This is a genomic window from Loktanella salsilacus, assembly GCF_024206795.1.
Classification (GTDB): Bacteria; Pseudomonadota; Alphaproteobacteria; order Rhodobacterales; family Rhodobacteraceae; genus Loktanella; species Loktanella salsilacus.
In genome coordinates this window covers 2523817-2754502 of the sequence record NZ_CP072994.1, presented here as the reverse complement: position 1 = coordinate 2754502, position 230686 = coordinate 2523817, and the positions used below count along the sequence as shown (strand labels likewise).

Genomic DNA, 230686 nt, shown 5'->3' with positions numbered 1-230686 from the left:
GTAAAGGTGACTTGCAGCGGCTGCGCCCGCGCGGGATAGTCCGTTCATGAAACACATCGCCCTTCTTCTTTCGCTGCTTTTTGCGACCTCTGCGCAAGCCCGCGATCTGACCATTTTCGCCGCCGCAAGTTTGAAAGAGCCGCTGGACCAGTTGCTGCAAACCCAGCCCGGCGTCACCGCGACCTATGGTGGCAGTGGCACGCTAGCGCGGCAGGTCATGGCTGGTGCCCCTGCGGATCTGGTGTTTCTGGCGCATCCCGACTGGATGCAGGCGATGGATAAGGCTGGCGTACTGACCCCGGGCACCGTGACCGACCTGCTGGGCAATCAGATTGTGATTGTGGCCCCTGCTGGCACCCCTGATCTGGCGTTGACGCCCGATGCGTTCGCCGCTGCGCTTGGCCCGGATGGCCGCCTTGCCATTGGTCTGACGGCATCCGTGCCCGCCGGGATTTACGGCGCTGAATCCCTGACCGCACTGGGCCTGTGGGACACGGTGAAGGACCACTTGGCAGAGGTCGACAGTGTCCGCGCCGCCCTTGCCTTAACCGCGCGGGGCGAGGCACCGCTTGCGCTGGTCTATCGCACGGACGCGCGTGTCGAACCCGCCGTCACCATCGTCGCAACCTTGCCAGAGGATAGTCACACCCCGATCCTGTACCAAGCCGCCACCGTCGGCCCCGCCAATCCCGAAACCACCGCCTTGCTGGATTTGCTCAAATCCCCCGCCGGGCAAGCAGCCTTTGAACAGGCGGGCTTTATCCCGCTGGCTGCACCCTGATGTCGCTTGACGCAGCCGCCTGGGCCGCCGTTGCGCTGTCGCTGCGCGTGGCGTTGGTCGCGACCCTGCTGGGGTTGCCCATCGCGATTGCCGTGGCCTGGCTACTGGCGCGCAAGCAATTCTGGGGCAGGGGCCTACTGAACGGGTTGGTGCACCTGCCGCTGGTGCTGCCCCCCGTCGTGACGGGGTATCTGTTGCTGCTGGCTTTTGGCACCCAAGGGCCGATTGGCGGCTTTCTGCGCGACACCTTTGGGATCACGCTGGCGTTTCGCTGGACCGGGGCCGTGTTGGCCGCCGCGATCATGGCGTTTCCCTTGACCGTCCGCGCGATCCGGCTGGGATTCGAGGCTGTGCCACCCGGCCTAGAGGACGCAGCCGCCACCCTTGGCGCATCGCGCGCCCGTGTGTTCCTGACCGTAACCTTGCCGCTGATCGCCCCCGCCGTGCTGGCCGGGGCGGTACTGGGTTTTGCCAAAAGCCTTGGTGAATTCGGCGCAACGATCACCTTTGTCGCCGCAATCCCGGGGCAGACGCAGACGATCCCGTCGGCGATTTATGCGCTGTTACAGGTGCCCGGGCAGGACGGGGCGGTGGTATCTCTGGTCGTGATCTCGATCGTTTTGGCCATGGGCACGCTGGCGCTGGCCGAATGGTTGTCGCGGCGCATGACCGCCCGGATTGCCGGATGATTGATGTCGCGGTCACGAAGCGGTTGGGTGATTTCACCCTTGATGCCGCCTTTACTGCGCCTGCCGGCGTGACGGCGATTTTTGGTCGCTCCGGCTCTGGCAAATCTTCGTTGATTAACGGGATCGCGGGGCTGTTGCCGCTGGATGCAGGGTATGTGCGCGTCGGCGGCGCCGACCTGACGCGGCTGCCGGTGCATAAACGGCGGATCGGCTATGTCTTTCAGGACGCACGGCTTTTTCCCCATATGTCCGTCCTGCAAAACCTGACCTACGGCGGCAGCCATGACCGCGGCGCTGTGATCGATATGCTGGGTCTAGACGATCTGCTTGATCGCCGCCCGGCGTCCCTGTCTGGCGGGGAAAAGTCCCGCGTGGCTATTGGCCGCGCCCTGATGATGCGCCCGCAATTGTTGCTGATGGATGAACCCCTTGCCGCCCTTGATGCGCCCCGCAAGGCAGAGGTGCTGCACTATCTTGAACGGCTGTGCAGCACCGCGCGGATCCCGATCATCTACGTCAGCCATGCCATGTCAGAGGTCGCGCGCCTTGCGACGACCCTTGTTTTGCTGGACGCGGGCCGCGTGACCCGCGCTGGCCCGCTGGACGATATCCTGTCCGATCCCGCTGCCGTCCCGCTGATTGGTGTCAGGGAAGCAGGTGCCGTCCTGACCGGCACCGTGCGCGGATTGAACACCGCAGACGGCCTGACAGAGGTCGCCTTGTCCGCTGGCCGCCTGATCCTGCCGGGCCGCCTTGGCTCCCCTGGCGCACGCATTCGCCTGCGAATTCCGGCGCAGGATGTGATCCTGTCCACGGCAAAACCTGCCGGGCTGTCGGCCCTGAACGTGTTGCGGTGCCAAATTGCTGCGATTGAAATCGGTCAAGGTCCGGGTGTTGCTGTTTCGCTTGTCTCTGGCACGGACCGTTTGCTTGCGCGGATCACACGGCGTTCTGCCGCGCTGATGGGACTGGCGGTCGGGCAAGAAGTTCACGCCATCCTGAAAGCCACGGCCATGGCACCGCAAGATATCGGAGGCAGCGCATGAGTGACGCCGCACCATTGATCATTGTCATGGGGGTGTCGGGTTGCGGCAAATCCCATATCGGGGCCGCGCTGGCGCAGCGCCTTGGGCTTGGTTTTCTGGACGGGGACAGCCTGCATCCGCCTACCAATATTGCAAAGATGGCGCAGGGCATTGCGCTGAACGACGATGACCGCGCGCCTTGGCTTGATGCGGTCGGCGGCGCGCTGGGCGCAGGGTCAGAGGTGATTGCCTGTTCTGCGTTAAAACGCAGCTATCGTGACCGCATCCGCGCCGCTGCGACGGGGGTTGTTTTTGTGCATTTGGACGGCGCGCGCGCCGTGCTGGCGCAGCGGGTCAGTCAGCGCCCCGGCCACTTCATGCCGCCCGCACTGTTGGACAGCCAGCTTGCCACGCTACAGCCGCTGCAAGCGGACGAGGCGGCGGTTGTTGTTGATCTGGACCAAACACCGGAGCAGATCATCGCAGCTATTATTTCAACGGGTCTGTTCGGAACAGCGTGACCTTCAACCCGCCATGCGGCACCTGAAGCCGGTCCTGCGTGAAAGGCAGACCCGTCGCCTTGGCCAGCCCCGGCTCGCTTGTGACAAGGCCGACACGCCAGCCGCGAAAGCGGTCTTTCAGCGTCGCACCCAGCGCGCCGTACAGCGGAAACAGCAGATTGCGGTTGCCAATGCGCGCGCCGTAGGGCGGGTTGACCATGATCAGACCTGGCGGCCCGGCAGGACGCGGCAGATCGCTGATCGCGTGGTGGGCAAAGGTCGTGATATCGCCAACGCCCGCCCGCTGCGCGTTCGCCGTCGCATTGCGCACTGCGCCGGTATCGCGGTCCGAGCCGTAGAATTGCAGATTGGTGTCGCGCAAAGCGTAAGCGCTGCGCAGCGCATCAAAGGCGGCCCGGTCAAAGCTGGCCAGCTGCATAAAGGCGAAATCACGCGAACGTCCGGGCATCAGCCCGCGCGCGATCTCTGCCGCCTCGATCACAAAGGTGCCTGACCCGCACATCGGGTCCACGACGGGTTCGGTCCCGGTGTAGCCGCAATGCGCGAGGAACAGCGATGCCAGCGTTTCGCGCATCGGGGCCTTGCCGACAGCCTCTTTATGACCGCGTTTATGCAGGCTTTCGCCGCTGGTATCGACGGACATCGTCACCGTATTGTCGTCGATCCGCACCTTCAGCGTGATCGGGGCATCAGAGGCGATGGTGATCCCGGCCTCTTCTTTCAGGGCGGTTTCAATGCGCTGCTGGGCTGCACCCGCATGATAGATTTTCGATTTATGACAGGTGACTTCGACCCGGACAGGTACGTCGGCGCGCAGGGTGTCGGTCCATGGAAACTTGCGTGACCGCTTGTCTAACTGCGCCAAATGGAACGCCAAAAAGCTGCCAAACCGCGCAAGGACGCGCCCCGCGCCGCGCAGTTCCACATTGGCGCGCCACACATCAGGCCAGCCACCTGGAAAGCTGACGCCGCCCGGTACGGCTTGCGCCCCGGCAAAACCAGCGGCCTGCACCTGCGCCAGCAACAAAGGCTCTAGCCCCGGCGGCGCGGTCACGAAAATGTCGAATGAGGTATCAGTCATGCGCCCATCTAGCGCGAAACGCAGGCCCGCGCATCTGGAAAAGCGATTGCACCAGACGCACGGGATTTAGGCTTAGGGATTAGCTGGGGCGAAAGTTAAGCGCTGTCCCGTTAATACAATGCAGCGGCCTGTTGCCGACAATCAGGTGGTGACCCAGATGGCTGCCACAGCGGCGGCAATGGATTTCGGTCAGCGCAATTTCTGCATTCGGGCGCATGCCATAGGCAGGATTGGGGCCGTCGATATCGGTCATCACGGCGTTGGGTTCAGAATGGAAAAAGAACGAAAATCCTTTGTCCACGATGGTTTTCCAGCGCGAATCGTAAACTTTCAGATCGCAGCCTTTGCAGTGGTATTCGCCGTCTTTGGTTTCTTGCCACAAAAAGCTGGACTTGGGGACTTCAGTCTCACCCTCGCGCATGATGCTGTATTCAGTGTCGCTTAACATCGCGCGCCATTCGGCGTCGGTGCGGCGCACTTCGTAAGGATAGGACCGGTCGGGCTGGTAGCGACGGTTGACGCCGCCCAGATCGGCCGCGGCCCCCGGTGTGATATTCGCGCCTGCGCAGCCGGCGGCACCGACGGTCAAGGCTGCGACACTGCTTGCCGCAAAAAAGCGGCGCCGTGTTAGGTTGTCTGTCGTGGCGTCCATGTCGTTCCCTCGCGCGTTATATCGTGCCGCTCTCGTAGCTATCGCCGAGGTCTTAGGTTTTGGTGAATGTTCACCGGGGTGACGATCGCAATTGACAGCCATTAACCTGTATTAGGTCTTTGCGCATTATGACAGTTTTTTGCTGTGCTGATGACATGAATGTCACCGCGCTCGCTTTTCGTTTGCCGTCAAAGGTACCCCTTGATTGGGCTGATATGGACGTGGTCTGCTGCCTTGGTAAGGGCACCAAAGGTCTGAATCCGTCTAGGATACGGGCGGCGGGATGCGTGCGGCATAGGCCTGCGCGATCTGCCCTGCCGTCGTGATCCAGATGTCATCCCGGCGCTGGGCAATATGGTTTAGCGCGCGTCGCAGCTGGCGCAGGCGAAAGGGTTGGCCGACGATATAAGGGTGCAGCGCGATGCCAAAGACCAGCGGTTGCGCGACGCTTTGATCCAGCAGTTCGTCAAAGTTGTCGATGATCATATCGGCAAACTCTGCCGCGCCCGTTTTGCGCCCGACAATCGCAGGGATGTCATTGATTTCTTGGCCGTAAGGCAGGGACAGCAGCGGGCCGGACCTAGTGCGCATCCAGACTGGCTGGTCGTCCATGCACCAGTTCATGGTGTAGCTATATCCCGCCTCTACCAGCAGATCCGGCGTCACCTCGGTCTCTGCAATCCACGGGCTAAGCCACCCCTTGGGTTGTTGCCCGGCGTGCGCCGTGATCACATCAGAGCAATGGGCAATCATCGCCGCCTCTTCGGCCTCGCTCATGCCGCTTTGGCTTTCGGAATTGGTGCGGCCATGGCCTGCGACCTCGTCCCCGCGGGCGGCGTGGGCCGCCATCAGGGCGGGGGCGTAATCGTACATTTCGCTATTGGGCAGCACGGTGGCGGGCAGGTTCAGATCGTCCAGCAGATCAATCAGCCGCCACGCACCGACCCGGTTGCCGTAGTCGCGCCAAGCATAGTTCAAAACATCAGGCTCGGGTTCGGCATTACCGATCTGCGCGCCGTTTCCTGCCCCAAAGGCAAAGTGTTCATGGTTCACACCTAGATAGACCGCCAGCCGCCTGCCGCCGGGCCAGTCAAAATCGGGGCGCTGGGTGATCGGGGTGTAATCATAGCGTCCATGCGTTGGCAGGGTCATAGCGGCGCCTCTGCCAGGCCGGCACGGTCCAGCAGGATTTCCGCGCTGTCGTTCCAGATTTGCGTTTCAACGATTTTGCCGCCGCGCACCGTAAAGATGTCGATATAGCGGTTGCCGTCAAATGCGGTGCCGTCCGGCCAAGCGCCGTACAGATGCCCTGTATTATAGACGTGAACGTCGCCGGTTTCGTGATCCTGAACCGCATCGGTGCGGATGAACCGCTTTTTCACCCATGCATAGCGTTTGGCGTTGAACGCAGCCGTCTGCGCTGGCGCGGTAAAGGCGCGCCCGCCAGTAAAGGTGATCTTAATATCTGCCGAAACATACTTGGCGGCACCCTCTGGGTCAGGAACCATGGATCGTTCTAAATACGCCTCTACGACTTGTTTGGCCTGCGTCGCGGGGTCTGTCATTGCATCGTCCTTTCAAGCGCGGCGCGCAGGCCGTCGATCAACGGCACAGGGAAATCAGGCGCGTTGGCCGCCACGTCCACCATGCCTGCGCAGCCCAGAACAATAGCGCTGATGCCGTCTTCGGCCACCGCCTGCCGCGCCTCTGCCAATACGCGGGGAATGGCGGTGGCGGGATCGATATCAAGGTCCAGTACCGGTACACCGCTGGCGCGCACGCGCGCGCAAAGCGGGGTCAGGCCAAGGGCTGCGATGTTCCCTTCCAGCACCGGGATCGAGACGGCGAGCGTCGTTACCACGCTGAAACGGCCCAGCTGCGCGGCTTTGTCATAAGCGGCCTGCCCGATCCCGATTACAGGGCAGGGGACGAGCGCACGCGCCTCGGTCAAGCCTGTGTCGTCAAAGCAGCCGATGATGATGACCGTTGCGCCTGTGTCATAGGCCTTTTTCACCAGTACCAGCAGGGGCGGAATGCAGGCAGCACCGTCCTGCGGCCCTTGGATCGCGGGCGGGCCGTCGTGGGATGTCCAACCTTCGATCTGGGCATTGGGGCACATCTGGCGGGCGGTGGTCAGCAGCGTTTCGGTCATCGCTGCCGTGCTGTTCGGGTTGATGATGACGATCACAACACACCTTTACCCGCGTCCGATCCCGCCCGCGCCCGGCGGCGGTTGCCAATCAGCGCGATGGTCAAGAATACGCCGATAATGGCCAATGAAAACAAGGTCGTCAGCGTTCCCAGCGCATAAAGGACCGGAGAGGTGACATTCGTCGTCATCCCGTAAATCTCGAGCGGGAGCGTGTTGTAGCTGCCCGCGGTCAGCAGCGTGCGGGCGAATTCGTCGTAGGACAGGGTGAAGCCGAATAGCGCGACGCCAATCAGCGCGGGCGCAATAATCGGCAGCACAACATGGCGCAGGGTCTGCCACGGGCTGGCCCCCAGATCACGCGCCGCTTCCTCATAGCTTTTGTCGAAACGGTTGAAGACGGCGAACATGATCAGCAGGCCGAACGGCAGCGTCCACGTCAGCTGTGCCCCAAAACCGGATGTCGCCCAATGAACGGTCAGTCCCGTCTGGCTGAACAGCAAGCCGACGCCCAAAGAGATCAGGATCGACGGGATCACCAGCGCGGTGATGATCAGGTAAAATAGGATGCCAGAGCCCTTGAACCGGGTGCGGAACGCCAGCCCGCCCATGACCGACACGGTGACCGTCGTGACCATGACCATCAGGCCCAGCACGATGCTGCGGCTAAAGCTGCCCCAGATGTCGCCGACCGCCTGCTGCTGGAACAGGTCGCGGAACCAATAGGTCGACACGCCGCGCATCGGAAAGGTCAGGCCGCCGCCCTCGCCCTGAAACGACAGGATGCCGATGGTGATAGTCGGGCCGTAAAGGAACAGCATGAACAGCGCAAAGAACGCAGTCAGAACGTAAAATGACTTGGGGCGGGGTTCCATTACAGCTCTTTTCTTATGTCAACAAAGCGCAGCAGGATGGCGATGGTGATCAGCACGGTGGCCAGCAGGACAATCGCCGTGGCCGAGGCGCTGGGATATTGCAGCAAGGCGATATCGTTAGAGATCAGGCGTCCGACGTTGGCGGACTGTGATCCGCTCATAAAGCGAACCGTGATGAAGTCGCCCATGACAAGCGTCACGACAAAGATCGTGCCGATCATGATGCCGGACTTGGTCAGCGGCAGGATCACATTCCACAGGATCTGGCGGCCGTTCGCGCCTGCGTCCCGCGCCGCCTCTATCAGGGATTTATCGATGCGCATCATGGTGTTGAAGATCGGTACCACCATGAACAACGTATAAAGATGCACGAAGGCAAGGATCACGGCAAAGTCGCTGAACAGCAGCCAGTCAAGCGGCTCGTCCACCACGCCCCAACTGATGAGTGCGGAATTGGCGATGCCGTTGCGGCCCAGAAACGGGATCCAGCTGATCATGCGGATGATGTTGCTGGTCCAGAATGGGATCGTGCACAGCAGGAATAGGGCGATCTGCCATGTCTGCGTGCGGATATGAAAGGCAAGATAATAGGCAATCGTGAACCCGATGCTAAAGGTCAGCGCCCACGTGATAATCGCGTATTTAAAGGTGTTCAGGAACACGCTGTATGTGACGGGTGATCCAAACAGAAAATCGTAATTCTCCCATGAAAAGGCGGGGATGATGCTGAACTCTGTCGCCGTCCAAAAGCTAACGACACCGATCAGGATGATCGGCAGCACAAGGAACACGGCCAGCACGATCGCCAGCGGCGACACCATCAGCCAGCCGGTCAGGTTAGGTCTTGCTTGCATCACAGCGCCTTTTGATTGGGGGTGCGGCGCGCCGATACAGGCGCGCCGCAGGTTTCTTCACGCGGCGATGAATTCGTTCCACTTGCGGACCATGTACTGGTTTTCGTCCATGACGGAGTTCCAGCAAGCCACGGACCCCATTCGGTCATCAAAAGAGCCGCCGTCGCGCACATCGCCTGCCTGCGCTAGTGCGTCACCGGTGGGGGACGTGATAACATCGGTGGCAGCCTTGCCTTCGAACCAATAGCCCCACTCGTTTTCGGACATGAAGTTCTTGGATGTTTCAGGCACAGCGGAATAATAGCCCTGCCGCATCAAATAACCGCCGACCCAGCCGTCCAGATACCAGTCGATGTATTCATAGGCCGCGTCACGCTCTAGCCCGGTCAGGGATTTGGACAGGCCGATACCGCCGCCCCAAGACCGGTAACCTTCTTCCAGCGGCTGATAGACACATTCGATCCCGCGCGATTTGACGGCGGTGATGGCAGGCGACCACATGGATTGAATGACGACTTCGCCAGATGCCATCAGGTTCACGGATTCGTCGAAGGACTTCCAGAACGACCGGAACTGGCCGTTTTTCTTGGCTTCGGTAAAGATGCCAAGAGTCATGTCGATCTCTTCGCGGGTCATGTTGCCTTTGTCGGGGTATTTGTATTCGCCCATCGATTCCACGACCATGGCCATGTCCATGATCCCAATAGAGGAAATATCGAGGATCGAAGCTTTGCCTTTGAATTCGGGGTTCAGCAATTCGGACCAATTGGTGATGGGACGCCCGATCAGATCGGGGCGGATGCCCAGCGTGTCGGCGTTATAGATCGTCGGGATTAGGGTCATCCAACCGGACTCTTCTTGCACGAAATCGGTGCCGTCCGGGCCAGAGGTGAAGCCGACCGTATGTGGCGCGGTGCCCTGCGCAATCGTGCTGCCCGGGGTCAGCAGACCATTGCGGAAAATGCCCACGATCTTGTCGTAGTTCTTGATCTTGGATGTATCCATCGCCTGCAGGTTTCCGGCAGCCCAGACCTTTTTACAGATGAAATACTCGATATCTGCGATATCAAAACTGTTCGGCTGTGTGGCTGCCCGCTGGGTCACGCTGTCCGTATCAAGCGCTGTCATCTCTAGCGTAAAGCCAAGGTCCTCTTTCACCTTGTCGGCGACGTCGTTCAGGTTTGACACGCCAGTGCCGAACTGGCGCAGGGTGATGTCCTTGATGTTCTGCGCCCAGATCATTGGTGCGCCCAGCGTGGTGCCAGCGGCAAAGGCGGCGGTGGCGGCCCCGCCTTTCAGAACGGAGCGGCGGGAAAGTTTGGTGGCTTTGGTCATGGCATCTCTCTCTGTTTTGTGGGGACGCGGCGGTTCACGCCGTCAATTGGTGAAGGTTTTTGGCATCCCAGGTCAGACCGATGCGGTCGCCGGGGTGGTGCGGGGCGTCGAAATAGGCAGCATCAGGGACAAGGGCCGTGACCTCTTGATCGCCTGCGATGCGGGACATGACACTGACGTAGGTGCCTTGATATTCGATGGCGGTGACGTGGCCTTCCATCTGGCCGCTGCCTGCGGGGGTGACGCCGACGGCGTCGGACCGAATGGCGAAATGGCCTTGGGGCAGGGCGATGACGTTATGTCCGCCCATGAATTGCGCGACGAACCGGGTCTTAGGCGCGTTAAAGACTTCGCGCGCCGGGCCAGCCTGTTCGATGACCGCATCGTTCATCACGACAATCTCGTCCGCCAGCGCAAGCGCCTCGTCCTGCCCGTGGGTGACGTGGATGAAACTGATCCCCAGCTCTTTTTGCAGGTTGCGCAATTCGGTCCGCATCCTGACCCGCAAGAACGGATCAAGCGCTGACAGCGGCTCGTCCAGCAACAAGACCTGAGGGCGGGTGATCAGCGCCCGCGCCAGTGCGACGCGCTGCTGTTGCCCGCCGGACAGTTGCGCAGGCAGGCGGTCTGCAAGGGCGGTCAGATCGACCAGTTCCAACATCTCGGCCGCTTTTGCGCGGCGTTCCTTGGCATCAACGCCCTTCATCTTAAGGCTAAAGGCGACGTTATCCAGCACGCTAAGATGCGGAAATAGCGCGTAACTTTGGAACATCATCGCTGTGCCGCGCTTGGCAGGCGGTAAATTTGAAATGTCGCGGTGCGCCAGCAGGATCGACCCTTCGGTCACGCTTTCATGCCCGGCAATCATCCGCAGCGTCGATGACTTCCCGCAGCCTGATGGCCCAAGCAAACAGGTATAGCTGGCAGGGCGAAACCGATGGCTGACCGCATTCACCGCAAGCGCTGTGCCATAGCGTTTGGTCACGCTCACCAGCTCTAAATCTTGGATAATACCGCTCATATGGCCCCCGTGACTGCTGGGCTCAGCTAAGGGGCGGATTTGCACGCCAGCAAACAATTGCACGGATTCTAGCAGGGCGAGGCGTAGCTTTGCCGCTTTTTGTCGCAGAATTGGAGGTGGGTGCTCAGAAATTAGGATGAATATTGTATACAATTAACTCAAAGATTGGTGACGATATGGTGGTTGATACTCATCACGGGCTTGCTCCGGTCTGCGGGATTCGGCAAAATAGGGCGATGATACAACCAGTTTCCGCTTCACCCAGCGACCGCGTCATGACGGCGACGAGCCTTGCTCAGGATCTGTCTGCGGCGATTCATGCCCACCGAATCGCGCCAGGTACCAAGCTGCGAGAGGACGAGCTAAGCGACATTTACAGCGTGTCCCGCACCATCGTACGCAGTGCTTTGCAGGCGCTTGCGCATCAGAAGCTGGTTGATATTCAGCGTAACCGCGGTGCCAGTGTTGCTAGCCCTACGCCGCGCGATGCGCATGACGTGTTCGAGGCGCGGATCATGATAGAACCGCAGATGGCGCAGGCCGCGGCGCAAAAGGCGATGCCGGACGACATCGCGATTCTGCGTCAGCATATCGCCGATGAACATGCCGCCGTGCTGGCGGGTGATCGGGGGCAAGCGCTTGCGCTGTCTGGGCAATTTCACGTCGAAATCGCGCGTATGGCTGATCAATCGATCATCGCAGAATTCGTGCGGTCCTTGGTTGAACGCTCTAGCCTGATTATTGCCCTGTATTGGCGCAAGCCAAGCACGTTGTGCGAAAGCGACGCGCATCACGCACTGCTTGCGGCGCTGGCTTCGCATGATGGCCCGGCTACGCATAAATTGATGACGCAGCACTTAACTGATCTGCATAGCAGTCTTGATTTGCACATGCAGGGTTCAGAAATCGTTAACTTAAAAGACGCTTTGCGCCGATAACACCTAACCCAGTGATACCCCGGCGCAGGCGGCGGTATTGCGGATATGCGCGGCCATCGCGCCGGCGGCCTGCGCAGGGTCGTGCTGGCGCAGCGCTTCTAGAATGGCGCGATGCTCGCTGATGGATCCGCTCATCCGCGCGACAGCCGTGTTCGGAATCGGCACGCGTTGGCTTTCGGTCATCTTGTCGCGCACCGACTGATACAGCTGCCGCAGCATGGCATTCGGGCAGGCTTCCATGATCAGACCGTGAAAGGTCAGGTCTGCCTCGACGTGGGTGACCAGATCGCCAGCGGTCCACGCGTCTTCGAACTGCTGCGTTGCACGGTGCAGACGGTCGGCGATCACGTCAGTTATGTGCGGCGCGGCAAGGCGGCACAGCTCTGTTTCGATCAGCAGGCGCGACTGAAACACGTCGCTGATTGTAAATTGACCGTCAAATCGCCACGATTGTTGGCCCGCGTCAGTCGATACCTCTGTCCCCGTCACAAAGGTGCCGCGCGCGGGCAGGGTGCGCACAAGGCCCAGCGTCTCTAGGGTAAGCAGCGCTTCACGAAGCGAGGCGCGCGATACCTGCAACTGTTCAGACAAGATGCGCTGAGAGGGAATTTTCTCGTCCTTCGACAACTCGCCGGACTTGATCATCTCTTGCAGCCTGCGGGCGACAGTCTGGGTGACGCTACTCTTGCCGCTCATGTGGTTCATCCTGCAACTCTCGATTTGGCGCATTTTTATGCGTATAGCGCCTGATTTCCGATTTCCCCAGTGCCAAGCCTTGCCAGATGGCGATCTGTGTGCTTGCTATTGGTCAGACCGGTCTGACCGGTCAGACCAATAGTGAAGCAATATTCACATCAGCAACAGGGAAAACAGCAACATGATTTCATCGTTTAGCAAAATTGCCGCCATTGCACTGGCCGCTACCATGGGCACCGCCGCCACAGCGCAAGACCTGCAAGTCGGCGCAAACATCGGCAACGTGCCGTGGGAATTTCAGGACGACACCGGGGCCAACGTCGGGTTCGAAGTTGATCTGGTCAATGCCGTCGCCGAAAAACTGGGTCGCGGCGTGGAAATTGTGAACATCCCGTTTCAGGGCCTGTTCTCTGCCGTGCAATCGGGCCGGGTCGATATCGCCATGTCCTCGATCACGATCACGCAGGAACGCCTTGAGTCCGTGACCTTCGCCCAGCCCTATTATGACAGCGACCAGTCGCTGACCGTAACCGCAGACGGCCCCGCGTCCTTGGATGAGATGTCGGGCAAGGTCGTCGGTGTCGATACCGGTTCCACAGGCGATATGTGGGCGACTGAAAATGCGGCTGAATACGGCTTTGCCACGATCAACCGTTACGAGGGTCTTGCGCCTGCCATGCTCGACCTCGCGGCTGGCCGGATCGCTGGCTACATCTCTGACATTCCGGCGCTGCAGTATTACGTCAAGGACAAGCCAGAGCTGAAGGTCGTTCAGCGCATCGCCACCGGCGAAGCCTATTCCATGATGTTCGCCAAGGACGCGCCGCTGGCCACCGAAGTGAACGACGTGCTGAGCGCGTTGAAAGAGGACGGCACCGTCGCCGCCCTGCATGAAAAGTGGTTCGGCGCGACCCCAGAAGACACGACATCGACCGTGACCGTCATGGATATGCCCACCTTGAACTAAGCGCCAAAAGCACGGCCCTAACCGGGGCCGTGCGACCTTGACTGAAAGACGCTCATGGACTTTTTCGACACCTTTTTGAACATGGCGGTGCTGCGCCGTAGCCTGCCGATGCTGCTGGACGGACTGTGGCTGACGCTGCAACTGGGCGCTGCCAGTATCATTGCCGGGCTGGCGCTGGGATTAGTTGTGGCCTTGCTGGGCCTTTACGCCGTCAAGCCTGTGCGCCTACTGATGCGGCTTTATATCGACATCTTTCGGTCGATCCCGCTGCTGGTGCTGCTGATTGTCATCTACTACGCGCTGCCCTTCCTCGGCCTGCGCTTGTCCTCTTTTGCCTCTGCCATGACGGCCCTGACGCTGGTGTCGGGCGCCTACACCGCCGAGATTTTCCGCGCCGGGATCGAGGCGATCCCCCATGGCCAGTTTGAAGCGGCCGAAGCGCTGGGCCTGAACCAGCGGCAAACGATGTTCGATGTGATCCTGCCGCAGGCCGTCCGCATCGTGATCCCGCCGCTAACGAATAATTCGATTAACGTCATCAAGGACACCGCGCTCGCCTCTGTCGTTGCCATGCCGGACCTGTTGAAACAGGCGACCCAAGCGCAGGCTTTGACGGCGAACCCCTCGCCGCTGATCGGGGCTGCGCTGATCTATATCGCGTTCCTGTGGCCGCTGGTCCTGTTCGTATCCTACCTTGAACGCCGCTATCACGGGGGGCGCCGGGCATGAGCTACGTCAGCATTCGCGATCTGCACAAATACTACGGCACCTATCACGCCCTACGCGGCATCAACCTTGATATTGGCAAGGGCGAAGTCGTCTGCGTCATCGGCCCGTCCGGGTCTGGCAAATCAACCCTGATCCGCTGCATCAATCGGCTGGAAGACTTCGACAGCAAAAGCGAAATCCGCGTCGATGGCACCCCCGTCGTGCCGGGCCGCGCACTGGCCAAGGTCAGGGCAGAGGTCGGCATGGTCTTTCAAGGCTTCAACCTGTTCCCGCACTTGTCCGTACGCGACAACGTCATGCTTGCCCCGCGCCGGGTGCGCGGCACGTCCCGCGCGGATGCCGCTAAGTTGGCGGATCAACTGCTTGCCCGCGTCGGAATTGCCGAACAGGCGGACAAATACCCGCAGCACCTGTCTGGCGGTCAGCAACAGCGCGTCGCCATCGCCCGCGCATTAGCGATGGAGCCGCAGGTGCTGCTGTTCGACGAGCCGACCTCTGCCCTTGATCCAGAGATGGTGGGCGAGGTGCTGGACGTGATGAAATCCCTTGCCGGAACGGGCGTCACGATGATCGTCGTCACGCATGAAATGGGCTTTGCCGCCCAAGTTGCCGACCGCGTCATATTCATGGACGGCGGCGAAGTGATCGAAACCGGCACACCGCAGCAGGTGCTTGAACATCCAACAGAATCCCGCACGCGCAATTTCCTTGGCGCCGTGCTGAACCACTAAAGACAGGCCACATTATGACAGATACACAAGACGCGCTCGACATGGGTTTCGTGCAATCCCAATTTCCTGGCCTCGCATCGAACTGGGTGTTCTTTGACAACGCGGGCGGCAGCCAGATTGTCGGCGGCGTGGTGGATAAGATCAGCGAATTCCTGATCCACCGCAACGTGCAGATCGGCGGCAGCTATGCCGTATCCCAAGCCGCGGCCGAAGGGCTGATGCTTGGCCGCGTTGCCGCGCAAACGCTGGTGAATGCGGCCCGCCCCGAGGAAATCGTCTTCGGCCCCTCCACCACGCAACTGATGCGCACGCTGGCCGCATCCATGCGCAGCCAGTTCCAACCGGGGGACGAGATTATCGTCAGCCATGCTGACCACGAATCCAACATCGGTCCGTGGAAAGAGCTGGAAGAGTTCGGCATCGTCATCAAGAACTGGCCGCTGGACCAAGCCAGCATGACAATGCGGCTAGAGGATCTGGAACCGCTGATGACGGACCGCACAAAGCTGGTGTGCGTCCATCACGCGTCCAACATCCTTGGCTGGATCAATCCCATTCGTGACTTTGCCGATTTCGTCCATGCGCGCGGTGCGCGGCTGTGCGTCGATGCCGTCGCCTATGCCCCGCACCGGGCGATTGATGTGCAGGCGATGGACGCCGATTACTACGTCTTTAGCCTGTATAAATGCTACGGCCCGCATATGGCGATCATGTACGGCAAATACGATCTGCTGGGCGAGCTGGATGGCCAATACCACTGGTTCTATGGCAAGGACAAAATCCCCGGCAAACTAGAGCCCGGCAACCCGAATTACGAACTGGCCTACAGCACGACGGCGGTGGTTGAATACCTTGTCGCACTAGGCACCCGCCTTGGGGCCACGGGCAGCAACCGCGAAAAGCTGGAAGCCGCCTTTGACGGCATCACCGCGCAGGAAAACCTGCTGGCGGACCGTCTGCTGTCATGGCTGTCGGCCCGCAACGATTGCCATATCGTCGGGCGCGGGTTCGAGGGCGCGCAGCGCGTGCCGACCATCGCCTTCCGCTTTGACGGCATGGACTCTGGCGCGATTGCCGGCGCGATGGATGCCTACGGCATTGCCATCCGCTTCGGCGACTTCCATTCGCGCCGCTTGGTCGAGGATCTGAATGAAAGCCACGACAGCGGCGTGCTGCGGGTGTCCATGGTGCACTACAACACGCTGGCGCAGGTCGATAAACTGACCGCCGCGCTGGCCGAAGTCGTATCTACCCAAGCGCTTGCATCATGAGCGCGCCGCACGATCTGGCCATCAGGGGCGGCACCATCGTCACCGCATCTGACCGTTTCCGCGCCGACATCGGCGTGCGGGACGGGCGCATCACCGACATCGCCGCCAGCATCGAAGGCGCGAAAGAGGAGATCGATGCCACTGGCCTCTTCGTGCTGCCCGGCGGCATCGATGCCCATGTCCATCTGGCGCAGACGACCTCTGACGGGACGGTCATGGCCGATGACTTTGAAAGCGGCACGCGGTCGGCCGCAGCGGGGGGCAACACCACGGTCTTGCCCTTTGCCATGCAGGTGAAAGGCACGTCACTGCGCGACTGCGTCACCGCATATCACGAAAAGGCGGACGGCCAGTGCTATACCGACGTGTCCTTCCATCTGGTGATTTCCGACCCCACGCCGCAGGTGCTGGGGCAGGAACTGCCCGCCTTGGTGCGTGACGGATACACGTCGTTCAAGGTCTTCATGACCTATGACGATCTGGTGCTGAACGACGCCGAACTGCTGGACGTGTTCGACGTCGCCCGGCGTGAAAAGGCATTAGTCATGGTCCACGCCGAAGGCCACGACGCGATCAAATACATGACGTCCCGGCTGGAATCCGAAGGCAAAACCGCGCCCTATTATCACGCCGAAGCGCACCACCAAGTGGCAGAGCGCGAGGCGACCCACCGCGCCATCAGCCACGCCCAGATAACCGATGTGCCGGTGATGATCGTTCATGTGTCTGGCCGCGACCCGATGGAGCAGATCCAGTGGGCGCAAAAGCGCGGCATGAAGGTCCACGCCGAAACCTGTCCGCAATACATCGCCCTGACCCGCGACGACCTAAAGGGGCTGAATATGGATTTCGAGGGGGCAAAATACGTCTGCTCTCCTCCGCCGCGTGACGCGGACAGCCAAGCTGCGATCTGGGAAGGTCTGCGCGACGGCACGTTCGAAGTGTTTTCGTCCGACCACTGCCCGTTCTTCTACGAAGGCTCGAACGGCACGGGTAAGGACAATCCAAAGGCGCGGACGTCGTTTAAATGGGTGCCCAATGGCATCCCCGGCGTTGAAACCCGCCTGCCGATCCTGTTTTCCGAAGGGGTCAGCAAGGGCCGCATTTCACTAGAGCGCTTTGTCGCGCTGACCTCGACCAATCCGGCGAAACTATACGGCCTTTACCCGCAAAAGGGTGCGTTGGTCATCGGGGCCGACGCCGATATTACGCTGTGGGATCCGGCAAAGCAGGCTGCGATTACGCAAGACAACCTGCACCACGGATCTGATTATACCCCATACGAGGGGATGCAGATTACGGGCTGGCCGGTCCGCACAATCCTGCGCGGCCACACGATCATGCAGGACGGCGTAATCACCGGGACCAAAGGTGGCGGCCGCTATCAGACGCGCGGCACCAGTCAGGCGATGATCTAGGGGGCTGGGGCCCGGACAGCGCGGGTGCGGTTGGCCAACATGACGCCCGCGCAGATCAGCATCACCGCCAATGCGGTGCCGATGCTCAGCGCCTCGCCCAGCAAGGGCACCGCCATCACGGCGGCAAGGGCGGGGGCAAGCGATCCGATCGTTGCCGCCTTCGCGGCACCCAAACGGGCAATCGCGATGGCATAGGTCAGGGTCGCAACCAGCCCGGCCCCGACGCCTTGGGCAAGGATGAATGGCAGCGCATCGTGCAGACTTACATGGGCCAGATTGCTAGGCAGCACGCCGGTGGCCAGCAGCGGCGGCAGGACAAGCGCCGATGGCAGCGCCAACACCAGCGCGCAGCCCACCGGATCAAGCCCGCTGCCCCGCACGCCCAATGTATAGGTCGCCCAAAACAGGCTCGCCCCCAGCAGCATCGCCATGCCTGCCACGCTGCCCGCGGCCAAGCTGCCAGAGGCCGCGATCAAAGCCGCGACGCCCAGCAAGATCAGCGCCAAGGCGACAACGACCGACGGCTTTGGCCGCTCTCGGTACATCAGCCACGACAGAACGGCGACGGATACGGGCACTGTCCCGGCGATCAAGGCGCTGACATGCGTGGCCGATGTCTGCACCCCGCCGGACGCGGCCAGCCAAAAGAACGGCGCGCCTGCGCCGATCCCGATCATGGCCCAATTGCGCAGCGGTAAGCGGCGAAGCATGCCGATGCGTTTGGGCAAAAACGGCAGGAATACCAACGCCGGGATGCCGGACCGGATGATCGCGACATCGCCAATCGTCAACTGGGACGCCGCCGCCGCACGCGTCGACAATGCGAACCCAGCCCAGACCAGAACGGTCACAGCAATCGCCGCGTATCCGATGATAAGTTGCAGGTGCGTGTCCCAGAAATTGACGCGCGGAAGGCCGAGGGGGTGGGGGGCGCTGTGCATGATCGTCCTGCGTGCAAAAGATGTCATTTTATACGATGAATGGATCGGCAGGTGATTGCTAATAATTGCCCTAAACGATTATTCTTTGGCAGATTATGCTAAGGAATCCCCTAAATGGATCGCAAAGACCGCCAGATCATCGCAGCGCTGCAACGCAACGGCCGCCTGACCAATCAAGATTTGGCGGAGCAGGTGAACCTGTCCCCCTCGCCCTGTCTGCGCCGGACCCGCGCGCTAGAGGAACGCGGCGTGATCAAAGGATATACGGCGATTGTGGATGAAAAGGCCTATGGCCTGCCGGTCACGGCGCTGGTGCGGATCAGCCTAGAACGGCATACCGGCGCAGTTGTCGATCTGTTTGAAAAGAAGGTGCGCGAGACGGCCCAAATCCTTGATTGCTACGTCATCACAGGCAGTGAGGATTATCTGCTGCGTGTGCTTGTCGAGGATTTGGCGGGCTACGAGGCCTTTGTGCGCACGAAGCTGCACAATATTCCGGGGATCGCGTCGATTGATTCAAGCTTTGCTTATGGCATCTTAAAGCAGTCGACTGTCTTTCCCGTATTGGACTGACGGAACTGATGCGCGACGCGGTCCATGACCACGCCGCGCATCATGCAAGCGTCACGCTTGCGCGGCCTTGGCCGCTGCGCGTTTGAAGAACAGAAAATACAGCACCGGGGCCGCGATCAGCGTCAGCACCGACGCAAAGGCCAGGCCGCCCATGATTGTCACGGCCATCGACTGAAAGAACGCGTCGCTGATTAGGGGTAACATGCCCAAAATCGTGGTCGCCGCCGCCAAGAACACCGGCCGCAAACGCGAGGTAGAGGCTGAAACGATGGCATCGTCGAGCGGCATATCGGGATAGGCTTCGCGGGTCAGGTCAATCTCTTCCACCAGCACGATCCCGTTTTTGATCAGCATGCCGGACAGCGATAGCAAGCCAAGCAGGGCCGTAAAGGTAAACGGCATGCCCGTACCCAGCAGGGCAAGGCTAACACCGTTGACCGACATCGGAACCAGCAACCAGATGATCACCGGTTGTTTGACGGCGTTGAAAAGTAACACAGAAATCAGTACCATAATGATAAGGCTGATGGGCAATTGCCCGCCCAAAGACGCCTGCGCGTCTGAAGAGCTTTCTAGCTCTCCGCCCCATTCCATCGTGTAGCCGTCTGGAATGGGCATTTCCTCGATGGTGGTTTGCACCTCTGCCATGACCTCTGTCGCGGTCATGTTGCGGGGAATATCTGCCCCCACAGTGATGACATCTGCGCGGTCGCGGCGGTGAAATAAGGTGTCCTGCGGTTCGAACACGAAACCGTCGATAACCTGCACCATCGGGACATTCACGTTGCCGCTTTCGGAATAGATCACGTGATTCGTTAAGGCCATATCGTTGCCGGGCGGCGCGCGCAGGACGATTGGAACCTGGCGGTCGCCTTCGCGGAAGGTGCCAGCTGTCAGCCCCTCGACGGCGAACTGCAGAACCTTGGTGATATCGGATCGAGAGATCCCCGCATCCTGCGCGCGGTCATCGGCATAAATCGGGCGCAGGACCAGCTCTCGCTCGCGCCAATCTTGACGAAGCGCGCTGACGTTGTCTGACGCCGCATCCATCCGGGCCATCGCCTGATCCGCCAAGTCGCGCAGCGTGTCGGGGTTTGGACCGGAAAAGCGCACCTCGATCGGGGCACCGCCGCCGGGACCAAACGCCAAGCGCTTCACGCGGAATTCACCCTGTGGGATCGCGCTGTTCGCGTATGCCTCTAGCGCGTCCATCTCATCCTCGATCACATCAAGCGAGGTGACACGCACGATCATATGGCCGTAGCCGGGATTGGGATCCTCGGAATTATAGGTCAGCATAAAGCGCGACGCACCTTGGCCGACGAATGCGGAATAATCCGTCACCTCGGCACGTTCGGTCAGCCATTTTTCTAGTACGGCAATATCGTCAGATGTCTGGTGGATCGACGCCCCTTGCGGCAGCTTGTAGTGCACAAAATAGAGCGGCGTGTTGCTGTCGGGAAAGAACTGCTGCTTGATTTGACCGAATAGGCCGTAGCAAACAACCGTGGTCGCAACCAACCCCGCAACCACCAGCCAGCGGAACCGCAGACACACCCGCAAGACGGCTGCATAGGCGCGAAAAAGCCCGCCATCGTAGCCGCCGGTTTCATCGCCGCTGCCACGTTTGAAAAAGTAATGCCCCAACAAAGGCGTCACGGTGATCGCTAAAACCCATGATAGCAGCAGCGAAATCGCGATAACAGCAAAGAGGGAGAACAAGAACTCGCCCGTCGCATCGGGGCTAAGCCCGATCCCCGCAAAAGCCATGATGCCAATGACCGTGGCCCCAAGTAGCGGGATCTGCGTTTTGGACGCCGCGTCAGAGGCGGCGTCGCGGGATGACTGCCCGCCGCGCATGGAAATCTGCATCCCCTCGGCCACAACAATCGCGTTATCCACCAGCATCCCCATGGCGATAATCAGCGCGCCAAGGGAAATGCGCTCCATCTCGATCGAGCCGATGGCCATGAACAGCAGCGTGCCGACGACGGTCAGCAGCAAGGTCGTGCCGACGACGATTGCGGCCTGCCAGCCCATAAAGACGGCCAGCACGACAACCACGATCACGACTGACATCGCAAGGTTGATCAGAAACGCGTTCGAGGCTTCTTCGACCACTTTGTGCTGCTGGTAAATCGGTTCTATCGACACACCAAGCGGGATATCAACGCGCAATTCAGCCAAGCGCGCCTCGACCCGTTTGCCGACTTCGACGATGTTTTCAGTCGCAATTCCGGCAACGCCAAGGGTAAAGGCATCGACGCCATTGTGCCGGATAATCAGGTTTGGGTTGGTTTCCCGCGCCCGGTAGACTTCTGAAAAGTCGGCCAAATTGATGACTTCGCCGCTGACCCCAACGGACAAGGCGGCGATTTCTGCGACGCTGTCGGACCCTTCGGGGCGTTGGATGATCGTGCGGCCGTCCGGCGTTTGAATTGTGCCGCCGTCAACAACCTCATTGGCACCGGCCAGCGCGCCTTGAATTGCGGCAGGCGGAATCCCCATGGTTGTGCTTAGCGCCAGATCGGGTTCGACAAAGATCACCTCGTTAGGAACGCCTGACAGCGCCACGTTCGACACACCTTCGACGCCCAGCAGTTGCCTGCGTAAAAAAGCCGACAGATTGTTGATCTCTGCGTCGGAAAAGCCGGGGGCGGTGACGGCAAAATACAGGCCATACACATCGCCAAAACTATCGTTGATAAACGGCGTCGATGTGCCGCTGGGCAGGGCCGCTTCGCCGACACGGTTGCGCAGTTTGGTCCAGATCGCGGGCAGTTCGGTGCCGTCATATTGGTCGCGCATATTGACCGTAATCCACGACAAACCAGGCTGGTTCATCGTCTGGATGTCTTTGACTTCGCCCATCTTTTGGATTTCGGACTCAATTGGCTCTGACACCTCTAGCGCGACCTCTTCCGCTGATGCGCCGGGGTATTGCGTGACGACGATGGCGGTTTTGATGGTAAAGGCCGGGTCTTCAAGGCGGCCTAAAGTGCTAAAGCCCCAGATGCCGCCCAATAGGCAGATCAGCATCATAATCCATGTGTAAACCGGGCGGTCGATAGAGGCGCGTGCGATATCCATGATGATTTAGTTCCCGAAGCCAACAAAGCGGCGGACGGTGTCGCCGTCGGTCAGCGCGCTGGCCCCGATCACCACGATTTCCTGCCCCGGTGTCAGCCCTGCCAAGACCTTTACCTTGCCGTTGTCGGTCGGCGTGATGTCCACCGGCGTTGCCGCGACTGTGCCCTCGCTTGCGCCGGTCGGCGAGAAGACCATGACGCTGGTGCTATTGTCATTTTCCACGATCACGGCAGAACTTGGCACGATAATGCCTGCTTTGCCGGTCGGTAAAAGGGCGGTCACTTTGGCCGACGCGCCGGGCAAAACGTTCAGGTCATCCGGCGGTGTCATGCCCAGTGTGATGCTATAGGTTTGGCCAATTTGCGCTGTCTCGGCGTTATACTCGCGCAATTCCAACGGGTAGGTTTTGTCGTTGGATGAGAATTCTGCATAAACTTGTATCGCGGAATCGCGGCTTGCGCTTTGAAACAGGGTTTCGGGCACGTCGATTTCGATCCGCAAATCGGACATGTCATGCAGGCGCACCACAGAGCTGCCCGCCGCCACGGTCGAGTAATTGGGCACAGAGCGGGCGGCGACGATGCCGTCAAATGGCGCATGCAAAGTGGCGTTGGCCAGATCGCGCTGCGCGTTGCGCACGGCGATATCGGCCAGTTCAGCCTGCGTATCCGCATCCTGCAGCGTCGTTTCGGTGACAGAGCTGCCGACCAATTCGCGGTAGCGATCGGCGGTGCGATCCGCCTGTGTTTTCTGCGCGGTCGCCTGCGCAAGCGCGAGTTCGAACGGCACTTGATCCATACGGGCGACCAGATCGCCAGCTTTGACGGTGGCGCCTTCTTCGACAGGGAATTCTTCGATTTGGCCGCCGACTTGGAACGCCAGATCGACGGTTTCACGCGCTACGACCCGTCCAAAAAACACGCGCTGCTCTTCTGCGGCGCGCGAGGTGACTGTTTCCAGTTTGACGAAAGGGGCCTGCGATTGTGCCACGGCAGGCATCGCCAAAGTGCAGGCCAGAAACGCGATCAAAAAGGGCTGTTTCACCTAATATTCCTTTGTCGGGCGTCAGGTCATATTATCAACCTACCGCGTGTCACCTTACCAAAACGCTACGCTTGCACTGTAGTGGCTGCGTTTGGGCACGGCAAATGATGGTCCAAGCCCAGCTTGATTCAAGTTCGCGGCTGGAATGACATTTGTGTCAAAATGATGCAAGTGTCATTTTAGTCCGCGTGTGAATGTGTTATGCGCTGCATCGAAGGGGACGAACGCCATGTCTGACACAGCGCCATCTGACCACCGCACCCGCGTTGCCGCCGACCGGCGCGAAAAGACGCGCGCGCGGCTGGTCCAAAGCGCGATCCCCGTTTTCGCCGAAAAGGGCGTTGATGCCTCGGTGATCGACGACGTGATTGCAGCAGCGGGCGTGTCGCGCGGTACTTTTTATAACTATTTTCAAAGCAATCGCGACTTGCTGATTGCTGTAAATCATCAACTTGGTGACGAGCTGATCCTTGTGGTCAAGGAAACAGTGGCAGGTTTCCCTGACCCCGCTGAACGGGTTGCGGCGGGTATTGGTTTGCTGATCCAAGTGACTCGGGACAAGCCGCTGCTCGCGCGTTTTGTCGCGAAATGCGGCCTTGATACCGCGGGGCCAAGCAGTTTGGTCTATCAGTATCTCGCCGATCAAATCCAAAAAGGCATTGATGAAGGCCGGTTTTTGCCATGTCCGCTGCCCATCGCTTTGGATATGCTGGCGGGGGCGACCCTATGCGCGGTCCTGCGGATCAGTCAGGGCGGGGTTAGCGACCAGCACGGGCCAGAGGTTGTGAACATGATCCTGCGCGGCCTTGGCTTGAATGCGCAAGACGCGCAAACGCTTGCTGCCAAGCCGTTGCCGCACTTGGATATTCAGGCAGCATGTTCGTTGATGTCCAGCACATCGCAGGCACAGGGCTAAGGGCCGAACTGCTCCCTTATACCTTAGTTTGCACCGGCGTCGTCGGCCCATGATCCAGTCGAAAGATATGGTCAGCCGCCCCTTTGGGGAAATATTGTCGCACCAACGGGTCATGCCCGGGCACAATCAGCCCCGGCGCAGAGGCAAGGCGTTGCAGCGTGTGAAAGCCATCGAGCATGTTTTGCAGATCGACGACGATGGGAAACGGTTTGCGCGCCCACAGGTTTTCATAAAAATGCGCCGCGTCAGAGGCGAGCACCAGCCACCCCGCTTGCGTGCGCACGCGGACCGCTTGCAAACCGCGTGAATGGCCGCCGATGCAATGCACCGTCACGCCGTCCGCGACCTGTGCGTCACCATCGTGAAAGATGACTTTGCCAGCATACAGCCGCTTGATCGCGGTGCAGACGTGATCAGCGGTGAAAGGCGCGCGCAGGGTGTCGTGGCACATGCACGGTCCGGTGGCATAGGCCATTTCAGCGGTCTGCAAATGCAGGGCGGCATTGGGGAACAGGTGCAGCCCGCCCGCGTGGTCATAATGCAGATGGGTGACGATAATCTGCGTAATATCGTCTGGCGTCAGGCCCAAGGGGGCAAGGGCGGCGGCGGGGTTCATGCGAATGGGGCGCTGGCGCAACGCGGCCTCGGCGTCGTCATAGCCGGTATCGACAAGGATCACCTCTGACCCGCGCCGCAGTAACCACATGAAATAATCCATCGGATGCGGCGCGTCGTGGTTGTCATCAAAGATAAAGCTATCGCCGCGCACACGCGCATTGCGGTCAGCGTATTTGATTGCGTGAACTTCCCACAGGCTCATCGCCAGACCTCGGTAAAGGTCTGGACGGTTTTATCCGCCACCATGTCGCGCACCACCGCGTCAAAAGACACGAAATGCGCGCTTTTCAGATGAACCTGAAAGGCATCCGCGTCGGTGTAAACCTCGTATAAAAACACCTTATCGGGGCGGGCCGGGTCGGTGCAGACGTCGAACTGATGGCACTCTGGCTCTGCACCCAGCGACTGGGCGGCATTGGCCAGCATGTGCTTCAAGAACGCTGTCTGCGTTCCGGGGTGCAGGCGAAAGGTGACAGTCACGACAAACATAAAAGCCTCTTTTCAGAACAGACGCACCAGCGTCAGAGAGATTGCGGGGATGTAGGTGATCAAGCCTAGCGCGATGATTGCGACAATATAAAGCGGTGCCATGGCCCGCGCGATGCTAAGGACGCCGACCCCTGAAATCCGCGATGCCACATAAAGCGTCGCACCGACGGGGGGCGTGAACAAGCCGATGGCAACATTGCAGACCATGATGACGCCCAGATGCACCGGGTCGACGCCAAAGCTGACCGCCGTGGGCAGGAATAGCGGCGCGGTCAGCAAAATGGCAGGCACCGGGTCCAGCACAAGGCCAAGGATCAGCATCACGATATTGACCAGCAGCAGGAAGACCCAAGGCGAGCTGGAAAAGGACTGCACCGCACCCACAAGGATCGTCGGCATCTGCTCTAGCGTGATCAACCAGCCCAGCACGCTGGTCGCGCCAATCACGACCATCACGATGGCAGAGGTCACGAAGGCGTCGATCATCAGGTTCGGCAGGTCGCGCAGTGCAAAGTCGCGGTAGACCAGCATTGTGACGGCAAGACCGTAAATGACGGCAACGGCGGCGGCCTCTGTCGGGGTGACGAAGCCGGAAAAGATACCGCCAAGGATCAGGACAGGCATCATCAGCGCGGGCAGGGTGCTGACAAAGGACTGCCACAGCGCCTTGCGGCTGGTGCGGTGTCCGCCCGCGTCGCAGCCTGTCGATTTGCCGACGCGGTAGCAGACGATCATGAACAAGCCACCAAACAGCAGGCCCGGCACGGTTCCGGCCAGAAACAGATCAGCGACGGATACGCCGCCGACGAAGCCATAAATCAGCATCGGGATCGAAGGTGGAATGATGATGCCGATGGTGCCTGCTGCAGCGACAAGCCCAGCAGCAAAGGCGGGTTTGTAGCCCTGCTTGGCCATATTCTTGATCATCACGGACCCGATGGCTGCGCTATCGGCAATGGCAGAGCCAGAGATGCCGCCAAAGATCATCGACGCCCCGACAACAACCATGCCAAGCCCGCCGGGCATGAAACCCAGAAGTTCCTTAGAGAACGTAATGATCCGTTGGCCGACTCCGCCCCGGCTCATGAGTTCGCCAGCGACGATGAACAGGGGGATGGCGATGAAATGGTTCGGCTCTACCCCGCCGATAAAGTTGAGGTAAAGCGCCTGCAGCGGGTAGCCCAGATCGAAAACAATGATCGGCAGGACCGAGGAGATCAGGATCGCCCAGACCAGCGGAATGCCAAGAAAGACGGTCGTCAGAAAGACCGCGACAACGAAAAGAAGGATCATGCGCCGCCCCCGTCCGTCATCGGCACGCCGCGCAGGACAAGCCACGAATTAAACAAGTGGAACACCAGGCTAAGCGCCATGCCCGCGGGCATGGACGCGTAAAGCAGGCCGACCGGCCAATACAGCACTGTCGTGCTTTGCCGCCACGTGTGCCCGGAAATGCTGATGCCTTTGATAATCAGGCTCAGCAGTAGCGCGGCGATCAGCAGGTTGATTGCATGTTCCAGCAGCGCCTTGGCACGGGGGGAAAACAGTATGTCCACAATTTCCGTCACGCGCATCTGCGCGCCCCGCGCTGTGACGGCGGCGCACCCCAGAAATGTTGTCCACAGCAGCAAGAACGCTGTGACCTCTAGCGACCACGCCAGATCGAACCCGGCCACGCTGCGCAGCGTCGCATTCGCGAAAACCAGTGTCAGGATCGCAAAGCCGCCAAGCGCAAGCAAAGCATCAATCACGCGGCTCAGGCCAAGCAAAAATGGCGGGTAGTACAAACGGAAATCCATGGCGGGGGCCTTTTGAAACCGGAGTGGGGGAGGTGCCGGTTCAGGCACCTCCGCAGGTCGGGCGATAATGCTTGGCTATTGGGCAGGCATTGCGGTGCGGATCGTCTCGACCTCGGCCAGCACCTTGTCGACTTCGGTGCCGTAAACGCCGCGCGCCTGATCATAGACCGACGCGACCGCATCGCGGAACGGGCCCACGTCTGGCGTGATGATCGTGGCGCCCTCTGCGGCCATCTGTTCAAGCTGGGCCGCCTCAGAGCTTTTGACCAGCTCGCGGCTAAACGCTGACGAATCCGCCGCGGCGCGGGTGATCGCGTCTTTGTCAGCGTCAGAAAAGCTTTGCCACGTCTTCTCGGCCACGGTCAGGGGCAGGGGCGAATAGACGTGCCGCGTCAGGGTCAGATTGGGCGCAACTTCGGTGAATTTCAGCGACAAAATGGTGTCGACCGGGTTTTCCTGGCCGTCCACAGTGCCCTGCTGGATCGCGAGGTAAACGTCCGTCACCGGCATGACGACAGTCTGAAAGCCGATTGCTTCCATCGTCCAGCGGATCATGTCGTTCGGAAAGACGCGCATTTTCTTGCCCGCGGCATCGGCCGGGGCATTCAGCGGAAATGTCGTGGTAAAGCTGCGAACGCCGGCTTCCCATGTCGATAGGACGCGAAAGCCGACCTCTGGCAGTTTGGCAAATTCGCCCTGCATCCATGCGGAGTTGTCGTAGAACTCCCAGCCCTGTTCGTAGCTGTCGACCAGAAACGGCATCGCCGTCAGGTTCAGCGATGGCAAATGCGATGCATAGGAACCCGTCGCGGACACGGTGAAATCGACGCCGCCAAGCTGCATTTGTTCGATCGCTTTGGGGTCATTGCCCAGCTGACCGGCCGGGAAAATCCGCACCTCGTAGCGGCCTTCGGTGTATTCTTTGACCTTTTCGGCAAAGACCGCCGCGGCCTGATCGCGCGACCCGCCGGGGTTGTCGGTGTGGCTGAATTTTAAAATCGTCTGTGCCTGCGCGGCCCCGGCAATCAGCAACGCTGCGGCGGCTGCGGCAAAGCGCAATGATGTGGTGATCTTCATGTTCATGGTTTCCTCCCAAAAGCTAGAACAGTCGGTATTGTATTTATTTGCGTATGCGTTAATAAATGTGTTGTCAACTTTTGGATTTGATCCAATGCAACGAAAGCCCGAGGATGCAGGCCATGAAGCAGAATTTTGAAATTGCGGTATTTGAAGGCGACGGCATTGGTCCTGAAATCATCAGTCCCACGGTCGCGATCCTGAAAAAACTGGCGGCTCTGTCGCCTGATTATACCCTTAGCTTTGCCGATGCGCCTGCGGGCGCAGCGCACTATGCCCGCACAGGGGAATCGTTGCCCAAGGCGTCGATGGATCTGGCGCGCAGCGCTGATGCGATCCTGCTGTCGGCGATGGGGCTTCCATCCGTGCGTTACGCGGACGGCACCGAAATCTCGCCTCAGATTGATCTGCGCAAGGCGCTGACGCTGTTTGCCGGGGTGCGGCCTGTGACGGTACGCGCGGGGCAACCGACGCCGCTGAATATGCCGGACGGGAAAGAGATCGATTTTGTCCTGATCCGCGAAAGCACCGAAGGCCTGTTCTATACCCAAGGACGCGGTGAGGTGACGAAAGACGAGGCGCGAGAGACGCTGCTGATCACCCGCGATATTTCGGAAAAGCTGTTCCGCTTTGCGTTCAACCTGGCGCAAACGCGCAAAGACACGGGCCGCGGCCCCGGTAAAGTCACCTGCGTCGACAAGGCCAACGTTTTCCGCGCCTTCGCCTTCTTCCGAGAGATCTTTGACGCAGAGGCGGCGCGCCACCCGGATCTGATCGCCGATCACGCCTATGTCGATGCAACGGCGCTTTGGATGGTGCTGAAGCCGTGGGATTTCGACGTGCTAGTGACGGAAAACATGTTCGGCGACATTTTGTCCGATCTGGGGGCCGGGCTGATGGGCGGGCTGGGCCTAGCGCCTTCGGCGGATATCGGGCTGGATCACGCGGTGTTTCAGCCTTGCCATGGCTCTGCGCCCGATATCGCGGGGCAGGGGCTGGCCAATCCGCTGGCGATGATCTTGTCCGCGGCCATGATGCTAGACTGGCTTGGCATCAAACACGATAACCCCGCGATGACCGCAGATGGCAAACGTCTTCGCGAAGCGGTGGAGGCCGTGGTGGCGGAAGGCAAAGTTCTGACGCGCGATCTGGGCGGCACCTCTGGCACGGCGGATGCGGCGGACGCAGTTGCCGCGGCATTGGGTTTGGTATGACGGTGCCTGCGCGCCTGCGCGTGGCCTGTGTCGGGGCCGGCTATTTCAGCCGGTTCCACTATGACAGCTGGGCGCGCATTGACCGGGTCGATCTGGTGGGATCGTGCAACCGCGATATCGAAAAGGCGCGGGCGACCGGATTGCCTGCCTTCGATGACCTGCAAGCCATGTTGGACCAGACACAGCCTGACCTGCTGGATATCGTCCTGCCGCCCGTGGCCCATGCGGACACCATCCGCACGGCGCTGCGGTGCGGGGTAAAGCTGATGATTTGTCAAAAGCCGTTCTGCCAGTCCTTGATTGAAGCCCGCGCTATCGTCGCAGAGGCAGAGGCCGTTGGCGCCCGCATCGTCGTGCACGAAAACTTTCGGTTTCAGCCGTGGTACCGTGTGATCAAGGCAGCGCTTGATCGCGGCGCGATCGGGACGGTTCTGCAGGCCACGTTTCGGCTGCGCACTGGCGACGGGCAGGGCCCGGATGCCTACCTTGATCGGCAGCCATATTTTCAACAGATGGACCGGTTTCTGATCCACGAAACAGGCGTGCACTGGGTCGACACATTTCGGTATTTGTTCGGCAATCCGCTGTCCGTCTACGCCGACCTGCGCCAAGTAAATCCCGTGCTTGCGGGCGAGGATGCAGGCTACGTCCTGTTTGATCATCCCGGCGGGGTGCGGGCGATGTTCGACGGGAACCGCAACCTTGACCACGCTGCCGACAACCTGCGCCGTACCATGGGCGAGGCTTTGATTGAAGGCACCGACGGAACCCTAACGTTGACCGGCGACGGTGTGGTCGCCCTGCGCCGCTTTCACGCGATGAAGACGCAGACTCTTATCGGACCAGATCACTGGGACGGCTTTGGCGGTGACTGTGTGCATGCGTTGCAAAGTCACGTCGTCGCCGGGGTTCTGGATGGCACGCCGCTTGAAAACCTTGCACCGGACTACCTGTCTGTGATTCAGATAGAGGACGAAATCTACGCGTCCTCGCGCGAGGGCCGCAAAATCAAGCTGGAGCTGTCTTGAAAAACCTCGATGACCGAGTCCTTTCCTCGACACAGCGCGCGGTTCAATCCCTGCGCGAGCTTATTTTCTGCGGCGAACTTCCCGCCGGTTCTGACCATCTAGAGGCAGAACTGGCAGAGCGGTTCGGTATGTCCCGCACCCCGGTCAGAGAGGCCGCTTTGGTGCTGGAAAGCCAAGGTTTGGTGGAAATGCGCCCGCGCAAAGGCATTCGCATTTTGCCTGTGTCTGCTGACGACATGCGCGAAATCTATGATGTGCTGACCGAACTGGAAAGCCTTGCCGCGCAGCAGGCCGCGCTGCAAGCCTATCAGGCCAGTGATCTGAAAAACCTAGAGGCCGCGATCAATGACATGGACGACGCGATCAAAGCGGGTGACCTAGAGGCTTGGGCGCAGGCGGACGACCGGTTTCATACCGAACTCGTGCGGCTTGGCAAAAACGCGCGGATCGAAGCGATCGTCGCAATGATGAGCGATCAGGTCAAACGCGCCCGCGCGCTGACCCTGTTCATGCGCCCGCTGCCCGTCAAATCGAACGAAGATCACCGTATGGTGTTTGAGGCGATTAAACGCGGTGATGCGGATGCGGCGCACCGCATTCACAAAAGTCATCGGCAAAACGCCAAGGACATGCTGATCGCACTGCTGCGCACCAATCGGTTGTCGCGGATATAAGCCCGCTTTCCTGCTGCATGCTTGCGGTACCGCGAAAGCGTCCCGGCCCAGCCTGCGGGCGCTAGACCAGTGCGGCGTTTGGCATTTGGAACGTGAAGACCGTCTCGTTATCGGTTGATGTCACGGTCAAGGTGCCACCGTGACCCTTTGCAATTTCCGACGCGATAAACAGGCCCAATCCCAAACCTTCGCGGCTGGGCCGGTCGCCGCCGCGGTGAAACGGCTCGAACAAGGTTGGCAGCATGTCATCGGGGATCTTGGCACCGCCATTTGTCACGGCCAGCGTAAAGGTGCCGCCTTGGACCTTGGCGCTGACCTGAATGGGTGTCCCTTCAGGGCCGTGGGTGACCGCATTGGCCAGAAGGTTCGAAAACAGCTGCGAAATGCGCGGCGCGTCGCAGTTTACGGTGCCGGGCAGGTCGATGTCTGCGAGGATCTGTTGGTCCGGCGCAACCGCCTGCAATTCGGCAATGATCTGCGCCAGCGATGCGCCAAGGTCAGTGTTAGCGCGCCGTTCAATCACGATGCCGCCGCCACTGCGTTTGCGCGCCTGATCCAGCAAGTTTTCAATCAAAAGCGCCATCCGGTTGACCGAGGCGCGCATCAGGCCAACCAGCTCAGTCGCCTGCGGGTCATTAATGCGCCGTTCGATCATCCGCAAACCAGCTGTCAGTGCGTTGACCGGATTGCGCAGATCATGGGCCAAAATCGCAATAAACTGCTCTTGTTGTTCGGCCAATGCGCGTTCTTGCGTCAGCGCCGCGCGGCTTTGCGATAGCGCTTCGTCGTTGTCCAAAATCTCGCCGATCATGCGGGCGAACAGGCGAAACATGGCTAGAATCCGGTCCTGTTTCAGCACACGCGGGGTAGGGTCGATGGCGCAAAGCGTGCCAAAGAATGACCCGTCAGCCCGCAGGATTGGGACGGAAATATAACTGCGAAAGTCGTACTGCGCGGGGCAATGGTGGTCCACATAATGCGGATCGCTGTGCACATCGTCGATGACGATCTCTTCACCATAGTTGCGCACCTCGTGGCACAGCGTGCTTTCAACGTCGAGCTCGTCACCGGGTTTTAGGCCGAAATTGATGTGATCAACGGCCTGACAGGTCACCCATGGTGTATCCGTCACGCGGGCCACGGCGGTAAATCCCATGCCTGTGGCCAGCACAATGGTTTCCAATAGTGTCGGTATGGTCGGGCTGCGGCCAATCGCGGCAATATCTTCGTGAAAATCGTGCGCAGGTGTCACAGGCGGGGTACTCTCATCGAAGGTACGCAGGCTTATTTATCTGCGTCATATGTCACCGTTTAAAAGATGACACCTCCTTGTGCCATAAACTATGACATATGTTAACGCTCAGCGGGCTTCGCGGCGGCACTCGGCCTATATCAGCCGCCATTGCTGATGTTGCCCAGGTTGGGCCACGCAAGCGTGGCCCGCCGCCGCTACCATTTCAGCGCAAACCGCCCGGCGATAGCACCGACCCCGGCCACGCCAAGGATCGCCAGCGTGTACCATGTGCCGTAAAATAGCGGAGAGTTTTCAATGCAATACAGCGAATAGATTGCCGCGGCAAAGCCTGCTGCCGTCAGCCCGGCCACCATGCCGCAGCGCATGGGATGTTCCGGTGCGCCGCGCCGCAAGGCAACCAGCAGGGCGGCAAGGATCGGGGCGGACAGCACAGGAATCGACACCAAGCAGGTCATGATGGACTTGCCCTGCAACGCCATGGACCAAGACGGACCGGGGGTGGTTAACAAAGACGCCGCGACAAGCATCGCCAACACGGCGGGCAGGGCCCAGACCGCATGGCGGGTGCGGCTTTGCCCAGCAGGGCGGGCCTGCGCCAGCATCCACGGCAGTGCAATCGCGCCCAGCGCCAATGGCAGTAGGGTCTTGGCCAGCAGCGGCATATTACCATAAATCGCGGCGGGATCGGACCGAACGCCCCACAGCAAAGCAAACAGCACCGCCGTCAAAGCTGTCCCGCCTGCAAGGCCCAGCATCACGCCATTGGTCAGTAGACCGGGACGCACCGGGGTCATATCTGCCCCAAGGCTGGCAATCAGATCATTCGTATTCATGTCGGGGCCTTCTGGTTGGCCGTTTCAGGGTCGTCTTCGGCAACCGCAGCGCTAAGCCGCGTCATTGCCCTGTGCAGGGCCACGCGCACCGCGCCGGGTGTCATATTCAACTGGGCCCCCACCTCTTCGGCGGTCAGTCCTTGCAGTTTAATTTGCCGCACAATCGCGGCAGAGGTATCGTCAAGCCGCGTCAGCAACACGTCCAAATCACGCGCAGCAGTCGGGTCGATGACGTTGTCATCAGCCACCTGCGCCTCTTCGCCGTCAAAGGCGGTGGTGCGGCTCCGTCCTGATTTGCGCAGGGCGTCGATCGTTTTGTACCGCGCAATCGCATAAAGCCATGCGCTGACCGGTTCATTTTCACGCCAAGTATGGCGTTTTTCATGGATCGCAATCAGGACGTTCTGCAAGATGTCCTCGCAATCTTCGTGACGCCCACCACTGCGGGCTTGGATGACACCCCGCAGCACCGGTGCGACCTGTTTCAGGAACGCGATATAGGCGTCGCGGTGTCCATTATTCGCTTGCCGCAGTAGGTCGGCCCATTTGGCGTCTCTCATTGGTCCGACATCTTTCAGTTCGTTGCAGCGACGTGCTTCGTTACAGGCTGCGGCATAAATAGTTCACACCGCCTTTCAAATGCAAATCTTTGGCAACACGGGATGTTACATTGCTTCACCTAAACGCGAGGGCTGTAACAGATCGGGTTTGGCCAGCGAATTGCCTAGCATCGGACGCCAACAGGGTGCCGAGTGTTAGACCGGAGAAGAAACATGAACACCAAGACAACAACCCTCGCTCTCGCAATCCTCGGCGCATGTGCCACCGTGACCGGCGCCAGCGCGCAGGACATGGAAAAGTGCTTCGGCGTGGCATTGGCCGGCGAAAACGGCTGTGCAGCTGGCCCCGGCACGACCTGCGCCGGCACCTCCACCATCGACTATCAGGGCAACGCCTGGTCCTTGGTTCCAGCTGGCACCTGTGCAGACATGGCTGTGCCTGCTGCTGCTGACGGCACCGACCGCATGGGTTCGCTGGAAGAGCTGACACGCGACATCCCGGCCTAATCGCCGATCTGCACCGCGCGGGCCCCAATCCGCGCGGTGCACCTTTAGCCTAAGACATAAGGACCTCTGCCATGACCCAGCTTCCTGATACCGTCGGCATCGGCTTTAAACGCTCTCACTTCGATGCGTTGCAGGCCACGCCAAATCGGCTGGGTTTCCTTGAGGTTCATGCAGAAAACTACATGGGCGACGGCGGCCCGCCCCACGCCCAACTGATGAAATTGCGGGCCGATTACGCCCTGTCGATCCACGGTGTCGGCCTATCCATTGGCGGCGCTGGCCCGTTGGACCGCGATCATCTGACCCGCCTCAAAAACCTGTGCGAGCGTTACCAGCCAGAGAGCTTTTCCGAGCATCTGGCATGGTCCAGCCACAGCGATGCGTTTTTGAACGACCTGCTGCCGCTACCCTATGATGACGAAACGCTTGCGACGGTGTGCGAACATATCGATCAACTGCAAAGCGCGATTGGCCGCCCCATGCTGCTGGAAAACCCGTCCACCTATGTGACGTTCGAAAGCTCTACCTTGGCCGAAACGGACTTTCTGCGCGCTATTGTTGATCGCACCGGATGCGGGTTGCTGCTGGACGTGAACAACGTTTTTGTCAGCTGCACCAATCACCGCGCCGATCCGCGTGCCTATCTGGCGGCCTTTCCAACGCAAGCCGTCGGTGAAATCCACCTAGGCGGCCACGATGAAGAAGAGTTGCCGTCTGGCCCGCTACTGATCGATTCTCACGGTGCTCCTGTCGCTGACCCGGTCTGGACGCTTTATGCGGAAACGATGCACCGCCTTGGCCCGCGCCCGACATTGATCGAATGGGATACAGACGTGCCCGCGCTGTCTGTGCTGCTGGATGAAGCGAACCGCGCGGCCGATATTCTGGACGGGGCGCGCCATGCAATCGCATCTTGAAACCCAAGCCGCGTTCCGCGCGGCCCTGAACAACGCAGAGCTACCGCCCGGCATTACGGCTGTGGGCGATCTGGACCGGCGTTTTTCGGTCTATCGCAACACCGTCGCCCATTCCCTGTCAGAGGCGCTGGGCCAGCGTTTTCCGTCCGTCGCCCGCATTGTGGGGGATGCGTTTTTCAAAGCCGTAGCGCAGATTTTTGTGACCGCGCATCCACCGCGTTCACCTGTCTTGCATACCTATGGCGACGCATTCCCCGCATTTCTGGCCAGCTTTCCGCCCGCCGCCACGCTGCCCTATCTGCCAGACGTTGCCCGGATCGAGCTGCTGCGCGGCGAAGCTTATCACGCTGCCGATGCGGACCCGATGCCTGCTGATACCTGCGCCGCGCAGATCAGTGCTGACCCGGATCATGCGGTGCTGTCGCTGCACCCATCGCTGCGGGTCTTTGTGTCAGACAGCCATCCTGCTGTGTCGATCTGGGCGATGAACCAGCCCGGCGCGACCGCCGCGCCGCCACCGCCGGACGCAGAGGCGGCGTTGATCTTTCGCCGGGGCGACAATGCCGCCGTGCTGAAAATTGACCCTGACGCGGCCCGGATCGTCGCCGCGCTTATCGGCGGTGCGCCCCTTGGCGCGGCCTGCCAAGATGTCGCGCCCGATATCGCGGCTTCGGCGTTTTCGACCCTTCTACAACACGGGCTGATCATCGGCCTGTCCCAAGCCAAAGAAAGTGGGACCCATGACTGATTATACCGGTACGAACATGAGCCAATCCAAAGGCGACACCATCCGCCGCACGTTCCGCAGTGTGAACGCCTTAGCTGGACGTTTGCCGTGGTCCGTCCCCGCATTGCTGGCCCGCCTGATCCCGGCAGCAGTGTTCTGGGCATCAGCCCGGACCAAGGTTGACGGCTTCGCCATCGCGGACGGCACATGGTGGCTGTTTGAAAACGAATACGCCTTGCCGATCATCCCATCCGCGCTTGCCGCTGTGATGGCGACGCTGGCAGAGCATATCTTTGCCGTCACGCTGGCGCTTGGCTTTGCAACGCGCCTGTCGGCAGCGGCGCTGCTGGGGATGACGCTGGTTATTCAGGTGTTCGTCTATCCAGACGCTTGGATCACACACGGGCTGTGGGCGGCGTGTTTTCTGGTGCTGATCGCTAAGGGTCCGGGCGCTATCTCGCTCGACCGTGTGCTGCGCCTTGATGACTGACGCGGGCGCGCAGACACAAAAAAGCCGGGGCGCATCGCTGCGCCCCGGCCCCTGTCACACCTAGATTAGTTCCAGGACGCGACGAGTTCGTCGTAACCGATGGTCATCGGCTCTTCGTCTTCATTGGCCAGCTTGGGCTTGGGCGCGCCCGGCTGGTCCAGCCAGTACTGCGCGTCCTGCACGTCGTTCATCACCGGACCCAGGTCGCCCTGGATGCCGGAACGCTCGATGCGCTCCATGACGCTTTCCATATCAGCACACAACTGATCCAGCGCTTCTTGCGATGTTTTCGCACCGGACATTGCGTCGCCGATGTTCTGCCACCACAGCTGCGCCAGCTTAGGATAGTCAGGCACGTTGGTGCCGGTTGGCGACCACTGTGTCCGCGCTGGCGAACGGTAGAATTCGACCAGACCGCCAAGCTTGTCAGCCCGCTCTGTGAAGTGCTCAGAGTTGACGGTGGACTCGCGGATAAAGGTCAGACCCACATCGGATTTCTTCACGTCGACAGTCATCGATGTGACGAACTGCGCATAAAGCCATGCGGCCTGTGCGCGGTCCACCGGGGTGGATTCCATCAGCGTCCAGGACCCAACGTCCTGATAGCCAACCTTCATGCCCTCTTCCCAATACGCGCCGTGCGGGCTGGGGGCCATGCGCCACTTGGGCGTGCCGTCTTCGTTCATCACGGGCAGATCAGGCGTTACAGTTGCCGCGGTGAACGCGGTGTACCAGAACATCTGCTGCGCGATGTTGCCCTGACCAGGGATCGGGCCTGCCTCGGAAAAGGTCATACCCATGGCAGATGGCGGCGAGTACTTTTGCAGCCAGTTGATCGCCTTATCCACGGCATAGACCGCAGCAGGAGAGTTGGTCGCACCGCCGCGGGTGGTGCAAGCGCCAGTCGGCTGAGAGTTCTCGTTGACGCGGATACCCCATTCGTCGACCGGAAGGCCGTTGGGCTCACCCTTGTCTCCCATTCCAGCCATGGACATCCACGCGTCAGTGTAACGCCAGCCCAGGCTTGGGTCTTTCTTACCGTAGTCCATGTTGCCAAAGACTTCGCCCTCGACACCCATACGCGACAGATCGCGGCCGGTGAAGAATTCAGCGATGTCCTCGTAGGCGGACCAGTTCACCGGAACGCCCAGATCGTAGCCGTAGGTTTCTTTGAAGTCGGCCTTGTTCTGTTCGTCGTTGAACCAATCGTACCGGAACCAGTACAAGTTCGCGAACTGCTGGGTCGGCAGCTGGTACAGCTTGCCATCCGGTGCGGTCGTGAACTCTGTTCCGATAAAGTCTTCAAGGTTCAGGGTAGGGGACGTGACGTCCTTGCCCTCGTTTGCCATCCAGTCGGTCAGGTTGCGGACCTGCTGATAGCGCCAGTGCGTGCCGATCAGATCGGAGTCGTTGACGTAGGCGTCATAGATGTTCTCGCCCGACTGCATTTGCGTTTGCAGCTTTTCGACAACGTCGCCTTCGCCGATCAGGTCGTGGGTGACCTTGATGCCGGTGATCGCGGTGAACGCGGGGGCCAGCACTTGGGCTTCGTATTCATGCGTCGTGATCGTTTCGGACACGACGTTGATTTCCATACCCTGATAGGGCTGGGCCGCGTCGACGAACCACTGCATTTCTGCTTCTTGATCCGCGCGGGACAGCGTGGACACATCGCCGATTTCCGCATCCAAGAACGATGTGGCAGCTGCCATATCGGCCCAGGCCGGTTGGGTCATGGCAAGTGCCAGCCCCAGCGCGGTGGAAGATTTCAGAAGAACGTTCATTATAGGTTTCCTCCCTTTAGGTTGAACGTAAACGATCCGGTGCGGTGGTCTGCGCCGGGTTTTGACATGGCCTAGACCCAGCGGAAGACCGCAGCGGCATAGACCAGACAGACGATCAGCGCGTAGGGCTGCGGGCCAAAACCCGCACCCAGCCACGCCAGATTGATAAAAGCGGAGCCCAGCAGCGTGATGAACAAACGATCACCGCGTGTGGTTTCGATCCGCAGGACGCCCTTGCGGGGCACCTCTGGAAACTTGATCGCCAGCGTGGTGAAGGTCACCAAAAGCGCGGCGATGATCAAGAAGAATGACGCAGTCGGCCACGTCCATGCCATCCAGTCAAGCATTGTAAGCTCCTTTCAGGGTCCGCATCACACCCGCCCCAGGGCAAAGCCCTTAGCGATGTAGTTGCGCACGAAATAGATCACCAAAGCGCCCGGCACGATGGTCAGCACACCGGCCGCAGCCAGCACGCCCCAGTCGACACCTGCCGCGCCCACGGTACGGGTCATGGTGGCGGCGATGGGCTTGGCGTTTACCGATGTCAGGGTCCGCGACAGCAGCAATTCGACCCATGAGAACATGAAGCAAAAGAACGCCGCGACACCGATGCCGCTGGCGATCAGCGGGGTGAAGATTTTGACGAAGAACGCCGGGAAGGAATAGCCGTCGATATATGCCGTCTCGTCGATTTCCTTAGGCACGCCGCGCATGAAACCTTCCAAGATCCAGACGGCGAGGGGCACGTTGAACAAGCAGTGGGCCAATGCCACGGCGATATGCGTGTCAAACAACCCGATGCTGGAATACAGCTGAAAGAACGGCAGGGCGAAGACAGCGGGCGGTGCCATGCGGTTGGTCAGCAACCAAAAGAACAGGTGCTTATCGCCCATAAAGGTATAGCGGCTGAACGCATAAGCCGCCGGCAGCGCCACGGCGAGGCTGATCGCCGTGTTCATCAGCACATAGGTCAGCGAATTGACGTAGCCCATGTACCAGCTGGGGTCGGTCAGGATCGTCGCGTAGTTTTCCAGCGTAAAGTTACGTGGCCACAAGCTGAAGGCGCCAAGGATTTCAGAGTTGGTCTTCAGGCTCATGTTCAGCAGCCAATAGATCGGCAGCATCAGGAACAGCAGGTACAGACCCATCACGATGGCCCCGCCCGACGGGCGCAGGTTGCGCTTAATCTTGCGCGATGGCTGGATCGTCATGGCAGGGGCGTCGCTTGCGACATTTGGCATTGCGGTATCGGTCATTTACTTACCATCCCGTTTATCAAGGGTCGTCATGACCGTGTAGAACACCCAAGAAATCGCCATGATCACAAGGAAATACATCAGGCTGAACGCCGCTGCGGGACCAAGGTCGAACTGTCCCAGCGCCATCTTTACAAGGTCGATCGACAAGAATGTCGTCGCATTGCCCGGACCGCCGCCTGTGACGACAAAGGGCTCTGTGTAGATCATAAAGCTGTCCATAAAGCGCAGCAGGATCGCGATCATCAGCACGCCTGCCATCTTTGGCAGCTCGATATAGCGGAACACGGCCCAGCGGCTGGCTTGGTCGATCTTGGCCGCTTGGTAGTAGGCGTCAGGGATCGAACGCAGGCCGGCATAGGCCAGCAAGGCCACCAGCGACGTCCAGTGCCAGACGTCCATGACGATGACCGTGATCCAAGCGTCTAGAATGTTCTGGGTGTAGTTATAATCGATGCCCAGCGCGTCCAGCGTATAGCCCAGCAGGCCGATATCGACGCGGCCAAAGATCTGCCAGATCGTGCCGACCACGTTCCATGGGATCAGCAAGGGCAGGGACATCACGACAAGGCAAAACGACGACCAAAAACCCTTTTTCGGCATGTTCAGGGCGACGAAAATGCCCAGCGGCACCTCGATCGCCAGAATGATCGCCGAAAACATCAGCTGACGGCCCAGCGCGTTCCACATCCGATCCGAATGCAGCATGTCATCGAACCAATCCAGGCCCGCCCAGAAGAACTGGTTGTTCCCAAAGGTGTCCTGCACGGAATAGTTCACGACGGTCATCAGCGGGATGACGGCGGAAAATGCGACAAGGATTAGGACCGGCAGGACCAGAAACCACGCCTTTTGATTGACGGTTTTGTTCATGCGGCGGCCCCCTGCGGTGTAATACGCCAGTCGTCGGCGTAGACGTTGATCCCGCCGGGCGCAAAGGTGATACGGTTGGTGTCAGCGGCGATATTTTCGCCCTCAGCGGCGACAGCGCTGATTTCCTTGCCGCCAACGTCAAGGCGCACGATTTTATGGCGACCCACGTCTTCAATCCGGCGGATGGTGGCGGGGATGCCGTCGCTGCCCGATGACAGGCGGATGAATTCAGGCCGCACGCCAAGCTGCGTTTTGCCCGTCGCGGCGTAGGATCCGTCCAGCTGCACGGTGGCATCGCCGACGCGGGCGACGTTGCCGTCGATCTGCGCGTCGAAAAGGTTCATGCCGGGCGAGCCGATGAAATAGCCGACGAAGGTATGCGCTGGACGCTCGAACAATTCCTGCGGCGTACCGATCTGCACAACGCGGCCATCATACATGACGACAACTTTGTCGGCAAAGGTCAGCGCCTCTGTCTGGTCGTGGGTCACATAGATCATCGTGTGACCGAAATCGTGATGCAGCTTTTTCAGCTGGGTGCGCAGTTCCCACTTCATATGGGGGTCGATGACCGTCAGCGGCTCGTCAAACAGCAGCGCGTTCACGTCCTCGCGCACCATGCCGCGGCCAAGGGAAATCTTTTGCTTGGCGTCAGCAGTCAGACCGCGCGCCTTGTGATCCAGCTGCGCTTCCATGTCGATCATGGCAGCGACCTTCTGGACGCGGCGCTTAATCTCTGCCGTGTCCATTTTGCGGTTCTTCAACGGGAAGGCCAGATTTTCGCGCACGGACATCGTGTCGTAGACCACGGGAAACTGGAACACCTGCGCGATATTACGATCGGCGGTGGGGGCGGTGGTGACGTCTTTGCCGTCGAACAGAACGCGGCCCTGTGACGGAATCAGCAGGCCGGAAATGATGTTCAGCAGCGTGGACTTGCCGCAACCGGACGATCCCAGCAGGGCGTAGGCTTCGCCGTCGACCCAGTCGTGGTTCAATTCCTTCAGCGCGAAATCGGATTCCTGCTGCGGGTTAGGCAGATAGGAATGCGCCAGATTGTCGAGAGTGATCTTGGCCATGCTACGCGGCCTCCGCATAGGGGGCAGTCGCGGCAAGGGTGCCGTCCTGCGCAAACAGATAAATCCGCGAGGGGTCCAGATAGACCTGCAACGCCTGACCCGGTTTCAGGTCGCGCACGCCGTGGATCAGGCCAACCCAGCGGGCATCGCCGTGGGTCAGGTGAACAAAGGTCTCTGATCCCGTAATCTCGACCACGCTCAGCGTCGTATCAAAGGCCATCGCGCCAGCACTGGGTTCTAGCGTCAGGTGGTTCGGACGGAAGCCGACGGTATAGTGCCCATCGACCACGTCTGCGGTGGTGGGCATTGTTTCGCCCGCGCCAAAGTGCATCAGATTGCCGCGCTTTTCGACCTTCAGAAAGTTCATCGGCGGGTCAGAGAACACGCGCGCCGTCGTCGCATCGCCGGGCTTGCGGTACACCTCTGCCGTCGGGCCGAATTGCGTGACGCGGCCTTCCCACAAGGTGGCGCAGTTGCCGCCTAGCAGCAGGGCCTCTTCCGGCTCTGTTGTGGCGTAGACAAAGATTGAGCCAGATTCCGCAAAGATACGCGGAATTTCGGCGCGCAGTTCTTCGCGCAGTTTGTAGTCAAGGTTTGCCAGCGGCTCGTCCAGCAAAACAAGGCCAGCGTTCTTGACCAGCGCCCGCGCCAGCGCGCAACGCTGCTGCTGGCCGCCGGACAATTCCAGCGGTTTGCGCTGCAACATTGGCGTCAGCTGCATCAGTTCAGCCGTTTCGCGCACGCGGCGATCGATTTCGGCCTTATCCAGACCCATCAGCTTCATCGGCGACGCGATGTTGTCGTAGACCGTCATGGCCGGGTAGTTGATGAACTGTTGGTAAACCATCGCGATCTTGCGGTCCTGCACGCGCTGTCCGGTGACATCGTCGCCATTCCAGAAAATACGGCCCTTCGTCGGCGCATCAAGACCCGCCATCAGGCGCATCAACGTTGTTTTGCCGGACGATGTTGGCCCCAAAAGCACGTTCATCGTGCCCTTTTGCAAGGTCAGCGTTGTGGGGTGGATAAACGTCTGCGCCCCCACGACATAGCTGACGTCTTTAAACTCTAGGGTCATGCGATGTCCTTTTTCTTTGCGCGCGCCGCGGCCATGTAGACGTCCAATGCGGCGGCGTCGGTCTGGCGCAGGCCCAGCTTGCTGCGGCGCCACAGGACGTCCTCGGCTGTGCAGGCGAATTCATGTTCCATCAGCCAGTCGACCTCTGTCGCGGTCAGGGTGCCGCCGAAGTCTTGGCCCAGATGTGCGAGGGTCGTGGCACCGTTCAGCATCTGCTTTGCATCTGTACCATAAGCGCGGATCAAACGTTTCGCCCAGCGTTCATCCAAGAATGGATACTTCGCCATCAGATCGGTGATCAGCTTAGCCACATTGCCAACAGGGAAATCACCGCCGGGCATCGCCACGCCAGCGGTCCAAGGGCCGCGCTTGACCTCTAGCCGCTGGCCGATTTTGTCCAGCGCGCTTTCGGCCAGCCGGCGATAGGTCGTGATTTTGCCGCCAAAGATGTTCAGGGCAGGGGCACCGGCGCTGTCATCCAGCTTTAGCGTATAATCCCGCGTGGCCGCCGTGGCAGAGCTTGCGCCGTCGTCATACAGCGGGCGCACGCCGGAATAGGTCCAGACGACGTCGTCCGTGCTGATCGGCTCTTTCAGATAACCATTCACAAAGTCGATCATGTACTGCTGCTCTTCCGGTGTGCAGACCGGTTTGACCGACGCGTCGGGGTGTTCCTGATCGGTGGTGCCAATCAGGGTAAAGTCGGTTTCATACGGGATCGCAAACATGATGCGCCCGTCAGTGCCTTGAAAGAAATAGCATTTGTCGTGGTCAAACAGGCGGCGCGTCACGATGTGGCTGCCGCGCACAAGACGCACGCCATCTTGGCTGTTGGACCGGATCTGCTGGCGCAGAATGTCACCAACCCAAGGGCCGCCAGCGTTCACGACCATACGGGCGCGAATGGTGCGGGTCGCTTGGGTGTCCATATCCTGCAGCGTCACGGTCCAAATGCCGTCCGTTGCATCGGCAGACACGACCTTTGTGCGGGTCAGAACCGTGGCCCCGCGCAGCGCGGCGTCGCGGGCGTTCAAGGCGACAAGGCGCGAATCCTCGATCCAGCAATCGCTGTATTCATAGGCCTTGCGGAACTTGTCATTCAGCGGCGCGCCCTCTGGTCCGCTGGTCAGGTCAACTGTGCTGGTCGACGGCAAAATCTGGCGGCCACCCAAGGTGTCGTACATGAAAAGGCCAAGACGGATCAGCCAAGCGGGGCGACGCCCCTTCATCCACGGCATCACAAAGGACAGCAGCTTGGACGTCGGTGTGTCGCCTTCAAACCGCATATCGGCGTGGTAGGGCAGCACAAAGCGCATCGGCCAACTGATATGCGGCATAGCCCGCAGCAGCGTTTCACGCTCGATCAGCGCCTCACGGACAAGGCGGAATTCGAAATATTCCAGATAGCGTAAACCGCCATGGAACAGCTTGGTCGAGGCAGAAGATGTGGCCGACGCCAAATCATTCATCTCGGCGAGAGTCACGGTCAGGCCCCGCCCAACAGCATCGCGCGCAATGCCGCAGCCGTTAATGCCGCCGCCAATGACCAAAAGGTCACAGACTTTGTTGTCAGCGATCATGTTGGATCCTCCCAAACCCTAAGGTTAATGTTACAAATCTTTCCTTAAAAGAAAAGAACTAGTTTCGTAAATGTTCGTTTTAGTATTTTTGCGCCGGATTTCCCGGTGAAAACGCAAAAATGCTTGTGATGTGATGACCTTGGCGTGATACCTGACAGTCAAACAAATTGTACTGGGACAATGTAGGCCCAGCACGCAGGCCGAATCCGCAGCCGCGGTGCCGGCAAAAGGGTGGGTTTGACACGATGTCACAGACAATACGCTTTCCAGAGATTCTTGATATCGCGCGCCGCGATGGCAAAGTGACCGTTGAACATCTGGCAGAGCATCTGGGCGTCACCTTGCAAACCATCCGCCGCGATTTGTCTGAACTGGCGGACGCGGGCAAACTAGAGCGTGTGCACGGCGGCGCTGTGCTGCCATCCGGCACCGTCAATATCGCCTATGAAGAACGCCGCCGCCTGAACGCGGACAATAAAACCGCCATGGCCAAGGCCTGTGCTGCGATGATCCCGCAAGACTGCGCGATTTTCCTGAACATCGGCACCAGCACAGAGGCGGTCGCGACAGAGCTGCTGCACCATCGCAATCTGATGGTCGTGACCAACAACATGAACGTCGCCAACATCCTGACCCGCAATCCCGATTGCGAGGTGATCGTCACGGGCGGATCGCTGCGCCAGTCCGATGGCGGGCTGACAGGCGATATTACCACCTCGACCATACGGCAGTTTAAGTTCGACATTGGTGTGATCGGGTGTTCGGCCATTGATACCGACGGCGACATTCTGGACTTTGACCTGCAAGAGGTCGGCGTCAGCCAGAACATCCTGCGTCAGTCCCGCCGCACCATGCTGATTTCGGATCATACGAAGTTCAAGCGCAAGGCCCCGGCGCGGATCGAATCCCTGTCTGCCATTGATGTTTTCTTTACAGACGCGCCGGTCGCCCCATCTTTGGCGAAACGCTGTGCGCAGTGGGACACGCAGATCAGTGTCAGCCGCGCCTGACCTGCTAGAAAGCATGCCATGCCTTACGCCCTCGACCTGATCCTGCCGTCCGCGTCTGCGTTCGGCAGCTGGACCTACTGGCTGCTGGTGCTGATCGCGCTGCTAGAGGGGTTTGTGCTGACCGGTGTCCTTGTGCCCGGCACGGTCATTATCGTCGCGGCAGGCATGTTGGCGCAGCGCGGGGTGATTGATTTTGCGACCTTGGTCTGGTGCGTCGCGCTCGGGTCTTTTGTCGGGCATCAGATCAGCTATGTCCTTGGCCGCTTTGCAGCCACTGCGCTGCGGGAACGGCATGGATTTTCGGCGTCGCGCTACGGGGGCAGGGCGAGCGGTGTGCTGCGCCGCCACGGTCCGGCCGCCATGCTGCGTGCGCGGTTTATGGGGCCAGTGGCGGGGTTTGTGCCTTTCGCGGGCGGCGCGGCGGGCCTGCGCGCGCGGCGGTTCACGGGGTGGAACGCGCTTGGCGCGCTGCCCTATGCGCTGATCGTCCCAGCGCTGGGGTACGGGTTTGGCGCGTTGATCGGCACCCTGACAGCCACCGCGCCGCGCATCGCCGTTTTCGCGGTAATCGTGACTGCGACCTTGATCGTGTTGGGGGTCATTCTGCGCCGGTTGCGCCTTGCCCTTCCTGCCTTGCGATCTGTCGCCGTGTCATTGGTGCGCGCTGTGCAAAACCTGCCGCGTGTCCGCGCGTTTCTGGCCCGCCACCCGCAGACCTTTGCCCAAATCCAAGCGCTGATCGCGGCGCGGTTTGGCACTGATCAGTTCCTTGGACTGACTGCGACGGTGCTGGGGGTGCTGCTGGTTTATGTCGGCTTTGCTTATGCAGATTCAGTTTTTGATTTTCTGGGCGACCAAAGCACCGTGTCGGCGGATACGCGCATCGCTAATCTGCTGTATGCGATGCGCGATGACCGGCTGATTGTTGTGCTGGGCTGGATCACCGATCTGGGCGGGCGGCATGGGCTGCTCCCCTTGTTGGCGGGGGGCGACCTTGGCGCTGTTGGCGCTGCGCCGCTATGACCTGCTGGGCGGGCTTTGGATCGCTGCGGTGGGCAATCAGTTGACCGTGACCTTGCTCAAAAGCTTTTTTGATCGGCCCCGGTCCGATCTTGGCTATTTCGTCGAAACCTCTGGCAGTTTTCCTAGCGGTCATGCGGCGGGGGGCGGTCGCGGTCTGGGCGATGCTATTCTATCTGGCGTGGCGGCTGCGTCTGCTGCCGCTGAATATCGCGGCTTTGGCCGCCGTACTGACCGCCTTTGCGATCGGGGTTAGCCGGGTTTACCTGGTCGAGCATTACCTGTCGGATGTGTTGAACGGCTATCTGGTTGGCGCGCTGTGGCTGATCCTTGGGATCGCGTTTTGCGAATGGCGCAGGCCGATGCCCCGCGCCAGCGCTGGCCCCTTGCGTAAGGGCGCTGCGGCGGTTTGCTTTGCAGTCTCGGCGCTGGTCGCGGTTTATGCCGCAACAGCCATGTCGAACCCGCTGAACCAGATCGCAGACCGCACAACGCAGGTGATGGATGATCCGGCCGGATTGGCCTCCACCGATCTGCCACAGATGACAGAGCTTTTGTCCGGCGCACCGCGCCAAGCGTTGAACCTGATCATTGTCGCCCCTGACATCGCGGCGATCACGCAGGCGCTGGGCCCCGATTGGCAGGCCGCCCCGCGCCCAAGTGTGCCCGTTCTGGCCGCTGCCGTTTTCGACGATTGGACCGGGCGGGCGCTGCCTGATCCGCTGGTCATTCCAACGTTTTGGGACAATCGCCCCTCTACGATGGGTTATACCCAGCCCGCCCCGGTGGATGATCTGCGCCTGCATCTGCGCATCTGGGATAGTCTATATCGCACGCCGGATAGCGAGGTGATTTACGCCGCGACGATCACCCAGGAACACCCGCTGGATTGGGCCGATGCAGAGGACGCGATCGCCCCGCCGGGGCCCGATGTCCCCGCAAGCCTGGACGCCGTGATCGCCGCACTGAATGCGGCCGGGCTCCGCGGCTTGCGCCCTTAAAGGCGCGCGGCAACCCAACCCAGGCCTTCGCACGCACGGGTTGTATTGATCTGTCGCAATCTGCGGCCATGTGGCGGGCAGTTACCCGCTGATGCCGTCAGGTCAGGACTTGCATCTTGCGGTTTTGCTGGTTTGACTAAAGGATCAATTGTCGACCCCAAAATAATAAGATCGACCCTAAGGGAGTATACCTATGAACATGAAAACCTTGCTTGCCACATCGGCCATCGCACTCAGCTTGTCGTTCCAAGCTCAGGCTGCATCTGTGCCGGATGGCGTCACGCTTGCGGCCGAGCAGAGCTATACCTTCTGGTTGCTGGACGCGATCAAATCGATGGACCCGCAGATCAACACCGACGTCGAAGGTTCTGACGTGCTGCGCAACCTGTTTGAAGGTTTGTACAACGAAGACAGCGACGGCGCATTGGTGCCGGGCGTCGCCATCGACCACACTGTGTCTGACGATGGCCTGACCTATACCTTCAACCTGCGTGACACCGCGAAGTGGTCGAACGGAGAGGCCGTCACCGCCAACGATTTCGTCTATGCATGGCGCCGCTTGGCTGATCCGGCGACCGCGTCGGAATACGCATGGTACATGGAACTGATGCAGGTCGAAAACGCCTCAGCCGTTGTGGCGGGCGACATGCCGACAGACGCGCTGGGCGTCACAGCGATCAACGACCACACGCTAGAGGTTAAGATCACCACGCCGCTGCCATACTTCCCGCAGATGATGGTTCACGCCTCGACCTTCCCGGTGCCGCAGGCCGTGATCGAAGCCAATGGCGACAACTGGACCCAGCCCGGCACGCTGGTCGGCAACGGTGCCTACACGCTGACAGAACACACGCTGGGCGAGCGCGTCGTCATGGAAGCCAACGACACCTATTGGGATGCCAGCAACACCGTCATGAAGACGCTGACCGCGCTGACCATCAACGACCAGAACCAAGCGCTGACCCGCTACTTGGCAGGCGAGCTTGACCGCGTCGATATCCCCGCTGGTCAGTACCCGCGTCTGGCGGAAGAGTATCCAGATCAAGCGACATCGACCCCTTATAACTGTTCCTACATCTACATGCTGAACGTCGGCGAAAAGGGTCCAGAGGCGCTGAAGGACGTGCGCGTGCGTCAGGCCATGGCCTTTGCCATCGACCGTGACATCATCGTCGATCGCATCCTGCAGGGCGGCCAAAAGGGCGCTTACAACTGGACCCATTGGGCCGTCGCCGATTTCGAGCGTCCGCACTCTGAATGGGCCGACGACATGGACCAAGCGCAGCGCATCGAAAAGGCCAAGGAACTGATGGCCGAAGCTGGTTACAGCACCGACAACCCGCTGGAACTGCGCCTGCAGTACAACACGTCCGACGATCACAAAAAGATCGCGATTGCAGCGTCCCAGATGCTCAAGGCGATTGGCGTGAACATAGTGCTGGATAACTACGAGTGGAAAATCCACACAGACCGTATGCAGAGCCAAGACTTTGACATGGCGCGTTATGCATGGTGCGGCGACTATAACGAAGCGTCCACCCTTGACCTGATGACGTCCTATTCGGGGCACAACAACGGTCAGTGGTTCAACGACCAGTACGATCAGATCATGGCAGATTCCAAAACCGCTGCTGATCCGCAGCCGCTGTATCAGCAGGCCGAAACCCTGCTGACCGACGAAATGCCGATCATCCCGATCTATCACTATGCAAACGTCGACATGATCGCAGCAGACATCAAAGGTCTGCCGCAGAACAACGTCAACAACACATGGTACGGCAAGGACATCTACCGCGTCGCAGAGTAATCGCGGCCGCGTGCGTCATTGACGCCGTGACACTTGGACTGGGCCGCTATAAGGCGGCCCAGTCTTTTTAATTCCAGACGATTTCATTCCCTAAACCCGGACGCCCCCCAGCTGTGTTCTCATATATCCTCAAGCGCCTTGCGATCGCGGTGCCAACTTTGCTGTTGCTGATCGTGATCTCTTTTCTGCTGATGCACTCCGCCCCCGGCGGCCCCTTCACGGCAGAACGTGAATTGCCGCCGCAGGTGCTGGCGAACCTGAATGCGAAATACGGTCTGGATCAGCCTTTGTGGCGCCAGATCACCAGCTATGTCTGGGGCATCGTCGCGCATTTCGATTTCGGTCCCAGTTTTGTCTACAAGGACCGCACGGTGAACCAGATCATCGCGCAGGGCTTTCCGATTACGCTGACCTATGGCCTGCTGTCCTTTGCGCTGGCCGTGATCGTCGGTGTGTCGCTTGGGGTTGCTGCCGCGATCCGCCACAACACGTTGCTGGATTACATTGCCGTGGGTCTGTCCATCGGTGCGCAGGTGCTGCCGAACTTCGTCATGGCGCCCATCTTGGTCCTGATCTTTACCCTGTGGCTGGGCTGGTTGCCCGGCGGTGGCTGGCAAGGGCCGGAATACTGGATCCTTCCCGTGATCGCTTTGTCGACGTCCTTTATGGCGTCCATTGCGCGGATCACGCGCTCGTCCATGCTCGAAGTGCTCACGTCCAACCACATTCGCACCGCCCGCGCCAAAGGCCTGCCAGAACGCCGGGTGATCCTGCGCCATGCGCTCAAGCCCGCGATGCTGCCGGTGATTTCCTACCTTGGGCCAGCTTTCGTTGCGATGATCACCGGCTCTGTTGTCGTGGACATCTACTTTTCCACCGGCGGCATCGGCAAAGCCTTTGTCGATAGCGCGCTGAACCGCGACTATGCGGTGATGATGGGCGTGACGATCCTGATGGGCGCGCTGACGATCCTGTTCAACCTTGTCGTGGACATCCTGTACGGATGGATCGACCCGAAAATCCGGTATTGATGATGGTCGCTACAACCGAAAACAACCCCGCCACCGAAGGCATGGCCGCCCGTGGCCGGTCCCCTTGGGCCGACGCCCGCCGCCGGTTCCTGCGCAACAAAGCGGCGATGTTCGGCCTGATCATCCTGCTGTTCGTCGCCGCTTTCGCGATCTTTGGCGGGCTCTTCTCGCAATGGTCGAACGAAGAGCTGGACTATAACGTCATGGGGCAGGTCGAACAGCTGGGCGGCCCGTCCTTTGCCAATGGCCACTACTTTGGCACCGACGATCTGGGCCGCGACCTGTTTGCCCGCACCGTGCAGGGCACGCAAATCTCGCTCGCCGTGGGCGTTGTCGGCGCGATCATCGCGATGGTCGTTGGCACGCTTTATGGTGCGACCGCTGGCTATGTCGGCGGGCGCGTGGACGGCATCATGATGCGCACCGTCGATATCCTGATGGCCGTGCCGTATATGTTCGTGCTGATCCTGATGCTGGTCATGTATGGCCGGTCCATCACGATCCTTTTCGTCGGCGTCGGCCTGATTTCTTGGATGGATATGTCCCGCATCGTGCGCGGCCAGACCCTATCGCTGAAGGGCCGCGAATACGTCGAGGCCGCCCGCGCCACTGGCGTATCTGCCCCGATTATCATCCTGCGCCATATCGTGCCGAACCTGCTGGGTGTGATCGCGGTCTATGCCACGCTGCTGGTGCCGCTGATGATCCTGACGGAAAGCTTCATCTCTTTCCTTGGTCTTGGCGTGCAGGAACCGATGACGTCCCTTGGCGCGCTGATCTCCGAAGGTGCCGGCACCATCGCCTATGGCACCACATGGCAGCTGGGCTTTCCACTGCTGTTCTTCTGCCTGACTTTGTTCGGCTTTTTCTTCGTAGGCGATGGCCTGCGTGATGCCCTCGACCCCAAGGATCGCTGATATGGCGCTTTTGCAGATCAAAGACCTGTCGGTCACATTCGACAGCCAAGACGGCCCGGTCCACGCGGTCAACAACCTGTCCCTGTCCATCGACAAGGGGCAGACGCTTGGCATCGTGGGGGAATCCGGGTCCGGCAAATCCCAGACTGCCTTTTCCATCATGGGTCTGCTGGCCGGGAACGGGCGCACATCGGGGTCGATTAAATTCGACGGTCAGGAAATCCTTGGCGCATCGCCAAAGGTGCTGAACACCCTGCGCGCCAAACGGATCGCGATGATCTTTCAGGACCCAATGACGTCTCTGAACCCCTACATGAAAATCGCCGACCAGATGGCAGAGGTGCTGACCCTGCATCAAGGCATGTCCAAGCGTGACGCCGTGGCGGAATGTGTCCGCATGCTGGACGCCGTGAAAATCCCGGCGGCAAAAGAACGCATTCGCCTGTATCCGCACGAGTTTTCCGGCGGCATGCGCCAGCGCGTGATGATCGCGATGTCGCTTTTGTGCCGTCCCGACCTGCTGATCGCGGACGAGCCGACGACCGCGCTGGACGTGACGGTGCAGGCGCAGATCATGGATCTGCTGAATGATCTGCAGCGCGAATTCGGCATGGCCACGGTCCTGATCACCCACGATTTAGGCGTGGTCGCAGGCTTTTGCGAAAAGGTGCTGGTGATGTACGGCGGCCGCGTGATGGAATCCGCACCAACCGATCCGCTATTTGCGCAGCCAACCCATCCCTATACCCGCGGCCTGCTGGGTGCCGTGCCGCGCGTCGACGACGAAGATGCCAGCATGACCGCCATTCCCGGGAACCCGCCAAACATGGCATCCCCGCCCTCGGGTTGCCCCTTCCGTCCGCGCTGCAACTACGCTGGCGAGGATTGCTATGTCATGCCGCCCCTTGCCGATTTCGCACCCGGCCGCGCCCGCGCCTGCCACCGCCCCGTTGAAAAGGTGATCGCATGACCGCCCTTGTCTCTGTCCGCGACCTGAACGTCACGTTCCCCATCACCCGCCCCGGTGACATGCCCTGGACCGCGCCGCGCCTGCTGCGCGCCGTGAACGGCGTCAGCTTCGATCTAGAGCCGGGCCAGACCCTTGGCGTCGTGGGCGAGTCCGGCTGCGGTAAATCCACCATGGCGCGTGGCCTGATCCAGATGGTGCCTGCCACGGGCCAAGTGATCTGGGAGGGGAAGACCGACCTTTTGTCGTTGTCGCCGCGTCAGATGAAACCGCACCGCGCCGACATTCAGATGGTGTTCCAGGACCCGCTGGCATCCTTGAACCCGCGCATGACCGTCGGCCAGATCATCGCCGAACCCCTGCGCACGCACCGCCCGTCCATGTCCGCCAAAGACCGCCGCGCCAGTGTCGCCCAGATGATGGAACGGGTCGGTCTGCTGCCGCAGATGATCAACCGCTACCCGCACGAGTTTTCGGGCGGTCAGTGCCAGCGCATCGGCATCGCCCGCGCGCTGATCGTTGGGCCAAAGCTGTTGATCTGCGACGAACCTGTGTCCGCCCTTGATGTGTCGATCCAAGCGCAGGTTGTCGATCTGCTCAAAGAACTGCAGCGCGATCTGGGGCTTGCGATGATCTTCATCGCCCACGACCTCAGCGTGGTGAAAAACATCTCTCATGACGTCATGGTGTTGTATCTGGGCCGCGTCATGGAAAAGGCCCCGCGCCGCGAACTTTACGCAACCCCCCTGCACCCCTACACGCAGGCGCTGCTGTCCGCCGTGCCCGTGCCCGACCCGGTGATCGAGCGGGCCAAGAAGATCATCGCGCTGGATGGCGACATGCCGTCCCCGATGTCGCCGCCATCGGGCTGTGTGTTCCGCACCCGCTGCGCCCGCGCGATGCCGGATTGCGCGACCATCGTGCCCCAGCCAGAGGGGGGCGATCACCGCGTGGCCTGTCTGCACCCCGGCCCGGTGCGGGACGCCGAACTGGTCTAAGGCGGGTTTAGCCAAGTCAAAGGGGCGGATCGTGCAAGCGATCCGCCCCTTTGCCATGCGCGCCGCATCTGTTGTGGAAGTTTTACAAAAGCGCAGTCAAGCCGTCATGAAGTGATCCTTAATATGCGATGCCTCAATTAAGGATATCGGACATATGTCACTCAAATTGGTCAGCCTGACCTCTGCGCTCGCGATTGCCGCCTCTGCCGCTGCGGCGGAACAGAACTTTAACCGCATCGCCAGCTTTGCAACCGCGACCAACAACGCGGACGCCAGCGCGGAATCCTCGGCCGAGATCATCAGCGCATCCGGTGACGGCATGACGCTGGCCTATTCCGACAGCCCGCTGGGCGTCGTCGGCTTTATCGACATCACCGATCCCGCAGCCCCCGCCGCGCTGGGCAATATCGACGTCGGCGGCGAGCCGACCGCCGTGTCCCTTTCGGGCACCACCGCGCTGGTCGCCGTGAACACATCGCCGTCCTTTACATCGCCGTCCGGCATGCTGAAGGCGTATAATATCGCCGATAAATCCGAACTGGTGTCCTGCGATCTGGGCGGTCAGCCTGACAGCACTGCCGTGGCCCCCGATGGCAGCTTTATCGCGGTCGCGATTGAAAACGAGCGGGACGAAGACCTTGGCGATGGCCGCGTCGGTCAAATGCCCGCTGGCTTTGTCGTGACCCTGCCGCTGGTGGACGGGTTGCCCGACTGCGCTGGCATGACGACCATAGACGTGACCGGCTTGGCTGACATCGCGCCCGAGGATCCAGAGCCAGAGTTCGTCGATATCAACGCCGCAGGCGAGATCGTCGTCACGATGCAGGAAAACAACCACATCGTCATCATCAAGGATGGCGCGGTCACGGCTGACTTCTCGGCCGGGTCTGTCGACCTGGACGGCATCGACGCCACGGACGAAAAGGCCGCGCTGACCTTTACCAAAAGCCAACCGGCCCGCCTGCGCGAACCTGACGGCGTGCAGTGGATCGACGACACCCACTTTGCCATCGCGAACGAGGGCGACATGGACGGCGGCGCGCGCGGCTGGACGATTATGTCCAAGGACGGCACGCAGGTTTACGAGTCCGGCGCAGACTTTGAACATGCCGTCGTGCAGACCGGCCATTACCCCGACCGCCGCTCTGACGCCAAAGGCGTAGAGCCTGAGGGGATGGAATTTGCCACCTTCGACGGCACGCCTTACGTCTTTCTACTGGCGGAACGTGCCTCTGTCGTTGGCGTTTATGACGTGACTGACCCCGCAGCGCCCAAGCTGCAGCAGATCCTGCCCTCTGGCATCGCGCCAGAAGGGGCCATTGCGATCCCGTCCCGCAGCCTGTTCATCACCGCGAACGAGGCGGACTTGATCGAAGACGGCGGCGCGCGCAGCCATGTCATGATCTATGAATATCAGGACGCCCCCGCCGCCTATCCGCAGCTGACCTCTGCCGGTGCGGATAGCCTGATTGGCTGGGGCGCGATTTCCGGCATGGTCGCTGGGAAAGGCTCCACCATCTACGCCGTGAACGACAGCTTTTACAGCTATCAGCCCACGATCTTTACTATCGATGCGGGGCAGACTCCGGCGCAGATCACTGCAGCGTTGCCCGTGACCCGCGGCGGCATGCCCGCGCAAAAGCTGGATATGGAAGGCATCACGCTGGACGGGCAGGGCGGTTTCTGGGTCGCGTCCGAAGGGCGCACCGACCGTATGACGCCGCACGGCATCTATCACGTGGAGGCGGACGGCAACATCGACCGCGAAATCAGCCTGCCTGCTGAACTGCTGGCTGTCGAAGACCGCTTTGGCTTTGAGGGGATCACCCTGATCGGCGACACCCTGTGGATGGCCGTGCAGCGCGAATGGGGTGATGACGCCAAGGGCCACGTCAAGCTGGTCGCCTATAACCTTGATACCGAAGACTGGGGCGCTGTGTCCTATCCGCTGGACGCCGCAGGCGCGGGTTGGGTCGGCCTGTCAGAAATCACTGCGCATGGTGATTACGTCTACGTCGTGGAGCGCGACAACCAGATCGGCAGCGCCGCGACCCTAAAAAAGGTCTACCGCATTCCCGCCGCCGATATGGTCGCCGCCCCCCTTGGCAGCGATCTGCCAGTCGTGACCAAAGAAGAGGTCCGCGACCTGATCCCCGACCTGAAAGCCAATGGCGGCTATGTCGTGGACAAGGTCGAAGGGTTGGCGATCATGGCGGATGGCACGGCTTGGGCCAGCACCGATAACGACGGTGTCGATGACAGCTCTGGCGAGACGTTCTTCTGGTCGCTGGGGCAGTTCTGATCGCCTGACCCGACACCGGTAGCAACGAAAATGGCCGGCCCCGGATTTCCGGGGCCGGCCATTGTTTTGTGTAATACCTGCAGCTTAGCGCAGATAATGCACCGCTGGTTTGCGGAACAGCAGCAGCGCAGGCAGCACCGCCAGCACTGCCCCCAGCAAGGCGACCAGTACGACAAGGCGCAGCTCCTCCCATCCCAGCCGGGTGGTCAGGGTCAGGCCGGTTTCGCTGGCAAACAGCGCGGTGATGGCGCGGGCCGTCAGTGTGCCGCCGGCAAGACCCAGCGCCGCGCCGCCCGCGATCAGCCCCATGACGTAGACCCACATGACGGCGAAAACATAGCCCCGCGTCGCCCCCAGCGCCCGCAATAGCGCAAGCCGCGCGCTGTAAAGCTGCATCAGGGCGACGACGCCCGATAGGATCGCGGCGATCACCAGCGCCTGCGTCGCCGTTGTCAGCGCTGACATGATGCGGCGCACATCGCCCATGTAGGCGTAGATCTCGCTCAGTGCTTCTGCCGGGAAAAAGGCGGTTGTGGCGTCCGTTTGCCAGCGCGTGCGCAAGCCGTAGGCATCGACCAGTTTTTCAGTGTCCAGCACGACCGCGGGCACGGGTCCCAGCGCATCGCCGGGTTCCAGAACGCCCGGCACGCCCGGATCACCCGCCAGCAGGGCGTGGGTGGACCAGCTATATTCAATCGGGACCAGCACAGCAGAATCCCACGCGGTGCCGGTCCTTGGCATCCGGCCCACAACGCGCAGGCCGCCGTGACTGTCTGCGTCGTCATCATCGTGCGCGTCGTCATGGCCCGCGAAATCGCCGTCGCCGTGGGCGGAATGGATCGTCTGCCCAATCTCGAACGGCAGGCTGGCCCCGATGATCGCTTCTTCCTCGCGCGCCCATATCACGCCGTCGATGACACCGTCGCCGGCCAGATGGCGCAGCATGTCGGTGGTGGTGCCGACGATGGGAAACCCTTCGGCGTTGTCGCCAAAGGCGATGGGGGCAGCAAAGGCGGGAACGGGGTCGGCAAGGATGTCTGCTAGCGTTTCCGCCGGGATCAGTTCCACGGCAGAGGGGCGCAGGTAGACGACGTTGAACAAGATCTCTGTCCGGCTGCCGGGGGCCGCGACGATCAAATCAAAGGGATCAGAGGCGCGGGCCGATCCGGTCCGTAGCCCGCGTTCCTGTGCGATGATTGCTACGCCAAGCGCGATCGAAATCGCGATCAACAGCAGGAACAGCGCCGAGGTCACGCGCGTGCGCCGCCACAGGGCCAACACGATAGGAAAGGGGTTCATTTGGTCACCTTTTCGGTCAATTGGCCGCGATCAAGGTGCACAACGCGGTCAGCGGCGGCGATCATCGCTGGGTCGTGGCTGACGGCCATCACGAACCGACCCGCGTCATGGGCAAGGCCCCGCAATCGGTCGATCACGACAGCGCCAGATGCGGCATCAAGCGAGGCTGTCGGCTCGTCCGCCAGAATGATCAGCGGATCAAACAACAGCGCGCGGGCAAAGGCTGTGCGCTGGCGTTCGCCGCGGGACAGATCGGATAGGCGGCGGCGGGCGGGCACGCCAAATTCGTGCAGCAAAGCGGTGGCGCGGTCTATCAGCGATCCGGCGCGGAACCGGCCAAACCACGCGGGCACCAGCACGTTATCCAGCGGCGACAGCTCTTCAATCAGTTGAAAGTCCTGAAACACCAGCCCGACATGATCGCGCCGCCAGCGGTCGCGTGCTGTCTCGCTCAGCTCGCTCAGGTCAGTATCGCCCCAATGGACATGGCCCCGGTCCGCCGCCTGCAAGCCGCAAATCGCCTGCATCAAGGTGGTTTTGCCAGAGCCGGAAGAGCCGGTCAGCACGATAAACGCACCGGGTTCTGCCGCGAAATGCGCGATATCCAGCACATCAAAACGGCTGCGGGCGGCGTCCTGAAAGGATACGCCAAGGTCGGTGATGGTCAGCATCAGGCGCGCGCAAACCGGGCGTTCGTCAGGCGGACCCGGCTGACAAAACCCAGATCGGGGTCGGTGTAGGTGCCAAGCGCCAATGTGCCCGTGGCGATGATCGGCACGTTGAACGGGATCGGCGTAATCGTGCGGCGGGCGTAGATGGCCACGATGTCGTCGGGCCACTCGGCCTCTGTCTCGCAAAAGGGGCAGGTGGCAAGGGGGCGTTTGGTCAGGACAAAGAACTGCGTTTCAGCCTTGAGCGGCGGGGCCATGAAACCGCTGACATCGATGCTTTGCCCGTCCAGCCCTAGCGCCAGATCGGAAAAGCTTTGATCCTTGTTATACAAATCGCGCAGGCGGATTTCATCGCCCGCCCGTGCGGCGCGTGGGGCGAACAGGGTGCAGGCAGCAGCGGACAGGAACAGGCGGCGGTCCATGGGGTGATCCTTTGGCTAGAAACGAAAACAGCGGGGCCGCGCAATGATGCGCAGCCCCGCCAAGGGTCAATTCGCGCGCGGTTACTCGGCGGTGACTGCCTTGTGCATCACGTGAAAGATCACGTTCTGCTCTAGCGTGCCGTCGAACAGGTGGGCGTAGGGGCCTTTTGCATAGACCGCGACGTCCTCGCCCGAGTGCGTTTCGGACGACATCGGGATCAGCGCCTGCTGCAGATAGTCAGGGTCGATCGCCTCTTCTTGCGTCAGGTCAGGGCGCGCGCCAGAGAAGTCGTTGCCGTTCTCGACCAGCACAGAACCTGCGCCGTTCAGGTAGCCGATGACGGTATAAGGCTTGCCGTCGGCGGCCAGCAGCGGCTCTCCGTTGTTCATCTCGCCGGTGTCGGCGACGCCCATGCACAGGCCCAGAATGTCGGACCCGCGACCGCAATAGCCGTTGAACGCGATGGCGTGTTCGTGGTCGGCGGTGACGATGATCAGGGTATCTTCGTCATTGGTCAGCGCGTCGGCCATGGCGACCGCTTCGGCAAAGGCGACGCCGTCGGTCAGGGTGCGATAGGCGTTGCCGTCGTGGTTGGCGTGGTCAACGCGGCCCGCTTCGATTTCCAGATAGTAGCCGTTTTCGTTCGTCGACAGATAGTTAATCGCGGCCTTGGTCATCTCGGCCAGCGACGGCTCGCCGGAACGGTCAGCTTCGTACTGCATGTGGCTGTCCTCAAACAGGCCCAGCACGGGTGCGGTGCCGGACAGATCCAGCGCGGCAAAGCTTTCGTCATCGGATGCGAACTGCACGCCGCCCGCGGTCGCCGTTTCGATCAGGTTCAAACCATCAGCGCGGCTGCCCTTCAGGCCGCCCATTTCCACGTCGGCGGGAAGGAAGAACCGGCCGCCGCCGCCCATGGCAAAGTCGATGGTGCCCGCCTGCATGGCGTTCATCAGCTGCTGGGCGATATCGACCTGAGAATCGCAATCCTCTGGCACGCTGTCTTCCCAGTCGCGGCTGGCGGTCTTGGCGTATACGGCGGCGGGGGTGGCGTGGGTGATGCGGGCGGTGGACACGACGCCGACCGACTTGTCCATGCCGCTTACGATCTCGGAAAACGTCGTCAGCTCGTTACCAGCAACGGTCGAGCAATCGTCGATCAGCGCATCGCCGCCAAGGTTGATCATGTTAAAGCGCTGCTTCACGCCGGTATTCATCGCGCCAGCGGTTGGGGCAGAATCGGGCGTCTGGGCGTTGATGTTATAGGTCTTGATCAGCGCGTTGTAGAATTCAGGTGTCTCATAGGGCAGGACGTTTTCTTCGCCCAGCATGCCCTTTTGCTGGCCGTCGAACAGGCGCAGCGCATAGTTTGTGCCGACACCGTTGCCGTCGGCGACCAGAACGATGACGTTCTTGGCGCGGTTCAAGTTGGGCTGACGCGCCATCAGCGCCTCGACCGCGGCTTGGCCGTCGGTGAACCACGGGCTGGACGCCTGCGGCAGGTCCATCGCGTGGGATTCGGCAAAAGCAGCGGTCGACAGGGCGATAAGCGAAGCCCCGGTCAGCGCGATTTTAGTGCGGTGCAGCATGTGTTTTCCTTCAGAAATGCAGCCGCTGGTATCGCGGCCATGGCGTGAACTGATGGAAGCCTCTTAGGCGTGCTGCATGAAGCAAAGTTAACAGCAGTGTAACGGATCAAAGACAGGAACAGGTTTTTTGCCGCGCGCTTAATGCGCCCGGCCATTGATGTGGTTTTTCAGGATATGGCGATACAGACCGATCCCCAGCCGTGACATTTGCCCGGACTGGTCTGTGCCATCCAGCTTGCCAAAGCCGCGAATATCCCGGTCCTTGCGCGCAATGCGAAAGCCTGCGCCGATCTCTGACATCTCGCAAAAGGCGGTCAGGCGGGTGGCGGCTTCACTGCCGCTATCGCGTTCAACGCCCGTCAACAGCAGCATATGCGCCGGCAGTTTGCTGCGCCCGATGCGGCCGCGTAGCTGGTGCAGTTGCGACAGGCCAAAGCGGTCGGCGTGCCAGACCACCATCGTATTGGCGCGGCCATTATCCAGCCCGCTTTCGATGATGGAGGTCGACAGCAAGACATCCACCTCGCCCTCCATAAAGGTCAGCATCGCCTGCGCCATATCATCATCGGCCATCTGCCCGTGGGCAGTGGCAAAGGTGAAGGACACGCCGCGTTTGCGCAGCAGCGCCTCTAGCTCTTCGACATCAGAGACACGCGGGCAGACGATATAGCATTGCCCGTCGCGCGCGACCTCGGTGTCGATCGCGTGCAGCATGTCGTCGTGATCCAGCCCGCCCAGCCGGGTCTGCACCGGTTTGCGGCTTTTGGGGGCGGTGGCGACGACGCTGACATCGACCAGCCCCACCTCTGCCGCAGCAAGGGACCGGGGGATGGGCGTCGCCGTCATCGACAGCACATGCAGGCCGGGCACCAGATGGCGCAACTGATCCTTTTGCTCTTCGCCGAACTTCTGTTCCTCGTCGATGATCACAAGCGCTAGGTTTTTGAACGCAATATGATCGTCCAACAGGGACTGCGTGCCGACGACCACCTTGATCGATCCATCCTGCAACCCCTGCAGTGTCGCATCGTAGTCATCAGTCGGTGTCAGCCGCGACAGCTCTGCCACGGCAATGCCAAGCTGTGCGAAGCGGGCGTGGAAGCTGTTGAAATGCTGCCGCGCCAGCACCGTGGTGGGGGCGGCGATGATGACCTGATGACCGCTCAGCGCCGCAGCGGCGGCAGCGCGCAAGGCGACCTCTGTCTTGCCAAAGCCCACATCGCCGACCAACAGGCGGTCCATTGGCGTATCCAGCGCAAGATCGTCCAGAACTGTGGTAATCGCCCGGTCCTGATCATCGGTCGGTTCATGCGCGAAAGCCTTTGCAAAGGCGGCATAGGCCGATGCGTCAGGCACCAGCAGCGTCGCCGCATGGGCGCGGCGGGCGCGGCCCATTTCGATCATGTGATCGGCGCTTTCGCGCAATTCCGCGATCATTTCATCCCGGCGTTTCAGCCAGTCACCGGATTTCAGCCGGTCCAGCGTCAGATCATCTGCAGGGGCACCAAAGCGCCAAAAGTCCTGCCCCTCGATCGCGGGTAGCATCAGCTTGCCACCATCGCGATATTCAAAGGTCGTCAGGATCTGGTCCGTATCCCCCAGATCGCAAGACATATGTCCGTCGTAACGCGCCAGCCCGTGTTCCAGATGCACAACGGCGTCGCCGGGCTCTAGCGCGTCCTCTCCGAACAACAGGTCGTGGTCTCTCTCGTTCAGGTGCTGCTGTGTCATGGGGGTGTCCTAAGTGATGTCTTGCACTGAACGCCCTGCTGCGGGTTTTGATCCCGACTTTGCGATTTGTTAATCGCTGGCAGCTTTATTCCGCCGCGACGGCCAAATGCAGCGCCGATGCCGCGTCCCTGATTGCGGTGACCAGCCGCTTGCGGCTGTCATCCACGGGCTGATCGGCCGGGAACATCAGGCTGATGCCCCGGTTCGCATCGGCCATGGCCAGCGGCCTGACGGCGACCTCTTCGCGGTGGATCGCCTGGCGGCGCGCAAACAGGTCCGGCAGCACGGCAACGCCAGCCCCCGTCGCGGCCATCAGCAGGATGGAATCAAGGCTCGTGCCTTCGTAATCATTACTGACGATGCCGCCGCTGAGCCCCGCAAGCCCGTAGACGATGCGCGCCAAACGGTGCCCCGTATCCAGCGTCAACAGGCGTTGGCCCGTCAGGTCCGCCGCCGTGACCTGCTTAAGCGCGGCAATGGGGTGGTCCGTCGCGACCGCGACCCACAACGCTTCGGTAAACAAAGGACGCTGCCACGTATTCGGGTGATCCTCTGGCGTAGAAATAATCGCGTCAAAACGCCCATTCCGGATGCCTTCATCAAGGCTGAGCGTGTTCTCCTCGCGCACGATGACCCGCAAATCCGGCTGATCGCGGTGCAGCGCCCGCATGACCTGCGGCAACAAATACGGCCCGATAGAGGGCAGGGTGCCCAGCCGCAGCCGCCCACCAAACGGCAGGTCTGACGTCATCACGCTGCGCAAATTCTCGACCTCTGCCAAGATGCGGCGGGCGCGGTGGATGAATTCCAGACCCTTGGCCGTCGCCTGCGCGCCGCTGCGCCCGCGCGTGAACAGGCGCACGCCAAGGTCAGCCTCGACTGCGGCGATCTGATTGGACAGGCTCGGCTGGCTGACATGCAACAAATCAGCGGCCAGACCAAAGCCGCCCAGCTGGTGGACCGCAACGATATACTCAAGCTGGCGCAGGGTAGGTCTCATGTATAGCCCCTAGCTATGATTGGCGTGAATATAAAGTATTTAAACTATCTAAAACTTTGCGGCAAGCAGCGGCAACTGAAATGGAGACCGCCCATGCCCGCCTTTTTCGACACCCTTGTCGGCAACCTGATGGTGCCGACAATTTTGTTCTTCGTCCTTGGCCTGATCGCCGCCTTCGTGCGCAGTGATCTGTCGATCCCCGAAGGGGCAGCCAAGTTCATGTCGCTTTACCTGCTGCTGGCCATCGGCTTCAAAGGCGGCAATAGCCTGGCGCAGCACGGGCTGCAGGGCGACCTTGCCCTGACCATTCTAGCGGGTTTGCTGCTGTCCTTCCTGATCCCGTTTCTGGCCTTTGCGTTGCTGCGTATCCTGACCCGGCTGGATCCGGTAAACGCGGCCGCCGTCGCGGGCCATTACGGGTCCATCTCTATCGTGACCTTCGTTGCCGCCTCTAGCCTGCTGGAACTGTCGGGGATCACCTTTAATGGCTATATGGTCGCCGTCGCCGCCAGCATGGAAGTGCCGGCGATCCTGTCCGCGCTGTGGATCGCGCACCGGTATTCCGGCAGCCAAGACACGGGCCGCGTCCCGATGCGCGAGCTTTTCGCAAACGGCTCTGTGCTGCTGTTGACCGGTGCCTTTGTCATCGGCGCGTTGACCCAAGACAAGGGCATGCAGATGATCGCCCCCTTCGTCGTCACGCCCTTCACCGGCATCCTGTGCCTGTTCTTGCTGGATATGGGCCTGAATGCAGGACGGAGCATTCTGAACAATCGCCATATGCTGACGCCGGGGCTGTTTTGCTTTGGCTTGTTGATGCCGATGATCGGCGCATCCCTTGGCTGGGCGGCGGGCGCGATGATCGGTTTGCAAACCGGCAGCGTGTTCCTGCTGATGGTGCTGTCAGCCTCTGCCTCTTATATCGCCGTGCCCGCCGCGATGCGGATCGCGCTGCCAAAGGCCGAGTCCGGCATATACTTGACGCTGTCGCTGGGCGTGACCTTTCCCTTTAACATCACCTTGGGCTTGCCGCTGTATCTGTGGCTGGCTGGACTTGGTAGCTAAACGACCTGCGGCCCCATCCGCATCCCGGCTTTATCATAGGGCCGGACAGAGCGATGGGGCCTGCTTGTTCAGGTGACGCAGGGCTGCAGTCAAAGTTCCTGTCACCAGATCCAGATCGCGCATATAAATCGTCGCAAAGTCCGGTGGCGGATCGTGCAAAGTTGAAACATGAGGGGTGAGGTTGTGTTGCCAAATCAACGCCTTGCGGGGTGATTGGCTCCGACGGTAGGGATCGGAGGCATTTTGCACAGCGTTGATTTATAGCGATAAATCAGATGATAGACCTTGCACAGCACCGATTTGTGCAAAGCTTTGTGCAACGGAACAGGACATGATGCAAGGCGGTTTCGGCGGGCTGAACATTCCGACATTCACTGGCCGCTACCTGTCAAATTGGTTTTGCATCTCTGCGGTGTTCCTAAAATTTTGGAAATTGCCTTGCACCCTAGCAACCAAGTTTTCGAGCTTGCAGGTGAGGGGCCAACCTGTCCGCAGCGGCATCTTTGATAATATGGCTGAAGTAGGACCGGGGTGATTGGTAGCTTAGTGGCGATCAACATAAATATTTGACACAGATCGACGAAACTACGGCTTGTGACATTCTATGGCGCGAAAATAATCCAGAATTGTTCAATCTGAATGGATGTCTAAATTTAGGACTTAGGTTCCACTTCGGATCGGATGCGCATTGCCGGGCCATTGTATCGGACACCACGTATGGAGCCGCCATTTATCCTCGCCATCTCAGCGCGCGTAGTTTCACCGGACGCAAGTTTTTCCTCATCTCTTTCGCGTGCGGCAGCTTTTTCAGCGGCGCGCGCGCTGAACGAAAATGTGGGCTCTTTGGGACTCATGACCGCCTCCTGAATATGATGATACGCTACGAGATGGTGTCAGCTGTAAGAAGCGCTGCTACAACCCGTAGGCTTTTCCCTCCACAAAGGTAGGCTTCGGACCTGGTGGTGGCAACTCGCTGAGCTGCTGCCGCTTTGTATACGCCACTAAATTAGTCAAAGCATCTCGATGAGAGCTAAGAATGCACGCGCGACAAGACTAAAAGGCCCCGGCTGCAGGTGCATGCCGGGGCGTTGGCGTTTTAATAGGAGCCTGGGCGTGGGTCCTCAACAAAACCATCTTGGTTAGGCATCTCAATCAGCTCGAAACTCTCGGCATCAAGCGTTGTTTCTTCCGAAATGATGTTTGCCTTGCCGAGGATATAAGCAGTAACGGCGTAGACCTCGTTATCCGATAGTGAGCCAGGTGCATTCATCGGCATAGCCCTGCGAATGTAATCGAAGGCTGTGCTGGCGTGGGGCCAATAGCTTTCAATCGTTTTCACGGGGGCGTCCGTAGCAAGGGTGCCGCGGCCGCCGATCAGTGCAGGTGCTCCAAGGTCTTTCACGCCCATCATGTTCTCACCATGACACGCTGAGCAGGCCCATTCATAGACCTCTTGCCCTTCAGCATAGCTTCCGGATCCTTCTGGAAGGCCGGTCCCGTCGGGCATGATATCGATGTCGATCGCCGCAATTTCTTCTGCGGTTGCCAGTGTGCCGAATTCAACTTCCTGATCCTGCGCAAAGGCTTGCGTTGCAGTGGCCGATAGCAGAGCTGCCAGAGCGATGTGTGTTGGCTTAAGCGTGAACATTGGTAACCTCCCCTGCTGTCGAGATGTGCCAGCTTTGGATCGAGTTCAGATGATAGACCGACTTGGTGCCGCGCATTTTGACAAGATCCGCCAGCATGGGCTGCACGTAACCTGTTTCATCCGTGCACCGGCTTTGTAGAACGGCTTCAGTGCCATCCCACGTCCACGGAAGCCGGAACCTTGTGTGACATTTGTCGAGGATCGGCCCATCAAGGACGGCATCTTTCCATGTCTGGCCGCCGTCGGCCGACACTTCGACTTTGGTGACTTTGCCGCGACCGGTCCAAGCAATGCCTGTAATCTCATAGAAGCCAGCGCGTGGCAGCTTCATGTCACCGGATGGGAATGTGATGACCGACTTCGCGTCCATTGTCAGCGTAAAGAGCCGCGCCTTGCCGTCTGGCATCAGGTCGGAATACTTCGATGTCTCTTCACGGGTCATGAATGGCTTGTCGCTCACATCAAGGCGCCGCAGCCATTTGATATGGGTGTTACCCTCGTAGCCTGGGAGCACAAGGCGAAGTGGATAGCCTTGCTCGGGACGTAGCGCCTCGCCGTTCTGGGCATATGCAATGATTGCATCATCCATAGCTTTGTCCAGCGGGACTGATCGCGTCATGACGGCAGCGTCTGAGCCCTCGGCAAGGATCCATTCTGCGCCGGACTGAATGCCAACTTCCTTGAGTAGCGTCGATAGTAGAACACCCGTCCATTCCGAAGTCGACGTTAGGCCATGTGTGCCTTGAACAGTTTTCAGCGTTGGCTGCTCCCATTCGGTCAGGCCGTTACCAGAGCACTCAATGAAGTGCATGCGGCTGACGGCAGGCATACGCTTGAGGTCGTCCATAGTGAAGCGCAGAGGCTTATCTACGAGGCCGTGGATGGTGAGTGTGTGGGTTGATGGGTCGATCGTTGGAATGCCCGCATGATGGCGCTCAAAGTGCAGCCCAGAGGGCGTGATGATGCCATGGCCTTCGCTCAATGGGGTCATCGACCAGCTCGAGTCCAAGCTCGCTGTCGGGTAGCGCCAGCGGACTTCGTTTTCAAACTGCGATCTCGAGCCGTAGCCACCGTCGTCTAGAATGGTGCGTCCCTGCTCTTTGGTTGGATCTTCCTGCACGCGATATTCAAACGCGCCAGCGGGTGCTTCAGCCTTTGCTCGTGTCGCAAATGCCCCGCCAGCAAGGGCGACACTGGCGGAAAGAAGTCCGCGACGGCTAAGGCCATTGAACATGCCCTCTTTGCAGTCGCAGTCCTCAACAGGACTAGCATTGCCGCGCGCCCTATCTTCAATTTCGACCAACGCATTGGCCATCTGGCGTTCTGCGGGGCCATAGCCGGGCCCCTTGAAACGTTCGCTCATGATCGGTTCCTCCCTATGTCAGCGTGTGCAATCACAGCGGTAACTTGCGATGCATGCTAACAACTAGAAGAGCATGTGATACATTTTTCAACTGAATGTTTGTTTTGATACAATGCAATAGCGATCGCCTGCATGCTGTGTTGGCCAGATACGCGGGCCGTTCTACCTTTTCAAAGTCGGCAACTCTATCGCCTGTTTTGAAATTTACCGGACAGGCTGTTCCTATGAATGCTGCGGCACGGTGCTCTTTCAAACTGCAGGTCGAACCAAGTGCAGTCCTCCACTCATAATCATGGCGGCAGCGGCCGCGTCGACGGCCGGAGAGCTCTAGTTGGTTGGGGGGCTTAATTCATTTGGTTTCGCCACTGGTTCGCGAAGATATGCGCCGCTGGTCTTTATCTAACTAAAAGCTCGAAAAGCTTAGGTTCCTATAGGGTTGCAAGGTTCATGTCAAATTGAAATTTACTTCTATTTGGCCATAAAGTCGTCGCAATTGAAATTTACTTAAAAATTGATTGTAGCGGTTCTTTGAGTCGCCAGAGGCACCACAAAGCAGTGTCAGACGTAAAAAATCGAAAGAGAACTGATGTCGATTTTATATTACCAATTATTTATATTTGCGTCTCTCGTCTTGATGCGATTGCTTGCAAGTAAGTATCTTATACATATTGCGATTGTTTGGACTCTATTTACAGCTGCAAACGTTTTCTTTCCGCCGCTAATATTCGTGCAGTTATGTGTAATCTGGGTGACTTACTTCGTAGTTGGAGGGGGGAGTAAGTCTTCAAAGCCTGTAGTGAATGCGCGGTCTGCCTTCGCAAGCGCAGACCCGATTGAGCAAAATATACTAAGCGAAAAATCCGAGTCAAATTCCACGAAGAAAGATGCTACTGGGAGTCATTCCGGCAAAGCAACTCAGAGTGGTTTTGTCACCGTGCTCGAGGGAATATCCACCGCCACTAAAATCGCATCTTCGAATCTCGAGAAGATGAATGATGGGCTCGAGCGATTTAACCGTCAGCTCGAGGAAAATGCAAGTGTTCGCAAGCTTAACGCGGAGTCTCGGGCGCTTTTTGCCGGGGAGCGCAGTAGCGTCAACTTTTGTTTGGAGCATGCCAGAGAGCTAACAGCGCAAGAAATGCGCTTTAAAGATGATCCAAAATTAAAGAAAATTTTTGATGATATAGCTACTAATTGGGGTGATGAGGGCGAAAGAAAGAAAGCTGATCAAAAGTCTCAAGCATTGTTGCAGGCTTCAACGCCTTTAATTCATGAGAATTTCGATGTATTGCAAAAAGCTCAAGTTGAATATTCGACTCTCGTAAGCAACCATAAAGAATTTCTCGCTGAAACTTTCTCCGTTTTGTCACGGGAAGAGGAGATTACTGACAACTTCGCTAAGCTCCTCGGTGATTTTGGCCGTAATTCGTTGGCAAGTTATTTCCGACAGCTGCTTCTAGTCTCAAATGAAAAATGTGACAAGAATGATGATTTGGGCAGTTGTAATCTTTATCCCGGTATCACAATCAACCTAGATGGTGTTGGAGAGCCAATCGGCACTGGATTGATCGCCGAAAATAATGGCACTCTTTCAGGTGTTATCGGTATTGAAAAGTCGGATATCTCAGATGTGTTGGAGGGGCCTTTTGATGAGCTTGTTCAGGCTGAGCCAAGTGTTGAGGAGCTTGTATGCCTTCGTGATATTCCCTATCTTGTGCATTTTACACGTGTTGAGAACTTAGATTCCATTCTTTCTTTCGGACTAATTTCGATTAAAGAAGCGCGTGCGGAAGGATTGTCTCCAATTATATCTGATCCAAACCGCTGGGATGACCGTCTTGATCGAACATCGCTTTCGATATCATTTCCGAATTATAAAATGTTCTGGAAGAGGAGAATGGAGGCTCCAGACCAAGACTGGGTTATTTTGAAGCTAAAGCCATCGATTTTGTGGGAGTATGACTGCCTATACTGCGCTCATAATGGGGCAGATCGTCGTATAAGGCGTTGTTCAGATGAAAAACTAAGAGCAGTGGATGCGTTCGAAGGGATGTTTTCTGAAGGCCTTAATAACGTAAATCGTAGCGCTGCAGGGCTTAGATCTTTCTATCCGACGGACCCGCAAGCAGAGGTTCTCGTTCGCGGTCGGATAGCACCAGAAAGTATTATGGAAGTAGTGTTTTCATCAGCTGAGGTGCGAGAGGAATATTCAGCCTTTCTGCGTCACTACAAGAGTGCTATAAATAGTAAAGGGCATGGCTTGTTCGCAGTCCGTAATACCCACTATGCAAAGCTCGAAAGTTCTTAATGGCAATTCGTCCCGTTTTTAAAGCAACATCCAGTGGATCGACTTTAGTCGAGACTATTGAGGTTGAGTTCGAGTGGCATGCTGGGCTGTCCGTGTCGCAAAAAAGAAAATCAATTGCTTCGCTGCACGAGAGTGCATGTATGACAGCGGGCTGTTCCAATGTTCTTGAGGTCTCAAGTCGCTCTATACTTCCGCTTGGTGTTGGGCTGAGTGCGTTCAATCTTTCGTTTGAAGGGCCTGACCATCGTCAGATGTCAGTCGAGTGCGCATTTCAAGGTAGTAAGGTATTTGAAGGTGGTGGGCCATTTGCCGACTTATACCGCGAAACGTCTCTTAATGCGCGTCGCGATACGAGGTTGAAGAAGTCAGGCCAATTGATAGGTTTCTCATACTTTGGGCAGGATTGGCCGTTGGAGCCAAAGACAGTGTTTTACGACTGGCTTTACGTCAATGCACTTCATCGTGCGATTCCATTGGCAAAAGAATTGAAGCACTTTGATGGTTTTACCGATATCGAGTTCAACCCAACGAAGTCTTACAATTGTCAGGCTCACTCGGTCGCTCTCCATCAAAGCCTCCTTAACAGGGGGCTCTTGCAAGAAGCTTGTAGGTCGCAAAGTGGCTTTATCAAAATTATGACCTCTCAATCGAAGGAGGGAACTTGCGATATTATTCCGACGCAGTCTGCGTTCAACTTCTAAAATGCAAATCTCATAACGCACAGGCGGAATTAGCAACTGTTGGTGCTCGCGGCATTCCAATACGCCTAGTCAGATTTTGTTCAATTTAACATGATTTATTCCAGCAGGAGCTCCTTTCATGCTCGTAAAGACCTTGGCCGAACGGCTGCCCCACATGCCGACAAACAAGCGACATCAGCTCGCACAGCGAGCCACGACTTGGGTCGAGGATAAGTGTGGGAAAGCATACGAGGGTGCCCAAGCTCTTGGCGACATTGCTACGTTCGAGCGCCGGCTTTATGCGGATAGGCGCATCTATGTCGGCGCGCTTCATTGGGAGCCGCATGATGGACAGTGGCTTATGCGCGGATTTGATGGAGCTGACGAGGTTGCTGGCATCGAATATACTGCGACCCATACGGCAAACCGGAAAAACGTGTTTCAGCTGACTGTGCTTGGCCAAAGAACCCCTGTCATGTTTCATCACGTTGAGGAGGCGCGCAATATGGCCGCGGATATCTATTCCGATCTAAAGAAAGACACATAAAACTCTATGAGTCGCCTCCCATCTGCATCTGGGCGAGCCTCTTAGCAGCTTTCTGCACGAAGTCAGCGAATGTTTGATGCAGTCATGGAGAGCAATATGTTGCTATTTCGGTGAATGTGATAAGCCACGGGGCAATGGCGTAGTGAAAGAGATGAATTTATAATCATGGAATGGCTCGTTTTTCGGCCGCAGTCGGCTCAGGCCTTCGGAAGATTGACTGCAACGGGCTTCGTCGTCCGTGCGGGATCGACAGCCATGAAGGACGGATCGCCAAGGGTGAAGCGCGATCGCCCGTTGCGAGATAAATTGGTTGGCGAAGGCGTCCTGGTTTTGCACAGCAACCGCGATTTGTATGTTTTTACGCGAGACTATGAGTTCACGAGTGCAAGTCCCGCTGCCGGTATAGTTAAAGACGGCAATGCCAGCGGTCCGCAGCTCTGGAAGAAACCTTAGGGAGAAATGTTGCAATGGATGACGCAACAAGATTGTTAAAGGATTGGTATCTGGCCGTTCAGAATGAAGATGCCGCGTGCAAAAAATGGGCGCGTTTGGTCATGAGTGACCAAGAGAACGGCATCGTATCCTCACGCCTTGCAAATTGTGCAGCAAAGAGCGTTGAAATGTTCGTGGAACTCGCGCGCTTAGATGGGCAACTCGAAACAGAGGAGATGGTCCGTTCGGCGATGGAAGGCGTTTTGGCCGCAAAACCAAGATGACGGAGGTTAGAAACCACCTCGAAAGTCTGGCGGGACAAGGATTAGATAATCAAATTTTAAACAGGTCCGAGACGGTTGAATAACATGTCGCTTTCATACCGCAACGACAGTTGCTGGCCAACTTACTTCATAGGTTGAGATCAATGCATTGATTGCAGCAGTCTTCACCGCCATAGGAATACGCTCGGCAACGAGGACGCCATCGATGCGTCCATAAGCAAAATCGTCCCTTTGACCCAAAGCCAGAAGATAGCTTTCTAGCTGATTCACAGCCGCGATCTTTGCTTCAGCGCGCTTCAACTCAATAACCAACCAATCTCCTGTGACCCGGCCACGCGCGAGAATGTCGATACGCCGCGATGTCAGCCCGCCGTCGACAGGAAACTCATCCTGCACGATGTCATACCTATCTGCGAAAGGGGTTTGGTCCCAGTTCTCCATGATCTGTCTCTGGATAACATATTCCGTGGTGAAGCCCTCTCCTGATGCAGGAGAACGCTTCATCGCCAAAACGGAATGGTCGCAACATTCCAAAACATCGAGCGCGGCAAAGACGTCATTGCGTTGAACAACCAAATGACCCGCCGTCCTGTTGCGTCCCTCGAACACGAAGGGAATGCCGGCGCTCAGAAACTGCTCGCGGTATTTTCCGTTGAAGACGGCAAAACCATAATCGCCCCGTGCCTGTCGGAAGGTATCGATGGCGAGCGACCACTGCAAATCAGGGGTAGGGGAGAATGCTAGGTAGACTGTCCCTCGCATGTTGGGCCATCGCGCATTCCGTCGCGGATGGTCTTCCCGGATCATACACCCTAGCCCGCAGGCTATCGCCTTTTCGATGAGCGCCGCGACGGAAGCTGTCATCTGCCAGCTTCGTGCGATGTAGGCGTGATCGCCCTGTCGCACGAGAAGTCCCTCGCTTATCTCCTCAATGCTGATGTCGCAGTCGAAGCCGACAACTGTCCCGGTCATTGCAGGGCACTCCGCATGGCGGCGGGATTGGCGTCCCACCAGGCCTTCAGGGCACTGGTCCTAGTAAGGGCGGTATGCACCGCGTCAATCTGCGTCGCAAACGGTTGTTCGGTATCGAGCCGCGGTGTGTCGACAACTAGGCCCAGCGATCGACCTGCCGGTCGCACATACCCGTCAATTTTCGCGAGTCCTGCAATAGTCGGATGGCTGCCGGCTTTTGCGGCTAGGCCGCCCAGCATGATCTTGACCGAAGGTGATGATGCGCCACTGTCCCAAGCCTGCAAGGACATCTTCGGTTTAGGCAGGTTTGAGTGGTTTCTACGCGTGCGCGACACTTCGAAGTAGAATGTCCGCGACCCCGTCGGCCTTACCCCGCTGCCGTTGGGTTCGCGCTTCAAGACAAGATGGGGGAAGTGCTCCGTAACATGGGACCGGAAGGCAGAGAAGAAGTCGCCGGACGCCGCATTCGGTTCCGGCTCGTAGGGCCGTCCAGCCTGTGCGATGGCTGCAGCAAGGCATGCACGGTCATTGACATCCAAGTGCGGGAGGCAGGCTTCATAGGACACCTGTCGGTCGAACATCGCGCCGTCACGACTTGACGAGAGATAGATCTGTGGTGCCAGCAGAAGCGACCCTGCCTTGATTTCACGACGGCGCAGGATGCCGACGCTTTCGCGGTAGCGGATCGGCTGGGATTCACCCGCAACGCTCCATGCAGCATCGATCTTATTCTCTACTAGGATCTGCGTGCCGTCGGTGAGCGTCAGATGCAAGTCAACGCTGCCCCTTCCCATCGGATGACGATACTGGGTTTGAACCTGCGCGATCTGTCCGCGAACTTTGGAAAGCGATAGAAATGCGGCTGCGAACGCGGGATCACCAAGATTTCGCGCAAATAGGTTGTCGATCCGGGCTTCGGTGATGCGGGGATGAAGGTGAGCCATTTGTTTTGTTCCTCCGATCAGGATTTTAAGTGTTTGGTTAAAGACGCTGCTGGCGCGGTGTCGGACCACCTGGCGATCAGGTTCTTCTCGGCTTCGTTTGCTGCGTGCCGATAACTTTCGAGCACTTCGGCAACCTGACTCGCGATTTCGTTGCTCTTCGTGCGCAGCGCCGTTTCTAAGCGACCGTCATGTAGGGCAGTTTCGATCTGACGCGCGATTGTGAAAGGCGGGCATCGTAACGCAATTGGCGGTGCAAGAGTCCCGTCGGGTGTGCCCCACTGACAAACTGCACACTCACCACCATCGTCATGAGATTGCAGGAACCAGTGATACACGTGATCTGGCGTAAGACGTGTCGCTGTAACGTAGCCACGCCCGATGTGAGGGATTTCACCTGGCCGTTCGATTGGATCCCATTCCCAATCCTGTCCATAGTCATACCCCTTGTGAGCCCAATCAAGGTCTTGCTTGCGGCGGACAACAACACGGTGCCATCCGTCTTCCAGTTGAATCTCATGATTAAACCAAGACTGTTGATCGGCCGTGAAACATTCATCTTCAAAGGTGGTTTTCGCTACGTCGCTCCAATTTCCCTCACCTACCAGGGGGCGGTCTGGATTATAGCCTTCCGTGTTCAATTCGCGCCAGACGAGGGCATCTTGGCTCGTCAGAACGCTGCCAGCGAACCGATCATTGAGCGGTGCCAGAGTAAGATGGATGGCGCGATACTGGATCATGCGGCCGCTACGTCGTCTGAACTCGCCAGCTCTGCGGAATCCGCCAAAGCTCGTTGCGCCGCACTCTTTCCCCTCCTCAACAAAGAGGTCGCAGTCGATCCATCCCATCGGGATCCGCAATAGTTCCACAGCCGGAAATGGCCGCATCTCGGTAATATGAGTATCGCATGCACAGACCGGGTGGACCGGGCTGACAGGTCCAACCATCCAAAGGCCCTCTGTCGCTACAACTGCCTCTGAAAAAGGATCCCAGCGCATTTTCTGACACGTCGTTCTTTTAATTGTCTTCATCACTTCCGTTTCCGATGAAATGAAGCGCCCCATTGCTTCCAGAAGACGGCAGAGCGCATCCGCTGCATCGCGATGCTCTTCCGAGACTTCCAGTCGTGGGATGCTATTCCATAGGGGAAGATTGCGGAGAAATGCGATCTGGACACTTTCGCGATCTTGCCCGAGCATGTCCGCAACAACCCGCACGGCAGCAAGGTAATGACGCAGGCTACGGTGGGGAGTCTTTCGCTTGCGCGGCCATTTTTTACGAACAGTTTCATCAATCACTGTGACTTCAACCGGGAGCTTAAGCTTTTGCGCCTGAATGTGCGTTCGCTCTAGACCCTCAGCGCGCAACTCTTCACGTAAGGCATCTTCGAATTTAGTGCGGCTGCCGCGCCGGCGTTCCGTCGCCTCACGGTATATTTGGCCAAATGCTAGAGCGGCATGAAGATGATCAGGGTGCTTCAGCCCTGAGTTTTTCCGTGCTTGCATTGAAATTTCACGCAAACGGAGACGATCGCCCGCTTGCATTTTTTTACGAATCTCTGCGGGATCGATTGCGCGCTTGTTTTCAAATTGACCATTCATGCATACTTCCGTGCCATACGACTTTGGCGATAGATGGGCATGATGGTGATAATCTCTGCTGTCGTATCACTGACGATGATCGCATATCGACCCAGCCGATCATCGAGATTCAAAGCTTTAGCCTTGACCTGACTGACACGCTCCAAGCGGCAATTTCCGCCTGCAGGCCGCTGAACGTCGGCGTGCTCAAGTATAGTGCGGACGAAGTCCGGCCGGAGCCCCCTTTGGGCACATCGTTTTGAGGCGTGGCGACTAAGCATTGTATGTTCTCCATGCTGGCTATGGAGAGATCATGCTTGCAAATCGGCTGTGTTTGGGGTCGACCTCGCACCAGATGGAGCGAATAAGTCGACCTACTTTTATGAATAAGTCGACCCAATTTTTTTCGGCTTGTGATATGACCTGAGCCCCTAAATCGTCTCAAGATTTGCGTAGAGTCCGCTTAACAAAAGGACAGATAAATGAAGGCACGATTCACGGACGATCAGATCATTGCAGCGATCAGACAACGGCATGCTGTCGCCGGTTGACTATGAAGCAAGAGAGTTGAAACTGAAAAAAGCAGGCGTCTAGGAAACTAGGGGCACTTCACTCAGACTCGCGCAGGCGTCCGGAAATGGATGGAGTTCTACAACCCCCGCTGCCCATACAAGGCTCTTGGCGGCCGACCGCCATCGGTGGTCTACTCACTGAGATTCAAAGCAACGTAACCCGATCAGCAGGAGCAGATCAGAGCTTGAAAAACGTCAGATCCTTGGAAGTGAGTAGGGAGCGCCTCACTACTCTCGCTCACATGGATCAAGGAAGCAAAAACCTCGGGTTCACAAATGTTTACGGACCTGTAGACATGCTCGGTAAAACCAAAGATCGTCATGTAAAGGAAATTGATCGAATTGCACGTTTAATGTCAGTGATCCCCCGGATTTTAATCGCTGCACCCTAATCAGTGCCGCAAAGATTACATAGTCCCGAAACCTAAAACAAAAAAGGCTGTTCCTAAGAGGCAGCCTTTCTTCTTTTCCTTACTTTCCTCTTCTTTCTAAGGCGGGTTTCAGTTTTGTAAAACAATGCGTTACGGGAAGCGCGATGCAATTTTTTCACCCGGCAGTGCGAATTTTTCACCTTATGATGCAAATTTTTCATCTCACGATGCAAATTATTCATCCATGATGTAATTTTTTAATTCAAATTTTCGAATATGGCCTTTGAAGAATTGAAATTGCACACAATTAATCTTTGCGACACGTTGCTGCCCTCCCCGGGGGGAGACGCAAAAAAGCCCTGCCTGTCAGCTGCTGCAATCACTGATCCGACTTTGGTCCAGTAAGTCAAACCGCGAAGCTTGTCTGCCCACCCTGCGTCAGAAAGAGAGAAAGACAGAGATGAAGCGATCTTAGATCGACCGTGAAAAACCGAGGGCATGCCTTTATCTGGCCTCTGACGATCCTCGCATCAAATAGGTTACCTAATATCGACATATTTTTAAGTCAGCGCTTGGAGAAGCATATCAACAAACTGGTCCAACCCATGCAAAAATATACGGAAGACGCGCGTAAGCTAGAGTCATTCAAAGCCGTGCAACCCGGAGCGATTAAGCCTGCCCCATGGATCATATGAATTCCACTGGCGGGATTGTTGCTGTTCGGATTATACACGATCCTCAGAATCCATACAACGCGGCGGTGTTATTCAAGGAATGGGTAGACCCGGAAGTATACATCTCGGTTGAGACCAGAAGTGTCCTGTCCGAGCGCGAAATTGAGGTTATGGAAAAGATGCCAGAAGAACTGGGCAGAAGTGTCGAATATCGACATGTCGGTGAGAAGGCCGATTACGTGAACGCTTGGCAAGATGCGCGCATGAAAATATGTCGCCATGGAACGAGGGCTATTACTAGCGGCGATCGTGCAGGGTTCAAGCACTGCAGGTCGAAGGAACAAGCTGAGCTCTAGCAGTGGGCTTACGATACGATTACCCGGCAATAAGCTGCCTGCATTTTATCGCCGCTGTCACGTAGGCGGCGATGAAGTTGATAAATCTGATGGCCCTAAGGCATCGTGAATTCTGTCATTGAGCCGCTATCGAGATATTCAGTTTCGACAACAGTCTCGCTTGGTGCAACATAGCGAGCTGGGGCTGCCATTCAGAAATCAACGATCCTCCGGGTCAGGTCAAACTGGGAGATCTGACCGTCACTGAAGTTCACTTTAAATGACTTCCGGGTATCTTTACCCATGTTATGTTCCATCACGTCGAGGATGCGCGCAATATAGCCGCGGACCTCTATTCCGATCTAAAGAAAGACACATGAACCTCTATTAGCCGCCTCTGTCTGCATCTGGGCGAGCCTCTTGGCCGCTTTCCAGATGAAGTTAGTCAATTCCTGACGCAATCGTGGAGAGCTATATGTTTTACGGCAATGATCGGGTGCCAAAAACCCATCGAACTTCGTTGCAGCCTGCATGTCAGTCTTGTGCAATCGCTCTGCCGACTATCCGACGACTTTGCACTTCACGAGACGCTGCGATTTGCGCTACGGCGGCACCCCGTTAAAAACGGGAGGATTACCCGGCCACTTAGTTCGAGCCAGCTTTCGCCTTAGGGCCAGCTCCGTGCGTATGGGGGTTGATGGCACGCCCTTGAGATTAAACGGGGGATCGAGTTTCGCCAGAACAGACTCTTCCAGCGACATCAGCGAGCTACGGTCATCGTGAGAAAACATAGCGACGCTCAGATGCTTCTGCATCCATTGGGTAAGATGACGTTCAGACTCGAAAGCAATTATGGCATCCAGTGTTCGGCGAAATGTCGAAGATCGCCTTACGCCGCGTATGTGGTTACCTTCTACGCGTCCTTTTAGAGTTTGAGTTACAATCTTTCCGGATGGCCACCTCGTTGCTCCTGCCTGACCGGCATAGACTAGGCCAGGTGGGACTCGCAGGTTCAGCGCTATAGAAAGGTCTTCTGCTGCCACACTGTCAGCGAACCAAGCATATAGACCTGCCGTGTTGGACGCATTTTCGAGACGGTAGTTTTCTGAAATTTCTTCGCGGCTGCTTGGAGAGGTTAATTGAAGCAATGCCTTGGTGTATGCATCTGTAATGAAATATTTCCTCTTTTCTCGGTAGGATTGGTAGCATGCTTTGGCATTTTCAGTTGAAATTTTAGTAGACTGCAAGATGATTTGGGAGGTCGAGCGAACTGGGCTTGATTTTATCGCCCGCCAAGAGGCAGAAAACCTGCCGGCGGACGTCTTGGGTGTATTAATAGCCTGAAGCAAGCAACTCCCTCATGCCATTCGGCAAGGTGGTGTCTGGCTTTCCGAAGAGCTCTCCACGGTCGTCCTTCGACCAATAACCGGCAATAACACGGCCATCGTTGGCTGATATAGCCACACCTGCTGATATCTCGTTGCACATGTGTGGCATGCATCCTCCTGCAAAGAACCATTCGCCATCTTGAGACATTGTATCGCTACTGACCGCAGAAGCATTCCTCACTTTCTCAAGGTCGCTCCAAGACATGATCTCGAGGAGGGCCGCTTCCATCTCCGGTGCAGTAAGCACACTGTAGGCAGCTTCACCGGCCCAGGCGGATGCATCCTTCACATCAGCGATGCCAGATGGTGCCAAGCCAAGCTCAATCTCAGTTACTGTGTTGTCGGCATTCAGCACGTAACCTGCTGTTCCAGCTGTTCCCATACGGGGCATGACTAACATGGTTCCTTCAGCCGTAGCTTGAAGTTCTCCAAGGTCTGAACAGGTGCCGAATTCCTCAGTTTTGCGAAGACCTGCATCGTTCAGCGTTACCCAAACATACAAGCTCGAGCATGCCGTGCCACCAGTGCTGGTGCGTAAAAGAACGGAATCCTCTTGCGTGCCAAGCACATCTGGCATGTAGGCCGTATTAACGCGCAAAGAGCCATTCCCGCCGAATATCATCGCCTCCAAATCACTATCAACTTTGGCAATCACAAGGGGTCCGGACGGTGTCATCACCGTGACTGCTTCATCGGCATGCGCAGAATTCGTCAAAGCAAAAGCAGTGGCGAAGAGAATAAACAAAGATCGAAACACAGAGCATCACCCTCAAAATAGCAAACGTAGGGCTATCCTATGATGAATGAAATCCATCTACTAGAGGATGTATTAATGTGAGATGCTATGCTCATATAAGCTCCTTGCAATTCGCGGCGTGATGGATCTTCCTTTCTTCTTCCTAGCTAACTTTGGACCTGTCACGGTTTGATGCCGCTCCCTTGATAGCATTTACTGCAACAAAGGAGATTGACTATGGGGCTGAAATAGACGGAGGGATTCAGCTAGGACGCTGTGCGGATTGGATCTACCAGTGGTCTGACACGCAGGCAGGTGGCTAACGATCTGGGCACCGGCATGTCGACGCTGAACAAATGGATCACAGTAAACCGAGAGCGGATGTGGTGTCGAAAGAGGATCTGGGGTGGCACAAAGACGCGACATGTCCACACTGCTTGCGGGCGGACGCTGAATACCGTGCTACGGCGATTGGATAAATATGGCTCCAGTTCCCTGAGGCTCGTCAAATAGGATTATGACTACGCGATTGTCGTCAGAGGAATAGTAGAGTCCAGGACTAACCTCGAAAAGTATGGTTTGCGCGTCCTCGCTGAGCTCCCGTAAGCACTCCTTGCCGTCGAGGATGGTAACGCTTGACCCAGGGCCATGATCAGCGCTGTGGTGTTTAACAAACTCTGGAAGAGATTGATGGCGGGCCCACCCCTCATGTTGTGCAAAGGCCAAAGTGCCAAGTTGATCGTGCGCTGGGACTTCAAACAGCGCCACAACGGGGCCGAGACCCAGGAAGCTGTGACAATTAGACTGAAGATGCGGTTCTGCACCTTCAGGGAGAGCTTCGGCCAATTTCAGAAGGATATAGTTCTCGACCCCGCTTCCGCACCCGGCAAGGAAAAACAATGCGGTCAATGCCGCTACGCGATAATTTGCCATTGGCTCAACTTCTTGGTCGAATAAAATTCAAGGCCAGTATAGCCCATACTCCTTTGAACGGCGCAACTGCTTGCCGACCGCACCTTGAAGCAAGACGCGCATCTGGTCGACGACCGGGATCGGTTTCCAGATCGTCGTGGACTTCTCTCACATAACACCAGCTTTCGTGGTAATCCTCCCGTTTTTAACGGGGTGCCGCCGTAGAACTTACGCAGCCATTTTCAGTTTCATTGCGGGCGTGATGCCGCCGATGCCCATATTCGGGCGGTCGTTGTTGTATGTCCATAACCACTGTGTGGCAAAGTGTTGGGCCTCTTCGATGCTGTTGATGATGTATTGGTCCAGCCATTCGTGACTGACCGTGCGGTTGTAGCGCTCGATGTAGGCGTTCTGTTGCGGCTGACCCGGCTGGATGTGTGCCAAGGCGATGCCGTGCTCTTCAGCCCAATCTAACAGTGCGTGACTGATATATTCCGGGCCATTGTCCACACGTATGGTTTTGGGCTTGCCCCGCCATTCGATGATGTTGTTGAGGCTCCGGATGACCCGCTCCGCCGGCAGCGAAAAGTCCACCTCTATGCCCAAGCCTTCCCGGTTGAAGTCGTCCAGCACGTTCAGCAGCCGGAAGGCACTACCGTCCTCAAGCCGATCTGCCATGAAGTCCATCGACCAGGTGATATTCGGAGCCTCAGGCACGGCCAGGGCGTCCGGCACCTCACGCTTCAATCGCTTGCGTGGTTTGATCCGCAGGTTCAGTTCCAAGGCACAGTAGATCCGATAGATCCTTTTGTGGTTCCAGGGATGCCCCTTCACGTTGCGAAGGTGTAAAAAGCACAGACCAAAGCCCCATGTCTTGCGGGCGTCGGTCAGGCCTACCAGCAGGTCAGCGATCAGTTCATTCTCATCGCTGAGCAACGGGCTGTAGCGATAGCACGTCTCGCTGACGCCAAACGCCCGGCAGGCCAGCGCGACGCTAACCCCCCGGTGTTCCACTGCCTTGGCGGCCATCTCGCGACGCAGAGATGGCCGCGTCACTTTTTTCCAAGGGCTTCCTTCAGCAGATCGGCCTGCATGCTGAGATCTGCAAACATGCGCTTCAGCCGCCGGTTTTCGTCCTCCAGGCTCTTCATCTGGCTGATCATGGACGCATCCATGCCGCCATACTTCGCGCGCCACTTATAAAAAGACGCGGTGCTCATGCCGTGTTCACGGCACAGCTCGCCAACCGGCACGCCACCTTCGGCCTGGCGCAGGATCGCAAGGATCTGGGGTTCGCTAAATCTCGTCATCTTCATCAGATTCTCCTCAGGTATCTTGCTGAGAAAATTCTACGTCCGCATCCCTTTAGTTTTTGGGAGGATTACCCGCTGCGCGCCGCGACTGAATCGCTGAGGATTATCGCTCTTTGATCGCACTCTTTGCATCCATGATCTTTAGGCCATGTGTCCAGACCCAATATATTTTCGTAGAACAGGAATATCTCGATTTACGGTGGCAAATGGTCAGCGTATCCTCTTCTCAAAGGCAGAGAAGGATCGGACAATCCTGAATATACTTCCGTCGAAGAGTATCTTGGGTTTGACTGCCTAAAAGATTTATTAAGCTTTATTTTTGTGGGTGGCGATTTTTGGTTTACCTAGCAACTCTATCGGGACGTTTTGTATGACAACTTATAGCACCCTGGATATCACTTGCGCGCTTTGTTCACAGGTAACACCGCAGAATGTTATTTTGAGCACAAACTCCTATGGGTGGCCGGATTTAGATCTTCGCCCTGCAGAAATGGAGCGCTCAACTTTGGAGTTTTGGGTTCAAAGGTGCAGTAAGTGTGGATATGTTTCGAAAGATATAGAAATAAAGACTTTAAATGCGGAGCTAGCTCTGGGAAGTGATAGGCTTAAAAGGGTAGCTTTTGATTCTACCGGAAACGACATTCAGGATCGGTGCCTAGAGGCCGTAATATTTTACGAGTATGCTGAGGACTTTCGAAACGCAAGTGATTGCGCATTGTATGCAGCATGGATGGCCGATGATCAGAAGAAAACAAAATCTGCCGAGCTATATAGGGCAAAGGCTGCCGATTTACTAATCAAATATTTTGACCGATCCAATGATTCGTATTCAGGCAACACTTTGAGCGCCGTTAGGTTGGTTGATGTTTTACGCCGAGGTGGCCGGTGGAGCGAGTGCCAAAAGATAGCAAATGAATTGTGTGAATTCGATCTTGAAAAAAAGATTCGAGCGGTTGTAGGTTTTGGCATTTGGGCAGCATATAACTGCGATAGTGGTTGTTATACTGTCGAAGACGCACTTGCCTTTGAAAAATTTCCAAGAAAACATGGATCATGGTATGACGATGTGTTGGTATTGAGTTACACGAAGGGGCCTGTTTTTGATACGTATGATGATCTGACCTATTGGCGCGAAGAAAATCGTCGATCGCATACGATACGTAAGGGGGCTCAGGGCTACCAGGTGTATTTTTCTGACGGCGCGGTGACCGCAAATTCGAACAACGCATATCGCGTGAAGGGTGATTGGATTTTCGAGTGAGTTCTGTAGGGATATATTATCTAAAAGTTTTGGTTTTAGTATATTAAATATATTGCAGTTTAACGATCGGTTTGAGCAACTGTGACGTAAGCTAACTTTTGTGGGGGACTCTGTCGCGTGTTAGTTGAAATTAAGGGTGTTAGCATGAATTTGAATGATCTCATACGGGTGATGTTTTGAGCGGTTACAGTGATAATTCGTTTTGGGTTGGCGACATAGACGGATTCGTGGATATTGATGCTATAGAAAGAGAGAACGATAGAGAGTTCAATAATTTAGAAACACAATTTGAACTCGACAGGGCTGCTGATATTAAGCTTTTAAATTGCCAGGCTATATCAGCTTCAAGTTTAGCTGTGGCAGGAATTCCTTTGAATGAATGGCGGTTGGGTATTCATAATGCGGAGTTAAAGTTGAGTATTTGTAGAGATATCAGGGAAGTGGAGCGGGTTTACGTAAAGGATCTACTTGATTTGGGCCGACGTTACGCAGTCTCTCGCTATTCAAAGCGGGAGGGTTTGCTATTTTCTTCGGCGCTAACGGCCACATTTCCTCATGGTATCAAGGCACTTCTATATCAATTTCTAGATAATATTTTCTTTTCCAACAAATTATCGAATAGGCGGAAGGTCCAAGTTGCACTAGAGCAAGCGTCTGCTGCGGATGATTTGCCTGCCTACTACAAGGTTGGAATTGTGAGGGCTGCGATATACGATATTGCGAACGAAAGTTTGGGATCGTTAGGTTGCCTGAGTTTAGACAAGCACTTGATGAGAAGTATCTTATCTCTGGTCCGCTTGTATTTTTCAATTTGCGAAGTGAACATTCAAACGATTAACGAGCTTGATCATGTAGGTGGTTTGTATGAATCCGCTCGAGCTAAGGTGATCTCTGAATCTTCCAATATACAGCCCATAAGTGGGCGTTTTATAAAAAATTGGGAGCTCCGTCACCTCCACCCTTTAACGTATTACTATCCAATTTCGATAAGGAACTCGTTGACTCGTGCCTCGATCGAGAATGGAGCCTCCACCGGCGCTGATCGCTCTATTATATTAAATGAGATGGCACTAGTGCGTTGCGAGCTGGATGTTATGAGGCGCGTTTCTAAGGGGAGTAGAAGTCAGTAATGGTGGGAGTTTTTCGTTATCATGGACCCACTTTGAGTAATTGTGTTGGTGGTGGAAAAATTCTACGAAAGCGCAAACGTGGCATTGCGGTAGGGGAGGTCCTGGTCGGAGCGGATTTGGCATTTATTACGTTTAAGGATTGCACTAAGTCTATTGAAGAATTTCGGGACTGCTTGCCAGCGTCCTATTTGACACTGACCCGGCGAGAGGCAGATCTGATCTCTTTGGCAAATCCTGGCGTATTGCCGCCGCTAGCAATTGAGGATTTATACCCCTGGCTGCCAGATGTTCTTTTTTTGAATGACTCGAGAAAAAGTTTTGAGATTCTTAGTCATTATATCCAAAAATTCGGATCCAAGCTTGATAGGGCAACAATTTATTGTAATTCAAAGTGGGGAACGATATGCAACTCTATAGGTATCAAGGCTGTTGCTGATGCCCGGTATTACAGTGCGTGGCATTTGCCGGTGCAGGACGTATTTGTTCTGGAAGATCGGCGTCCACAAAGAAGCGTAGTGGTCATTGACTTTAACTCAATGTATCCATCGTGTATGCAGCAAGAGTTCCCTGATCCTAAATCAATGCACGTTATGTCTTGTAACAGGTTCGTTGGGTATAAGGAGACATTGCCTGTTGGCCTATATCGGTGTTTGTTGAGTGGGCCAACTTCTGAATTTATAAATAAATATAATCCATTTCGAACTTTTTTCATGGGGCGCCGGTTGGGTGTTTCATTGGATGAGGATATCGAGGTAGATCTTAATGAGTTTGAAGTTTCCTTTTTCCAAAATCATTTTAAAAGTATCTTTCTGGAGAGCGCTGTTGTCTCACGTAAAACCATATCGCATCCCTTAGCGCGTGAGGCGGTAAGATCGTTTGCTAGACGTCGAAATTATAATAGGCAAGGAAATGCTCCACTTGCCAATCGTGAGAAGTATCTTTCGACACTATTAGCTTCTTGTTCCAGTCGCCCAACTGTGATGAAAAAACTATTTCGTTCAAAATCTGATGCGGATGAGTATATTCTATGCGAATATGGAATTTCGAAATTCAAGGGTGAACCTATTTATGCGTCTGAAAGTTGGTTGCGTGGCGGTAGGGGGGTGTCTGTCAAGGAGGTTTCGAGCGGATTTTTAGTGGAGGGACCAAACCTGACCGATGGATCCGCTTGCTTTTCTTTGGGTCAGAGAATTGTTGCACGAGCGCGTGTTGTGCTCTTGGCCAAAATGGAGGCTATATTTACCTCAATAGAAGGAGTTGAGATTTGCTATACAAATATCGATTCCATTCATTTTTCCATACCAAATTCAAAACTAAGCAATGTTTTGGAGGAGCTTAGTGAAAGTGCGTCTGATGCAATGGGGTCTTTTAAGATTGAATGTGTGGCCGATCATGGGTTGTGGCTCGAACCAGGCCGCTATTGGCTATATGGTGAGAAAATTGAAAAATTTAAAAACCGAAGTATTGGCAGTCGCTTTGGCGCCTTCAAAGACTATTCAACTTATGTTTCGGTTCGAAAAATCAGCGATCTATACATTCCGATTAAATCATCAGTAGGGATGAACAAGTCAATGTCTTACACCAGATCGCTTCAACGCCAAAAATCAAAGGATATTGTTTTGCAAAATATAATATTGGTCAAGGCATCGACAGAATTCACTGATGTTTTGAATCAGCTTGAGGAAAACAAAAAACACTCGATTCCGCAGCGAATGAACGCATTTCTAAGTTTAAAAAACAGAATGGAAAGACTGGGTTTTTCTAGTCGCGCTGCTTCGCGACTAGAAAAATCGCTAGATTGATGTGGCGCGGAGCGACCCCGGAGGGGCGTGTCCAGTGTTAAACACTCGCCGTAGAAACAATTAGGTTGAGCAGATTCTACTTCTGAATCGTATATTAATGGCTAAGAGCTAGCAATACATACGCTCAATTTTCTTCGGTTGCTAGACTTGGAAAAGTGGGCTGCCATTGCCTGTAGACCTTATATCTAGTTTGATATCTGCAAGTTCCTTAATATGACAGATCACAAATTTAAGCACCTTAGTCTGATAGTGAAAAATCTTATTGTATTGGGTTAGGTTATTTATATTTTGAGTTCGTCGTGCTGCCTCACGACGAACTATTTTAGCATTTTTGATGTGGTGCAAGGCACCCCAGAAGGGGCGTGTTCCAGTGTAAAACACTCGCCGCAGAAACATGTTGGCCGGGCAGATTCTGCAAAATGAATTATATGCAGATAATTTAGTAAGTCTAGGCAAGTAGCGCACACTATTTTTGCCTTTTGCTATACTCGAAGGCAAAGCTCCAATTTGGCCTATTTTATCTGCTTCAGATGCCGAACTATGTATATTAAATTATACTTCTACATCCCAACTTAGCCACAGTATAGAGCAGGTAGATGGACCGTCGCGCAGGGTAACGGTGTCGTTTATCTTTTGGAGACTTCGGATTTGATCTGAAGCAAGAGCAGATACGTCATACGAGATTTTTCGTCTACTGGTTAGTGTCCATGCACCGACCCCCTGATCGAGTGCGATGTCAATTTTTCGACCATCTTGCCATTCCAGCGTGAACTGGCGTCGGTGTGGGCAATTCTTATAGTCGGCAATAATAATCTGGGCTCCCGGATTTAGGGACTCGAGCACTTCTTTGCGTAGTCGGTCGACCTGCCAATCGTCTTGTAGGTTTCGCTGAAGATAGCGATCAGACACCGGCAGATTTGACGCTTTGATGCTGACCGTTGTTGCAGGCTGTCGGCCCGGCGTCTTAGCTAAGATTTGCGCCAGTAAGAGTGCGCTTACGGGATCGCGTAAGTATCTGTCGCTGTATGTTATTGACGCTAGAGGAGAGGAGCCGGCGAAGACTTGTGGCCTTCGATTTCGGATGTGGGCCCAGAACCTCGTGCCAAATCCTACCAATGGGCCATCAAACTCGGCGGTGATCTCACTGCGGACAGTATCACCTTCGCGAAATGTTGCGACTTTCTCAGGGGAAATAGGCTTGCTGAGTATGGGAGGTTGGTAAGGGCCAATGAGCAGAGGTGCATTTGAGGTCCGTCCCCAGAATTCGCCCGCGATGGCAGCTTCTAGGTCCGGAGATGCAACACCGGTCGGTATGCCGGCTAAAGTCATGTGGCACAGCAAAGGCAGGTCACCGTTGCTTGATTTTACGTCCCAGCAGCGCAAGGTGGCCCCTGTTTTTGACAATAGCCGCAACAGATCAAGACGTTGAGCCATATCCATCGAAGCGATAGCACCTTTCTCAATTGCAATGGAGGGTGCGACACCAGCCAGCACGAACGATGGAACGCAATTTAACAAGTCAGGGAGGGACCACTCCTCAGGGGTTCCGTGAAGATAAAGGACAAAGTCAGTGACGCGGCCATTCAATAATCGGGGAGCAAGCCAGCTGCCTAGTTGCTGCGTGAGCGGTTGGGTCGAGGGTCCGAAAATCTGTCGCTCGGGTGATAATTGCAGGAGAGGCAGCATATACGCTACGGTCTCGAGCGCTCCGGGGCGATTCATATGATCCTGATCGTATTGAATGTCTCCCCGCAAGACGCAGTCGGGACATCCATTCGAACACCGGGATGGACAGGTCAGCCTATCTGCTGCTGCAGCTAGCAGCTGTGGCAGGCGCTCTGCTGCAAACGGAGAAAAACCAGATCCACCAGATGAGCGGTCATAAAGAAATAAAGACATTCGCTTTTGCCCATCTTCACGCAGCGATGGTTCAGCCCCAATCCCGATTTCCTCGGCCTCAATGCCCAGGTGCTGAGATAAAACTTCACGCAAAGCCGCAGCGATGCACAAGGCACGGTCACGGCCTTCTTCGGTGCCGTTCAACACATCGATCTGTAGTTCGAAGACATCGGTTGCAATTTCATGGCCTAGCACAACATTCCGCCTGATCCGACGAGAGCCAGCATCGCACGCAGGGCAAAAACCATCCCGACGTGCCCCCTCGCGGGACGGAGGCATCAGTGGAAAATGGTTCGCCATAGCTTTGGGCAGCGCAGTTTCGCTTGCATTGCCGTCTTCCGGATGAGCCAGGCCGCAAGTAATGCAGATTGCATATCCAAAACTGCCACCGGACGCAGTGTAAAGGACTTGGCCAGTGCGGCTTGTCCGCATTCTTCCCAGAGAGGGGTTTGCTAATGCTTGCCATGCAGCATGCCCTGCCGCGATACGGGGCCTATCTGGAGCAACAAAACGAACAGCCTCGAAAGAAGTGTGTGGCTTTGATCGGCTTAGAAAGCCGCTAGGACGCAGAATTTCAGTTTGTCGCGGAATTGCATCGCACTCTGGGCAAGTTTCAATCCGATGTCGGGAAACGCCAAATGCAAAACACTCGGGGCAGGTCCAACGGCTCCGTAAGTCTTCTACACCATGTGGGTCGAAACGGTTACTCCAGGCGGGCAAGATGCCGTCGCTACGGTGCACAAGCCCGTCGATCACAACCTCAGATCCTGGAGCGTAGTCGCGGATAGCGATATCAAGCTGGCGCGACGGGCTTCGGTTTGTGCTGTCGTCGCGTAGCCGATTGAACTCTACTACGTCGACCGGAAAGCCGTAGGCTGGTGCGAAGCCGCGGCGAGCTAATTCAGACATTAGGGTGTCGTTGCGCATTTTGCGCGCTCGGTTTGCATAAAAGCCGCGTTCAATGTCACCATCTTTTGCTGCGGCCCAGCCTTGGGCCAGCGTTTCGAACTCCTGCCGCCACCGCGCGCGAAGGTCCGAAAAAGCCGCGAGCGTGCGCTGTGAAAGGCCATCAAGCCCTTGAAGGGCAGTTCCAAGCACCAAGTCGGCCACAGCTGTTTTAACTTCGGGTTGAGTGGGCCAATCAGAAGCGAGCGCCGACACAAATTGGTCGGCCATTGCATCCTGTGCCCAAGGTTGGTCCAATTCCTTTGGTGCGCCGAAAAAGCCGCCAATCTTCATGGTTACATCCGCACCACCGGCTTCTCGCAAAAACATGCCAAATAGCAGAGAGTTTACGTGGCGACCGACGATGATTGGGCTATCCAGTCGCACCGCTGGTGCCGGGATGGTTGCTGCGAGAAAACGTTGCGGTGCGCGGAAAACTTGCCAGTCCAATGGCTTGTCTTTGCAGAACGTGAACGATAGCGCCCATGGTTCACCCCGGCGACCGGCGCGACCAATCCGCTGGCGATAGTTGGAGGGTGCTGGCGGCACGTTTGTATTGACCACCGTGCCAACGTCAGGAATATCGACACCCATCTCCATCGTAGTTGAACAGTTCAGAATATTGATCCGGCCGACTTTGAACTGATCTTCGTAGGTTTTCAAACTATTGCGATCAATTTGGCCTGAATGTTCCTGGGCACGAAGAAATGGAGCAAACAGCGCGGCACGGTCGTGAATATCTGACCACAGGCCCAGGTTGCGCAGGTTGGCGACTACAGGGTCTGTCGCGAGCCAATGAACGGTCTTCGAACGGTTTGTTGCTGTTAGGCCATTGACGGATGGGTTCGGAAGGCGCGGGAACTGAATTTCAATAAGTCGAGGGCCATCAATTGCGTTGGGTGAGTATCCGGCGCACGAATAGGGCAGGAGCCGTTGTGTTAACGGGCATTGCCATGTTGTATCTTGACGAGCTAATGCGGATTTTCGAAGGTCAAGCTGCCAAGCGCCTGGTCCTGCATCGCGCAAAATGCCAGAGGTTTGCAGTGCTGTCCAAAGTGCGGCCAATATTTCATCAGCACTTGTCCTATCTGCGCCGGAGTTCGAGGTCCCGCCGGTCATCGCATAGACCATTCTAACGAGGCGGTTGCGATCTTGACTAGCGAGGGGCCACCGCAGAGTGCGGCCGTAAGGCGCGGCACTATCTCTGTCCGCTTCGGGGCCCAAAAGCACGTTGGTGCCTTGCCGCGGGCTGACCCAGTGCGCAAAATCTACATCATCTTTGTCTAAGCAGACGGCAAGACGACCCCTGAACTCGTTGTCGATAGCCATGGACAGTAGTGCGACCCAATCGTCCATGCAGTGACCGGCTTCTTTCATTGCCGCAGGCAAAGGCTTTGCGCGGGCCTTCCGCTCAAGTTCTGGAAAGACCAGCCGCACAAGACCCAGCGTTTCAGCATTATTTTGAAGACGAGGACGTCGGAACATTTCAGACAGCAGAAAGAGTTCAGCAAGTTTTGCGGGCTCTTCCGATAGCGTCTTGCCGCCATAAGGGCGACTCCGCCATGTGTCGCCAGCGAATCCTGTTAATTCAGGATTGCTTGCTAGCAGGTTGATCATATCGCGCCATAGCACGACGCCGGCACCACCTTCTGCTGTCGTTAGCGCCGCTCGAAATTCTGCAACGACAGCGTCCATGCCAAGTATGTCTTGTAGTTTTGCGATATGGTCTCGCAGTTCTGCTGCGCGAATTGGGTCGCCTTGCCCCGCCGATTGCACCGAGTGCCAAATTGCGGCGCGCGTTAGATTGCGCTCTGCTTCTTTCTGTAACTTGGCAGAAAAGCGGGCTGTGCCCTGTCTGCTGTCCGTAAATGACAGCAACCGCCTTCCACCGAACGGCATTGCTTTGAGGCTGCCTTGGCGTTCAAGTGGTGGCATTGTATCCAGCAAAAGCGGAAAGGCGCTTCCCAGTAAAAATGGAGCGCCAAATCTCTGCGCCCCGAGGTGGCAGAATTTTGTGGTCGCGGCATCGCAACAACCACGTTCTTTTGGCGACGCCATGCCAAGGGTCACATGTCCTGGCTCTGATGTGTCGATATCGCGGACGACTGCGTCACTTAACCTGACTGGCACGGTAGGCAGACCTTTGCGCGGTGCACCCAAGACGACGTCAGCGCCGGCGACGGGTCCATCGCTGACATCGTCCGGCTCAACATCCAGATGGAAATCGTCCTCATCCGATGATGATTTGCTCTGGCGTAGTATGCGGGCCTTACCCGTCTCAAGTTGCGCAAGTAGCCAGGGTGTGCCGCATTCGCTGCATGCAGTAACCTCAAATGTTGGTGCCCCGCAGCGACAGGTCTCAGTATGAAACAAATAAATTTGCCCAAATGGCCAGTCGCTACCATCTTCGCAGAGCTCTGGAGCACGTTCAGCGCAGTCTGGATCAATACATGCAAAAAGACCTGCCTGAGCACGGTGGAAGACATTTAGCCGCCATGGTGCAAGTGCAGGCGCGCCCGGGTCCTCTTGCGCTTGTGCCATGGCATCAAGCAAATACCTTGCCAATGGATCTCGATGCTCCGGCGCTGTGTCAGGCGAGAGGATAGCGCTTAAATCGCGCAGCGTCGCGCCGCCTATACGCATGCGCTCGCGTGCTTTTCGAGCGCGTGGGTGGCTTGCAAGTTGGGACCAAAGCGAGGCGGGCTCTGCAGTCTCAAGTGCGGTCCGATCAAACGGCTGATCGAAGCCAATGGTGGGCAGGTTTGGCTGCCGTTCCTCACCAAGGATTACCTCAACCTGTGTTTCTGGCACCCCACCCAAGTCTGCAACAAATCTTCGTAACGCAGCTACCGTCTCGGCACCTTCGCCAATCGTGGCTGATGTCGCAATTAGACGAACTTCTTCGCCGCGCACGCCAAAAGCCTGCCGGACGCGGCGCAGCAACAAGGCCATTTCAGCAGCCTGTGCGCCGATATAGGTATGCGCTTCGTCAAGCACGATCCAACGGAGCAGCCCTTCAGACTTTGCCAGAATGTTACGATCCTGCGATCGCGTCAACATGTATTCCAGCATTGTCACATTCGTGACCAGAAGGTTTGCCGGTGTTTTACGGAGCGTCTTTCGGTCTGCAATTTCTGCTGGCGATGGCGGCTTTTGCAAGCTGCGGTCGTTGGGTGTGTCACCATTATACAGGGCATAAGACACTTTGCCGTCAAATGGTGCGATCCACGCAGACAATCTCTCGCGCTGACTCTCGATCAGGGCATTTAGAGGATACAGAACAATCCCCCGCACTCCATGACGCGGGCCGGTTTCAGCTTGTGTCACAAGATCATTCAGCATCGGCACCATGAAGCATTCTGTCTTGCCCGATCCAGTGCCGCTGGTAACCATGACGCTCTTGCCGGCTGCCGTGTGCTGCCAAGATGAAAGCTGGTGACTGTATGGGTGACGGTCGCGCGGGATTGCCTGCTCTCCGGCAGCAGCAAGAGCGTCTACAATATCGTGACGCAGTAGCGTGCCAGATAAGTCGCTCATCATGGGGGCTGCGAGTTTCCATACGCGAGCGGCTTCGTAGATCGGATCTGCGATCAAACTGTCGTTTGTCCCAGGATCAGCACTCAGACGGCGTAGGAGCATCGTTCGTGCTGCGTTGGATCGGAGATTGCCGCGCGCTACAATCGCGGATGCGGCACGAGTGGAAATTTCGGACAATGCTGCCGCGTAAGTTGAATGTCGCATCTATTTATGGCCTTTGAGAAAGCATGGCGATGGCGGCAGGAAGTGCAGCCTCAATATATAGTGGGTCGAATTCTTGATAGTGCAGCAAGGCGATCGCCATGCGCCGATCGGGCGGATATTTGCGAAATCCTAAGACATACTCGGCCATTATTATGGGGGCGTCCGTCAGGTCACGGATTGCGGGATTCAGATTGTCAAATGTTGCGGGGGCATACACTGACCGCAATTCAAATGCATGTGTCGCATCGCCGTGCCGTCCCAACGCCAGTCTTGCTTCGCGTAGCAAAACTCGCTCAGGCGCTGACAGACCTTCGGGAACCTGCCCGAGTTCGGTGCTAAACACCGAAAATAAATTCATTTTATTCGCTAACAGCAATAAAACGCCGGATAAATCAGGGCGATGATCCCTTATGGAGCGAATTTGAGCAACAAGAGCTTTTGAAGCGAAGTGAGATGGCATCTCGTCTGGTAAGCCAGCGGCTTCTAACCGCAATCTTAATCTTGTGCGCTCGCTTTTAGCTGCTGCAAGCCAGCTATTTAGCGGCAATGTGATCCAAGCAAATGGACTTGACCGCTCCAGGTCGAGCCGGTCGATCAAACGATCTGGTGCCGATTGTAGTAACATCATGGCTGGAATTTCGGGTGTGCCTGCCAATGCGGACACCACGTCAAGGCTCGACAAGCTACCTACGATTGCCATCTCGTCCATCTGTTGAAGCAGAAGCGCCAAATCACCTTGGCCAGCTGGAGTGAGCAATCGGCGCAATGGCTCTGCAAATGCGGCAATACGTTGTGATCGCGCTGTGAGCCGACCCGCAGCGGCAAATCCGTCGCTAAAACGAGGGATTTTGAGGTCTGCATTATGCTGCTTTAAAGTAACTGGGCGTGCGGGGCGCAATGCGCCCTCAGAATCCGATGGCAAGATTAGCCAAGGTCCGGGATCAGCTGGCAGCAAATTAGGTAAAGGAGTGCCTGAAGTTGCAACGATGTCTGTGGAAAGATGGGGCGCAAGTAGGTTCAGGCACAAAAGCTCCAAATCTTCGCCACCCTGTGTATCGCCTTCTGCCATAAGCGCTTCATCTGGCGTCCAGCGCGCCTCGCGCAGATAGGACCGCACTGTCAGTCGAACACTTTCTTGACCAGACAGGATCAGTCTAAGTCGAATACTTGAGTCCGCCCCGCCAATCGACATCATATCGTGAATTAACGGGGCAAAGCGCGCCAGTGGTGTTTCGTGAGAAATTGTTCTCAGCACATTGGGATGATTTTCGCCGTCAGCGCTTATCAGTCGAAGTCGCAAGTCAGCATGAGCACCGTGAGGCAAAACCATCCGCCAATCGCGCATTTGACCAATTTCGATTTCAAGATCGTCTCGCAGGACGTAATCATTTTCGCCGACAAACCAAGCGCGGGTGGCTGGGACAGGAAGCAGGCAGCGAAATTTGCGCGTTGGTTCGTGCGGAGTCGAAAAGTCGACTGCAACGCGTCCCGCCAGATCGTCGTTCTGCGGATGATGCAGGGCTAATTCCCCAGAGGCTGTAGCTTGGCCGCTAATGGAATTGGTGACGGAGGGCTTAGCAGAGCCCAATGTAGCGATAGTCCCAGCCGCAAGGCCTCTGGCGTGTAGGGTTAACCCACCCTCGATGGGACGGCGAAGTGAAATTTGCGTAGCCTTAGGCAAGACGTTAATCTGTTCGATAGCTTGCACCTCGGCTTGATTTGGACGCCATCCGATCTGAAAAGCACCGGTGTGGTGAAAGCCTGTCTCGTTGGCGGATGGTAACCCCGGGATCCAGCCGCTTTGCGGATTGCGACGCCATGCAAGTTCTTCGGTTCGAATATTCCGGCCGGGGCCCATTGCTGGCTGGATCATAAACTGAGGTATTCCAGAATAAACGTCGCTTCCGTTGCGATCGCGCAGCCCAGAAACGATCCCGCCCTGCGCAACCAACCGGTCAGCACTTTCTTCGTCGGCACCGGTGGTTACGCGCAGCGTCCAACCCGCGCACTTGATACTGCCCGCCCCAGCAATGCGCCAAAGTCGGCCAGACGCGCAAAATCCGTCGGGTTCGATGCTCAGACCATCGCTGTCCGGTGTGTCATCGTTGCCAAGCAGTAGCCAAAGCGCCGGTCTACGCGTGCGAACCGCGGTCGCCCCAAGCTTGCGTAAGCGTTGTGCTGCGTTCTCGGGATCTTCGTTCAGATCTGAATCGGAGGTCCAAAGCGTCGGCATCTCGGCCGGATCAACGACCGCACCGCCAGCGGGCATTAATTGACCAAGGTCTACGCCATCTCCGATCATCTGGAAGGCGACAGGATACGCAAGGCTCAGGTCAATTTCAGCGGTTCTCGCACCTGAATCGCGCGATAGCCGCCATATCTGATCTTCGTCGTCGCGTTCGGCGGAAATGATGATGCCTGCCGCATTTTGTGCAAGCATCAAATCGGGCAGCAAGCGCAATCTGCGCAGATTCCTGTCCGCGACAGGGAGCACCCATTGCGCTACTTCAGACTTGGCAGCAATGGCTAGCCGTTCTGCCCAACCGTTGGGGGTGCGCAGTAAAACCCTTTGAAACATTTCAGCTGCAGACGGACGGATTTCTACACTCAGCGCCTCGTCAACAAGCCCGCGCGCACCGTCTTCGTCAATTCGAAGCGGTAACCGATCAAGCCAGCCAGGCCGATTTGAGTCAAGCCATGATGTCCTTGCAGCCGCAGGAATAGAAGGAGGGACCTGGCTACGTAGGCTTAACAACTCAAAGGAGAATGCAACAAGCGTTTCTCGAAATTCCGGCTGCCGAAATCCGAGTGGGAACGATTTGAGGCGGTGATTGGCATGTGCATGAATGATTTCTGTCGGAGCATTTACACCAAGCCTGAGAATGTCCTCCATCAAGCGCAACACCAGAATGCGGTCGCGGCCATCAGGATCGGCTAAAAGGGCTCTTGGCAAACCGCCCTCTGCGGCAATTGTTTTTAAGTAGTATCTGGCTGCTTCACCTTGGACGACAGGGCGTCCCATCCTCGCCATGCCGCGCAATGTCGTTTCTCTGAAGGTCCCATCTTCGCAGTTAGCACGCAGTGGATCTGCATAAAAAGCCCAAGTTTGTGCGCCACCGCTATAGTCACGCCGGAACCGTTCAGCAGCCCAAAGCACGAATGGGGCTGACATCCTAACCAGATGTCCGTTCTGTGCTGCGATTCGTAGCGCCTGCTGCAATCCCTGATACTGAGTATTGTCGATCCGATAGCGGTGCAGAGGATGGCCGGGTTTAACTTCGATGTTATAGCGTTCCAAGATCGGGTTACGCTGAGCCGCTAAAATTTTGGCGTCCATTGACGGGCTCCGGATGGATTTGGGTTGCATCGCAATAAAAACTGGCTAATTTCAATTAATGCAAGCATAAGTTGCGTTTCCCCGAAATTATTATTAGTTTTGTCGTATTCACAGTTTAGACAAATTTAATTCACGATTTTGCCCGCTTCATAGCGCTGACTGGAGCGAGGATGCATATGGCCGGTTACGGCATTGCTATTGTATTTCCATGTGAACTCATTGAAGTTAGGGCACTTAAAATGACCCTTAAAATTAAGGGCAGTGAATGCCAAACTTGCTTTGGTATTTATTTATAGTTCGGGATCTTATTTGATGCGTGTTTTTGACGCTAAACTGCCAACATCTCGATCTAAGGTCTGCGCTGGATACTTTGACGGCGATATGCTGTTCGAGGTTTGCGGCTTGATCGGTCGAGCGCTGCCAGTTCCGCGCTACGTAGCTAATACTTTTGCGGCGCTGACACGAGGAGCGCCAACTTGCCCGTCGCCCTATCTGGTTAAATCTATGGGACTCGACTGGGACAAGGTTCCCAAGGAACCGCTTGTATTGATTTCCAGTAGCCCGGTCGATTGGTGCGAAACTGTGCGCGGTGCGCCGGATGGCTACAATCCTGCGCTGGAATTTTTGCAGGGAATCCTTCCCACCGTCCTGGGGCAGTGGTCTTTCGTCACTAACCTCATCGTGCCTGAATACCCTCTTTTTGGCTGCTTGGATGCGCCTGAAGGCCTAACGGAGGGTCCGAATGATCGAGCGGTGGATTTCTATTTGCCACAGGCTGATCTGGTTCTTGAAATTGATGGAGGACAGCATGAGGATGCTAGGCAAAGACACAAAGATCTAGCTCGCGATCGGTTTTTGCAAAAATTCGGCATTAAGACTCTGCGTTTGAAAACATCAGACCTACGTGCACGAAACTCAGTATTCAATGATTTTATCTTGGCTCTGCTGCAGCGTTGCGAAGATAGCCCTCGGTTAAAGCCATATCGGACTTTTGTGGATAATCGTAAAAGTGAGTCGTTATCGCTGCGGCATGACCTAACCGCTGTCCTGCGTCTTCAAGTTGCGATTATGCTCGCAATTTCGCACCGCCAATTGGATTTGGCAAGTCCTGAATGGCATCTGACTATATCCCATGATTTTCAAAGCCGTTCACAACCTGAGTGGATCACTGCTGCGCTATGTGAGCTATTCGACTGGTTTTCGCTGTTCTCCCGATTGGATGGAGATCCATTTATCCCTCCGGATTTGCGTGTCGGACCAGGTGGTATGCCTGTTGATATACGTCTTTTTGACCGGCCGGACGATGCTATGGTGCGCAAAGCAGGTTTGACCGTCTGCACGTCTGCCGTGCAAGGACATCCGGTCTTGCTGAAATACCCAGACCGTATCATCTGGAATCGCAACTTCGGACTCTCAGCCTTGCGGAGCGATAATTTTACCCGTGCGGGACACACATTACCGTCATTGGAGGATTTAAGCGATCTGAGTCACCGCGTTTTTGGGCACGAAAGCTTTCGACCAGGGCAGGATACCTTGATCTTGAACGCAATTTCTGGACAGAAGTCGCTAGGACTTATGCCAACCGGTGGCGGAAAGTCCCTTTGTTTTCAGGTGCCTGCGCTCCTTGGCCCCGGCACGACAATCGTTGTTGTCCCAATCAAGGCGCTTGGTCGTGATCATTGTGCGGAGCTAGAAAAGTCTGGATTTACTGGCCGCGTCGTCAACATCGACAGCGACATGCCTGCAGTTCTGCGTGATGAAATTTATGCCCGTCGTATTTTGAACGGAGAAATGAGGTTCGTATTCGTTTCTCCGGAACGGTTTCAAAGTGACAAGTTTCGGCAAATTGTAAGAGGGCTGCGCGAACAGGGCCAGCTGCGAATGTTCGTGATCGACGAAGTCCACTGTATGAGTGAGTGGGGCCATGACTTTCGCCCGTCGTATCTGACGCTTCCGGGCACCTTGCGCAGTGTAGCAAATGATGTGCCTGTCCTGGGACTTACCGCCACCGCAAGCGTAAACGTCTTGCGCGATATTCAGAACGAGTTTGAAATTCCAGACGAGTTGATCGCCTATGAAATGCACCGCAGCCGGACGGAGTTGAATTTTTCAATTCGCGAGGCGCTTAGCACACCGGATCAGGTTGCACGCGAAGTGAGAGAGATCGTCGCAACGACGGAGGGGAACCTGCCACCGCCGCTTCATATTTTCTCTCGCTATGTGAACGGATCCTCTGGAACAGAACGTCTTTCCACCATGCTCGCGAACGATGGCCTTGGTCTGCGGGTAGGCATGTTTTCAGGATCGGCACCAAAGGATTTGAAGCTCGACAATGCGTTTGATCGGTTGCTCGATCAAAACCTGCCACGGCCTAAAACCTATGACGACTATAAGCAGACGGTTCAGACTCTTTGGAAGGACTGCCGCCTTGATGTAATCGTCACCACAAAAGCGTTCGGCATGGGTGTCAATAAGCCAGATGTCCGCCATACGCTACACGCTGGTATGCCCAGTTCTATGGAAGCTTTTTACCAAGAGGCTGGTCGCGCCGGTCGGGACCGGCAGCCAGCGACCTGCCACATGTTGTTCCGTCCTGAACCTGACAACGCCGAGGAAATTTTCCTGAGAATTGCTGAAAACCTAACCCCGGAAGGGATCAAGAGCGAATTGGAGCATCCAGGCGGGCGGCGTAAATCGCCTGCAGGCGATCTCCGAGCGCAGCTTTGGTTCATGGCGCAGGGACTAATCTCTGTCGAAGAAGAGTTGGTGCTCGTGAAGAGGTTGCATGGTCTACTGCAATCGGACCCTGCCGATGTTCAATTTATTCAAGCTCGCCAGCTTAGCGACATTGCGCAAGGCGGTTTACGGTTCCAGATGACGCTTTATCGACTCTATCAAATGGGGCTAATTGCCCCTTGGTCGGTCACCGATTGGGGGCTTGGAAGTGGAGAAGAACTGTCGGTTCAGGCCGTCGAGGTTCGCAGGCTGGATGCGACTTATAAATCGGCGTGCCGATCCGTCATGGCTCGGATACAAGCTGTAGACGGTAAAGGTGCCGAGACGGCAGTCGTTAGCCAACTAAAATCAATGCTCGACGGCCCACAAGACTGGATGGCGATCTACCGTTTGTTGTTGGATTGGGTTCGGCGTAAGCAACTCGGTGGACGGCTTGAATCCACTTGGAATCTTTACCGCGAGTGCAATGCCTTTAAGCCAGAGCGCGCTGTCGAATTTCGCAATGATCTAGAGGCCTTTTTTAAAGTCGACAGCAACGCTTTTCAATTGGCTGCATTGCGGGACATGCCGACGCAAGAGGTGGTTGATGCTCTCGATGCCATGTTGGTCGTAAAAGGCGACGACGTCGTAGCCACTTTGCGACCATTGTCGGCACAACTCACTCGGTTGCTAGAAGGCACGCAAGACAATCCAGGTCTTAATTTAGCCAGCTTTTGCTTTCAACTCGTGACCGAAGTGCAACCCGGTCAAGAAGCCCGGATGCGCTTTCGCGCCGCTGTTCCTAATGGTCCCCTGTCATTTTGGATGGGTCCTGGCCGTAAATTATTTGCGCGCATTGCATCTATCAGTCCTGTAGGCCGCGATATAATCGGTAAGTGGTTGATCGAAGACCAACCCGACCGGCAAACACTGCTGGAGATTTATGAGGCTATTCCCGCGCCCGCGGTGCACAAAGCTTTGCTTGATGAATTCGCCACTGACCTGGCACTAATTGTATGAGGCACTAATGTCGTTCCAAGAAGGCTTTGAAGCAATTGAAAAGGTAAAGGCCTCTGGCTTGCGGCTTTCTGATACCGTCACAAGGGTTGAGGCTCTTGAAGTAAGACTTGCAACACTGCGCGCGACACAAGATGGCATCGCAACTTTAGCCACCCAGCTGATGGACAATCTTTCCATGCTGCAAGATGCTGCTGAGGGGCTTTCAAGTCAAAAAGTAGCATTTGAAGAGTTCGCGGCTACTCTGCCAATCCTTGTTGAAACGGTGTTGGCCGACGCCGAAGCGCGTATCGAAGAGCAGCAACAGGACATGGCCCGTTTGGTTCACGGACTACCCACAATCGTAGAGACGGTAGTCGAGCGCAAGCTTTCAGCTCTGATGTCGCAACTTGAGACAAACCTTTCGGCGCGTTTACAAGATGAGTTGCGCGATACACGCGCGACTATGAGAGAAGCAATCGAGGTAAGCGCTAGCCGGAACGAAGCCCGCATAGATGCGGCACGCAAGGACATAATTGCAGACATGCCCCGGACGATTTTCGGTCGTCGAGGAGCTAAGGTCTAGTTTCCTTCGTTCATGCTTTGTTGGGCATATAATAGCCATATTTAACACGATCCCAAAGTGCACAGAAGATCTGTGCCAAGTCTCTTTGAAGCTGATATCGCGCTGCGGGTAATCATTTAGTTTATCAAGGAGCGAAGAAGCTAGTCACATTAGGTGACTCGGCTTCCAAGATGTCTGCCGAGATTTTTCGTAAGTGAAGTTCGGAGGGGTAGGAAACGAGAAAAATTTTACATTTGCGGTTTGGTGTTTCGGCGTTGCCATGCCGTTCCTCATTTGCTTAGGTGTCCTGAAATAAATAATAGGCAAAAAATGTCGTTTTTCGAGCAACCTATTTTAAATTCGCCATACAGGATTCCCTTAAGGCACTGGGAACTAGATGGTTCTGGGCGTCCAACTGACACGATTATTGGGACCCGCCGTAGATCTGATTTGATTTCAGCGATGCCAAAGCCAAAAAGTGTCAAAGGCGTCGTGCAGTCCGAACTTGAACTCAGTTCTGCTGGGCTCGAGGGTCAGGATATGACCTACAACGTCACGGAATTTGTCAATGAGATGCGGTCTCAGGTCGACGCATGGCGTCAACTTCCGAACCCCAACGATTGGCAGGTTTCTCCTATCACGCAGCGTCTATTGCAACATTGGCGCGCTATCCAGCTGGACGACGCTCAAGTAATTCGGCCATTTTTCTGCCAACTTGAAGCTGTCGAGACTGCAATCTGGATGACGGAAGTGGCACCAAAAATGGGCGAGCGAGGCCGCCGCGTTCGTCGTAGGCTCGAAGCGGCCAACACCGAGGCCAACCCAGATCTATTTCGCGTTGCCATGAAGCTTGCTACAGGTGCGGGAAAAACCACAGTGATGGCTATGCTGATTGCATGGCAGACATTGAATGCTGTTCGCAGTCCGAATTCAAAGACGTTTTCACGCGGCTTTCTCATCGTGACGCCCGGGATCACGATCCGTGATCGGCTCCGTGTTCTGAAACCTAACGATCCTGACAGCTATTATCAAAAGCTGAACCTTGTGCCCGGCGATCTGATGCAGGATATGCAGCGCGCAAAGATCGTTCTCACAAATTATCATGCCTTCAAGCCCCGAGAGCGGGTTCAGATTGCTAAGGGAACACGCTCGGCTCTTGAAGGTCATGGCGAGTCTCTGACGACAATCGAAACCGATGGGCAGATGCTGCAACGTGTTATGCCGGAGCTCATGGGGCTGGGTCGGATCAACGTGATCAACGACGAGGCACATCATTGCTACCGAGAGCGAGCTGGTCATGCCGACCACAAGCTTACAGGTGAGGAACGCAAAGAAGCCGAGGAAAACGCCGAAGCTGCACGACTCTGGATTTCGGGTATTGAGGCCGCGAAACGCAAACTGGGCGTCCAGGTTGTCTATGATTTGTCAGCGACACCATTCTTTTTGGCCGGGTCAGGCTGGATCGAAGGCACGCTGTTTCCATGGGTCATATCTGACTTTTCCCTGATGGATGCAATCGAATGTGGGATTGTTAAATTGCCGCGCGTGCCCGTAGCAGACAACATGCCCGGCCAGCCGGAACCACTTTATCGCAAACTTTGGGATGCCATTGGGAAAAAGATGCCCAAAAAGTCGCGTGGAGCAAAGCCGGACCCGCAAAGCCTTCCTATACCACTTAAGACGGCGATCGACGCGCTCTACGGTCATTATGAAAAGACCTTCAAGTTGTGGGACGCGGAGAACGTTGGCATCCCACCGGTGTTCATTGTTGTCTGTAACAATACTACGAACTCTGAACTTCTCCGCGATTACATGGCCGGATACGAGCGCGAAAATGCCGATGGAACGATCGAAACTATAAAAGGGAAATGTGAGCTTTTCGCAAACTTTTCATCTGACGGTGATCGTTTGCCACGTCCCCGCACAGTCCTGATCGATAGCGCGACGCTAGAAGCAGGTGGCGACGTCGATAAGGCTTTTCGCGAGGCTCATTCTGACGAGATCGACGCTTTCCGCCGTGAGCAGGCTGAAAGAGGTGACAAACCCGAAGAGTTGTCCGACGCCGACATCCTCCGAGAGGTTATGAATACCGTTGGAAAGAAAGGACGTCTGGGTGAACAGATCAGGTGCGTCGTTTCCGTGTCCATGCTTACCGAAGGGTGGGACGCTAACAATGTTACCCATATTCTCGGTCTGCGAGCTTTCGGCACCCAGCTGATCTGCGAGCAGGTGATCGGCCGTGCGCTCCGTCGCCTATCCTACGACGCTGATCCAGATACGGGCCTCTTCCGGGTAGAATATGCTGATATTATGGGGATCGACGGGCTCAGTTTCTCGGCTCAACCAATCATCGCGCCACCGCAACAGCCGCGTGACGTCGTCAACGTGCGCGCTGTTTCACCAGATCGCGATCATTTAGAAATCAGCTTTCCGAGAGTTACGGGTTACGTAGCAGACTTGCCTTCCGATCGGCTCGATGTCGATTTTTCAGGTATGGAGCGCTACGTGCTCACTCCCGAAAAGACGTCGGCGGCAGAGGTCACGATGCAGGGTATCGTCGGGGAAAGCGAAAAGCTAACGCTCGACTATTTGAGAACTACCCGCCAGTCGACGATCGCCTACCACGTCGCCAAGCACATGGTCTTCGAAAAGCTCCGCGATGCGAATCAGCGACCGCGGATGCACCTAATCCTACCCGCCAAGCGCATCGTCAATCAGTGGCTGTCCGAAGGGCACCTGCACTGCACAGGTGGGACGGTTCCGGCCCAGCTTCTCTACAGAGAGATTGCCGACGAAGTCTGCGACGTGATTTTCGGAGCTTTGATCGACAAGCCTGGCGGTGACAGCGTTTTGCGCGCGGTTCTCGACCCCTACAACCCGACCGGATCGACGCTTGGTGTCAATTTTAACACGTCCAAGGCGACCCGGTTTCAGCCGCGCCCCGACAAGTCCCACCTTAACTGGATCATAACCGACAGTGACTGGGAGGATAAGCTCTCCGCCTTGATCGAGGATCATCCCGCCGTCCTCGCCTACGCGAAAAACCACAATCTCGGTTTTGATGTGCCTTACTTGATGGAAGGTGAACCGCGCGCCTATCGGCCGGATTTCCTGATCCGCCTCGATGCGCCTGAACCAACCACGCTTGTGATCGAGGTCAAGGGTTACCGGGGCCATGACGCCATGCTGAAGGCAGAGACGATGCGCGCCAAATGGATTCCTGCCGTTAATCGGATGAGGACCTACGGCCACTGGGGCTTCGCCGAATTGCGGGACATTAATGATTTCGGGCCGGCCCTGGACGACGCGATTACCGCGATGCTGGGGAAGGTGCCCGCATGACAGAGGAAAGGATGCGGGTTGAACGATACGCCTTCTGGACGATGTTGGCTGAAGCAGCACCTGAATTTGGCATAGACGCTGGTCCTGGCTGGGAGAGAGAAATAGGACTCTCGGCAGACGGAACGGTCCGGATCAAGATGTCGTTGTCTCAGGACAAGACCTCTGTCTATTTGATTGCGACATCCGAAAACGCCCGCACCTGGATCGAAGCAAATCTCGTAGATCTTGCGAAAGAGCTGCGCACTACTGTCGGTGCTGGAACGGGAGAGCGTGACAATGGTCGCTTGTTTCGAAAGGACAATCCGAAAGCTTGTGTCACTGTGAGACGTCAATGGCCGGAAGCAATTCGCTGGCTGCGCGCGCAACATGCGACATTTAAAAATGCCATCAAGTCGTTGGAAAATACATGACCGACATCAGTTTTGGACGACTCGTCGACCTCCCCTTGCGTGACGCATGGAGGCACGAGGCCCATCAATTCACGCCTTGGCTGGCCCAAAATATCGACCAACTGTCCGCGGCCATCGGTATTCCGTTGGAACTTACCGGGACAGAAGTCGCGGTTGAGACGTTTTCGGCCGACATCCTGGCGCGCAATCCCATGGACGACAGCGTCGTTCTGATCGAAAACCAGTTAGAGACGACGGACCACACCCACCTTGGCCAAATCATGACTTACCTTGCCGGGTTAGAGGCGCAGACCGTCATCTGGATTGCGCCTGCCTTCCGCGAACCACACTTGTCGGCGATCCGCTGGCTGAACCAGCACACTGCCGACGGGTTTTCATTTTTCGCCGTCAAGGCACGTGTAGTGCGCATCGGTGACAGCCCCTTCGCCCCAATTTTCGAGGTGGTCGAAAAGCCGAACGACTGGGAGCGCGCCGTGACGGCCAAAGCGAAGGCCAGCAATCCGGACATCGATGCAAGCAATACGAGGCGCATGGCGTTCTGGCAGGGCTATCTCGACCGCGTGCCAACGTCGGCCGACTGGGGGTTGCGGGCGCTACGCCTCCCCTCAGCCTGGGTGCCGATTCATGGCTTGGGCGAGGAAGCTAACCTTTCGCTCTGGATCGGCAAGGATGAATGCGGCGTATTCCTGCGCGGCGGCCGCGGGTCCGATGGCCGTTCCCTGATCAAAAAACTGGAGCCCTTCGCTGACGATCTGGCCGCGCGGCTCGGCGCGACCTTTGGCGGGTCGAACGGTCAAATGCTGTGGAAACGTGCAGCGTGGAACTATCACGATCCCGCCCAATGGGCCGACGCGATCGACTGGATGGAACAGACACGCGTATCATACGAACAAGCGATCGCAGATATCGCGCTGAAGGTAGACCAATGACCGACAAAACCAAGATCGACCCGATCACCCATACCGATGCGCGTGTAAATATCCCGACGCCAGAACTCGCGCCAATGATGGACCCCGAGGATGCGCGCCCGATCAAGGTGGCCTACGCCCTGCGCAACCCAGACCTTGATCCTCAGCTGATCTGGCGCGGCAAGGATATCGATCAGGCCGCCGTCACTGCGGATGCGCCGCCAATTTATCTGCAGGAACAGGTCCACCCCAAGGCGATCATCGAGGATCTGCGTGCTGGTGGGCAGCGGAATGGGCAGGGAAGTGGTGTCGATCTGTTCGACCACTTCGGCGTGACCGACGACGACCGCGAGGCCGAGATCGAGTTCTACCGTCACAGCCGCAAATGGTCGAACCGGATGATCCTGGGCGACGGCTTGCAGGTTATGGCCAGCCTGGCAGAGCGTGAGGGGCTGAAGGGTCAGGTGCAGGCGATCTACATCGACCCGCCTTACGGCATCAAGTTCAACTCCAACTTCCAGTGGTCCACCCAGTCCCGCGACGTGAAAGACGGTAATCTGGCGCATCTGACGCGTGAGCCGGAGCAGGTGAAGGCGTTTCGCGACACTTGGCGGGACGGCATCCATTCCTACCTGCAATACCTGCGCGACCGTCTGGTGGTCGCCCGCGAACTGCTGACCGAAAGCGGGTCATGCTTCGTCCAGATCGGCGACGAGAACGTGCATCGCGTCCGGGCGCTGATGGATGAGGTGTTTGGGGAGGAGAATTTTGTCTCTTTGATAGCTGTCCGAAAAACCAGCAGTTCGTCTGGATCTATGCTGTCTGCGATCAACGACTACATCGTATGGTTTGGAAAGAACAAGGGATCGGTTAAATATCACCAACTTCTTCGATCGAAAGAACTAGGCGGATTAGGTGGAGGTCAATATCGTTGGCTCGAAGACGTCGACGGGACAAGACGTTCTCTAGCAAAACGGGAAATTGAAACAGAAAATTTTTCTGGCCGGATTTTCCGGCCCGACAATATTACTAGTCAACGGCCGGCTGGAGATGGCGACCTAAAGGAATTTCACCTCCAAGGTAGCATATTTAAACCTGGCAAAGGCACATTTAAATCAACGGCATTTGGTTTAAGCAAGCTTCGGACGGCTGGACGAGTGATGGGCATCGGAAAAACTCTCTGCTATGTCCGCTTTATTGACGATTACCCGGTAGTCCCGATCAACAATAGTTGGGATGATACGGTCGTTTCAGGTTTCGGTGATCCGAAGGTCTACGTTGTCCAGACACTCTCAAAAATCGTCGAACGCTGCCTGCTTATGACGACCGATCCCGGAGATCTTGTCCTTGATCCCACCTGCGGCTCTGGCACGACTGCGACAGTTGCCGAACAATGGGGCCGGCGCTGGATCACCATCGACACATCTCGTGTGGCGCTGGCCTTAGCCCGAGCGCGGATCATGGGTGCGAAATACCCTTGGTATCTGCTGGCCGACAGTCCGGAGGGGCAGCGAAAAGAGGCCGAGGTCACACGCGGCAGCCCGGCTACGGCCGCTACATACGGCGACATCCGCCACGGCTTCGTTTACGACCGCGTGCCGCACATCACCCTAAAATCCATCGCTAACAACACGGAGATCGACACGATCTGGGATCAGCGCCAACCGGCGGTAGAGGAGGCACGCGCTACCCTCAATGCCGCTCTTTCAGACTGCGCCGCACCCTTCAACGTTGCCGTAGGTGGTCGCAAGGATAAGAAGATCGACTTCACTTCAAAAGGAGAGGTAGCACTGCCCAGTGGCGAGATGGCCCCCGCAAACGGTTTCATGGAATGGGAAATTCCGCGCGATGCCCCAGAAGGCTGGCCAGCCGCAGCAAAGGCAGCCCTCGCTAATTTCTGGGAAGCGCGCATCGCCCGCCAGCAAGAGATCGACGCCTCCATCGCAGCCAAGGCGGAGTTCGAATTTCTGTATGACAAGCCGTTCGAGGACAAGAAGCGTGTTCGCGTTGCTGGGCCCTTCACAGTCGAAAGCCTCTCGCCCCATCGCACCCAAGCGGTGAACGAACACGGAGAGCTAATTGACGAACATGACGCAGCTCAAGGCAAACGCACCCCCGCCGCACAAGAGGCCGACAACTATCGCACCGCGATCCTAGAGAACCTGTCGAAATCCGGCATCCAGCAGTCTGACAAGGCGGACCGGATCACTTTCACCTCGCTGACTGCATGGCCTGGTGAATGGCTCGCTGCCGAGGGGCGCTACATGGAAGGCGAGACGGAGCGCCGCGCAGGCATCCTGATCGGCCCGGAATACGGCACCCTGCAACGCGCCGACCTGATGGCCGCCGCGCGCGAGGCAGTGGATGCCGGGTTCGATATCCTGATCACCTGCGCCTTTAACTACGACGCGCACACCGCCGAAACGCGTAAGCTGGGCCGATTGTCGATCCTGCAGGCGCGGATGAACCCAGACCTGCATATGGCTGGCGAACTGAAGTCCGGTGGCGGCAACCTGTTCGTCGTGTTCGGAGAGCCGGACATCGTGGTGAAGGAAGAAGGCGACATGGTTAGGATCGAGTTACTGGGCGTTGACATCTTTAAGCCCGCGACCGGTGAGGTCGTCTCCTCTGAGCCCGACGACATCGCATGCTGGTTTATCGACACGGACTACAACGAAGAGTCGTTCTTTGTCCGCCACGCGTATTTCCCGGGTGCTGAGATCCCCTACAAGCAGCTTAAGACAACGCTGAAAGGCGAGATCGACGAGGAGGCATGGGAGTCGCTAAAACGCACCGTGTCACGCCCCTTCGCGCGACCGAAGTCAGGGCGCGTGGCGGTGAAGGTGATCAATCACTTAGGGGATGAAGTGATGAAGGTGTTAGGGGTTTAGGATGAGAGCAAGGGCAGATGCAGTCGAGATCCCATTCTTTATTCCCCCCATGCCGGATGGAGCTTCTAATCACGTCATATCAAAAGGAAAGAAAACGGATTTTTATCAGCCGGAAGATCTGAAAGACACCGGTGCAGGCCATACTAATTGGGTTCAGTCATTTGAAACGATGTTTCTGGGTTTATTTTGGGCGTTGGGAGAAGCCGTTCCATATTGCTTCTCTACTCCGGATGGGGCGGTTCGATCACTGGACGCAGGCTGCCTAAAGATGCTGCTGAATCGAAAGTTTCCCAATATTGAACTGATATTAGACAGCTCAGGCTATATTGATCGCGTGGCTCCGACAGAACACTTGTTAAAACAACATGCTGTTATGAAGACGATCTGGATGAATAAAATTATTGGCTGCGAGGCGAATGGTTAAGTGACTCACCGCATTGCCGACACTTTTTATGACGCACTAGGCAAACTTGCTCCGCTGGAACAGAAGGCGGTCAAGCAGTCCGCGTTCGACTTCCAAATGGACCCAAGCTTGCCAGGCTTCTCCATGCACCGCGTCGATCGTGCCCGCGATCCCAATTTTTGGACTGCCCGCGTAAGCCGCGACATACGCATGGTGATCCACAAGGCTAGCGGCGACACGCTGCTCGCTTGGGTTGGCCACCACGACGACGCATATCGTTGGGCAGAAACGCGCCGTATCGAGAGCCATCCGCGCACTGGTGCCGTGCAAATCGTCGAAGCGCGCGAAACGGTTGAGGATGTCGTCGTGCGCCGCTTTGTCGAAGAAGCAGTCCGCATGCCGCGCCTGTTCGAGGCTGAGACAGACGATGTGTTGCTGTCATGGGGTGTGCCGGCAGATTGGCTGGATACGGTGCGGGACGCCACCGAGGATACGGTCGTCGAAATCGCCATACGTTTACCAGCGGAAGCCGGTGATGCCATCCTGTCTGCAGCGACAGGAGAGCGCCCCCAACCGGCACCAGTTGCGGCGGCGGGTGAAGACCCATGGAAGCACCCTGATGCGCTGCGTCGTTTTCGGGTTGTGGAAGATGTTGAAGAACTTAAGGCAGCGCTGGACGCTCCTTGGGAGAAGTGGACGGTATTTCTTCACCCTGCGCAGCGTGAATACGTAGAGCGTGACTTCAATGGTCCAGCACGGGTAATTGGATCGGCAGGCACTGGAAAAACCATTGTAGCATTGCACAGGGCAGTCCGCATGGCAGCCGATCCAGATGCCAAAGTTCTTTTAACAACATTTAATCGACGGCTGGCTGATTTACTGCGCATGAAACTGCCCCTCGTCGCGGGGGTAATCTTACAAGACCGCATAACAGTAGAAGATCTTGGAGCAGTCATTCATCGACTATATGCGCAACGGTTCGGAGCAGTCGAAATTATCGATGAAGTGACTCTGCGGCAATATCTTGAAGGCGCAGCGAAGGAAGCTGGCTTGAACGTCGATCCAGATTTTCTGTTTGATGAGTGGAGCTTGATAGTCGACGCTTGGGACATTCAGAATGCCGATACTTATAGAGAACTACCTCGATTAGGGCGCAAATTACGAATGGGAGCCGCGCGCCGAGACGCACTTTGGTCAGTCTTTGCACAAGTTCGAGCCAAACTTAAACTTGAGGGGTTCTCTACAGAGAACAACTGCGCTCATGCGTTACGCCAAGAACGATGTTTTCCATATACTCATGTAATTATCGACGAAGCTCAGGATATTTCAGTTTCAGAGTTAATGTTGCTGGGAGCTGTTCTGGGAAATGAGCCAAATGGTTTATTCTTTGCCGGTGACATTGGTCAGCGCATCTTTAGGGCACCTTTCCCATGGTCCTTAGCTGGCGTTGAAGTGCGCGGCAGGTCTCGCAGCCTTAAAGTTAACTACCGGACATCTCACCAGATCCGAAGGCGTAGTGATATGCTACTTCCAGAGACGCTAGTGGAAGCTGACGGATCTGAAGAAAGCCGACTTGGCGTCACGTCAGTTTTTGATGGACCAATTCCAACGATTTTAGAATTTGATAGTTCTTCAGCGGAGCGTGCCGCTCTGCGGGAGTGGGTGGAAAAGCTATTGGCTATGGGTATAGCTTCCACTGAAATTGTCATCCTCGTCCGAACATATGGTCGACAAGCAGACTTCGATGGATTGGGGGTTCACGTTATAACCATGCACGATGCAAAGGGATCTGAGTTTCGCGCTGTTGCAATAGCAAGCCTTGATCAGAAAATATTGCCAGATGAATCTCGATTATTAAGCGCTAAGGACGAAGCCCAGCTTGATGAAATCATGACAACCGAACGTCATTTACTTTACGTGGCAGCAACAAGAGCTCGCGACTACCTTTGGATGTCGGGTGTAAGTCCGGTTTCGGAATTTCTCTCAGACATTATGGTCTTTGACGCTAAATAAGATGCCGATCGATGTGTTTCCTGTGGGCGCTGCTAGTCGCCACCGGATCCCGTAGCACCACTGGACGTGCGGTAACACAGCCTGATCAAGTGCAGTGCTTTGTCGTGGCTAGATGCTCACTCCGCAGAATGTTGAGTGTGTGGGCGAGTGGATCTTCTGAGTGGTGAAGATCAGCAAACAGCAAATCAGAGCTTACTTCAGTGTCTAGTTTTCAGGGACCACCTCAGGAGGGGCATCCAAGCCATCAACAAAGCCGAACTGAAGGCTACTGAGGCAAAGCTACAAAAACCGGAGGGCAAGTTAATCCGCAGGCAACTAGCATAGCGCCTGCGAATAAACTTACCGTCCGGTTGGAGAGTGAAATAGGCGTATCGTAATTACAATAAATTGGATAAATGCCCATGACGCCGACTCTTACTGCCGCATTAAAAAATTATGCTAAAACGCATGCACGATCAGTGGATGCAATGTTCGAAACTATGGCAGTCGAACCAATCTTTCGTGGGCGAGTAAAATTCTGGCTTAGCGAATGTCGTCAATCCCCTGAACAAACTGTTAACCTAGAAAGATCTGCCGCCGCGGTGTGCGACCTTATCGCTCTGCAACTTTGCTGCTACAGGTTTTCGGTTGTAGATCATGAACTCGTTTTAGAAGACTTGGGGGGAGCGGCTTCAACATTACAGGCACTTACCGATTTTTTGAAACTCGTCTCCATACATGATATCTGTCTTGCAAAAGATTTGACTACTATTTCGCATGACTATGCTCGCCAACGGCTGCGAAAAATCAAACAACTTATTTAAGGTCAGTGATAATTTATATGGACATTACCTGGGGTCCTAAGAATTGTATTTCTTTAGTGCGACGATTGTAATTTAGTCGGCGAAGCCTAACGGCATGACGGGCGCGTTTATCTATTGAAGGGTATTGTGACCTTCCGCTCGGATGTCGAAATCCTTTTAATGGACCGTCCATAGGATTTGCAACGGCCGCACACTTACTATTTTATTCAGCGTTTGGAAGGCGGCGTTGGTTGAAACACTTTTACGTAAATTACATTATTCAATAATAATTTTCACTGATTATTACGCATTTCTGTCCGTCAGGCCTCTGTTCTTTGTGACCGCATCGCCCCCCTCGCAGTGAGGGGCCGAAGTCCGGTCGCAAAGCAGAAGGAAAAGCACTTTGAATTACAACTTAAAAGACGTCCTGGTGTGGGCGGAACTGAACAACGAGGCTGCTGAGGCTATCCGGAGTCTAAAGAACATACCGGCGCGACTCGGAATGCTTGACGTCGATCTTTCATCTTTGTCCGCTGATCAGATCCGGTTCGAGCAAGATATCGCCGGCCAGGGCTACAGTCTCGTCAGTCAGGCTAAGAACATGAATTCGAACGGAAAACGCGCGGACTCGCGGATACGTGCCTTGTTAAGGCGTTTTCATACAGACCGCGCCGGAACTCCGATCAAAGACCTTGCAGTGCGCGCGCGATATGATGCTCTTATGAACATTATCAAGACTGATGAGGGGGCCCCGGGCACCGGAAGCCGCTGGGGCATTGGTCGTCACCGTCGTTTTCTTGGATTGCGTGCCCGGGCCGAAGTAGCACCGGAGGACCTGAATCAATCGGAAATCGACCGAATTGGCCGTGAGATGTCTGCTGATAAGCGCAAGGGGCTTCGCAAAACGGTTTTATTCCTCAACAGTTTGATGGGTTTGACAAACGAAATCCCGGAGCTTCGCGAGTTTCTGCCCGCGATGCATCTGAACCCGCCGGCCGGATCATCTTGGGCGCGCAGAATTGACTGGATCGCCTTGCCTAATTCGTTCCGCGCCACTTTTGATGTAGCTGCGGACGCCTGCCTTGCTGGCGGAGAAGATATTGCAGAGCGGATGCTCGCACGGATCGAAGCTGGAGAGGATCCTGAAGCTATAATGGCGGAGGCCGACGAACTGGGCACGTCTATTGTGAACGGGGTCGGCAAACCAACTGCTGCGCGGGAACAATATAGGCTTGCGGTAACTTGGCTTGTGCGAGCTTGGGAGAACGAGGGCGGCGATATTGAGACCCTCACTGATATCCAGGACCTACTTAACCGCCACACTATCGAGATCGCAATTAAGGATCAGATCGCTCGTTCCAACAGTGCGATTGATCTGCGCGATCCATTTGCGTCAGAGACACTAGGAACGCGTTTGACATCGCTGACCACCCTCGCGAAGCGCGGCCTCGAAGCCCCGAAGGTGGTCGCTATAATCAAGTTCCTGCGAGCCCAACATTATGACTTGCCGCGGAAGAAGCTTGGCAAGGCGGGGAATGGCGAGGAGAATCTGATGGAGGTTGACAAAATTTTCGCGATGCTCCGACAGCGACCCGCACTTGCAAGCAGCTGGTCGAATGCACCTGGATGTATCGCAGACACTGCCCGTCGTGATATCGAGATGGCCAAGCTCGAAGGTGATAAGGCGCGGGAGTTAACCGCGCTACGCAAGTTCGCCGGTGGCGTGGCCTATGGACTTCAAATGTCTCGCCCTATGCGAACGGCATGTCTGCGAAACGCGCGGATTGCATCTCTCGGGGACGCTCATTCAAATCTCTTGCGCACGGCCTCTGGCGACAAGCACTTCACATTCAGGTTCGCCCCGTGGGAGATCAAGAATAGCCGCTCGGTGACGGTGGATGTCGTTGGCACCGACGCGGAGATTTTATGCGAGTGGATAGAGGCTTGGCGCCCGAGGATGATTGAACTTCAGGATCTCGACGAAAGGAACATTTACCTTTTTCCGGGGGCAGCCCTGCCCAAGGCAGACGAGGGCAACCCGATTATTCTGCCAAGGGGTAGCTACTCTCCCAGCGCCTTTTTAGAGCTCTGGCTGGACGCTTCCAGCATACTTGGCGTTCATATCACGCCACATCGTATGCGGCACGTGGTGGCGCTGCTGATCCTTGCCGTTCGGCCAGGTAACTACGACTTTGTTTCAACCGTCCTCGGCAATAACGAGGCTACGGCCAGGAAGCATTATGGTCGCGACGACGGACAGGCGGCAGCAAGAGAAGCCCGGGCCGCTTTGCTTGCTGAGCATCCAGACTTGTTTTCCCAACTCAACAGGAGGCATCGGCCATGAACGACAACATCGCTGAAGCTCGACTTTTCGCTGTGCCGAAGCCTGAGCGTGAATCTTTGTTAGCGCACCGTGACGAATTACCAGCAGGTGCCATTTCAGTTATCAATAGATTTTTCTTAAAGCTTGGGGAGCGGGGAGAACATCCATCTGCTCCTTCGCGCGCGACGTTCGAGGCTGTCTGTCGCACTGAATCTACACTTGGCCTCCTATTGCGAGTTTTAAATCGACATCTTCCTGCTGTTTGTCTTGCCGAAGGTCGAACTCTTCGAAAGGAATATTATAAACGACGTTCAAGCGGCTTAGAACGCCCGCCCGGGCGACGGGCTAAAACGCCTGCTTCATCCGAAACGGCACCCAAGAATTGGCCTTGCGAGTGGGTGGAGCTGCTACCGGGCCTTCGTGCAGCGCCGATAAAGGATACTTCCATCAACCGCTATATCGCCTCAGTGAATCGCTGTGCCGACATGGCTCCCGATCTAAAGTGCCCTCCGCGTCTTGGGTGGCTCTTAGCTTGGGAACTTGCATCGGAGGCGCAGAAAAAGCAGGGCGAACACGGGGCGGCGATTAATGCGCGCACAGCTGCTTCCTATATCGGTGCGTTGGTAAGTCTCGGTGTCCACGGCGGACTCGACGATATTGCTCTCGACGGCTTGCGGTCCGTGCAGGCCCACTACCAACGTAAAGGACGCCGTCTTGCAAAGCGTAAGACAGCGCGCATCGATGAGCTTTACGAAAAGGGCGGTTACGACGAGGTTATGCGCGCGATCATTCGCGAATTGCAAAAAGCCGATGTCCTGCCCGACTGGAGTGCGAAGGCGGCAGTAGCCAGAGCTACCGCTGCAATTTTAGCAGTCTGCACAAACGACCCAGCGCGGACCGGCGATGTAGCTTCGTGGACAATGGGTGGGGCACTGGTCCGAAACACCTCGGGGCGGTGGCAACTTAGATGGCGACAGCAGAAAACAGGCCACTGGAAGGACGCAGGTGAGCTTTGGCCAGAAATAGGTGGAGTAATCGACGATCACATTCTCGGCGGACGCCCAAAGCGTCATGCGCAAAGGCGTTTTGAAGAATTGCGTGGTGCAAACTGGCTGACCTTTTCAGATCAACCATATGACAGGCGGTGGCCCAGCGAAAAGGTATCGGATGCAATTGGAGTGCCTTTGCACGATCTCCGCACCCTGGCCGCCGATTATTTGCGCCTGCACAATCCCGCTTCCGCTCCCAATGTCGTTTCAGTCTTGCTGGGCCACGTCACGCGTGGAGCTGGAGAGGATTATCGGGGTCTCTGTGTTGAGACGGTTGCACAACGGGAGTGGCTGGAAATTCGCAATAGGCATGCGACGAGCGAACTCCGGAGGTCATCCGCATAGTCACGCGCATTGGTCATCGTTGCGTTCTGTCGGCCGCAACGATGACTAAAGCTAGTGTAGACGAGCCAAACCCATGCAATTGTAAAAATGCCTGGTGAGCCTATAGGCTTCGCTCTGGAATATAGCTTAAGGCGCATCGGCTAGTATTCTTGAATCTTGATCTAAGTTATTAAACTTGCTGGCGTATGCTAGTTTATCTGTCTTTCTTTCTGCCGTTTTCATGTGAGCGGACAGGAAGAAAGAAAGAGATCTAGAACATTTCAATATCGCATGGAGGAGAGGAGGAACCAGTTCCGTGTGTTTGAGCCGTCGACTGGGCGGCAATTAAAGGGGATATATCCCATGAAAAAAAATAAAAACATTACTCGTGTCAGAGACTTTCTGAAGGCTCATGATATGAAACTTCAAGATGCGTCACATTGGCTTGGCGGACGTGCGGCGCTCATGCGCTGTCACCGGCTGCGCCAGCGCGTAGCGAATGCCTCAAAAATGGATTATGGCATTCGCCGTGAACTCGACTGGCTCGCGGGCCTATTGGCTCTACGTGTTATCGACGATTACGAGTTCGTGGAAAGTAATTACGTTACTGATATTGATCTTCATAATCCGATCGTTGAAGTAATCTGCCTCCTATCTGAGGAAATCGACTTGGTGGTGCGAGATATCGCGCCAGAATATGAGACAGCGCCTCTCGCGCGCCAGATTGATGCAGCGTAAGGAGTAACCACTATGACAAACACCTATATTCGCCGCGAGATGACCCTAGAAGCTCTTGCCGCACATGTCATTTCCGCCGCAGCATGCTTTGCGGAGACCTGCGCTCGCGATGGACCTATCCCAACGGGCGCGGAGCGTCGGACAATGATAAAGACGCTTGAACGTTTAACTACAGCGAACGTAATCGACGAGCGAGACGATCGTTTCATTGATAAGATTGGAGAGTTGCTCGTGCAAATGGCGAACGATCGGCGTGCAGGCTACGGCGATCGAGTCCTGAAAGCTGATACATATGAGGATTTGCTGTTTGATGATCAATTGAGCTTAATGCGGTCCCGCATATTGCAGTGGCAATCTTTTGCAACTGCTCGGCGTTTGCTGAAAGCACGAATTGCTGCACGCACTCTAATCGGGGTCTTCGATTAGCGCAACATGTTGGCCCTGCGTGAAAGCGCGGCGTTTATCCGGAGGAGACTTTCCGGAAGATGATTGCGCTGAATCGGAAATATGATTGAACCCGGAGCAACGAGGGTGCCTCAGTCGCCCTCGTTATCCCATTCAAGTCGAGTAGATGAGATGGAGTCTTAGTGTTGCGTGTCGTCGTGCCATATTTCGCGGCATGGTTTCTCGAACCGTCAGCCCGAAGAATAGGGGAAAACAATGTATAGTCCAAATAGTCGTGCTGCATATTGGTTGCAGAGCGGGATTGTAAACTAAAAATTACTTTTAGTTAAATGCAAGGCTCTTGGAAGGGACGGCGCAGCGGCTTCTGCTCAGCCCTAATTTAATTGTCCCCTGTATTTTTGAAAAACTCCATGCGGGACAATCTAATTTGCATGGAACAAATACATGAATACAATCTCACTGTCGCGGATGTCGCCGCACACTATGCTCTCTCTCCGAGGACCGTGCGGGGTCACCTTAAAACCGCCATACTTCATGGTGTCCGCATCAAGGGTGCATGGCGCTGTTCTTGGCCTAATGTGTGGGCCGCAGAACAAGGGCCGTTACCTCGTGGGAAACGAAGCGAAAAATACAAATGCCATCTCCTGACGAAGAAAGGACTAGCAGCAGAATGGAGTATCAGTGAGCGCACAGTAGAGCGGTGGATTACAGCAGGCCTGCCGACAAGGAACGTGTTTGGAAGTGTCCGTATCTCTCCAGTTGACGCGAAAGAATGGACGCAACGGACCTTTCCGCGCTCGGGAAATGATGCCTAGTGTCTGAGCTGGCACAGATCGGTAGTCAAAATTCCGACATGCCGGTATTCTGCCGACAGCCGCACATAGGTCCCCAAACATATATCGGCGTTATGTTTGCGGGCCTCTGTGCGAATTGCTGAAAATTCCCGACAAGGTGTGCAAATAGCCCGCTTGGCTTCTGCATATCACTGATTGCAGCTGCAGCTAATATCGCGCTGATCTACATCCATTTCATCGCCTACAGACATTGAAAGCTTAAACCTGCAGTCGGCAAAAAAATGATAGTGTCGTGCAGACTGTTCAACAAGATTGTGCGCGCCGCCTTGAAGATCGGCGGTTCGTGGACGGTGCAGCTAAGACCTGAAAAGATCTCGTATTGACAATTTACTTCGGCGTGGCCGCTGTTGGCTATTCATAATTTATTGGATAACTCGTGCCCCGGAAGTTGTAAGATATTGGCATAGATTAGAATCTAGCCACAATTGATAAAAGCTTAGATATTATGGTGAGGGTGACTTTATCTGCGGTTTTAAGTTGGTTTCAAAAAATACAATACTTGGAAGCATTTGTGTTCCTCCAACTCTCATGAAGCCAAAGTCAGGCAAGGTGTCCTTCGATTCGAGTCTCCAAATATAACTATCTGACTGCCGTTCTACTATAAGCAAATGCTCATTAGATATATAGGAGAGGGTTTCATATCCATGTTGTGTTCGAGGGTTGTCCAAGCCGCCTGATATACTGCTGAGAAGAAAATTTGAATACATCTCGTTATATCCTAGAATTAGGACTGCAAACAATAAAATTGTAGCTCGCAATTTGTTTAGAACATTAGACTCGCGAACTTCATGTCCACCAGTAAGTTTAGGTCTTATTCTAATCAATCTTTTTAAACTTTTAGAGTAAGTTATGCTCAATATTAGACCTACTATAAACAAGTTGAAAAGTAATATTGCTTGCTGCACAAATATATTTAGAAATGAAATAAAGACAAAAACGCTTGTAATAAATGCCTCCTTATTAAGCAAGTAAGTGTATATTCTGTCGAATTGCAATAACGCCTTGCTCGCTACAGGTATTTTCGCATCATTTTTATTTTTATTTTTTGAATTGAACGCATAAGATTTTCCTAGAATATAATATATTATTTTTCTACATATTGGTAGCAATACATGTATGGATATTATCGAAAGTGTTCGACCGATTAGCACCGAGAATGAAATCTTTAATGAGACCATAAACAGTGAATAGGATAGTAACTCAGATCCAATCGCCTGTTGAATGTGGATAGGGAAATTTCTCAAAACTCCATAAGAGAAAACAATCGAAGCGCTAACAATAAAAGGTATCCAGGGCCAAAAGTCTCCAGCTTTCTTGACTAAAAATCCAAAAATATTTAGAAAATTGAAGTGTTCGAACTTACTCTCAACATCCCGCATTATTGGTCTTACCCCCTAATCTGTTTCATCTACGTTTGTGCTCGTATCATTTGCAATAAGTGCTCTAAAGTCGACCTCGAATTGACCTTGGCGGACGACAAATTCGTCCGATCGCCTGACCTTAATGGCTCTGGCGGCGAACGGTAGGTCGGAGCCCTTTCAGACTTCCCTTTATTCATGCGTGTAACATCCGTTGGCACGCCGAAGAGTTCGAACTCCTGCCGATCACGGGATGCAACCGCGCAGTAGTGGCCGGACGAGACGGTCAGCTCCAGCTGCTAGGGGGCGAGCTCGGCTAATTAATTTCACGTAGGGCGGACTCTGACCAACGGTGGACGGGAAAAACCTGTGGCGGGTTATCGAGTGCAAGCAGAGCGAAGACCTGATTTCCGAGATCTGCAATATTGCGGTAACTTATGGGCCTGTGGTATTCGAAGTTTTTTAAGTCGAAATTGAGATGACAGCATGCATTTTTCTTCAGTCGTTAGGATCAACTCAATTTTTTGGATTACCTCGCTTCATGATGATGAGGTTGGAGTGACGCGCCGCGTCCTTGAGGACCTTGAGCCGGGCTGTTCTCAGCGCGAGCTGCTTTTTGGACATTTCATTCCCTCCACAGCCGCCGAGTTTTTGGGCTGTCTCGATGCGATCGCGAGCAAAGCCTCGGTAGGCATGCGTCCGATTATTCATCTCGACACTCATGGTTCAGCCGATGCCGGTATCCGGATTGCAGGTTCAGGAGAACATGTCAGCTGGGCTGATATCGTGGACAAGCTGCGCATCATCAACCGTATCACCGAGAACAATCTTTGCGTGATCTCCTGTGCATGCTTCAGCTTTCACGTCGTGAGCGAAATTGACATCAACGAGACGTCGCCCTTCTTCATTCTGATCGCGCCTGAGCACGAAATCGCGGCTGGAGATATCGAGGAGAATATTATCAAATTTTATTTTGACATGCTCGATAATGAGGAGATCATCACCGCTCATCAGAAATGGTTCGCCGAAAACTTACGCCTCTTTCATTGCGAAAAGATGCTTGCAATCGTTTTAGCAAAGTATGTCAACAATTCGGGCATAGGCAGGCAGAGAGCAAGACGCAAGGAAGACTTAGTGACGAAAGCGATCAACAGCGGCGTTGCCAATAACCGGACGAACCGACGGGCACTGCGGAAACTAGTAGACAAGAATTTGAAGGTGGATGAAAGGCTGATCGAGCGTTTCTTGACTTCATTCCTCGCCGGGAAGAAGCCAAGCTTCAGCATGGCACAGATCCTCGACATGGTAAGGACAGCAAGAGCCAGTGGCCTAAAAGCCGAGGGTCCCTACGCCTAGTCGGAGGTAGACGGAAGTCCTGCCGGATTGCTGCTACCCGCCCGATCAATTCCGCGCGTTCTGGGCGATGCACGAGAAGGGCTTTGATAGTGTTGTCTTCGAGCGCTGCCATTGAGCAGACGTCAGCTTTGTCCGCCGAGCACACCTCTGTGCGAACTGAAGCGAAGGTTCGCAATCCGCCCTGACCGTTCTGCCGTCACGAAGGCCCCTAAGTCACTATCCGCGTATAGGCCATTATCTGCGCCGCATTATCACGGAAGCAGCCGTTCAAGCCTTGTGCCTCATTACAGCCAACGCCAAGGTCCGTCGCAAGAGGGGGGGCTCCACCTCTGCAAATGAATAGGTATCTAGCATGACACTTTTCCTTGGTTACGATCCTGGTGGAAAAGGAAAAAACGGTGTCGCAGCCATCAGGTTAGATTCTGCTGTGCCAACAGTCGTAGCCAAAGCAACTGTTCGCGATGCTTCCGAAGCGCTGACTTGGCTTCAAGCCCATGCCGGAAATGCGACTGCACTCGGCATAGACACCCTTTTGGCTTGGTCTCCAAAGGGCGGTCGTGCATGCGACGATGCGCTCCGAAGTAAGTATGGCGGTAATTCTATTGTTGCGCAAAACTCACTATATAGCTCTATGACTTTAAATGGCGCGATTGTCGCTAAGCGGCTTGGACTACCTGTTTACGAAAGCCATCCCAAACTGTTACTTCGGGTGTCTGGTGAGAATGAAATCCGAAAGATTTTTCAGGACGCAGTGGGCAGCGACAAAACAGATCACGAAGGTGATGCCATCGTTGCAGCTTGGTGTGCAGCTATGGGGCACAATCGAATATGGACAGTAGATCTTTTCCTTGATGTAAAAGACGAAATAGAACTTGTGGTGCCTGGAGCTTGCTACCCTTGGTTTGAGGATCTCTAAAATTTCCCCTTCCGAAAAAAGGCATTGATGCAATCGGCCCTTTGCGGCCGTTTAAGTTTCGTGCTCTTCACCATCCAGTCGGTCGTGCTTCCACTGCTGTGCAGAACCACCTCTCACCGTCAGCTCAATAGATCCTAGTTCTGAAGTAGTCTTCCTGATCGAGCATGTGATAAATACGTTCACCATATTGATAACTAATGTTACCTTTAATTTGGAGCTTCGAAAATTCGGCAGAAACGGCCAATCCAACGGCCGTGTTTTTCAAGGGTATTTTTTGATTTTTTATTGTCAGTTTTTGCCGATCTGGTGGTGCGAAATTTGCAGCGATGGTAATCATACAACGGCAGTGACGGTCGGCATCGCAAGCGCGCTTTTTGAGTCACCCTTGCGTTTCAATCGCGCATCCTTTTCGTTTATATTAGAATATTGAAAGCTAGCTTTTCCTTGGTCAACGAGGCACGGTTTCTACTACCGCTCAGACGACAGGGAGCATATATAAAAGATCAACGTGACAAAGGGCGGTCCCAAGCCGACTCCCGCCAGCCTTTCCGATGCCGCGTCGCGGCTTCAACAGAGTGATCATTAGCGCATCGCGCAACATTTTAGATGCCGCATGGTCGAAATATACTGATATAAAATGATGCGGATATACAGTCGTCATCCAAAATAGCTACAACCGCTGCGAAGTTAACCTCAATGCAACGGCGCAGTAGAATGATCTTAGATTCGGAAACTATCCTTTGTTTCTCCGGTAAACCTATGTCAACCTTTTGTGGAAAGCGATCCATGCGTGGAAGTTGTGTTAAAAAATGAAAAATACTTGGCGTCAGATTTCTCTATTATTTTACATCATCCAGGGGTTGTTTCGACCTGGGCTTAAGAAAATATTGAAGAGTATAGTTTCGGCGCAGCTTGAAGGAAACTCTGAATTTCGTGCGCATCGATATCCGCTCTTGGTGCGTGCAATTCGGTGGTCTATATACCATCCTGTTTTAGCCTTGATCGCTATTTCCTTCCCTTACCTCATAGTATTGCTTTCGCCGAATTTTGGATGGGTCAGCGATCTTGATCTGACCGTAGATAAAAGCGCAAGCGTCCGCGATTTCTGGGCTGTCAATCTCGGCGTGTTTACTGTTCAGGCGGCATTGGTTGGTGTAGTCTTTCCGCTCGTAATAGCTTTTGTGGGATTGCTTAATCAGGGTCGGGCGTCTTTCGCATCGCGCCTCACAATTTATATCGATTCATCAGCCGCATTGTTCGTAGGCGTTAGCTCCTTGCTGTTATGCGTATCTATAGCAATCCAACTCCCTTTCGGTCAAAAATTTGTTAATGTAAGCTTTGCGGTGACGCTTCTGAATGTCGCGTGGTTCGCGATGAATGCATTCGCACTCAGCTACTTTGTGCTGCGCACAATCGCATTTCTCCATCCATCTAAGCGCGCACCAATGATCCGGACCTATGTCGCCAATGTGATCTGGCCACGGGAACTGTTAGCTGCGGTCACTTCCAACCAGTGGACCAATGTCGCTAAATTCGGACATCTTCCAACTGGGGACGAAGTCGATCCGTTCGCTACTGGCGCGAGTGCACGGGTATGGTATTCTGGGATTTGGAAGGAGGGCAATACGCGCGTGAGCCGCCGCCTACGGCGGAGGATGAGATTGGTTGATGTTCGTTTCGGGATCCTCAAACCAGTTATTGATGCTTGGCTGGTGCAGGCACGCGAGTTGGACTTTGAAAAAGGCCACGACCTTGTCTTTCCGCTCCAACCGGGTTGGAGCTATGAGGGGGAGCAAGTTCTCGCCCGGGCGACAATCCCGTTGGGTCTGGTTGCTCGCTCGGCAATCGGAGCTTCGTTCAGGTTTCGCTCCGCGCCAGCCGAGAACGGGGAAATTAGCGAGACCACCAAGATCCTTAGCGAAATGATCGCCGATTTGATCGAGCTCATCGACGCGCGTCGAGCAAATGAGTTTGCTGAACAACTTGGCGATGTGGTTGAGTTCCACGCATTCATTTATCGGCTCGCGCAGAGCGACGACGTCAACTTTAGTTACGCCCAGCTCGGCTCCGGAGGCAGGATGTTCCGGCACCCACTCAACGAGCAATGGGCTGAAACCTACCGCGACATCATCCGTCGTGTTGTCCAAAGCCTACCTGATGAAGCTGAGTTAATGAGGCCAATTGCCTACACTTCTTACAAGTTATATTCACGAGTTTCGGGAGAGGTCACGCCGGAAGCACTTAGACCACTTATATGGTTGGGCGAGAGCCTACCCCATCGACTGATCGATTGGGCAGTTGGGGAGTATCGCGCCGAGTCAACATCCGGCTTTGGTGAGCGCCGAGCCTTTTCGCTTTCGCGCCAAGATGAGGTATACTCGAGAGCATGGCGGGAGCAGGTCGCCGGCTGGGAAGCCTTACTCACGGTTGTTGCCACTGTGCCAAACCGGAGCGACGGCGGAGCCGAGAGCTGGAAAAGTCTCAAGCTTATGTCTGGCAATGTTTGGGCCCATCTGCATTCTACTTCGCAAATGACCGCGCGCGCCGCCTGGCTTGGCGATACTCTCGCGACGAGTTGGACAACTGATCTCATGCTGCGCTGGAAAATGCAGGCCCAAGATGTATCTATCAGACGCGGTGGCCAGAGGGGGCTGCAATCCGAGGCACTCACTTTCGAAGTCTTGCAAAGCGAGTGGGATGAGATTGAGAAATTGCAGTTGACGCCAAACGGCAATCTCCCCAGCGCTATAGTGGTATTCAACGAGATCCTGCACAATACTTGGCAGGATCATATCCTTGTGCTTGCCAGCCTTTGTATACACTGGGCGATGAACTCACTCGCTAGCGAAACGGCGACGCAAGCCGCGCGCATGTTGCTGCAAGACCAGCACTATGATCGTGGTGCCAGAGTTCTTCGCGAAGAGTCCGGGGTCACTGGTGCAGACATCCTAGTCTCGGCTCTCAGGATAGTGGGATCCGGTAGTCAGTTCATTGAGGGCAGTTATGCAGGACACATTGATCATCTACTTGAAGGCCTCAGCAATTTCGGAAGCTCCCCCAGGGTCTCGATGCGCATCTATACATCTGGAGGCGGCTTGTCCTTCTCAGCACTCTCAGAAGCGCAAGCGATCGGGCTAATGGCCACGTCGCCGGGCCGACAAGCGGTCAATGGACCTCTCCGACGTTTGCTCTCTCGCGGCAATGAAGCATCGCTCAAGCGAAAAGAAGCTTTTTTGAACTCACTGGTGTCCTCCATTGACGAACTCAGCGCCGATCATCATTCGGACTTGCTTGCCAGACTAGTTGATTTGACGGATGACGTGTCCTTTGATGCGCGGTGTAACTACGCTCGGCAGCTCGTCAACCAATGCCTTAGTATTTTGACTGGCCACCGCGACGGTGCAATTGTGAATGCTCAAATCGACGAGACGCGTATTGGTGCCGTTTCTTCGGCTGCGGCTTCCAGGGCATTTTCTAAAAGTGAGTTTCCACTTAACCTCTTTGACGAAATCACGGTGACTACCGATAACTTGAAAGAGTTCACGATGAGCATGAGTGGGCTCAACAAAGGTGAATTTACTGATCCCCCAATGGAGCAACCAGTTCTCAACGAGGAGGAATGGTGGCGCGAGACCATGTCAGATCACGTGGCCGCCGTGGTGTGGTCAGATGTTCTTCACGCGGTAAAGCTTATTAACGTCGAGAGCCAAACGCCCCAAGAGTTTTGGCACGCAGTTCGCGATGGCGGCGCCAGAATTAGAGCCGGTGGCGATGATCCGCTACTGGTAATTGGTAATTCAGGCAGTCCAAATTGGCTCTTCGAATGGAGCTTGTCGGATAGCCACATTAGCACGCCAAAGCCCGCGGACTTGGTCATTACAAATAACGGAGATCAGATAGATTCCTACATATTTACGATGAATAATATACCAGTCTATATGGCGCAGATTGAAAATGGCGTAGCCTATTTAATTCCATCTCAGCTTTTGCGGCGACTACGATTCCACGACTACGGCGGAGGACTTCCAGTGTCACTGCACTTCGAATCCGACGCTGAGAATCCTTGGTTAGGGACGATGCGAGTGACCTTCGAGCGCGAAGTTGAACTAGCGACCGACGTTGAGAGCTATCGAATTACTTGGGACGACGGGCCTGTATCACCAGAGACGAGTGACGCCTAACTGAATTCCGCTCCACAGATTTTTGAACTATCGGCTTTACGGGTGTCAATTGTTCACATTTGATATAGCGAGGTCCTGCGCGGTCGCTCGTTCAGTTATCCAGTAATGATGCTAAGTTTTGTTTGTGAATGGACAGACAGGTCAATTTTGTGCGGCAGTTATTGCCTTATAAATTGGTTGTCAGCATGTAGATTGAGGCACGGTTATCCGTCGATTAGCAGTCGATCAATGGTCAGTGATTGCGCTGGAACACGCTTTTGATGTTCGCAAAAACGCCTCTCGCATTGTCGATCAGGGCAATCTGTAGACCAGGCCGAGTTAAGAAGTGGCGTTCGATGTCTAGTCGAGCCCGTGAAACCTCTGCAGCACCGGGAGCTAGTAAAGCGGATTGTGCGGCCAAGATTAAAACTTCTCTCTCTGACGCCGGGGCGTCGCCCAGCATCTTAAGGTCCTCAATAGCCGAAATAAGATTATCTTCTGTGCGACTTGCTATCCACGATCCGAGGTCGCTTTGATTTTGCGCAGTTTGCTGTTTTACACCTTCGACACGACGTGACAATTCTTGAACACGACGACGCAGAGAACGACATGTCTTGCGATGTAATTCTTCGGCAAGTTTGGTTAACTGTTTATGCCAATCCTGCATAAGAAGCTTTTCAATCCGTGTTTGGACGGAACCAGCCCCCATAAGTGCGGCGCATGCCACGGTCGGCCCGAATATGAGCGCACCCGCGGGACCGACGACAACCAAACCAGCTAACCAGCCAACTTTACCGCCAATAAAAACAAGCGTGCCCCGCGCCCCAGCATTCATTGCAAGCCAGACCGGAAGGTCGCTCAAAGGGACGCGGCCCCTCATGACTTCAACACCGCCGCGCAATACGCCAAGTTCGAGTGCCAATTCCAAAACGCCAGCGTCGGCAATGGCCGCGGCGTGCCCCAGTGCTTCCGACACTGAGACTTCGATTTCCTGGATGCTAAAGCCTGGCAATGTCGTGACTAAATCAGCCCAGTGTTCGTCTAGGCCAGTGGCCTCGCGATCCCTAAATGCGCGTGCTTTTTCGACGAGCTCAACATTGGCAATGACCGGAATATCAGGGTATTTTTCGAAATGGTCTTTCAGAATTGACAGGCTGGTGCCGCACTTAATCTGAACAGGTTCGCCGTCGAGGATCAAATCAAGGCCTGGCGTGTTGCTTTGGGGTGCTAAACTGACTCCATGGCCATCAGCGATAAGCTTGTCCAAAACCAGTTGCTCAGCAGTATAGCCACGTAGCGAGTATCCAGCCGCCTTAAGGGCGAAGCTCTGGGCCTCTGCCGCAAAATTAAATGGATCGCCAAGGTCTGCTGTGCGGGAAAAATCTGCAGCCGCGATGACATTTGGATCGATGGCGACTGCGTGCCAGTATTGCTCGCCGGCGGTCAGAGAGACCGCAAGAGCAGCCTCGGTAACGTCGATCCCGGTATCGCTGCGGCTACGGTGTTTGTCCCATGGCGTCGGTGGCGTGCCGGCATAGCTCCCTTGGTGGCCTTGCAGCCGCTCTTCAATGAATGCGGCATGGCTTCGGAATGCCTGTCTTTCACCTTGCGGCAAATGAAGCATCTTCAAGTTAGGTTCGTGGGTTAACCGACGCATTGCATTTAGAAAACGTGCTTGCCCGTCTTCAAGGTCAGTAGATCCAGATAGTGCCAGAAGGACAGATATGCGTGAGGCGATTGCTGTTTTTACGATTTGGCCGGTTTTGCCGATCCCGACCCATGCGATGGCCCCTATCCCTGCAATGAGAGTAAATGGGTTGATTAAAACTGCGAGCAAGGAGACGAGTGTGGAGCCGCCTACGAAGGGCACCCAAGCACTTGCTTGTGCGGCAACTATGTAAGGTGCGAAGCCGAGTTGGCCGACTATAGTGGCAAAAAGTGCCCAGCTCCCGCCGGCCGCCAGCGCAGCCTGCGCCGCGAGGTGAGCTTGGCGGATATTTTCCGAAAATGTAGGGTCTGTGAGAGCGACCTCTTTTTCGATCTTCTCCATGAGCGCCGTGTCGGACATCATCGCCAGGATTTCTTCCTCGACGATGCGCGGGAAGGGAAGTGGCGCTTCCGTCTTGAGCATATCCTTTGCTCGCGCAATGAACCCCGAAATATCTTGGCCGAGCTTCTCTGCCAGATCGACCTGCGCTGACTTCTCACCCTTTGCCTCCGCATCGCTGCGTTCACGTTTTGCTTTGCGAAGGGAAGGGGACAGACGCTCCGACGCTCTGACCGCTATCGCGGACGCTGATGATCGCGCTGACCGTGTCGAGAATGGCGTGGGGCTCTGCACTTCGAGTGCGCCAACAAGTTCATACCAAAGCCGGTGACGCAATTCATCGTCGGTCGCGTCTGACATGGCAACCTTCTCAACAGCCGCTTGTAGTTCGGCGACTGAGGTGTCCTCCAAGATATTTATTTTTGCGCCGAGGCCTTTCACAGCACCCTTAAATACGGACAGGCTGTCAGCCGCTGAGAGCATAGCGATATAGGTCGCGAGTGTTTTGCGGTCAGCCAGGCCGATGCCGGAAAGGATGGCAGTGGGGACGACTGGACAGGAGGCTAAGGCAGACACGAATACGATCCTAGATAAATTTAATAGGACCCTGTCGGCTTAGGTGCGGTATTACAAGTCGCTGAGATCTGAGGGTTAGGGACTTAGCTGGGAAATGAAGGCAGGAGATCTTCAAAAAAGTATGTTCCGAGATGCGCAAAGCCCGGTTCAGCTGCCGGGCTCTGCAGTGCTTGCTACGCCGACAGCGCAATGCCGTCTTTCACGGCCAACCGTGGGCCTCTATTCGGCAACGTCTCGTTCGCAAATCGCCGCGTTACGACGCTTAGATCGATCCGCTGCTCCTCAATGTATCTGCTTAAGGTTTTCAAGTTGAAGCCTTCTGGCAGATAATTCGTAATTCCGACGTCGGGGTTATCATGCCCCATCAGATACCGCCGAGCTGTGTCTGGTGCTGCTTGCGTAACAAGGCGCGTGTTGAATGTGGTCCGCATCGCGTGCAGGTCCTTTGAAGTCTCGTAAGCACCGCGAGATTTTCGGTAGTAAGTAAATTTTTTGCCAAAGTTCTGAGCGTAAGTGCTTTTGCTCGATTTTGAGCGCGACACCGTGGAGAATATCCGCAACTTTTGAAGTTTTTTCTGGCGTTCTACAAGCTCGAGAAAGCCGAGTTCGATAAGCTGGGAGTGAATTGGTATCAGTCTTTTCGAGTTGTTGCTTTTCGTGCTCTGTCCCGTTCCCCGCTCAATAACGAAATAAAATATCCCTTGGTCGCAACAGATGTTGCGTGGTTTGAGCTGCAAGATTTCTTCGCTCCGCATGCCATGCAAGAGTGCGATAGGGGGCACCCAGAAGATCGGGTCATCGATCTTCGTTTTTTCTGACTGCCACTTTTCAGTTCCAAGCAGGCAGGCAACATCAACACTGGTCCAAAGCAGACGCGAAGTATCAGGTTGGCCTTTGCGCAACTGGCAGATCGCTTTTTCACCCAATACAAATGGCTTGAAAGGGTTTTGAGAGATCACACCTCGTTCCACCGCGTGGTTCAGCGGCGCGGACAGATTTTTCTGGTGGCGCTGAAATGTCGTGGGCGAGATACGATTATACCGCGCTTTGCGTAAGATTTCGTCTCGTTCGTCTCCCGAAAGTCTTTCTTTCTTTATCTGCCGTTCCGCTGCTTTTGTTGCGTCACGTTCAGCGTCGCGTTCAAGTTTCGTGAATTCGAAGCAGTTAAGGTGTCGAAGCTTGCTTGAGCGGCCGTGATTGTTTGGTAGGGCGCGAAGCATGTCGTTGAAGCAGATCCAGTCTTGGTCTGTGATTTGGCTCATGCGCCTTTCCCCAAATACGGTCACGATCAGCTTGCGTGTTGACTGGATCGTATCGGACTCCTTTTGAAACTTCGCTGCTTTTCCCTCATCGGTAAAGGTGTATGCGCCACTCACTTGGACGCCATTGCAGCCATCGGTAAACCAACCGTCCCATAGATCAATCATTCGCGGATCACTTCCGTCAATTCCGAGAGCACATGTGCCTTCGCCAGCCTTGACGGTGATTTTCATATCGGCGTCTTCGTGAAAGACTGTCTCTGTGGTTGTGTCCGGTTCTTGGATGAGCTCTTCGCTTACTGCTGATGCCTGTTTCTCGATTGGTTGATAGGGCGTTGGGATGTCAGGCGACGCTGCTGCTCTTGAGGAGGGGGCGGAATACAACTTTTCAGCTGCAACAGGTGCGTCGGTCGTGAGTGCCGCTGAAATATAGTGTTGGGGTTCTCGAAAGATCCCGCGAGCGCGTTGCTCCTTTTCAAGGCTGACTTCGATTAAGAGCCGCATCATTTTGTCAGCGAGGATTGCAAAGTCGTCTTCCTCTTCGTCGAGGACGACGCCAAGTCGATCAGCCATATCTCGGATTGGGGATTTTGCTGGTGAGCGGTCGCACAGGTAGATTGCATCGCGCAGCGATGCGCGTCCAGCTGTTTCCAAGGCAAGCGCAGCGTCCGCAGCGGCGCGTGTCCGTGGACCCGTCAGCGCACGCAGTCGATCTGCGGTCTCTATTTCAAGACGCGCATAGTCCGTTAAAATCTGCGTCATCAATTCCGGCGGCAAGTCGGTCTCCGAGTAGAAGCAGAGATCGCTGATCGCGGTGATGCGACGCGCGACGTCTGCGGCTTCGCGGATTATTTGGGTGTGCAGTGGGAAACAGAAAAATGCGGTTTCAAACCGCTTTGCTTCACTGGCTGGAACGCGGCGGCGCCAATAGTAGCCGGTAGGACGGGATTCGAGATGTGGTTGGCGTTTCGCCATGGACGAGCTCCTCGGTTAGGAGGTGCTGCGCAAAGGACCCATGCTTTTGTGCAAAGCCTTGTGCAAGACTTTGTGCAAAGCAAAACGAACCTCAGCCATCAGGCTTAGATTTATCTTGCCAAATCAACACTATGCGGGGTGATTGGCTCCGACGGTAGGGATCGAACCTACGACCAATTGATTAACAGTCAACTGCTCTACCGCTGAGCTACGTCGGAAAACCTGAGGCGTCTATAACGGCCAGTTTTGGGCGCGTCCAGACCCAAATGTGACGATTCTTGCACAAAGTTCAGCAGACCAATTAACAGGCGATTTCTAGGCTTGAGTGGATAGAATGTTAGCGCTCTCAGGTTGTTTTTGTACGAATGATGCGCGGTTTTGGTAAAATGAATTGACCACCGTTCGCCTGTGTTATTAAGTTTGGCGTTAGGCAAAACCGATAAGTTGCGACTTTGCCCAACAGGAGGATAAAAATATGAAACGCAGACAATTTCTGACGTCCGCTGCCGTTGGCACCGCTGCCACCACGCTGGCGACACCGATGCTGGCGCAAAGCCGGATCGAAATGAACATCGTATCCACGTGGCCACGCGATTTCCCAGGTCTGGGAACGAGTGCGCAGCGTTTGGCCGCCCGCATCGAAGAACTGACAGAGGGCCGCATTGCGGTTCAGTACTTCGCAGCAGGCGAGCGCGTCGGCGCATTCGACAGCTTTGATGAGGTCGCTTCCGGCAACTCTCAGGCTTACATCGGCGCTGACTACTACTGGAAGGGCAAGCACGCTGGCTGGTCCCCGTTCACCGCGATTCCCATGGGTCTGACCTATACGGAAATCGACGCATGGATGAAGTTCGGCGGCGGCCAAGAGCTGTATGAAAAGCTGGGCGACGAATTTGGCGTCATCGGCTTCCCGGCTGGTAACACCGGCGTGCAGATGGGCGGTTGGTTCAACAAAGAAATCGAATCCGTTGACGACATCCGCGGTCTAAAGATGCGTATCCCCGGCCTTGGCGGCGACGTCATGGCGAAACTGGGCGCGTCCCCTGTGTCCGTCCCCGGCGGTCAGATCTACGAAAACCTGGTCTCCGGCGCGATCGACGCGACCGAATGGGTTGGTCCGTGGAACGACTACTTCCTGAAGCTTTATGAAGCCGCCAAGTACTACTACTGGCCCGGTTTCCACGAGCCAGGTTCGCAGCTGTGCATGGGCATGAACAAGACCTGGTGGTCGACCGTTCCTGCCATTGATCAGACCATGATCAAAATTGCCTGCGCCGAAGAGAACGCCCTGTCGATGGCAGAAAACAATGCCAACAACGGTACGTACCTGAACAAGCTGATCGACGAATACGGTGTCGAACTGCGTGAATTCAACGATGACGTCTACGAAGCCTTCGGGTCTGCGTCGGCTGAAGTCATCGAAGAGGCACGTGATCACAGCCCGCTGGCCGCCGAAATCTTCGACAGCCACCTGAAGGCACGCGCTGACATTGGTGCTTGGACCGCTCTGTCCGACGCCGCCTATGTCAACAAGCGGAACCGCGTGCTCGACATCTAATTGCCAACGCGGCATATCCGGGCCGAATGGTTCGGCGCGAACGGGGCGGGCAATGCTCGCCCCGTTCAGCGTTAATAAAAAACTAATAGCATCCGGGGGGAACGGGATGGAAACGCAAGTGGCGTCGCGCGCATTGTTGGCGCGCGGATTTGGCTGGACGGTGCTCGCCGTATTAGCTGCCTACATGATCAATGTCGTCCTGCAATTCTGGTTCGACTTTCCCGGCGTGACGGCAACCGTCTCTGGGCAGATTTCGGCCCTTGGGCTGGTGCAGGTCGCGATCCTGTTGCTCGCCGCCGCACTGGCGATTGGCTATGTGATCTCGTCGCCTGGCACCGCATTGCGCGCCGATGCAGCACGGATCAGCAACTTTAACCGCTTTTTGGTGCGCTCTGCCTTCTTTGTCGTCCTGCTCGTAGGCATGGGCGACGCGATCCTGTCCTTCTTGCGGGTGCAGAACATGCTGGACGGCATCGTCGGTAGCGATATGTCGTCCAATCTGGGCCGCGCGGATTACCGCGGCATGTATTTCCACGTCCCGCTGATGCTGATTGGCATCGTGCTTGGGTCTGTGACACGGGGCCTTGGCTTTATCTGGCTGTCGCTGCTTGTGGTCGGCGCTGAACTGTTGATCGTGCTGTCCCGCTTCGTCTTTTCGTACGAGCAAGCCTTCATGGCCGACCTTGTCCGTTTTTGGTACGGCGCGCTGTTCCTCTTCGCCTCGGCTTACACCTTGCTCGAAGAAGGCCATGTGCGCGTTGACCTTCTCTATGCTTCCATGCGCCGCGAAACCAAAGGGCGCGTGAACGCCGTTGGGTCCATCGTGCTGGGCATGGCGCTGTGCTGGACGATCCTGATCTTGGGGTTCGGCACATCTTCGTCCATCATCGTTGGCCCCATCTTGGTGTTTGAAACCACGCAATCCGGCTTTGGCATGTACGTCAAATACATGATGGCAGGCTTTCTGGCGATTTTCGCCATTACGATGATGATACAATTCGTGGCCCAGTTTCTGGAAGCCATCGCCGACAAGCGCGGCGAACCGGGCGCGCGTGAAACGCACGCCGACATGATCTGAACGGGGACACGACATGGAACTCTTTTTTCTACTAATGCTGCTTGTCGTCATGGCGACGGCGCTCGGCTCCGGTTACCCCGTGGCCTTTGCCCTTCCGGGCTCTGCAATCATCACCGTCGGCGTCGCCGCCGCGGCTGGCTACTTGTTCGAGGGCACGACATCTGCCTATTTCGCCAATGGCGGCCCGTCTCAGTGGCTGTCTGCGGGCGTCACCAACCTGCGCGGGGTCTATTGGGAACCCGAGCGTGACACCCTGATCGCCATTCCGCTGTTCATCTTTATGGGCATCATGCTTCAGCGGTCCAAGATCGCAGAGGACCTGCTGGTCAACATGGCCCAGCTGTTTGGCCCGATCCCCGGTGGCCTTGGCATTTCGGTCATCGTCGTGGGCGCGCTGCTGGCCGCGACAACCGGTATCGTCGGCGCAACCGTGGTTGCGATGGGGATGATTTCCCTGCCAGCCATGATGCGCAACGGCTACTCTAACTCGCTGTCATCCGGCGTTATTGCCGCGTCCGGCACCCTGGGGCAGATCATTCCGCCGTCTATCGTGCTGATCATTCTGGCCGACCAACTTGCCTCTGCCGTCGATCAGGCGGGCACGTCGCGTCAGGAACTCTACAAGGTTGCCACAGGCGAGATTTCGATGCCGTCGGAATTCGCCATCGTCTCTACTTCTGCTGGTGACATGTTCCTTGGGGCGTTGGTGCCGGGTCTGCTGCTGGTGGGTATTTATATCCTCTACGTTCTGGCTATCGCGATCTTCCGCCCGAAAATGGCACCTGCTGTGCCTTACGAAGGCAAGTATGACGCGTCTTTCCTTGGCAACGTTTTGCTGGCCATGGTGCCGCCGCTGGCCCTGATCCTGCTGGTTCTGGGTTCCATCATCTCGGGCGTTGCCACTGTGAACCAGGCCGGTGCCATCGGTGCCGCTGGTGCGCTGATCATGGCGGGCTACCGCCTGCATCCCGAAGGGCGCGGCGGCCGCTTTATCCCCGCGATCATCGCGGCGGCAGGCCTTATCTTGGTGGCTTGGACGGTGTCCAACTATAACACCAACGTCCTGAACATGCAGTCCGCGTCCGACAAGTTCGGCGTCACTCTGGCCGCCATCGGCGTCGGGATGATCGTGCTGTCCATTGTCTGGTCCGGCGTGCGCGCCTTCTATAACGACGACGCGCTGACAGGCGTCATGGTGGAAACCGCCAAGACGACGTCCTTGGTGTTCATCATCCTGCTGGGTGCCGCCATGCTGACCGCCGCCTTCCGCGCCTTTGGCGGTGAAGAGCTGGTCAAGCACTTCCTTGAAGGGTTGCCGGGCGGTTTCTGGACCAAGTTCATGATCGTTATGGCCGTGATCTTTGTGCTGGGCTTCTTTCTGGACTTCATCGAAATCGCTGTGGTCGTGGTGCCAATCGTCGCCCCGATCCTGCTCGCCGACCCAGAGGCGAACGTTTCCGCCGTCTGGCTGGGCGTGATGATCGGTCTGAACCTGCAGACCTCGTTCCTGACACCGCCCTTCGGCTTTGCGCTGTTCTATCTGCGCGGCGTCGCACCGGCAGCGGTCAAGACGATCCAGATCTATAAGGGTGTCATCGCCTTTATCGGTCTGCAAATCGCAGCCCTTGTGATCGTGGCCTTCAACCCGCCGCTGGTGAACTATCTGCCTGCGCGCACATCGCTGACGGCCGAAACCGCACCGCCGCCCGTAAACCCCGCGCTGCAATACTGCATCGAGGAATACGTGACCAACGCCTTTGACACGAGGGGCAATCAGATTGCCACGGCGATCACAGCTGCTGGTGCGCTGGACGTGTCCTATCTGCCCAAAGACCTGCAAGACGACTGGGTCGATGGACTAGAAAAGGCGCAATCTGTGCCGGGTCTCGTGCTCGACATCGAAACCACCCGCGATCTGCAGACTGCAGGGGCTGTCGACTACCGGCCCGAGCATAAGATCGTGCGCGCTTTGCAGCGTGACATGTTGATCCGCACCAAAGAGATCGACGATCTACGTGTGCGGGCGTCGCGTGGGTTTGGCGACAGCGAAGGGCAAACCGCCCGTGCTGACAGACTGCAGGCCGAAGTCGACGCCCTGCAGGCGCAGATTCCCGCCACTTGGGAAGACACGCAAACCACCTACGCTGCGATCAACAAGCAGAACGAGACCGCGCGCAATATCTATCGCCGCACGGTCGATCAGGCCTATGCGCCTGTGGTCGAACTGAAGGCCGTGATTGCCAGCGCTGATGCGCTTGCGCCACTGGCTGACCCGATCGCTGCGCTGGCGGCGGATGCACCCACGATGGACCGCGACACTGCGGATGCCCGCTTCAAAGAGGTCGAATCCATGTTCGGCGGAATTGATGGCGGACGCGAAATCCGCGGCCTGCTTGCCGATGCCCGCAAGGAAATCGACGACCGGTCCCCTGATCCAGAGCGTGCGATGGAATACATCGTCGAGGCGCAGGAACTGTTCGCATCCGAAGTCGAATGGCGCACCCGCGCCAAGACGGAACTGTTGCCGGGGATCGAGGCGTATGACGCCGCGATCAATGACACGATCGGCCTGCGCCAGCAGCCGCGTCTGCCCCGCGCACAGGCTTTGGAAGTCGCCGAATGTTCGTCGCATCACCGCGACATCTCGCTGAACTTCTAAAGCGATCAACAACTTGCAAAAGGCCGGGACCCGTTCCCGGCCTTTTCGCATTTTAATCGCGCTTGCCCTGTGCGCTGGTGCACCTATCGCCAGTTGTGTGTGCAGACTATGTTCTGCGCGAACACAGATTAAGGGTGCCATATGACTGCCATCGTGTCCGTCACGAACCTGCGCAAATCCTACGACACCGGATTCGAGGCGCTGAAGGGGATCAACCTCGAGATTGAAGAAGGCGAAATCCTCGCCCTGCTGGGCCCGAACGGTGCCGGCAAAACAACGCTGATTTCCACGATCTGCGGCATCACGGTGCCGACCTCTGGCATCATCACCGTCGGCGGGTTTGACACCGTTCATGAATACCGCGCCGCGCGCAGCCTGATCGGTCTGGTTCCGCAAGAGATTAACCTAGAGCCGTTCGAGACGGTGCAGAACACCGTCCGCTTTTCCCGCGGCCTGTTCGGCAAGCCCCGCGATGACGCCCGCGTCGCCGAAATCCTGAAATCCCTGTCGCTGGACGACAAGGCGACCGCCAAGATCAAAGAACTGTCTGGCGGGATGAAGCGCCGCGTGCTGATCGCCAAGGCGCTGGCGCACGAACCGCGCGTGCTGTTCCTTGACGAACCCACCGCTGGCGTCGACGTAGAGCTGCGCAAAGACATGTGGAACGTTGTCGCCGACCTGAAACGCCAAGGCGTCACGATCATCCTGACAACGCATTACATCGAAGAGGCCGAGGCCATCGCCGACCGTGTCGGCGTCATCAGCAAAGGCCAGATCCTGCTGATCCAAGACAAGGCTGAAATGATGGCCCAGATGGGCAAAAAGCAGCTGCGCGTCGATCTGGCCCAGCCCGCCACGACGATCCCCGCCGCGCTGGCGCATTACGATCTGACGCTGGAAAAAGACGGCAACGTCCTTGTCTATACCTATGACACCCGCAAGGACCGCACCGGCATCCGCACGCTTCTGAACGACATGGCGAACGCGGGCCTGACCATGACCGACCTGCAAACCCAGCAAAGCAGCCTCGAAGACATCTTTGTCGGCTTGGTAAAGGACAACGCATGAACCTGACCGCGATAAAATCAATCTACCGCTTTGAAATGGCGCGGTTCTTTCGCACCATCACCCAGTCGCTGATCAGCCCCGTGCTGTCGACATCGCTGTATTTCGTGGTCTTCGGCACCGCCATCGGCAGCCGGATCGAGACGGTCGAGGACGTCAGCTATGGCGCATTCATCGTCCCCGGCCTGATCATGCTGTCAGTGATGACGCAGGCCACCAGCAACGCCAGCTTTGGTATCTACTTTCCGAAATTCATCGGCACGATCTACGAACTTCTCTCCGCCCCGGTGAACTTTATCGAAATCACAGTCGGATATGTGGGTGCGGCGGCAACCAAGGCGCTGTTCATCGGCACCATCATCTTTATCACCGCCTTTTTCTTCGTTGATATCCAAGTCGCCCATCCATTCTGGATGCTCGCCTTTCTGATCATGACCTGCATCAGCTTCTCGCTACTGGGCTTTATCATCGGCATCTGGGCCGGAAATTTCGAACAACTGCAGTTGATCCCGCTGCTGATCATCACACCGCTCGTCTTCCTTGGCGGCTCTTTCTACTCTGTCACGATGCTGCCACCGATCTGGCAGACGATCACCATGTTCAACCCGGTCGTCTATCTGATCTCTGGCTTCCGCTGGGCGTTCTTTGACACCGCAGACGTCCCCGTCGGCTTGTCGCTGCTGGCGATTAGCCTGTTCATGGCGGCCTGTCTGACGGCAATCTGGTGGATCTTCCGCACAGGCTGGCGCATTCGGCAATAACCAGACCCGCATCGCCGCCGCCAACCCTTGCCCCGCGCGGGCAGGGGACCTAGATCGGGAGGATGAAAATCAAACTCCCGTTTCTGAACCGCGACCCGGTCGTCAATGTCGTGCGCCTGCAAGGCGCGATCAGCACCTCTGGCCGCGGGCTCGACGATGCCTCGCTGGCCCCTGTGCTGCAAAAGGCCTTTACCAAAGGCAAGCCAAAGGCCGTCGCCCTGCAGATTAACTGTCCCGGCGGCAGCCCCGTTCAATCGTCCCTGATCGCCGCGCGCATCCGCCGTCTGTCACAGGAAAACAACGTCCCCGTTATTGCTTTCGTCGAAGACGTCGCGGCCTCTGGCGGTTACTGGCTCGCCTGCGCCGCAGATGAAATCTACGCTGATGTCGGCTCGCTGGTCGGGTCCATCGGCGTCATTTCCGCAGGCTTCGGCTTTCACGAACTGATCGACCGCTACGGGGTTGAACGCCGCGTTCATACCGCCGGCACCAGCAAATCCATGCTCGACCCCTTCCGCCCGCAAAAGGCCGAAGACGTGCACAAGCTTGAGGGCTGGCTGACCAACCTGCACGAGATCTTTATCACCTACGTCAAATCACGCAGGGAAGCGCAATTGGACGACGACCTCGCCATCTTCTCTGGTGAAGTCTGGATCGGCCAAAAGGCGCAGGCCAAGGGTCTGATCGACGACATCGGCCACATGATCCCCGTGATGAAGGCGGTTCATGGCGATAAGGTTAAATTCCGCCGCTTTGGCCCGAAAAAGTCCCTGCTGTCCCGCTTTGGCGCGCGCCTGATGGGCGACGCCATCGGCACGATAGAGGATCGCAGCGCCTTTGCCCGGTTCGGCCTGTAAATGCTGATCAAGGTCGCGGCCCTGTTTCTGGTGTTCTTCTTTGTCCTTGGACTGTTCGGTAAATGGCGGTTCCCGGGGCAGAAACAGATGGCCGCGGCCAAATGCGCCAAATGCGGGCGCTATAATATTGGTAAAGGCCCCTGCGCCTGTGAAAAGGGAAAGCCCTGAATGGAATGGTTTCTTGCGGCCGCTGGCCTGATTATCCTGATCTTTGCAGGCGATTCACTGGTCAAAGGCGCGGTCAACCTTGCGCTGCGCCTTGGCGTGCCTGCGCTGATCGTGTCGCTGACCATCGTCGCCTTCGGCACCTCTGCGCCGGAATTGCTGATCTCGGTCCAGTCCATTCTGGACGGCGTGCCGGGCCTTGCACTGGGCAACGTCGTGGGATCGAACACCGCCAACGTGCTGCTGGTGCTGGGTGTGCCTGCGCTTTTGGCCGTGATGCATACGTCAGAGACAAATGTCCGCAGCAGCTATTTGCAAATGCTGGCCGCGACGGTGCTGTTCATCGCGCTTTGCTTTACTGGCACCCTGAACTGGATCAGCGGCTTGATCTTGCTGGCGGGCCTGACCGCGATGCTGACCCACGCCATCCTGACCGTGCGCCGCAGCGCCGCAGCGCCAGAGGTCGAAGGCGCCGATCCATCAATGGGCTGGCCCCAGATCATCCTTTACCTTGTCCTTGGCCTGATCGGCTTGCCCATCGGATCGCATTTACTCATTTCCGGGGCCACGATCATCGCGCAAAACTTCGGCCTGTCTGACAGCGTCATTGGTCTGACATTGGTCGCGGTCGGCACATCGCTGCCTGAACTGGCGACCACCGTGATGGCCGCCCTGCGCCGCCAAGCGGATGTCGCCTTGGGCAATGTCATCGGTTCTAACATGTTCAACTTGCTTGGTATCATGGGCGTCGCCACGCTGGTCGGTCCTGTCCCGGTCGATGCGCAATTCCTGACCTTTGACCTTTGGGTCATGTTGGGCGCAGCGCTACTGATGATCCCGCTGGTGTTCTTTCGCGCCGATATCACGCGCATCTGGGGCATCGGCCTGACGGGTGCCTATGCTGTCTACGTCTGGTCGCTGCTATGACCGCGCTGGTCACCGGGGCAGGGGCGCGGCTGGGCCGGGCCATGGCGCTGTATCTGGCGGATCGCGGCCACGATGTTGCCGTGCACTACGCCAGTTCTGCGGATGGCGCAGAGGAGGTCGCGGGCGCGATTCGCGCCAAAGGCCGCCGTGCTGTCACGCTGCAGGCCGATCTGCTGAATGAAGAGGCGACTCAATCCTTGGTTGATCGCGCTGTGCAGGCCTTGGGGCCGCTGACAGTGCTGGTCAACAACGCGTCGATCTTTGAATACGACAACATCGCATCGGCCACGCGCAGCAGCTGGGACCGTCATATGGACTCCAACCTGCGCGCGCCTTTTGTGCTGACCCAGCACTTCGCCCAGCAAGTGCCCGATCCCGCAATTGATGCACAAGGCGAGCCGGTGGCGCAGGGGCTGATCGTCAACATGCTGGACCAGCGTGTGCAGAAACTAACACCGGAATTTGCGACCTATACCCTTGCCAAGATGGGGCTCTGGGCGCTGACCCGCACTGCCGCCCAAGGCCTTGCCCCGCGCGTGCGCGTCAACGGGATTGGTCCAGGTCCAACCCTACAAGGTGCGCGGCAATCGACCGAGCATTTCAAGGGCCAACGCGCCGCGACGGTGTTGGAACGCGGCGCTGATCCGGGCGATATTTGCGCCGCGCTTGGCTATCTTTTGGATGCCAAAGCGGTCACCGGCCAGATGATCGCTGTGGATGGCGGTCAGCATTTGGCATGGCAGACGCCGGATGTTCTTGGGGTTGAATAATGAGCGCGACGTTAAGTTATGCACCTTGACAAGCGATCTGGCGTAGCAGGGCCAAATTTATACCTCTGATGAGATGTTTACATAATCTTCATAAATAAGATGCGTAAAATCAAAGGGTTATAAGTATTGCTTAAATATCGGGCATTTCGATGAACCCCCCGAAGTATAAGGAAAATTTAGAACCCACGCCATTTTGCCCCCGCAGTTATCCACAGATTCCGTGGATGCCTTTCGTCTTGTTCCAGCCGCGTTAACATTGCAGCCACTCCAGAATCACGGACCCTTCATGACTGACGCCCCAGACGCGACCCCTGACGCCGCCCCGCTGACCGGATACGCCTATATTGCCGGCTTCGTGAAGACGCTCGACAGCTCTCCGGGTGTGTACCGGATGCTGGATGGCGAAAGCCGGGTTTTGTATGTCGGCAAGGCGCGTAACCTTAAAGCGCGGGTCAGTAACTACAGCCGTCCGGGCCCACATTCTGGCCGTATCGCCCGCATGATCCGCGAGACGCAGATGATGATGGTCCTGACCACAAGGACAGAGACAGAGGCGCTGCTGCTAGAGCAGAACCTTATCAAGCAGCTTAAGCCGCGCTACAACGTGCTGCTGCGCGACGATAAGTCCTTTCCGAATATCCTTGTGACGACTGGCCACGACTGGCCCCAGATCAAAAAGCACCGCGGGGCCAAGACGGAAAAGGGTGAATACTACGGCCCCTTCGCCGGTGTGGGTGCGGTGAACCGGACGTTGAACCAGTTGCAGCGGGTGTTCCTGCTGCGCAACTGCACGGATCAGGACTTTGAGACACGGACTCGCCCCTGCCTGCAATACCAGATCAAGCGGTGTTCTGGCCCGTGCTGCGGTCTGGTTTCGGCGGAGGATTACAAAGCCTCTGTCCGCGATGCGCAGGCGTTTTTGTCAGGCCGCACCAGGGGCATTCAGCAAACCCTAGCCGCTGAAATGGCCGCCGCGTCAGAGGCGATGGAGTTTGAGCGTGCCGCTGCGATGCGCGACCGGATCAAGGCGCTGACACAGGTGCAGACCGCGCAGGGCATCAACCCCAAGCATGTCGAAGAGGCGGATATCATCGGTCTGCATATCGACGGCGGGCAGGCCTGCGTGCAGGTGTTCTTTATCCGCGCCAACCAGAACTGGGGCAACCACGACTACTATCCCCGCATCAGCGGCGAAGAGGACGCGTCCGAGGTGATGGAGGCTTTCGTCGGTCAGTTCTATTCCGACCGCGAGCCGCCGAAGATGGTGATCCTGTCCCACGGCCTTGATAGCGACGATCTGATGTCAGAGGCGCTGGCTGAAAAACTGGGGCGCAAGGTCGAGATCATCGTGCCCCAGCGCGGCGAAAAGGCCGAGCTGGTGCAGGGCGCGCTGCGCAATGCGCGCGAGAGCCTTGCGCGCAAGATGAGCGAGACTGCGACGCAAAGCCGTTTGTTAAAGGGTGTCGCGGAGGCGTTTGACCTGACCAAAGCGCCCCAGCGGGTCGAGGTGTATGACAACAGCCACATTCAGGGTGCCTTTGCCGTTGGCGCGATGGTCGTCGTTGGGCCGGACGGGTTCGAGAAGAACCAATACCGCAAGTTCAATATCCGCGGCGAGGATCTGACGCCGGGCGATGACTTTGGTATGATGAAAGAGGTGCTGACCCGCCGTTTCCAGCGCCTGCTAAAAGAAGACCCCGACCGCAAGGCGGGCACCTGGCCCGACCTGTTGCTGATCGACGGCGGCGCGGGGCAGGTGAGCGCGGTGCGCGAGATTATGGAAAAGCTGGGCGTGGGTGATGTGCCCATGGTCGGCGTGGCCAAGGGCATTGACCGGGATGCGGGCAAGGAAGAATTCCACCGCACGGGCAAAAGCGTCATGGCGCTGCGGCACAATGATCCGGTGCTGTATTTCATTCAACGCATGCGGGATGAAGTGCACCGCTTTGCCATCGGCACCCACCGGGCGAAACGCGCCAAGGCGATTGGGGCGACGCCGCTGGATGATGTGCCGGGGGTCGGGGCCACGCGCAAACGGGCGCTGCTGGCGCATTTTGGCTCTGCCAAGGCTGTGGCGCGGGCCAATTTGGCGGACCTGACGGCCGTATCAGGGATAAGCCAGAGTATGGCGCAGACCATTTACGACTATTTTCACGAGAATGGCTGAGGCTGGGCTGATTTCCGATTTTTCGCCGAAAAATCGGGTTGGGGCGCTGCCCCAAGCCCCGAGGTATTTTTGACCAGAAGAAGGCTAGGGGCCACGCATCGTCTGGTTTATCTGAATGGCACTAGCTAAGGTGACGCCATGACATTGAATGTGCCCAATATCCTGACGATCTTGCGGTTGCTGGCGGCTCCGGCTGTGGCGATCATGTTTTTGTTCTTTGCACGGCCTTGGGCGGACTGGTTTGCGCTGGTTTTATTCGTGGTTGCTGCCCTGACCGATTTTGTCGACGGTTATCTGGCGCGGGCGTGGAAGCAGGAAAGCAAGTTTGGCGCAATGCTGGACCCGATTGCTGACAAGGCAATGGTGGTGATTGCGCTACTGGTGATCACGGGCTTTTCCGGCATGAATGCTTGGATTTTGCTGCCTGCGACATTCATTATCTTTCGCGAAGTCTTTGTCTCTGGTCTGCGCGAGTTTTTGGGGGCCAAGGCGGGGCTGCTGAAGGTCACGCAGTTGGCGAAGTGGAAGACGACGGCGCAGATGGTGGCCATCGCGTTTTTGTTCGCAGCTGGTGCGTTCGAGCATTATTTCGTCATGCAGTCTTTTGGTATGGATGCGGATACGGTCGACGCGATCTTTGCCGGTCAAATTTCCGACGAGATGGGGCTGGTCTGGAAAAGCTGGGGCGCCCATCTGACGTGGTACACGGGCGTTGTCGGTCTGTGGTTGGCAGCCGTTTTGACGCTGGCGACGGGCTGGGATTATTTCCGTAAAGCACTGCCGTATCTAAGGGATAGCTAATGGATGTGATGTATTTTGCATGGGTGCGAGAGCGCATCGGTCTGCCCCGCGAGCGGGTCGAGACGCAGGCGGCGACGGTGAACGAGCTTGTGGCAGAACTGATGGCGCGCGAAGAGCGGTATGCGGCCGCCTTTGCTGATACTTCAGCCCTGCGGGTGGCGTTGGATCAGGTGCTGTCGGATTTCGATGCGCCCTTGGCCGGCGTGCGCGAAGTGGCATTTTTCCCGCCAATGACGGGCGGCTGATGCAGGTCCGGGTCCAAGAGGGCGTCTTTGACGCAGGTGTCGAGTTGAACGCCTTTTCAGCGCGGGCAGAGGGCGCTGGCGCTGTTGTCAGCTTTACTGGAATCGTGCGCGATGTGGCGGGCGGTTTGCAGCATATGATGATCGAACATTACCCCGGCATGACCGAAAAAGCGATTTCTGCAATCGTGGCCGAGGCGCGGGAGCGCTGGAGCTTGGCGGATGCTTTGGTGATTCACCGCTTTGGTCAGTTGGCGCCCGGCGCGCCGATTATGATGGTCGCGGCAGCCTCTGCCCACCGGGCGGATGCCTTTGCGGCGGCGGATTTTCTGATGGATTATCTGAAATCCCGCGCGCCGTTCTGGAAGAAAGAAGTCACCGCAGAAGGCGCCGATTGGGTCGCCGCCAAGGATGATGACGAGGCGGCGCTGACCCGCTGGGACTGACCTTATCCGCGGGTAAAACGGGCGTTGCGTTAAGCTTTTGTTAAGGGCGCGTGGCGGTGGCAGGTCAGGATATGATCGTTGACCAGCCCGCAGGCCTGCATAAAGGCGTAGACGATTGTTGGCCCGCAGAACTTAAACCCCGCCTTTTTGAGGTCTTTTGAGATTTGCGTCGACAGCGGCGTAAAGCCGGGCACGTCGGCCATTGTGGCGCGGTGGGTTTGCAGCGGCGCACCGTCGACGTAATCCCATAAAAAGCGGTCAAAGCCTTGCTCGGCCTCGATCTTTTGCCAGGCTTGCGCATTGGTGATCGTGGCTGCGATCTTGCCCCGATGGCGGATGATGCTGGGGTTCGCCAGCAGGCGGGTGATGTCATCCTCGCCCCATGTGGCCACGATATTGGGGTCGAAATTGGCAAAGGCCGCGCGGAAATTGTCGCGCTTTTTCAAGATGGTGATCCAGGATAGGCCGGCCTGAAAGCCGTCAAGCACCAGCTTTTCCCACAGCGCACGGCTGTCGTATTCGGGCACGCCCCATTCGGTGTCGTGGTAGGCCTGATAGATAGGGTCATCCCCGGCCCAGGCGCAACGTGTCAGGGTCATGAGGCCACTTTCCTGCTGGGTCTTAACGTGGTGTTAGGGGCGTGCGTCCAATGTGGCAAGGCCCGTGCATGGAACCCGTCAGATGCTTAAACCCCGCCGCGATGCTATCCCCGATCCAGAGGAACAATTCGAAGATCCGCTGCAATTTGCTTTTGCTAGTCGGGACGCGGATACGCCTGCGCTGGTGACACATGCGCTGGACCGGGGGCGGGCGCGGCTGGCGTTTCAGCCGGTTGTTGTGGCGAATGATATGGGAAAGGTCGCCTTTTACGAGGGGCTGATCCGTCTGCTGGATGATGCCGGGCGGGTGATCCCGGCGGCGAATTTCATGCCGCAGGTGGCGGATACCGAAATCGGGCGCCGCATTGATGTGCTGACGCTGGAACTGGCGCTGCGGATGTTGCGGCAGCATCCGGGGATGCGGCTGTCGGTGAACGTGTCGGCCCGGTCGCTGGGCGATTGGCGTTGGCGACAAACGCTAGAAGCAGGATTGTCGGAACGCGGGGCGCTGGGGAATCGGCTGATTTTTGAGATTAGCGAAACCTCTGCCATGATGCTGCACGAGGTGGTGATGCGGTTCATGGAGGATATGCAGCCGCGCGGCGTGGCCTTTGCACTGGACGGCTTCGGGGGCGGGATGACGGCGTTTCGGCATCTTAAGGATTTCTTTTTCGACATGGTGAAGGTGGACAAGACCTTTGTGAAAGGGATCGCTGACGATCCCGATAATCAGGTGCTGGTCGAGGCGTTGGTCACCGTTGCGCATCAGTTCGAAATGTTTGCCATCGTGGAAGGTGTCGAAAACGCGCGGGATGCGGCGTGGCTGCAGGGGATCAATGCGGATTGTCTGCAAGGTTATCATATCGGTGCACCGAAGTTCGACATTGCCTGATACTTGTCGTTGCCCTTGAAAATTTAGCGGCCTACATTTGGATCAATCGCGCAGGGGGTGCGCTTGATTGTGCCCGTCTTGCGCATTGTAACCGCTAGAAAGGGTTAACATGACCAACGTCGTGATCGCGTCCGCCGGGCGCACAGCTGTCGGCAGCTTCCTTGGATCGTTTGCCGCAACGCCTGCCCATGATTTGGGTGCCGCCATGCTGGAAGGTATCGTCGCACGCGCAGGCATCGATAAGTCAGAGGTGAGCGAGACCATTTTGGGTCAGGTGCTGACCGCGGCGCAGGGCCAAAACCCCGCGCGTCAGGCGCATATCAACGCCGGCTTGCCGATCGAATCTTCGGCTTGGTCGCTGAATCAGGTCTGCGGCTCTGGCCTGCGCGCTGTGGCGATTGCGGCGCAGCATATCCAGCTCGGCGATGCGTCTATCATCGCGGCTGGCGGACAGGAAAATATGTCCATGTCGCCCCATGCCGCGAACCTGCGTCAGGGTCATAAGATGGGCGATGTGTCGTACATCGACACGATGATCAAGGACGGCCTTTGGGATGCCTTCAACGGCTATCACATGGGGCAAACTGCTGAAAACGTGGCTGAAAAGTATCAGATTAGCCGTGATCAGCAGGATGAATTCGCCGTCGGATCCCAGAACAAGGCCGAGGCCGCGCAGAAGGCTGGCAAGTTCAAGGACGAGATCATTCCCTTCACCATCAAGACCCGCAAGGGCGAGACGGTGATGGATGCGGACGAATACATCCGCCATGGCGCGACGATGGAAGCGATGCAGAAACTGCGCCCGGCCTTTGCTAAGGATGGCTCTGTCACGGCGGCCAATGCCTCTGGTTTGAACGACGGCGCGGCAGGTTGTTTGCTGATGACGGCGGATGAGGCTGAAAAGCGTGGGATCGAGCCTTTGGCGCGGATCGTGTCATATGCAACCGCCGGTCTGGACCCCAAGATCATGGGCGTTGGCCCGATTTTCGCATCGCGCAAAGCGCTGGAAAAGGCTGGCTGGAAGGCCGCCGACCTAGAGCTGGTCGAGGCGAACGAGGCATTCGCGGCGCAGGCTTGCGCTGTGAACAAAGAAATGGGCTGGGACCCAGCAATCGTCAACGTGAATGGCGGCGCGATTGCGATCGGTCACCCCATCGGTGCCTCGGGCGCGCGGGTGCTGAACACGCTGCTGTTCGAAATGCAGCGCCGCGGCGTAAAAAAGGGTCTGGCGACCCTGTGCATCGGCGGCGGCATGGGCGTTGCCATGTGTGTTGAGCGTCCCTGACCTTGACCAACGCGGCACCCCTATTTTGGGTGCCGCGAAATAAAATTGCGTAAATTATAGGTTAGCCTTTTGACAAATGGCGCAGAGCTGCGCAAAATTAAAACTCCAACCTGAGGAGGAGGATAAACCATGGCGAGAGTTGCACTTGTGACGGGCGGAACGCGGGGGATTGGCGGGGCCATTAGCCACGCACTGAAGGCCGCTGGATATACCGTCGCCGCGACCTACGCCGGGAACGACGAAAAGGCGAAAGCCTTCACCGACGAGACCGGTATCAAGACCTATAAATGGGACGTTGGCAATTACGAGGCCTGCAAGGCGGGTATCGCACAGATCGAAGCCGATATTGGCCCGGTTGAAGTCTTGGTCAACAATGCGGGAATCACCCGCGACGCGCCCTTTCACAAGATGACGCCAGACCAGTGGAACGAGGTCATCGGCACCAATCTGACGGGCGTTTTCAACATGACGCATCCGGTCTGGCCGGGAATGCGCGAACGCAAGTTCGGGCGGATCATCACGATTTCATCGATCAATGGTCAGAAAGGTCAGTTTGCGCAGGCAAATTACGCGGCTGCGAAGGCGGGCGATATCGGCCTGACCAAATCGCTGGCCCAAGAAGGCGCGCGCGCCGGGATCACGGTTAACGCGATCTGCCCCGGCTATATCAACACCGATATGATGGCGACGATCCCTGAAAAGGTGATGGATTCCATTGTCGGCGCGATTCCCGTGGGCCGTTTGGGCGAGCCAGAGGAGATCGCCCGCGCGGTGGTATTCTTGGCATCCGACGATGCAGCCTTCATTACGGGCGCAACAATTACGGCCAACGGCGGTCAATACATGACGTAATCCTGCGGGATTTCAGCTAAGCGAAAGGCCGGGACATGTTCCCGGCCTTTCTGCTTTTGGGGACCCTATGACGCGAAACATGGCGACTTTGATCGGCTTTTTGGCGGTGCTGCTGTGGTCCCTGTTGGCCGTGCTGACCGTGGCCACGGTGCCAGTACCGCCGTTCCAACTGACGGCGCTGACCTTTGCCGTGGGGGCGGGCGTTGGGCTGATCTGGGGGGCGGTGACGGGCAGCCTGGGCCAGTTGCGGCAGGTGCCGCTGCGGGTTTACGCCGCCGGAACCCTTGGTTTATTTGGTTATCATGCGCTTTATTTTTCAGCGCTGCGTTTGGCACCGCCCGCCGAGGCGGGGTTGATTGCCTATTTGTGGCCCCTGCTGATTGTGCTGATGTCGGGACTGTTGCCGGGCGAGGTGTTGCGCCGGGGTCATATCTTGGGCGCGGTGTTGGGCTTTGCTGGGGCGGCGCTGATCATTTTGGGCGGACGCGGCGCGGGGCAGCCCGGCGCGATGGCGGGATATGGGCTGGCGCTGCTGTGTGCGGTGTTTTGGTCCAGCTATTCGGTCTTGTCGCGCCGGATGAAGACGGTGCCGACGGTCAGTGTGACGGTGTTTTGCGCAGCGACGGCAGTGCTGTCCGCGCTGGTGCACGTGGGCACGGAAATCACGGTCTGGCCAAGCTTTGCAGGTTGGTGCGCCGTTGTGGCCTTGGGCCTTGGGCCCGTTGGGGCTGCGTTTTTCGTTTGGGATATCGGGGTCAAACGCGGTGACATTCAGCTACTTGGTACGGCGTCTTATGCGGCACCGGTGCTGTCGACGTTTGTGTTGATCGCGGCTGGGCAGGCTGTTGCCAGTCCGTCGCTGATCTGGGCGACTGTTCTGATCGTCGGGGGTGCCGCACTGGCCGCTCGGGCCAGCGCGGAAAAAGGTGTCAGTGGGACAGGCGGCCGATCTCTTCTTTGAGCATCAGCTTTTGCTTTTTCAGGCGCGCAATTTCCATGTCATCGGTGGCAGGGCTACGCTGCAGGCTTTCTACCGAATCGGACAGGGTTTGGTGTTTCTTCTTCAATTCCTCAACGTGCGAACTCAAGCTCATGGTCGGCTCCTTTTGCTGTCATTGAACAGTTACATTGCAGCATACGGATCAGGCTGTGTCACCTGTTTTGACTGCAATCAGGTCGTATCTCCATCTTCTTGCGCAACTATTGCCAAGTTATTAACCGCCGAGCGGCAATTTTTCGCCGTGACGTAGAACGGCACGGATGGCGGGGGTGTAATCATCGCCATCGTGATTATGTATAGCGCCAACGTGTAAGATAAGCGGCTGGGCCAGTTGGAACGCGGCGCGTCCCCCCAGTTTTGCCTGCACCATGACCAGATTCGGCGCGCGGCCCGGGCGCGGCGTCAGCGGTTGGACGATCACGCTTCCAAGGCGGCCATAAAGCATAGCCAAAATTTCATGTAAGCGGGCGGTTTGCTGAATGATCGTCAGCGTGCCGCGCGGTGCGGTGCGGCGGATGCCCGTTTCGAGCCAATCGGCAAGCGGCGTCGTGCCGGCGCGGCCCGTGTCGCGGCCGGGATCGCTGGACGTCGCGCCGCGGTGACGCTCGAAATAGGGTGGGTTCATGATGACGTGGTCGTATTGGGTTTGGCGGATATCTAGGGGTAGATCCCGTAGGTCGGCGGTGTGGATTTGGGCCATGATGCCAGCCTCTGCCGCGTTGCGGCGGGCGAGGGCGGCGTAGCTGTCCTGCAGTTCGATCCCTGTGCACATTAGGCCTGGCACGCGGGTCGCGGCGCAAAGCATGGCGGCACCAGCGCCGCAACCAAGATCAAGCAGGCTTTGTCCCGATACTGCAGGCACGGCGGCGGCCAGCAGGACCGGATCAAGGCCCGCGCGGTAGCCACTGCGCGGCTGCCACAGATGCAACTGCCCGCCCAAAAAGGCGTCGCGTGTTAGATCATCGGTCAAGGGTAATTTCGATTTCCGCATCTTTCATCACGGCGCGGGCCATGAACAGGTCGCGGTCGGCGACCATGACCCGGCGCGGCAAAATGCCAATGCTGCCGTCAAGGATGCTCATGTTTACGTCAAACTGAAAGCAGTCTATATCCTCGGCGTCCAGAAGGGCGGTGGCGAGGGCGATGACCGTCGGGTCGTTGGTGCGCAGCAGTTCTTTCATGGAATCTTATCTAGGGCGCAGATGCGGCCCTGTCCATTCAGTGCTGGAACGACCATGAGCCTTGATCACGCCGCCACCAAACCCCACGAACGTCTGGCCGCGGCCCTCGCCGATGATATGGCCGCCGTGAATGACATGATTGCGGCGCGGATGGCGTCGGAACATGCGCCGCGCATCCCCGAAGTCACAGCGCATCTGGTTGGCGCTGGCGGTAAGCGTTTGCGCCCGATGCTGACGTTAGCGGCGGCGCGGATGTGCGGCTATGATGGCCCGTTCCATGTGCATCTGGCGGCGACGGTGGAATTTATTCACACCGCGACCCTGCTGCATGACGACGTTGTGGACGAAAGCGACAAGCGGCGTGGGCGACCCACGGCGAACTTGCTGTGGGATAATACCTCTAGCGTGTTGGTCGGGGATTACCTGTTTGCCCGCAGCTTTCAGCTGATGGTGGAAACAGGATCGCTGCGCGTGCTGGATATCCTTGCCAATGCCTCTGCCACGATTGCAGAGGGCGAGGTGCTGCAGCTGACGGCGGCGCGCAATATCAAGACGACGGAAGATACCTATCTGAAGGTCGTGCGCGGCAAGACGGCGGCGCTGTTTTCTGCCGCCACGCAGGTTGGCGGCGTGATCGCCGCTGCGCCAGAGGATCAGATTGCCGCGCTTTATGCCTACGGTGATGCGCTGGGGATTGCGTTTCAGATCGTGGACGACCTGCTGGATTGGCAGGGCGGGGCTGGCATTGGCAAGAACATCGGCGACGATTTTCGCGAAGGCAAGCTGACGATGCCCGTGATCCGCGCCATCGCGGCGGGGGATACCACCGATACGGTGTTCTGGACCCGCACGCTGGAAAAACGCGTGCAGGAAACGGGCGATCTGGAACACGCGCTGGCGCTGTTGCAGCAGCATGGCACGCTGGACAGCACCCGCGATGACGCGCTGATGTGGGCAGAGCGGGCGAAGGATGCGTTGAACGCCCTGCCGGATCACGAGATTAAGGGCATGCTGACAGATTTGGCCGACTACGTCGTCGCGCGGCTGGTCTAGGCCAACTAGCCCCGCAGCACCGCTGCGGGGGCGACCCACCATCCCATTTCAGCGACCTGAACCGCGCGGGCGGCAAGGCGGGCGGCGGCCATGTCGGCGACCAGCGCCCAGCAGGTTGCACCGGAACCGGACAGGCCCACAGCTTTGATATTTGGCAGCTTGCGCAGGCGGGCCAGCACGGTGTCAATTTCGGGCGCGATCTGGCGCGCGGGGGCCAGTAGATCGTTGCGCTGCTGCGACAGCCACTTGGCAAAACCGTCCAGATCCATACCGTCTGGCAGGGTGGTCATGGCGGGATTGCGGCGCGAGGCCAGCGCCTTGAAGACCGCCGGCGTTGGCGCTTCGACCTTGGGGTTCACCAGTACCAGTGCGCAATCGGGCAAGGCGGGCGCTGGTGCGACGTCGTCGCCGATGCCCTGCATGTGCAGCGGGCCGGGGCCTGACAGGCAGACGGGTACATCGGCGCCAAGGGCCGCTGCGGCCGGGTGATCGGCGGGCAGGGGGGCGACGTCCCAGAATGTCGCGAGCATCCCAAGGGCGGTTGCCGCATCAGATGATCCGCCGCCAATGCCTGCGGAATGGGGCAGCGATTTGTCCAGCTTGATCGCCGCACCGTGGGTGATGCCGCGCAGATCGGCCAAGGCGCGGGCGGCCTGCATCACCAAATTGCGGTCATCGTTCGGCACGCCCATGGCAAAGGGGCCGCCGACGGTCAGGCGCAGGTCAGGGCTGGGCGTCACGGTCAGCTGATCGCCAACGTCCGCAAAAACCACGAGCGAATCCAGCAGGTGATAGCCATCATCCCGCTGCCCGGTGATGTGCAGCGTCAGGTTCACCTTGGCCGGTGCGGTTGCCGTCAGGCGGCTCATGGCCGGGCGTCGGTCAGCGCGGGGCGGGTGGCGTCCAAACCTTCGTCTTGGCGCACGGCGTCTAGGCCGCGCTCCAGCTTGGCACGGATGCGGGCGGCAAGGTCTTCTTCGGGCTCAAAGGATTGCGCGCGCAGCCACTGAAAGCGGGCCTCTCTTTCGCGGCCAACGGCCCAATAGGCGTCGCCAAGGTGGTCGTTCACGATGGGGTCGGTCGCCTCTAGCACAGCTGCGCGTTCCAGCGGATCGATGGCGTCGTCATAGCGGCCCAGCTGGAAATACACCCAGCCAAGCGAATCGACGATAGCGCCGCTGTCCGGCTGATCGGCGACAGCGCGTTCGATCATGTCCAGCGCCTCGTCTAGCTTTTCGCCGCGTTCGACCAACGAATAGCCCAGATAGTTCAGCACCTGCGGCTGGTCGGGATTGATGGCAAGGGCGGCGCGGAAGTCGGATTCGGCCTGGTCCCAATCACCGATGTCATGGGCGACAATCGCACGGGTGTAATAGACGACCCAGCGGTTTGCGTCGGTTTCAGGGTACAGGTCCAGCGCCGCGCCATAGGCTTTGATCGCGCCGTCGTTGTCACCGTTGTCGCGCAGCACATCGCCAAGGCGGGCCTGCACAAAGGCCAGATCGGGGCGGGCGCGGGCCAAGGATTGGGCGACCTCTGCTGCGACATCGGTTTGATCGGACTGGCGCAGGGTGTCGATGCGCCCGATTTCGGCGTTCACAAAGCTGGGGTCGTCCTGCGGCACGGTGGCAAAGGCGGCGGCGGCCAGATCATAGCGGCCCATGTTTTGCAGCAATCCCGCCGTCAACATCGCCGCATCGGCGTTGCCGGGGGCCAGATATTGCGCCACGCGGGCGTATTGCAGGGTGTAATCCTCTCGCGCCTCGGTCGACAGCAGGGCTGCGATCATAAACGCGACCTCTGCCACGCCCTGACGCGGGCTGGTGACCAGATCGAATGGCACGGCGTCGGTGCTGCCCAGCTTGGCCTGCAAGGCGACGATCGCAGGGTCGAGGGTGTCACCGAAGGCCGTCGTTAGCAGCGCGCTGGCGTCATCGTTGCGGCCCAGTTGCGACAAGACTTGCGCATGGGCGATGGCGGCGCGGGGGCCGAAGTTGGCAGAGCCTTGGCCGCTGCCCGACAAGATCGCCTCTGCCCCTTCGAAGTCACCGACAGACGCCAAGGCTAGCGCCTTATGGAACAACCCGTAGCCGGCCATGCCTTCGGTCGCGATCACGGCGTCAAAGCCTTCCAACGCGCGGGTCATGTCGCCTTGGCCCTGCATCGCCCAGCCTTTGACCAGACCGTCAAACAGGGGGCTGACAGTGCGACCATCGGCGAAATCCGTGACCACCGTGTCCCAGTCGCCCCGCACAATCGCGTCGCAGATTAAGATCATATTGCTGACTTGGCTGTCGATCCCGGCAAGGCGCATTTGCTCTGCAACAGGCACGGCGCTGGCAAAATCACCCAAGGCCACAAAGGCGATGGCGGTGTTTTCAAGCAGGTAGGGGTTTTGCGGATCGCCAACCAGCGCCTGACCAAAGTAGTCGGCGGCGGCGGCGAAATCACCCGCTGCAGCAGCATTGCGTGCGGCCAGATAAGCGCCGGACTGACGGTCTTGCACTGTAGGCTCTTGCGCTGATTGCGCGATGCCCATCCCAGCGCAAAGAAGGCCAGCAAGAAGGGTGCCAGTCGAAATAAGTCGTTTCACGGATGTGCGCCTGTCTGTTTATTCAGACGCCAGCCTAGGCTTCTGCCCAAACATGCGCAATCACGTGGGGGTCACAGGGGCTTGAACGGGCGGACCTTTGCCCGCCCGGTCGTGCGGCTACAAGTTGGAATACTTCATTAGAAGTAGAATTATGGCGCCTGCCGAAACCAGTGCAATCAATCCAGCCTGAAAAATGCGGGACCGTAACGTGATGCGGATCGTATGTTCTGGATAAGGATAATGCCATTTATGCTGTTCTGCTGCGTGAACCAGCATGTCGACGCTTACAGGCACAAAGGGAATTTCCTTCCCCTCAGCGTCGACGGGAAACACGCGGCGATGACCGGGAGGCTCGTCACCGATATAATGGAAAACATCATTAAATGTCGAAATGTCGACGTCGAACGCCTCTGAAAATGCGACGATTAGTTCACCGCCGTCATCCCCCTCGTAACCATTTCCGCGAAAGATATCGGCGCTGTTGATCCGATCAGGTTTTTTGCCTGTATGCAGGACCAACAGCTCGATAATATTAGCGCGCAAATCCATGCTTACATGTTGGGATAGTTCGGGCCGTCGCCGCCCTGCGGGACGGTCCAGTTGATGTTCTGGCTGGGGTCCTTGATGTCGCAGGTTTTGCAGTGGACGCAGTTCTGAAAGTTGATCTGGAACTTCGTGTCCTCGCCCGTGCCGACGAATTCGTAGACACCCGCCGGGCAATACCGGGCAGAGGGGCCGGCATATTCGGGCAGGTTCACGTTCACCGGGATCGAAGGGTCCAGCAGTTTCAGGTGCGCGGGCTGGCTTTCTTCGTGGTTGGTAAAGGAAAACGCGACGTTGGTCAGGCGGTCGAACGACAGTTTGCCATCCGGCTTAGGATAGGTGATCGGCGTGTGCTTGTCGGCTTTTTCGGTCGCTTCGGCGTCGGATTTACCGTGGCCAAGCGTGCCCAACAGGCTGAAGCCCATCGTATTCGTCCACATGTCAAAGCCGCCAATCGCAAGCGAAGGGAACAGGCCATACTTGGACCACAACGGTTTGACGTTGCGGACTTTTTTCAGGTCTTTGCCGACGGGGCCGGATTTCAGCTCTTTGTCGTAATCGGTCAGCGTGTCGCCGGACCGGCCTGCCTTGATCGCGTCATGGGCGGCCTCTGCTGCGTGGATGCCGGACAGCATGGCGTTGTGGTTACCCTTAATGCGGGGCACGTTCACAAGGCCAGCAGAGCAGCCAAGAAGCGCGCCGCCGGGGAATGCGGTCTGCGGGATCGACTGGAAACCGCCTTCGGAAATCGCGCGCGCGCCATAGGCGACGCGTTTGCCGCCTTCTAGCAGTTCAGCGATCATTGGGTGATGCTTGAAGCGCTGGAATTCCATGTAAGGGAACAGATAGGGGTTTTTGTAGTTCAGGTGGACGACAAAGCCGACATAGACCTGATTGTTATCAAGGTGATAGATGAACGATCCGCCGCCAGCATTCTTGCCCAGCGGCCAGCCCATCGTGTGCGTGACGGTGCCGGGCTTGTGCTTGGCGGGATCGATTTCCCAGATTTCTTTCATGCCAAGGCCGTATTTCTGCGGCTCGGAATCCTTCGCAAGGTCGTATTTCGCGATGACCTGCTTGGACAGCGACCCGCGCACGCCTTCGGACAAGAAGACGTATTTGCCCAGCAGTTCCATCCCAGGCTCGTAGCCCGGACCTTCGCTGCCGTCGGCGTTGCGGCCAAATTCACCGGCAACGACACCGGCCACGCGGCCGTCTTCGCCCCAGACCAGTTCGGAACACGACATGCCGGGGAAGATTTCGACGCCAAGCGCCTCTGCCTGTTCGGCCATCCAGCGGCAGACGTTGCCCATCGACACGATATAGTTGCCGTGGTTGTTCATCAGCGGCGGCATGGGGAAGTTCGGCACGCGGATTTTGCCCGCTTCGCCCAGCAGATAGAAGTTGTCTTCTTTCACGGGCACGGTGATCGGCGCGCCGCGTTCTTTCCAGTCGGGCATCAGGCGATCAAGGCCGCAGGTGTCCAGCACGGCGCCGGACAGGATATGCGCGCCGACTTCTGACCCTTTTTCCAGCACGACGACATTCAAATCGGCATCAAGTTGCTTGAGCCGGATCGCGGCCGACAAGCCTGCCGGGCCTGCGCCCACGATGACGACGTCGTATTCCATTGCTTCGCGCTGCGTATCGGCCATGGTCGTAACCCCCTCTGACGGTCGTGAAATTATGTTGCTGACCGGGTTACAGGACACCGGCTTGCCCGGCAATCACGACACCACGTTAAATTGGCACAGTCTAGAAGCAACTGCCCGCGCAGGACATACGGTCGCGTCTTGCGCTTGACTTTGCACTGCCCCAATACGGTATGAACGTCCGATTGATGCAACCTGCCGCCAAAGGGGCCCCACGCACATGGAAAAGATCCCGCTGACCGCAGCTGGCTATAAAAAGCTGGATGAAGAGCTGAAGCACCTGAAGTCGGTGGAGCGCCCATCGATTATTCGCGCGATTTCCGAAGCGCGCGAGCATGGCGACTTGTCCGAAAACGCCGAATACCATTCCGCCAAGGAAAAGCAGTCCTTTATCGAAGGCCGCGTGAAAGAGCTGGAAGGCGTTATTTCGCTGGCTGACGTGATCAACCCGGCCAAAATGTCGGGCACTGTGAAATTTGGTGCGACCGTGCATCTGGTGGATGAAGACACCGATGAAAAGAAGGTCTTTCAGATCGTTGGCGAATACGAGGCCGACATCGAACAGGGCCGTCTGAACATGAAATCCCCGCTGGCCCGTGCCTTGATCGGTAAGGACGAAGGTGACAGCGTCGAAGTGCGCACACCCGGCGGCGATAAAGCCTACGAGATTACAAAGATCGAATTTAAATAAGTGGCGAGCGGACCCATGGCCCAAGGCCAGCGCAATACTGTATTCGTGAATGATACTGGCCTGACCACGGTCGAGCTGCTGGCCATCGGCCTAAGCGCGGTCTGGGTCGTGGCTGTGGGTTTGTTTGCGTTTTTCATGCCGGCCGCGCCTGTAGGGGCGGGGCCGTTGCAGATTCTTGTGCTGATTATGGCGGTTTTCCTGCCCGTCGCGATGTTTTGGGTGGCCGCAACCGCCGCCCGCACGACCCGCGTGATGAAGGACGAATCGGCCCGGCTGCAGGCTGCGGTGGACGCGCTGCGCGCCGCCTATGTTGCGGACCGCAAAAGCAGCGCCGCCGCCCCCACGGTCGAGGCGAAGCTGAACGAGATCGCGCAGACGGCGCGCAAGACAGAATCGACGCTGGCGACCTTCACGACCTCTCGGGATGCGTCAAAGCCGAAGGTCACGATCACCTCGGTGCGCCAGGTGGGGTCCGACAACCAAGCGACGTTGGCGCTGGGCACGCAGGCCGAAGACACCGCGCCGCCATTGCCGCGCATTGATTTCATCCGGGCGCTGAACTTTCCGGACAACGACAAGGACGTGCCGGGCTTTGACGCGCTGCGCCGCGCGCTTAAGGATCGGACGGCCCGCCAATTGGTGCAGGCTGCGCAGGATGTGCTGACGCTGCTGTCCCAAGACGGCATTTACATGGACGATCTGACGCCGGACCGCGCCCGGCCCGAGGTGTGGCGCCGCTTTGCCATGGGCGAGCGGGGCCGGTCGATGGCCGCGCTTGGCGGGATCCGCGACCGCAGTTCGCTGGCGTTGTCGGCAGGTCGGATGCGCGAAGATACGATTTTCCGCGATGCCGCCCACCATTTCCTGCGGCTGTTCGACAAAGGCTTGGTGAATTTCGAGCCTGAGGCGAGTGACGAGGAAATCGCGCAGCTTGCCGATACCCGGTCTGCCCGCGCATTTATGGTGCTGGGCCGGGTGACGGGGGCGTTTGACTGACGTGCTGGCCATCTTCCTGCAAACCCTGCCGTTTTTCGCGATCATCGGCCTTGGCTATGGCGCGGGGCGCACGGGGTTCTTCTCGGAAGAAGCCACCGCCTATCTGACCAAGTTCATCTTTTACTTTGCCCTGTCGGCGCTGTTGTTCCGGTTTTCCGCGAACCTGACGCTGTCAGAGGTGTTCGATCTGTCCTTCGTGCTGGCATACCTATGCGGCACCGGCGCGATCTACATCCTTGCCACTGTCGTCGCGATGATCCGCAAGCTGTCCATCGCAGAAGCCGCGGTCGAGGCGCAGGTCGCGGTGATCGGTAACGTTGGCTTTCTGGGCATTCCCATGCTGACGCTGCTGCTGGGGGCCGATGCGATCGGGCCGAACATGATGGTGCTGTCGGTCGATTTGATCGTTTTTGGCAGCCTGATTGTGATCTTGATCACCGGCAGCCGCGATGGGCGGCTGCATATTGGCGTGCTAAAAACCGTGGCGATGGGGTTGATTAAGAACCCGATGATCGTGTCCATCGTTTTGGGCCTGTCCGTGTCCGCCTTTGCCCTGCCGATCCCTAAGCCATTGAATGAATTCGTGTCGATCCTTGGCGGGGCCGCGACCCCCGGTGCGCTGTTTGCCATTGGGGCATCGCTAGCCACCAAATCGGCAGAGCGGATGTCGGTCGCGCTTTGGCTGTCCACCTGCAAACTAGCGCTGCACCCGGCGTCCGTGGCGTTCTTTGCGCTGGTGGTTTTCGACGTCGACACCTACGCCGCTGGTGTGATGATCGCGGCGGCGTCGCTGCCCGTTGCTGGCAACGTCTATATGCTGGCGCAGCATTACCGCGTTGCGCCGACGCGGGTATCGGCGGCGATTTTGGTGTCGACGGCGCTGAGCATTCTGACGGTATCGGGCGTCATCGCACTGGTCACGCATCTGCCGTAAGGCCTGCGGCGCGGGCTTCACAGCCGGGCGGGACTGCGGTAGCCCTAAAGCGACCAGTTGAGAGGCGATTGCCATGGAAACCAAATCCACAAACCGCTGCTTTGGCGGCACCCAAGGCGTTTACACCCACGCCAGCGCGGCCACGGGCACCGACATGACCTTTGCCCTGTTCCTGCCAGAGGAAGCCGCCACTGGCCCAGTGCCGCTGCTGTGGTTTCTATCCGGCCTGACCTGCACGCATGAAAACGCCATGACCAAGGCTGGTGCCCAGCAATGGTGCGCGGCGCAGGGTATTGCGGTCGTGTTCCCCGATACATCCCCGCGCGGGGAAGGCGTGGCGAATGACGACGCTTATGACATGGGGCAGGGCGCCGGGTTCTATATTGACTCGACCGAAGACCCGTGGAAACCGCATTTCCAGATGGAATCCTATATCACCCGCGATCTGACCGATCTGTTGGCGGCAGAGTTTCCGCTGGATATGGACCGCCAAGCCATCACGGGCCATTCCATGGGCGGGCATGGCGCTCTGACGCTCGCGATGAAGCATCCGGGGCGCTATCGTTCCGCCTCTGCTTTCTCGCCGATCTGCCACCCGGCGGCGTCGGATTGGGGGCGCAAACAGTTCACGGGGTATCTGGGCGCGGATGCGGATTGGACGGGGCATGATGCGACCCTGCTGATGCAATCCAAAGGCTTTGATGGACCCCTTCTGGTGGATCAGGGCACGGACGATCAGTTTTATGATTTGCTCAACACCTCCGACTTTGCCGCTGCTTGTGCGCAGCGCCGTCAGGATGCGACGATCCGTTTACAAAAGGGTTACGATCACAGCTATTTCTTCATCGCGTCCTTTATCGAAGAGCATGTCGATTTTCATGCGCAGGCGCTTTACGCATGATCGTCGGCACGAAGGGGCGCACATGATTTACGTCGACGCGGATGCTTGCCCGGTAAAGGCGGAAATTGAACGCGTCGGCACCCGTCACAAGGTGCAGATGTTTGTCGTATCAAACGGCGGCATTCGTCCGTCGCCCAATCCGCTCGTGCAGACCATCGTGGTGCCGGACGGGCCTGACGTGGCCGATATGTGGATCGCGGACCGCGCCACAAAAGGCGATGTCGTCATCACCGGTGACATCCCGTTGGCCGCCCGCTGCGTTGAAAATGGCGCGCAGGTGCTGAAACATAACGGCGAGCCGCTGACGACCGCGAATATCGGCAACGTGCTGGCCACGCGCGATCTGATGGCCGATATGCGCGCCGCCGATCCGTTTCGGCAAGGCGGCGGCAAGCCGTTTTCCAAGGCCGACCGATCCCGCTTTCTTGACGCCCTCGAACGCGCGCTGCGCGCAGCCAAAGGATAACCCATGCCCGTCACCGCCACCGTCAAAGCCGTCGTGTTCGATATCGGCAATGTCCTGATCGAATGGCAGCCAGAGCGTTTCTATGACGCCCAAGTCGGCGAGGCGCGTCGCCGCGATATGTTCGCAGCCCTAGACTTGCACGGCATGAACGACGGCGTGGACCGGGGCGAGACGTTCATCGACGCGGTCACAGATTTTGCCGCTGCAAACGCCAAATATCACGCCGAAATCATGATGTGGCACGACAACTGGGCCGATATGGCCAGCCCGTCGATCCCCCATTCTGTGCGCCTGCTGCATGCCCTGCGCGCGGATGGCGTGCCGTGTTTTGCGCTGTCGAACTTTGGCATCCAGACCTTCGAGATTGCCGAGGAGCGCTATCCGTTCCTGAAAGATTTCGACCGCCGCTATATCTCTGGCCATATGGGCGTCATCAAGCCGGACGCAGAAATTTACCAGATGCTAGAGGATGATTGTGGCACCGATCCGAAGGGCCTGCTGTTCACCGACGACCGCATCGACAATATCCGCGCCGCTGATGCGCGCGGTTGGCAGACACATCTGTTCGACGGCCCGGCGGCCTTTGCCGCGCGGCTGGTGGCAGAGGGTCTGCTGACGCAGGAGCAGGCACAATGACCCGCACGATCCCCTTTGAAGCGCAGCAGCATCTGGATTGGCTGGCGCTGACGGACGCACTGGCCGCCGGACATGATCTGCCGCCTGCTAAGGTCGAGGATGTGTTCCTGTATCAGGGTGACAACACCCTGCTGAACCGGTCCGCATGGATCGCGGGGATGGGGGTGCTGGTCAAAGCGGCGACAATTTTCCCCGGCAACCCGGCAAAGGGCAAGCCGATGGTCGGCGGCGCGGTCAACCTGATGTCGGATGATGATGGCAGCCTGCAGGCGATCCTTGATTTCGCGCTGGTGACGAAGTGGAAGACAGCGGGCGATAGTCTGCTGGCGGCGCGGCGTCTGGCGCGGCCTGATAGCCGCAACATCCTGATTGTCGGGGCAGGGACCGTGGGGCACAGCCTGCTGGCCGCCTACGGCGCAGCCTTTCCGGATGCAAAGTTTACCGTCTGGAACCGCTCGCCTGCTGGCGCAGAGACGTTCGCGGCGCAAAACCCCGGTGTGCAGGTCGCAAGCGATCTGGAAACGGCGGTGCGCGCCGCCGACATCGTTACCAGCGCCACCATGTCGACGGTGCCGATCATCATGGGCGACTGGCTGCAACCGGGGCAGCATATCGACCTGATTGGTGCCTACCGTCCTGACATGCGCGAAGCTGATGATGCCGCGATCCTAAAATCGCGCGTCTTTGTCGACAACCGCCACACCACGATGGAACACATTGGGGAATTGAAGGCACCGCTGGCCAGCGGCGTCATCACCCCCGCCCATGTGATCGCGGATTACTACGAATTGTCGTCTTTTCAGCGCCGCACAGATGACGAAATTACCCTATTCAAGAATGGCGGCGGCGCGCATCTGGACCTGATGACGGCCGATTACATTTTAAGGGCTGTTGCTGATGCTTGATTTCATCCTTCCCAACACGCAATCCGGGCGGGCTGCATCATGATCGCCGCCTTTATTCTGGGGCTTCTGGCCGTCTTTGCCTTTCTGCCGATCTATTACGAATCCAAGCGCCAACCGGCCAGCGACGCCGCCCGCAAAGCAGCCCCTGGCCAGATGGCGACCTTGACGCAGGGCGAGACCTATATTCGCTGGTATGGCCCAGTGCGCGGCCCGGTGATTGTGGCTGTGCATGGGCTGACCACGCCTTCGCAGGTCTATGATGCCTTGGCAGAAGAGTTGGGCGCGCTGGGTTACCGCGTGCTGGCCTATGATCTGTATGGGCGCGGGCTGTCGGACGCTGTGCGCGGGCCGCAGGATACGGCGTTTTTCCTGCGCCAGCTGGATGATGTGCTGACGGATCAGAACATCGGCGATGACGTGACCCTGATGGGCTATTCCATGGGGGGCGCGATCGTGTCCGCCTTTGCCGCGGCGCAGCCGCACCGGGTGGGGCGGCTGGTGCTGCTGGCCAGTGCGGGGCTGAAGATCAATGAATCGTCCTTTTGGCAGATCGCCCGCCGCGTGCCTGTCCTCGGCGATTGGCTGGTCGGTACCTTTGGCGCAAACCGGGTGCTGGCAGACATCGCGCCGGGCAATCCGCTAGAGGCCATGCAGCGTGCACAACTGAACCAGCGCGGCTATTTGGCGGCCGTGCTGTCCAGCCGGCGGCATTTCTTGATGGAAAGCCAAGAGGATGCGCTGCGCACTATCGGACGAGAGGATATTCCCGTCACCGCGATTTGGGGCGGTCAGGATCAGGCGATCCCGCTACAGGCGCTGGGGCTTATGGCGCAGTGGAACCGCAATACGGTGCAGGATGTGGTGCCGGGCGCGGGACATGCCTTGCCCCGCAGCCATGCGGCAGAGATCGTGAATATCCTGCGCCAAAAGGACTAGGCGGGCACCAGGTCTATCCGGCGTTCGCGGATCGGCAGGTGGACGATGGCGCTAAAGGCGCCTACGCCCACGCCGATCCACCACACGGCTGTATAGCTGCCAAAGGCGTCATACAGCCGCCCGCCCAGCCAGACGCCCATAAAACTGCCCACTTGGTGCGAGAAAAAGACGATGCCATACAGCGTGCCCATGTAACGCAGCCCGTACAGATGCGCGACAAGGCCAGAGGTCAGCGGGACCGTGGCTAGCCACAGGCTGCCCATCGCGAGGCTAAAGATGATGACCGTCGCAGGTGTCATCGGCATCAGGATAAATGCCGCCGCAACGACCGTGCGCGCGGTATAGATGCCCGCCAGTAGATATTTGCGCGGGAACCGCTTACCTGCCCAGCCTGCCATCAAGGTGCCGCCGATATTCGCCAGACCGATCAGCGAAATCGCAACGGCACCCAAGGTGCTTGTCGTGGTAATCCCAAGCCCGGCAAGGATGCCGCCGGCCATGATCGGCCCGCAAATCTCGGTGATGAAGGCGGGAAAATGGGCGGTGATAAAGCCAAGCTGATAGCCGCAGGAAAAGAACCCGACAAAGATCATCGTAAAGGACGGATCGCGCAGGGCACGGGTCAAAATCGTGCCCATGCTTTCCTCAAGCTCTGCCTTGGATGCGGGGGCAGGGCTGCGCATCATCGGCAGCACGGCCAGCGATGACAGGATCAGCGCGGCGAAGACGACAAAGACCGACTGCCACGACATCAGCGTTAGCAAAAATTCCGCCAGCGGCGCGCCAAAGACTTGCCCCGCCGATCCCGCCGCTGTTGCGACGGCAAGCGCCATGGACCGATTGTCGTCACTTGCCGCGCGGCCCACGACGGCCAGAATAACGCCAAAGCCTGTGCCCGCGATACCAAAACCAACCAGAATTTCCGTCATTTGCGCCGCGAGCGGTGTCGTCGCCCCGGCTGACAGCACAAGGCCGATGGCATAGAACAACGCGCCAAGGATGATCGCCTTGCGGTCGCCCATGCGTTCGGCAATCGCGCCAAAGAACGGCTGGCCGAAACCCCAAGCAAGGTTCTGGATCGCGATCGCAAGGCTGAACTCTGCCCTTGGCCAGCCGAATTCGGTCGCAATCGGGATCTGAAAGACACCAAAGGAGGCCCGGATCGCAAAGCCTGTCATGATGATGACGCAGCCTGCAATCAGGACCGGATTAATCAAGGGCGTGCGCTGTTCCATGGGCCACGTTGAAGTCGCGCCGCGCGAATTGTCAATCGCACGCGCAGGCCCTAAGTCATGCCCCATGAATATGCCCCAAAATATGCGCCAGAATATGACAGTGACCGAGGCCTACGCGGCCGCCGTAACCGAAGGCCGCCTGACCCGCGATCCCGCGCAGCAGGGCGTGCTGCCCGAACTTGACCGCATCCGCACCGCGCTGGCCGCGCCGGTCAAGACGGGGCTGTTCCGCAAAGCGCCGCCGCCGGTGCCGGGGCTTTATATGTGGGGCGGCGTGGGGCGCGGCAAATCAATGCTGATGGATCTGGCCTATGCGCAGATCGACGTGCCTAAGCGGCGCCAGCATTTCCACGCCTTCATGCAATGGGTCCACGCTGAAATCGCCGAGGCGCGCAAGACAGGCGTGAATGACGCGATTAAACCCGTCGCCGCTAAGCTGATCGCCGACATCCGCCTGCTGGCCTTTGACGAGATGCAGATCACCGACATCACCGACGCGATGATCGTGGGCCGCCTGTTCGAGGCGCTGTTCGCCGCTGGCGTCACGGTGATCACGACGTCAAACCGGCCCCCTGATGATCTGTATAAGGATGGTCTGAACCGGCAGCTGTTCCTGCCTTTCATTGCCCTACTTAAGGACCGGATGGTGGTGCACGAGCTGGCCGCCGATACGGATTATCGCCAAGGGCGGCTGGCCGGGACAGAGACCTATTTCACCCCCGCCGACGCCGACGCGCGCGCGCGGATCAAGGCGATCTGGGACGATATTAGCCATGGGATCAGTGAACCGCTGACCCTGCGGATCAAGGGCCGCGATGTGGTGCTGCCGCAGTTCCATAACGGCGTGGCGCGGGCCAGTTTCTTTGACCTGTGCGGCAGGCCGCTGGGGGCGGCTGATTACCTTGCGCTGGCCGACGCGGTGCGGGTGTTGATCCTAGAGGACATTCCGTCCCTGGGCCGCGACAATTTCAACGAGGCAAAGCGCTTTGTGACGCTTGTTGATGCCCTTTACGAGGCGAAGACCCGGCTGATTTGCTCTGCCGCGGCCGCGCCAGAATTTTTGTACCGCGAAGGCGAAGGGTCGTTCGAGTTCGAGCGCACCGCAAGCCGCTTGCGCGAGATGCAAGCCGAGGGTTGGGGCGTGGATGAAACGGCCTGAGGTAAATTCTACGTGATTACGGACACTTAACCAGATCAATGTCGGGATGTAAAAAAGGCAGGTCAAATGACCTGCCTTTTTTCCCTGCCCCTGCTCGCCGAAGGATGCGGTGGTTGATCCACCCGTTCTCTTCTTTGGTTGATGAGACCTTAATGTGTGAGGTGATTCGGGGTCAATCCCCTGATTCGCGAATCGGTGATTTGCTGGTAAGAATCGCTGTGCTGCAGTCCGGCGTGACGGGCGAAAACGTCGCCATCAGGGGCGTCGCAGGGTCGATGCTGCTGGCCTGAATATAGGTGCCGTTGACGCAGATATCCTGCGCGTAATTGCCAGAGTTAAACCCAAACCCGGGGGACCCGCAGTCGATCACATCGCCATTCGCATTCCAGCCCTGTGAATGCGGCCCTTGAAAGCTGCCGCCCGTCAGAAACGCCATTTGCTGCGGATCAAATCGCATGTGCCAAGTCGTGCCCGCAGCGGCCTGCGACATGTCCCAGGCCCCAAGGAATTTGCCCTCATAATAGCCAGAGATTTTGAACCGGGTTACATCGTCTTGGGTGACGATAGGTGCGTGCATCTGGTCGTCAGGCAACTGCATCCGGCCCGTCATGGTATAGCCGCCGGCGCCGATCCAGCAGAAATTCAGGTTTGCCGCAGTCGCGCTGACGGGGGCAAAGGCTGCAATAAGGACGGCAAAAAGCGGGGTCGTGCAGGCGGCGTTGCGGGGCATATCGGGGTCCGATGAGGTGATGCGTAGTTCTAGCAAAATACGCGGTGCCTGTGAATCCTAAACCCTAACAGATCGTTAATGCGCCACGAGGCAAAGGGCGGTGTTCAGGGGCGCGGCTGTCGGGCTAAACCGGCCCGCCGCTGCCGTTGAGCCGCAGCACATGCCCTGCCAGATAAAGCGAGCCGCAGATCAGCACCCGCACCGGGCCGCGGGCGGATAGGGCGCGCAAGGCGGTCTGCACGTCGGGGGCCGTGGTGGCTGCAATGCCGGCCTCTGCCGCAATACGCGCGGTCTCATCCGCCGGGATCGTTGCCGTTTCGCCGGGGATGGATACGGCGGTCAGGGTGATCGCCTGCTGCGCAAGCGGCGTCAGGTAGCCGGTGATGTCTTTGGTATTCAGCATGCCGCAGATCAGATGGGTCGGCTTGGGCGGCAGTCCATTCAGCGTCTGCGCCAGCATGCGTCCGGCGGCAGGGTTGTGGCCACCGTCCAGCCACAGCTCTGCCGGGGCGGCCAGATCGACGAGGGTGCCTTGCGTCAGGCGCTGCATGCGGGCGGGCCAGCTGACGCGGGTCACGGCGGCTTCGCAGGCCTCCTCTGCCTGATCGCCGGTCAGGTGGCGCAGGGCGGCGATGGCCATGCCAGCGTTGCCGATCTGATGCGGGCCGGGCAGGACGGGCAGGGGCAGGTCCAGAAGCCCGCGCTCGTCTTGATAAATCAGGCGACCACGTTCTTCGCTGACCTGCCAGTGCTGACCGTGCGCCAGCAGGGGCGCACCCAGACGCGCGGCGCGGTCTTCGATGACCTCTAGTGCAGCGTCATGCTGCGGGCCGACGACGCAAGTCACGCCGCGTTTGATGATGCCCGCTTTTTCCGCAGCAATCAGCGGCAGGGTGTCACCCAGAAAGCTTTGGTGATCCAGATCGACGGGGGTGATGACGGTCAGCGCGGGTGTGTCCACAACATTGGTCGCATCCAGCCGCCCGCCCAGCCCGACTTCGAGCAAGGTGTAATCCGCGGCCGTGTCGGCAAAGGCCAGCAGGGCGGCGACAGTCGTAATTTCGAAATAGGTAATCGGCACGTCGCCGTTGGTCTGCTCCACCCGGTCCAGCAGTGCGGTCAGATCGGCTTCATCAATCAGCTTGCCTGCCAGCCGGATACGTTCGTGAAACCGCGCAAGGTGGGGCGAGGTATAGGCGTGCACGCTTTTGCCGCGCGCCTCTAGCCCGGCGCGGATCATGGCCTGCGTGCTGCCCTTGCCGTTGGTACCCGCGATATGCACCACGGGCGGCAGACGATCCTGCGGATTACCAAGCTGTTCAAGCAGTTGCCACACGCGGTCCAGTGTCAAATCGATCACCTTTGGATGCAGCGACATCATCCGGGTCAGGATGATGTCAGAGGTTTGCGTCACGGCTTTACCGGCGTCTTTTCTGCGCCCTCAAGCGCATGACTGTCGATATGCGGCGGGGGCAGATCGCCAGCAACGGCGGGAGGAAGCTGCATCAACATGCGGATGATGGTCGTCAGTTCATCCTTTAGATTGGTACGCTTGGTCACGCGGTCCAGCATGCCGTGGTCCAGCAGATATTCGGCGCGCTGGAACCCTTCGGGCAGCTTTTCACCGATGGTCTGTTCGATCACGCGGGCCCCGGCAAAGCCGATCAGCGCGTTGGGTTCAGCAATCTGCACATCGCCAAGCATGGCGTAAGACGCGGTGACGCCGCCCGTTGTGGGGTGAGTCAGCACGACGATGTAAGGCAGGCCCGCTTCTTTGAGCATTTGCACGGCGATCGTGGTGCGCGGCATCTGCATCAGGCCCAGAATGCCTTCTTGCATGCGCGCGCCGCCAGCGGCGGAAAACAGCACCAGCGGGCGGCCCAGTTTCACGGCCTCTTCTGCGGCGGCGACGATGGCGTTGCCGACATACATCGACATCGATCCGCCCATAAAGCTGAAGTCTTGCACAGCGGCCACGATGGGCGTGCGGGTGATTTCGCCTGTGGCGACCAGCATGGCATCACGTTCGCCGGTCTTTTTTCGGGCGTCTTTCAGGCGGTCGGTGTATTTTTTCTGGTCGCGGAATTGCAGCGGGTCGGTGACTGGTTCCGGCACCTTCACTTCGGTGTAAATGCCGCCGTCGAACAGGGCGGTCAGCCGGTCGCGGGCGGTGATCGGCATGTGGTGGCCGCAGTTGGTGCAGACGTTCAGGTTGTCCGCCAGTTCGCGGTGGAACAGCATGGTGCCGCACTCTGGACATTTCGTCCAAAGGTTGTCCGGGACTTCGCGCCGCGAAAACAACGAGTTAATCGTTGGGCGGACGTAGTTCGTGATCCAGTTCATATGCGACACCTTTTTACCTTACGGCACTGATTTAGGCCGGGCCGCGCGCGAATGCAATCAGGCCCTGACCGCGACCCGCGCCGCCAGCCACATCACCAGCACGCCTAATGCCGCATAGGCCAGATCGACCAGCGTCATTGGCGACAAAAGCGCGGCGATGCCTGCGGTGTTTTCGATATAGGCCCCTTCGGGCAGCACAAAAAGCGTCAGACCGGCGCCGGGCTGTCCGGCAAAGCCAAGGATCAGGGCCGCAAACAGGTTATTGCCCAGATGCAGGCCAATCGCCGCGCCAAGGTTGCCGGTGCGGGCGGTCAGATCGGCGCAGGCCGCGCCCAGCATAGCGGCCCAGACGGCCCAAAGCGCGCCTTCGGCCAGCCCTGCGCCATTCAGCAGGTGGCTAAACCCGAAATAGACCGACGGGATCACCAGCCAGACCCGCCGGCGCAGATCGACGGCGGCCAGTTGCTGGGTCAGGTAGCCGCGAAAATAGACCTCTTCCGTGGTGACTTGCAGGGCGATGGCAAGGAAGGCCGGGGCCAGCCAGCCCAGCCAGTGGCCGAGCGGCGCGCGCGTCAGAAACTCTGCATCCCCGGCCAGATCAAAGGGTTGCTGGATCAAAAGCACAAGGCTGACCGCCAATAGAACGCGCCGCAGATCGCGCCAGAATGCGGGGCGCGGGCCAATCAGACTGCCCAGACCGCGTTTGTGCAGCAGGCGCACCAGAATAAGGATGATGATCAGATCAAGGCCGAAGCCCGCGTAATTCAGCACCTCGAGCAGGGCGTCGGGCCAGCGGTCATCAATGAACGGAGAGACAAGCAGCGGGGTGATGGCAAAGCCTGCCTCGAACCCCATCCAGACGAGAAACACGCGCCAGACATCCGTGCGCGCGCGGGCGGGGCGGATAAAGGCCAGCAGCGGCAGATAGGCGTCGGGCAGGGACTTCATGCGCGGGCCATAAGGATGCGGCGCAGGACCAGCCAGACGCCAACCTGCGTGATCAGATCGGTGATAATCGGCAGCGGCGGCATATCGGTGATCGCATAGGGCGTCGCGTTCAGGGCAAAAGCATCCATCTGCCCCATATTGCCCAGCACGATCATCAAAAAGGCGTTGTTCGCAAAATGCCAACCCCAAGCCGCGCCGATGTTGCCGCTGATCCGCGTCAGGTCGGCCCAAGCAAGGCCGGTGAAGCCGATCATCACGATCACTAGCAGATTGAGCGATCCATTGGTCGCGCTGTCCCAATGCAGCACGGCAAACAGCACCGGCGGCAGGGCGAACCAGATCAGCGGGCTGCGAAACCGCGCGGCAAGCTGTTGCAGGATGTAGCCGCGAAACACGACCTCTTCGGTGCCGGTCTGGACCAGCACCAGCAGCGCGGCCCATGGGAGCCACGACAGCACGTGGGTCAGCGAATGCACGGGCACCGCGTCATAGACAAAGGCCCACAGGCACAGGTTCAGCCCTTGGGCGACAGCAAAAACGCCTAAGGCCAGCCCGAAATCGCGGATCACGCGGGGCAGGGGGCCGAAAAGGGTCAGCGGCGATCGCGCATGTAGCAGCCAAGCCGCCAGCGCCGCCCCGGCTAATGCGCCCGCAAAGGTGCCCATCATCAGCGACATCGACAGGGTCGTCGTACCCTCCCACGCGACATCGCCGGGCATCGGCGGAGCATTGGAAAAGGCACCGATGACCACGGCGGCATAGACCGCAACAATCAGCGCAAGCCCCAGCAAAAGCCGCCACAGGGCCGGGCGGGCGCGGGCAGGGGCGGCAAAACCTGCAAGGGCATCGGTATAAAATGGCATCGCGCGTCCTGATCGCTTGGTCCAGACCGACATGACGGCCAGATGTGTCCCGCGCAAGACTTTGCATTGCGACTTGTGTCGCGGGGGCGGCCAAATTAGACCGTTCGTAACACGAAAGGATCATTTTCCATGGCAACGAACCGTCCCGACAAATCCAAACTGCCCAGCCGTCACGTCACAGAGGGGCCAGAGCGCGCGCCGCACCGGTCCTATTACTACGCCATGGACCTGACCGCAGAAGATATCGCCCAGCCCTTCGTCGGCGTCGCGACCTGCTGGAACGAGGCCGCGCCTTGTAACATCGCGCTGAACTGGCAGGCCCAGTCGGTCAAGCGCGGCGTCAAAGAAGCGCACGGCACGCCCCGCGAATTCACCACCATCACCGTCACCGACGGCATCGCGATGGGCCACGAGGGCATGCGCTCTTCGCTCGCATCGCGCGAAGCCATTGCCGACTCGGTCGAACTGACGATGCGCGGTCACAGCTATGACGCGCTGGTCGGCCTTGCGGGTTGCGACAAATCCCTGCCGGGCATGATGATGGCGATGATCCGCCTGAACGTGCCATCTGTATTCATGTACGGCGGCTCTATCCTGCCGGGCAAAGTGCCCGAGGGTGCGAACGTCCCCGCCGACTTTGCAAGCCGCGACCTGACTGTGCAGGACATGTTCGAGGCCGTCGGCCGCTATCAGTCCGGCGAAATGACGGACGAGCAGCTGGCGATTCTGGAACGCGTCGCTTGCCCCTCTGCCGGTGCTTGCGGTGGCCAGTTCACCGCCAACACCATGGCCTGCGTGTCCGAGGCCATCGGCCTTGCGCTGCTGAACTCGTCCGGCATGCCCGCACCGTTCAAGGATCGCGCCCAGTACGGCGTGGCGTCTGGCCACGCGGTGATGGAGCTGATCGCCAAGAACATCCGCGCCCGTGACATCGTCACGCGCAAATCGCTGGAAAACGCAGCCCGCGTCGTGGCGTGTACCGGTGGTTCCACCAACGCTGGCCTGCACTTGCCTGCAATGGCCCATGAGGCTGGCATCGATTTCGACCTGTGGGACGTCTGCGATATCTTTAAGGACACGCCTTATTTCGTCGACATGAAGCCCGGCGGCCAAGCGGTTGCCAAGGATCTGTATGACGCTGGCGGCATCCCTGTCGTGATGAAGGAACTGCGCAAAGCAGGCCTGATCCACGAAGACTGCATGACGTCCTCTGGCCGCACCATTGGTGAAGAGCTGGACATGATCCAAGGCGAGCCCGACGGCAAGGTCATCCACTTCATCGACAACCCGATCACCAAAACCGGCGGCGTCGTCGGTCTGCGCGGCAACGTGGCCCCTGACGGCGCTATCGTAAAGGTCGCTGGCATGACCGAAGAGCAGCAGGTCTTTACCGGCCCCGCCCGCGTGTTCGAGAACGAAGAAGAAGCATTCGCGGCCGTCAAAGCGCGCACCTACAAAGAGGGTGAAGTGCTGGTTATCCGCAACGAGGGCCCCGCTGGCGGCCCTGGCATGCGCGAAATGCTGGCCACGACGGCAGCCTTGTCCGGTCAGGGCATGGGCAAGAAAGTCGCGCTGATCACCGACGGCCGCTTCTCTGGTGCGACCCGCGGGTTCTGCGTTGGCCACGTTGGGCCAGAGGCCGCACGCGGCGGCCCGATTGCCTTGCTGCAAGATGGCGATCTGATCACGATCAACGCCTTGACCGGCGAGCTGTCGGTCAATGTCTCGGACGAGGATATGGACAAGCGCCGCGCCGCTTGGGCAGGCCCGCGTCCGACGATGTACGAATCCGGTGCCATCTGGAAGTTTGCCCAGCTGGTCGGCGGGGCCCGTCAGGGCGCTGTCACCCATCCCGGCGCGAAGGCGGAAAAGCACGTCTACATGGACATTTAAGTCTATGTGGCACCGTCTGTTCCTTGGCATCATCGCGGCGGCCGCCTTGGCCGCCTGCGAGCCGGTGCCCGATCTGTCCGGCCCGCCCACCACCACGGTGCGGCTGGCCGGCGCAGTCACCTTGACGGGGCCAGCGGGCTATTGCGTCGATCCTGTCGTCACCAAGCCGCGTCAGGGCTTTGCCCTGCTGGCGGCCTGCGCGGCGATGACGGCGGATGAAACCGACGCCTATCCTGACCTGATCGCGCTGATTACGGTACAGGTTGGCGCGGACGGCAGCGGCGCTGTTGCGGGGCAAGAGGACGCCTTTGGCGCCTTCATGGAAACGCCGCAGGGCGCGGCGCTGCTGTCAGCCTCTGCCATTGGCGGACCGATTGCGGTGCGGGTCACGCAGACTGCGCCCAACACCGTCGCGGTCTATACCGAAGACATCGCAGATCCCGGCATCAGCGGCACGCAGAAACAGGCGTGGCGGCTGTTTACGGACGTGCGCGGACGGCTTGTCACCATCACGGTGCGCGGGCTAACAGACGCGCCGCTGTCGCAATCCGCATCGCGTGCGTTGCTGGATGCGGTTGTCACGGCGTTGCACAGCGCCAACGATTTGCCATCCTCGGCCACGTGACCGCGGGTGGCTGTTCCCTTTCGCGGTGCAATTTGCCAAATAGAATAAAAGCAACTTTGACACAGGCTAGGCCAACCACATGGGGCGATTGACCGACGGTGTGATGAATGCAGTGCTGCACGCCCGCGTGCTGCGCCGCTGGTCGCGTGCCGCGCGCAAGGCCCCGACGGCCGAACTGCAAGCCCTGCGCGTCCAGCGCCAACAGGCGCGCGGTCTGTCGTCGCGTCTGGCCGAACTGATCTATGTCGCGGACAGCCGCCTTGCCCTGCCGCGCATCGGGTCCAACGCCTTTGCCCGCCCAGGCGGCACGCTGTGGTCGTGGCGCCCGCAGGTCTGGCGCGGACCGCTGCCGCGCAAGGGCATGACTGCCGTGGCCAGCCGCACCGAACTGGGCGACGAAGTCACGCTGTTCCATGACTGCAAGGTTAGCGAACTGACCCTGCGCCAGCTGCGCAATACGCGTGAAGAGGACCTAGCCCCCTTTGGCATGCGGCTGGACGTGTTCGGCTTTGACGGCTCGTTCCTGTCGCTGGTGCTGGACCTGCCGCCAGAGGCGATCCTTGGGATGACTCGCAAGCAAATCCTGCGCGTTGACACGATTGTGGAGGTCGAAAAGCCGATCGAGATTTTCGCCCGCCTGAACATCAAACACGGTCCCAACACCGAAGTCATGGTGCAGGAATTGCCCCGCACGCGCGGCGAGGCGGTGGTGGAATTCGACCTCGCCTATTGCGACCTGAACGAAAAACGGATCGAAAAAGCGTGGCTGGACCTGATCTTTGAAGGGCCGGCCATGAACCAGATCACCCTGCGCGATGTGACGATGTGCCGTTATCCGCGCGCCGAAATCTAAGCCAAAGGGGCCGCAATGTCTGACCTGATCCTGACAAAAACCCGGCTGATCGGCGGCGTCTGGCACGGCATCCTAAAAGGGGCCACGTCAGAGCCAAAGCTGATCCTGACCCATAAGGGCGAAGTCGTCACCGGATTGACGCTTGCCGCGCAAGACGATGGCACATGGGACGTAGAGGCCGCAGTGCCGATGCAGCGGCTGGCGGACGGGGTGCAGACCTTTGTGATCTCTGACGTGGCCACAGATGCCGTGCTGGCCAGTTTCGCCTTTTTGGCCGGGGATGCGCTGTCCGAAGATATCCGCGCGGAAATGGATCTGCTGCGCGACGAGCTGGATATGCTGAAACGCGCGTTCCGCCGTCACTGTGTGGAAACCGCCGCCGAAGAGTGACGCCGCGTTGGGGGTGACGCCGCCGCCGCGCTTCGTCAGATTGCACCGCAGGGAGGCCACCAACATGACCAAATATCCGCACCTTTTGTCGCCACTAGACCTTGGCTTCACCACGCTGAAAAATCGCGTGTTGATGGGGTCGATGCACACCGGGCTAGAAGAAACCCGCGACTGGAACCGCGTCGCTGAATTCTACGCCACCCGCGCGCGCGGCGGCGTTGGCCTGATGGTCACTGGCGGCATGGCCCCCAGCAGCGAAGGCGGCGTGTTTCCGGGTGCCGCTGGCCTATTTAACGACGACGACATCGCCAACCACCGCATTGTGACGGACCGGGTCCATGACGCGGGCGGCAAAATCGCGATGCAGATCCTGCATGCGGGCCGCTATGCTTATGGCCCCAAATGCGTTGCGCCCTCGGCGATTAAATCCCCCATCTCTCCCTTCGTGCCGATCGAGCTGGACGCGAATGGGATTGAGAAGCAGATCAGCGATATGGTTACCGCTGGCGTGCGGGCGCGGGCTGCGGGCTATGACGGCGTCGAAGTCATGGGCTCTGAAGGGTATTTCCTGAACCAGTTCCTTGTCACGCATACCAACAAGCGCACCGACGAATGGGGCGGCAGCTATGAGAACCGCATGCGCCTGCCGGTCGAGGTGGTGCGCCGCGTGCGCGAGGCTGTCGGCCCCGATTTCATCATCATCTATCGTCTGTCGATGATCGACCTGATCCCCAACGGCTCGACCTTCGACGAAGTCGTGCAACTGGCCAAAGCGGTCGAGGCAGCGGGCGCGACCATCATCAATACGGGCATCGGCTGGCACGAAGCCCGCGTGCCGACGATTGCGACATCGGTGCCGCGCCGCGCCTTTGCATGGGTCACCAAAAAGCTGATGGGGCAGGTGAACATCCCGATCATCACGTCCAACCGTATCAACACGCCGCAGGTCGCCGAAGACGTGTTGGCCGATGGCTGCGCAAATATGGTCAGCATGGCGCGTCCGTTCCTGGCCGATCCCGATTTCGTGGCCAAGGCCGCTGCGGGCAAGGCCGACACGATTGCCCCCTGCATCGCCTGCAATCAAGCCTGCCTTGACCACACCTTTGGCGGCAAGATGACCTCTTGCCTTGTGAACCCGCGCGCATGCCATGAAACCGAACTGACGCTGCCGCCCGTGGACGCGGCGCAAACCGTCGCCGTTGTCGGCGCTGGGCCTGCGGGCCTGTCAGCGGCGCTTGCGGCATCGAGCCGCGGCCATGACGTGACATTGTTCGATGCCGCTGACGATATCGGCGGGCAGCTGAACATGGCGCGGCAGGTGCCGGGGAAAGAGGAATTCCACGGCCTTGTCGACTGGTATCGCACCAGCGTCGCCAATTCGAATATCACCCTGCGCCTTGGCACCCGTGTCGCGGCGGCTGATCTGGCGGGCTTTGATCATGTCATCGTCGCGACTGGCGTGCTGCCCCGTGATCCCGGTATCCCCGGCCAAGACGGGCCGAACGTGGTGAACTATGTTGACGTCTTGCGCGGCAAGGTGCCTGTGGGCGAACGGGTCGCAATCATCGGGGCAGGGGGCATCGGTTTCGATGTTGCCGAATACCTTGTGACTGGCGACAGCCCGACGCTTGATCTGCCCGCATGGATGGAAGAATGGGGCGTCACTGATCCCGGCACGCAGCGCGGCGGTTTGGCCCCAAAAGGGCCAGAGCCGGACGCGCCCGTGCGGCAGGTCACGCTGTTGCAGCGCAAGGCGACCAAGGTCGGCAAAGGGCTGGGCAAAACGACGGGCTGGATCCACCGTGCCGCGCTGCAAATGAAAGATGTCACCATGATCGGCGGCGTCAATTATGAGCGTATCGACGCAGATGGCCTGCATGTCAGCTATGGCGAGGCGCGGGAAAACCCGACGCTGATCGCCGCCGACACCATCGTGCTTTGCGCAGGTCAGGTGTCCGAACGCAGCCTTGCCGATGATCTGGCCGCCATCGGGATCCCTGCCCATGTCATCGGCGGCGCTGATGTCGCGTCAGAGCTGGATGCGAAACGCGCCATCGACCAAGGCACCCGTCTGGCGGCGACGCTTTAACCCTTTTTTGACGCCTTCGCGTTGATAAGGCTACACAAATTGAAACAACCGGTCCGTGCAAGACCCGCACCGGTTGTTTCGCCCCCCGCATCAGTGCGCTGCAAAACCCCCTTATTGTCAGGCCATCGCCCCAGTCCTGCCGTGATTGACGGCCAAACACGCATCAAGAGTTTTTGAAGCGTTAGGACATTGGCATGGATCGCCTTACCGAAATGGAAGCCTTTGCCACCGTCGTGGATCAAGGCGGTTTTACTGACGCAGCCAAGAAGATGGGGATTTCAAAGTCCGCTGTCTCCAAACACGTCTCCTCGCTCGAGGCGCGCTTGGGTGCCCGTCTGTTGAACCGCACGACCCGCCGGGTCAGCCCGACGGAAATCGGCCTTGCCTACTATGACCGGGCCCGCCGCGTGCTGAACGACGCAGGAGAGGCGGACGCCCTTGTCACATCCATGCAATCGGCGCCGTCCGGCTTGCTGCGCATTTCTGTCGCGACGGATTTTGGCGTAAACCATCTGTCGCCGGTGCTGGGGGATTTCCTGTCGGAATTTCCAGATATCACCGTCAACATGGTGCTGAATAACCGCTTTGTTGAGCTAATCTCCGAAGGTTTCGACATGGCGATCCGGATAGGAGAGCTTGAGGACAGCACACTGCGCGCCCGCAAGTTGACCGATACCACGCGGCGCATGATCGCCTCTCCGGGGTATTTCGCAAAGCATGGCCGCCCTGAAAAGATCGACGATCTGAACGATCACAAGCTGCTGCATTATTCCAACGCTGCGAACTCTGCCGTGTGGAAGCTGACCGCGCCGTCGGGTGAAAAGCGCCAAGTGCGCACCGCAGGCTGGCTGACCGTGAACGACGGCCAATCCTTGCTGAACGCCTGCGTTGGCGGCCTTGGTATCGCTTACCTGCCCAGCTTCCTTTACGGCGACGCGCTAGCGAAGGGCTTGGTTGAAGAGGCTATTCCCGATCTGCCCGTGGAAACCCAAGGCATCTATGCGGTCTATCCGCCGGGCCGTTTCACCCAGCCCAAGGTCCGCGCCTTCATTGATTTTCTGGTCCACGCCTTCGCCGACAAAGGTCCCGAAGCCTGGTAACCACCCCCGTTTCTGCACCGGAGCGTCCCGCTCCTACCTTACGCGGCCCCATTGTGGGCCGCGTTTTTTCTTTGTCCAACGGGCGCAGGGTGCCACAATCCGGGCAACCAAAAGGAAGCCCGCCATGTCCGATTTCCCGACCCGCATTGACTATGTCGAACTGTCCTCGCCCAAGCTTGAAGACACGCAGGCGTTCCTGACCAAAGCCTTCGGCTGGTCCTTTATCGACTACGGCCCCGATTACCGCGACGTGCAGGACGCCGGCCTTGGCGGCGGCATTGAACGCGGCGAAGTGCGTGCGCCGCTGGTAATCCTATATGCCGACGATCTAGAGGCCGCCTTGGCCCGCGTGAAAGACGCAGGCGCAACCATCACGAAAGAGATTTTTACCTTTCCCGGTGGTCGCAGGTTTCAATTCCTCGAACCGGGCGGCACGGAAATGGGTGTCTGGACGAAACTTTAATCAATCGGCCCGGTGACAACAGCCTCGACCCGGCGGTTCGCCTCGCGCCCTTCGGGCGTCAGGTTGCTGGCGATGGGCGCAAGATACCCCATGCCCGCAGGCGTCAGCCGTGCGCGGGGGGCACCGTAGTCGGCCACCAGCCGTTCGATCACCGCTGCGGCGCGACGTTTCGAAATCGCGATATTCCCATCAAGGCCGCCACTGCTGTCGGTATGGCCGACGATGCTGATCGTCTGATCGGGGTTCTGCGCCATGTAATCCGCCAGCGCTCGCAGGGCGGGCATGTCAGTATCCATCAGGGCCACGGCCCCAGTTTCAAACGCGACACCGTCCAGCAGGGCATGGCCCGTATCTGTCAGCGCCTGCGCCAGATCACCAGTCGGCGCAGGCGCGGCGGCGCGGGCCGTGGGGGCATCGGCGGCGGTCAGGGCGGGGGCATCGGTGCCCGTCGGCACAACGCGGATGATCTGCACAAACCCTGCTTGCGGCGTGCGGCTGACCATCAGGCTCACCGCGCGGGGGCCATCCGCGCCTTGCCGAATCGCGGATAAAAAACGGTAATCGTTCAGGTCCACCTGCATCGCAGGCGCGGGCGCGATGGGCGTGCCAAAGCGGAAATCGAAACCGCCGCATTCCAGCGTGTCGCATTCGAAAATCACCTCGTACCCCGCCGTGCGCAGCTGTTCGCGCAGGGGACGCATCAGTTGCAGGCTAGCCAGCCCGCTGGCTGCGACGCGCCAAACCTGCCGCGTCATCGCGCCCTCGACCGTGCGGGTCGGCACAGTGGTGCCGTCCCACGCACCCGTGGGCAGCGGATAGCTGTCCAGCGGCACGTTCTCCTCGACCTCGATCGCGGCGTTGCCGGGCAGGGTTAGCACCTGCGCAGACAGCGCAGCGGGCCACAGCAGGATCAGGCAAAGGCTGCGGATCATCGCGCCTGTGCGTGGTATTCGGGGTTGGGCCGCATATCGGTGGCGGATGCGACGCGGTTGGTCATGTTAAAAAAGGCCGCGACCGATGCGATGTCCCAGATGTCCCGGTCGTCAAAGCCCGCGTCGCGCAGCGCTTGGCGATCCGCCTCGACAATGCGGGCGCTGTCCACGGTCAGCTTTTCCGCAAAGGTCAGCATCGCGGTTTGCCGCGCATCCAGATCGGCGGCGCGCCAGTTCATCACCATCATTTCCCCCAGCGCGGGATCGCCGGACAGCTGCCGCACAGCGGCCCCGTGGGCGGTCAGGCAGTAAAAGCACTTGTTGATCGACGACACCGCGACTGCGATCATCTCGCGCTCTAGCTTGCTTAGGCCGGAATTTGCCAGCATCAGATCGTTGTAAAGCCCTGTAAAGGCGTCCAGTTTTGCCACATCGAAGGCATAGGCGCGCAGCACGTTCGGCACCATGCCCAGCTTGTCCTGACACACATCAAAGTATTTTTGTGTCGCAGGCGGCAGCGGGTCCACCTGCGGCAGATCAAGGGCGGTGGGGCGGCCTGTCATGGTGTCGGTCATAAACTCTCCTGCGGGGCAGCGCGGTAATGGTAGCGGGCAGCTTCGCCCAAGCCGAGCCCTGCGTAAAGGGCGTTGGCACCCCCGTTGGCTGCGGTCACCAGCAGAGCGAACTGATCTGCCCCTTGCCGCTGTGCCCAGCGGGCGGCGGCGCGGGTCAGGTGCTGTGCAAGACCCTTGCGGCGGTGGTCCGGTGTGATTTCCAGCGCGTGAAGCATGGCGATGCCGTCATGAATCGCAACGAACAGCGTGCCCGCTGGCCGGTCGTCGATCCGCCCAAAGATCGTGGTTTTCGGCCCCTGCACCCGGTCCATGATCGCCAGCCTTGGGGGGCTAATGCCGCCGCCTGCCCAGATATCGCGCTGCGCGGCCAGCGGCGGCCAGACGGTAAAGGCGGTGACAGGGGGCACGGGATCGGCGGTCAGGGCGGCGGTTGGGCAGGCGCGGATCAAGGTTTCGTCCCGCTTGATATAGCCCCCCTCCGCCAGCAACGCGTCCAAGGCATCCTCGCCGGGGCGGATCATGAACAGCGCCTCTTGCCCCGCTGCGCGCATGGCATCTGCCGCAACGCTGATGTCTTGCGCACGAACAGGTCCATTTGCGGTCGCCGCACTGACGCGGTTGCCGCCACCCGTGCCGCTGCGCAGGGTCCACGGGCCGACCTGCTGCACCGCAGCGGCAGGCCAAGTGGCGTCAATCACCGCGCCCCAGTCGGTCATGCGGGGAACAGCGCCTGCAACTGGGCCATCGCCGCCGCGACGCGGGTCTGATCGGTGCCGCGAATGACGATGTTGGTGCCGTAGGCCCCGTCCTTTTGGAACGGGTAGGACCCCAGCGACAGGTCAGGATGATCCGCCGCGATCTGCGCCAATGGCGCGGCGACATCGCCTTCACCGCGCATAATGCGCCAGTTTTCCGACAATAGCGGGGCGCCGTGCGCCAGCTTGCTGATCACGCTCGCTACCATCGCCTCGAACACGGATGGCACGCCGGCCATGACGTTGACGTTTTTGATGGTAAAGCCCGGCGCGGTGCTGACGGGGTTGTCGATCAGGGCCGCGCCGTCGGGAATACGGGCCATGCGCAAACGCGCCTCGTTCAGGGTCGTGCCTGCGCGGTCGTAATGCGCCTGAAGCAGCGCGCGGGCATCGTCGCGCACGCCGACATGCGCGCCAAAGGCTGCGCCCATCGCGTCTGCGGTGATGTCGTCATGCGTTGGGCCAATGCCGCCGCTGGTAAAGACGTGATCATAGGCGTCCGACAGCGCCTTTACGGCCGCGACAATAGCAGGCTGGTCGTCGCTGACGACGCGGGCCTCTTTCAGGTCAATGCCGACGTCGGTCAGCGCCTTGGCCAGATAGTTGGTGTTGGAATCGCGGGTGCGGCCTGACAGGATCTCGTCTCCGATGACCAACATGGCGGCGGTGGGGTTTGACATGGACTTCTCCTTGGGTTCGCCTGTTGGTATAGCCCGCCGCATGGACTTTGCCACGCCCCTGATCCCCGCCACGCTGATCCGCCGCTACAAACGGTTTCTGGCCGATTGCACGCTGCCGGATGGGCAAGAGGTGACGGCCCATATCCCCAATCCCGGCGCGATGACCGGCACCGCTGTGCCCGGCAGCCGCATCTGGCTAGAGCCGAACGACAATCCTAAGACCAAGCTTGACTACGGCTGGCGGCTTCTGGAACTGGGGACCGATTTCGTCTGCGTTGATACCGCGCTGCCCAACCGCATCGTGGGCGAGGGGCTGCGGGCCGGACGGGTCCCGGGGCTGGAAGGCTATACCGAGGTCAGATCAGAAGTACCCTACGCCGATAAAAGCCGTGTGGATTTCCTGCTGACGGGCGGCGGCCCTGATTTGTATCTAGAGGTTAAAAGCGCCAATTTTTGCCGGACCGCGCCGCTGGTTGAATTTCCCGACAGCAAAACCCTGCGCGGCGCGCGGCATATGGCGGATCTGGCGCAGATGGTGGCATTGGGGCACCGCGCGATGGTGTTTTACCTGATCACCCGCACCGATTGCACCCGCGCCGGCATCGCCCGCGACATCGACCCAGCCTACGGCGCAGCCTTTGACGCCGCCCGCGCAGCAGGGGTGGAGGTGCTGGCAATGGATTGCAATATCACCCCGCAGGGCATCACATTAGGCGAAGTGCGCAGCGTGAATCCCTGACGGGGTGGCCGTGCGGCATAAAAAGCCCTATGTGGGCGATAGACAGCAAGTACAGGTATGACGCGATGACCGACACCACACAACTCACCCGCGACGGCATCCGGCTGCACGCGCTTTCGGACTTTGGCGGCATGAACCGCGCAGGACGCCTTGCCGCGCAAATCCTTGACGATATTGCCGATCACGTCGTGGTCGGCCAGACAACAAGCAAGCTGGACCAGCTGATCACCGAATGGGTAGAGCAAGCAGGCGCGACCTCTGCCACCATCGGCTATCGCGGCTATCAGCACGCCAGCTGCATTTCGGTGAACCACGTCGTGTGCCACGGCATCCCCGGCGCGCCGATCCCCAAGGCCAAAGACGAGACGATTTCGAAAAATCTTGAAAAGCGCCGCGATGACGACAAGCTGAAAGACGGCGATATCCTGAACATCGACGTCACCGTCATCGTAGATGGCTGGTACGGCGACACCAGCCGCATGTATGTCGCCGGAACCGCGTCGCCCAAAGCGGCCCGCTTGATCGAGGTCACGCACGACTGCCTGATGCTTGCGATCGAGGCGGCAAAGCCCGGCAATACCTTTGGTGATATCGGCCATGCGATCCAAGCCTACGCTGAATCCCAGCGCTGTTCGGTTGTGCGCGATTTCTGCGGCCACGGCCTTGGCCGCGTGTTCCACGCCCCGCCAAACGTGCTGCACTATGGCCGCGCTGGCACCGGCCCGGTGCTAGAGGAAGGCATGTTTTTCACCATCGAGCCGATGATCAACTTGGGCCGCCCTGAAACGCAGGTCCTGATCGACGACTGGACTGCCGTGACCTTTGACAAGTCGCTGTCGGCCCAGTTCGAACATTCCATCGGCATCACCGCGCAAGGCTGCGAGGTCTTTACGACATCGCCCGCCGGACGGTTCTACCCGACGCAAGTGGAGTGACCACGCCGCCTCGGCTGATCCCGGTCCTGTCGGCGGCGAATTTCGTCATCGGCATGGGGGCCTTTGTGCTGATCGGCATGCTGACACCCGTGGGCCAGGATTTCGGCATCGCGCCGGGCCGCACGGGCTGGCTGATGACGACCTATGCGCTGGCCTACGCCGTGCTGTCGCCGCTGCTGGTGTCGCTGACCGGAACGGTCGGGCGCAGGCGTGTGCTGGCCTATGCGCTGACCGGGTTTGCCGTTGCAAACCTGCTGTCGGCCATCGCGCCGACGGAATTCACCTTGCACCTGACCCGCATTTTGGCCGCCGCTGGCGCTGGCATGCTGACGCCCGTCAGCGCGTCTGTCGCCGCTGGCCTGTCAGCGCCCGAACGCCGCGGCAAAGCGCTGGCCGCTGTCATCTTCGGCCTATCGCTGGCGCAGGTGCTGGGTGTGCCAGCGGGCAGTTTCATCGCCTATACCTTTGGCTGGCGCGCGGCCTTTGTCGTTGTGGCGCTGCTGGCCCTGCCGATCATCCCGTTGATCTGGCGCACTGTGCCAAGCGGCCTCGCGTTTCAAACGGTCACCTTGCCAGAGCTGGGGCGCACCCTGCGCGACGGTCCCACGATGCTGGCCGTTAGCTTTACCGCGACGTTCCTTGCGGCGGCCTATGTGCTTTATACTTACCTTGCGCCATTGCTGGAACAGACCATGGGCTATGGCCGCGATGGGATCACCGCGATCTTGCTGGTGTTTGGCGCGGCGGCGGTCATCGGGAATCTGGCGGGCGGTGCGATTGCGGACCGGATCGGGCCATTCCGCACATTGCTGATCTTGTGCGCAGGCCAAGTCGCGACCCTGCCGCTGTTTTCCCTAATGCCGCTGCCCAGCCCCGCGCTGGTGGCGCTGATCGCGCTGTGGTCGCTGTTCATCTGGTCGATGATGGCAGGCCAGCAGATGCGGATCATCGCCCTGCGCCCCGCCGCTGCGCCCATCGTTTTGGCACTGAACGCCGCTGCGATTTACATCGGCGCGGCCGCTGGATCGGCGATTGGCAGCGTTGTCATGGGCATCGGCGGCGTGCAGGCACTGGGCCTTGGCGGCATGGCTGTGGCATTGCTGGCGACTGGGCATATCTTGTGGTCAGAGCGGCTGAGCGGCAAAAGATCCTGATCCCCACTTGCAATCCATTCGCAACTGACCCATATCAATGTCACCACTAGCGGTGGCACCCCCCCAACATCACCAATTCAAGGATGCAGTTATGCACCAGTCTTTTGCTGCCGCTTTTGCGGCCACGCTTGCCCTGTCCACCCCCCTTGCCGCGCAAGAGGTCACGCTGCGCTTTCAGCACTTCGTGTCCCCCGCCAGCGCGAACCCGACCTATTTCATGCAGCCTTGGGTCGACGCGGTCGAGGCGCAGTCGAATGGCCGCATTAAGGTCGAACTCTACCCCTTCATGCAGCTGGGCGGGTCCGCGACCAGCCAGTATGATCTGATCCGCGACGGCGCCATTGACGGCGGCTGGGTCATCCCGTCGTACGAACCCGGCCGTTTCCCCGAAGCCGAGGCGCTGGAACTGCCCTTTATGACGCCCAAGTCGGGCGAAGAGGCGTCCGACGCCGCGTGGCATTACACCCAAGCGCATCTGATGGATGACTTCGCTGACATCCACCTGATTGCGGCCCATATGCACGGCCCCGGCATCATCCACAAAAAAGGCGCAGCCCCGCAAACCATCGAAGATATGGCAGGCGTCAAGCTGCGCGGCCCGTCGCGCCCCGCCACGGACCTGCTGACCGCCATGGGCGCGCTGCCCGTCGGCATGCCGGTCCCGTCCTTCACAGAGGCGCTGTCGCGCGGCGTGGTTGATGGCGGTGTGATCACATGGGAAATGGCCCCCAGCCTGAAACTGGACGAACTGACGGACAGCCACACCGACGTCGCTGGCGATGACGCGCTGTATAACCTGTATTTCCTGTGGGCGATGAACAAGGACGTCTATGACGCGATGCCTGCCGATTTGCAGGCGGTGATCGACGCCAATTCCGGCCTGATGGCCAGCCGCTGGGCAGGCAAGGCGCATGACATCGGCGACGCTGAAGGCCGCATCGTGATGGAAGACGCCGGCAACGAAATCGCCGTGCTGTCGCCCGACGAAACAGATCGCATTAAGGCGCTGGGCGAGGACGTTCGCGCAACTTGGATCGCCGACATGGACGCCAAAGGCTTTGACGGGGCGGCCTTGGTCCAAGATGCCACCGACGCCATGACTGCCGCGCGCGGCACAGCGACAGAGTAACCGATTTAAGCGCCGCCCGGGTTTCACGGGCGGCGCTTTTTTACAGGTTCAGCGCCGCTGCGATCTGATCCATATGCGTCACGGGTACTGCCGTATGGCCACCGGCCCGCGCAGCGCCGCCTTCAGCGACATAGGCGAAGCAGCCGCATCTCGCTGCCGCCGCCGCATCCCAACCCGCAGGCATATCGTCAATCATCCACGTCGCCACTGGCGCAGCGCCCGCCACATCCATGGCGTGCAGCAACATCGCGGGGGCGGGTTTGGGCGCATAATCGTGGCCCGAATAAATCCGCCCGGCAAAGCGGTCCAGCAGGCCAGACGGCGTCAACGACACCTTCATCTTGGCCAGCGGCCCGTTCGACGCGATGGCCGTCGGGATCCCTGCGGCATCAAGCTTGTCCAGCAGATCCACTACGCCGGGCATCACATCAACGCCAAGCGCGAGCGCCGCAAACACTTCGTCATAGGTCTGGTCTAGCCAGTTGCCGGGCAGGTCCGCACCCATGCGCCGGGCCTCTTCACCGATGCCCATCAGGGTGCCACCGCCAAACATCTTGTGCACCATGTCGGGCGCGATGCTAAGCCCATAGCGTGCAAGGTTGGCCGAGATGACGCGGTCCGTCGTCGGCTCTGTGTCCACCAGCACGCCATCGCAATCGAAAATCACCAGTTCAGGTGTCATATCGCCTCCATCAGCGTGATCCATGTGTCGCCGTAGCGGCGTGTGTCGAGGGATTTGAACCCTTGCGGCGCGATCTGGGTACTGCGTTCTTCCCAGACCACGACCGTGCCCGCTGCGATCCAGCCTGCCGCCCGCGCCGCGCGCAGGGCGGGCAGGCCGAGGTGGTGGTCATAAGGCGGATCAAGAAACACCAGCCCGCACACTTTTCCAGGTGGCAAAGTGTCGGCGCGGCAGCGCAGGACGGTGCAGTCGGCCCCGCGCTTTACCTTGGCGATATTACCCGCAATCAGCCCCTGCGCGACCTTGCCGTCATCGACGAATGTGACGTGGGATGCGCCGCGCGATAGTGCCTCTAGCCCCAGCGCGCCGGTCCCTGCGAACAGGTCCAGCACCGCCGCGCCCCGGATCGGATCGCCAAAGCGGCCGCCTTGCAGCACGTTGAACAAGCTTTCCCGCACGCGGTCCGTGGTAGGGCGCAGATGCGCGCCTGCGTCGCCTGCGCCGACGGGAACCAGCGCCGTGCCGCGGTGTGTGCCTGCGATAATCCTCATGGGCGCAGCAAGGCCTTCATATCCGTGCTCGGGTCGATCACCACACTTGGCGCAGGGCTGATGCGGCCCTCTATCAGGCGCTTGCCGACCATGTAATTGCGCACGTCCGACATGGCGTCGATGGCGATCAACTGATCGCCTTTGTAATACCAATGCGACCGGGCCAGCCCGTCGCCCGGTTTGACATAGACGTCGGTATAACCGGTATTCAGCCCCGCAATTTGCAGTTTCACATCGTATTGATCCGACCAGAACCACGCCGCAGGCTGATAGGTCACATCATGCCCCAACAAGTTCTGCGCGACGATTTCCGCCTGATCAATCGCATTGCCCACACTTTCAATCCGCACGCGCCCGCCCGGCACTGGGGTAGAGGCGCAATCGCCCGCCGCCCAGATATGTGGATCCGATGTGCGGCCATGGGCGTCGCAGGCAATGCCGTTATCCAGCGTCAGCCCGGCCCCGTCCGCCAATTCCGTTGCAGGCGCAATCCCGACGCCGACCACGGCAAAATCGATATCCAGCGTGGTGCCATCCGCCAGTTCGGCCCCTGTGACCGCGCCGTCGCCCGTCAGCCGCACAAGGCCGCTCCCTTCGCGGATATCGACACCGTGGCTGCGGTGCAGATTGCGGAAATAGTCAGAGGTTTCGGGGCAGGCGACGCGCTGCAAGATACGCTCTGCCGCTTCGACCAGCGTGACCGTGACGCCGCGCTTGGCCGCCACCGCTGCCGCCTCTAGCCCGATATAGCCGCCGCCGACGATCAAACAGCGCGCGCCTTCCTTGAAGTGCGGTGCCATCGCGTCCGCATCCGCCAGATCGCGCACGGCAAAGACGTTGTCCAAGCTGCCGCCAATACTGGCGGGCAGGGTGCGCGGCCATGCGCCGGTGGTCAGCACCAGATCGTCGTAGTCCAGCACATCGCCGCCGCTCATCGTCACCTGCTTCAACGTCGCATCAACGCCAACAGCCCTTGTGCCCAGCCGCAGGGTCACGCCGTTATCCGCATACCAGGCCGGGGGCCGGAAAAAGAGCCGGTCCTGCGCCATGTCACCCAGCAAATACGCCTTGGACAGGGGCGGGCGCTGATAAGGGGCGTGCGGTTCGCCGCTGACCAGTGTGATTCCGGACGTCACGCCATTCGCCACCAGCTTGCCAATCAAAGCCGCCGCCGCTTGACCGCCGCCAATCACCAAAATCCTGCGCATATCGTGACTTCCCTCTACTGGCCCTGTCGCCGCGCACCCTATATGCCTATGCGTGACAGAGGCAATTCAGATAGGGAAACGCTTATGACCATCACAACAGGTGACACGCTGCCGGATGCCAGCGTTCTGACCATGGGCGCTGATGGCCCGCAGTCCGTCGCGATGGCGGACAAACTTAAGGGCCGCACCGTCGTCATCTTTGGCCTGCCCGGCGCCTATACCGGCACCTGCACCACGGCCCACGTCCCCAGCTTTATCCGCACGCTGCCGCAGCTAAAGGACAAAGGCGTGGACGAGGTGATCTGCATCTCCGTCAACGACCCTTTCGTGATGAAGGCTTGGGGCGATGCGACCGGCGCGATTGACGCAGGCATCACCATGCTGGCCGACGCCGAGGCGACATTCACCAAAGCTATCGGCATGGAATTCTCTGCGCCGCCCGTCGGCTTTGTGAACCGGTCCAAGCGCTATGCGATGCTGGTCAAGGACGGTGTCGTCACCATCCTGAACGAAGAGCCCGGCCCCGGCCAATGCGACATCTCTGGCGGGGAAAGCCTGCTGGACGCGATGGCCTAAGCCTTGCACGCTTGAACGACAAAGGGGCCGTGCAATGCGCGGCCCCTTTTTGTATGCGACTTTGCCGCGGCACCAACAAAAGTGGTCAATTCTGCCGACGTCAGGCCGCGCGAAGGCCCGCGTCGTTCCGGCCCCATTTGCAGATCGCGAAAATCAGCGACAGCGCAAAGCAAAGCTCCAGTATCTCCTCTACAGCAGTCCAGATTGGCGCATCTGCATATGGCAGCGTCACGCCGATCGCGGCCAACTGCCTGTCGGCCCCATCGACCAAAACCGACGCAACCGCAAAGCAAACTCCGCCGGCGATGGCCCAGGCCCAGCCTTGACCGTTCCGCAACGCATGAATGAGAGGCCGCGTCCCGCGCATCACAAGCAGCACGAGCGTTAATAGTATGCCGCCCATGGCAGCGGCTGACACGCCCTTTTGCCACAGCGGGGCTGCGCTGGTAAAGATTTTGGTCTGCAGCAGGCCGGGCGTAAAGAACGCGTCATGCACGTCCAATTCGCGCAGGCAGAACAGAACGAAGACTGTCGGAATTGGCCACCAATGGCGCCATGCGTCCTTTGGCATGCGCCAAAGTGAAAGCACAGCGCCAAGCGCGAATACAATCAGCCCCGCCAGCTCGACCATACCGCTTTCAGATGTCAGGGTAATTTCCCATCCAACCCACAGTGTCGATACAATCAAGCTGCACGCGACAAGGACACAGATTATAAGAAACAAGCGCATAGATATCTTACTTTTAGGAAGGATGATTTTTGTGCTGCAGCGCCACATCGCCGCGCCGTATGACCCCGCGACAGATAGCATAAATCGACGGCCGAGGCATTAAGCATTCCGGCGGGGGCCATCCATCGCACGGCCCCCGCGTTTTGGCACAGTCCTGCGTTAGTCGTCGTCCTTGGCCATGATCATCGTCCGGGTCGGAAAGGGGATGTCGATGCCAGCGGCGTCCAGCGCCTCTTTGACCTTGCGGGTCATGTCAGCCTGATACTGGAAATAATCCGTCCGCGCGCACCAAACGCGCACCAGAAAATCAACAGAGGATGCGTTCAGATTGTTCACCTGAATGAACGGCTCTGGATCAGACAGGCTGCGCGGGTCGGCCATGATCGTGTCGATGATCGCGCGCTCTGCATCGGCCAGATTGGCCCCATAACCCACGCCAATCGTCCATTCAGCCCGGCGCTGGGGATAGACGGAATAGTTCACGATCGTATTGCCCCAAACCTCGGAATTCGGGATGATGATCTGCACGTTTCCGATGCTCGCCATCTCGATATAGTTGAGGTTAATTGCCTTTACCGTACCGCTTTCATCATCAATCGTGACGAAATCACCCAGTTTAATCGGGCGGAAAAAGATGATCATCACACCCGCCGCGATGTTCGACAGCGTGCCTTGCAGGGCCAAACCAATGGCCAAACTGGCTGCACCGATGATCGCAACAACGCTTGTTGTCTGCACACCAAAGGTGTTCAGCACGAAGAGGAACGAAAATCCGATGATGACGTAGCGGACGATATTGCCCAAGAAAATGAACAGCGTCTCGTCCAAATGCTTGTGGTTGCGCCCAATATTTTCGATGCGGCGCGACACCCAGCCGCCGACGGTAAAGCCGACAATCAGGATGATAATCGCAGTCAGGACCGACCCCACGGCAGATGCAATGAATTCGACAGTCAGCACATCCATAATCGATGTGCCGTTAATGATCGGTGTCGTTAGCAGGTTTTCCATTTAACCCTCCGCAAGCTGGTCCATCTTTTTTGCCAGTTTGGCATCTAGGGCGGTCAGACCGTCTGCGTCATGTGTGGTCAACGCGACCTCTACAGTTTTGTAAACGTTGGACCATTCGGGGTGATGGTTCAGCTTTTCCGCATGCATTGCGACCTGTGTCATCCAGCCAAAGGCCTGCACGAAGTTTTTAAACTCAAAGGTCTTGGTGATCGCCTCGCCATCGTCGGCCAATGCCCAGCCAGCAGCCTGCAGCGGGGCGATGTCGTCTTGGGTCAGTTTGTCAGTCATTGCTGTTCCTCTCTTTTGTCGCGTTTGAACGGACCGTAGGCGGTCAGCACTTCGATTTCTTCGTCCACCGCGCGGGTTTCCGCGATCAAGTAACGCGCAATCGCGTCACGGAAAGCTAAATCCCCAATCCAGTGCAAGGAATGCGTCGCAACGGGTAAGTATCCGCGCGCCAGCTTATGTTCGCCCTGCGCGCCAGCCTCAACCCGAGAGAGGCCGTTTTTGATCGCGTAATCAATGGCTTGGTAGTAGCACAGTTCAAAGTGCAACGAGGGGTAATATTCCGTGCTGCCCCAATAGCGGCCAAAAAGCGTTTCGCGCCCGATAAAGTTCAGCGCCCCCGCCACGGGCCGGCCATCGTTCATCGCCAGCACCAACAGCATGTCATCGCGCAGACTTTCCTGCGCGCAGTCAAAGAACGCCCGCGTCAGATAGGGGGTGCCCCATTTGCGGTTGCCAGTATCTTGGTAGAACCGCCAAAATGCGTCCCAATGTTCGGGCTGAATATCATTGCCCGTCAGCGCCAAGATCTGCCCGCCAAACCCCTGCGCCTCTGCCCGTTCGCGGCGGATGTTCTTGCGCTTGCGGCTGGACAGATCGGCCAGAAATCCGTCGAAATCGGCGTAGTCCCGGTTCACCCAATGAAACTGCTGACCCACGCGGGACATCAAGCCCATCTCCGCACCCGCCAAGGCTTCGGCTTCGGTGCAGAATGTGATGTGCAGCGACGACAGCTCGTTATCCGACGCAACCTGCACCGCGCCTTGGATCAGCGCGGACATGCCCATCGCCTCGAACCCCGGACGGGTTAGAAAACGACGGCCTGTGGCGGGGGTAAAGGGCACGGCAATCTGCAGCTTGGGGTAATAAGCGCCGCCCGCGTTCTCGTAGGCCTGCGCCCAGTTGAAATCAAAGATGTATTCGCCCTGGCTGTGGCCCTTGGCGTACATCGGCGCGCAGGCAATCACCTGCCCATCGGCGCGCGCAACAAGGTAACGCGGCTGCCAGCCGGATCTGCCGCCGACGGAGCCGCTGTCCTCTAACGCCTTCAAAAAGCGATAGGTCGTGAATGGATCCTCGGGCCGCCCGCCCTCCGGGTTGGCGCAGGCGTCCCAGTCGCTGGCAGAGATTTCCGCCAGCGACGGGTGCAGGGTGATTTCGATCGTGGGGGTGTTCATGTCGCCTTAACTGGTGGCAAAGCGCCGGGGGTCAAGCGTCATATCCCTCGAACGTGATGTTATCGGCATATTGCCGGGCGGCGGCGGCGTCTTCGGCCGATCGGATCGTCCAGCACAGAATGGCCGCGCCTTGGGTGTTCAGCTCTGCCACGCGGGGCTGATTCAGTTCCTTGTGATAGTGGCTGATAAAGCTGGCCCCGACGTGATCGTAGTCGGGAATCAGGCTCAGCCGTTCCAGTGTGGGCTGCGCAATTGTTGGCCAATCGGTCGGATTGAACGACCCCGTCGTCAGCCCGCGCGGCACATCTGGTAGCAGCCGCGCCATTTCGGCCATGGCATGCGGGTTGAACGACATCACCGCGACCGGGCCTTTGTAGGCTTCCAGCACTTGCGCCACAGCCTTGCCCATCGGGCCTGTATTAGGGCCAAGACCGCCGTCTTGATCCTTCAGCTCGATCAGCACAGGCACGCGGCCCGCCACCAGATCCAGCACCTGCGCCAGCGTCGGAATCGTCGTGCTGTCACCCATCAGCGGGATCATCGCCAACTGCGCCGAGGACCGCTGCGCGAGCGGTCCTTGTTCAATCGTCAGCCGTCGCAGGTCATAATCGTGAAACACCATTGGCACGCCGTCGCTGGCCAGCTGCACGTCAATCTCTATCCCGTAACCATGTGTAATGGCGGATTTGATTGCGGTCAGACTGTTTTCCACCCGGCCGTGCGCCTTGTCGTGATGGGCACGGTGGGCCAGCGGACGGGCCAGAAAAGACTTCGGCAGCATCAAGCGATCTCGAACACGGCTTCAATTTCGACCATGACGCCCATCGGCAACCCGGCCACACCCACGGCAGAACGGGCGTGATGCCCTTTTGCGCCCAGCGCCGCGACAAGGAAATCGCTGGCCCCGTTGATGACCTTGGGCTGGTCGGTGAAATCAGGTGTGCAGTTGACCATGCCGACCAGTTTCACAACGCGCACCAAGCGGTCCAGATCGCCGCCACATGCCTTTTTCAACTGCGCCAGCAAGCTGATCGCACAGGCCTTGGCCGCCGCTGCGCCGGTGTCGATATCAACGCCGTCGCCAAGCTTGCCCACCATCAGGCCATCCGGACCCTGCGAAATTTGGCCGGACACCCAGACCTGATTGCCGGTCTGCACAAAGGGGACGTAGTTCGCCGCGGGGGCAGGGGCGTCTGGCAGTGTCACGCCCATTTCGGTCAGCTTCGTTTCAATCATGCTCATGGCTTCGGCCCTTGTCTGGTGGATTTGCCAGACCCTAGGCCGCAGCGCGGGCGGCGTCCATCTAGGACTCGCGGAATGCCTTGGCAAAATAATCCGCAAAGGGTTTCAGGAAGTAATTCATCGGCGTGCGATCTGCTGTGCGGACATAAGCCTCGACCGGCATGCCGGGGATCAGGGTCATGCCTTCGGGCAGTTTTTCGATCTCTCCTTCGTCCATGCGCACTTCGGCGCGGTAGAAGGACGCGCCGTTCTGTTCGTTCTGAAATGCATCGGCCGACACCTGCGTCACATGGCCCGTCAGTTCCGGCGTGCGGCGCTGATCAAATGCGGAAAAGCGCAGAATCACATCCTGCCCTAGATGGATTTGATCAATATCCGTCACCTGCACCTGCGTCGCAATCACCAGCGGGCGATCCTGTGGCACCAGATACAGCAGCGGATCAGCCGCGCGAATGACGGATCGCGGCGCAAAGACGTTCAGCCCGTAAACCACACCGCTAAGCGGCGCGCGGATATCGAGCCGGTCAAGTTGTTGGCGCAGCGTGCGGCGGCGTTCGGACAGTTCAAGTTCGTTGTATTGTAAATCGCGCAGGCGCGTGATCGCCTCTTCCCGACGGGTGCTGGTGAGGCCAAGCACCTGAATTTCAATCTCTGTCCGGCGCTCGGCCGCCTGCGCGGCCTGCGCAGTCAATTCGCCAACTTGGCCTTTCATGTTGGACGCCTCGCGCCGCAGGGCCAGCACGCGGCTGGCCTGTGCAAGACCGCGATCCAGCAGGCTTTGCTGATCGGCCAGCTCTTCTTCGATCAAGGCGGTCTGTTCGGTCATCGCCTGTTGCTGGGCCGTGATGCCATCGATTTGGCTGGCGATCTGCATCTCTTGTTGCTGCAACTGATCGGTGGCTTTCAGCAGGCTATCAAGGCGCGCCTCGAACAGGCGCGACTGGCCTTCGGTTAAATCGGCGGCGGCTTCGCCAGCCTCTTGCAGCAGGGGATTGAATGTCAGTTCGGCCGCGCCGTCACGCTCTGCCTCGAACCGGGCGCGGCGCGCGAGGATTTCGTAAAGCTGGCCTTCGACGACAGCCAGCTCGCTGACAATGTTTGACGAATCCAGCTTAATCAGCAGATCGCCAGCCTGCACCTCTTCACCCTCATCGACTAGGATCTCTTCGACGACGCCGCCATCGGGGTGCTGAATGACCTGCCGATTGCGGTCTACTTCGATCTGGCCATGCGTAATGACGGCCCCGGTCAGGTTGGCAAAGACGGCCCAAGTGCCAAAGCCGCCAACCAAAACGATGAGCGCAATAAGGCCAGTCACCATCGGCTTGGTCGCCGACCAGCGGTTGCGGGGATCTGCGTTTGTCATTGCACGCCCCCCGCTTGGCCGGTGGTCGCGGTGATTTGCTGGGCGTTGCGCAGCACGTCTTTCATCACTTCATCCTTGGGGCCAAAGGCGCGGCGGGTGCCGTTTTCGATCACGAGCAGCATGTCGCATTCCTGAATAGCTGCCGGGCGGTGCGCCATGATAAACACAGCCTTACCTTCTGATTTCGCGACCTTAATCGCATTGTTCAACGCCACAGAGCCATCGTTGTCCAAGTTGCTGTTCGGCTCGTCCAATACAAGAATCACCGGATCGCCGTACATGGCACGCGCCAGCCCGACGCGCTGTATCTGCCCCCCCGACAGCCGCCCGCCATTTGCCGTGACCCGGGTGTCATAGCCGTCGGGCAGTTTCAGGATCATGTCATGTGCCGCCGCCTTTTTCGCGGCGCGCACGACGGCGGCGTCATCAGGTGTCATCGACATGCGGGCGATGTTTTCCTTAATCGTGCCGTCAAACAACTGCACCCGCTGCGGCAGATAGCCGATATACTGCCCCAGCGTATCGGCATCGTATTGTTCCAGCGATGCGCCATCCAGCCGGATTTTCCCGCCCGCAGGCCGCCAAACGCCAATTAACGCCCGCGCCAGCGTCGATTTGCCCGCGCCAGATGTACCAATGACGCCAACGGCTTGGCCCGGCTGCACCTCGAAACTGATCATGCGCAGGCTGGCTTGCTGTTCGCCGGGTGGCACCACGGTCACATTTTCGGCTGTCAGGATTGCGCGAGGGGCGGGCAGGGCGGTGCGGGCTTCGTCCTCTGACACAGACCCCAGCAGGCGCGACAGACGCGTCCAGCCTTCGCGGCCCTTTTGAAACACAGCCCATTGGCCGACGATCATCTCGATCGGGGCCAGCGCACGGCCCATCAGGATCGATCCGGCGATCATTGCGCCTGCGGACAACACGCCTTCTAGGACCAAAAGTGCGCCAAGACCCAGCATGGCGGATTGCAGAAATAAGCGGAACGTGCGGGTCATCGCGGTGAATGTGCCCGCCGAATCCGCAGCCCCGATTGTCGCATCAAGCGACGCGCCGCGCGCGATCTGCCAGCGATCAAAGGCCGCGCCGCGCATGCCAAGGGCGTGAACGAGTTCGCTTTCGCTACGGATCTGCGCGCCCAGCGCTTCTGACTGGAATGACGCGGCATTTGCGGTTTCCAGCGGCTTTTTCGTGCTCATTTGGTTGGCGATGGCCACCACGACAAGCACGGCACCGCCCACAATCGCCAAAATCCCCAGCGCCGGGTGAAAGATGAAAATACCTAGGAAAAACAAAGGTGTCCACGGCAGGTCGAACACCGCCATCAGGGCGGGGGACGTGATCAACCGCTGCACCGCTTCCAGATCGCGCAGGGCGGTGCGCGCCTCTTCGGGTGGGCGGCTTTGATTGCTCGCGCGCAAAGACGCAGCAAAGACGCGGCGATCTAGGCGGGCCTGAAACCGGGCCCCCAGCCGCCCCATCACACGGCCGCGCACGAAATCAAGAATACCCATCATACCGTATAAAAACGCGACCAGCACCGACAGTGCGATCAGCGTTTCTAGGCTACGGCTGCCCAGCACGCGGTCGTAAACGTTCAGCATATACAGCGGGCCGGTCAGCATCAGCAGGTTGACGAAAAAGCTGAAGATCGCGACGGACCAATACAATGGCCGCCCTTCGCGCCGGACGGCGGCTAGTTCTGCTGCGCCGCGCTGGACGGCCTGATCATTGCTACGCATCGCGTCACACCCTTTATAAGGCTGAGGAACAGCCCTAACATATTGTAACCAGCAAACTTCGTGATCACACCTGATTTCTGCGCTGATCCGGGTGCGCGTGATACTGTCGCCACAACCTAAAGCGGACGGGGTTAATAAATCGCTGCCGCAGCCAAGAGGTGACAGGTGCAAAAGGGGACGCTAGTGTCACCGGCGCAGCTATGACGCGGTGCAGGAGCAGCGATGAAAACGATCCTTAGTGCGACGATCTTGTCTGTGTTTGGTGCGCAAGCCGCGCTGGCCGGACCCTATGACGGGGTCTATAAACAGGCCGCGAATGCCGAATGCGCCATGATTGGCGTGGATGGCGGGGCGGTGCGGATCGCGGATGGCATCTTTTACGGGGTCGAAGTCGAATGCCGCATGGCTGACCCCGTTAACGTCCTGGACATGGATGCGCTGCTATACACGATGCAATGCAGTGGTGAGGATCAGGTTTTTTCCGAACGCGCGATGTTGATGAACAAGGCCGAAGGCAATGGGATCATCATGGTCTGGGACGGCTATGCCTTTGTCTATGACCGCTGCCCAGAGCCGGGCGCAGTTGTCGTGGACGGGCCTGTAACGGATGATGCGGCAGCGCCGGTCACCGACGCCGCCGCAACCGAATAGGGCGGGGGTTAATTCCCCAGACCGCCCAGAATGTTGTTCAGCACATCCATGATCTGACCGTCAGCGACGATGCCAGTGTCTTCTAGCACGCCGCCTGTCGTGCTGGGGCCGGGGATGTCCATCGGCAATGGCTTTGGAGTCTCTCCGGTCACGACGCGCGACATCGTTGCCTGCCAGATTTCCGCAGGCAAACCGCCGCCTGTGACGCCGGTCATCGGGCTGTTGTCGTCGTAACCCATCCAGACGCCGATCACGTAATCAGCATTAAACCCAATAAACCACGCATCGCGCGCGCTGTTCGTGGTGCCAGATTTGCCCGCCAGTTCCCACCCGGGGATCTGCGCCCGCGTGCCGGTGCCGCGTGCGACGACTTGGGACATCATGTAAGTCAGCTCGCGCGCTGCGCTTTGCTGGATGACGCGTTCCTGCAAGCCTGTGCCGATATTGTCCATCAGCGGTTCGGTTTCGCCCTTAAGCCGCAGATCAATCAACCCGTAGGGCTGCACCGCAGAGCCGCCGTTCAGGATACCCGCAAAGGCCCCTGACATCTCGAGCAGGGTGCTTTCAGACACGCCCAGCGCCAGCGCGGGACCGGCGGCCAGATCGCTTTCGATGCCGAATTTCTGCGCAACTGTTCGCACCAGATCGCGGCCAACTTCTTCTGACAGCAAAATCGCAGGAATGTTGCGGGATTCGTATAGGGCCTGCGTCAGGGTGATCGGGCCCTTGAACTTGCGGTCATAGTTTTCGGGGACCCATGGGCCAGAGCCGGGCACGTTAATCGTCAGCGGCGCGTCGTCGATCATGTCGTTCGGGCTGAACCCCAGGTCAAGCGCCGTGGCGTAGATAAAGGGCTTAAAGGCCGATCCTGGCTGCCGCCGCGCCTGCGTCGCGCGGTTAAACACGCCGGACGCCCGCACATCGCGCCCGCCGACCATGCCGCGCACTGCGCCGTCCGCGCTCATCACGATCACAGCGGCCTGCGCTTTGGAGCTTGGCTTCAGCTTGGTTTCAAAGATGCTGGTCAGCGCCGTTTCCGCCGCCGTCTGAATGCGCTGGTCCAGCGACGTGCGGATCACCACGTCTTCGGTCGTGTCGCGGGTAAAGAAATCGGGGCCTTGTTCCATTACCCAATCGGCAAAGTATCCACCCGCCCGCGCCTGTGCCGCCTGAGACAGCTGCGCCGGACGCGCGCGCGCATCGCTCGCTTGCTCTGGCGTGATATAGCCCTGATCTTCCATCAGCCCGAGCACGATATTCGCCCGGTCCACCGCGCGCTGCATGTTATTCGTCGGCGCATAGCTGGTCGGTGCCTTCAAAAGACCTGCCAGCATCGCGGATTCCGCAGGGTTCACATCGGCCGATGATTTGCCGAAATAACGGTTGGCGGCGGCTTCAAAGCCCCGGCTACCCGCACCCAGATAGGCGCGGTTGAAGTAGATCGTCAGGATATCTTCCTTGGAATAGGCGACTTCCATCCCCATGGAATAAATGGCTTCTTTGACCTTGCGCCAGATCGTCGTGCGGCGGCAGTCGTCCTCATAGGCGGCCTCTGTCTTCCACGTCGCCGCGTCGTAGGGCACGCCAAGGCAAAGCAATTTCGCCACCTGCTGCGTGATGGTCGAACCGCCGTTACCCGACAGCGGGCCGCGCCCTTCGCTTAGGTTGATGCGCACAGCGCTGGCGATGCCGCGCGGGCTGATGCCGAAGTGGCCATAGAACCGCTTATCCTCGGTCGCGACCACAGCGTCGTGTAGATAGCGCGACACGGAATCCGCCGTCACCATCCCGCCAAACTGGTCGCCGCGCCACGCAAAGACTGCGCCGTCCCGGTCCAGCAGTGTCACCGACCCCTTGGTGCGGGCGTCCACGATCGCCTCGATCGGGGGCATTTGCGACGCAAAATACAGCACGCCTGCGCCGATGAGCAGCGCGACCACGACCCCCAGCTTCCACGTCAGGCGCAGGATCAGGCGCAGCGCCCATGTGAACGGGAACAGGATCCACCCCACCAGACCGCGCTTGCGCGGAGCGGCTTTCTTGCGGCTCGCACGCTTTTTAGGCGCAGGTTTTGCCCGCTGCTCTGCCTGTGCGTTATAGCGCCGCTCTGCAACGAGTGGTTTTCCTGATTTTGGTGGTCGTGCCATCGGCTGCCCGGTCCGTCTTTTTGTGCATTTTGTCGGTTATACCGACGCAGCCCCGTGTTGTCCCGCGCTGTTGCCGATTCTGTTGCCGCTTTTTTATGTGGCTTAATAATTGGGCAGTTCGCGCTTTTTGTGCAAAAATTGTGCAACATTACGCGTTTTCACCCCCGTTGCCCTGCCAGTTTCCTTGTCACTTTGGCGTCCCTGCGCCCTTTTCTTAGGCATCCGCATCGCCGGGGGCTGGGTCTCCGCCATAGGGAACGAGGGAAACAAGACGTGAAACTGATTATTGCAACGATCAAACCGTTCAAGCTCGAGGAGGTCCGCGAGGCGCTGACCTCGATCGGCGTGCGCGGCATGATGGTGTCCGAGATCAAGGGCTTCGGCGCCCAGTCCGGTCACACCGAAATCTATCGCGGGGCTGAATACGCCGTGAACTTCGTGCCGAAGGTCAAACTGGAAATCGTCGTCTCTGACGCGATGGCAGAGCAGGTCGTCACCACGATCGCACAGACCGCCAAGACCGACAAAATCGGCGACGGCAAGATCTTTACCCTCGACGTCGAAGGCGCCCTGCGCGTCCGCACCGGCGAGCTGAACGACGACGCGCTGTAAAAGCCGCTTCCAAAAGGGACATTTCATCCGATGAACAAGACACTTCAAAAAGCACTACTGGTCGGGGCCGCATTTGCCGCCTTGCCCGTGGTGGCCTTTGCGCAGGATACCACTGCCGTAGACGCCGCCGCCGATGTGGTAGAGGCCGCGGCCCCGACCTTTGACGAAATCGGCCCCTACATCATGACCACGCTGCTGTTCTTGATCGGCGGCTTCTTGGTGATGTGGATGGCCGCTGGTTTTGCCATGCTAGAGGCAGGCCTTGTCCGGTCCAAGAACGTCACCACCCAGCTGACCAAGAACGTCGCGCTGTTTGCCATCGCGGGCATCATGTATTGGCTGATCGGCTACGGCATCATGTATCCGGGCGACGACTGGACGATCACGGGCTACCTTGGCAACCTGTGGTCCCCGGCCTCGCTGGAACCTGTCGGCCTTGCTGCTGCTGACGCTGATCTGGGCTACGCCTCTGTCGCATCTGACTTCTTCTTTCAGTTGATGTTCTGCGCTACGACCGCATCCATCGTGTCCGGCACCTTGGCCGAGCGCGTCAAACTGTGGCCCTTCCTTGCCTTCACAGTTGTCCTGACCGGTGTCCTGTACCCGATCGAGGCATCGTGGCAGTGGGGCGGCGGCTGGTTGTCCGAGATGGGCTTCTATGACTTCGCCGGCTCCACCCTTGTGCACGCCGCTGGTGGTTTCGCAGCGCTGGCCGGTGCCATCGTGCTGGGTCCACGGATCGGTCGCTACAAGGACGGCAAGTCCTTCCCGATGCCGGGTTCCAACCTTGCACTCGCCACACTGGGTACGTTCATCCTGTGGCTGGGTTGGTTCGGCTTCAACGGCGGCTCGCAGCTGGCAGCTGGCACCGTGGGCGACATCACTGACGTGGGCCGCATCTTTGCGAACACCAACATGGCAGCCTCTGCCGGTGCGATCGCAGCCTTGGTCCTGACGCAGCTGATGTACGGCAAGGTTGACCTGACCATGGTGCTGAACGGCGCGCTGGCTGGCCTCGTGTCCATCACCGCAGGTCCGCTTGACCCATCCCTGTTCGGCGCACTGCTGATCGGCGCTGTGGGTGGCGGTATCGCAGTCGTGGTCGTGCCGATGCTGGACAAGCTAAAGATCGACGACGTCGTCGGTGCGATCCCGGTCCACTTGGTTGCTGGCTTCTGGGGCACAATGATCGTGCCATGGAACTCTGCTGACACCTCTTATGTCACGCAGTTCGTCGGCTTCGCATCCATCGGTATCTTCATGTTCGTCGTATCGCTGGTTGTCTGGCTGATCCTCAAAGCAGTCGTCGGCATCCGCGTCAGCGAAGAAGCAGAGATCAACGGCCTCGACATGCACGAACTTGGCATGGAAGCCTACCCGGAGTTCTCGAAGGGCTGACCTCCCACAGACCTTTTGAGGTGGCCCGGGCAGCAATGCCCGGGCCATTTTTGTTGGGGAGCAGGATATAGTCCTGATATAATGCCGGGTGAAAATGCAAGGGATGTGAAGAAAATGGCAAACGCGCTCGTGCCAGAATTTGCCGTCAGCAACTTTACGGACTCCAAATATTTCTACTGCAATATCCTAGGCTTCACGTGTGAATACGAGCGTCCGGAAGAGGGTTTTGCCTATCTGGCGCTTGGCGCAGCAGAGCTTATGATCGATCAAATCGGAACAGGGCGCACCTTTGATGATGGTCATTTGCCGGATGCGTATCCCTACGGCCGCGGGTTGAATGTGCAGATCCAAGTTGCCGACATCGCACCGATGCTGTCAGCCCTGAGCCGCGAAGACATCGCGCTTTACCTTCCGCTAGAGGATAAATGGTATCGCAAGGGTCAAGGCGAAGTGGGCAATCGGCAGTTTGTCGTGGCTGACCCAGACGGCTATCTACTTCGCTTTTTCCAATCATTGGGGCAGCGTTAAGTCCACTTCTCAAACCGCACAAAAATACAGCACATCGCCACATAACCAAGCGGCGTTAACCCATTTTGGTGTTATTTTAGGCACCCTGACAACCGAATCCCTTGTCCGCCCGCCCGCCTGGGCGGTTCCTACGCTCAAGGTGCATGGGACAAGGGAGTCTGTCATGAAACTGATTATCGCCGTCATCAAACCATTTAAACTCGACGAAGTGCGCGTCGCGCTGACCGCCATTGGCGTGCGCGGCATGATGGTGTCCGAAGTCAAAGGCTTCGGCACGCAATCCGGCCACACCGAAGTCTACCGCGGTGCGGAATACGTCGTGCAATTCGTGCCCAAGCTACGGCTTGAAATCGTCGTGCCCGATGATCTGGCCGACCAAGTTGTTGCCACCATCGCTGCCACCGCCAAGACCGACAAAATTGGCGACGGCAAAATCTTCACCCTCGATGTTGAAGGCGCCATGCGCGTCCGCACCGGAGAGACGAACGACGACGCGCTGTAGTCAGCGCTTTGGGGAAAACCGGGACATGAAACGCAATACACTTATCGGTGCCAGCGCCTTGGCCTTGCTGCCAACGCTCGCACTGGCCCAAGATGTGACCGAAACGGTCGACAAGGGCGACGTCGCTTGGATGATGACCGCGACCTTGCTGGTCCTGTTCATGATCCTGCCGGGCCTGTCGCTGTTCTACGGCGGCCTTGTGCGCACGAAAAACATGCTGTCCGTGCTGATGCAGTGCACGCTGATCACCGCGATGGTCATGGTGATCTGGGTGGTCTGGGGCTACTCCTTTGCCTTCGGCGGCAGCACATCGCCCTATTGGGGCGGCATGAGCAAGATGTTCTTGGCGGGCGTCACGCCTGACAGTCTGGCTGCGACCTTTACCGATGGCGTGATGATCCCCGAATACTTGTTCATCGCATTCCAGATGACCTTTGCGGCGATCACCCCCGCGCTGATCGTTGGTGCCTTTGCGGAACGGATCAAGTTTTCCGCCCTGATGGTCTTTGTCCTGCTGTGGGTCACCATCGTGTATTTCCCCATCGCCCACATGGTCTGGGACGCGAATGGCCTGATCTTCAACATGGGTGCCATCGACTTTGCAGGCGGCACGGTTGTGCACATCAACGCCGGTATCGCAGCCCTGTGCGGCTCGATCATGATCGGCAAGCGCGTCGGCTTTGGCCGCGACAACATGGCACCCCATTCCATGACCCTGACCATGGTCGGCGCGGCAATGCTGTGGGTCGGCTGGTTCGGCTTTAACGCCGGATCGAACCTAGAGGCGACATCGGGCGCGACGCTTGCGATGATCAACACCTTCACAGCCACCGCTGGCGGTATCCTTGCCTGGTGCGCGATTGAAGGGCTGACCCGCGGCAAAGCCTCTATGCTGGGGGCCGCATCCGGCATGGTCGCGGGCCTTGTTGCCGTGACGCCTGCTTGCGGCACCATCGGCCCGGTTGGCGCGATTGCGCTGGGCGCGATTGCCTCGGCGGTCTGTTACTTCTTTGTCGACGTGGTGAAGCGCAAAGCGGGCTATGATGACAGCCTTGACGTCTTTGGCGTGCACGGCATCGGCGGCATCGTTGGCGCCATCGGCACCGGTATCTTTACTGCCCCCGGCCTTGGCGGCACAGGCGGCGACGATTATTCCCTGCTGGGCCAGACATGGATCCAGACCGAAGCCGTCGTGATCACCATCGTCTGGTGCGGTATCGCGTCCTTGATCCTGTACAAGCTGATCGACATGACCATGGGCCTGCGCGTCACCGAAGAAGAAGAACGTATCGGCCTCGATCTATCGTCCCACGGCGAACAGGCCTACCACGGCTAATTTTTTACCGAAGATTCAAAAACGGGCGGCGTGCCGGGTGGCGCACCGCCCGTTCCCGTTCTAGGCTTTGCCCATCACCCAAACCGGAGACCATCCGATGATCCAGACCCCATACCTTTTGTTCCTTGGCGACGCGCCAGATATGCTGGCCTGCAAGGTGGCCATCGGCATCCGCGACTGGCGCCCTGATCACGCCGTCGGCCAGCTGCGTCTGCCCGAATGCCGCGCCGATCTGGGCCTGACCGACATGACGCTACAGGACGGTCTGGCCGCTGGCGCGAAAACGCTGGTTATTGGCGTCGCGAACCGGGGCGGCGTGATCTCCCCCGCGTGGCGCACCCTGCTGCTAGAGGCGCTGGCCGCTGGCTATGACATCGCGTCTGGCCTGCATAACCTGCTGCGCGACGACGCCGAACTGGTCGCCGCTGCCGTCCACCACGGCCGCATGCTGCACGACGTCCGCGTCCCCACAGTCGCCTATCCCATCGCCAATGGCATCCCGCGCAAAGGCAAGCGCGTGCTGACCGTCGGCACCGATTGCTCTGTCGGTAAGATGTATACGGCGCTGGCGATGGACGCGGAAATGAAGGCCCGCGGCCTCAAATCCTCTTTCCGCGCGACTGGCCAGACCGGCATCTTGATCACCGGTGACGGCGTGCCACTGGACGCTGTCGTCGCCGATTTCATGGCTGGCGCTGTCGAATGGCTGTCCCCCGACAACGACGACGACCACTGGGATCATATCGAAGGGCAGGGCAGTCTGTTCCACGTCAGCTATTCTGGCGTGACACTGGCGCTGGTGCACGGTGGCCAACCCGACGCGCTGATCCTCGCGCATGAGCCGACCCGGACCCATATGCGCGGCTTGCCGGACTACCAACTGCCCACGCTGGAAGCCCTGCGCGACACGGCCTTGCCGCTGGCCCGCGTCGCCAACCCGGATTGCAAAGTGGTTGGCGTATCGGTGAATACCCAGCACCTATCTGACGATGAATTCGAAGCCTATCTGGCTGAGGTTGAGGCGCGCATGGGGCTGCCTGCAGTTGATCCGTACCGTCAGGGCGCGGCGCGTTTGGTGGATGCGCTTCTGGCGGTTTAAGTGCAGCTTTGCGGTGCAAAGCAGCAGGCCTCCGGCGGGAGTATTTTTGGGCAAGATGATGGGCTGAAAGAAGGCATGGGATGAAGATTGAGGTGACGCGGGATGTGTTCGCGCTGGCGCAGGTCTTTACGATCTCGCGCGGGTCGCGGACGCAGGCGCAGGTGTTGACTGTGACGGTAAGCGATGGCGATCTGATGGGGCGCGGCGAATGCGTGCCCTATGCGCGCTATGACGAAACGCTCGATAGCGTCACGGCGCAGATTGCGGGGCTGCCCGGGGATGTGACGCGGCAGACGCTGCAAGGGCTGCTGCCCGCTGGGGCGGCGCGCAATGCCGTCGACTGCGCCTTGTGGGATTTCGAGGCAAAGCGCGCGGGGCTACGCGTTTGGGATCTAGCCGGATTGCCCGCGCCGCAGCCCGTTGTGACGGCCTATACGCTGTCCCTTGATACGCCAGACGCGATGCAGGCGCAGGCCGCCAAGAACGCGCATCGTCCGCTGCTGAAGATCAAGCTCGGCACCCCCGATGACATGGCCCGGCTGGAGGCTGTGCGCCGGGGTGCGCCGGATGCGGTCATCATCGTCGACGCAAATGAAGGGTGGACCGCCGACGTTTACAGCGATCTTGCGCCGCATCTGCTGCGCCTTGGCGTGGCTATGGTCGAACAGCCGCTGCCCGCCGGTGCCGACGATATGCTGAGCGAGATTGACCGCCCGCTGCCCGTGTGCGCCGACGAATCCTGTCACGATCGCGCCAGCCTTGCCGGTTTGCGCGGCAAGTACGACATGGTGAACATCAAGCTGGACAAGACCGGGGGCCTGACCGAGGCGCTTGCCTTGCGGACCGCAGCCATCGCGCAGGGGTTTGATGTGATGATTGGCTGCATGGTCGGATCATCGCTCGCCATGGCCCCGGCGACGTTGCTGACGGCGGGTGCGGCCTTTGTCGATCTGGACGGCCCTTTGCTGCTGGCGCAAGATCGCACCGCACCGCTGCACTTTGACGCCGCAGGCGTGCATCCTCCCCTTGCTGCGCTTTGGGGCTAAGCGCCCTCTGGACAAGCCGCGCCGCAGTCTTGATAGATACTGCCACCCAACACCGAAAGGCCTGCCCATGACCCGCACCGTCTATCTGAACGGAGAGTACCTGCCCGAGGACGAGGCGAAGATCAGCATCTTTGACCGCGGCTTTCTGATGGCCGATGGCGTCTACGAGGTCACGTCAGTGCTGGGCGGCAAGCTGATCGACTTCGAAGGTCACGCCCTGCGCCTGCAACGCTCGCTGGACGAGCTTGAAATGCAGCATCCGTCCAGCCGCGATGACCTGCTAGAAGTGCACCGCGAACTGGTTCGCCTGAACGACATCACCGACGGCATGATCTATCTGCAGATCACCCGTGGCAGCGCCGGGGACCGCGATTTCGCCTATCCGTCCAAGGACACTGCGCCCACAATCGTGCTGTTCACGCAGGCCAAGCCGGGCATGGCCGACAGCCCCATGGCCAAGACGGGGATGAAGGTCATCAGTATCGCCGACCAGCGCTGGGGCCGCCGCGATATCAAAACCGTGCAGCTGCTTTATCCGTCCATGGGCAAGATGATGGCCAAGGCCGCTGGCTGCGATGACGCTTGGATGATCGAAGACGGCGCCGTCACCGAAGGCACGTCCAACAACGCCTATATCGTCAAGGGCAACACGATCATCACGCGCCAGCTGAGTCATGAGATCCTGCACGGCATCACCCGCGCCGCCGTCCTGCGCTTTGCGCTTGAGGCGCAGATGAAGATCGAAGAGCGCCCCTTTACCATCGAAGAAGCCCAAGGCGCGGACGAGGCGTTCATTACCTCTGCCAGCACCTTTGTGATGCCTGTCGTCGAAATCGACGGCGCGGCCGTCGGCGCGGGCACCCCCGGTCCCGTCGCCGCCCGCCTGCGCGAGATTTATCTGGACGAAAGCCGCAAGGCCGCCCTGTAACGGGGCGGGCAAAGGGGACGGCACCACCGCGCCGTCCCCTTCTTCTGGTCAAAAATACCTCGGGGTTTGGGGCGGCGCCCCAATCCGTCCTATCCTCTTGCACACCGCCGCCCGCTCATGCACCACTCGCGCAACGCCAAGCACGAAGGGGCAATCATGACCAAAGGCCTGATCGTGCTCGCGCTATCGTATGCGCTGTCACAGTTTTATCGCGCGTTCCTGCCGGTCCTATCCCCGATCCTGAAACAAGACCTCGGGGCGACGCCGCAGGATCTGGCCACCGCCTCTGGCGTCTGGTTTTTGGTCTTCGCCGCCATGCAGATCCCCGTCGGTTCTGCATTGGACCGGTTCGGCCCCCGCTGGACGGCCTCAATCCTGTTTGCGCTTGGCGGGGCAGGGGGCGCGCTTGTTTTCGCGCTGGCGCAGACCCCGGCGCATATCATCTGGGCGATGGCACTGCTGGGCATCGGCTGTTCGCCTGTTTTGATGGCGGCTTATTACATCTTCGCGCGCCAATACCCTGCGCGCCTGTTTGCGACGCTTGCGACGGCGATGATCGGCCTTGGCTCTTTGGGAAATATCGCCGGGGCATCGCCGCTGGCATGGTGCGTCGAAAGCTTTGGTTGGCGCCCAACACTCTTGGCGCTGGCCGCGATCAGCCTTGCCACCGCGCTGGGTATCGCCGCCCTGGCACGCGACCCTGAACGGACGCCGGGCCCGTCCCGCGGCTCGGTCATTGATCTGCTGAAAATGCCAGCCCTTTGGCCCATCTTTGCATTCATGTTCGTCTGTTACGCCCCCTCTGCCGGGCTGCGCGGCCTTTGGGCAGGCCCCTACGCGGCAGAGGTGTTCGGCGCAGACACCCAGATCATCGGCCGGGTGACACTTGTGATGGGCCTTGCGATGATCGCGGGCAGCTTTGCTTACGGCCCGATGGACCGTCTGCTGGGCACACGCAAATGGGTCGTGGTGGCGGGCAATGCGCTGGCGCTGGCGGCGCTGATTGCGCTGGCGCTGGACCCGGCGGCAAGCCTTGTGCGCAGCACCGTGCTGCTGGCGGTGCTCGGTTTCGGCGGCGCGGCTTACGGCATGATCATCGCCCATGCGCGGGCCTTCTTTCCGCCGCACCTGACGGGGCGGGGCGTGACGCTGATGAACCTGTTCGGGATTGGGGGTGTGGGCGTCATGCAGAACGCCACCGGCCCGATCTACCGTATGGGCACCACGCCGGAACAATCCTTTACGCTGATCTTTGCCGCCTTCGCTGTGCTGCTGGCCGCCGGGTTGCTGATCTACCTCACTGCGACCGACCGCACCGACTGACCCCTTTCCCTTTGCCCCGATGGGGCGTAAGACCCGCCGGGTCGCAACCAAGGAGCCTGACAGATGGGTTACAAGATCGTCGTCGTTGGCGCCACGGGTAACGTGGGTCACGAAATGCTGAACATCCTGGCGGAACGCGAATTCCCCGTGGATGAAATTGCCGCACTCGCCAGCCGTCGTTCGCTGGGGACCGAGGTAAGCTTTGGCGACCGAACTTTGAAAACCACCGATCTGGATACCTTCGATTTCACCGGCTGGGATATGGCCCTGTTCGCCGTCGGATCGGACGCGACTAAGAAATACGCCCCCAAGGCGGCGGCCGCGGGCTGTGTCGTCATCGATAACTCGTCGCTGTATCGCTATGACGCCGATGTGCCGCTGATCGTGCCGGAAGTGAACCCGCAGGATGTGCACGGCTACGCCAAGAAAATGATCATCGCGAACCCCAACTGCTCGACCGCGCAGATGGTCGTCGCGCTAAAGCCTTTGCATGACCGCGCCACGATCAAGCGCGTTGTCGTCAGCACCTACCAGTCCGTGTCCGGCGCTGGCAAAGAAGGCATGGACGAGCTTTGGGACCAGACCAAGTCGATCTATAACCCCACTGATTCCAAGCCCGCCACGAAGTTCACCAAGCAGATCGCCTTTAATGTGATCCCGCATATCGACGTGTTCCTCGACTCTGGCGAGACGAAGGAAGAGTGGAAGATGGTCGCCGAGACCAAGAAGATCCTTGATCCCAAGATCAAGGTCACGGCCACCTGCGTGCGTGTGCCGGTCTTTGTCGGCCACTCCGAATCGATCAACATCGAGTTTGAAAACCCGCTGGACGCAGACGAGGCGCGTGACATCTTGCGCGAAAGCCCCGGCATCATGGTGATCGACAAGCGTGAAGACGGTGGCTACGTCACGCCCGTCGAATGCGTTGGCGATTATGCGACGTTCATCAGCCGCATCCGCGATGACAGCACGGTCGAAAACGGCATCAACTTGTGGTGCGTGTCGGACAACCTGCGCAAGGGCGCTGCCCTGAACGCAGTGCAGATCGCAGAGCTTTTGGGCCGTGAAGTGCTGAAAAAAGGCTAATCTGCTGCGCCAAATCAATCCTTAAAGGTGGGCCAGTGGCCCACCTTTTTTTATGTCGAACCTACCGTTTTGCGTGCGGCACTCTAGGCCACCGCTGGATCAGAGCTGATGCGTGTTTTCCCCGCGCCAGAACCTGCAGTCTTGAACTGCCGTGTCATTTTGGTCAGCGATTCCGCCTGCGTTGACAGCAGATGCGATGATGCGGTCACTTCTTCAAACGATGCGGCCTGCTTTTGCGACCGATCGTCAATCCGCTGGATCGAAGAAGCGATGGATTGGATGCCCGCGGATTGTTCGGCAATCGCGGTCGATACCTCGTCAAAGTTTTCCGAAATGGCGATAACACTTTGCGCGATGGCCTGCAGGGATGTGCGGGCCTCGGCAACGGTGCGCACGCCGTCGCTGACATCACGGTCGCTTTGGGTGATGACCTTGGTGATCTGGCGCGCTGAATCGCCGGCATCCTGCGCCAGTTTGCGCACTTCTGCCGCGACCACGGCAAAGCCGCGTCCTGAATCCCCGGCGCGCGCGGCTTCGACCCCGGCGTTCAGGGCCAGCAGATTGATCTGAAAAGAGATGTCGTTGATGATATCCACAGCGCGGCCAATTTCCTTGGACCCCTGCGCGATACGGTCCATCGCAATGGTGGCCTCTGTCGCCACGGCTTCGCTGGTGGCTGCTGTACTGCGCGCTGTTTGCGCGCTTTCGCTGGCCTGCGTAATGGCTTCGTGGATCAATCGCACGCGGCTCGACAGATCCGTCAGGGCGGCGCTGGTTTCCTCTAGCGCTGCGGCGTTCTGTTCCGCCTGGCGCGACAACACGCCAGAGGTTTGGCGCAATTCGCCAGAGGATGCGGTCAGTGTCGTGCTGCTATCAGTGATGTCTTCAACCAGATTGCGTAGCGAATCCACCATGCTGTTCATGCTGTCCTGCAAGTCTGCGAAATCACCATGAAATGCCCCATCCATGTAGTGAGTCAGATTCCCTTCGGCGATGCTTTTCATCACTGATCCGGTGCTGCTGAGGTTGTTGTCGATCGATTCCATCAACGCGTTGATATTACGCGCGAGGTTGATCAGGATCGTATCCTCGAAATCCGCCTCGACCCGGGTCGAAAACTCGCCTTCCAACGCGGCCTCTACGACCTTGCCAAAGGATTCGCCAAGCTGGCGCATCATGGCTTCGCGCTGCGCAACAGCGGCGCGGTCGGTGGCTTCGCGCTTCTGCGCCAGTTCAATTTCGCGTGCGCTCGCGGCCTCTCGCTCTGCTGACATGACCTGCATGGCACGGCTATTCTCTTCCTGCTCTGCATTCAGGGTGCTGATATGCAGGGCGTTTTGCCGAAACACCTCTGTCGCGCGGGCCAGCTGGCCAATTTCGCAGCCGCGGTCGGTGCTTGGGACTGGGATATGGTGATTGCCCCCGGCGATCTGATTAACTGCCGTCGTCAGGTCCCCCATGGGGCGGGTGATGCTGCGTGATATGATAATGCCAATGCCAATCGCAATTGCCAGAATGATAAGCCCAAGAATTTGCTGCAAAATCGCGGCCCTGTTGAGGCCAGCAACTAAATTCCGTGTGCTGATCTGTACGACGGCAACGTAATGTGCGCCCAAAAAACTAACGGGCTCTGCGTATCCCATGACCTTGCGGCCGTTTCGGTCCACGCCATTATAGCCATGTGCCGTGCCGTCCAAAATCGATAGAATGTCAGGCGATTCCACTTTTGTGGTCAGGATATCATTGATGTCTGACCGAATAGAATCCGTGCGCAAAAAGCCGTCGCTGCCGACGAGGAATCCGTCAGCCGATTCTGGCAGACTTGCAAGGTCACGCATCGCCGCATTGATTGCGCCGACCGGCATTTGGTAGGCAAGCACACCAAGCCTTTCGCCGGTGTCTAATATGATAGGCCGTGCAATAAAGGCCGCTGGCGATCGGGTGCTCGGTGGATAAGGCGCGAAATCAATAAAAATTGACTCGGCCTCTTGGTCAAGTGCGCTGGCTTGCCGGAAAGCATCCCCCAATCCGGTGTCGGCCCATTCGCCCGTTAACAGATTGGTGGCAAAGTCATTTTCCTTGAATACTGAATAGACGATATCGCCGTCATTATTAATCAGAAAGATATCATAGTACCCCATCTGCTGTTGCAGCAGGCGTAGCCCCGGATGGTGGGTGCGATGCAGAAACCCATAGCTCGACCCCGTCGTCGCGGCGATAAGGTTATCCTTTTGACCCAGCGGTTCTGGGTTTTCGGTAATATAGACACGCTGCAGGGTGTCAGTGGGGTTTTCCGTCGTTTTATAGGCGTCAGATAGGGCGGTTAAAATGCGTGCCGTCGACGGCGTCGTCGCGCGCGCTTTGATTTCGTTATCAATGGTATCTAAAAGCGTTTTGACGTGCTTAGCTTGACCGTGCGCCACGCCTTTCAGGTTCTGCGCGGCCTGTTCCGTGATCAAAGCGCGGGACATGACATAGGACGCGATGGACAATGTGGCGACCGCCAGTGTCAGCAGCAAGCCAATGGCAAGCGGCAGCCTGCGGCCGATTGCCATGTTTCGAAACCAAGTCCGCATATTCAGTCCTACCTTTTCGACGGGCGGACTGTGCGTTCATACGTCAGCCTCGCTTGCCCGAGGCCAAAGATTTGGCCCGCAATGCAAGCAAGGCTAATGCGCAGTTGTTACTGGATCATTTACGCTGCCAAAATGTCGGCCCCTAGACGGCGACAAAGGCTTTTGCGCCGGGATCGTAGCATTCCAGCGACCCTTCGCCGATGTGGTTCCAAAGCCCGTGCAGCGACAGCATGCCATCCTCGACCGCAGATTTCACGAAAGGAAAGGTCATCAGGTTTTCCAGCGACACCAAGACGGCCTCTTTTTCCAGCGCCCGCAGCCGGTCTTTCGGCTCTCCGGGTGCGAGGCGTTCATAGCCGGGGCGCAGAATGTCCATCCAACGCCCGACAAAGCTTGTCTTCTCGTCCAGCTCTGGCGCGTGACCTTCGCACATATCAAAACAGCCCTGCACGCCGCCGCAAGACGAATGTCCCAGCACCACGATATGCGCGACCTTTAGCGCCGTGACGGCATATTCCACCGTGGCAGAGGTGCCGTGCTGTTTGCCATCCGCCGCATAGGCCGGCACCAGATTGGCGATATTGCGGTGAATAAAGAATTCGCCCTGATCCGCGCCAAAAATAGACGTCACATGCACCCGGCTGTCGCAGCACGAAATCACCATCGCGCGGGGGTGTTGGCCGTCTTCGGCTAGACGTTTGTACCAGCTTTTGTTCTCGGCGTAGGTCGTTGCTTTCCAGCCCTGATAGCGTTTGACCAAATATTCGGGCAGGGGTTTTGCGAATTCCACGGGGCGCGCTCCTTGCGATTTTGTCCCAATGTTATGCTGAATTTGAAAGGATTTCGAGCGATTTTCTGGGTTTGCGTCAACCAAATGGTGACCACCGTTTGTCTAGAACAGGATCACAAGAACGCACCCATCGCAAAGGTTTACCCCATGAATACCGTCACCGTCCTTGAATGTAACCGAAGCCCCTTGATGGACCCGGCGCCGCTGTCTGAAATTTACCGCGACCTTGGCGACAAAGTGGCAGAGGAAACGATTTGCCGCGCCCTCGAAGACCTCGCCATTCGGCTGAACCGCTTGCAAGATATCCGCGCGATTGCCGAATTTGACGAACTGACGCGGCAGGCGAACCGCATGGCCGCCGTCGCGCAGGGCATCGGTTTGACCGAAGTGTCCACCGCCGCCCGCCATGTGGCCGTCTGCGCCCAGCAGAAAAACGGCGTCGCGCTCGAAGCCACGCTGTGCCGGCTGGAACGCGGCTTTGATCTGGCGATTTCCCAAGTCTGGGACTTCCGCGACTTCTGATCCGGGCTTGCTGCCGCGGGCCAAGACGTTAGGCTGCGGGGGACTAGAATGGACCCCCAAAATGACCAACTCTTCCCTTCCGATGTTTGCCGCTGCAGGCACGACCGCCACGCCGCTGCATGTGATCGACGCCGATCACTTGGACGCGATCCCCGCCGCGGCGCGCACCTGGGCTGACACCTGCGGCTTTAAGGCTGCTGCGGGCGCGACCCTGTGCATCCCCGGCCCGGATGGCACGATTGCTATGGCGCTGGTGGGGCAGGGCACAGCCACCAGCCGCAAACGCACCCGCTTTGCCGTCGCCGCGGCCGCACGCAAACTGCCTGCTGGGACCTATGCCATCGCGTCCGGCCTGACCGGCAGCGACCTGACCGAGGCCGCGCTGGGCTGGCTGCTGGAATCCTACGACTTCGCCCGCTACCGCAGCGCCAAACCTGCCGCAGCCCAGCTTGTCGCGCCGGATGGTGTCGATGCAGATCGCCTGCAAGTCATCGCCGCTGGTGAAGTGCTGACTCGCGATCTGATCAACACCCCCACAAACGACATGGGTCCCGCCGATCTGGAAACCGCCGCCCGCAGCCTCGCCGATCAACACGGCGCGAAAATCAGCGTGACCACGGGTGACGACCTGCTGACCCACAACTTCCCCCTGATCCACGCCGTCGGCCGCGCCAGCGCCACGCCGCCGCGTCTGATCGACATGGCTTGGGGCACCACCGGCCCCCGCCTGACCCTTGTCGGCAAGGGTGTCTGCTTTGACACCGGCGGCCTGAACATCAAACCCGGCTCCTCTATGGGGCTGATGAAAAAGGATATGGGCGGCTCTGCTACCGTCTTGGGCCTTGCCCATATGATCATGGCGCTGAACCTGCCGATCCGCCTGCGCGTCCTGATCCCGGCGGTGGAAAACTCCATTTCCGCCAATGCCTTCCGCCCGCAAGACATCCTGCCCTCGCGCAAGGGGCTAACAGTCGAGATTAACAATACCGACGCCGAAGGTCGCCTTGTCTTGGCCGACGCGCTGGCCTTGGCAAGTGAAGAGGACGCGGACCTCGTCATCTCTATGGCGACGTTGACCGGGGCGGCCCGTGTCGCCGTTGGCCCCGATATCTCGCCCTTCTTTACCGACACCGACGATCACGCCGCCGCCCTGACCGCCGCCGCATCCCGCATCAAGGATCCGGTCTGGCGCCTGCCATTTCACGACCCCTACGAGGATCTGATTGAGCCCGGCGTCGCGGATCTGGACAACGCGCCAGCGGGCGGCATGGCGGGGGCGACGACCGCTGCCCTGTTCCTGCGCCGTTTTGTGGATCGCCCCTATATCCACTTTGACATCTACGGCTGGAACGCCGCCGCCAAGCCCGCCCGCCCCAAAGGCGGCGTCGGCATGGGCGCGCGCGCGATCCTTGACGCCCTGCCGGACTTGCTGGGCCTATGACCGCCCCCGCAAACCCTGACCGGCGCCTTTGGCCCGCCAATGCTCGCGTTGCCCTGCGTAGCCTTGGCGCGCAGCCGGGCTTGGATGTGGTGGACGGCACCCTCGCCACCCTGTCGCGCCCCGTCACCGACCTGATGACCGCGCCGGACGGCCGCCGCGATCGGCAACTGTTGCTGGGCCATCCGGTCACGGTGATCGAAGATCGCGCTGGTTGGTCGTTTATCCAAGCCAGCGATGGCTATGTCGGCTATGTCCCCTCGGACCGCCTGACAACGGGTGCGGCGCCAACCCACCGCGTCGGCACCTTGGCCACCCACGCCTATGCGGCAGAGGACCTCAAATCCCTCGATGTTATGCAACTGCCCTTTGGCACGCGCTTGCACGTGCTGGACGAACGGCGGCATTTTTTCGAGACGCCGCAAGGCTTTGTCCCGAAAAAGCACCTGCGCCCGCTGGACCGCCCCTTCACCAGCCCCGCGACGATCGCGCAGCTCCATTTTGGCGTGCCCTACCTGTGGGGCGGCAATTCTACGCGCGGGCTCGATTGTTCTGGCCTGATCACAGCAGCCCTGACAGCCTGCGATATCCCGTGCCCCGGCGATGCTGACCTGCAAGAAAACGCGCTTGGCGAACGGCTCGCGCCAGATGCCCCCTTGCAGCGCGGCGACATCATTTTCTGGCGCGGTCACGTCGGCATGATGGTGGACGAAGACACTCTGATTCACGCCAATGGCAACGCCATGGCGGTCACCTACGAACCCCTTGCCAACGCGATCCTGCGCATCCGCACGGTCGAGGCGTCAGAGGTCACATCCCGCCGCCGCATCCCCGGACTGGCCGTTTAGGATTTGCGCACAAAGGTTAAGTATCTGTTTAAGTTTACATAATATGTATCGCATGCGAAACATTTAGTTTTTGAAATGTATTTTGCGGACGCGGGTCCGGTCGGTGGTTCAGTCGACCGACCGGATCAACTTCCGCTCTAACACACGCAGCACCGCGGTCAGATCATTGCCCCGCTTCAGCGTCTGCCCGTCCATTCCGACGACCGCATATTGCCCTTGCTTCAGCCGTAGCTTGGGCCGCTTTTCGATGCGGTAAATCGGGTTTTCTGCCGTGCGGCGAAACACGCTGACCACCGCCATATCGCGCAGCGCAGAAATCCCGTAATCGCGCCATTCGCCAGCGGCGACCATGCGGCCATAAAGGCTTAGGATCGGGGCAAGCTCTGTACGGTGAAACGACACCCGGTCATCGGGGCCGGCGGGGAATTGCAGGGGGTCTAGAATGCTCATCCTAAAGATTTGCGCACTGCCGGGCGTAAATCAAGGCGCGGCCTTGGTTTCGCCGCGAAAGAGCCCCGCAATCGGCATGAGCAGCCCATCTTTGCGCCACGACCCACCGCTAATCAGGTTTCATTGCAAGACCCCGGCGGTGCGTGTCATATTGCCCCCACCCAGTACGCGCTGCCGGGACTTGCAATAATTCCTCAGATTGAAATCAGCCGCAGGTGATATCTGTGATGGTCCCATTGGGCCCGATGATGAAATTCACCCGGTCCTGCTGAAAATCTTGCGCGGCAATGCTGCCGGGCCGCAGGACCTGTACCGGCCCAAGGATTAACGTGCGCTCTAACGCTGTCGCATCCTGGCCCCGCAGGCTGCCGTGCCGCTGCGCACCGCAAGTGTCCGCCACGACCGGGCTAGCCGGCAAGGCCGCCTCGCTCGCAACTGCGCCGGGCATCGCCGTGCGCAGGGCAGGGGTGCCGCCGCAAGCCGCCAGCAGCGTCAGCGGCAGGGCAAAGATTAACCGCATGTGACAGCCACAACGCGGCCCGCTTTGTCGATCTCGATGTTTAGGCGTTCTGGATTGAATTCCATGGTCACCATTTCACCGGGATTGATCAGCCGGGTTTCACGGCTCGGCGGATAACGCAGGTCGCCCATCGGGCCGCCCACTTTATCAGCATATTGCGCCGCATTGCAGGCATCGCCGCCAATCGGGCGTGCGCCTGACGCTGCGTCGACCGTACCCGTCGGAGCGGGCTGACATGCCGCAAGGAGCGGCAAAACGAAGAGGAAAGATGATGTTTTCATGACCCCAATACTGCCGCGAGGTCCGGGGGCTTAGCAAGGGGCGGGCTTGAACTTTCGCGCAAATTCGCAGACTTTGGCGCAAACGTTTCCCCAGTAAAGGCAATCCTCATGCGTACCCGTGCAGCCGTGGCCCTGAAGGCCGGACAACCGCTTGAAGTGATGGAGGTCAACCTAGAAGGCCCCAAGGCTGGCGAGGTTTTGGTCGAGATCAAAGCAACCGGCCTATGCCATACCGATGAATTTACCCGCTCTGGCGATGACCCCGAAGGTGCCTTTCCCGCGATCCTTGGCCACGAGGGCGCCGGTGTCGTGCTAGAGGTGGGCGAAGGCGTCACATCGCTCAAGCCCGGCGATCACGTGATCCCGCTTTACACACCCGAATGCCGCGAGTGTGACTATTGCCTGAACCCCAAAACGAACCTGTGCCAAAAGATCCGCACGACCCAAGGCGCGGGCGTTATGCCCGACGGCACGTCGCGGTTTTCCATGCTCGATGGCACGCCGATCCTGCACTACATGGGCTGTTCGACCTTTGCGAACCACACGGTCCTGCCGGAAATCGCACTGGCCAAAGTCCGCGACGACGCGCCCTTTGATAAGATTTGCTACATCGGCTGCGGCGTCACAACCGGCATCGGTGCGGTGATCAACACGGCCAAAGTGGAATACGGCAGCCGGGCGATTGTCTTTGGCCTAGGCGGTATTGGTCTGAACGTGATCCAAGGCCTGCGGATGGCGGGCGCCGCGCAGATCGTGGGCGTGGATATCAACCCAAGCAAGGTCGAGATGGGCAAGCGTTTCGGCATGACCGATTTCGTGAATCCCAAAGAGGTGAAGGGCGATCTGGTCGGGCATCTGGTCGAACTGACAGGCGGCGGTGCTGATTATACGTTCGACGCGACCGGTAATGTGAACGTCATGCGCACCGCGCTTGAGTCCGCCCACAAAGGCTGGGGCGAAAGCATCATCATCGGCGTGGCCCCTGCAGGCGCCGAGATTACCACCCGCCCATTCCAACTGGTCACCGGACGCAGCTGGCGCGGTACGGCCTTTGGCGGTGCGCGCGGGCGGACGGATGTGCCGAAGATTGTCGATTGGTACATGCAGGGCAAGATCGAGATCGACCCGATGATCACCCACACCATGCCGCTGGAAGACATCAACAAAGGCTTTGATCTGATGCACAAAGGCGAAAGCATCCGCGGCGTTGTGATTTACTGATCTAGTTTAATATTGCGTGAAAGGCCCGGTCGGTTCGGCCGGGCTTTTTGCGTTGTTCTGGATGTGACGCTGGGTGCGGCGCGGGGGGACGGAAGCGGTATTGGTGCGGCGAGCGACGAAGGTTGGCGAGACGTTTGCGCTTGCCTAGATATTTATGCTGCAGCGAGGAGATGGTCTCTAAGGCCGTCAAAAACGTTCGGAAACTATAAGGATTTTGAGCGGGTTTGAATAACCGCATCGCTTTAGGTACATTTGACACCATCGCGCATTAACGCTTTGCTGTTTCTGGCCACATCTAAAGGATTGGATCCCTCATGTTTTCTTTCGCATCTTTTGCCTGCGCGTTTACGGCCGGACTAAGGTGATGCCAGAGGGTGGGAAAAACCTGTCTGCCCTCAGCGAGGCTATGGCAGGCAAATCAATCGCCTTGGTGGGCAATGCATCCAGCTTTGTTGAAACGCCGAAAACGCTCGAACGTCATCAGTTCGTGATCCGTATGAACAAGGGCGCGCATATAGCCAGTGAGAAGGGCAATCTGCGTACCGATTGTTTGCTGATCTCTGCTTTTCGTGGCAAAAAGTATTTAGAGGCAGCACCGCATGTCGTGTGGATGACTCCCAAGAAACGCGATGAATTGAGCGTTAAAGAAATCGCCGCAATGTATTTCTACCCTGTGCCCGCATGGGAAGAACTTTTTGCGGAAATCGGTGATCGGCCATCAACCGGTTGTATGGGCATCGATCTGATCTCCCGCCGGCTCCGTGGCGGGGAATTATGGCTATACGGATTTGATTTTTGGCAAAGCCCAACCACGTACACCGGGGTTATTAGACCTGGTCCACACTCCCCCGATGCAGAAGAGCGGTTTGCTAGGTCACGGGTGCCGTCCAGTCAAATCGTTGGTCTTGACGCATCTTCGCGTTGAGGAACCTTTTCCCTGCCTCGGGAGAGGGTTTATTCACAGCTCCGTGATCCATGGAGAAGCTCCAAAAACCACCGTTTGTTGATCAGTTCGTAAAAACAAACATAAGCGCACCTACCAAGGGTGCTCAGTGCCTGCTTATCGAAGGCATATGGCGCAACGGTTGTGATGGCCCCCTTTGCGCAATTCTCTTGTGACACACCCACGCGCGATCCTGTGATGGAACAGCGGGCGGTCCGCGCCGTTGTGTCGGTGGAAAGACATAACCAAGGATAAATATCATGCCTAAGACACTGACACCCGGCGCCGCTTTTCCGAAACAGACCGTGCAGACGGTGGACGGCAGCCAAGTTGTGCTGGGAACGCCCGATGCGGCGAAGGGCGATTGGCAGTTGGTCATTGTTTACCGCGGCAAGCATTGCCCGATTTGCAAAAACTATCTGACAGAGCTGAACGGCATGTTGTCCGATTTCAACGCAATCGACGTGGACGTCGTCGCTGTTTCGGCTGACCCGCTGGAAAAGGCCAAGGCCGAAGTGGATGACATCGGTTACAATGGCGTTGTTGGCGTCGACCTGAGCATCGCGCAGATGCATGACTTGGGGCTTTTCGTGTCCGATCCGCGCAGCCCGGAAGAGACGGATCGTCCGTTTGCAGAACCCGCCGCTTTTGTTGTGCGCGGTGATGGCGCGTTGCAGATTGTCGACATTTCAAACGCGCCGTTTGCGCGGCCTGCGTTGAAGGGGTTGCTGGACGGTCTGACGTTTATTCGCAAGAACGATTACCCCGTGCGCGGCACCCACGGCGTTTAAGCAGCGGGCTGGCGGCATCGGGCGCTGTGCGCTAGGTCAGGGGAAAGATTAAAGGATCCTTTCCATGCCTGAACAACGCCCGCTGCTGGCCGTACTGATTGACGCGGATAACACCTCTCCGAAATTTGCGGCTGCGATCTTTGAAGAGGTCGCGAGTTTCGGTGAGGCGAGCGTGCGGCGCATTTATGGCGACTTTGCCAGCCCGCAGCTGGGCGGTTGGAACAAGATTTTGCTAGAGCATGGTCTGAACCCGCAGCAGTCGCCGGCCTATACGACGGGCAAGAATTCGAGCGATATCGCGCTGGTGATCGACGCGATGGACCTGCTGCACACCGGGCGGTTTCAGGGCTTTGTGCTTGTCAGTTCCGATAGCGATTTTACCTCCCTAGCTAGCCGGATCAGGGAGCAGGGTTTGGACGTTTACGGCATCGGACAAAAGAAGACGCCTGATGCGTTTCGCCGGGCGTGTAAGCGGTTTATTTTCGTTGAAAACCTAGGCTCTGACGCGGTGGAGGCATCCGCGCCAAGCGACGCGAGCGCGCCCGCGCCGCGGAGCAATGGCGACGGCGGCAATGCGAAAGAGCAGCCAAGCAAGGTTGTGCCGCTGGTTATTCAGGCGATGAACAGCATTGATCCGGACGGGGATTGGTATTCGCTGGGCCAGCTGGGGCAATACATGGTCAGCGCCCACCCCGAGTTCGATCCGCGCACCTATGGCAGCGCCAAGCTGAGCGATTTGCTGCGTAAATCGGGCCGGTTCGAGGTCGCGCAGCGGCAGGGCGGCAATCATTTGGATGTGCGCCGTCTGGACTAGGACTGAGGGCTTGGCAGCGGCTCGAATTGGCCCTAGTTTGGAATCATTCTAAACTAGAGGGCCGCCCCCATGATTCCAGGTTTTGCCAATCGCCGCCGGTTTTCCGAGTTGAGCGAGCAAGAGGTCTTGGCGCTTGCGATTTCGTCTGAAGAGGATGATGGCCGCATTTATCGCAGCTATGCCGAGATGTTGCGTGCGGATTACCCCGCCTCTGCCGCCGTGTTTGACGGTATGGCAGAGGAAGAGGACGGGCATCGGCGGCGGCTGATTGCGCTGCATCAGGAACGCTTTGGCAATGTGATCCCGTTGATCCGGCGCGAACATGTGTCGGGGTTTTACGCGCGCAAGCCGGTGTGGCTGACGCAAAACTTGGGACTGGAACGGATCCGCGAAGAAGCGGGCCAGATGGAACGGGACGCGGCGCGGTTTTATCACACGGCGGCGCAGGCCACATCGGACGCGGGCACGCGGCGGCTGCTGGGCGATCTGGCGCAGGCCGAAAGCGGTCACGTCGAGAAGGCCGATCAGCTGATCGAGCATAATCTGGGCCCGGACGCGAAGTCCGAAGAAGAGGCCGCCGCGCACCGCCAGTTCGTGCTGACTTGGGTGCAGCCGGGCCTTGCGGGACTAATGGACGGCTCGGTCAGTACGCTGGCCCCGATCTTTGCCACGGCGTTCGCCACGCAGGATACACATACAACGTTTCTAGTGGGTCTGGCGGCGAGTATCGGTGCGGGTATCTCGATGGGGTTCACCGAGGCGGCGTCGGATGATGGCGCGATTTCGGGCCGAGGCTCGCCCATCAAGCGCGGGATCGCGGCGGGCGTTATGACCACGTTGGGCGGTCTGGGGCACGCGCTGCCCTATCTGATCACCGACTTTTGGACGGCGACGGTGATCGCGATGATCGTGGTGTTTGTAGAGCTTTGGGCGATTGCCTGGATCCAGAACAGGTACATGCAGACACCGTTTTTGCGGGCGGCGTTTCAGGTGGTTGTCGGCGGGGCGCTAGTCTTTGGCGCGGGCGCTTTGATCGGGGCGGGGTAGGCGATTTTTCCAAGAAAAATCGTGTTGGGGCGCTGCCCCAATCCCCGAGGTATTTTTGACCAGAAGAAGGGGTGGGCCCGGTTAGACAGGGCGGACCATCGTGATGGTGCGGCGGAAGTGGAAGATGTGGCGCAGGGGGCCGATTTGCGTGGACTTGGTTTCGATAAAACCGAGGCGGGCGTAGAGCGCCCTTGCGCGCGGGTTGGTGTCGACGACGTCAAGGCGCAGGGCGGGATAGTTGCGGATGCGCGCCTCGATTGTCAGGGCGTCCAAGAGCGCGGTGCCGACGCCCTGACTGCGGGCAGGGGCCGCGACGGCGAGGCCGTCGGTGAGAAAATTCAAGTTTTCTGTGTCGCGCGAGAGCAGTGAAAGCAGGGCGCTGCGCCAAAGTGCGCCGGGCCACCCGTAATGTTTCGCCAGATCGCGGAGCGTGCCCCCGACGAAGGCACCACGGTGGGTTTTGAAGCCGGCGATGCCGATGAGGTGGCCCGCCTCATTCGTGGCGCTGATGACGTGGCTGGGGTCGATGACGCCCGCAATAAAGTGCAGGGCGCGGGGCGCGGGGCCGAGGACGCGGCCGAGTTTGGGGCCGAAGGCGTCCCAATAGAGTGCGGCGGCTTGTTCGGTTTGGCCTGCAGGGATGCCCGGCGCGATGATCACAGATCGAAGCTTGCGAAGGGAATATAGGTCACTGGCGTACCTGGGGTGATTTGCGCGGCTGCGTCGGGCAACACCACAAGGCCGGTGGCCCATGACAGGCCAGAGACGCGGCCGGAGCCTTCGGAGGGGAAAACCTCTGCTGCGCCGTCTGTGATGCGGGCGCGGAGGTATTCGCGGCGGCCCGCCTTTTTCGATTTGCTGAAAGCGGCGGGCAGGGAGAAGCCTTGCGGGGTTGGCCACTGTGCGCCCGCGAGGTGGGCCAGGGCCGGGTGGGCAAAGACGAGGGCGCAGACTTGGGCGGCGACGGGGTTGCCCGGTAGGCCGAAGACGGGTGTGTTTTGCCACAGGCCAAGGGCAAGGGGGCGGCCCGGTTTCATCGCGATGCGCCACAGGGCGAGGGTGCCGGTGCCTTGCAGCAGGGCGGACATGTGATCCTCGTCCCCGGCCGATGCGCCGCCAGAGGTGAGGATTGCGTCGCAGCGATCGGCGGCATCGTCGAGGATGGTGCGCAGTTTAGGGCGGTCGTCCGGGGCGATACCGAGGTCGATCGCCGCGTGGCCCCAGCGCCCTATATCAGCGAGCAGCATGGCGCGGTTGGCGTCGAAGATCTGGCCGTCCGTGGCGGGCGCGCCGGGGGCGCGCAGTTCATCCCCGGTGGACAGGACGCCGACGCGCAGGCGTTTGTGGACCGCGACCTGCCCGGTGCCACAGGCGGCGAGGGTGGCGAGGTCGGCGGGGGTGAGGCGGCGCTGGGCGGGCAGAACGTCGCTGCCTGCTGTCATGTCCTCGCCTGCTTTGCGGGCATTGGCGCGCTGTTTGAGCGGGCCGTGCAGGGCGATGTGGGTGTCGTTGGCGGCGGTGTCCTCTTGCAGGACAACGGTGTCGGTGCCGTCCGGGATATTCGCGCCGGTCAGGATGCGCAGGGCGTGGCCGTCAGGGACGGTGCCGATGAATGGATCGCCTGCTGCGGCGCGGCCGGGGTGCAGGGGCAGGGTGCGCGGCCCATCCGGCAGCGGCCCCGCAAAGGCGTAGCCATCGACGGCGGCATTGGCGTGCGGCGGGTGGCTGCGGGCGGCGATGACGGGGGCGGCGAGGATGCGGCCAGCGGCTGCGGCAAGGGGGATGGTTTCGGTTGCTGTGATGGGGGACAGCTGGGCGCGCAGGTGGGCGAGGGCATCTTCCACGGGGGTCCAATGCGCGCCCTGCGGCATGGCGAAGCAGTCGTTGCGCAGGGGCGGCGGGGTCAGGTCGGGCATGGCAGCGCCTTTCAACAAGTCTTGGTGGCCGAGGCCGAGCACCCAGCCTTCGGCCGTTGGCACGACGTCGAGGACGGTTTGCCACTGGTTCGGTGTGAGGGCGGAAAATGCGCGGGCATAAAGCGCGACCTGCGCCGCGTCGCGGATGGCGTGGCCCGTGAGGTAGGAGGCGGGGAGCAGGGAGAAGTAGGATTCGGCAAGCACGATATCGGCGGCGGGGGCCTCGAACGGCCAGACTGAGAGGGCCGCGCCGAAATGGTGGCGCAGGCGCGACAGCATGGGCAGGCCCATGATGACCTGGCCGCCGACGGCCCCCGCGCCAGAGAGCTGCCAGGGCGAGAAGGCACCGGGGGCGGCAAGGTCGGTGGCGCGGTGTTCGGGCAGGTCGTGACCCGTGCGATCACGGCCTTTGCGCGGCAGGTGCGGGACGTCGTGATTGGGTCTTCCATTGCCCCAAAATGGGCCTATGCCGGGGAATTGTGTGTTGATTTGACCTGCGAGGTCAAAGCGGTTGTTGAGCCCCGGGGTGTCAGTGACGCGGGCGGCGAACCAGTCCCACAGGGCGAGGGGGTCGTCCGATCCGGTCAGTTTTTCGGCAAAGCCAGCGGGGTAGGCGAAGCATAGATCGAAGGCGGCAAGGGTGCGGCGGCCTGCGGTTTGCTCTGCTGTCAGGGTGTCTTGCAGGTAGGTTTCTGCGATCTGGCGGTTGCGGTGGTAAAGGGGCGGCTCTGCCTGTCCAGCGCGGGCGATGCAGGTCCAGATCGCGTCTTTTTTTGGCGTGGCACCGCGATCATTGCCGCCGGACCAGTCGACCATGATGACGGTGTCGAAGCTCATTTACGCGGCGGCAGGCCGAGGTGGCCGAGGATGAAGTCGGCGATGGCTGCGGTGTCATCAAGGTCGAATTGCGGGCGGTCGGTTGTCAGGGGCGTATCGGTGGCGATGGCCTTGATCGTGGGGTCATGCGTAGCAATCAAAGGGTTGCCGGGTTCGGCGCGATACGCCTCGATCTTGGGGTGGGTGTCGCGTTTGTAGCCCTCGATCAAGATCAGATCGACGGGGTCGAGTTTTGTCAGCAGGTCGGTCAGGCTGGGCTCCGCTGCGCCGCGCAGCTCGCTCATCAACGCCCAGCGGGTGCCGGAGGAGAGCAGGACTTGGGACGCGCCCGCTGTGCGGTGGCGGTGGCTGTCCTTGCCGGGGTGATCGACGTCAAAGCTGTGGTGCGCGTGTTTGAGGGTGGAGACAGTGAAGCCGCGCGCGGTGATGTCAGTCACGAGGCGTTCCATCAGCCCGGTTTTGCCCGCGTTTTTCCAACCGGTGACGCCGAAGATGTTCATAGCATGGCCTTTGCGGTCAGGAGGTCTTCGGGTGTGTTCACGTTGAAGAAGGCGGTGTCGTCCGGAAATTCCGCCGTGCCTGCGCCGTGGGCGCGGGTGAACTGGACGATTTTCCGCAGCCCGTCGTTTAGCGCCTGGCGGAGGGGATCGCGCAAGGTGACGGGCCAGAGGCCGAAGGTCGGCTGGCGCCCCGAAGGGGACGCGGCGAGGGCGAAGCCGGTGTCCCCGCCTGCGAGCAGCAGTTGCGGGACCAGATCGCAGGGCAGGAACGGCGTATCAGCGGCGGCGGTGACAATGTGGGTCGCGCCAAGGGCGGCGGCCCAGTCGAGACCTGCAAGCGTGCCCGCAAGCGGGCCGGGGTGATCGGGGATGCTGTCTGGCAGGATCGGCAGATTGAGGTGTTTAAGGCGGGCGGGATCGCCGTTGGCGTTCAGCGCGGTGCGGTCAACTTGCGGGGTGAGGCGGTCCAAGACGTGAGACAGGATTGTGCTGTCACCCAAGGGCAGCAGGCCCTTGTCGCCGCCGCCCATGCGCGTGGCCTGCCCGCCCATCAGAATGAGGCCGAAGGGTTGCATCATCGGGTGGTGCCTTTTGCGTTGGTTTTGCAGGGGGCGCTGCCCCCGCGGCTGCGCCGCCCCCCGCGGTATTTTTGACCAGAAGAAGGGGGAGCGTGGTGATCTGCTGACAGGGGTGTAGGGGGCGCTGCCCCCGCGACGGCGTCGCCCCCCGGGATATTTGGGACAAGAAGAAGGGGGGTGGTTTGGGATGCTGTGGCGGGCAGGGTCATTCGGCGGCCTTGCGGGATTGTTTGCGCGGCTCGTCCGGGACGGCGGCGGGGTCGGCGTCGCGGATGAGGCGGTGATCGCCGGCAAGGCAGGTGAAGCGCTGGCCTTTCATGCGGCCAATCAGGGTCAGGCCGACTTGGGTCGCGATTTCAACACCCCAAGCGGTAAAGCCGGAGCGGGAGACGAGGGTGGGGATGCCCATCAGCGCGGTTTTGATCACCATTTCGGAGGTCAGGCGGCCTGTCGTGTAGAGGATTTTGTCGTCTGGGCTGATGCCTTCCGCGAACATCCAGCCTGCGATTTTGTCGACGGCGTTATGGCGGCCGACGTCTTCCATATAGACCAGCGGCGTGTTGCCTTGGCATAGGACGGTGCCGTGGATTGCGCCGGCTTCGAGGTAGAGGCTAGGGGTGCGGCTGATGGTGGCGGCGAGGGTGTAAAGGTCGGAGGTTTTCAGCGGTGTTTGCGGCAGCTCAAGGTTTTCGAGACCTTCCATCATATCGCCAAAAACTGTACCGACGGCGCAGCCCGAGGTGCGGGTTTTCTTTTGCAGCTTTGCCTCGTGGTTGGTCTCGACCTTTGTGCGGACGACGACGACCTCGAGCTCTTCGTCATAGTCGACGGCGGTGACCACGTCGGTGGCGGACAACATGCCTTGGTTGCGCAAAAAGCCCAGTGCCAAATAGGTCGGGTAGTCGCCGATGGTCATGGCGGTGACGATTTCGCGGCTGTTGAGGTAGATCGTCAGCGGGCGTTCTTCGACAACGCGCAGGTCGACGCTGGCCCCGGTTTGGTCGGTGCCGGTGACGGCACGGGTCAGGCGCGGCAGGCTAGGCTGCGGCGCAATCAGATAAGGCGTGTCTGTCAGGGTGGCCAATTGTCAATCCTTGGACGCGGGGGTAGGCAGGGCGCGATCACATAAAACTAGGCCAAACCTATGACCGCTGCCACCGTGAAATCCGTCTATCTGCGCGGCCTGCGCGCGGGTGCCCCATTCGTGATCGTGGTCGTGCCGTTTTCGCTGCTGTTTGGCGTGGCCGCCACGGATGCAGGGCTGACGCTGGGGCAGGCGATGGGGTTCACGGTCTTGGTGATCGCGGGGGCGTCGCAGTTTGCGGCCTTGCAGATGATGGTGGATCAAGCGGGCATTGCCTTTGTGCTGTTGGCGGCGCTGGCGGTGAACCTGCGGATGGCGATGTATTCGGCGGCTTTGGTGCCGCATATCGGGGCCGCACCGCTGTGGCAGCGGGCCTGCGTGGCGTATTTGTTGTTTGATCAGACCTATTTGGCGAGCGTGAAGGCCTATGAAGAAGAGCCGGATCTGACATTGCGGCAGAAGGTCGCGTTCTTTTTCGGGGTGGCGACGCCGATCACGCCGGTCTGGTGCGCGATGACGGCGGTGGGCGTTTTGGTCGGGGCGACGATCCCCGAGGCTGCGGCGTTGGATTTCGCCCTGCCGATCACGTTTCTGGCGATGGTCGCGCCGATGTTGCGGACGTCGGCGCATTTGGCGGCGGCGGCGACCTCGGTCGTGGTGGCGCTGGCGCTGAGCGGGTTGCCGTCGGGCTTTGGCCTGTTGATCGCGGCGGCCTGCGCCATGGCGGTCGGTGTGTTGGTGGAGGACCGGGTATGAGTTATTCCGCGCTACAAATTTGGGGCATTATCGGGGCGCTGGCAATTGGCACTTTCCTGATCCGGTTTTCGTTTTTGGGGCTCATTGGCAACCGCGATATGCCGCCGATTGTGCTGCGGTTGCTGCGCTATACGCCGGTCGCCGTCTTGCCGGGGCTGGTCGCGCCACTGGTGCTTTGGCCTGCGGCGACGGGCGGGCAGCCGGATGCGGTGCGTCTGATTGCGGCGGCGGTGGCGCTGGCTGTAGGGCTGTGGACCAAGCAGGTGATCTGGGCGATCCTTGCGGGGTTCGGCGCGCTTTATACAGGTTTGGCTGTGGCGCAGCTGCTGTAGGGCGGGCGCAGATTGGCTAATTTAGCGGAGCTGCATTTCGATTTCAGCAAGGGCGAGTGCCTTGTTATCGGGGTCGTTTTCGCGCCATTCGCGCGATGTGACACCGGGCAGTTTGCGAAAGCGGTTCGCCAGCGTGTTGGGAAAGAACGTTTGCGGCAGGCTGCTAAAGCCCGGCAATTGGCGCATCAGGCGGGCGGTGGAATTGGTGCAGAAGGATTGCGCCACCGGACCGTTGGTCAGGGCCAGATCAAGGGCCTGTTCAGCGACGGCGTCGCTGACTTGCACGGTTTGGCCGATGACGTAGTAGGTCTCTCTCGCGTGGTAGGAGACGTAGTAGGCCTCTACCTCTGGCGTGACACCAAACAGGACGTCGTTGCGTTCCGCGATCGTGGAATGGCGAAAGCTGCCCGCGGGATCGAAGATCACCCGCTGGCTGGGCGCGTCGATCAGCAGGCTGCTATGCGCGCCGCTGCCCGTGGATACGCTGCGCATTGTATAAAGTGTCAGCACGCGCGGACCCAGCCCAGCGAATCGTTTTGACGCGATCATGGCGGGCGGGGAAGACGTTTGCGGCGCAGAACAGGCCCCGGCGGCTGCCAATGGCAGGCCGAAGACCAGCGCCCGGCGCGAGATCATTAGGCGCCGACGAGCGCGAGGAAGATCAGGAAAACGATGATTCCGATGGTGCCGCGCGAGACGAACCAGATGAAGCTGTCAAAGGTTTTTTCCTGAACAGTGATGTCCATTTCGCCGTGCTTGTGGTCTGCCATGGGATGCGTCCTTGTCTGCCTATTTGGTCATGTCCTAGCCGATTGCAGCGGGGCTGTCACGCCCCGCATGTGCCAAAGCGCTGCGTCAGTGCGCCGCTTTGGCAAGGTCATCAAGGCCTGCGCGTAGGGCGTCGATGCAGTCTGGATCAAAGGCGGTGCCGCGATCTTTGTCCAAGATGGCCAGCACGTCGGTGATGGGCATCGCGTCCCGGTAAGGGCGCGTGGCCGACAGGGCGTCGAAGACATCACTGACGGTTACGATCCGTATGTCTTGGCCAAGGTCATCCGCGCCGCGCCCGTTTGGATAGCCCGTGCCGTCCAACCGTTCGTGATGATCGCGGGCGATGGGGGCAATGTCGGCGAAGGCGCTAATGCGGGTCAGGATCGCGCTGCCCGCGCCGGGATGTTCGCGGATACAGGCCCATTCGGCTGCATTCAGTTTGCCCGGTTTATCCAGCACCTGATTGCTGACGCCAAGCTTGCCCAGATCGTGCAGCAAAGCACCGCGCCGCAGCCAGCGGCGATGCGCGGCGCTATGGCCCATTTGTTCGGCGATCATATCGGCATAAAGCGTCACGCGGCTGGAATGGTCGGCGGTAAAGCTGCTTTTGGCATCGACCACATCGGAGAACGCCTGTGCAATGTCGTCAAGGTAACCTTCGTCGACCGGGGTACTGCGCTGGGCGGCGGGCAGGGTGAAGACGGCGGCCTCTAGCTGAGGGTTGGTCAGGTCCGCCCAGAAGCCGGGGTCGCGGGCGAGCTTCGTAAAGGTCGCGATCAGGGCAGGGTCGAACCATGTGCCAGCGCGGCGGGTAGCCTCAACCCGGGCCGCATCGCGCCCGCCAGCGGTGTGAAAGATATCGATGATCTGCGCCAGCAGCGCGATCTGGGCGTTCAGCGGGATGGCCGCGCCCATCAGCCCAAGGGGGCGTCCGCCGCCGTTCCAGTGTTCATCCAGATTGCGGATACCGTCCTGAACCGTCGCTGAAAACCGCAGGCGGGCGGCGATGTCGGCGCCGCGGTGGCAGCGCGTTTCAATCAAGTTGCGCGCGATATCGCCGCCGTTTTGCAAAATGTTAACGATGGCCCGAAACCGTTCAGACAGGCCGGAATCGAGCCCGGTCTGGGCAAAGACGAACCGCAAGGCGGCGGTCAGGCTGGTGTCGATCGTCTTGAAGTCGCGCTTGAAGGTTAGGTCGTCGGCTAAGTAAAGCTCGCAAATGCCGGCCGCGTTGGAAGAACAGCCCAGATCCTTGAGCAGCAGGGTATAAAAGAGGTCATCCATGTCAGGCGCGCTGAGCCCCAGCGCGTCACCGATGCGGGTGCCGATATAGGTGCAGCGCACGCAATGGCCGGGCGCCTGTCCTTCGGTCAGGTCAAGCGCGTGGGACAGCGGGCCAAGGACATCGGCCAAGCGTAGGGCCGGAACGGGCGAGGCGGGGATCATGGGGGCGGGGTGCAGCAACATGGCCGCAGGTTGCGCAGTAAAAGGTTAAGGCTGGGTCACCCGATTGCCTGAAAATACCACGCATTGTCGGGACCCAAAGTGCGGGTGGCGCGGCCTGTTTGGTGCAGATGGTTCAGGTGGGCAACGGCCTCTACTATCGCAAGGCCATAGACCTGCGGCCCGATGGTGCGTTTGAACAGCGGGGCAAAGCAGTCGCCAGCGGTGCGCGGGGCGCTGATATGGGTGTGCAGGCGGGCCAAGGCGGCGTGGTGGTTTTCGATCATCTGCGACAGGCGCAGGGGCAGGCCGGTGTAGGGCAGCTTATGTCCGCCAAGGATCAGCTGGTCAGCGCGCGCATGGGCCTGAAAACGTTGGCAGCTGTCGATCCAGTCGCGAACGGGGTCGGCGTCAGGCTCTGTCGGATAGACGCCAAGGTTGGGGCTGATGGATAGCAGCAATTGGTCGCCGCCGATCACAAGGTTATCGTCGCGTGACCAGAAGGTTGCGTGTTCTGGCGCGTGGCCGTCGCCCATGCGGATGTCCCATGTGCGCCCGCCGATATCGATGGTGCCGCCGTCTGTCAGGCGGGTGAACCCAAGCGGCAGGGGGTGGACACAGTCGGCGAAGTTGAAAGGCTTTTCCGTGCGGCGACGGGCAAGGGTGTCAGCGTCCATTCCGGCGCGTTCCCAAAAGGTGACCTGCGCCGCAGAGGCGGTGTCTTGGGCGTCCAGAGTCAGCATCCGCGCCATCAGCCATGCGGTGCGGGGCATCAGCAGTTCGGCGCCGTTCACGATGAACCATCCGGCAAGGCCGACATGGTCGGGGTGGTGGTGGGTGACGATCAGGCGGGTCACAGGTTTGCCGGCAAGCGGACCCGCCAGCAGGTCGGCCCAATGGGCGCGGGTGACGGCGCTGTCAAAGCCGGTATCGATGACGGTCCAGCCGTCCCCATCGTCAAGGGCGTAGATATTGACGTGATCCAGCGCCATCGGCAGCGGCAGGCGCATCCAAAGCACGCCGGGGGCGACGGTGATGGCGGTGCCGGGAGCGGGCGGATCGGGAAAGGGGGTTGTGATTTTCATGGGGGTGGCGTGACGGATTTTCGGGGCATGGTAAAGGGTCGGCGCTGCGGCGCTGTTGCCCCTTTGGGGCAAGACGCCCCGCCCGCCGTCCCATCTGCCTTTGTGCGTTGACAATGACGCTGGGGGTTTCAAGATGGGCGCTTACTTGGAAAGTTTGCGTTTTGTTAAGTTCGCCTGATGATACTCGGCCCGCAGAGGGATGGACGCTGTCCGCTTTGGGGCAGGACGGCATTGTCGTGCGCTTTGGCGATGGGCGGCAGGCGCAGACAGCGGCGGCGATTGGGTTTGGCGCAGCGGTGCGCGCGGCTGAATTAGAGGGCGTGGTAGAGGTTGCGACGGCGCTAACCTCTGTCTTGGTGCGGTTCAATCCGATGCTGGTGGCGCGAGCGGCGGTCGAAGCAGGCTTGCGCGATGTGCTGGTTGCGCCGCGTGTCGCAGGTGCGACGCAGAGCCGGCTTTGGACGATCCCCGCGAGTTTCGGCGGGGAAGGCGGGCCGCAGCTGGCGGATGCAGCGGCGCTGGCTGGAATGAGCGAGGCGGCGGCACGGGCAGAGCTGGCGGGTGCAGAGGTGTCGGTGCTGGCGATCGGCTTTGCGCCGGGGCAGCCGTATCTGGGGCATTTGCCGCAGGCGTGGGATTTGCCGCGCCAGCAGGCGTTGACGCCGCAGGTGCCAGCGGGCGCTTTGGTGGTCGCGCTGCGGCAATTGGTGCTGTTTGCGAACCCCAGTCCGACCGGCTGGCGCTGGGTCGGGCGCTGTGCATTTCGTCCGTTTATGGCAGAGCGTGCCGCGCCTTTTGCCATGCGGGCCGGGGACCGGGTGCGCTGGGCCTTGACGGATGAGAGTACGATTGACGCGCTGGCGGCGGAGCCGGACGGGCTGGGCGGCGCGCTGTGTGAGGTGGCGCCGTGACGGTGCGGCTGTTCGTTGACGCGGCTGGACCGCTGATGTCGGTGCAGGACCTTGGGCGGCCGGGGCGGATCGATGTGGGCTTGTCCCGCGGCGGGGCGATGGACCGCACGGCGCTATTTGCGGCAGCGGCTTTGCTGGGCGGGGGCGTGCTGGCCGGGATCGAGATGGCAGGCATGGGCGGCACGTTTCGTGTCGATGCGCCGCTGCGCTTTGCCCTGACCGGGGCGGTCATGCGCGCAAGTGTGGACGGGCAAGCGCTGCGCTGGAACGCCTCGCACATGCTGGTGCCGGGGCAAAAGCTGGTGATCGGCGCGGTGCGGGCGGGGAGCTATGGCTATCTGGTGCCTGCGGGCGCTGTGCTGGGGCGCGATGTGCTGGGGAGCGCCGCGGCGCATCTGTCAGCGGGCCTTGGCGGGCGCTTGCAGGCTGGCGATGTGGTGCAGATTGGTGCCGCTGGGGCGGGCGTCGGCCAAGTGCTGCCGGACCGGGACGATCTGGAGGGGGGTACGCTGCGGCTGATGCCGGGGCCGCAAACGCAGATGTTCAGCGCGGCAGAACTGGCGTGCTTTGCGCAAACGGTGTTTCACCGCAGCCCGCAGGCGAACCGGACGGCGCTGCCACTGATGCAAGATGGCGCTGGGTTTGCGGCGCTGGGGGGTAATCCGGTGTCAGATTTCATCGCGCCGGGCGATGTGCAGATCACGGGCGATGGCACGCCCGTTGTGATGATGGCAGAATGTCAGACCGTTGGCGGCTATCCCCGGATCGGTACGGTCATTGCCGCCGATTTGGCGCGGGCGGCGCAGGCCCCTGTCGGGGCAGCGTTGCGGTTTGAATGGGTAGATGTGGGCCGGGCGGATGCGCTGTTCGTCCCCGAGGCGCAGCAATTGACGGCGCTAAAGGCTGCGGTGCGCCCATTGGTGCGTGATCCGCGGGACATGCATGATTTACTGTCTTATCAACTGATTAGCGGCGTGACGGCTGGCCGCGATATGGAGCCTTTGCCATGAAAACGATCGATTTGAACGCTGATATGGGCGAGAGCTTTGGCCCTTGGGTGATGGGGCAGGATGCGGCGCTGCTGAAGATCGTGAGCTCTGCCAATATTGCCTGCGGATTTCACGCAGGCGACGCGGATACGATGGCGCGCACGATGGATCTGGCGCTGGCCGCGGGGGTCGCGCTGGGCGCGCATCCGGGGTTTGCGGATTTGCAAGGGTTCGGGCGGCGGCGGATCGCGCTCAGCGCGGCGGAGCTGACAAACTTGGTGCAGTATCAGCTGGGCGCAGCGATGGGCATGGCGGCAGCGCGGGGGGCGCGGCTGGCGCATTTCAAACTGCACGGCGCGCTGGCGAATATGGCGTCAGAGGACGAGGGCATTGCCCGCACCTGCTATGCTGCAGCGCTTGCCCTGCAACCGGATTTGCGGCTGGTGGTGATGCCGGGCACGGCGTTGGAGCGGGCCGCGACGGCGTTAGGGGCTGCGCAATCGGCAGAGGTTTTCGCGGACCGGACCTATAATGCCGACGGCACGCTGACCGACCGCAACCTGCCCGGCGCGGTGATCCATGACCCGCAAGTTGCCGTCCGCCACGTGCTGGGAATGCTGGCGGCGGGCGGGATTGTCACGCCGCAGGGCGACGTGCTGCAGACCCGGATCGACACGATCTGCGTCCATGGTGACAGCGCAGAGGCGCTTGATATTGCAGGGCAATTATCCAATGCGCTGCAGGGCCAAGGCTATACGATCGCAGCGCCCCGCTAGCTGGGGAGGTATTCGGCCGACCAGCTTTCGCTGATTTGGCCGGAGGCTAACATCTTTTCAATCGCGCTGTCGCCATAGCCCAGATCGCGCAGGATGGCGCGGGTCGAGGTGCCGAACTTTTCCGTCGGGGTGGGCGCGATGACCGGCGTGGCGGCGGTGCGGACGGCGTAGGGGTCCAGCTGTGTGATCGTGTGGCCGCTAGGGTGGTCTGCAAAAGTGGAAAACGCATAGCTGCCAAGGGTCGTGCCCGGTGTGCCATCGGCGGGGCGGCTGTTTTCGGCGCGCAGCGCTTCAAGGTTTTCGCAGATCGCGCAGGCGATATCGGCGGCGCGCAGGCGGGCCATCCATTCGGTTGCGGGCTGGTCTTGGAACGCGGTCGCGAGGTAGGTCGCGCGGTCCTCTTCAGGCACGTCTGGCAGGTCTGATAGTCCTTCGACGCTGGCAAACCGGGGCAGGTCGGCCTCGTCTGCGCTGAGCAGGACATAGACGCCAGAGGCGGTGCTATAGAAGCGGGTCAGGGCGTCGTAGCCGTTGCTTTCGGGACCAGAGGGTTCGTCGAACAGGCCCCGGCGGCGGTAGTCAAAGCAGAATGGGATTTGCAGCAAGCCGCTGTTGGCGGACAGTGATGTGCGGCCCCGGCCAATGCGGCCAAAGCGGTGTTTCTGGTAAAGCGCGGCGGCCATGCCAAGCGCGCCGCCAAAGCCGCACATCACGTCGATCGTGCCGACGTGGGCGTGTTCCTCTGGCCGGTGCATCGCGCCGCCAAAGCGCAGCATGATGCCAGTCGTGGCCTGCACCAGATCGTCGTAGCCGATGTAATCGGTGCGCACGCCGCGCCGCACGCCGCTGAAGCAGTCAAGCTTGCAAAACAGCGCCTCTGGGTTGATGCGGCGCAGGCTTTCGGCGTCAAGGCCGACGGATTTGATTTGGCTGTCGGTTGCGTTCCAGACGATTAGGTCAACGGATTTAATCAGGTCTTCGAACAGCTTACGCCCGTGGGGGGATTTGATGTCAGCAAGGATCGACCGTTTGCCGCGCCCTTGACTGATGCCGTAAAGCACGGTGTTCCAGCTGTCATACATCGGCTGGGCGGGGTCGAGTTTAATGACCTCTGCGCCGAAGCGGGACAGGTAGCTGACGGAATGTGGCCCGGCGATAACGTTGCACAGATCCAGCACGCGCAGGCCGGACAGCCAGCCTGTGCGCGGTGCGTTTTCACCCGGGTCGGGAATTGTGGTCGGCAATTTGCGCAGGGTGCGCAGCGCCTCTTCTACGGTTGTCCAAGCGCGGGGGGCGGGGGTCAGGGCTTCTTCACCGCTTTCTTCCATCCAGACGACGGGGCCGGGCTGGATCATGTCGCCATAGACCGGATCGGCGACGTCGATCATCAGGCCCGCGGTGGCGGCATATTCGTCGGTGATCCATTCTTGCAACCAGCGCTGCGGCGCGGCGGGGATGCCTGCGCGGCCAAACATGCGCTGCCATTCGACAGAGGTGCGGGTGATGAACACATCCTTCATCCGCGCGGCAATGTGGTCGGCCCAGTCCTTTGGCATCGGGTAGACGCCAAGCGAGGTTTTCGATTCCCACTGCTCGTGGGGTTTGTAGGTGTCGTCCTCTTCGGTCAGCCCTTCGGCCACCAATTCATCGTAGATGCCAAGCACTTCGAGGCAGCGGCGCGCGTGGTGTTTATGGCTGGGGCAGACGACATAGAACATGCGCCCGTCCTTGCACATGTAGTTGCGATAGAAAGGGTCCATTAACTCTTGCAGGTCATCATAGGTCAGGGTCATCGGCAGACCCTCGATCCGGCGGCGGGTGATTTCCGCCTCTCGCTGGGTGACGTAGCGGGCGGGCATGCTGTCGACCTTGAGGGAGTTATAGCACAGCCCCTCCATCACGGCAGCGGCGAGGGGGACTTCGATCCCGTCGCCAAGGCCGGTTTGCTGGCGCGCTTGCAAGGCAAGCACGGCGGCGGATGCGGCTATTTGAGAGGCATAGGCAGAGGCGAGGGGGAGTGGAGAGAAAGAGGGCGACAGGCCCATCAGGACACGGTTCTGGCCCATGTCAGTGAACACGCCGGAACTGGCGGCGATGACGGATTCGAAGGCGCGCCAGTCGCGGCGCTCCATGTCGTCTGAAGCGAAGCCGGGGAGCGAGACAGTGATCAGCGCGGGATGCTGGGTGCGCAGGGCGGTGAAATCGACGCCGAGCTTGGTGAGTTTGCCGGGGCGGAAGTTTTCGATGACAATGTCAGCCTCTGCGCACAGATCGAGCGCTTGGGCGAGCCCTTCGGGCGTTTTCAGGTCGATGGTCACGATCAGCTTGTTGCGCATCAGGGTCGCGTTGGCCGGGTTGTCCCACATCGGCCCCGTGGGCGGGTCAATATGGATGACTGTCGCGCCCAGATCGCCCAGCAACATCGCGACGGCGGGGCCAGCGATATATTGGCCAAAGTCCACGACCTTGACGCCGGTCAGAGGTAGTTGAGAGAATTTCTGTGCCATGGGGGTGCCTTTCAGACGCCGGCCAGCACC

General features: G+C 58.6%; 211 protein-coding genes, 1 tRNA gene and 2 pseudogenes (2 of these 214 running past the window's edge). 119 read left to right on the top strand and 95 right to left on the bottom strand.

Features of this window, described 5'->3' with window-relative positions:
- The 5 genes in view from KBW81_RS13315 to KBW81_RS13295 are tightly spaced (at most 42 nt apart) and all read left to right on the top strand, a layout consistent with a single transcriptional unit that may run on beyond the window.
- Window positions 1-4 carry the 3' end of an acetoin utilization protein AcuC gene (locus tag KBW81_RS13315; protein WP_254247505.1) on the top strand. 1160 nt of this gene lie to the left of the window's left edge, so the window shows 4 of its 1164 coding nt (coding positions 1161-1164); its start codon lies off the left edge, out of view; it ends in the stop codon at window positions 2-4.
- Window positions 5-46: 42 nt separating this feature from the next.
- The gene (gene modA, locus KBW81_RS13310) at window positions 47-781 is read left to right on the top strand and encodes a molybdate ABC transporter substrate-binding protein (protein WP_254247504.1); all 735 of its coding nucleotides are present in this window, start codon (window positions 47-49) and stop codon (window positions 779-781) included.
- Complete coding sequence (gene modB / locus KBW81_RS13305; protein WP_254247503.1) at window positions 781-1470, top strand: molybdate ABC transporter permease subunit; 690 nt, start codon at window positions 781-783, stop codon at window positions 1468-1470. The genes modA and modB overlap by 1 nt, the downstream gene beginning before the upstream one ends.
- Entirely contained in the window at window positions 1467-2516 is a 1050-nt protein-coding gene (gene modC / locus KBW81_RS13300; RefSeq protein ID WP_254247502.1) for a molybdenum ABC transporter ATP-binding protein, read from the top strand. The genes modB and modC overlap by 4 nt, the downstream gene beginning before the upstream one ends.
- Window positions 2513-3016: a gluconokinase gene (locus tag KBW81_RS13295; protein WP_254247501.1), complete on the top strand. Its 504-nt coding sequence runs from the start codon at window positions 2513-2515 to the stop codon at window positions 3014-3016. Before modC ends, KBW81_RS13295 begins: the two co-directional genes overlap by 4 nt.
- Here the strand turns inward: KBW81_RS13295 and KBW81_RS13290 are convergent.
- The 9 genes from KBW81_RS13290 to KBW81_RS13250 all read right to left on the bottom strand — a co-directional run bounded on the left by KBW81_RS13290 (window position 2985) and on the right by KBW81_RS13250 (window position 10983).
- A complete protein-coding gene (locus tag KBW81_RS13290) occupies window positions 2985-4097 on the bottom strand; it encodes a THUMP domain-containing class I SAM-dependent RNA methyltransferase (RefSeq protein ID WP_254247500.1) in 1113 nt (370 codons plus the stop codon). The two genes, KBW81_RS13295 and KBW81_RS13290, sit on opposite strands and share 32 nt — an antisense overlap.
- A gap of 79 nt (window positions 4098-4176) precedes the next feature.
- Window positions 4177-4749 (bottom strand): peptide-methionine (R)-S-oxide reductase, encoded by a 573-nt coding sequence (locus KBW81_RS13285; RefSeq protein WP_254247499.1) that lies wholly within the window; start codon window positions 4747-4749, stop codon window positions 4177-4179.
- A 264-nt stretch (window positions 4750-5013) separates the two neighbouring features.
- Window positions 5014-5901, bottom strand: coding sequence for a polysaccharide deacetylase family protein (locus KBW81_RS13280; RefSeq protein WP_254247498.1), 888 nt, complete (start codon window positions 5899-5901; stop codon window positions 5014-5016).
- Entirely contained in the window at window positions 5898-6314 is a 417-nt protein-coding gene (locus KBW81_RS13275; protein ID WP_254247497.1) for a nuclear transport factor 2 family protein, read from the bottom strand. Before KBW81_RS13275 ends, KBW81_RS13280 begins: the two co-directional genes overlap by 4 nt.
- The gene (locus tag KBW81_RS13270) at window positions 6311-6937 is read right to left on the bottom strand and encodes an aspartate/glutamate racemase family protein (protein WP_254247496.1); all 627 of its coding nucleotides are present in this window, start codon (window positions 6935-6937) and stop codon (window positions 6311-6313) included. Before KBW81_RS13270 ends, KBW81_RS13275 begins: the two co-directional genes overlap by 4 nt.
- Window positions 6934-7773: an ABC transporter permease gene (locus KBW81_RS13265; protein WP_090185830.1), complete on the bottom strand. Its 840-nt coding sequence runs from the start codon at window positions 7771-7773 to the stop codon at window positions 6934-6936. Before KBW81_RS13265 ends, KBW81_RS13270 begins: the two co-directional genes overlap by 4 nt.
- Window positions 7773-8627 (bottom strand): ABC transporter permease, encoded by an 855-nt coding sequence (locus tag KBW81_RS13260; RefSeq protein ID WP_254247495.1) that lies wholly within the window; start codon window positions 8625-8627, stop codon window positions 7773-7775. Before KBW81_RS13260 ends, KBW81_RS13265 begins: the two co-directional genes overlap by 1 nt.
- Window positions 8628-8684: 57 nt before the next feature.
- A complete protein-coding gene (locus KBW81_RS13255) occupies window positions 8685-9962 on the bottom strand; it encodes an ABC transporter substrate-binding protein (RefSeq protein WP_254247494.1) in 1278 nt (425 codons plus the stop codon).
- A gap of 34 nt (window positions 9963-9996) precedes the next feature.
- The gene (locus KBW81_RS13250) at window positions 9997-10983 is read right to left on the bottom strand and encodes an ABC transporter ATP-binding protein (RefSeq protein WP_090185839.1); all 987 of its coding nucleotides are present in this window, start codon (window positions 10981-10983) and stop codon (window positions 9997-9999) included.
- A 275-nt stretch (window positions 10984-11258) separates the two neighbouring features.
- On the opposite strand from KBW81_RS13250, the gene KBW81_RS13245 reads away from it, so the two are divergent.
- On the top strand, window positions 11259-11921 hold the full coding sequence (locus tag KBW81_RS13245) for a GntR family transcriptional regulator (protein ID WP_254247493.1): 663 nt from the start codon (window positions 11259-11261) through the stop codon (window positions 11919-11921).
- A gap of 3 nt (window positions 11922-11924) precedes the next feature.
- Here the strand turns inward: KBW81_RS13245 and KBW81_RS13240 are convergent, their stop codons facing one another.
- The gene (locus tag KBW81_RS13240; protein ID WP_254247492.1) at window positions 11925-12617 is read right to left on the bottom strand and encodes a FadR/GntR family transcriptional regulator; all 693 of its coding nucleotides are present in this window, start codon (window positions 12615-12617) and stop codon (window positions 11925-11927) included.
- Between the two features lie 181 nt (window positions 12618-12798).
- Here KBW81_RS13240 and KBW81_RS13235 point away from each other — a divergent pair, with 181 nt between their 5' ends.
- The 5 genes from KBW81_RS13235 to hydA are packed head-to-tail and all read left to right on the top strand — an operon-like array spanning window position 12799 to window position 17733.
- Complete coding sequence (locus KBW81_RS13235) at window positions 12799-13584, top strand: transporter substrate-binding domain-containing protein (RefSeq protein ID WP_254247491.1); 786 nt, start codon at window positions 12799-12801, stop codon at window positions 13582-13584.
- 54 nt (window positions 13585-13638) lie between these two features.
- On the top strand, window positions 13639-14313 hold the full coding sequence (locus tag KBW81_RS13230; protein ID WP_090185849.1) for an amino acid ABC transporter permease: 675 nt from the start codon (window positions 13639-13641) through the stop codon (window positions 14311-14313).
- Window positions 14310-15044 (top strand): amino acid ABC transporter ATP-binding protein, encoded by a 735-nt coding sequence (locus tag KBW81_RS13225; RefSeq protein WP_090185850.1) that lies wholly within the window; start codon window positions 14310-14312, stop codon window positions 15042-15044. Before KBW81_RS13230 ends, KBW81_RS13225 begins: the two co-directional genes overlap by 4 nt.
- A 14-nt stretch (window positions 15045-15058) precedes the next feature.
- The gene (locus tag KBW81_RS13220) at window positions 15059-16315 is read left to right on the top strand and encodes a cysteine desulfurase-like protein (protein ID WP_254247490.1); all 1257 of its coding nucleotides are present in this window, start codon (window positions 15059-15061) and stop codon (window positions 16313-16315) included.
- Window positions 16312-17733 carry a dihydropyrimidinase gene (hydA, locus tag KBW81_RS13215; protein ID WP_254247489.1) on the top strand — a complete coding sequence of 474 codons (1422 nt, stop codon included), beginning with the start codon at window positions 16312-16314 and terminating at the stop codon, window positions 17731-17733. The genes KBW81_RS13220 and hydA overlap by 4 nt, the downstream gene beginning before the upstream one ends.
- On the opposite strand, the gene KBW81_RS13210 is transcribed toward hydA, so the two are convergent.
- Window positions 17730-18674, bottom strand: coding sequence for a DMT family transporter (locus tag KBW81_RS13210; protein WP_090185855.1), 945 nt, complete (start codon window positions 18672-18674; stop codon window positions 17730-17732). The two genes, hydA and KBW81_RS13210, sit on opposite strands and share 4 nt — an antisense overlap.
- Before the next feature lie 114 nt (window positions 18675-18788).
- Here KBW81_RS13210 and KBW81_RS13205 point away from each other — a divergent pair, with 114 nt between their 5' ends.
- Entirely contained in the window at window positions 18789-19247 is a 459-nt protein-coding gene (locus tag KBW81_RS13205; protein WP_254247488.1) for an Lrp/AsnC family transcriptional regulator, read from the top strand.
- A 51-nt stretch (window positions 19248-19298) separates the two neighbouring features.
- Here the strand turns inward: KBW81_RS13205 and KBW81_RS13200 are convergent, their stop codons facing one another.
- Entirely contained in the window at window positions 19299-22337 is a 3039-nt protein-coding gene (locus KBW81_RS13200) for an efflux RND transporter permease subunit (protein ID WP_254247487.1), read from the bottom strand.
- 6 nt (window positions 22338-22343) lie between these two features.
- Window positions 22344-23381 carry an efflux RND transporter periplasmic adaptor subunit gene (locus tag KBW81_RS13195; RefSeq protein WP_245754127.1) on the bottom strand — a complete coding sequence of 346 codons (1038 nt, stop codon included), beginning with the start codon at window positions 23379-23381 and terminating at the stop codon, window positions 22344-22346.
- 229 nt (window positions 23382-23610) lie between these two features.
- Here KBW81_RS13195 and KBW81_RS13190 point away from each other — a divergent pair, with 229 nt between their 5' ends.
- Complete coding sequence (locus KBW81_RS13190; protein WP_254247486.1) at window positions 23611-24297, top strand: TetR/AcrR family transcriptional regulator; 687 nt, start codon at window positions 23611-23613, stop codon at window positions 24295-24297.
- A gap of 16 nt (window positions 24298-24313) precedes the next feature.
- Here KBW81_RS13190 and KBW81_RS13185 read toward each other — a convergent pair whose 3' ends face one another.
- From KBW81_RS13185 to KBW81_RS13165, 5 genes are all read right to left on the bottom strand, one after another.
- Entirely contained in the window at window positions 24314-25117 is an 804-nt protein-coding gene (locus KBW81_RS13185) for an N-acyl homoserine lactonase family protein (protein WP_254247485.1), read from the bottom strand.
- Window positions 25114-25404, bottom strand: a complete 291-nt coding sequence (locus KBW81_RS13180) for a putative quinol monooxygenase (protein WP_254247484.1) — start codon at window positions 25402-25404, stop codon at window positions 25114-25116. The genes KBW81_RS13185 and KBW81_RS13180 overlap by 4 nt, the downstream gene beginning before the upstream one ends.
- A gap of 12 nt (window positions 25405-25416) precedes the next feature.
- Window positions 25417-26697 (bottom strand): TRAP transporter large permease, encoded by a 1281-nt coding sequence (locus tag KBW81_RS13175; RefSeq protein WP_254247483.1) that lies wholly within the window; start codon window positions 26695-26697, stop codon window positions 25417-25419.
- The gene (locus KBW81_RS13170) at window positions 26694-27203 is read right to left on the bottom strand and encodes a TRAP transporter small permease (protein ID WP_254247482.1); all 510 of its coding nucleotides are present in this window, start codon (window positions 27201-27203) and stop codon (window positions 26694-26696) included. The genes KBW81_RS13175 and KBW81_RS13170 overlap by 4 nt, the downstream gene beginning before the upstream one ends.
- A 75-nt stretch (window positions 27204-27278) precedes the next feature.
- The gene (locus KBW81_RS13165) at window positions 27279-28280 is read right to left on the bottom strand and encodes a TRAP transporter substrate-binding protein (RefSeq protein WP_254247481.1); all 1002 of its coding nucleotides are present in this window, start codon (window positions 28278-28280) and stop codon (window positions 27279-27281) included.
- Window positions 28281-28402: 122 nt separating this feature from the next.
- Between KBW81_RS13165 and KBW81_RS13160 the strand changes: the two genes are divergently transcribed.
- Genes KBW81_RS13160 through KBW81_RS13150 form a run of 3 tightly spaced genes read left to right on the top strand, consistent with a single transcriptional unit; the run spans window position 28403 to window position 31196 of the window.
- Window positions 28403-29494, top strand: coding sequence for an isocitrate/isopropylmalate dehydrogenase family protein (locus tag KBW81_RS13160; protein WP_254247480.1), 1092 nt, complete (start codon window positions 28403-28405; stop codon window positions 29492-29494).
- Window positions 29491-30522, top strand: a complete 1032-nt coding sequence (locus KBW81_RS13155) for a Gfo/Idh/MocA family protein (protein ID WP_254247479.1) — start codon at window positions 29491-29493, stop codon at window positions 30520-30522. The genes KBW81_RS13160 and KBW81_RS13155 overlap by 4 nt, the downstream gene beginning before the upstream one ends.
- Complete coding sequence (locus KBW81_RS13150) at window positions 30519-31196, top strand: GntR family transcriptional regulator (RefSeq protein ID WP_254247478.1); 678 nt, start codon at window positions 30519-30521, stop codon at window positions 31194-31196. The genes KBW81_RS13155 and KBW81_RS13150 overlap by 4 nt, the downstream gene beginning before the upstream one ends.
- 61 nt (window positions 31197-31257) lie before the next feature.
- On the opposite strand, the gene KBW81_RS13145 is transcribed toward KBW81_RS13150, so the two are convergent.
- The 3 genes from KBW81_RS13145 to KBW81_RS13135 all read right to left on the bottom strand — a co-directional run bounded on the left by KBW81_RS13145 (window position 31258) and on the right by KBW81_RS13135 (window position 33844).
- Complete coding sequence (locus KBW81_RS13145; protein WP_254247477.1) at window positions 31258-32448, bottom strand: GAF domain-containing sensor histidine kinase; 1191 nt, start codon at window positions 32446-32448, stop codon at window positions 31258-31260.
- Window positions 32449-32645: 197 nt separating this feature from the next.
- Complete coding sequence (locus KBW81_RS13140) at window positions 32646-33284, bottom strand: NrsF family protein (RefSeq protein ID WP_254247476.1); 639 nt, start codon at window positions 33282-33284, stop codon at window positions 32646-32648.
- Window positions 33281-33844 (bottom strand): sigma-70 family RNA polymerase sigma factor, encoded by a 564-nt coding sequence (locus tag KBW81_RS13135; protein WP_090185890.1) that lies wholly within the window; start codon window positions 33842-33844, stop codon window positions 33281-33283. The genes KBW81_RS13140 and KBW81_RS13135 overlap by 4 nt, the downstream gene beginning before the upstream one ends.
- A 213-nt stretch (window positions 33845-34057) precedes the next feature.
- Here KBW81_RS13135 and KBW81_RS13130 point away from each other — a divergent pair, with 213 nt between their 5' ends.
- From KBW81_RS13130 to KBW81_RS13115, 4 genes are all read left to right on the top strand, one after another.
- A complete protein-coding gene (locus KBW81_RS13130) occupies window positions 34058-34351 on the top strand; it encodes a BufA1 family periplasmic bufferin-type metallophore (RefSeq protein WP_090185893.1) in 294 nt (97 codons plus the stop codon).
- Between the two features lie 71 nt (window positions 34352-34422).
- Window positions 34423-35268 carry an MNIO family bufferin maturase gene (bufB, locus tag KBW81_RS13125; protein WP_254247475.1) on the top strand — a complete coding sequence of 282 codons (846 nt, stop codon included), beginning with the start codon at window positions 34423-34425 and terminating at the stop codon, window positions 35266-35268.
- Window positions 35252-36016, top strand: a complete 765-nt coding sequence (locus tag KBW81_RS13120) for an HvfC/BufC N-terminal domain-containing protein (protein WP_254247474.1) — start codon at window positions 35252-35254, stop codon at window positions 36014-36016. The genes bufB and KBW81_RS13120 overlap by 17 nt, the downstream gene beginning before the upstream one ends.
- Complete coding sequence (locus tag KBW81_RS13115; protein ID WP_254247473.1) at window positions 36009-36485, top strand: DoxX family protein; 477 nt, start codon at window positions 36009-36011, stop codon at window positions 36483-36485. Before KBW81_RS13120 ends, KBW81_RS13115 begins: the two co-directional genes overlap by 8 nt.
- Before the next feature lie 65 nt (window positions 36486-36550).
- Here the strand turns inward: KBW81_RS13115 and KBW81_RS13110 are convergent, their stop codons facing one another.
- The 7 genes from KBW81_RS13110 to glpD form a co-directional block, all read right to left on the bottom strand.
- Entirely contained in the window at window positions 36551-38269 is a 1719-nt protein-coding gene (locus KBW81_RS13110) for an ABC transporter substrate-binding protein (protein WP_090185904.1), read from the bottom strand.
- A 71-nt stretch (window positions 38270-38340) separates the two neighbouring features.
- Window positions 38341-38616 carry a DUF2160 domain-containing protein gene (locus KBW81_RS13105; protein WP_090185907.1) on the bottom strand — a complete coding sequence of 92 codons (276 nt, stop codon included), beginning with the start codon at window positions 38614-38616 and terminating at the stop codon, window positions 38341-38343.
- 24 nt (window positions 38617-38640) lie between these two features.
- A complete protein-coding gene (locus KBW81_RS13100; protein WP_090186021.1) occupies window positions 38641-39480 on the bottom strand; it encodes a carbohydrate ABC transporter permease in 840 nt (279 codons plus the stop codon).
- Between the two features lie 45 nt (window positions 39481-39525).
- A complete protein-coding gene (locus tag KBW81_RS13095; RefSeq protein ID WP_090185910.1) occupies window positions 39526-40398 on the bottom strand; it encodes a carbohydrate ABC transporter permease in 873 nt (290 codons plus the stop codon).
- Window positions 40395-41477: an ABC transporter ATP-binding protein gene (locus KBW81_RS13090; protein ID WP_090185913.1), complete on the bottom strand. Its 1083-nt coding sequence runs from the start codon at window positions 41475-41477 to the stop codon at window positions 40395-40397. Before KBW81_RS13090 ends, KBW81_RS13095 begins: the two co-directional genes overlap by 4 nt.
- Window position 41478: 1 nt before the next feature.
- On the bottom strand, window positions 41479-42555 hold the full coding sequence (locus KBW81_RS13085; protein ID WP_254247472.1) for an ABC transporter ATP-binding protein: 1077 nt from the start codon (window positions 42553-42555) through the stop codon (window positions 41479-41481).
- Window positions 42552-44135, bottom strand: coding sequence for a glycerol-3-phosphate dehydrogenase (glpD, locus tag KBW81_RS13080; RefSeq protein ID WP_254247471.1), 1584 nt, complete (start codon window positions 44133-44135; stop codon window positions 42552-42554). The genes KBW81_RS13085 and glpD overlap by 4 nt, the downstream gene beginning before the upstream one ends.
- A 245-nt stretch (window positions 44136-44380) precedes the next feature.
- Here glpD and KBW81_RS13075 point away from each other — a divergent pair, with 245 nt between their 5' ends.
- The 10 genes from KBW81_RS13075 (at window position 44381) to KBW81_RS13030 (ending at window position 55188) form a co-directional block, all read left to right on the top strand.
- Window positions 44381-45145, top strand: a complete 765-nt coding sequence (locus KBW81_RS13075) for a DeoR/GlpR family DNA-binding transcription regulator (RefSeq protein WP_254247470.1) — start codon at window positions 44381-44383, stop codon at window positions 45143-45145.
- A gap of 18 nt (window positions 45146-45163) precedes the next feature.
- Window positions 45164-46168, top strand: a complete 1005-nt coding sequence (locus KBW81_RS13070; RefSeq protein ID WP_254247469.1) for a DedA family protein — start codon at window positions 45164-45166, stop codon at window positions 46166-46168.
- Complete coding sequence (locus tag KBW81_RS13065) at window positions 46140-46421, top strand: phosphatase PAP2 family protein (RefSeq protein ID WP_254247468.1); 282 nt, start codon at window positions 46140-46142, stop codon at window positions 46419-46421. The genes KBW81_RS13070 and KBW81_RS13065 overlap by 29 nt, the downstream gene beginning before the upstream one ends.
- Window positions 46330-47166 (top strand): LssY C-terminal domain-containing protein, encoded by an 837-nt coding sequence (locus tag KBW81_RS13060; protein ID WP_254247467.1) that lies wholly within the window; start codon window positions 46330-46332, stop codon window positions 47164-47166. Before KBW81_RS13065 ends, KBW81_RS13060 begins: the two co-directional genes overlap by 92 nt.
- Before the next feature lie 193 nt (window positions 47167-47359).
- Complete coding sequence (locus KBW81_RS13055) at window positions 47360-48973, top strand: peptide ABC transporter substrate-binding protein (RefSeq protein ID WP_254247466.1); 1614 nt, start codon at window positions 47360-47362, stop codon at window positions 48971-48973.
- 113 nt (window positions 48974-49086) lie between these two features.
- Complete coding sequence (gene oppB, locus KBW81_RS13050; protein WP_090185928.1) at window positions 49087-50004, top strand: oligopeptide ABC transporter permease OppB; 918 nt, start codon at window positions 49087-49089, stop codon at window positions 50002-50004.
- Between the two features lie 2 nt (window positions 50005-50006).
- Complete coding sequence (locus KBW81_RS13045) at window positions 50007-50921, top strand: ABC transporter permease subunit (RefSeq protein ID WP_090186024.1); 915 nt, start codon at window positions 50007-50009, stop codon at window positions 50919-50921.
- 1 nt (window position 50922) lies between these two features.
- Window positions 50923-51891, top strand: coding sequence for an oligopeptide/dipeptide ABC transporter ATP-binding protein (locus KBW81_RS13040; RefSeq protein WP_302059225.1), 969 nt, complete (start codon window positions 50923-50925; stop codon window positions 51889-51891).
- A complete protein-coding gene (locus KBW81_RS13035) occupies window positions 51888-52886 on the top strand; it encodes an oligopeptide/dipeptide ABC transporter ATP-binding protein (RefSeq protein ID WP_302059224.1) in 999 nt (332 codons plus the stop codon). The genes KBW81_RS13040 and KBW81_RS13035 overlap by 4 nt, the downstream gene beginning before the upstream one ends.
- Before the next feature lie 154 nt (window positions 52887-53040).
- Window positions 53041-55188: an esterase-like activity of phytase family protein gene (locus tag KBW81_RS13030; RefSeq protein ID WP_254247464.1), complete on the top strand. Its 2148-nt coding sequence runs from the start codon at window positions 53041-53043 to the stop codon at window positions 55186-55188.
- An 84-nt stretch (window positions 55189-55272) separates the two neighbouring features.
- On the opposite strand, the gene KBW81_RS13025 is transcribed toward KBW81_RS13030, so the two are convergent.
- From KBW81_RS13025 to KBW81_RS13000, 6 genes are all read right to left on the bottom strand, one after another.
- Window positions 55273-56487, bottom strand: coding sequence for an FtsX-like permease family protein (locus KBW81_RS13025; protein ID WP_254247463.1), 1215 nt, complete (start codon window positions 56485-56487; stop codon window positions 55273-55275).
- A complete protein-coding gene (locus tag KBW81_RS13020) occupies window positions 56484-57158 on the bottom strand; it encodes an ABC transporter ATP-binding protein (protein ID WP_254247462.1) in 675 nt (224 codons plus the stop codon). The genes KBW81_RS13025 and KBW81_RS13020 overlap by 4 nt, the downstream gene beginning before the upstream one ends.
- Complete coding sequence (locus tag KBW81_RS13015; protein WP_254247461.1) at window positions 57158-57580, bottom strand: hypothetical protein; 423 nt, start codon at window positions 57578-57580, stop codon at window positions 57158-57160. Before KBW81_RS13015 ends, KBW81_RS13020 begins: the two co-directional genes overlap by 1 nt.
- Before the next feature lie 81 nt (window positions 57581-57661).
- The gene (locus KBW81_RS13010) at window positions 57662-59170 is read right to left on the bottom strand and encodes an alkaline phosphatase (protein ID WP_254247460.1); all 1509 of its coding nucleotides are present in this window, start codon (window positions 59168-59170) and stop codon (window positions 57662-57664) included.
- 138 nt (window positions 59171-59308) lie between these two features.
- The gene (locus KBW81_RS13005) at window positions 59309-60901 is read right to left on the bottom strand and encodes a DEAD/DEAH box helicase (RefSeq protein WP_254247459.1); all 1593 of its coding nucleotides are present in this window, start codon (window positions 60899-60901) and stop codon (window positions 59309-59311) included.
- Window positions 60902-60986: 85 nt separating this feature from the next.
- Window positions 60987-61901 (bottom strand): hydrogen peroxide-inducible genes activator, encoded by a 915-nt coding sequence (locus KBW81_RS13000; protein ID WP_254247458.1) that lies wholly within the window; start codon window positions 61899-61901, stop codon window positions 60987-60989.
- 93 nt (window positions 61902-61994) lie between these two features.
- Here KBW81_RS13000 and KBW81_RS12995 point away from each other — a divergent pair, with 93 nt between their 5' ends.
- Window positions 61995-62966 (top strand): sodium-dependent bicarbonate transport family permease, encoded by a 972-nt coding sequence (locus tag KBW81_RS12995; protein ID WP_254247457.1) that lies wholly within the window; start codon window positions 61995-61997, stop codon window positions 62964-62966.
- Between the two features lie 1096 nt (window positions 62967-64062).
- On the opposite strand, the gene KBW81_RS12990 is transcribed toward KBW81_RS12995, so the two are convergent.
- Together KBW81_RS12990 and soxC are read right to left on the bottom strand one after the other, a co-directional pair.
- Complete coding sequence (locus KBW81_RS12990) at window positions 64063-64614, bottom strand: c-type cytochrome (protein ID WP_254247456.1); 552 nt, start codon at window positions 64612-64614, stop codon at window positions 64063-64065.
- The gene (soxC, locus tag KBW81_RS12985; protein WP_254247455.1) at window positions 64601-65977 is read right to left on the bottom strand and encodes a sulfite dehydrogenase; all 1377 of its coding nucleotides are present in this window, start codon (window positions 65975-65977) and stop codon (window positions 64601-64603) included. Before soxC ends, KBW81_RS12990 begins: the two co-directional genes overlap by 14 nt.
- 586 nt (window positions 65978-66563) lie before the next feature.
- Between soxC and KBW81_RS12980 the strand changes: the two genes are divergently transcribed.
- The 5 genes from KBW81_RS12980 (at window position 66564) to KBW81_RS12965 (ending at window position 70228) form a co-directional block, all read left to right on the top strand.
- Window positions 66564-68285, top strand: a complete 1722-nt coding sequence (locus KBW81_RS12980) for a DarT ssDNA thymidine ADP-ribosyltransferase family protein (protein WP_254247454.1) — start codon at window positions 66564-66566, stop codon at window positions 68283-68285.
- Window positions 68285-68986, top strand: a complete 702-nt coding sequence (locus KBW81_RS12975; RefSeq protein WP_254247453.1) for a DarT1-associated NADAR antitoxin family protein — start codon at window positions 68285-68287, stop codon at window positions 68984-68986. The genes KBW81_RS12980 and KBW81_RS12975 overlap by 1 nt, the downstream gene beginning before the upstream one ends.
- Window positions 68987-69104: 118 nt before the next feature.
- Window positions 69105-69512: a hypothetical protein gene (locus KBW81_RS12970; RefSeq protein ID WP_254247452.1), complete on the top strand. Its 408-nt coding sequence runs from the start codon at window positions 69105-69107 to the stop codon at window positions 69510-69512.
- A 165-nt stretch (window positions 69513-69677) separates the two neighbouring features.
- Window positions 69678-69965: a DUF4357 domain-containing protein gene (locus tag KBW81_RS18800; RefSeq protein WP_367305296.1), complete on the top strand. Its 288-nt coding sequence runs from the start codon at window positions 69678-69680 to the stop codon at window positions 69963-69965.
- A gap of 14 nt (window positions 69966-69979) precedes the next feature.
- Window positions 69980-70228 carry a hypothetical protein gene (locus KBW81_RS12965; RefSeq protein ID WP_254247451.1) on the top strand — a complete coding sequence of 83 codons (249 nt, stop codon included), beginning with the start codon at window positions 69980-69982 and terminating at the stop codon, window positions 70226-70228.
- Between the two features lie 93 nt (window positions 70229-70321).
- On the opposite strand, the gene KBW81_RS12960 is transcribed toward KBW81_RS12965, so the two are convergent.
- Genes KBW81_RS12960 through KBW81_RS12950 form a run of 3 tightly spaced genes read right to left on the bottom strand, consistent with a single transcriptional unit; the run spans window position 70322 to window position 73742 of the window.
- The gene (locus tag KBW81_RS12960; protein ID WP_254247450.1) at window positions 70322-71200 is read right to left on the bottom strand and encodes an endonuclease NucS domain-containing protein; all 879 of its coding nucleotides are present in this window, start codon (window positions 71198-71200) and stop codon (window positions 70322-70324) included.
- On the bottom strand, window positions 71197-72144 hold the full coding sequence (locus tag KBW81_RS12955) for a hypothetical protein (protein WP_254247449.1): 948 nt from the start codon (window positions 72142-72144) through the stop codon (window positions 71197-71199). The genes KBW81_RS12960 and KBW81_RS12955 overlap by 4 nt, the downstream gene beginning before the upstream one ends.
- Before the next feature lie 17 nt (window positions 72145-72161).
- Window positions 72162-73742 (bottom strand): hypothetical protein, encoded by a 1581-nt coding sequence (locus KBW81_RS12950; RefSeq protein ID WP_254247448.1) that lies wholly within the window; start codon window positions 73740-73742, stop codon window positions 72162-72164.
- Between the two features lie 1604 nt (window positions 73743-75346).
- Between KBW81_RS12950 and KBW81_RS12945 the strand changes: the two genes are divergently transcribed.
- Complete coding sequence (locus KBW81_RS12945) at window positions 75347-75694, top strand: hypothetical protein (protein ID WP_254247447.1); 348 nt, start codon at window positions 75347-75349, stop codon at window positions 75692-75694.
- A 581-nt stretch (window positions 75695-76275) separates the two neighbouring features.
- On the opposite strand, the gene KBW81_RS12940 is transcribed toward KBW81_RS12945, so the two are convergent.
- Window positions 76276-77022 (bottom strand): GIY-YIG nuclease family protein, encoded by a 747-nt coding sequence (locus KBW81_RS12940; protein ID WP_254247446.1) that lies wholly within the window; start codon window positions 77020-77022, stop codon window positions 76276-76278.
- A complete protein-coding gene (locus KBW81_RS12935) occupies window positions 77006-77818 on the bottom strand; it encodes a hypothetical protein (protein ID WP_254247445.1) in 813 nt (270 codons plus the stop codon). The genes KBW81_RS12940 and KBW81_RS12935 overlap by 17 nt, the downstream gene beginning before the upstream one ends.
- 255 nt (window positions 77819-78073) lie before the next feature.
- On the opposite strand from KBW81_RS12935, the pseudogene KBW81_RS12930 reads away from it, so the two are divergent.
- A pseudogene (locus tag KBW81_RS12930) lies at window positions 78074-78201 on the top strand (IS3 family transposase); the annotation flags it as partial.
- A gap of 556 nt (window positions 78202-78757) precedes the next feature.
- Here the strand turns inward: KBW81_RS12930 and KBW81_RS12925 are convergent.
- Window positions 78758-78871, bottom strand: a pseudogene (locus tag KBW81_RS12925) (IS1595 family transposase); the annotation flags it as partial.
- A gap of 66 nt (window positions 78872-78937) precedes the next feature.
- Window positions 78938-80025, bottom strand: a protein-coding gene (locus KBW81_RS12920; protein WP_254247444.1) for an IS3 family transposase whose coding sequence is annotated in 2 segments (ribosomal slippage) — window positions 78938-79764 and window positions 79764-80025 — 1089 coding nt in all. Because the reading frame shifts where the segments join, the coding sequence is not laid out codon by codon here.
- A gap of 367 nt (window positions 80026-80392) precedes the next feature.
- On the opposite strand from KBW81_RS12920, the gene KBW81_RS12915 reads away from it, so the two are divergent.
- From KBW81_RS12915 to KBW81_RS12905, 3 genes are all read left to right on the top strand, one after another.
- Entirely contained in the window at window positions 80393-81283 is an 891-nt protein-coding gene (locus KBW81_RS12915; RefSeq protein ID WP_254247443.1) for a hypothetical protein, read from the top strand.
- 227 nt (window positions 81284-81510) lie between these two features.
- Window positions 81511-82413: a hypothetical protein gene (locus KBW81_RS12910; RefSeq protein ID WP_254247442.1), complete on the top strand. Its 903-nt coding sequence runs from the start codon at window positions 81511-81513 to the stop codon at window positions 82411-82413.
- On the top strand, window positions 82413-84215 hold the full coding sequence (locus KBW81_RS12905; protein ID WP_254247441.1) for a hypothetical protein: 1803 nt from the start codon (window positions 82413-82415) through the stop codon (window positions 84213-84215). Before KBW81_RS12910 ends, KBW81_RS12905 begins: the two co-directional genes overlap by 1 nt.
- A gap of 552 nt (window positions 84216-84767) precedes the next feature.
- On the opposite strand, the gene KBW81_RS12900 is transcribed toward KBW81_RS12905, so the two are convergent.
- Together KBW81_RS12900 and KBW81_RS12895 are read right to left on the bottom strand one after the other, a co-directional pair.
- Window positions 84768-90800, bottom strand: a complete 6033-nt coding sequence (locus tag KBW81_RS12900) for a DEAD/DEAH box helicase (RefSeq protein WP_254247440.1) — start codon at window positions 90798-90800, stop codon at window positions 84768-84770.
- A gap of 4 nt (window positions 90801-90804) precedes the next feature.
- A complete protein-coding gene (locus tag KBW81_RS12895; RefSeq protein WP_254247439.1) occupies window positions 90805-94137 on the bottom strand; it encodes an STY4851/ECs_5259 family protein in 3333 nt (1110 codons plus the stop codon).
- A gap of 261 nt (window positions 94138-94398) precedes the next feature.
- Between KBW81_RS12895 and KBW81_RS12890 the strand changes: the two genes are divergently transcribed.
- The 13 genes from KBW81_RS12890 (at window position 94399) to KBW81_RS12830 (ending at window position 114022) form a co-directional block, all read left to right on the top strand.
- Complete coding sequence (locus KBW81_RS12890; protein WP_254247438.1) at window positions 94399-97872, top strand: DEAD/DEAH box helicase; 3474 nt, start codon at window positions 94399-94401, stop codon at window positions 97870-97872.
- Between the two features lie 7 nt (window positions 97873-97879).
- Window positions 97880-98434, top strand: a complete 555-nt coding sequence (locus tag KBW81_RS12885; protein ID WP_254247437.1) for a hypothetical protein — start codon at window positions 97880-97882, stop codon at window positions 98432-98434.
- 309 nt (window positions 98435-98743) lie between these two features.
- Complete coding sequence (locus KBW81_RS12880; RefSeq protein WP_367305295.1) at window positions 98744-101755, top strand: BPTD_3080 family restriction endonuclease; 3012 nt, start codon at window positions 98744-98746, stop codon at window positions 101753-101755.
- Window positions 101752-102165 (top strand): hypothetical protein, encoded by a 414-nt coding sequence (locus KBW81_RS12875; protein ID WP_254247435.1) that lies wholly within the window; start codon window positions 101752-101754, stop codon window positions 102163-102165. Before KBW81_RS12880 ends, KBW81_RS12875 begins: the two co-directional genes overlap by 4 nt.
- Window positions 102162-103094 (top strand): hypothetical protein, encoded by a 933-nt coding sequence (locus KBW81_RS12870; RefSeq protein ID WP_254247434.1) that lies wholly within the window; start codon window positions 102162-102164, stop codon window positions 103092-103094. Before KBW81_RS12875 ends, KBW81_RS12870 begins: the two co-directional genes overlap by 4 nt.
- A complete protein-coding gene (locus KBW81_RS12865; RefSeq protein ID WP_254247433.1) occupies window positions 103091-105964 on the top strand; it encodes a site-specific DNA-methyltransferase in 2874 nt (957 codons plus the stop codon). Before KBW81_RS12870 ends, KBW81_RS12865 begins: the two co-directional genes overlap by 4 nt.
- A 1-nt stretch (window position 105965) precedes the next feature.
- Window positions 105966-106388: a hypothetical protein gene (locus KBW81_RS12860; protein WP_254247432.1), complete on the top strand. Its 423-nt coding sequence runs from the start codon at window positions 105966-105968 to the stop codon at window positions 106386-106388.
- The gene (locus KBW81_RS12855; RefSeq protein WP_254247431.1) at window positions 106389-108380 is read left to right on the top strand and encodes a 3'-5' exonuclease; all 1992 of its coding nucleotides are present in this window, start codon (window positions 106389-106391) and stop codon (window positions 108378-108380) included.
- A gap of 401 nt (window positions 108381-108781) precedes the next feature.
- Window positions 108782-109183 (top strand): hypothetical protein, encoded by a 402-nt coding sequence (locus tag KBW81_RS12850; protein WP_254247430.1) that lies wholly within the window; start codon window positions 108782-108784, stop codon window positions 109181-109183.
- 382 nt (window positions 109184-109565) lie between these two features.
- On the top strand, window positions 109566-111506 hold the full coding sequence (locus tag KBW81_RS12845; RefSeq protein WP_254247429.1) for a hypothetical protein: 1941 nt from the start codon (window positions 109566-109568) through the stop codon (window positions 111504-111506).
- Window positions 111503-112879, top strand: coding sequence for a hypothetical protein (locus tag KBW81_RS12840; protein WP_254247428.1), 1377 nt, complete (start codon window positions 111503-111505; stop codon window positions 112877-112879). Before KBW81_RS12845 ends, KBW81_RS12840 begins: the two co-directional genes overlap by 4 nt.
- Before the next feature lie 342 nt (window positions 112880-113221).
- The gene (locus tag KBW81_RS12835) at window positions 113222-113596 is read left to right on the top strand and encodes a hypothetical protein (RefSeq protein ID WP_254247427.1); all 375 of its coding nucleotides are present in this window, start codon (window positions 113222-113224) and stop codon (window positions 113594-113596) included.
- 12 nt (window positions 113597-113608) lie between these two features.
- The gene (locus tag KBW81_RS12830; RefSeq protein WP_254247426.1) at window positions 113609-114022 is read left to right on the top strand and encodes a hypothetical protein; all 414 of its coding nucleotides are present in this window, start codon (window positions 113609-113611) and stop codon (window positions 114020-114022) included.
- A gap of 1276 nt (window positions 114023-115298) precedes the next feature.
- Here the strand turns inward: KBW81_RS12830 and KBW81_RS12825 are convergent.
- On the bottom strand, window positions 115299-116234 hold the full coding sequence (locus tag KBW81_RS12825) for a hypothetical protein (protein ID WP_254247425.1): 936 nt from the start codon (window positions 116232-116234) through the stop codon (window positions 115299-115301).
- Window positions 116235-116699: 465 nt separating this feature from the next.
- Here KBW81_RS12825 and KBW81_RS12820 point away from each other — a divergent pair, with 465 nt between their 5' ends.
- The 3 genes from KBW81_RS12820 (at window position 116700) to KBW81_RS12810 (ending at window position 122666) form a co-directional block, all read left to right on the top strand.
- Window positions 116700-117569 (top strand): hypothetical protein, encoded by an 870-nt coding sequence (locus KBW81_RS12820; protein WP_254247424.1) that lies wholly within the window; start codon window positions 116700-116702, stop codon window positions 117567-117569.
- Window positions 117570-117921: 352 nt separating this feature from the next.
- On the top strand, window positions 117922-118485 hold the full coding sequence (locus tag KBW81_RS12815; RefSeq protein ID WP_254247423.1) for a hypothetical protein: 564 nt from the start codon (window positions 117922-117924) through the stop codon (window positions 118483-118485).
- Between the two features lie 809 nt (window positions 118486-119294).
- Entirely contained in the window at window positions 119295-122666 is a 3372-nt protein-coding gene (locus KBW81_RS12810) for a hypothetical protein (RefSeq protein ID WP_254247422.1), read from the top strand.
- Window positions 122667-122898: 232 nt separating this feature from the next.
- Here KBW81_RS12810 and KBW81_RS12805 read toward each other — a convergent pair whose 3' ends face one another.
- The 3 genes from KBW81_RS12805 to KBW81_RS12795 form a co-directional block, all read right to left on the bottom strand.
- Entirely contained in the window at window positions 122899-125268 is a 2370-nt protein-coding gene (locus KBW81_RS12805) for a hypothetical protein (RefSeq protein ID WP_254247421.1), read from the bottom strand.
- A 173-nt stretch (window positions 125269-125441) separates the two neighbouring features.
- Window positions 125442-127502, bottom strand: coding sequence for a tyrosine-type recombinase/integrase (locus KBW81_RS12800; RefSeq protein ID WP_254247420.1), 2061 nt, complete (start codon window positions 127500-127502; stop codon window positions 125442-125444).
- Between the two features lie 143 nt (window positions 127503-127645).
- Window positions 127646-127720, bottom strand: a tRNA-Asn gene (locus KBW81_RS12795).
- Between the two features lie 257 nt (window positions 127721-127977).
- Here KBW81_RS12795 and KBW81_RS12790 point away from each other — a divergent pair.
- From KBW81_RS12790 to KBW81_RS12735, 12 genes are all read left to right on the top strand, one after another.
- A complete protein-coding gene (locus KBW81_RS12790) occupies window positions 127978-129060 on the top strand; it encodes a TRAP transporter substrate-binding protein (RefSeq protein ID WP_090187137.1) in 1083 nt (360 codons plus the stop codon).
- A 106-nt stretch (window positions 129061-129166) separates the two neighbouring features.
- Window positions 129167-130138, top strand: a complete 972-nt coding sequence (locus KBW81_RS12785; RefSeq protein ID WP_217646845.1) for a TRAP transporter small permease subunit — start codon at window positions 129167-129169, stop codon at window positions 130136-130138.
- 13 nt (window positions 130139-130151) lie between these two features.
- The gene (locus tag KBW81_RS12780) at window positions 130152-132797 is read left to right on the top strand and encodes a TRAP transporter large permease (RefSeq protein WP_254247419.1); all 2646 of its coding nucleotides are present in this window, start codon (window positions 130152-130154) and stop codon (window positions 132795-132797) included.
- Between the two features lie 141 nt (window positions 132798-132938).
- Window positions 132939-133865 carry an ABC transporter ATP-binding protein gene (locus tag KBW81_RS12775; RefSeq protein WP_090187129.1) on the top strand — a complete coding sequence of 309 codons (927 nt, stop codon included), beginning with the start codon at window positions 132939-132941 and terminating at the stop codon, window positions 133863-133865.
- Window positions 133862-134623: an ABC transporter permease gene (locus tag KBW81_RS12770; protein ID WP_090187126.1), complete on the top strand. Its 762-nt coding sequence runs from the start codon at window positions 133862-133864 to the stop codon at window positions 134621-134623. The genes KBW81_RS12775 and KBW81_RS12770 overlap by 4 nt, the downstream gene beginning before the upstream one ends.
- A gap of 62 nt (window positions 134624-134685) precedes the next feature.
- Window positions 134686-135480, top strand: coding sequence for a S49 family peptidase (locus tag KBW81_RS12765; protein ID WP_254247418.1), 795 nt, complete (start codon window positions 134686-134688; stop codon window positions 135478-135480).
- A gap of 168 nt (window positions 135481-135648) precedes the next feature.
- Complete coding sequence (locus tag KBW81_RS12760; protein ID WP_090187122.1) at window positions 135649-136572, top strand: calcium/sodium antiporter; 924 nt, start codon at window positions 135649-135651, stop codon at window positions 136570-136572.
- Window positions 136569-137342: an SDR family oxidoreductase gene (locus KBW81_RS12755; RefSeq protein WP_254247417.1), complete on the top strand. Its 774-nt coding sequence runs from the start codon at window positions 136569-136571 to the stop codon at window positions 137340-137342. The genes KBW81_RS12760 and KBW81_RS12755 overlap by 4 nt, the downstream gene beginning before the upstream one ends.
- Window positions 137343-137628: 286 nt before the next feature.
- Window positions 137629-139509 (top strand): excinuclease ABC subunit UvrC, encoded by a 1881-nt coding sequence (gene uvrC / locus KBW81_RS12750; RefSeq protein WP_254247416.1) that lies wholly within the window; start codon window positions 137629-137631, stop codon window positions 139507-139509.
- Between the two features lie 138 nt (window positions 139510-139647).
- A complete protein-coding gene (gene pgsA, locus KBW81_RS12745) occupies window positions 139648-140310 on the top strand; it encodes a CDP-diacylglycerol--glycerol-3-phosphate 3-phosphatidyltransferase (protein WP_090187114.1) in 663 nt (220 codons plus the stop codon).
- Window positions 140310-140555: a molybdopterin converting factor subunit 1 gene (gene moaD / locus KBW81_RS12740; RefSeq protein ID WP_090187111.1), complete on the top strand. Its 246-nt coding sequence runs from the start codon at window positions 140310-140312 to the stop codon at window positions 140553-140555. The genes pgsA and moaD overlap by 1 nt, the downstream gene beginning before the upstream one ends.
- Window positions 140555-140998, top strand: a complete 444-nt coding sequence (locus KBW81_RS12735) for a molybdenum cofactor biosynthesis protein MoaE (RefSeq protein ID WP_090187108.1) — start codon at window positions 140555-140557, stop codon at window positions 140996-140998. Before moaD ends, KBW81_RS12735 begins: the two co-directional genes overlap by 1 nt.
- A 29-nt stretch (window positions 140999-141027) precedes the next feature.
- Here the strand turns inward: KBW81_RS12735 and KBW81_RS12730 are convergent, their stop codons facing one another.
- Window positions 141028-141591 (bottom strand): DNA-3-methyladenine glycosylase I, encoded by a 564-nt coding sequence (locus tag KBW81_RS12730; RefSeq protein ID WP_411914391.1) that lies wholly within the window; start codon window positions 141589-141591, stop codon window positions 141028-141030.
- 88 nt (window positions 141592-141679) lie between these two features.
- Between KBW81_RS12730 and KBW81_RS12725 the strand changes: the two genes are divergently transcribed.
- The 4 genes from KBW81_RS12725 (at window position 141680) to yddG (ending at window position 145587) form a co-directional block, all read left to right on the top strand.
- Window positions 141680-142489 carry an EAL domain-containing protein gene (locus KBW81_RS12725; RefSeq protein WP_090187106.1) on the top strand — a complete coding sequence of 270 codons (810 nt, stop codon included), beginning with the start codon at window positions 141680-141682 and terminating at the stop codon, window positions 142487-142489.
- A 109-nt stretch (window positions 142490-142598) separates the two neighbouring features.
- Window positions 142599-143774: an acetyl-CoA C-acetyltransferase gene (locus tag KBW81_RS12720; protein WP_090187103.1), complete on the top strand. Its 1176-nt coding sequence runs from the start codon at window positions 142599-142601 to the stop codon at window positions 143772-143774.
- Window positions 143775-143903: 129 nt separating this feature from the next.
- The gene (gene phbB / locus KBW81_RS12715; protein WP_090187101.1) at window positions 143904-144626 is read left to right on the top strand and encodes an acetoacetyl-CoA reductase; all 723 of its coding nucleotides are present in this window, start codon (window positions 143904-143906) and stop codon (window positions 144624-144626) included.
- 67 nt (window positions 144627-144693) lie between these two features.
- Window positions 144694-145587, top strand: coding sequence for an aromatic amino acid exporter YddG (gene yddG / locus KBW81_RS12710; protein WP_090187098.1), 894 nt, complete (start codon window positions 144694-144696; stop codon window positions 145585-145587).
- On the opposite strand, the gene KBW81_RS12705 is transcribed toward yddG, so the two are convergent.
- From KBW81_RS12705 to KBW81_RS12695, 3 genes are all read right to left on the bottom strand, one after another.
- Complete coding sequence (locus KBW81_RS12705; RefSeq protein WP_090187095.1) at window positions 145556-145720, bottom strand: YdcH family protein; 165 nt, start codon at window positions 145718-145720, stop codon at window positions 145556-145558. The genes yddG and KBW81_RS12705 overlap by 32 nt on opposite strands.
- A 120-nt stretch (window positions 145721-145840) precedes the next feature.
- A complete protein-coding gene (locus KBW81_RS12700; RefSeq protein WP_254247414.1) occupies window positions 145841-146596 on the bottom strand; it encodes a tRNA1(Val) (adenine(37)-N6)-methyltransferase in 756 nt (251 codons plus the stop codon).
- Window positions 146586-146807, bottom strand: a complete 222-nt coding sequence (locus KBW81_RS12695; RefSeq protein WP_090187090.1) for a putative signal transducing protein — start codon at window positions 146805-146807, stop codon at window positions 146586-146588. Before KBW81_RS12695 ends, KBW81_RS12700 begins: the two co-directional genes overlap by 11 nt.
- A 54-nt stretch (window positions 146808-146861) precedes the next feature.
- On the opposite strand from KBW81_RS12695, the gene KBW81_RS12690 reads away from it, so the two are divergent.
- Window positions 146862-147860, top strand: coding sequence for a polyprenyl synthetase family protein (locus KBW81_RS12690; RefSeq protein ID WP_090187087.1), 999 nt, complete (start codon window positions 146862-146864; stop codon window positions 147858-147860).
- A gap of 5 nt (window positions 147861-147865) precedes the next feature.
- On the opposite strand, the gene KBW81_RS12685 is transcribed toward KBW81_RS12690, so the two are convergent.
- From KBW81_RS12685 to KBW81_RS12670, 4 genes are all read right to left on the bottom strand, one after another.
- Window positions 147866-148729 (bottom strand): 4-(cytidine 5'-diphospho)-2-C-methyl-D-erythritol kinase, encoded by an 864-nt coding sequence (locus KBW81_RS12685; protein ID WP_254247413.1) that lies wholly within the window; start codon window positions 148727-148729, stop codon window positions 147866-147868.
- Window positions 148726-150453, bottom strand: coding sequence for a tetratricopeptide repeat protein (locus KBW81_RS12680; RefSeq protein ID WP_254247412.1), 1728 nt, complete (start codon window positions 150451-150453; stop codon window positions 148726-148728). Before KBW81_RS12680 ends, KBW81_RS12685 begins: the two co-directional genes overlap by 4 nt.
- Before the next feature lie 117 nt (window positions 150454-150570).
- On the bottom strand, window positions 150571-151002 hold the full coding sequence (locus tag KBW81_RS12675) for a DUF1493 family protein (RefSeq protein ID WP_254247411.1): 432 nt from the start codon (window positions 151000-151002) through the stop codon (window positions 150571-150573).
- Window positions 151003-151004: 2 nt separating this feature from the next.
- Window positions 151005-152651, bottom strand: a complete 1647-nt coding sequence (locus KBW81_RS12670; protein WP_254247410.1) for an electron transfer flavoprotein-ubiquinone oxidoreductase — start codon at window positions 152649-152651, stop codon at window positions 151005-151007.
- A gap of 217 nt (window positions 152652-152868) precedes the next feature.
- Between KBW81_RS12670 and greA the strand changes: the two genes are divergently transcribed.
- The 8 genes from greA to KBW81_RS12630 all read left to right on the top strand — a co-directional run bounded on the left by greA (window position 152869) and on the right by KBW81_RS12630 (window position 159113).
- A complete protein-coding gene (greA, locus tag KBW81_RS12665) occupies window positions 152869-153339 on the top strand; it encodes a transcription elongation factor GreA (RefSeq protein WP_090187076.1) in 471 nt (156 codons plus the stop codon).
- Entirely contained in the window at window positions 153340-154335 is a 996-nt protein-coding gene (locus tag KBW81_RS12660) for a hypothetical protein (RefSeq protein WP_372805440.1), read from the top strand.
- 1 nt (window position 154336) lies between these two features.
- Window positions 154337-155269: an AEC family transporter gene (locus KBW81_RS12655; RefSeq protein ID WP_254249065.1), complete on the top strand. Its 933-nt coding sequence runs from the start codon at window positions 154337-154339 to the stop codon at window positions 155267-155269.
- A 73-nt stretch (window positions 155270-155342) separates the two neighbouring features.
- Window positions 155343-156170, top strand: a complete 828-nt coding sequence (gene fghA, locus KBW81_RS12650) for an S-formylglutathione hydrolase (protein ID WP_254247409.1) — start codon at window positions 155343-155345, stop codon at window positions 156168-156170.
- A 22-nt stretch (window positions 156171-156192) separates the two neighbouring features.
- Window positions 156193-156636, top strand: coding sequence for a YaiI/YqxD family protein (locus tag KBW81_RS12645; RefSeq protein WP_090187069.1), 444 nt, complete (start codon window positions 156193-156195; stop codon window positions 156634-156636).
- Window positions 156637-156639: 3 nt separating this feature from the next.
- The gene (locus KBW81_RS12640) at window positions 156640-157272 is read left to right on the top strand and encodes an HAD family hydrolase (protein WP_254247408.1); all 633 of its coding nucleotides are present in this window, start codon (window positions 156640-156642) and stop codon (window positions 157270-157272) included.
- Entirely contained in the window at window positions 157269-158177 is a 909-nt protein-coding gene (locus KBW81_RS12635; protein WP_254247407.1) for an ornithine cyclodeaminase family protein, read from the top strand. The genes KBW81_RS12640 and KBW81_RS12635 overlap by 4 nt, the downstream gene beginning before the upstream one ends.
- 39 nt (window positions 158178-158216) lie before the next feature.
- Window positions 158217-159113: an alpha/beta fold hydrolase gene (locus KBW81_RS12630; protein WP_090187062.1), complete on the top strand. Its 897-nt coding sequence runs from the start codon at window positions 158217-158219 to the stop codon at window positions 159111-159113.
- Here the strand turns inward: KBW81_RS12630 and KBW81_RS12625 are convergent.
- Complete coding sequence (locus KBW81_RS12625; protein WP_090187058.1) at window positions 159110-160348, bottom strand: MFS transporter; 1239 nt, start codon at window positions 160346-160348, stop codon at window positions 159110-159112. The genes KBW81_RS12630 and KBW81_RS12625 overlap by 4 nt on opposite strands.
- A gap of 94 nt (window positions 160349-160442) precedes the next feature.
- On the opposite strand from KBW81_RS12625, the gene zapE reads away from it, so the two are divergent.
- Entirely contained in the window at window positions 160443-161507 is a 1065-nt protein-coding gene (zapE, locus tag KBW81_RS12620; RefSeq protein WP_254249064.1) for a cell division protein ZapE, read from the top strand.
- Between the two features lie 172 nt (window positions 161508-161679).
- On the opposite strand, the gene KBW81_RS12615 is transcribed toward zapE, so the two are convergent.
- From KBW81_RS12615 to KBW81_RS12595, 5 genes are all read right to left on the bottom strand, one after another.
- Complete coding sequence (locus KBW81_RS12615; RefSeq protein WP_090187056.1) at window positions 161680-162237, bottom strand: hypothetical protein; 558 nt, start codon at window positions 162235-162237, stop codon at window positions 161680-161682.
- Window positions 162238-162361: 124 nt separating this feature from the next.
- Window positions 162362-163651, bottom strand: coding sequence for a bifunctional folylpolyglutamate synthase/dihydrofolate synthase (locus KBW81_RS12610; protein WP_254247406.1), 1290 nt, complete (start codon window positions 163649-163651; stop codon window positions 162362-162364).
- Window positions 163648-164580 (bottom strand): acetyl-CoA carboxylase, carboxyltransferase subunit beta, encoded by a 933-nt coding sequence (gene accD / locus KBW81_RS12605; protein WP_254247405.1) that lies wholly within the window; start codon window positions 164578-164580, stop codon window positions 163648-163650. Before accD ends, KBW81_RS12610 begins: the two co-directional genes overlap by 4 nt.
- A 57-nt stretch (window positions 164581-164637) precedes the next feature.
- Window positions 164638-165528, bottom strand: coding sequence for a CPBP family intramembrane glutamic endopeptidase (locus tag KBW81_RS12600; RefSeq protein WP_254247404.1), 891 nt, complete (start codon window positions 165526-165528; stop codon window positions 164638-164640).
- Complete coding sequence (locus KBW81_RS12595) at window positions 165525-166391, bottom strand: CPBP family intramembrane glutamic endopeptidase (protein ID WP_254247403.1); 867 nt, start codon at window positions 166389-166391, stop codon at window positions 165525-165527. Before KBW81_RS12595 ends, KBW81_RS12600 begins: the two co-directional genes overlap by 4 nt.
- 129 nt (window positions 166392-166520) lie before the next feature.
- Here KBW81_RS12595 and ilvD point away from each other — a divergent pair, with 129 nt between their 5' ends.
- The 7 genes from ilvD (at window position 166521) to KBW81_RS12560 (ending at window position 173804) form a co-directional block, all read left to right on the top strand.
- Window positions 166521-168284 (top strand): dihydroxy-acid dehydratase, encoded by a 1764-nt coding sequence (gene ilvD, locus KBW81_RS12590; protein WP_090187042.1) that lies wholly within the window; start codon window positions 166521-166523, stop codon window positions 168282-168284.
- A gap of 4 nt (window positions 168285-168288) precedes the next feature.
- Entirely contained in the window at window positions 168289-168909 is a 621-nt protein-coding gene (locus tag KBW81_RS12585; protein WP_254247402.1) for a dihydroxy-acid dehydratase, read from the top strand.
- A 79-nt stretch (window positions 168910-168988) separates the two neighbouring features.
- Complete coding sequence (locus KBW81_RS12580; protein WP_254247401.1) at window positions 168989-169762, top strand: DUF6478 family protein; 774 nt, start codon at window positions 168989-168991, stop codon at window positions 169760-169762.
- A 15-nt stretch (window positions 169763-169777) separates the two neighbouring features.
- Entirely contained in the window at window positions 169778-170152 is a 375-nt protein-coding gene (locus tag KBW81_RS12575) for a hypothetical protein (RefSeq protein WP_090187035.1), read from the top strand.
- A 64-nt stretch (window positions 170153-170216) separates the two neighbouring features.
- A complete protein-coding gene (locus KBW81_RS12570) occupies window positions 170217-172241 on the top strand; it encodes an NADPH-dependent 2,4-dienoyl-CoA reductase (RefSeq protein WP_254247400.1) in 2025 nt (674 codons plus the stop codon).
- Window positions 172242-172435: 194 nt separating this feature from the next.
- Entirely contained in the window at window positions 172436-173341 is a 906-nt protein-coding gene (locus tag KBW81_RS12565) for a LysR family transcriptional regulator (RefSeq protein WP_090187029.1), read from the top strand.
- Between the two features lie 124 nt (window positions 173342-173465).
- Window positions 173466-173804 carry a VOC family protein gene (locus KBW81_RS12560; protein ID WP_254247399.1) on the top strand — a complete coding sequence of 113 codons (339 nt, stop codon included), beginning with the start codon at window positions 173466-173468 and terminating at the stop codon, window positions 173802-173804.
- On the opposite strand, the gene KBW81_RS12555 is transcribed toward KBW81_RS12560, so the two are convergent.
- The 4 genes from KBW81_RS12555 to KBW81_RS12540 are packed head-to-tail and all read right to left on the bottom strand — an operon-like array spanning window position 173801 to window position 176746.
- Window positions 173801-174736 carry an OmpA family protein gene (locus tag KBW81_RS12555; RefSeq protein ID WP_254247398.1) on the bottom strand — a complete coding sequence of 312 codons (936 nt, stop codon included), beginning with the start codon at window positions 174734-174736 and terminating at the stop codon, window positions 173801-173803. The two genes, KBW81_RS12560 and KBW81_RS12555, sit on opposite strands and share 4 nt — an antisense overlap.
- Window positions 174733-175299 (bottom strand): peroxidase-related enzyme, encoded by a 567-nt coding sequence (locus KBW81_RS12550; RefSeq protein WP_411914390.1) that lies wholly within the window; start codon window positions 175297-175299, stop codon window positions 174733-174735. The genes KBW81_RS12555 and KBW81_RS12550 overlap by 4 nt, the downstream gene beginning before the upstream one ends.
- 8 nt (window positions 175300-175307) lie before the next feature.
- A complete protein-coding gene (locus KBW81_RS12545) occupies window positions 175308-176027 on the bottom strand; it encodes a GNAT family N-acetyltransferase (RefSeq protein WP_254247397.1) in 720 nt (239 codons plus the stop codon).
- Entirely contained in the window at window positions 176024-176746 is a 723-nt protein-coding gene (locus KBW81_RS12540; RefSeq protein WP_254247396.1) for a competence/damage-inducible protein A, read from the bottom strand. Before KBW81_RS12540 ends, KBW81_RS12545 begins: the two co-directional genes overlap by 4 nt.
- Between KBW81_RS12540 and sfsA the strand changes: the two genes are divergently transcribed.
- From sfsA to KBW81_RS12520, 4 genes are all read left to right on the top strand, one after another.
- A complete protein-coding gene (sfsA, locus tag KBW81_RS12535) occupies window positions 176715-177485 on the top strand; it encodes a DNA/RNA nuclease SfsA (RefSeq protein ID WP_367305293.1) in 771 nt (256 codons plus the stop codon). The two genes, KBW81_RS12540 and sfsA, sit on opposite strands and share 32 nt — an antisense overlap.
- A gap of 65 nt (window positions 177486-177550) precedes the next feature.
- Window positions 177551-178420: a type I methionyl aminopeptidase gene (gene map / locus KBW81_RS12530; RefSeq protein WP_254247395.1), complete on the top strand. Its 870-nt coding sequence runs from the start codon at window positions 177551-177553 to the stop codon at window positions 178418-178420.
- Window positions 178417-179574 (top strand): MFS transporter, encoded by a 1158-nt coding sequence (locus tag KBW81_RS12525; protein WP_254247394.1) that lies wholly within the window; start codon window positions 178417-178419, stop codon window positions 179572-179574. The genes map and KBW81_RS12525 overlap by 4 nt, the downstream gene beginning before the upstream one ends.
- A 91-nt stretch (window positions 179575-179665) precedes the next feature.
- Entirely contained in the window at window positions 179666-180703 is a 1038-nt protein-coding gene (locus KBW81_RS12520) for a TRAP transporter substrate-binding protein (RefSeq protein WP_254247393.1), read from the top strand.
- Window positions 180704-180743: 40 nt separating this feature from the next.
- On the opposite strand, the gene KBW81_RS12515 is transcribed toward KBW81_RS12520, so the two are convergent.
- The 3 genes from KBW81_RS12515 to KBW81_RS12505 are packed head-to-tail and all read right to left on the bottom strand — an operon-like array spanning window position 180744 to window position 183144.
- Window positions 180744-181385 carry an HAD family hydrolase gene (locus tag KBW81_RS12515; protein ID WP_254247392.1) on the bottom strand — a complete coding sequence of 214 codons (642 nt, stop codon included), beginning with the start codon at window positions 181383-181385 and terminating at the stop codon, window positions 180744-180746.
- Window positions 181382-181936 (bottom strand): 16S rRNA (guanine(966)-N(2))-methyltransferase RsmD, encoded by a 555-nt coding sequence (rsmD, locus tag KBW81_RS12510; protein WP_254247391.1) that lies wholly within the window; start codon window positions 181934-181936, stop codon window positions 181382-181384. The genes KBW81_RS12515 and rsmD overlap by 4 nt, the downstream gene beginning before the upstream one ends.
- Complete coding sequence (locus KBW81_RS12505; protein ID WP_254247390.1) at window positions 181933-183144, bottom strand: NAD(P)/FAD-dependent oxidoreductase; 1212 nt, start codon at window positions 183142-183144, stop codon at window positions 181933-181935. The genes rsmD and KBW81_RS12505 overlap by 4 nt, the downstream gene beginning before the upstream one ends.
- An 84-nt stretch (window positions 183145-183228) precedes the next feature.
- On the opposite strand from KBW81_RS12505, the gene KBW81_RS12500 reads away from it, so the two are divergent.
- Window positions 183229-183720 (top strand): peroxiredoxin, encoded by a 492-nt coding sequence (locus KBW81_RS12500; RefSeq protein WP_254247389.1) that lies wholly within the window; start codon window positions 183229-183231, stop codon window positions 183718-183720.
- A gap of 100 nt (window positions 183721-183820) precedes the next feature.
- Here KBW81_RS12500 and KBW81_RS12495 read toward each other — a convergent pair whose 3' ends face one another.
- The 8 genes from KBW81_RS12495 to KBW81_RS12460 all read right to left on the bottom strand — a co-directional run bounded on the left by KBW81_RS12495 (window position 183821) and on the right by KBW81_RS12460 (window position 191274).
- Window positions 183821-184450 carry a hypothetical protein gene (locus KBW81_RS12495; RefSeq protein WP_254247388.1) on the bottom strand — a complete coding sequence of 210 codons (630 nt, stop codon included), beginning with the start codon at window positions 184448-184450 and terminating at the stop codon, window positions 183821-183823.
- A 159-nt stretch (window positions 184451-184609) separates the two neighbouring features.
- Entirely contained in the window at window positions 184610-185461 is an 852-nt protein-coding gene (locus tag KBW81_RS12490) for a mechanosensitive ion channel family protein (protein ID WP_090186992.1), read from the bottom strand.
- A complete protein-coding gene (locus KBW81_RS12485) occupies window positions 185462-185749 on the bottom strand; it encodes a 4a-hydroxytetrahydrobiopterin dehydratase (protein WP_254247387.1) in 288 nt (95 codons plus the stop codon).
- Window positions 185746-186924 carry a GNAT family N-acetyltransferase gene (locus KBW81_RS12480; RefSeq protein ID WP_254247386.1) on the bottom strand — a complete coding sequence of 393 codons (1179 nt, stop codon included), beginning with the start codon at window positions 186922-186924 and terminating at the stop codon, window positions 185746-185748. Before KBW81_RS12480 ends, KBW81_RS12485 begins: the two co-directional genes overlap by 4 nt.
- Before the next feature lie 31 nt (window positions 186925-186955).
- On the bottom strand, window positions 186956-187705 hold the full coding sequence (locus KBW81_RS12475) for a glycerophosphodiester phosphodiesterase family protein (protein ID WP_254247385.1): 750 nt from the start codon (window positions 187703-187705) through the stop codon (window positions 186956-186958).
- Window positions 187705-188166, bottom strand: a complete 462-nt coding sequence (locus KBW81_RS12470; protein WP_090186981.1) for a RidA family protein — start codon at window positions 188164-188166, stop codon at window positions 187705-187707. The genes KBW81_RS12475 and KBW81_RS12470 overlap by 1 nt, the downstream gene beginning before the upstream one ends.
- Window positions 188167-188227: 61 nt before the next feature.
- Window positions 188228-189532, bottom strand: coding sequence for an HlyD family type I secretion periplasmic adaptor subunit (locus tag KBW81_RS12465; RefSeq protein WP_090186978.1), 1305 nt, complete (start codon window positions 189530-189532; stop codon window positions 188228-188230).
- Complete coding sequence (locus tag KBW81_RS12460; protein WP_254247384.1) at window positions 189529-191274, bottom strand: type I secretion system permease/ATPase; 1746 nt, start codon at window positions 191272-191274, stop codon at window positions 189529-189531. The genes KBW81_RS12465 and KBW81_RS12460 overlap by 4 nt, the downstream gene beginning before the upstream one ends.
- Before the next feature lie 222 nt (window positions 191275-191496).
- Here KBW81_RS12460 and KBW81_RS12455 point away from each other — a divergent pair, with 222 nt between their 5' ends.
- Complete coding sequence (locus KBW81_RS12455) at window positions 191497-191925, top strand: hypothetical protein (protein WP_254247383.1); 429 nt, start codon at window positions 191497-191499, stop codon at window positions 191923-191925.
- Window positions 191926-191933: 8 nt separating this feature from the next.
- Here the strand turns inward: KBW81_RS12455 and KBW81_RS12450 are convergent, their stop codons facing one another.
- Window positions 191934-194072, bottom strand: a complete 2139-nt coding sequence (locus KBW81_RS12450) for a transglycosylase domain-containing protein (protein WP_254247382.1) — start codon at window positions 194070-194072, stop codon at window positions 191934-191936.
- 273 nt (window positions 194073-194345) lie between these two features.
- Here KBW81_RS12450 and KBW81_RS12445 point away from each other — a divergent pair, with 273 nt between their 5' ends.
- The 10 genes from KBW81_RS12445 (at window position 194346) to KBW81_RS12400 (ending at window position 203930) form a co-directional block, all read left to right on the top strand.
- Window positions 194346-194684: a P-II family nitrogen regulator gene (locus KBW81_RS12445; RefSeq protein ID WP_090186969.1), complete on the top strand. Its 339-nt coding sequence runs from the start codon at window positions 194346-194348 to the stop codon at window positions 194682-194684.
- 30 nt (window positions 194685-194714) lie between these two features.
- Window positions 194715-196082 carry an ammonium transporter gene (gene amt / locus KBW81_RS12440; RefSeq protein ID WP_090186966.1) on the top strand — a complete coding sequence of 456 codons (1368 nt, stop codon included), beginning with the start codon at window positions 194715-194717 and terminating at the stop codon, window positions 196080-196082.
- Between the two features lie 114 nt (window positions 196083-196196).
- On the top strand, window positions 196197-196610 hold the full coding sequence (locus KBW81_RS12435) for a bleomycin resistance protein (RefSeq protein WP_254247381.1): 414 nt from the start codon (window positions 196197-196199) through the stop codon (window positions 196608-196610).
- Between the two features lie 163 nt (window positions 196611-196773).
- Window positions 196774-197112, top strand: coding sequence for a P-II family nitrogen regulator (locus tag KBW81_RS12430; protein ID WP_090186960.1), 339 nt, complete (start codon window positions 196774-196776; stop codon window positions 197110-197112).
- A 25-nt stretch (window positions 197113-197137) separates the two neighbouring features.
- On the top strand, window positions 197138-198448 hold the full coding sequence (locus KBW81_RS12425) for an ammonium transporter (RefSeq protein ID WP_090186956.1): 1311 nt from the start codon (window positions 197138-197140) through the stop codon (window positions 198446-198448).
- Between the two features lie 97 nt (window positions 198449-198545).
- Window positions 198546-199547 (top strand): N-acetyltransferase DgcN, encoded by a 1002-nt coding sequence (dgcN, locus tag KBW81_RS12420; protein ID WP_254247380.1) that lies wholly within the window; start codon window positions 198546-198548, stop codon window positions 199545-199547.
- 80 nt (window positions 199548-199627) lie between these two features.
- Window positions 199628-200593, top strand: a complete 966-nt coding sequence (gene dgcA, locus KBW81_RS12415; protein WP_254247379.1) for an N-acetyl-D-Glu racemase DgcA — start codon at window positions 199628-199630, stop codon at window positions 200591-200593.
- A 67-nt stretch (window positions 200594-200660) separates the two neighbouring features.
- Window positions 200661-201521, top strand: coding sequence for a D-amino-acid transaminase (locus KBW81_RS12410; RefSeq protein ID WP_254247378.1), 861 nt, complete (start codon window positions 200661-200663; stop codon window positions 201519-201521).
- Between the two features lie 156 nt (window positions 201522-201677).
- The gene (locus KBW81_RS12405) at window positions 201678-202844 is read left to right on the top strand and encodes an MFS transporter (protein WP_090186944.1); all 1167 of its coding nucleotides are present in this window, start codon (window positions 201678-201680) and stop codon (window positions 202842-202844) included.
- A gap of 63 nt (window positions 202845-202907) precedes the next feature.
- On the top strand, window positions 202908-203930 hold the full coding sequence (locus KBW81_RS12400) for an aspartate-semialdehyde dehydrogenase (protein WP_090186942.1): 1023 nt from the start codon (window positions 202908-202910) through the stop codon (window positions 203928-203930).
- 83 nt (window positions 203931-204013) lie between these two features.
- Here KBW81_RS12400 and KBW81_RS12395 read toward each other — a convergent pair whose 3' ends face one another.
- Complete coding sequence (locus KBW81_RS12395) at window positions 204014-206506, bottom strand: methyl-accepting chemotaxis protein (protein WP_254247377.1); 2493 nt, start codon at window positions 206504-206506, stop codon at window positions 204014-204016.
- Between the two features lie 142 nt (window positions 206507-206648).
- A complete protein-coding gene (locus tag KBW81_RS12390; RefSeq protein WP_090187208.1) occupies window positions 206649-207296 on the bottom strand; it encodes a carbonic anhydrase in 648 nt (215 codons plus the stop codon).
- A gap of 147 nt (window positions 207297-207443) precedes the next feature.
- Between KBW81_RS12390 and KBW81_RS12385 the strand changes: the two genes are divergently transcribed.
- From KBW81_RS12385 to KBW81_RS12375, 3 genes are all read left to right on the top strand, one after another.
- Complete coding sequence (locus tag KBW81_RS12385; RefSeq protein WP_139222588.1) at window positions 207444-207818, top strand: hypothetical protein; 375 nt, start codon at window positions 207444-207446, stop codon at window positions 207816-207818.
- 61 nt (window positions 207819-207879) lie between these two features.
- Window positions 207880-209259, top strand: a complete 1380-nt coding sequence (locus tag KBW81_RS12380; RefSeq protein WP_254247376.1) for a leucyl aminopeptidase family protein — start codon at window positions 207880-207882, stop codon at window positions 209257-209259.
- Complete coding sequence (locus tag KBW81_RS12375) at window positions 209256-210104, top strand: C40 family peptidase (protein WP_254247375.1); 849 nt, start codon at window positions 209256-209258, stop codon at window positions 210102-210104. The genes KBW81_RS12380 and KBW81_RS12375 overlap by 4 nt, the downstream gene beginning before the upstream one ends.
- 108 nt (window positions 210105-210212) lie before the next feature.
- Here KBW81_RS12375 and KBW81_RS12370 read toward each other — a convergent pair whose 3' ends face one another.
- From KBW81_RS12370 to KBW81_RS12360, 3 genes are all read right to left on the bottom strand, one after another.
- On the bottom strand, window positions 210213-210554 hold the full coding sequence (locus KBW81_RS12370; RefSeq protein ID WP_090186930.1) for a DUF2794 domain-containing protein: 342 nt from the start codon (window positions 210552-210554) through the stop codon (window positions 210213-210215).
- Between the two features lie 205 nt (window positions 210555-210759).
- Entirely contained in the window at window positions 210760-211074 is a 315-nt protein-coding gene (locus KBW81_RS12365; RefSeq protein WP_090186928.1) for an I78 family peptidase inhibitor, read from the bottom strand.
- Window positions 211065-211355, bottom strand: coding sequence for an I78 family peptidase inhibitor (locus KBW81_RS12360; protein WP_090186925.1), 291 nt, complete (start codon window positions 211353-211355; stop codon window positions 211065-211067). Before KBW81_RS12360 ends, KBW81_RS12365 begins: the two co-directional genes overlap by 10 nt.
- 108 nt (window positions 211356-211463) lie before the next feature.
- On the opposite strand from KBW81_RS12360, the gene KBW81_RS12355 reads away from it, so the two are divergent.
- The 5 genes from KBW81_RS12355 (at window position 211464) to mbfA (ending at window position 216171) form a co-directional block, all read left to right on the top strand.
- Window positions 211464-212576: an S-(hydroxymethyl)glutathione dehydrogenase/class III alcohol dehydrogenase gene (locus tag KBW81_RS12355; protein ID WP_090186923.1), complete on the top strand. Its 1113-nt coding sequence runs from the start codon at window positions 211464-211466 to the stop codon at window positions 212574-212576.
- A gap of 364 nt (window positions 212577-212940) precedes the next feature.
- Window positions 212941-213501, top strand: a complete 561-nt coding sequence (locus KBW81_RS12350) for a hypothetical protein (protein WP_254247374.1) — start codon at window positions 212941-212943, stop codon at window positions 213499-213501.
- A gap of 278 nt (window positions 213502-213779) precedes the next feature.
- Complete coding sequence (locus KBW81_RS12345; protein WP_254247373.1) at window positions 213780-214310, top strand: redoxin domain-containing protein; 531 nt, start codon at window positions 213780-213782, stop codon at window positions 214308-214310.
- Window positions 214311-214374: 64 nt separating this feature from the next.
- On the top strand, window positions 214375-215124 hold the full coding sequence (locus tag KBW81_RS12340) for an NYN domain-containing protein (protein ID WP_254247372.1): 750 nt from the start codon (window positions 214375-214377) through the stop codon (window positions 215122-215124).
- Between the two features lie 69 nt (window positions 215125-215193).
- Entirely contained in the window at window positions 215194-216171 is a 978-nt protein-coding gene (gene mbfA / locus KBW81_RS12335) for an iron exporter MbfA (protein ID WP_254247371.1), read from the top strand.
- Window positions 216172-216252: 81 nt separating this feature from the next.
- Here the strand turns inward: mbfA and KBW81_RS12330 are convergent, their stop codons facing one another.
- The 5 genes from KBW81_RS12330 to KBW81_RS12310 form a co-directional block, all read right to left on the bottom strand.
- Window positions 216253-216831, bottom strand: a complete 579-nt coding sequence (locus KBW81_RS12330) for a GNAT family N-acetyltransferase (protein ID WP_254247370.1) — start codon at window positions 216829-216831, stop codon at window positions 216253-216255.
- Window positions 216828-218924: a molybdenum cofactor synthesis domain-containing protein gene (locus tag KBW81_RS12325; RefSeq protein ID WP_254247369.1), complete on the bottom strand. Its 2097-nt coding sequence runs from the start codon at window positions 218922-218924 to the stop codon at window positions 216828-216830. Before KBW81_RS12325 ends, KBW81_RS12330 begins: the two co-directional genes overlap by 4 nt.
- A complete protein-coding gene (mobB, locus tag KBW81_RS12320; RefSeq protein WP_254247368.1) occupies window positions 218921-219424 on the bottom strand; it encodes a molybdopterin-guanine dinucleotide biosynthesis protein B in 504 nt (167 codons plus the stop codon). The genes KBW81_RS12325 and mobB overlap by 4 nt, the downstream gene beginning before the upstream one ends.
- The gene (mobA, locus tag KBW81_RS12315) at window positions 219421-220002 is read right to left on the bottom strand and encodes a molybdenum cofactor guanylyltransferase MobA (RefSeq protein ID WP_254247367.1); all 582 of its coding nucleotides are present in this window, start codon (window positions 220000-220002) and stop codon (window positions 219421-219423) included. Before mobA ends, mobB begins: the two co-directional genes overlap by 4 nt.
- A gap of 205 nt (window positions 220003-220207) precedes the next feature.
- Complete coding sequence (locus KBW81_RS12310) at window positions 220208-221086, bottom strand: formate dehydrogenase accessory sulfurtransferase FdhD (protein ID WP_254247366.1); 879 nt, start codon at window positions 221084-221086, stop codon at window positions 220208-220210.
- A 60-nt stretch (window positions 221087-221146) separates the two neighbouring features.
- On the opposite strand from KBW81_RS12310, the gene KBW81_RS12305 reads away from it, so the two are divergent.
- Both KBW81_RS12305 and KBW81_RS12300 read left to right on the top strand, forming a co-directional pair.
- Window positions 221147-221842, top strand: coding sequence for an AzlC family ABC transporter permease (locus KBW81_RS12305; protein ID WP_090186902.1), 696 nt, complete (start codon window positions 221147-221149; stop codon window positions 221840-221842).
- On the top strand, window positions 221839-222174 hold the full coding sequence (locus KBW81_RS12300; RefSeq protein ID WP_090186899.1) for an AzlD domain-containing protein: 336 nt from the start codon (window positions 221839-221841) through the stop codon (window positions 222172-222174). The genes KBW81_RS12305 and KBW81_RS12300 overlap by 4 nt, the downstream gene beginning before the upstream one ends.
- A 21-nt stretch (window positions 222175-222195) precedes the next feature.
- Here the strand turns inward: KBW81_RS12300 and KBW81_RS12295 are convergent, their stop codons facing one another.
- The 4 genes from KBW81_RS12295 to KBW81_RS12280 form a co-directional block, all read right to left on the bottom strand.
- A complete protein-coding gene (locus tag KBW81_RS12295; protein WP_245754147.1) occupies window positions 222196-222810 on the bottom strand; it encodes a hypothetical protein in 615 nt (204 codons plus the stop codon).
- On the bottom strand, window positions 222810-222944 hold the full coding sequence (locus tag KBW81_RS12290) for an aa3-type cytochrome c oxidase subunit IV (RefSeq protein WP_090186896.1): 135 nt from the start codon (window positions 222942-222944) through the stop codon (window positions 222810-222812). Before KBW81_RS12290 ends, KBW81_RS12295 begins: the two co-directional genes overlap by 1 nt.
- 85 nt (window positions 222945-223029) lie before the next feature.
- Entirely contained in the window at window positions 223030-224412 is a 1383-nt protein-coding gene (locus KBW81_RS12285) for an HD-GYP domain-containing protein (protein ID WP_254247365.1), read from the bottom strand.
- Window positions 224413-224447: 35 nt separating this feature from the next.
- Window positions 224448-225473: an MBL fold metallo-hydrolase gene (locus KBW81_RS12280; RefSeq protein ID WP_254247364.1), complete on the bottom strand. Its 1026-nt coding sequence runs from the start codon at window positions 225471-225473 to the stop codon at window positions 224448-224450.
- Window positions 225474-225634: 161 nt separating this feature from the next.
- On the opposite strand from KBW81_RS12280, the gene KBW81_RS12275 reads away from it, so the two are divergent.
- From KBW81_RS12275 to KBW81_RS12265, 3 genes are read left to right on the top strand one after another with little or no spacing between them, the layout of a single operon-like run.
- Window positions 225635-226384 carry a 5-oxoprolinase subunit B family protein gene (locus KBW81_RS12275; RefSeq protein ID WP_254247363.1) on the top strand — a complete coding sequence of 250 codons (750 nt, stop codon included), beginning with the start codon at window positions 225635-225637 and terminating at the stop codon, window positions 226382-226384.
- Window positions 226381-227394, top strand: coding sequence for a 5-oxoprolinase subunit C family protein (locus tag KBW81_RS12270; RefSeq protein WP_254247362.1), 1014 nt, complete (start codon window positions 226381-226383; stop codon window positions 227392-227394). The genes KBW81_RS12275 and KBW81_RS12270 overlap by 4 nt, the downstream gene beginning before the upstream one ends.
- Entirely contained in the window at window positions 227391-228149 is a 759-nt protein-coding gene (locus KBW81_RS12265) for a LamB/YcsF family protein (protein ID WP_254247361.1), read from the top strand. Before KBW81_RS12270 ends, KBW81_RS12265 begins: the two co-directional genes overlap by 4 nt.
- Here the strand turns inward: KBW81_RS12265 and KBW81_RS12260 are convergent.
- Complete coding sequence (locus KBW81_RS12260) at window positions 228146-230656, bottom strand: CoA transferase (RefSeq protein WP_254247360.1); 2511 nt, start codon at window positions 230654-230656, stop codon at window positions 228146-228148. The two genes, KBW81_RS12265 and KBW81_RS12260, sit on opposite strands and share 4 nt — an antisense overlap.
- An 11-nt stretch (window positions 230657-230667) precedes the next feature.
- A protein-coding gene (locus KBW81_RS12255; protein ID WP_254247359.1) for a GMC family oxidoreductase crosses the window boundary here: on the bottom strand, window positions 230668-230686 show its 3' end. It continues 1646 nt past the right edge of the window; only the last 19 of its 1665 coding nucleotides appear in the window; the start codon falls outside the window, past its right edge; its stop codon occupies window positions 230668-230670.

Excerpts from the sequence above, each read along its gene's own strand:
- modA (WP_254247504.1), top strand. The coding sequence starts at position 47 with ATGAAACACATCGCCCTTCTTCTTTCGCTGCTTTTTGCGACCTCTGCG.
- modB (WP_254247503.1), top strand. The coding sequence starts at position 781 with ATGTCGCTTGACGCAGCCGCCTGGGCCGCCGTTGCGCTGTCGCTGCGC.
- modC (WP_254247502.1), top strand. The coding sequence starts at position 1,467 with ATGATTGATGTCGCGGTCACGAAGCGGTTGGGTGATTTCACCCTTGAT.
- KBW81_RS13295 (WP_254247501.1), top strand. The coding sequence starts at position 2,513 with ATGAGTGACGCCGCACCATTGATCATTGTCATGGGGGTGTCGGGTTGC.
- KBW81_RS13290 (WP_254247500.1), bottom strand. The coding sequence starts at position 4,097 with ATGACTGATACCTCATTCGACATTTTCGTGACCGCGCCGCCGGGGCTA.
- KBW81_RS13285 (WP_254247499.1), bottom strand. The coding sequence starts at position 4,749 with ATGGACGCCACGACAGACAACCTAACACGGCGCCGCTTTTTTGCGGCA.
- KBW81_RS13280 (WP_254247498.1), bottom strand. The coding sequence starts at position 5,901 with ATGACCCTGCCAACGCATGGACGCTATGATTACACCCCGATCACCCAG.
- KBW81_RS13275 (WP_254247497.1), bottom strand. The coding sequence starts at position 6,314 with ATGACAGACCCCGCGACGCAGGCCAAACAAGTCGTAGAGGCGTATTTA.
- KBW81_RS13265 (WP_090185830.1), bottom strand. The coding sequence starts at position 7,773 with ATGGAACCCCGCCCCAAGTCATTTTACGTTCTGACTGCGTTCTTTGCG.
- KBW81_RS13260 (WP_254247495.1), bottom strand. The coding sequence starts at position 8,627 with ATGCAAGCAAGACCTAACCTGACCGGCTGGCTGATGGTGTCGCCGCTG.
- KBW81_RS13255 (WP_254247494.1), bottom strand. The coding sequence starts at position 9,962 with ATGACCAAAGCCACCAAACTTTCCCGCCGCTCCGTTCTGAAAGGCGGG.
- KBW81_RS13250 (WP_090185839.1), bottom strand. The coding sequence starts at position 10,983 with ATGAGCGGTATTATCCAAGATTTAGAGCTGGTGAGCGTGACCAAACGC.
- KBW81_RS13245 (WP_254247493.1), top strand. The coding sequence starts at position 11,259 with ATGACGGCGACGAGCCTTGCTCAGGATCTGTCTGCGGCGATTCATGCC.
- KBW81_RS13240 (WP_254247492.1), bottom strand. The coding sequence starts at position 12,617 with ATGAGCGGCAAGAGTAGCGTCACCCAGACTGTCGCCCGCAGGCTGCAA.
- KBW81_RS13235 (WP_254247491.1), top strand. The coding sequence starts at position 12,799 with ATGATTTCATCGTTTAGCAAAATTGCCGCCATTGCACTGGCCGCTACC.
- KBW81_RS13230 (WP_090185849.1), top strand. The coding sequence starts at position 13,639 with ATGGACTTTTTCGACACCTTTTTGAACATGGCGGTGCTGCGCCGTAGC.
- KBW81_RS13225 (WP_090185850.1), top strand. The coding sequence starts at position 14,310 with ATGAGCTACGTCAGCATTCGCGATCTGCACAAATACTACGGCACCTAT.
- KBW81_RS13220 (WP_254247490.1), top strand. The coding sequence starts at position 15,059 with ATGACAGATACACAAGACGCGCTCGACATGGGTTTCGTGCAATCCCAA.
- hydA (WP_254247489.1), top strand. The coding sequence starts at position 16,312 with ATGAGCGCGCCGCACGATCTGGCCATCAGGGGCGGCACCATCGTCACC.
- KBW81_RS13210 (WP_090185855.1), bottom strand. The coding sequence starts at position 18,674 with ATGCACAGCGCCCCCCACCCCCTCGGCCTTCCGCGCGTCAATTTCTGG.
- KBW81_RS13205 (WP_254247488.1), top strand. The coding sequence starts at position 18,789 with ATGGATCGCAAAGACCGCCAGATCATCGCAGCGCTGCAACGCAACGGC.
- KBW81_RS13200 (WP_254247487.1), bottom strand. The coding sequence starts at position 22,337 with ATGGATATCGCACGCGCCTCTATCGACCGCCCGGTTTACACATGGATT.
- KBW81_RS13190 (WP_254247486.1), top strand. The coding sequence starts at position 23,611 with ATGTCTGACACAGCGCCATCTGACCACCGCACCCGCGTTGCCGCCGAC.
- KBW81_RS13185 (WP_254247485.1), bottom strand. The coding sequence starts at position 25,117 with ATGAGCCTGTGGGAAGTTCACGCAATCAAATACGCTGACCGCAATGCG.
- KBW81_RS13180 (WP_254247484.1), bottom strand. The coding sequence starts at position 25,404 with ATGTTTGTCGTGACTGTCACCTTTCGCCTGCACCCCGGAACGCAGACA.
- KBW81_RS13175 (WP_254247483.1), bottom strand. The coding sequence starts at position 26,697 with ATGATCCTTCTTTTCGTTGTCGCGGTCTTTCTGACGACCGTCTTTCTT.
- KBW81_RS13170 (WP_254247482.1), bottom strand. The coding sequence starts at position 27,203 with ATGGATTTCCGTTTGTACTACCCGCCATTTTTGCTTGGCCTGAGCCGC.
- KBW81_RS13165 (WP_254247481.1), bottom strand. The coding sequence starts at position 28,280 with ATGAAGATCACCACATCATTGCGCTTTGCCGCAGCCGCCGCAGCGTTG.
- KBW81_RS13160 (WP_254247480.1), top strand. The coding sequence starts at position 28,403 with ATGAAGCAGAATTTTGAAATTGCGGTATTTGAAGGCGACGGCATTGGT.
- KBW81_RS13155 (WP_254247479.1), top strand. The coding sequence starts at position 29,491 with ATGACGGTGCCTGCGCGCCTGCGCGTGGCCTGTGTCGGGGCCGGCTAT.
- KBW81_RS13140 (WP_254247476.1), bottom strand. The coding sequence starts at position 33,284 with ATGAATACGAATGATCTGATTGCCAGCCTTGGGGCAGATATGACCCCG.
- KBW81_RS13135 (WP_090185890.1), bottom strand. The coding sequence starts at position 33,844 with ATGAGAGACGCCAAATGGGCCGACCTACTGCGGCAAGCGAATAATGGA.
- KBW81_RS13130 (WP_090185893.1), top strand. The coding sequence starts at position 34,058 with ATGAACACCAAGACAACAACCCTCGCTCTCGCAATCCTCGGCGCATGT.
- bufB (WP_254247475.1), top strand. The coding sequence starts at position 34,423 with ATGACCCAGCTTCCTGATACCGTCGGCATCGGCTTTAAACGCTCTCAC.
- KBW81_RS13120 (WP_254247474.1), top strand. The coding sequence starts at position 35,252 with ATGCAATCGCATCTTGAAACCCAAGCCGCGTTCCGCGCGGCCCTGAAC.
- KBW81_RS13115 (WP_254247473.1), top strand. The coding sequence starts at position 36,009 with ATGACTGATTATACCGGTACGAACATGAGCCAATCCAAAGGCGACACC.
- KBW81_RS13110 (WP_090185904.1), bottom strand. The coding sequence starts at position 38,269 with ATGAACGTTCTTCTGAAATCTTCCACCGCGCTGGGGCTGGCACTTGCC.
- KBW81_RS13105 (WP_090185907.1), bottom strand. The coding sequence starts at position 38,616 with ATGCTTGACTGGATGGCATGGACGTGGCCGACTGCGTCATTCTTCTTG.
- KBW81_RS13100 (WP_090186021.1), bottom strand. The coding sequence starts at position 39,480 with ATGACGATCCAGCCATCGCGCAAGATTAAGCGCAACCTGCGCCCGTCG.
- KBW81_RS13095 (WP_090185910.1), bottom strand. The coding sequence starts at position 40,398 with ATGAACAAAACCGTCAATCAAAAGGCGTGGTTTCTGGTCCTGCCGGTC.
- KBW81_RS13090 (WP_090185913.1), bottom strand. The coding sequence starts at position 41,477 with ATGGCCAAGATCACTCTCGACAATCTGGCGCATTCCTATCTGCCTAAC.
- KBW81_RS13085 (WP_254247472.1), bottom strand. The coding sequence starts at position 42,555 with ATGACCCTAGAGTTTAAAGACGTCAGCTATGTCGTGGGGGCGCAGACG.
- glpD (WP_254247471.1), bottom strand. The coding sequence starts at position 44,135 with ATGATCGCTGACAACAAAGTCTGTGACCTTTTGGTCATTGGCGGCGGC.
- KBW81_RS13075 (WP_254247470.1), top strand. The coding sequence starts at position 44,381 with ATGTCACAGACAATACGCTTTCCAGAGATTCTTGATATCGCGCGCCGC.
- KBW81_RS13070 (WP_254247469.1), top strand. The coding sequence starts at position 45,164 with ATGCCTTACGCCCTCGACCTGATCCTGCCGTCCGCGTCTGCGTTCGGC.
- KBW81_RS13060 (WP_254247467.1), top strand. The coding sequence starts at position 46,330 with ATGCTATTCTATCTGGCGTGGCGGCTGCGTCTGCTGCCGCTGAATATC.
- KBW81_RS13055 (WP_254247466.1), top strand. The coding sequence starts at position 47,360 with ATGAACATGAAAACCTTGCTTGCCACATCGGCCATCGCACTCAGCTTG.
- KBW81_RS13045 (WP_090186024.1), top strand. The coding sequence starts at position 50,007 with ATGGTCGCTACAACCGAAAACAACCCCGCCACCGAAGGCATGGCCGCC.
- KBW81_RS13040 (WP_302059225.1), top strand. The coding sequence starts at position 50,923 with ATGGCGCTTTTGCAGATCAAAGACCTGTCGGTCACATTCGACAGCCAA.
- KBW81_RS13035 (WP_302059224.1), top strand. The coding sequence starts at position 51,888 with ATGACCGCCCTTGTCTCTGTCCGCGACCTGAACGTCACGTTCCCCATC.
- KBW81_RS13030 (WP_254247464.1), top strand. The coding sequence starts at position 53,041 with ATGTCACTCAAATTGGTCAGCCTGACCTCTGCGCTCGCGATTGCCGCC.
- KBW81_RS13025 (WP_254247463.1), bottom strand. The coding sequence starts at position 56,487 with ATGAACCCCTTTCCTATCGTGTTGGCCCTGTGGCGGCGCACGCGCGTG.
- KBW81_RS13020 (WP_254247462.1), bottom strand. The coding sequence starts at position 57,158 with ATGCTGACCATCACCGACCTTGGCGTATCCTTTCAGGACGCCGCCCGC.
- KBW81_RS13015 (WP_254247461.1), bottom strand. The coding sequence starts at position 57,580 with ATGGACCGCCGCCTGTTCCTGTCCGCTGCTGCCTGCACCCTGTTCGCC.
- KBW81_RS13010 (WP_254247460.1), bottom strand. The coding sequence starts at position 59,170 with ATGCTGCACCGCACTAAAATCGCGCTGACCGGGGCTTCGCTTATCGCC.
- KBW81_RS13005 (WP_254247459.1), bottom strand. The coding sequence starts at position 60,901 with ATGACACAGCAGCACCTGAACGAGAGAGACCACGACCTGTTGTTCGGA.
- KBW81_RS13000 (WP_254247458.1), bottom strand. The coding sequence starts at position 61,901 with ATGAGACCTACCCTGCGCCAGCTTGAGTATATCGTTGCGGTCCACCAG.
- KBW81_RS12995 (WP_254247457.1), top strand. The coding sequence starts at position 61,995 with ATGCCCGCCTTTTTCGACACCCTTGTCGGCAACCTGATGGTGCCGACA.
- KBW81_RS12990 (WP_254247456.1), bottom strand. The coding sequence starts at position 64,614 with ATGTTCACGCTTAAGCCAACACACATCGCTCTGGCAGCTCTGCTATCG.
- soxC (WP_254247455.1), bottom strand. The coding sequence starts at position 65,977 with ATGAGCGAACGTTTCAAGGGGCCCGGCTATGGCCCCGCAGAACGCCAG.
- KBW81_RS12980 (WP_254247454.1), top strand. The coding sequence starts at position 66,564 with ATGTCGATTTTATATTACCAATTATTTATATTTGCGTCTCTCGTCTTG.
- KBW81_RS12975 (WP_254247453.1), top strand. The coding sequence starts at position 68,285 with ATGGCAATTCGTCCCGTTTTTAAAGCAACATCCAGTGGATCGACTTTA.
- KBW81_RS12970 (WP_254247452.1), top strand. The coding sequence starts at position 69,105 with ATGCTCGTAAAGACCTTGGCCGAACGGCTGCCCCACATGCCGACAAAC.
- KBW81_RS18800 (WP_367305296.1), top strand. The coding sequence starts at position 69,678 with ATGGAATGGCTCGTTTTTCGGCCGCAGTCGGCTCAGGCCTTCGGAAGA.
- KBW81_RS12965 (WP_254247451.1), top strand. The coding sequence starts at position 69,980 with ATGGATGACGCAACAAGATTGTTAAAGGATTGGTATCTGGCCGTTCAG.
- KBW81_RS12960 (WP_254247450.1), bottom strand. The coding sequence starts at position 71,200 with ATGACCGGGACAGTTGTCGGCTTCGACTGCGACATCAGCATTGAGGAG.
- KBW81_RS12955 (WP_254247449.1), bottom strand. The coding sequence starts at position 72,144 with ATGGCTCACCTTCATCCCCGCATCACCGAAGCCCGGATCGACAACCTA.
- KBW81_RS12950 (WP_254247448.1), bottom strand. The coding sequence starts at position 73,742 with ATGAATGGTCAATTTGAAAACAAGCGCGCAATCGATCCCGCAGAGATT.
- KBW81_RS12945 (WP_254247447.1), top strand. The coding sequence starts at position 75,347 with ATGGATCATATGAATTCCACTGGCGGGATTGTTGCTGTTCGGATTATA.
- KBW81_RS12915 (WP_254247443.1), top strand. The coding sequence starts at position 80,393 with ATGACAACTTATAGCACCCTGGATATCACTTGCGCGCTTTGTTCACAG.
- KBW81_RS12905 (WP_254247441.1), top strand. The coding sequence starts at position 82,413 with ATGGTGGGAGTTTTTCGTTATCATGGACCCACTTTGAGTAATTGTGTT.
- KBW81_RS12900 (WP_254247440.1), bottom strand. The coding sequence starts at position 90,800 with ATGCGACATTCAACTTACGCGGCAGCATTGTCCGAAATTTCCACTCGT.
- KBW81_RS12895 (WP_254247439.1), bottom strand. The coding sequence starts at position 94,137 with ATGGACGCCAAAATTTTAGCGGCTCAGCGTAACCCGATCTTGGAACGC.
- KBW81_RS12885 (WP_254247437.1), top strand. The coding sequence starts at position 97,880 with ATGTCGTTCCAAGAAGGCTTTGAAGCAATTGAAAAGGTAAAGGCCTCT.
- KBW81_RS12880 (WP_367305295.1), top strand. The coding sequence starts at position 98,744 with ATGTCGTTTTTCGAGCAACCTATTTTAAATTCGCCATACAGGATTCCC.
- KBW81_RS12875 (WP_254247435.1), top strand. The coding sequence starts at position 101,752 with ATGACAGAGGAAAGGATGCGGGTTGAACGATACGCCTTCTGGACGATG.
- KBW81_RS12870 (WP_254247434.1), top strand. The coding sequence starts at position 102,162 with ATGACCGACATCAGTTTTGGACGACTCGTCGACCTCCCCTTGCGTGAC.
- KBW81_RS12865 (WP_254247433.1), top strand. The coding sequence starts at position 103,091 with ATGACCGACAAAACCAAGATCGACCCGATCACCCATACCGATGCGCGT.
- KBW81_RS12860 (WP_254247432.1), top strand. The coding sequence starts at position 105,966 with ATGAGAGCAAGGGCAGATGCAGTCGAGATCCCATTCTTTATTCCCCCC.
- KBW81_RS12850 (WP_254247430.1), top strand. The coding sequence starts at position 108,782 with ATGACGCCGACTCTTACTGCCGCATTAAAAAATTATGCTAAAACGCAT.
- KBW81_RS12840 (WP_254247428.1), top strand. The coding sequence starts at position 111,503 with ATGAACGACAACATCGCTGAAGCTCGACTTTTCGCTGTGCCGAAGCCT.
- KBW81_RS12835 (WP_254247427.1), top strand. The coding sequence starts at position 113,222 with ATGAAAAAAAATAAAAACATTACTCGTGTCAGAGACTTTCTGAAGGCT.
- KBW81_RS12830 (WP_254247426.1), top strand. The coding sequence starts at position 113,609 with ATGACAAACACCTATATTCGCCGCGAGATGACCCTAGAAGCTCTTGCC.
- KBW81_RS12825 (WP_254247425.1), bottom strand. The coding sequence starts at position 116,234 with ATGCGGGATGTTGAGAGTAAGTTCGAACACTTCAATTTTCTAAATATT.
- KBW81_RS12820 (WP_254247424.1), top strand. The coding sequence starts at position 116,700 with ATGCATTTTTCTTCAGTCGTTAGGATCAACTCAATTTTTTGGATTACC.
- KBW81_RS12815 (WP_254247423.1), top strand. The coding sequence starts at position 117,922 with ATGACACTTTTCCTTGGTTACGATCCTGGTGGAAAAGGAAAAAACGGT.
- KBW81_RS12810 (WP_254247422.1), top strand. The coding sequence starts at position 119,295 with ATGAAAAATACTTGGCGTCAGATTTCTCTATTATTTTACATCATCCAG.
- KBW81_RS12800 (WP_254247420.1), bottom strand. The coding sequence starts at position 127,502 with ATGGCGAAACGCCAACCACATCTCGAATCCCGTCCTACCGGCTACTAT.
- KBW81_RS12790 (WP_090187137.1), top strand. The coding sequence starts at position 127,978 with ATGAAACGCAGACAATTTCTGACGTCCGCTGCCGTTGGCACCGCTGCC.
- KBW81_RS12785 (WP_217646845.1), top strand. The coding sequence starts at position 129,167 with ATGGAAACGCAAGTGGCGTCGCGCGCATTGTTGGCGCGCGGATTTGGC.
- KBW81_RS12780 (WP_254247419.1), top strand. The coding sequence starts at position 130,152 with ATGGAACTCTTTTTTCTACTAATGCTGCTTGTCGTCATGGCGACGGCG.
- KBW81_RS12775 (WP_090187129.1), top strand. The coding sequence starts at position 132,939 with ATGACTGCCATCGTGTCCGTCACGAACCTGCGCAAATCCTACGACACC.
- KBW81_RS12770 (WP_090187126.1), top strand. The coding sequence starts at position 133,862 with ATGAACCTGACCGCGATAAAATCAATCTACCGCTTTGAAATGGCGCGG.
- KBW81_RS12765 (WP_254247418.1), top strand. The coding sequence starts at position 134,686 with ATGAAAATCAAACTCCCGTTTCTGAACCGCGACCCGGTCGTCAATGTC.
- KBW81_RS12760 (WP_090187122.1), top strand. The coding sequence starts at position 135,649 with ATGGAATGGTTTCTTGCGGCCGCTGGCCTGATTATCCTGATCTTTGCA.
- KBW81_RS12755 (WP_254247417.1), top strand. The coding sequence starts at position 136,569 with ATGACCGCGCTGGTCACCGGGGCAGGGGCGCGGCTGGGCCGGGCCATG.
- uvrC (WP_254247416.1), top strand. The coding sequence starts at position 137,629 with ATGACTGACGCCCCAGACGCGACCCCTGACGCCGCCCCGCTGACCGGA.
- pgsA (WP_090187114.1), top strand. The coding sequence starts at position 139,648 with ATGACATTGAATGTGCCCAATATCCTGACGATCTTGCGGTTGCTGGCG.
- moaD (WP_090187111.1), top strand. The coding sequence starts at position 140,310 with ATGGATGTGATGTATTTTGCATGGGTGCGAGAGCGCATCGGTCTGCCC.
- KBW81_RS12735 (WP_090187108.1), top strand. The coding sequence starts at position 140,555 with ATGCAGGTCCGGGTCCAAGAGGGCGTCTTTGACGCAGGTGTCGAGTTG.
- KBW81_RS12725 (WP_090187106.1), top strand. The coding sequence starts at position 141,680 with ATGCTTAAACCCCGCCGCGATGCTATCCCCGATCCAGAGGAACAATTC.
- KBW81_RS12720 (WP_090187103.1), top strand. The coding sequence starts at position 142,599 with ATGACCAACGTCGTGATCGCGTCCGCCGGGCGCACAGCTGTCGGCAGC.
- phbB (WP_090187101.1), top strand. The coding sequence starts at position 143,904 with ATGGCGAGAGTTGCACTTGTGACGGGCGGAACGCGGGGGATTGGCGGG.
- yddG (WP_090187098.1), top strand. The coding sequence starts at position 144,694 with ATGACGCGAAACATGGCGACTTTGATCGGCTTTTTGGCGGTGCTGCTG.
- KBW81_RS12705 (WP_090187095.1), bottom strand. The coding sequence starts at position 145,720 with ATGAGCTTGAGTTCGCACGTTGAGGAATTGAAGAAGAAACACCAAACC.
- KBW81_RS12695 (WP_090187090.1), bottom strand. The coding sequence starts at position 146,807 with ATGAAAGAACTGCTGCGCACCAACGACCCGACGGTCATCGCCCTCGCC.
- KBW81_RS12690 (WP_090187087.1), top strand. The coding sequence starts at position 146,862 with ATGAGCCTTGATCACGCCGCCACCAAACCCCACGAACGTCTGGCCGCG.
- KBW81_RS12685 (WP_254247413.1), bottom strand. The coding sequence starts at position 148,729 with ATGAGCCGCCTGACGGCAACCGCACCGGCCAAGGTGAACCTGACGCTG.
- KBW81_RS12675 (WP_254247411.1), bottom strand. The coding sequence starts at position 151,002 with ATGGATTTGCGCGCTAATATTATCGAGCTGTTGGTCCTGCATACAGGC.
- KBW81_RS12670 (WP_254247410.1), bottom strand. The coding sequence starts at position 152,651 with ATGGCCGATACGCAGCGCGAAGCAATGGAATACGACGTCGTCATCGTG.
- greA (WP_090187076.1), top strand. The coding sequence starts at position 152,869 with ATGGAAAAGATCCCGCTGACCGCAGCTGGCTATAAAAAGCTGGATGAA.
- fghA (WP_254247409.1), top strand. The coding sequence starts at position 155,343 with ATGGAAACCAAATCCACAAACCGCTGCTTTGGCGGCACCCAAGGCGTT.
- KBW81_RS12645 (WP_090187069.1), top strand. The coding sequence starts at position 156,193 with ATGATTTACGTCGACGCGGATGCTTGCCCGGTAAAGGCGGAAATTGAA.
- KBW81_RS12640 (WP_254247408.1), top strand. The coding sequence starts at position 156,640 with ATGCCCGTCACCGCCACCGTCAAAGCCGTCGTGTTCGATATCGGCAAT.
- KBW81_RS12635 (WP_254247407.1), top strand. The coding sequence starts at position 157,269 with ATGACCCGCACGATCCCCTTTGAAGCGCAGCAGCATCTGGATTGGCTG.
- KBW81_RS12630 (WP_090187062.1), top strand. The coding sequence starts at position 158,217 with ATGATCGCCGCCTTTATTCTGGGGCTTCTGGCCGTCTTTGCCTTTCTG.
- KBW81_RS12625 (WP_090187058.1), bottom strand. The coding sequence starts at position 160,348 with ATGGAACAGCGCACGCCCTTGATTAATCCGGTCCTGATTGCAGGCTGC.
- zapE (WP_254249064.1), top strand. The coding sequence starts at position 160,443 with ATGACAGTGACCGAGGCCTACGCGGCCGCCGTAACCGAAGGCCGCCTG.
- KBW81_RS12615 (WP_090187056.1), bottom strand. The coding sequence starts at position 162,237 with ATGCCCCGCAACGCCGCCTGCACGACCCCGCTTTTTGCCGTCCTTATT.
- accD (WP_254247405.1), bottom strand. The coding sequence starts at position 164,580 with ATGAACTGGATCACGAACTACGTCCGCCCAACGATTAACTCGTTGTTT.
- KBW81_RS12600 (WP_254247404.1), bottom strand. The coding sequence starts at position 165,528 with ATGAAGTCCCTGCCCGACGCCTATCTGCCGCTGCTGGCCTTTATCCGC.
- KBW81_RS12595 (WP_254247403.1), bottom strand. The coding sequence starts at position 166,391 with ATGCCATTTTATACCGATGCCCTTGCAGGTTTTGCCGCCCCTGCCCGC.
- ilvD (WP_090187042.1), top strand. The coding sequence starts at position 166,521 with ATGGCAACGAACCGTCCCGACAAATCCAAACTGCCCAGCCGTCACGTC.
- KBW81_RS12585 (WP_254247402.1), top strand. The coding sequence starts at position 168,289 with ATGTGGCACCGTCTGTTCCTTGGCATCATCGCGGCGGCCGCCTTGGCC.
- KBW81_RS12580 (WP_254247401.1), top strand. The coding sequence starts at position 168,989 with ATGGGGCGATTGACCGACGGTGTGATGAATGCAGTGCTGCACGCCCGC.
- KBW81_RS12575 (WP_090187035.1), top strand. The coding sequence starts at position 169,778 with ATGTCTGACCTGATCCTGACAAAAACCCGGCTGATCGGCGGCGTCTGG.
- KBW81_RS12570 (WP_254247400.1), top strand. The coding sequence starts at position 170,217 with ATGACCAAATATCCGCACCTTTTGTCGCCACTAGACCTTGGCTTCACC.
- KBW81_RS12565 (WP_090187029.1), top strand. The coding sequence starts at position 172,436 with ATGGATCGCCTTACCGAAATGGAAGCCTTTGCCACCGTCGTGGATCAA.
- KBW81_RS12560 (WP_254247399.1), top strand. The coding sequence starts at position 173,466 with ATGTCCGATTTCCCGACCCGCATTGACTATGTCGAACTGTCCTCGCCC.
- KBW81_RS12555 (WP_254247398.1), bottom strand. The coding sequence starts at position 174,736 with ATGATCCGCAGCCTTTGCCTGATCCTGCTGTGGCCCGCTGCGCTGTCT.
- KBW81_RS12550 (WP_411914390.1), bottom strand. The coding sequence starts at position 175,299 with ATGACAGGCCGCCCCACCGCCCTTGATCTGCCGCAGGTGGACCCGCTG.
- KBW81_RS12545 (WP_254247397.1), bottom strand. The coding sequence starts at position 176,027 with ATGACCGACTGGGGCGCGGTGATTGACGCCACTTGGCCTGCCGCTGCG.
- sfsA (WP_367305293.1), top strand. The coding sequence starts at position 176,715 with ATGACCAACATGGCGGCGGTGGGGTTTGACATGGACTTCTCCTTGGGT.
- KBW81_RS12540 (WP_254247396.1), bottom strand. The coding sequence starts at position 176,746 with ATGTCAAACCCCACCGCCGCCATGTTGGTCATCGGAGACGAGATCCTG.
- map (WP_254247395.1), top strand. The coding sequence starts at position 177,551 with ATGACCGACACCACACAACTCACCCGCGACGGCATCCGGCTGCACGCG.
- KBW81_RS12520 (WP_254247393.1), top strand. The coding sequence starts at position 179,666 with ATGCACCAGTCTTTTGCTGCCGCTTTTGCGGCCACGCTTGCCCTGTCC.
- KBW81_RS12515 (WP_254247392.1), bottom strand. The coding sequence starts at position 181,385 with ATGACACCTGAACTGGTGATTTTCGATTGCGATGGCGTGCTGGTGGAC.
- rsmD (WP_254247391.1), bottom strand. The coding sequence starts at position 181,936 with ATGAGGATTATCGCAGGCACACACCGCGGCACGGCGCTGGTTCCCGTC.
- KBW81_RS12505 (WP_254247390.1), bottom strand. The coding sequence starts at position 183,144 with ATGCGCAGGATTTTGGTGATTGGCGGCGGTCAAGCGGCGGCGGCTTTG.
- KBW81_RS12500 (WP_254247389.1), top strand. The coding sequence starts at position 183,229 with ATGACCATCACAACAGGTGACACGCTGCCGGATGCCAGCGTTCTGACC.
- KBW81_RS12495 (WP_254247388.1), bottom strand. The coding sequence starts at position 184,450 with ATGCGCTTGTTTCTTATAATCTGTGTCCTTGTCGCGTGCAGCTTGATT.
- KBW81_RS12490 (WP_090186992.1), bottom strand. The coding sequence starts at position 185,461 with ATGGAAAACCTGCTAACGACACCGATCATTAACGGCACATCGATTATG.
- KBW81_RS12485 (WP_254247387.1), bottom strand. The coding sequence starts at position 185,749 with ATGACTGACAAACTGACCCAAGACGACATCGCCCCGCTGCAGGCTGCT.
- KBW81_RS12480 (WP_254247386.1), bottom strand. The coding sequence starts at position 186,924 with ATGAACACCCCCACGATCGAAATCACCCTGCACCCGTCGCTGGCGGAA.
- KBW81_RS12475 (WP_254247385.1), bottom strand. The coding sequence starts at position 187,705 with ATGCTGCCGAAGTCTTTTCTGGCCCGTCCGCTGGCCCACCGTGCCCAT.
- KBW81_RS12470 (WP_090186981.1), bottom strand. The coding sequence starts at position 188,166 with ATGAGCATGATTGAAACGAAGCTGACCGAAATGGGCGTGACACTGCCA.
- KBW81_RS12465 (WP_090186978.1), bottom strand. The coding sequence starts at position 189,532 with ATGACAAACGCAGATCCCCGCAACCGCTGGTCGGCGACCAAGCCGATG.
- KBW81_RS12460 (WP_254247384.1), bottom strand. The coding sequence starts at position 191,274 with ATGCGTAGCAATGATCAGGCCGTCCAGCGCGGCGCAGCAGAACTAGCC.
- KBW81_RS12455 (WP_254247383.1), top strand. The coding sequence starts at position 191,497 with ATGAAAACGATCCTTAGTGCGACGATCTTGTCTGTGTTTGGTGCGCAA.
- KBW81_RS12450 (WP_254247382.1), bottom strand. The coding sequence starts at position 194,072 with ATGGCACGACCACCAAAATCAGGAAAACCACTCGTTGCAGAGCGGCGC.
- amt (WP_090186966.1), top strand. The coding sequence starts at position 194,715 with ATGAACAAGACACTTCAAAAAGCACTACTGGTCGGGGCCGCATTTGCC.
- KBW81_RS12435 (WP_254247381.1), top strand. The coding sequence starts at position 196,197 with ATGGCAAACGCGCTCGTGCCAGAATTTGCCGTCAGCAACTTTACGGAC.
- KBW81_RS12430 (WP_090186960.1), top strand. The coding sequence starts at position 196,774 with ATGAAACTGATTATCGCCGTCATCAAACCATTTAAACTCGACGAAGTG.
- KBW81_RS12425 (WP_090186956.1), top strand. The coding sequence starts at position 197,138 with ATGAAACGCAATACACTTATCGGTGCCAGCGCCTTGGCCTTGCTGCCA.
- dgcN (WP_254247380.1), top strand. The coding sequence starts at position 198,546 with ATGATCCAGACCCCATACCTTTTGTTCCTTGGCGACGCGCCAGATATG.
- dgcA (WP_254247379.1), top strand. The coding sequence starts at position 199,628 with ATGAAGATTGAGGTGACGCGGGATGTGTTCGCGCTGGCGCAGGTCTTT.
- KBW81_RS12410 (WP_254247378.1), top strand. The coding sequence starts at position 200,661 with ATGACCCGCACCGTCTATCTGAACGGAGAGTACCTGCCCGAGGACGAG.
- KBW81_RS12405 (WP_090186944.1), top strand. The coding sequence starts at position 201,678 with ATGACCAAAGGCCTGATCGTGCTCGCGCTATCGTATGCGCTGTCACAG.
- KBW81_RS12400 (WP_090186942.1), top strand. The coding sequence starts at position 202,908 with ATGGGTTACAAGATCGTCGTCGTTGGCGCCACGGGTAACGTGGGTCAC.
- KBW81_RS12395 (WP_254247377.1), bottom strand. The coding sequence starts at position 206,506 with ATGCGGACTTGGTTTCGAAACATGGCAATCGGCCGCAGGCTGCCGCTT.
- KBW81_RS12385 (WP_139222588.1), top strand. The coding sequence starts at position 207,444 with ATGAATACCGTCACCGTCCTTGAATGTAACCGAAGCCCCTTGATGGAC.
- KBW81_RS12380 (WP_254247376.1), top strand. The coding sequence starts at position 207,880 with ATGACCAACTCTTCCCTTCCGATGTTTGCCGCTGCAGGCACGACCGCC.
- KBW81_RS12375 (WP_254247375.1), top strand. The coding sequence starts at position 209,256 with ATGACCGCCCCCGCAAACCCTGACCGGCGCCTTTGGCCCGCCAATGCT.
- KBW81_RS12370 (WP_090186930.1), bottom strand. The coding sequence starts at position 210,554 with ATGAGCATTCTAGACCCCCTGCAATTCCCCGCCGGCCCCGATGACCGG.
- KBW81_RS12365 (WP_090186928.1), bottom strand. The coding sequence starts at position 211,074 with ATGCGGTTAATCTTTGCCCTGCCGCTGACGCTGCTGGCGGCTTGCGGC.
- KBW81_RS12360 (WP_090186925.1), bottom strand. The coding sequence starts at position 211,355 with ATGAAAACATCATCTTTCCTCTTCGTTTTGCCGCTCCTTGCGGCATGT.
- KBW81_RS12355 (WP_090186923.1), top strand. The coding sequence starts at position 211,464 with ATGCGTACCCGTGCAGCCGTGGCCCTGAAGGCCGGACAACCGCTTGAA.
- KBW81_RS12350 (WP_254247374.1), top strand. The coding sequence starts at position 212,941 with ATGCCAGAGGGTGGGAAAAACCTGTCTGCCCTCAGCGAGGCTATGGCA.
- KBW81_RS12345 (WP_254247373.1), top strand. The coding sequence starts at position 213,780 with ATGCCTAAGACACTGACACCCGGCGCCGCTTTTCCGAAACAGACCGTG.
- KBW81_RS12340 (WP_254247372.1), top strand. The coding sequence starts at position 214,375 with ATGCCTGAACAACGCCCGCTGCTGGCCGTACTGATTGACGCGGATAAC.
- mbfA (WP_254247371.1), top strand. The coding sequence starts at position 215,194 with ATGATTCCAGGTTTTGCCAATCGCCGCCGGTTTTCCGAGTTGAGCGAG.
- KBW81_RS12325 (WP_254247369.1), bottom strand. The coding sequence starts at position 218,924 with ATGAGCTTCGACACCGTCATCATGGTCGACTGGTCCGGCGGCAATGAT.
- mobB (WP_254247368.1), bottom strand. The coding sequence starts at position 219,424 with ATGAACATCTTCGGCGTCACCGGTTGGAAAAACGCGGGCAAAACCGGG.
- mobA (WP_254247367.1), bottom strand. The coding sequence starts at position 220,002 with ATGATGCAACCCTTCGGCCTCATTCTGATGGGCGGGCAGGCCACGCGC.
- KBW81_RS12305 (WP_090186902.1), top strand. The coding sequence starts at position 221,147 with ATGACCGCTGCCACCGTGAAATCCGTCTATCTGCGCGGCCTGCGCGCG.
- KBW81_RS12300 (WP_090186899.1), top strand. The coding sequence starts at position 221,839 with ATGAGTTATTCCGCGCTACAAATTTGGGGCATTATCGGGGCGCTGGCA.
- KBW81_RS12295 (WP_245754147.1), bottom strand. The coding sequence starts at position 222,810 with ATGATCTCGCGCCGGGCGCTGGTCTTCGGCCTGCCATTGGCAGCCGCC.
- KBW81_RS12290 (WP_090186896.1), bottom strand. The coding sequence starts at position 222,944 with ATGGCAGACCACAAGCACGGCGAAATGGACATCACTGTTCAGGAAAAA.
- KBW81_RS12285 (WP_254247365.1), bottom strand. The coding sequence starts at position 224,412 with ATGTTGCTGCACCCCGCCCCCATGATCCCCGCCTCGCCCGTTCCGGCC.
- KBW81_RS12280 (WP_254247364.1), bottom strand. The coding sequence starts at position 225,473 with ATGAAAATCACAACCCCCTTTCCCGATCCGCCCGCTCCCGGCACCGCC.
- KBW81_RS12265 (WP_254247361.1), top strand. The coding sequence starts at position 227,391 with ATGAAAACGATCGATTTGAACGCTGATATGGGCGAGAGCTTTGGCCCT.
- KBW81_RS12260 (WP_254247360.1), bottom strand. The coding sequence starts at position 230,656 with ATGGCACAGAAATTCTCTCAACTACCTCTGACCGGCGTCAAGGTCGTG.